This is a genomic window from Sphaerisporangium siamense (assembly GCF_014205275.1).
Taxonomy (GTDB): domain Bacteria; phylum Actinomycetota; class Actinomycetes; order Streptosporangiales; family Streptosporangiaceae; genus Sphaerisporangium; species Sphaerisporangium siamense.
Genome location: NZ_JACHND010000001.1, coordinates 1591477 through 1812429 on the forward strand (window position 1 = coordinate 1591477; position 220953 = coordinate 1812429).

239 protein-coding genes, 5 tRNA genes and 3 pseudogenes (2 of these 247 cut by a window edge) are annotated in these 220953 nt (G+C 70.4%); 101 read left to right on the forward strand and 146 right to left on the reverse strand.

Annotated elements, in window-relative coordinates; translation table 11 throughout:
- Positions 1–972, reverse strand: the 5' portion of a protein-coding gene (locus tag BJ982_RS07400; RefSeq protein ID WP_184877775.1) for a 4-hydroxybenzoate 3-monooxygenase. Its footprint begins 201 nt before the window's first position; only the first 972 of its 1173 coding nucleotides appear in the window; its start codon is at positions 970–972; its stop codon lies off the left edge, out of view.
- Positions 973–1136: 164 nt separating this feature from the next.
- Here BJ982_RS07400 and BJ982_RS07405 point away from each other — a divergent pair, with 164 nt between their 5' ends.
- A complete protein-coding gene (locus BJ982_RS07405) occupies positions 1137–1904 on the forward strand; it encodes an IclR family transcriptional regulator (protein WP_184877776.1) in 768 nt (255 codons plus the stop codon).
- A 95-nt stretch (positions 1905–1999) separates the two neighbouring features.
- The gene (locus BJ982_RS07410) at positions 2000–2392 is read left to right on the forward strand and encodes a DUF3224 domain-containing protein (protein WP_184877777.1); all 393 of its coding nucleotides are present in this window, start codon (positions 2000–2002) and stop codon (positions 2390–2392) included.
- Here BJ982_RS07410 and BJ982_RS07415 read toward each other — a convergent pair.
- Positions 2377–3390 (reverse strand): helix-turn-helix transcriptional regulator, encoded by a 1014-nt coding sequence (locus tag BJ982_RS07415; protein ID WP_184877778.1) that lies wholly within the window; start codon positions 3388–3390, stop codon positions 2377–2379. The genes BJ982_RS07410 and BJ982_RS07415 overlap by 16 nt on opposite strands.
- 43 nt (positions 3391–3433) lie before the next feature.
- Here BJ982_RS07415 and BJ982_RS07420 point away from each other — a divergent pair, with 43 nt between their 5' ends.
- From BJ982_RS07420 to BJ982_RS07430, 4 genes are all read left to right on the forward strand, one after another.
- The gene (locus BJ982_RS07420) at positions 3434–3910 is read left to right on the forward strand and encodes a hypothetical protein (protein ID WP_184877779.1); all 477 of its coding nucleotides are present in this window, start codon (positions 3434–3436) and stop codon (positions 3908–3910) included.
- A 294-nt stretch (positions 3911–4204) separates the two neighbouring features.
- Positions 4205–4324 carry a DLW-39 family protein gene (locus BJ982_RS38450; protein ID WP_211264163.1) on the forward strand — a complete coding sequence of 40 codons (120 nt, stop codon included), beginning with the start codon at positions 4205–4207 and terminating at the stop codon, positions 4322–4324.
- 60 nt (positions 4325–4384) lie between these two features.
- Positions 4385–5110, forward strand: coding sequence for an HAD family hydrolase (locus BJ982_RS07425; protein WP_184877780.1), 726 nt, complete (start codon positions 4385–4387; stop codon positions 5108–5110).
- Positions 5111–5126: 16 nt separating this feature from the next.
- A tRNA-Ala gene (locus tag BJ982_RS07430) sits at positions 5127–5199 on the forward strand.
- Positions 5200–5423: 224 nt separating this feature from the next.
- Here BJ982_RS07430 and BJ982_RS07435 read toward each other — a convergent pair.
- Both BJ982_RS07435 and BJ982_RS07440 read right to left on the reverse strand, forming a co-directional pair.
- Positions 5424–5606: a hypothetical protein gene (locus BJ982_RS07435; RefSeq protein WP_184877781.1), complete on the reverse strand. Its 183-nt coding sequence runs from the start codon at positions 5604–5606 to the stop codon at positions 5424–5426.
- A gap of 342 nt (positions 5607–5948) precedes the next feature.
- Positions 5949–6197 (reverse strand): PIN domain-containing protein, encoded by a 249-nt coding sequence (locus tag BJ982_RS07440; protein ID WP_239122955.1) that lies wholly within the window; start codon positions 6195–6197, stop codon positions 5949–5951.
- 272 nt (positions 6198–6469) lie between these two features.
- On the opposite strand from BJ982_RS07440, the gene BJ982_RS07445 reads away from it, so the two are divergent.
- The 4 genes and pseudogenes from BJ982_RS07445 to BJ982_RS38455 form a co-directional block, all read left to right on the forward strand.
- Positions 6470–7414 carry an RNA polymerase sigma-70 factor gene (locus tag BJ982_RS07445; protein ID WP_184877782.1) on the forward strand — a complete coding sequence of 315 codons (945 nt, stop codon included), beginning with the start codon at positions 6470–6472 and terminating at the stop codon, positions 7412–7414.
- Between the two features lie 92 nt (positions 7415–7506).
- Positions 7507–8703: an NAD(P)/FAD-dependent oxidoreductase gene (locus BJ982_RS07450; protein ID WP_184877784.1), complete on the forward strand. Its 1197-nt coding sequence runs from the start codon at positions 7507–7509 to the stop codon at positions 8701–8703.
- An 863-nt stretch (positions 8704–9566) separates the two neighbouring features.
- Positions 9567–9770 carry a cold-shock protein gene (locus BJ982_RS07455; protein WP_049562746.1) on the forward strand — a complete coding sequence of 68 codons (204 nt, stop codon included), beginning with the start codon at positions 9567–9569 and terminating at the stop codon, positions 9768–9770.
- Positions 9771–10293: 523 nt separating this feature from the next.
- Positions 10294–10419 (forward strand): annotated as a pseudogene (locus BJ982_RS38455) (DEAD/DEAH box helicase); the annotation flags it as partial.
- Between the two features lie 298 nt (positions 10420–10717).
- Here BJ982_RS38455 and BJ982_RS39065 read toward each other — a convergent pair.
- The 6 genes from BJ982_RS39065 to BJ982_RS07490 all read right to left on the reverse strand — a co-directional run bounded on the left by BJ982_RS39065 (position 10718) and on the right by BJ982_RS07490 (position 17009).
- Positions 10718–11008 carry a MerR family transcriptional regulator gene (locus tag BJ982_RS39065; protein WP_239122966.1) on the reverse strand — a complete coding sequence of 97 codons (291 nt, stop codon included), beginning with the start codon at positions 11006–11008 and terminating at the stop codon, positions 10718–10720.
- A 1056-nt stretch (positions 11009–12064) separates the two neighbouring features.
- Positions 12065–12754, reverse strand: a complete 690-nt coding sequence (locus BJ982_RS07470; RefSeq protein ID WP_184877786.1) for a DUF6461 domain-containing protein — start codon at positions 12752–12754, stop codon at positions 12065–12067.
- 59 nt (positions 12755–12813) lie between these two features.
- Positions 12814–13317, reverse strand: a complete 504-nt coding sequence (soxR, locus tag BJ982_RS07475; protein WP_184877788.1) for a redox-sensitive transcriptional activator SoxR — start codon at positions 13315–13317, stop codon at positions 12814–12816.
- A 38-nt stretch (positions 13318–13355) separates the two neighbouring features.
- The gene (locus tag BJ982_RS07480; RefSeq protein ID WP_203959052.1) at positions 13356–14846 is read right to left on the reverse strand and encodes an MFS transporter; all 1491 of its coding nucleotides are present in this window, start codon (positions 14844–14846) and stop codon (positions 13356–13358) included.
- A 286-nt stretch (positions 14847–15132) separates the two neighbouring features.
- A complete protein-coding gene (locus BJ982_RS07485; RefSeq protein WP_184877790.1) occupies positions 15133–15639 on the reverse strand; it encodes a hypothetical protein in 507 nt (168 codons plus the stop codon).
- Positions 15640–16130: 491 nt separating this feature from the next.
- Positions 16131–17009, reverse strand: coding sequence for a DUF4190 domain-containing protein (locus tag BJ982_RS07490; protein WP_184877792.1), 879 nt, complete (start codon positions 17007–17009; stop codon positions 16131–16133).
- 1217 nt (positions 17010–18226) lie between these two features.
- Between BJ982_RS07490 and BJ982_RS07495 the strand changes: the two genes are divergently transcribed.
- Positions 18227–18841 (forward strand): RDD family protein, encoded by a 615-nt coding sequence (locus BJ982_RS07495; protein ID WP_184877794.1) that lies wholly within the window; start codon positions 18227–18229, stop codon positions 18839–18841.
- 13 nt (positions 18842–18854) lie between these two features.
- Here BJ982_RS07495 and BJ982_RS07500 read toward each other — a convergent pair whose 3' ends face one another.
- Both BJ982_RS07500 and BJ982_RS07505 read right to left on the reverse strand, forming a co-directional pair.
- Positions 18855–19532, reverse strand: coding sequence for a response regulator (locus tag BJ982_RS07500; protein WP_184877796.1), 678 nt, complete (start codon positions 19530–19532; stop codon positions 18855–18857).
- Entirely contained in the window at positions 19529–20623 is a 1095-nt protein-coding gene (locus BJ982_RS07505) for a sensor histidine kinase (RefSeq protein WP_203959051.1), read from the reverse strand. Before BJ982_RS07505 ends, BJ982_RS07500 begins: the two co-directional genes overlap by 4 nt.
- A 134-nt stretch (positions 20624–20757) precedes the next feature.
- On the opposite strand from BJ982_RS07505, the gene BJ982_RS07510 reads away from it, so the two are divergent.
- A complete protein-coding gene (locus tag BJ982_RS07510) occupies positions 20758–21957 on the forward strand; it encodes a serine hydrolase domain-containing protein (protein ID WP_184877798.1) in 1200 nt (399 codons plus the stop codon).
- Positions 21958–22068: 111 nt separating this feature from the next.
- Here BJ982_RS07510 and BJ982_RS07515 read toward each other — a convergent pair whose 3' ends face one another.
- A complete protein-coding gene (locus BJ982_RS07515) occupies positions 22069–22335 on the reverse strand; it encodes a hypothetical protein (protein WP_184877800.1) in 267 nt (88 codons plus the stop codon).
- On the opposite strand from BJ982_RS07515, the gene BJ982_RS07520 reads away from it, so the two are divergent.
- On the forward strand, positions 22334–22531 hold the full coding sequence (locus tag BJ982_RS07520; protein ID WP_184877802.1) for a hypothetical protein: 198 nt from the start codon (positions 22334–22336) through the stop codon (positions 22529–22531). The two genes, BJ982_RS07515 and BJ982_RS07520, sit on opposite strands and share 2 nt — an antisense overlap.
- 223 nt (positions 22532–22754) lie before the next feature.
- On the opposite strand, the gene BJ982_RS07525 is transcribed toward BJ982_RS07520, so the two are convergent.
- The 3 genes from BJ982_RS07525 to BJ982_RS07535 all read right to left on the reverse strand — a co-directional run bounded on the left by BJ982_RS07525 (position 22755) and on the right by BJ982_RS07535 (position 25876).
- Positions 22755–23300 carry a dihydrofolate reductase family protein gene (locus BJ982_RS07525; RefSeq protein ID WP_184877804.1) on the reverse strand — a complete coding sequence of 182 codons (546 nt, stop codon included), beginning with the start codon at positions 23298–23300 and terminating at the stop codon, positions 22755–22757.
- Between the two features lie 144 nt (positions 23301–23444).
- The gene (gene abc-f, locus BJ982_RS07530; RefSeq protein WP_184877806.1) at positions 23445–25082 is read right to left on the reverse strand and encodes a ribosomal protection-like ABC-F family protein; all 1638 of its coding nucleotides are present in this window, start codon (positions 25080–25082) and stop codon (positions 23445–23447) included.
- 326 nt (positions 25083–25408) lie between these two features.
- The gene (locus tag BJ982_RS07535; RefSeq protein WP_184877808.1) at positions 25409–25876 is read right to left on the reverse strand and encodes a GNAT family N-acetyltransferase; all 468 of its coding nucleotides are present in this window, start codon (positions 25874–25876) and stop codon (positions 25409–25411) included.
- 106 nt (positions 25877–25982) lie between these two features.
- Between BJ982_RS07535 and BJ982_RS07540 the strand changes: the two genes are divergently transcribed.
- A complete protein-coding gene (locus tag BJ982_RS07540) occupies positions 25983–26834 on the forward strand; it encodes a DUF72 domain-containing protein (RefSeq protein WP_184877810.1) in 852 nt (283 codons plus the stop codon).
- Between the two features lie 11 nt (positions 26835–26845).
- Here the strand turns inward: BJ982_RS07540 and BJ982_RS07545 are convergent, their stop codons facing one another.
- From BJ982_RS07545 to BJ982_RS07565, 5 genes are all read right to left on the reverse strand, one after another.
- Positions 26846–27457: a GNAT family N-acetyltransferase gene (locus BJ982_RS07545; RefSeq protein ID WP_203959050.1), complete on the reverse strand. Its 612-nt coding sequence runs from the start codon at positions 27455–27457 to the stop codon at positions 26846–26848.
- 91 nt (positions 27458–27548) lie between these two features.
- A complete protein-coding gene (locus BJ982_RS07550; protein ID WP_184877811.1) occupies positions 27549–27959 on the reverse strand; it encodes a PPOX class F420-dependent oxidoreductase in 411 nt (136 codons plus the stop codon).
- An 80-nt stretch (positions 27960–28039) separates the two neighbouring features.
- Positions 28040–28390, reverse strand: coding sequence for a DUF1801 domain-containing protein (locus BJ982_RS07555; RefSeq protein ID WP_184877813.1), 351 nt, complete (start codon positions 28388–28390; stop codon positions 28040–28042).
- A 344-nt stretch (positions 28391–28734) separates the two neighbouring features.
- Entirely contained in the window at positions 28735–29316 is a 582-nt protein-coding gene (locus BJ982_RS07560) for an ArsR/SmtB family transcription factor (protein WP_184877816.1), read from the reverse strand.
- A 144-nt stretch (positions 29317–29460) separates the two neighbouring features.
- Positions 29461–29865: a hypothetical protein gene (locus BJ982_RS07565; RefSeq protein ID WP_184877818.1), complete on the reverse strand. Its 405-nt coding sequence runs from the start codon at positions 29863–29865 to the stop codon at positions 29461–29463.
- A gap of 603 nt (positions 29866–30468) precedes the next feature.
- Here BJ982_RS07565 and lpdA point away from each other — a divergent pair.
- From lpdA to BJ982_RS07595, 6 genes are all read left to right on the forward strand, one after another.
- On the forward strand, positions 30469–31869 hold the full coding sequence (gene lpdA / locus BJ982_RS07570) for a dihydrolipoyl dehydrogenase (RefSeq protein WP_184877820.1): 1401 nt from the start codon (positions 30469–30471) through the stop codon (positions 31867–31869).
- Between the two features lie 134 nt (positions 31870–32003).
- Positions 32004–32513 (forward strand): RICIN domain-containing protein, encoded by a 510-nt coding sequence (locus tag BJ982_RS07575; protein WP_184877822.1) that lies wholly within the window; start codon positions 32004–32006, stop codon positions 32511–32513.
- Between the two features lie 94 nt (positions 32514–32607).
- Positions 32608–32811 (forward strand): DUF6203 family protein, encoded by a 204-nt coding sequence (locus BJ982_RS07580; RefSeq protein WP_184877825.1) that lies wholly within the window; start codon positions 32608–32610, stop codon positions 32809–32811.
- A gap of 243 nt (positions 32812–33054) precedes the next feature.
- Positions 33055–33678 carry a PadR family transcriptional regulator gene (locus BJ982_RS07585; protein WP_184877827.1) on the forward strand — a complete coding sequence of 208 codons (624 nt, stop codon included), beginning with the start codon at positions 33055–33057 and terminating at the stop codon, positions 33676–33678.
- 152 nt (positions 33679–33830) lie between these two features.
- Positions 33831–34268: an SgcJ/EcaC family oxidoreductase gene (locus tag BJ982_RS07590; RefSeq protein WP_184877829.1), complete on the forward strand. Its 438-nt coding sequence runs from the start codon at positions 33831–33833 to the stop codon at positions 34266–34268.
- The gene (locus tag BJ982_RS07595) at positions 34265–34714 is read left to right on the forward strand and encodes a hypothetical protein (RefSeq protein WP_184877831.1); all 450 of its coding nucleotides are present in this window, start codon (positions 34265–34267) and stop codon (positions 34712–34714) included. Before BJ982_RS07590 ends, BJ982_RS07595 begins: the two co-directional genes overlap by 4 nt.
- Before the next feature lie 40 nt (positions 34715–34754).
- On the opposite strand, the gene BJ982_RS07600 is transcribed toward BJ982_RS07595, so the two are convergent.
- Both BJ982_RS07600 and BJ982_RS07605 read right to left on the reverse strand, forming a co-directional pair.
- Positions 34755–35981, reverse strand: a complete 1227-nt coding sequence (locus tag BJ982_RS07600) for an AI-2E family transporter (protein WP_184877833.1) — start codon at positions 35979–35981, stop codon at positions 34755–34757.
- Between the two features lie 133 nt (positions 35982–36114).
- Positions 36115–36558: a hypothetical protein gene (locus BJ982_RS07605; RefSeq protein ID WP_184877835.1), complete on the reverse strand. Its 444-nt coding sequence runs from the start codon at positions 36556–36558 to the stop codon at positions 36115–36117.
- Positions 36559–36775: 217 nt separating this feature from the next.
- On the opposite strand from BJ982_RS07605, the gene BJ982_RS07610 reads away from it, so the two are divergent.
- Both BJ982_RS07610 and BJ982_RS07615 read left to right on the forward strand, forming a co-directional pair.
- Complete coding sequence (locus tag BJ982_RS07610; RefSeq protein WP_184877836.1) at positions 36776–37309, forward strand: peptidylprolyl isomerase; 534 nt, start codon at positions 36776–36778, stop codon at positions 37307–37309.
- Positions 37310–37479: 170 nt separating this feature from the next.
- Positions 37480–38361, forward strand: a complete 882-nt coding sequence (locus BJ982_RS07615; RefSeq protein WP_184877838.1) for a rhomboid family intramembrane serine protease — start codon at positions 37480–37482, stop codon at positions 38359–38361.
- Between the two features lie 86 nt (positions 38362–38447).
- Here BJ982_RS07615 and BJ982_RS07620 read toward each other — a convergent pair whose 3' ends face one another.
- Positions 38448–38693, reverse strand: a complete 246-nt coding sequence (locus BJ982_RS07620; RefSeq protein ID WP_184877840.1) for a cell division protein CrgA — start codon at positions 38691–38693, stop codon at positions 38448–38450.
- 314 nt (positions 38694–39007) lie between these two features.
- Here BJ982_RS07620 and BJ982_RS07625 point away from each other — a divergent pair, with 314 nt between their 5' ends.
- The 3 genes from BJ982_RS07625 to BJ982_RS07635 are packed head-to-tail and all read left to right on the forward strand — an operon-like array spanning position 39008 to position 40390.
- Complete coding sequence (locus BJ982_RS07625) at positions 39008–39631, forward strand: class E sortase (protein ID WP_239122954.1); 624 nt, start codon at positions 39008–39010, stop codon at positions 39629–39631.
- A gap of 31 nt (positions 39632–39662) precedes the next feature.
- Positions 39663–39821, forward strand: coding sequence for a hypothetical protein (locus tag BJ982_RS07630; RefSeq protein WP_184877842.1), 159 nt, complete (start codon positions 39663–39665; stop codon positions 39819–39821).
- A complete protein-coding gene (locus tag BJ982_RS07635) occupies positions 39818–40390 on the forward strand; it encodes an anthranilate synthase component II (RefSeq protein WP_184877844.1) in 573 nt (190 codons plus the stop codon). The genes BJ982_RS07630 and BJ982_RS07635 overlap by 4 nt, the downstream gene beginning before the upstream one ends.
- A gap of 184 nt (positions 40391–40574) precedes the next feature.
- Here the strand turns inward: BJ982_RS07635 and pknB are convergent, their stop codons facing one another.
- The 7 genes from pknB to BJ982_RS07670 all read right to left on the reverse strand — a co-directional run bounded on the left by pknB (position 40575) and on the right by BJ982_RS07670 (position 49271).
- Entirely contained in the window at positions 40575–42422 is a 1848-nt protein-coding gene (gene pknB / locus BJ982_RS07640) for a Stk1 family PASTA domain-containing Ser/Thr kinase (protein WP_184877846.1), read from the reverse strand.
- Positions 42423–42504: 82 nt separating this feature from the next.
- On the reverse strand, positions 42505–43941 hold the full coding sequence (locus tag BJ982_RS07645) for a serine/threonine-protein kinase (protein ID WP_239122953.1): 1437 nt from the start codon (positions 43939–43941) through the stop codon (positions 42505–42507).
- Positions 43938–45386: a peptidoglycan D,D-transpeptidase FtsI family protein gene (locus BJ982_RS07650; protein WP_184877848.1), complete on the reverse strand. Its 1449-nt coding sequence runs from the start codon at positions 45384–45386 to the stop codon at positions 43938–43940. Before BJ982_RS07650 ends, BJ982_RS07645 begins: the two co-directional genes overlap by 4 nt.
- On the reverse strand, positions 45383–46759 hold the full coding sequence (locus BJ982_RS07655; protein WP_373869629.1) for an FtsW/RodA/SpoVE family cell cycle protein: 1377 nt from the start codon (positions 46757–46759) through the stop codon (positions 45383–45385). The genes BJ982_RS07650 and BJ982_RS07655 overlap by 4 nt, the downstream gene beginning before the upstream one ends.
- The gene (locus tag BJ982_RS07660) at positions 46760–48049 is read right to left on the reverse strand and encodes a Stp1/IreP family PP2C-type Ser/Thr phosphatase (protein ID WP_184877850.1); all 1290 of its coding nucleotides are present in this window, start codon (positions 48047–48049) and stop codon (positions 46760–46762) included.
- Positions 48046–48513 (reverse strand): FHA domain-containing protein FhaB/FipA, encoded by a 468-nt coding sequence (locus BJ982_RS07665; RefSeq protein WP_184877852.1) that lies wholly within the window; start codon positions 48511–48513, stop codon positions 48046–48048. Before BJ982_RS07665 ends, BJ982_RS07660 begins: the two co-directional genes overlap by 4 nt.
- A 17-nt stretch (positions 48514–48530) precedes the next feature.
- Positions 48531–49271: an FHA domain-containing protein gene (locus tag BJ982_RS07670; RefSeq protein ID WP_184610524.1), complete on the reverse strand. Its 741-nt coding sequence runs from the start codon at positions 49269–49271 to the stop codon at positions 48531–48533.
- Between the two features lie 92 nt (positions 49272–49363).
- Between BJ982_RS07670 and BJ982_RS07675 the strand changes: the two genes are divergently transcribed.
- A tRNA-Leu gene (locus tag BJ982_RS07675) sits at positions 49364–49446 on the forward strand.
- A 473-nt stretch (positions 49447–49919) separates the two neighbouring features.
- Here the strand turns inward: BJ982_RS07675 and BJ982_RS07680 are convergent.
- Both BJ982_RS07680 and BJ982_RS07685 read right to left on the reverse strand, forming a co-directional pair.
- Positions 49920–50999 (reverse strand): hemolysin family protein, encoded by a 1080-nt coding sequence (locus BJ982_RS07680; RefSeq protein WP_184877853.1) that lies wholly within the window; start codon positions 50997–50999, stop codon positions 49920–49922.
- Positions 50996–52360, reverse strand: coding sequence for a hemolysin family protein (locus tag BJ982_RS07685; RefSeq protein WP_184877855.1), 1365 nt, complete (start codon positions 52358–52360; stop codon positions 50996–50998). Before BJ982_RS07685 ends, BJ982_RS07680 begins: the two co-directional genes overlap by 4 nt.
- 337 nt (positions 52361–52697) lie before the next feature.
- Between BJ982_RS07685 and BJ982_RS07690 the strand changes: the two genes are divergently transcribed.
- Positions 52698–53930, forward strand: a complete 1233-nt coding sequence (locus BJ982_RS07690) for an LCP family protein (RefSeq protein ID WP_239122952.1) — start codon at positions 52698–52700, stop codon at positions 53928–53930.
- A 22-nt stretch (positions 53931–53952) separates the two neighbouring features.
- Here the strand turns inward: BJ982_RS07690 and BJ982_RS07695 are convergent, their stop codons facing one another.
- Positions 53953–54609 carry a GOLPH3/VPS74 family protein gene (locus BJ982_RS07695; protein ID WP_184877857.1) on the reverse strand — a complete coding sequence of 219 codons (657 nt, stop codon included), beginning with the start codon at positions 54607–54609 and terminating at the stop codon, positions 53953–53955.
- A gap of 166 nt (positions 54610–54775) precedes the next feature.
- Here BJ982_RS07695 and BJ982_RS07700 point away from each other — a divergent pair, with 166 nt between their 5' ends.
- The 3 genes from BJ982_RS07700 (at position 54776) to BJ982_RS07710 (ending at position 57630) form a co-directional block, all read left to right on the forward strand.
- Positions 54776–55654, forward strand: coding sequence for an Fpg/Nei family DNA glycosylase (locus BJ982_RS07700; protein WP_184877859.1), 879 nt, complete (start codon positions 54776–54778; stop codon positions 55652–55654).
- A gap of 101 nt (positions 55655–55755) precedes the next feature.
- Entirely contained in the window at positions 55756–56088 is a 333-nt protein-coding gene (locus BJ982_RS07705) for a rhodanese-like domain-containing protein (RefSeq protein ID WP_184877861.1), read from the forward strand.
- Positions 56089–56229: 141 nt separating this feature from the next.
- Positions 56230–57630, forward strand: a complete 1401-nt coding sequence (locus BJ982_RS07710) for a purine-cytosine permease family protein (protein ID WP_239122951.1) — start codon at positions 56230–56232, stop codon at positions 57628–57630.
- On the opposite strand, the pseudogene BJ982_RS40300 reads toward BJ982_RS07710, so the two are convergent.
- Positions 57590–58168 (reverse strand): annotated as a pseudogene (locus BJ982_RS40300) (methylated-DNA--[protein]-cysteine S-methyltransferase); the annotation flags it as partial. The gene BJ982_RS07710 and the pseudogene BJ982_RS40300 overlap by 41 nt on opposite strands.
- A gap of 171 nt (positions 58169–58339) precedes the next feature.
- Here BJ982_RS40300 and BJ982_RS07720 point away from each other — a divergent pair.
- Both BJ982_RS07720 and BJ982_RS07725 read left to right on the forward strand, forming a co-directional pair.
- The gene (locus BJ982_RS07720) at positions 58340–60226 is read left to right on the forward strand and encodes a sensor histidine kinase (RefSeq protein ID WP_184877865.1); all 1887 of its coding nucleotides are present in this window, start codon (positions 58340–58342) and stop codon (positions 60224–60226) included.
- A 152-nt stretch (positions 60227–60378) separates the two neighbouring features.
- A complete protein-coding gene (locus BJ982_RS07725; RefSeq protein ID WP_307784630.1) occupies positions 60379–60813 on the forward strand; it encodes an ATP-binding protein in 435 nt (144 codons plus the stop codon).
- On the opposite strand, the gene BJ982_RS07730 is transcribed toward BJ982_RS07725, so the two are convergent.
- The 4 genes from BJ982_RS07730 to BJ982_RS07745 form a co-directional block, all read right to left on the reverse strand.
- On the reverse strand, positions 60796–61995 hold the full coding sequence (locus BJ982_RS07730; RefSeq protein ID WP_184877866.1) for an arginine deiminase: 1200 nt from the start codon (positions 61993–61995) through the stop codon (positions 60796–60798). The two genes, BJ982_RS07725 and BJ982_RS07730, sit on opposite strands and share 18 nt — an antisense overlap.
- Before the next feature lie 90 nt (positions 61996–62085).
- Entirely contained in the window at positions 62086–62760 is a 675-nt protein-coding gene (locus tag BJ982_RS07735) for a YidC/Oxa1 family membrane protein insertase (RefSeq protein WP_184877868.1), read from the reverse strand.
- 87 nt (positions 62761–62847) lie between these two features.
- Positions 62848–63117 (reverse strand): DUF6412 domain-containing protein, encoded by a 270-nt coding sequence (locus BJ982_RS07740; RefSeq protein ID WP_184877870.1) that lies wholly within the window; start codon positions 63115–63117, stop codon positions 62848–62850.
- 1 nt (position 63118) lies between these two features.
- Positions 63119–63286, reverse strand: a complete 168-nt coding sequence (locus BJ982_RS07745) for a hypothetical protein (protein ID WP_184610545.1) — start codon at positions 63284–63286, stop codon at positions 63119–63121.
- A gap of 275 nt (positions 63287–63561) precedes the next feature.
- On the opposite strand from BJ982_RS07745, the gene BJ982_RS07750 reads away from it, so the two are divergent.
- The 5 genes from BJ982_RS07750 (at position 63562) to mptB (ending at position 70258) form a co-directional block, all read left to right on the forward strand.
- Positions 63562–64269, forward strand: coding sequence for a response regulator transcription factor (locus BJ982_RS07750; protein ID WP_184877872.1), 708 nt, complete (start codon positions 63562–63564; stop codon positions 64267–64269).
- Complete coding sequence (locus BJ982_RS07755; RefSeq protein ID WP_239122948.1) at positions 64266–65393, forward strand: sensor histidine kinase; 1128 nt, start codon at positions 64266–64268, stop codon at positions 65391–65393. Before BJ982_RS07750 ends, BJ982_RS07755 begins: the two co-directional genes overlap by 4 nt.
- Positions 65394–66052: 659 nt before the next feature.
- Positions 66053–66403, forward strand: a complete 351-nt coding sequence (locus BJ982_RS07760; protein ID WP_184610549.1) for an STAS domain-containing protein — start codon at positions 66053–66055, stop codon at positions 66401–66403.
- Between the two features lie 41 nt (positions 66404–66444).
- Positions 66445–67368 (forward strand): glycosyltransferase family 2 protein, encoded by a 924-nt coding sequence (locus BJ982_RS07765; RefSeq protein ID WP_184877873.1) that lies wholly within the window; start codon positions 66445–66447, stop codon positions 67366–67368.
- Positions 67369–67693: 325 nt separating this feature from the next.
- Entirely contained in the window at positions 67694–70258 is a 2565-nt protein-coding gene (gene mptB / locus BJ982_RS39075; protein ID WP_239122947.1) for a polyprenol phosphomannose-dependent alpha 1,6 mannosyltransferase MptB, read from the forward strand.
- Here the strand turns inward: mptB and BJ982_RS07780 are convergent.
- Positions 70244–72748, reverse strand: a complete 2505-nt coding sequence (locus BJ982_RS07780) for a DUF2339 domain-containing protein (protein WP_184877874.1) — start codon at positions 72746–72748, stop codon at positions 70244–70246. The two genes, mptB and BJ982_RS07780, sit on opposite strands and share 15 nt — an antisense overlap.
- Before the next feature lie 807 nt (positions 72749–73555).
- Here BJ982_RS07780 and BJ982_RS07785 point away from each other — a divergent pair.
- From BJ982_RS07785 to serS, 3 genes are all read left to right on the forward strand, one after another.
- Positions 73556–74797, forward strand: coding sequence for a glycosyltransferase 87 family protein (locus tag BJ982_RS07785; RefSeq protein ID WP_184877875.1), 1242 nt, complete (start codon positions 73556–73558; stop codon positions 74795–74797).
- A gap of 9 nt (positions 74798–74806) precedes the next feature.
- Entirely contained in the window at positions 74807–75727 is a 921-nt protein-coding gene (pheA, locus tag BJ982_RS07790) for a prephenate dehydratase (RefSeq protein WP_184877876.1), read from the forward strand.
- Positions 75728–75790: 63 nt separating this feature from the next.
- Positions 75791–77053, forward strand: coding sequence for a serine--tRNA ligase (serS, locus tag BJ982_RS07795; protein ID WP_184877877.1), 1263 nt, complete (start codon positions 75791–75793; stop codon positions 77051–77053).
- A gap of 152 nt (positions 77054–77205) precedes the next feature.
- Here the strand turns inward: serS and BJ982_RS07800 are convergent, their stop codons facing one another.
- Positions 77206–77409 carry a cold-shock protein gene (locus BJ982_RS07800; protein WP_184610557.1) on the reverse strand — a complete coding sequence of 68 codons (204 nt, stop codon included), beginning with the start codon at positions 77407–77409 and terminating at the stop codon, positions 77206–77208.
- A gap of 235 nt (positions 77410–77644) precedes the next feature.
- On the opposite strand from BJ982_RS07800, the gene BJ982_RS07805 reads away from it, so the two are divergent.
- Positions 77645–78448, forward strand: coding sequence for an HAD family hydrolase (locus tag BJ982_RS07805; RefSeq protein WP_184877878.1), 804 nt, complete (start codon positions 77645–77647; stop codon positions 78446–78448).
- Between the two features lie 111 nt (positions 78449–78559).
- Here the strand turns inward: BJ982_RS07805 and BJ982_RS07810 are convergent, their stop codons facing one another.
- Positions 78560–79075, reverse strand: a complete 516-nt coding sequence (locus BJ982_RS07810; protein ID WP_184877880.1) for a bacterial proteasome activator family protein — start codon at positions 79073–79075, stop codon at positions 78560–78562.
- Between the two features lie 15 nt (positions 79076–79090).
- Positions 79091–80047, reverse strand: coding sequence for an NAD(P)H-quinone oxidoreductase (locus tag BJ982_RS07815; protein ID WP_184877882.1), 957 nt, complete (start codon positions 80045–80047; stop codon positions 79091–79093).
- Positions 80048–80161: 114 nt separating this feature from the next.
- Here BJ982_RS07815 and BJ982_RS07820 point away from each other — a divergent pair, with 114 nt between their 5' ends.
- Positions 80162–82282, forward strand: coding sequence for a MinD/ParA family ATP-binding protein (locus BJ982_RS07820; protein ID WP_239122946.1), 2121 nt, complete (start codon positions 80162–80164; stop codon positions 82280–82282).
- Between the two features lie 13 nt (positions 82283–82295).
- Here BJ982_RS07820 and BJ982_RS07825 read toward each other — a convergent pair.
- The 4 genes from BJ982_RS07825 to BJ982_RS07840 form a co-directional block, all read right to left on the reverse strand.
- Positions 82296–82385 (reverse strand) — tRNA-Ser (locus BJ982_RS07825).
- Positions 82386–82476: 91 nt separating this feature from the next.
- The gene (locus tag BJ982_RS07830; protein WP_184888551.1) at positions 82477–83184 is read right to left on the reverse strand and encodes a TIGR03943 family putative permease subunit; all 708 of its coding nucleotides are present in this window, start codon (positions 83182–83184) and stop codon (positions 82477–82479) included.
- Between the two features lie 5 nt (positions 83185–83189).
- The gene (locus tag BJ982_RS07835; RefSeq protein WP_184877884.1) at positions 83190–84218 is read right to left on the reverse strand and encodes a permease; all 1029 of its coding nucleotides are present in this window, start codon (positions 84216–84218) and stop codon (positions 83190–83192) included.
- Positions 84219–84305: 87 nt separating this feature from the next.
- Entirely contained in the window at positions 84306–85193 is an 888-nt protein-coding gene (locus BJ982_RS07840; RefSeq protein WP_184877886.1) for an NUDIX hydrolase, read from the reverse strand.
- 138 nt (positions 85194–85331) lie between these two features.
- Between BJ982_RS07840 and BJ982_RS07845 the strand changes: the two genes are divergently transcribed.
- Entirely contained in the window at positions 85332–85718 is a 387-nt protein-coding gene (locus BJ982_RS07845; protein WP_184877888.1) for a peptidase inhibitor family I36 protein, read from the forward strand.
- 109 nt (positions 85719–85827) lie between these two features.
- On the opposite strand, the gene BJ982_RS07850 is transcribed toward BJ982_RS07845, so the two are convergent.
- A complete protein-coding gene (locus tag BJ982_RS07850) occupies positions 85828–86583 on the reverse strand; it encodes a M15 family metallopeptidase (protein ID WP_184877890.1) in 756 nt (251 codons plus the stop codon).
- A 348-nt stretch (positions 86584–86931) separates the two neighbouring features.
- On the opposite strand from BJ982_RS07850, the gene BJ982_RS07855 reads away from it, so the two are divergent.
- Positions 86932–88113 carry an ATP-binding protein gene (locus BJ982_RS07855; RefSeq protein ID WP_184877892.1) on the forward strand — a complete coding sequence of 394 codons (1182 nt, stop codon included), beginning with the start codon at positions 86932–86934 and terminating at the stop codon, positions 88111–88113.
- Between the two features lie 164 nt (positions 88114–88277).
- Here the strand turns inward: BJ982_RS07855 and BJ982_RS07860 are convergent, their stop codons facing one another.
- The gene (locus BJ982_RS07860; protein ID WP_184877894.1) at positions 88278–89108 is read right to left on the reverse strand and encodes a MauE/DoxX family redox-associated membrane protein; all 831 of its coding nucleotides are present in this window, start codon (positions 89106–89108) and stop codon (positions 88278–88280) included.
- Positions 89109–89111: 3 nt separating this feature from the next.
- The gene (locus tag BJ982_RS07865) at positions 89112–90050 is read right to left on the reverse strand and encodes a hypothetical protein (RefSeq protein WP_184877896.1); all 939 of its coding nucleotides are present in this window, start codon (positions 90048–90050) and stop codon (positions 89112–89114) included.
- Positions 90051–90345: 295 nt separating this feature from the next.
- Between BJ982_RS07865 and BJ982_RS07870 the strand changes: the two genes are divergently transcribed.
- Together BJ982_RS07870 and BJ982_RS07875 are read left to right on the forward strand one after the other, a co-directional pair.
- Complete coding sequence (locus tag BJ982_RS07870) at positions 90346–90876, forward strand: SigE family RNA polymerase sigma factor (protein WP_184877897.1); 531 nt, start codon at positions 90346–90348, stop codon at positions 90874–90876.
- Between the two features lie 58 nt (positions 90877–90934).
- Positions 90935–92530, forward strand: a complete 1596-nt coding sequence (locus tag BJ982_RS07875) for a long-chain fatty acid--CoA ligase (RefSeq protein WP_184877898.1) — start codon at positions 90935–90937, stop codon at positions 92528–92530.
- On the opposite strand, the gene BJ982_RS07880 is transcribed toward BJ982_RS07875, so the two are convergent.
- Positions 92511–93005: a MarR family winged helix-turn-helix transcriptional regulator gene (locus tag BJ982_RS07880; protein ID WP_239122945.1), complete on the reverse strand. Its 495-nt coding sequence runs from the start codon at positions 93003–93005 to the stop codon at positions 92511–92513. The two genes, BJ982_RS07875 and BJ982_RS07880, sit on opposite strands and share 20 nt — an antisense overlap.
- Positions 93006–93107: 102 nt before the next feature.
- Here BJ982_RS07880 and BJ982_RS07885 point away from each other — a divergent pair, with 102 nt between their 5' ends.
- Both BJ982_RS07885 and BJ982_RS07890 read left to right on the forward strand, forming a co-directional pair.
- A complete protein-coding gene (locus BJ982_RS07885; protein WP_184877899.1) occupies positions 93108–93671 on the forward strand; it encodes a YceI family protein in 564 nt (187 codons plus the stop codon).
- Between the two features lie 302 nt (positions 93672–93973).
- Positions 93974–94063 (forward strand) — tRNA-Ser (locus tag BJ982_RS07890).
- Between the two features lie 108 nt (positions 94064–94171).
- Here BJ982_RS07890 and BJ982_RS07895 read toward each other — a convergent pair.
- On the reverse strand, positions 94172–95377 hold the full coding sequence (locus BJ982_RS07895; protein WP_184877900.1) for an FAD-dependent monooxygenase: 1206 nt from the start codon (positions 95375–95377) through the stop codon (positions 94172–94174).
- A 138-nt stretch (positions 95378–95515) separates the two neighbouring features.
- Here BJ982_RS07895 and BJ982_RS07900 point away from each other — a divergent pair, with 138 nt between their 5' ends.
- Entirely contained in the window at positions 95516–96013 is a 498-nt protein-coding gene (locus BJ982_RS07900) for a MarR family winged helix-turn-helix transcriptional regulator (RefSeq protein WP_184877901.1), read from the forward strand.
- Between the two features lie 506 nt (positions 96014–96519).
- Positions 96520–96906 (forward strand): hypothetical protein, encoded by a 387-nt coding sequence (locus tag BJ982_RS07905; protein WP_184877902.1) that lies wholly within the window; start codon positions 96520–96522, stop codon positions 96904–96906.
- A gap of 115 nt (positions 96907–97021) precedes the next feature.
- Here the strand turns inward: BJ982_RS07905 and BJ982_RS07910 are convergent, their stop codons facing one another.
- On the reverse strand, positions 97022–97462 hold the full coding sequence (locus tag BJ982_RS07910) for a MarR family winged helix-turn-helix transcriptional regulator (RefSeq protein WP_184877903.1): 441 nt from the start codon (positions 97460–97462) through the stop codon (positions 97022–97024).
- An 89-nt stretch (positions 97463–97551) separates the two neighbouring features.
- Here BJ982_RS07910 and BJ982_RS07915 point away from each other — a divergent pair, with 89 nt between their 5' ends.
- From BJ982_RS07915 to BJ982_RS07925, 3 genes are all read left to right on the forward strand, one after another.
- The gene (locus BJ982_RS07915) at positions 97552–98109 is read left to right on the forward strand and encodes a GNAT family N-acetyltransferase (RefSeq protein WP_184877905.1); all 558 of its coding nucleotides are present in this window, start codon (positions 97552–97554) and stop codon (positions 98107–98109) included.
- Positions 98110–98295: 186 nt separating this feature from the next.
- Complete coding sequence (locus tag BJ982_RS07920) at positions 98296–98640, forward strand: CU044_2847 family protein (RefSeq protein ID WP_239122944.1); 345 nt, start codon at positions 98296–98298, stop codon at positions 98638–98640.
- A gap of 46 nt (positions 98641–98686) precedes the next feature.
- Positions 98687–102979, forward strand: coding sequence for an nSTAND1 domain-containing NTPase (locus tag BJ982_RS07925; RefSeq protein ID WP_184877909.1), 4293 nt, complete (start codon positions 98687–98689; stop codon positions 102977–102979).
- A gap of 114 nt (positions 102980–103093) precedes the next feature.
- On the opposite strand, the gene BJ982_RS07930 is transcribed toward BJ982_RS07925, so the two are convergent.
- The 4 genes from BJ982_RS07930 to BJ982_RS07945 form a co-directional block, all read right to left on the reverse strand.
- On the reverse strand, positions 103094–104077 hold the full coding sequence (locus BJ982_RS07930; protein ID WP_184877911.1) for a BtrH N-terminal domain-containing protein: 984 nt from the start codon (positions 104075–104077) through the stop codon (positions 103094–103096).
- Between the two features lie 216 nt (positions 104078–104293).
- The gene (locus BJ982_RS07935; protein WP_184877913.1) at positions 104294–105301 is read right to left on the reverse strand and encodes a hypothetical protein; all 1008 of its coding nucleotides are present in this window, start codon (positions 105299–105301) and stop codon (positions 104294–104296) included.
- 251 nt (positions 105302–105552) lie between these two features.
- Positions 105553–106086, reverse strand: coding sequence for an RICIN domain-containing protein (locus BJ982_RS07940; protein ID WP_184877915.1), 534 nt, complete (start codon positions 106084–106086; stop codon positions 105553–105555).
- 78 nt (positions 106087–106164) lie between these two features.
- The gene (locus BJ982_RS07945; RefSeq protein WP_184877916.1) at positions 106165–106992 is read right to left on the reverse strand and encodes a helix-turn-helix domain-containing protein; all 828 of its coding nucleotides are present in this window, start codon (positions 106990–106992) and stop codon (positions 106165–106167) included.
- A gap of 116 nt (positions 106993–107108) precedes the next feature.
- On the opposite strand from BJ982_RS07945, the gene BJ982_RS07950 reads away from it, so the two are divergent.
- Positions 107109–107468: a VOC family protein gene (locus tag BJ982_RS07950; protein WP_184877919.1), complete on the forward strand. Its 360-nt coding sequence runs from the start codon at positions 107109–107111 to the stop codon at positions 107466–107468.
- A gap of 43 nt (positions 107469–107511) precedes the next feature.
- Here the strand turns inward: BJ982_RS07950 and BJ982_RS07955 are convergent, their stop codons facing one another.
- Positions 107512–108423: a helix-turn-helix transcriptional regulator gene (locus tag BJ982_RS07955; protein WP_184877921.1), complete on the reverse strand. Its 912-nt coding sequence runs from the start codon at positions 108421–108423 to the stop codon at positions 107512–107514.
- 101 nt (positions 108424–108524) lie between these two features.
- Here BJ982_RS07955 and BJ982_RS07960 point away from each other — a divergent pair, with 101 nt between their 5' ends.
- Positions 108525–109220: an SDR family NAD(P)-dependent oxidoreductase gene (locus BJ982_RS07960; protein ID WP_184877923.1), complete on the forward strand. Its 696-nt coding sequence runs from the start codon at positions 108525–108527 to the stop codon at positions 109218–109220.
- A 26-nt stretch (positions 109221–109246) separates the two neighbouring features.
- Here BJ982_RS07960 and BJ982_RS07965 read toward each other — a convergent pair whose 3' ends face one another.
- Positions 109247–109639: a hypothetical protein gene (locus BJ982_RS07965; protein ID WP_184877925.1), complete on the reverse strand. Its 393-nt coding sequence runs from the start codon at positions 109637–109639 to the stop codon at positions 109247–109249.
- Positions 109640–110150: 511 nt separating this feature from the next.
- Here BJ982_RS07965 and BJ982_RS39080 point away from each other — a divergent pair.
- The 3 genes from BJ982_RS39080 (at position 110151) to BJ982_RS07975 (ending at position 111724) form a co-directional block, all read left to right on the forward strand.
- The gene (locus tag BJ982_RS39080) at positions 110151–110282 is read left to right on the forward strand and encodes a hypothetical protein (protein WP_260413737.1); all 132 of its coding nucleotides are present in this window, start codon (positions 110151–110153) and stop codon (positions 110280–110282) included.
- A gap of 507 nt (positions 110283–110789) precedes the next feature.
- The gene (locus tag BJ982_RS39085; protein WP_239122943.1) at positions 110790–111242 is read left to right on the forward strand and encodes a TIGR03668 family PPOX class F420-dependent oxidoreductase; all 453 of its coding nucleotides are present in this window, start codon (positions 110790–110792) and stop codon (positions 111240–111242) included.
- Between the two features lie 26 nt (positions 111243–111268).
- Positions 111269–111724, forward strand: a complete 456-nt coding sequence (locus BJ982_RS07975) for a MaoC family dehydratase (protein ID WP_184877930.1) — start codon at positions 111269–111271, stop codon at positions 111722–111724.
- Positions 111725–111737: 13 nt separating this feature from the next.
- Here BJ982_RS07975 and BJ982_RS07980 read toward each other — a convergent pair whose 3' ends face one another.
- Both BJ982_RS07980 and BJ982_RS07985 read right to left on the reverse strand, forming a co-directional pair.
- On the reverse strand, positions 111738–112355 hold the full coding sequence (locus BJ982_RS07980; protein ID WP_184877933.1) for a response regulator: 618 nt from the start codon (positions 112353–112355) through the stop codon (positions 111738–111740).
- Positions 112352–113542: a sensor histidine kinase gene (locus BJ982_RS07985; protein ID WP_239122942.1), complete on the reverse strand. Its 1191-nt coding sequence runs from the start codon at positions 113540–113542 to the stop codon at positions 112352–112354. Before BJ982_RS07985 ends, BJ982_RS07980 begins: the two co-directional genes overlap by 4 nt.
- A 15-nt stretch (positions 113543–113557) precedes the next feature.
- Between BJ982_RS07985 and BJ982_RS07990 the strand changes: the two genes are divergently transcribed.
- Entirely contained in the window at positions 113558–114241 is a 684-nt protein-coding gene (locus tag BJ982_RS07990) for a hypothetical protein (protein WP_239122941.1), read from the forward strand.
- A gap of 172 nt (positions 114242–114413) precedes the next feature.
- On the opposite strand, the gene BJ982_RS07995 is transcribed toward BJ982_RS07990, so the two are convergent.
- Positions 114414–115052: a sensor histidine kinase gene (locus BJ982_RS07995; protein ID WP_184877938.1), complete on the reverse strand. Its 639-nt coding sequence runs from the start codon at positions 115050–115052 to the stop codon at positions 114414–114416.
- 361 nt (positions 115053–115413) lie between these two features.
- Here BJ982_RS07995 and BJ982_RS08000 point away from each other — a divergent pair, with 361 nt between their 5' ends.
- Positions 115414–115650: an RNA-binding S4 domain-containing protein gene (locus BJ982_RS08000; protein WP_239122940.1), complete on the forward strand. Its 237-nt coding sequence runs from the start codon at positions 115414–115416 to the stop codon at positions 115648–115650.
- A 408-nt stretch (positions 115651–116058) separates the two neighbouring features.
- Here BJ982_RS08000 and BJ982_RS08005 read toward each other — a convergent pair whose 3' ends face one another.
- The 3 genes from BJ982_RS08005 to BJ982_RS08015 are packed head-to-tail and all read right to left on the reverse strand — an operon-like array spanning position 116059 to position 116728.
- A complete protein-coding gene (locus BJ982_RS08005; RefSeq protein ID WP_184877940.1) occupies positions 116059–116331 on the reverse strand; it encodes a hypothetical protein in 273 nt (90 codons plus the stop codon).
- Positions 116328–116510 carry a hypothetical protein gene (locus BJ982_RS08010; protein ID WP_184877941.1) on the reverse strand — a complete coding sequence of 61 codons (183 nt, stop codon included), beginning with the start codon at positions 116508–116510 and terminating at the stop codon, positions 116328–116330. The genes BJ982_RS08005 and BJ982_RS08010 overlap by 4 nt, the downstream gene beginning before the upstream one ends.
- Complete coding sequence (locus tag BJ982_RS08015) at positions 116507–116728, reverse strand: hypothetical protein (RefSeq protein WP_239122939.1); 222 nt, start codon at positions 116726–116728, stop codon at positions 116507–116509. The genes BJ982_RS08010 and BJ982_RS08015 overlap by 4 nt, the downstream gene beginning before the upstream one ends.
- Before the next feature lie 154 nt (positions 116729–116882).
- On the opposite strand from BJ982_RS08015, the gene BJ982_RS08020 reads away from it, so the two are divergent.
- A complete protein-coding gene (locus BJ982_RS08020) occupies positions 116883–117134 on the forward strand; it encodes a GntR family transcriptional regulator (RefSeq protein WP_239122938.1) in 252 nt (83 codons plus the stop codon).
- Between the two features lie 4 nt (positions 117135–117138).
- Here the strand turns inward: BJ982_RS08020 and BJ982_RS08025 are convergent, their stop codons facing one another.
- On the reverse strand, positions 117139–117405 hold the full coding sequence (locus tag BJ982_RS08025) for a DUF6907 domain-containing protein (protein ID WP_184877945.1): 267 nt from the start codon (positions 117403–117405) through the stop codon (positions 117139–117141).
- Positions 117406–117580: 175 nt separating this feature from the next.
- On the opposite strand from BJ982_RS08025, the gene BJ982_RS08030 reads away from it, so the two are divergent.
- Positions 117581–117754, forward strand: a complete 174-nt coding sequence (locus BJ982_RS08030; protein ID WP_184877947.1) for a hypothetical protein — start codon at positions 117581–117583, stop codon at positions 117752–117754.
- Positions 117755–117890: 136 nt separating this feature from the next.
- On the opposite strand, the gene BJ982_RS08035 is transcribed toward BJ982_RS08030, so the two are convergent.
- From BJ982_RS08035 to BJ982_RS08150, 24 genes are all read right to left on the reverse strand, one after another.
- Positions 117891–118151, reverse strand: a complete 261-nt coding sequence (locus BJ982_RS08035; protein WP_184877949.1) for a hypothetical protein — start codon at positions 118149–118151, stop codon at positions 117891–117893.
- A gap of 26 nt (positions 118152–118177) precedes the next feature.
- Entirely contained in the window at positions 118178–118921 is a 744-nt protein-coding gene (locus BJ982_RS08040; protein WP_184877951.1) for a CHAP domain-containing protein, read from the reverse strand.
- A gap of 93 nt (positions 118922–119014) precedes the next feature.
- Entirely contained in the window at positions 119015–119389 is a 375-nt protein-coding gene (locus BJ982_RS08045; RefSeq protein ID WP_184877953.1) for a hypothetical protein, read from the reverse strand.
- The gene (locus BJ982_RS08050) at positions 119386–119775 is read right to left on the reverse strand and encodes a hypothetical protein (RefSeq protein WP_184877956.1); all 390 of its coding nucleotides are present in this window, start codon (positions 119773–119775) and stop codon (positions 119386–119388) included. The genes BJ982_RS08045 and BJ982_RS08050 overlap by 4 nt, the downstream gene beginning before the upstream one ends.
- A 19-nt stretch (positions 119776–119794) precedes the next feature.
- Positions 119795–120211, reverse strand: a complete 417-nt coding sequence (locus BJ982_RS08055) for a hypothetical protein (protein WP_184877958.1) — start codon at positions 120209–120211, stop codon at positions 119795–119797.
- The gene (locus BJ982_RS08060; protein WP_184877960.1) at positions 120208–122070 is read right to left on the reverse strand and encodes a hypothetical protein; all 1863 of its coding nucleotides are present in this window, start codon (positions 122068–122070) and stop codon (positions 120208–120210) included. The genes BJ982_RS08055 and BJ982_RS08060 overlap by 4 nt, the downstream gene beginning before the upstream one ends.
- 22 nt (positions 122071–122092) lie before the next feature.
- Positions 122093–123868 carry a LamG-like jellyroll fold domain-containing protein gene (locus tag BJ982_RS08065; protein WP_184877962.1) on the reverse strand — a complete coding sequence of 592 codons (1776 nt, stop codon included), beginning with the start codon at positions 123866–123868 and terminating at the stop codon, positions 122093–122095.
- Between the two features lie 9 nt (positions 123869–123877).
- Positions 123878–124381 carry a hypothetical protein gene (locus BJ982_RS08070; RefSeq protein ID WP_184877964.1) on the reverse strand — a complete coding sequence of 168 codons (504 nt, stop codon included), beginning with the start codon at positions 124379–124381 and terminating at the stop codon, positions 123878–123880.
- 10 nt (positions 124382–124391) lie between these two features.
- A complete protein-coding gene (locus BJ982_RS08075) occupies positions 124392–124835 on the reverse strand; it encodes a hypothetical protein (protein ID WP_184877966.1) in 444 nt (147 codons plus the stop codon).
- Positions 124835–125257 (reverse strand): hypothetical protein, encoded by a 423-nt coding sequence (locus BJ982_RS08080; protein ID WP_184877968.1) that lies wholly within the window; start codon positions 125255–125257, stop codon positions 124835–124837. The genes BJ982_RS08075 and BJ982_RS08080 overlap by 1 nt, the downstream gene beginning before the upstream one ends.
- On the reverse strand, positions 125254–125505 hold the full coding sequence (locus BJ982_RS08085) for a hypothetical protein (protein WP_184877971.1): 252 nt from the start codon (positions 125503–125505) through the stop codon (positions 125254–125256). The genes BJ982_RS08080 and BJ982_RS08085 overlap by 4 nt, the downstream gene beginning before the upstream one ends.
- Before the next feature lie 29 nt (positions 125506–125534).
- Positions 125535–128882 carry a phage tail tape measure protein gene (locus tag BJ982_RS08090; protein WP_184877973.1) on the reverse strand — a complete coding sequence of 1116 codons (3348 nt, stop codon included), beginning with the start codon at positions 128880–128882 and terminating at the stop codon, positions 125535–125537.
- A gap of 173 nt (positions 128883–129055) precedes the next feature.
- A complete protein-coding gene (locus BJ982_RS08095; protein WP_184877975.1) occupies positions 129056–129577 on the reverse strand; it encodes a DUF7426 family protein in 522 nt (173 codons plus the stop codon).
- A 15-nt stretch (positions 129578–129592) separates the two neighbouring features.
- The gene (locus BJ982_RS08100) at positions 129593–130075 is read right to left on the reverse strand and encodes a phage tail tube protein (protein ID WP_184877977.1); all 483 of its coding nucleotides are present in this window, start codon (positions 130073–130075) and stop codon (positions 129593–129595) included.
- Positions 130076–130088: 13 nt separating this feature from the next.
- Positions 130089–130526: a minor capsid protein gene (locus BJ982_RS08105; protein WP_184877979.1), complete on the reverse strand. Its 438-nt coding sequence runs from the start codon at positions 130524–130526 to the stop codon at positions 130089–130091.
- The gene (locus BJ982_RS08110; protein WP_184877981.1) at positions 130523–130873 is read right to left on the reverse strand and encodes a hypothetical protein; all 351 of its coding nucleotides are present in this window, start codon (positions 130871–130873) and stop codon (positions 130523–130525) included. The genes BJ982_RS08105 and BJ982_RS08110 overlap by 4 nt, the downstream gene beginning before the upstream one ends.
- The gene (locus tag BJ982_RS08115) at positions 130870–131184 is read right to left on the reverse strand and encodes a hypothetical protein (RefSeq protein ID WP_184877983.1); all 315 of its coding nucleotides are present in this window, start codon (positions 131182–131184) and stop codon (positions 130870–130872) included. The genes BJ982_RS08110 and BJ982_RS08115 overlap by 4 nt, the downstream gene beginning before the upstream one ends.
- A complete protein-coding gene (locus BJ982_RS08120; RefSeq protein WP_184877985.1) occupies positions 131184–131840 on the reverse strand; it encodes a hypothetical protein in 657 nt (218 codons plus the stop codon). Before BJ982_RS08120 ends, BJ982_RS08115 begins: the two co-directional genes overlap by 1 nt.
- A 9-nt stretch (positions 131841–131849) precedes the next feature.
- Positions 131850–132914 (reverse strand): hypothetical protein, encoded by a 1065-nt coding sequence (locus BJ982_RS08125; RefSeq protein ID WP_184877987.1) that lies wholly within the window; start codon positions 132912–132914, stop codon positions 131850–131852.
- A gap of 13 nt (positions 132915–132927) precedes the next feature.
- Entirely contained in the window at positions 132928–133278 is a 351-nt protein-coding gene (locus tag BJ982_RS08130) for a phage tail fiber protein (RefSeq protein WP_184877989.1), read from the reverse strand.
- 110 nt (positions 133279–133388) lie between these two features.
- A complete protein-coding gene (locus BJ982_RS08135) occupies positions 133389–133745 on the reverse strand; it encodes a hypothetical protein (protein WP_184877991.1) in 357 nt (118 codons plus the stop codon).
- Between the two features lie 3 nt (positions 133746–133748).
- The gene (locus BJ982_RS08140; protein ID WP_184877993.1) at positions 133749–134333 is read right to left on the reverse strand and encodes a hypothetical protein; all 585 of its coding nucleotides are present in this window, start codon (positions 134331–134333) and stop codon (positions 133749–133751) included.
- A 14-nt stretch (positions 134334–134347) separates the two neighbouring features.
- Positions 134348–135352: a major capsid protein gene (locus BJ982_RS08145; protein ID WP_184877995.1), complete on the reverse strand. Its 1005-nt coding sequence runs from the start codon at positions 135350–135352 to the stop codon at positions 134348–134350.
- Positions 135353–135372: 20 nt separating this feature from the next.
- Positions 135373–136128 (reverse strand): hypothetical protein, encoded by a 756-nt coding sequence (locus tag BJ982_RS08150; protein WP_184877997.1) that lies wholly within the window; start codon positions 136126–136128, stop codon positions 135373–135375.
- Between the two features lie 140 nt (positions 136129–136268).
- On the opposite strand from BJ982_RS08150, the gene BJ982_RS08155 reads away from it, so the two are divergent.
- Positions 136269–136787: a hypothetical protein gene (locus tag BJ982_RS08155; RefSeq protein ID WP_184877999.1), complete on the forward strand. Its 519-nt coding sequence runs from the start codon at positions 136269–136271 to the stop codon at positions 136785–136787.
- A 2-nt stretch (positions 136788–136789) separates the two neighbouring features.
- Here BJ982_RS08155 and BJ982_RS08160 read toward each other — a convergent pair whose 3' ends face one another.
- The 33 genes from BJ982_RS08160 to BJ982_RS08320 form a co-directional block, all read right to left on the reverse strand.
- Positions 136790–137020, reverse strand: coding sequence for a hypothetical protein (locus BJ982_RS08160; protein WP_184878001.1), 231 nt, complete (start codon positions 137018–137020; stop codon positions 136790–136792).
- Between the two features lie 5 nt (positions 137021–137025).
- The gene (locus BJ982_RS08165) at positions 137026–139134 is read right to left on the reverse strand and encodes a phage minor capsid protein (RefSeq protein ID WP_184878003.1); all 2109 of its coding nucleotides are present in this window, start codon (positions 139132–139134) and stop codon (positions 137026–137028) included.
- Between the two features lie 77 nt (positions 139135–139211).
- On the reverse strand, positions 139212–140759 hold the full coding sequence (locus BJ982_RS08170) for a phage portal protein (RefSeq protein ID WP_184878005.1): 1548 nt from the start codon (positions 140757–140759) through the stop codon (positions 139212–139214).
- Positions 140760–140771: 12 nt separating this feature from the next.
- Complete coding sequence (locus tag BJ982_RS08175; protein WP_184878006.1) at positions 140772–141164, reverse strand: hypothetical protein; 393 nt, start codon at positions 141162–141164, stop codon at positions 140772–140774.
- Between the two features lie 188 nt (positions 141165–141352).
- Positions 141353–142645 carry a PBSX family phage terminase large subunit gene (locus tag BJ982_RS08180; protein ID WP_184878009.1) on the reverse strand — a complete coding sequence of 431 codons (1293 nt, stop codon included), beginning with the start codon at positions 142643–142645 and terminating at the stop codon, positions 141353–141355.
- Complete coding sequence (locus BJ982_RS08185) at positions 142635–143096, reverse strand: helix-turn-helix domain-containing protein (RefSeq protein ID WP_184878011.1); 462 nt, start codon at positions 143094–143096, stop codon at positions 142635–142637. Before BJ982_RS08185 ends, BJ982_RS08180 begins: the two co-directional genes overlap by 11 nt.
- A 4-nt stretch (positions 143097–143100) precedes the next feature.
- A complete protein-coding gene (locus BJ982_RS08190) occupies positions 143101–143292 on the reverse strand; it encodes a hypothetical protein (protein WP_184878014.1) in 192 nt (63 codons plus the stop codon).
- Positions 143293–143350: 58 nt separating this feature from the next.
- Positions 143351–143689 carry a DUF6221 family protein gene (locus BJ982_RS08195; RefSeq protein ID WP_184878016.1) on the reverse strand — a complete coding sequence of 113 codons (339 nt, stop codon included), beginning with the start codon at positions 143687–143689 and terminating at the stop codon, positions 143351–143353.
- Positions 143686–144330, reverse strand: coding sequence for a hypothetical protein (locus tag BJ982_RS08200; RefSeq protein ID WP_184878018.1), 645 nt, complete (start codon positions 144328–144330; stop codon positions 143686–143688). Before BJ982_RS08200 ends, BJ982_RS08195 begins: the two co-directional genes overlap by 4 nt.
- A gap of 70 nt (positions 144331–144400) precedes the next feature.
- Positions 144401–144775: a hypothetical protein gene (locus BJ982_RS08205; RefSeq protein WP_184878020.1), complete on the reverse strand. Its 375-nt coding sequence runs from the start codon at positions 144773–144775 to the stop codon at positions 144401–144403.
- On the reverse strand, positions 144772–147180 hold the full coding sequence (locus BJ982_RS08210; protein ID WP_184878022.1) for a bifunctional DNA primase/polymerase: 2409 nt from the start codon (positions 147178–147180) through the stop codon (positions 144772–144774). The genes BJ982_RS08205 and BJ982_RS08210 overlap by 4 nt, the downstream gene beginning before the upstream one ends.
- Positions 147177–147830 carry a PDDEXK family nuclease gene (locus BJ982_RS08215; RefSeq protein WP_184889965.1) on the reverse strand — a complete coding sequence of 218 codons (654 nt, stop codon included), beginning with the start codon at positions 147828–147830 and terminating at the stop codon, positions 147177–147179. Before BJ982_RS08215 ends, BJ982_RS08210 begins: the two co-directional genes overlap by 4 nt.
- A 314-nt stretch (positions 147831–148144) precedes the next feature.
- Entirely contained in the window at positions 148145–148780 is a 636-nt protein-coding gene (locus tag BJ982_RS08220) for a hypothetical protein (RefSeq protein ID WP_184878024.1), read from the reverse strand.
- Between the two features lie 35 nt (positions 148781–148815).
- Positions 148816–149601, reverse strand: coding sequence for a hypothetical protein (locus BJ982_RS08225; protein WP_184878026.1), 786 nt, complete (start codon positions 149599–149601; stop codon positions 148816–148818).
- On the reverse strand, positions 149598–150011 hold the full coding sequence (locus BJ982_RS08230; RefSeq protein ID WP_184878028.1) for a hypothetical protein: 414 nt from the start codon (positions 150009–150011) through the stop codon (positions 149598–149600). Before BJ982_RS08230 ends, BJ982_RS08225 begins: the two co-directional genes overlap by 4 nt.
- Positions 150008–150211: a hypothetical protein gene (locus BJ982_RS08235; RefSeq protein WP_184878030.1), complete on the reverse strand. Its 204-nt coding sequence runs from the start codon at positions 150209–150211 to the stop codon at positions 150008–150010. The genes BJ982_RS08230 and BJ982_RS08235 overlap by 4 nt, the downstream gene beginning before the upstream one ends.
- Positions 150208–150402: a hypothetical protein gene (locus BJ982_RS08240; protein WP_184878032.1), complete on the reverse strand. Its 195-nt coding sequence runs from the start codon at positions 150400–150402 to the stop codon at positions 150208–150210. The genes BJ982_RS08235 and BJ982_RS08240 overlap by 4 nt, the downstream gene beginning before the upstream one ends.
- Positions 150403–150490: 88 nt before the next feature.
- Positions 150491–150739, reverse strand: a complete 249-nt coding sequence (locus BJ982_RS08245) for a hypothetical protein (protein WP_184878034.1) — start codon at positions 150737–150739, stop codon at positions 150491–150493.
- A gap of 68 nt (positions 150740–150807) precedes the next feature.
- Positions 150808–151086, reverse strand: coding sequence for a hypothetical protein (locus tag BJ982_RS08250; protein WP_184878036.1), 279 nt, complete (start codon positions 151084–151086; stop codon positions 150808–150810).
- A gap of 199 nt (positions 151087–151285) precedes the next feature.
- Positions 151286–151459, reverse strand: a complete 174-nt coding sequence (locus BJ982_RS08255; protein WP_184878038.1) for a hypothetical protein — start codon at positions 151457–151459, stop codon at positions 151286–151288.
- The gene (locus BJ982_RS08260; protein WP_184878040.1) at positions 151452–151763 is read right to left on the reverse strand and encodes a MerR family transcriptional regulator; all 312 of its coding nucleotides are present in this window, start codon (positions 151761–151763) and stop codon (positions 151452–151454) included. Before BJ982_RS08260 ends, BJ982_RS08255 begins: the two co-directional genes overlap by 8 nt.
- Positions 151756–151965 (reverse strand): hypothetical protein, encoded by a 210-nt coding sequence (locus BJ982_RS08265; RefSeq protein ID WP_184878042.1) that lies wholly within the window; start codon positions 151963–151965, stop codon positions 151756–151758. The genes BJ982_RS08260 and BJ982_RS08265 overlap by 8 nt, the downstream gene beginning before the upstream one ends.
- On the reverse strand, positions 151962–152789 hold the full coding sequence (locus tag BJ982_RS08270; RefSeq protein ID WP_184878044.1) for a DUF2303 family protein: 828 nt from the start codon (positions 152787–152789) through the stop codon (positions 151962–151964). Before BJ982_RS08270 ends, BJ982_RS08265 begins: the two co-directional genes overlap by 4 nt.
- The gene (locus BJ982_RS08275; protein ID WP_184878046.1) at positions 152786–153154 is read right to left on the reverse strand and encodes a YfdP family phage-associated protein; all 369 of its coding nucleotides are present in this window, start codon (positions 153152–153154) and stop codon (positions 152786–152788) included. The genes BJ982_RS08270 and BJ982_RS08275 overlap by 4 nt, the downstream gene beginning before the upstream one ends.
- Positions 153151–153516, reverse strand: coding sequence for a hypothetical protein (locus BJ982_RS08280; RefSeq protein ID WP_184878048.1), 366 nt, complete (start codon positions 153514–153516; stop codon positions 153151–153153). The genes BJ982_RS08275 and BJ982_RS08280 overlap by 4 nt, the downstream gene beginning before the upstream one ends.
- On the reverse strand, positions 153516–153917 hold the full coding sequence (locus tag BJ982_RS08285; RefSeq protein ID WP_184878051.1) for a RusA family crossover junction endodeoxyribonuclease: 402 nt from the start codon (positions 153915–153917) through the stop codon (positions 153516–153518). Before BJ982_RS08285 ends, BJ982_RS08280 begins: the two co-directional genes overlap by 1 nt.
- A complete protein-coding gene (locus BJ982_RS08290) occupies positions 153914–154090 on the reverse strand; it encodes a hypothetical protein (RefSeq protein ID WP_184878053.1) in 177 nt (58 codons plus the stop codon). The genes BJ982_RS08285 and BJ982_RS08290 overlap by 4 nt, the downstream gene beginning before the upstream one ends.
- Positions 154087–154476, reverse strand: a complete 390-nt coding sequence (locus BJ982_RS08295) for a hypothetical protein (protein ID WP_184878054.1) — start codon at positions 154474–154476, stop codon at positions 154087–154089. The genes BJ982_RS08290 and BJ982_RS08295 overlap by 4 nt, the downstream gene beginning before the upstream one ends.
- Positions 154473–155084 (reverse strand): hypothetical protein, encoded by a 612-nt coding sequence (locus BJ982_RS08300; RefSeq protein WP_184878055.1) that lies wholly within the window; start codon positions 155082–155084, stop codon positions 154473–154475. The genes BJ982_RS08295 and BJ982_RS08300 overlap by 4 nt, the downstream gene beginning before the upstream one ends.
- On the reverse strand, positions 155081–155488 hold the full coding sequence (locus BJ982_RS08305) for a DUF6197 family protein (RefSeq protein ID WP_184878056.1): 408 nt from the start codon (positions 155486–155488) through the stop codon (positions 155081–155083). Before BJ982_RS08305 ends, BJ982_RS08300 begins: the two co-directional genes overlap by 4 nt.
- Entirely contained in the window at positions 155485–156174 is a 690-nt protein-coding gene (locus tag BJ982_RS08310; protein ID WP_184878057.1) for a hypothetical protein, read from the reverse strand. Before BJ982_RS08310 ends, BJ982_RS08305 begins: the two co-directional genes overlap by 4 nt.
- An 86-nt stretch (positions 156175–156260) precedes the next feature.
- Positions 156261–156560: a hypothetical protein gene (locus BJ982_RS08315; protein WP_184878058.1), complete on the reverse strand. Its 300-nt coding sequence runs from the start codon at positions 156558–156560 to the stop codon at positions 156261–156263.
- Positions 156560–156763, reverse strand: a complete 204-nt coding sequence (locus tag BJ982_RS08320) for a helix-turn-helix transcriptional regulator (RefSeq protein ID WP_184878059.1) — start codon at positions 156761–156763, stop codon at positions 156560–156562. The genes BJ982_RS08315 and BJ982_RS08320 overlap by 1 nt, the downstream gene beginning before the upstream one ends.
- 158 nt (positions 156764–156921) lie before the next feature.
- On the opposite strand from BJ982_RS08320, the gene BJ982_RS08325 reads away from it, so the two are divergent.
- Both BJ982_RS08325 and BJ982_RS08330 read left to right on the forward strand, forming a co-directional pair.
- Entirely contained in the window at positions 156922–157449 is a 528-nt protein-coding gene (locus tag BJ982_RS08325; RefSeq protein ID WP_184878060.1) for a hypothetical protein, read from the forward strand.
- 150 nt (positions 157450–157599) lie between these two features.
- Positions 157600–157845, forward strand: a complete 246-nt coding sequence (locus tag BJ982_RS08330; protein ID WP_184878061.1) for a hypothetical protein — start codon at positions 157600–157602, stop codon at positions 157843–157845.
- A 99-nt stretch (positions 157846–157944) separates the two neighbouring features.
- Here the strand turns inward: BJ982_RS08330 and BJ982_RS08335 are convergent, their stop codons facing one another.
- Positions 157945–158937, reverse strand: a complete 993-nt coding sequence (locus BJ982_RS08335; protein ID WP_184878063.1) for a tyrosine-type recombinase/integrase — start codon at positions 158935–158937, stop codon at positions 157945–157947.
- Between the two features lie 139 nt (positions 158938–159076).
- On the opposite strand from BJ982_RS08335, the gene BJ982_RS08340 reads away from it, so the two are divergent.
- The 7 genes from BJ982_RS08340 (at position 159077) to BJ982_RS08370 (ending at position 163974) form a co-directional block, all read left to right on the forward strand.
- A tRNA-Arg gene (locus tag BJ982_RS08340) sits at positions 159077–159149 on the forward strand.
- A gap of 440 nt (positions 159150–159589) precedes the next feature.
- Positions 159590–159976, forward strand: coding sequence for a nuclear transport factor 2 family protein (locus tag BJ982_RS08345; protein WP_184878065.1), 387 nt, complete (start codon positions 159590–159592; stop codon positions 159974–159976).
- Positions 159977–160616: 640 nt separating this feature from the next.
- Positions 160617–161102 (forward strand): hypothetical protein, encoded by a 486-nt coding sequence (locus tag BJ982_RS08350; protein ID WP_184878067.1) that lies wholly within the window; start codon positions 160617–160619, stop codon positions 161100–161102.
- Positions 161099–161593, forward strand: coding sequence for a hypothetical protein (locus BJ982_RS08355; protein ID WP_239122937.1), 495 nt, complete (start codon positions 161099–161101; stop codon positions 161591–161593). The genes BJ982_RS08350 and BJ982_RS08355 overlap by 4 nt, the downstream gene beginning before the upstream one ends.
- A 205-nt stretch (positions 161594–161798) precedes the next feature.
- Positions 161799–162356, forward strand: coding sequence for a dihydrofolate reductase family protein (locus BJ982_RS08360; protein ID WP_275411680.1), 558 nt, complete (start codon positions 161799–161801; stop codon positions 162354–162356).
- Between the two features lie 17 nt (positions 162357–162373).
- The gene (locus BJ982_RS08365) at positions 162374–162751 is read left to right on the forward strand and encodes a YciI family protein (RefSeq protein WP_184878070.1); all 378 of its coding nucleotides are present in this window, start codon (positions 162374–162376) and stop codon (positions 162749–162751) included.
- Positions 162733–163974 carry an RNA polymerase sigma factor gene (locus BJ982_RS08370; protein WP_239122936.1) on the forward strand — a complete coding sequence of 414 codons (1242 nt, stop codon included), beginning with the start codon at positions 162733–162735 and terminating at the stop codon, positions 163972–163974. Before BJ982_RS08365 ends, BJ982_RS08370 begins: the two co-directional genes overlap by 19 nt.
- A 78-nt stretch (positions 163975–164052) precedes the next feature.
- On the opposite strand, the gene BJ982_RS08375 is transcribed toward BJ982_RS08370, so the two are convergent.
- Positions 164053–166494: a family 20 glycosylhydrolase gene (locus BJ982_RS08375; protein ID WP_184878072.1), complete on the reverse strand. Its 2442-nt coding sequence runs from the start codon at positions 166492–166494 to the stop codon at positions 164053–164055.
- Positions 166495–166820: 326 nt separating this feature from the next.
- Here BJ982_RS08375 and BJ982_RS08380 point away from each other — a divergent pair, with 326 nt between their 5' ends.
- Entirely contained in the window at positions 166821–168308 is a 1488-nt protein-coding gene (locus BJ982_RS08380) for a sulfatase family protein (protein ID WP_275411679.1), read from the forward strand.
- A 51-nt stretch (positions 168309–168359) separates the two neighbouring features.
- The gene (locus BJ982_RS08385) at positions 168360–169367 is read left to right on the forward strand and encodes an aliphatic sulfonate ABC transporter substrate-binding protein (RefSeq protein WP_184878076.1); all 1008 of its coding nucleotides are present in this window, start codon (positions 168360–168362) and stop codon (positions 169365–169367) included.
- 149 nt (positions 169368–169516) lie between these two features.
- Here BJ982_RS08385 and BJ982_RS08390 read toward each other — a convergent pair whose 3' ends face one another.
- Positions 169517–170299, reverse strand: coding sequence for an ABC transporter ATP-binding protein (locus BJ982_RS08390; protein WP_184878078.1), 783 nt, complete (start codon positions 170297–170299; stop codon positions 169517–169519).
- Positions 170296–171102, reverse strand: a complete 807-nt coding sequence (locus tag BJ982_RS08395) for an ABC transporter permease (protein ID WP_184888562.1) — start codon at positions 171100–171102, stop codon at positions 170296–170298. The genes BJ982_RS08390 and BJ982_RS08395 overlap by 4 nt, the downstream gene beginning before the upstream one ends.
- 269 nt (positions 171103–171371) lie before the next feature.
- On the opposite strand from BJ982_RS08395, the gene BJ982_RS08400 reads away from it, so the two are divergent.
- Positions 171372–172358 (forward strand): formylglycine-generating enzyme family protein, encoded by a 987-nt coding sequence (locus BJ982_RS08400; RefSeq protein ID WP_184878080.1) that lies wholly within the window; start codon positions 171372–171374, stop codon positions 172356–172358.
- 24 nt (positions 172359–172382) lie between these two features.
- Here BJ982_RS08400 and BJ982_RS08405 read toward each other — a convergent pair whose 3' ends face one another.
- Complete coding sequence (locus BJ982_RS08405; RefSeq protein WP_184878082.1) at positions 172383–173570, reverse strand: ROK family transcriptional regulator; 1188 nt, start codon at positions 173568–173570, stop codon at positions 172383–172385.
- A gap of 258 nt (positions 173571–173828) precedes the next feature.
- On the opposite strand from BJ982_RS08405, the gene BJ982_RS08410 reads away from it, so the two are divergent.
- Genes BJ982_RS08410 through BJ982_RS08420 form a run of 3 tightly spaced genes read left to right on the forward strand, consistent with a single transcriptional unit; the run spans position 173829 to position 176595 of the window.
- Positions 173829–174674, forward strand: a complete 846-nt coding sequence (locus tag BJ982_RS08410; RefSeq protein ID WP_184878084.1) for a peptidoglycan-binding domain-containing protein — start codon at positions 173829–173831, stop codon at positions 174672–174674.
- A gap of 39 nt (positions 174675–174713) precedes the next feature.
- On the forward strand, positions 174714–175610 hold the full coding sequence (locus BJ982_RS08415; protein WP_184878086.1) for a peptidase inhibitor family I36 protein: 897 nt from the start codon (positions 174714–174716) through the stop codon (positions 175608–175610).
- 34 nt (positions 175611–175644) lie between these two features.
- The gene (locus tag BJ982_RS08420; protein WP_184878088.1) at positions 175645–176595 is read left to right on the forward strand and encodes a SpoIID/LytB domain-containing protein; all 951 of its coding nucleotides are present in this window, start codon (positions 175645–175647) and stop codon (positions 176593–176595) included.
- Between the two features lie 60 nt (positions 176596–176655).
- Here the strand turns inward: BJ982_RS08420 and BJ982_RS08425 are convergent, their stop codons facing one another.
- The 4 genes from BJ982_RS08425 to BJ982_RS08440 form a co-directional block, all read right to left on the reverse strand.
- Positions 176656–177573, reverse strand: a complete 918-nt coding sequence (locus BJ982_RS08425) for an NBR1-Ig-like domain-containing protein (RefSeq protein WP_239122935.1) — start codon at positions 177571–177573, stop codon at positions 176656–176658.
- A 92-nt stretch (positions 177574–177665) separates the two neighbouring features.
- On the reverse strand, positions 177666–178436 hold the full coding sequence (locus tag BJ982_RS08430) for an ABC transporter permease (protein WP_203959038.1): 771 nt from the start codon (positions 178434–178436) through the stop codon (positions 177666–177668).
- Positions 178433–179185, reverse strand: coding sequence for an ABC transporter permease (locus tag BJ982_RS08435; RefSeq protein ID WP_184878092.1), 753 nt, complete (start codon positions 179183–179185; stop codon positions 178433–178435). Before BJ982_RS08435 ends, BJ982_RS08430 begins: the two co-directional genes overlap by 4 nt.
- On the reverse strand, positions 179182–179892 hold the full coding sequence (locus BJ982_RS08440; protein WP_184878094.1) for an ABC transporter ATP-binding protein: 711 nt from the start codon (positions 179890–179892) through the stop codon (positions 179182–179184). The genes BJ982_RS08435 and BJ982_RS08440 overlap by 4 nt, the downstream gene beginning before the upstream one ends.
- Positions 179893–180023: 131 nt before the next feature.
- On the opposite strand from BJ982_RS08440, the gene BJ982_RS08445 reads away from it, so the two are divergent.
- Together BJ982_RS08445 and BJ982_RS08450 are read left to right on the forward strand one after the other, a co-directional pair.
- Positions 180024–180878 (forward strand): sensor histidine kinase, encoded by an 855-nt coding sequence (locus tag BJ982_RS08445; RefSeq protein WP_184878096.1) that lies wholly within the window; start codon positions 180024–180026, stop codon positions 180876–180878.
- Positions 180875–181549 carry a response regulator gene (locus BJ982_RS08450; protein WP_184878098.1) on the forward strand — a complete coding sequence of 225 codons (675 nt, stop codon included), beginning with the start codon at positions 180875–180877 and terminating at the stop codon, positions 181547–181549. The genes BJ982_RS08445 and BJ982_RS08450 overlap by 4 nt, the downstream gene beginning before the upstream one ends.
- A gap of 31 nt (positions 181550–181580) precedes the next feature.
- Here BJ982_RS08450 and BJ982_RS08455 read toward each other — a convergent pair whose 3' ends face one another.
- Positions 181581–181943, reverse strand: coding sequence for a nuclear transport factor 2 family protein (locus BJ982_RS08455; RefSeq protein WP_184878100.1), 363 nt, complete (start codon positions 181941–181943; stop codon positions 181581–181583).
- A 169-nt stretch (positions 181944–182112) separates the two neighbouring features.
- The gene (locus tag BJ982_RS08460; protein WP_184878102.1) at positions 182113–182877 is read right to left on the reverse strand and encodes an IclR family transcriptional regulator; all 765 of its coding nucleotides are present in this window, start codon (positions 182875–182877) and stop codon (positions 182113–182115) included.
- Between the two features lie 277 nt (positions 182878–183154).
- On the opposite strand from BJ982_RS08460, the gene BJ982_RS08465 reads away from it, so the two are divergent.
- The 12 genes and pseudogenes from BJ982_RS08465 to BJ982_RS39095 form a co-directional block, all read left to right on the forward strand.
- Positions 183155–184309, forward strand: a complete 1155-nt coding sequence (locus tag BJ982_RS08465) for an ABC transporter ATP-binding protein (RefSeq protein ID WP_184878104.1) — start codon at positions 183155–183157, stop codon at positions 184307–184309.
- Positions 184310–184385: 76 nt separating this feature from the next.
- Positions 184386–185501: an ABC transporter substrate-binding protein gene (locus BJ982_RS08470; RefSeq protein WP_184878106.1), complete on the forward strand. Its 1116-nt coding sequence runs from the start codon at positions 184386–184388 to the stop codon at positions 185499–185501.
- 45 nt (positions 185502–185546) lie between these two features.
- A complete protein-coding gene (locus tag BJ982_RS08475; RefSeq protein WP_184878108.1) occupies positions 185547–187361 on the forward strand; it encodes an ABC transporter permease subunit in 1815 nt (604 codons plus the stop codon).
- Complete coding sequence (locus BJ982_RS08480) at positions 187358–188401, forward strand: arginase family protein (RefSeq protein WP_184878110.1); 1044 nt, start codon at positions 187358–187360, stop codon at positions 188399–188401. The genes BJ982_RS08475 and BJ982_RS08480 overlap by 4 nt, the downstream gene beginning before the upstream one ends.
- The gene (locus tag BJ982_RS08485; RefSeq protein ID WP_184878112.1) at positions 188398–189465 is read left to right on the forward strand and encodes an alcohol dehydrogenase catalytic domain-containing protein; all 1068 of its coding nucleotides are present in this window, start codon (positions 188398–188400) and stop codon (positions 189463–189465) included. The genes BJ982_RS08480 and BJ982_RS08485 overlap by 4 nt, the downstream gene beginning before the upstream one ends.
- Before the next feature lie 88 nt (positions 189466–189553).
- Entirely contained in the window at positions 189554–190432 is an 879-nt protein-coding gene (locus BJ982_RS08490) for a sugar phosphate isomerase/epimerase family protein (protein WP_184878115.1), read from the forward strand.
- Positions 190429–191451: a Gfo/Idh/MocA family protein gene (locus tag BJ982_RS08495; RefSeq protein WP_184878117.1), complete on the forward strand. Its 1023-nt coding sequence runs from the start codon at positions 190429–190431 to the stop codon at positions 191449–191451. Before BJ982_RS08490 ends, BJ982_RS08495 begins: the two co-directional genes overlap by 4 nt.
- A 57-nt stretch (positions 191452–191508) precedes the next feature.
- Positions 191509–192387: a beta-keto acid cleavage family enzyme gene (locus BJ982_RS08500; RefSeq protein ID WP_184878119.1), complete on the forward strand. Its 879-nt coding sequence runs from the start codon at positions 191509–191511 to the stop codon at positions 192385–192387.
- Positions 192384–193277 carry a fumarylacetoacetate hydrolase family protein gene (locus tag BJ982_RS08505; RefSeq protein ID WP_203959037.1) on the forward strand — a complete coding sequence of 298 codons (894 nt, stop codon included), beginning with the start codon at positions 192384–192386 and terminating at the stop codon, positions 193275–193277. The genes BJ982_RS08500 and BJ982_RS08505 overlap by 4 nt, the downstream gene beginning before the upstream one ends.
- A gap of 234 nt (positions 193278–193511) precedes the next feature.
- On the forward strand, positions 193512–194723 hold the full coding sequence (locus BJ982_RS08510) for a glycerate kinase (RefSeq protein ID WP_184878121.1): 1212 nt from the start codon (positions 193512–193514) through the stop codon (positions 194721–194723).
- A 312-nt stretch (positions 194724–195035) separates the two neighbouring features.
- Positions 195036–195494: a S1 family peptidase gene (locus BJ982_RS08515; RefSeq protein ID WP_184878123.1), complete on the forward strand. Its 459-nt coding sequence runs from the start codon at positions 195036–195038 to the stop codon at positions 195492–195494.
- A gap of 183 nt (positions 195495–195677) precedes the next feature.
- Positions 195678–196706 (forward strand): annotated as a pseudogene (locus BJ982_RS39095) (AfsR/SARP family transcriptional regulator); the annotation flags it as partial.
- Positions 196707–198749: 2043 nt separating this feature from the next.
- Here the strand turns inward: BJ982_RS39095 and BJ982_RS08525 are convergent.
- The 6 genes from BJ982_RS08525 to BJ982_RS39100 form a co-directional block, all read right to left on the reverse strand.
- The gene (locus BJ982_RS08525) at positions 198750–199586 is read right to left on the reverse strand and encodes an ABC transporter permease (RefSeq protein ID WP_184878125.1); all 837 of its coding nucleotides are present in this window, start codon (positions 199584–199586) and stop codon (positions 198750–198752) included.
- Positions 199583–200608 (reverse strand): ATP-binding cassette domain-containing protein, encoded by a 1026-nt coding sequence (locus tag BJ982_RS08530; RefSeq protein ID WP_184878128.1) that lies wholly within the window; start codon positions 200606–200608, stop codon positions 199583–199585. The genes BJ982_RS08525 and BJ982_RS08530 overlap by 4 nt, the downstream gene beginning before the upstream one ends.
- 133 nt (positions 200609–200741) lie before the next feature.
- Positions 200742–201074 carry a YnfA family protein gene (locus BJ982_RS08535; RefSeq protein WP_184878130.1) on the reverse strand — a complete coding sequence of 111 codons (333 nt, stop codon included), beginning with the start codon at positions 201072–201074 and terminating at the stop codon, positions 200742–200744.
- Positions 201075–201141: 67 nt separating this feature from the next.
- On the reverse strand, positions 201142–202176 hold the full coding sequence (locus BJ982_RS08540) for a cation efflux transmembrane domain-containing protein (protein ID WP_445009395.1): 1035 nt from the start codon (positions 202174–202176) through the stop codon (positions 201142–201144).
- Positions 202173–202505 (reverse strand): Cd(II)/Pb(II)-sensing metalloregulatory transcriptional regulator CmtR, encoded by a 333-nt coding sequence (gene cmtR, locus BJ982_RS08545; RefSeq protein WP_184878132.1) that lies wholly within the window; start codon positions 202503–202505, stop codon positions 202173–202175. The genes BJ982_RS08540 and cmtR overlap by 4 nt, the downstream gene beginning before the upstream one ends.
- A gap of 125 nt (positions 202506–202630) precedes the next feature.
- On the reverse strand, positions 202631–202765 hold the full coding sequence (locus BJ982_RS39100) for a hypothetical protein (RefSeq protein WP_260413738.1): 135 nt from the start codon (positions 202763–202765) through the stop codon (positions 202631–202633).
- 902 nt (positions 202766–203667) lie between these two features.
- Between BJ982_RS39100 and BJ982_RS08550 the strand changes: the two genes are divergently transcribed.
- The gene (locus BJ982_RS08550; protein ID WP_275411678.1) at positions 203668–205812 is read left to right on the forward strand and encodes a prolyl oligopeptidase family serine peptidase; all 2145 of its coding nucleotides are present in this window, start codon (positions 203668–203670) and stop codon (positions 205810–205812) included.
- Here BJ982_RS08550 and BJ982_RS08555 read toward each other — a convergent pair.
- Together BJ982_RS08555 and BJ982_RS08560 are read right to left on the reverse strand one after the other, a co-directional pair.
- A complete protein-coding gene (locus tag BJ982_RS08555) occupies positions 205784–206269 on the reverse strand; it encodes a hypothetical protein (protein ID WP_184878136.1) in 486 nt (161 codons plus the stop codon). The genes BJ982_RS08550 and BJ982_RS08555 overlap by 29 nt on opposite strands.
- 123 nt (positions 206270–206392) lie before the next feature.
- On the reverse strand, positions 206393–207232 hold the full coding sequence (locus tag BJ982_RS08560) for an SMP-30/gluconolactonase/LRE family protein (RefSeq protein WP_184878138.1): 840 nt from the start codon (positions 207230–207232) through the stop codon (positions 206393–206395).
- A 285-nt stretch (positions 207233–207517) separates the two neighbouring features.
- On the opposite strand from BJ982_RS08560, the gene BJ982_RS08565 reads away from it, so the two are divergent.
- From BJ982_RS08565 to BJ982_RS08585, 5 genes are all read left to right on the forward strand, one after another.
- A complete protein-coding gene (locus tag BJ982_RS08565; RefSeq protein ID WP_184878141.1) occupies positions 207518–207691 on the forward strand; it encodes a hypothetical protein in 174 nt (57 codons plus the stop codon).
- A 99-nt stretch (positions 207692–207790) separates the two neighbouring features.
- On the forward strand, positions 207791–208948 hold the full coding sequence (locus tag BJ982_RS08570; RefSeq protein ID WP_184878142.1) for a phosphotriesterase family protein: 1158 nt from the start codon (positions 207791–207793) through the stop codon (positions 208946–208948).
- Complete coding sequence (locus BJ982_RS08575) at positions 208945–210015, forward strand: phosphotriesterase family protein (RefSeq protein WP_184878145.1); 1071 nt, start codon at positions 208945–208947, stop codon at positions 210013–210015. Before BJ982_RS08570 ends, BJ982_RS08575 begins: the two co-directional genes overlap by 4 nt.
- Positions 210016–210149: 134 nt before the next feature.
- Positions 210150–210506, forward strand: coding sequence for a hypothetical protein (locus tag BJ982_RS08580; RefSeq protein WP_184878147.1), 357 nt, complete (start codon positions 210150–210152; stop codon positions 210504–210506).
- 113 nt (positions 210507–210619) lie between these two features.
- Positions 210620–212203, forward strand: coding sequence for a choice-of-anchor I family protein (locus BJ982_RS08585; RefSeq protein ID WP_184878149.1), 1584 nt, complete (start codon positions 210620–210622; stop codon positions 212201–212203).
- A gap of 13 nt (positions 212204–212216) precedes the next feature.
- Here BJ982_RS08585 and BJ982_RS08590 read toward each other — a convergent pair whose 3' ends face one another.
- Positions 212217–214673: an ATP-binding protein gene (locus BJ982_RS08590; RefSeq protein ID WP_184878151.1), complete on the reverse strand. Its 2457-nt coding sequence runs from the start codon at positions 214671–214673 to the stop codon at positions 212217–212219.
- Positions 214674–214942: 269 nt separating this feature from the next.
- On the opposite strand from BJ982_RS08590, the gene BJ982_RS08595 reads away from it, so the two are divergent.
- Positions 214943–215347 carry a hypothetical protein gene (locus tag BJ982_RS08595; RefSeq protein WP_184878153.1) on the forward strand — a complete coding sequence of 135 codons (405 nt, stop codon included), beginning with the start codon at positions 214943–214945 and terminating at the stop codon, positions 215345–215347.
- 169 nt (positions 215348–215516) lie between these two features.
- Positions 215517–216308: an isocitrate lyase/PEP mutase family protein gene (locus BJ982_RS08600; protein ID WP_184878155.1), complete on the forward strand. Its 792-nt coding sequence runs from the start codon at positions 215517–215519 to the stop codon at positions 216306–216308.
- Between the two features lie 63 nt (positions 216309–216371).
- On the opposite strand, the gene proS is transcribed toward BJ982_RS08600, so the two are convergent.
- A complete protein-coding gene (gene proS, locus BJ982_RS08605) occupies positions 216372–217793 on the reverse strand; it encodes a proline--tRNA ligase (protein ID WP_203959035.1) in 1422 nt (473 codons plus the stop codon).
- Between the two features lie 172 nt (positions 217794–217965).
- Between proS and BJ982_RS40305 the strand changes: the two genes are divergently transcribed.
- Positions 217966–219000: a DUF2218 domain-containing protein gene (locus BJ982_RS40305; RefSeq protein WP_307784626.1), complete on the forward strand. Its 1035-nt coding sequence runs from the start codon at positions 217966–217968 to the stop codon at positions 218998–219000.
- A gap of 136 nt (positions 219001–219136) precedes the next feature.
- On the opposite strand, the gene BJ982_RS08615 is transcribed toward BJ982_RS40305, so the two are convergent.
- Both BJ982_RS08615 and BJ982_RS08620 read right to left on the reverse strand, forming a co-directional pair.
- Positions 219137–220744, reverse strand: coding sequence for an ABC transporter permease (locus BJ982_RS08615; protein ID WP_184878159.1), 1608 nt, complete (start codon positions 220742–220744; stop codon positions 219137–219139).
- Positions 220741–220953, reverse strand: the end of a protein-coding gene (locus tag BJ982_RS08620) for an ABC transporter ATP-binding protein (protein WP_184878160.1). The gene runs 696 nt beyond the window's last position; only the last 213 of its 909 coding nucleotides appear in the window; the start codon falls outside the window, past its right edge — the gene reads right to left on this strand; its stop codon occupies positions 220741–220743. Before BJ982_RS08620 ends, BJ982_RS08615 begins: the two co-directional genes overlap by 4 nt.

Genomic DNA, 220953 nt, shown 5'->3' on the forward strand with positions numbered 1-220953 from the left:
GTACCCGTCCAGCAGGTCGGCCGAACCGGTCCCGTACCAGTGGGCCAGCGCCCGGGTCAGCACCCGCACGTCCGCGACGGCCAGGTTGAGGCCCTTGGCGCCCGTCGGCGGCACGATGTGCGCGGCGTCCCCGGCGAGGAAGAGGCGGCCGTACTGCATGGGCTCGGCCACGAAGCCGCGCATGGGGGTCACGCCCTTGTCGAGGATCTCGCCCGTGGTCAGCGTGAAGCCCGGCACCGTCTCCAGCCGGGTCCTCAGCTCGTCCCAGACGCGGTCGTCCGGCCACGCCGCGAGGTCCTCGTCCGGGGAGACCTGGAGGTAGAACCTGCTGATCTCGGGGGAGCGCATGCTGTGCAGGGCGAAGCCCCGCTCGGTCCTCGCGTAGATCAGCTCGTCGGCGGACGGCCGCACCTTGGCGAGGACGCCGAGCCACGCGAAGGGGTACTCGCGCTCGTACGTGGTCAGCACACCCGGGGGGATGGACGGCCGTGAGACGCCGTGGAAGCCGTCGCAGCCCACGATGAAGTCGCAGTCGAGCCGCTCGCCGCCGAAGGTGAGGTACGGCCGGTCGGAGTCGATGTCGTGCAGGGCCACGTCGTCCACCTCGAACCGCACGTCGCCGCCGGCGGCGAGGCGTGCCGCGATGAGGTCCTTGACGATCTCCTGCTGCCCGTACACGGTGATCACGTGGCCGGGGACCAGCTTCTCGAAGGCGATGCGGTGCCCGGCGCCGCCGAACCTCAGCTCGATGCCCTCGTGGGGAAGGCCCTCGCGCAGCAGCCTCTCGCCCACGCCCGCCTCCACGAGCGTGTCCGTGGTCCCCTGCTCCAGCACCCCCGCGCGCACCCGCTTCTCGGCGTAGTCGCGGCTGCGCAGTTCCAGCACCACGGACTCGATGCCCTGAAGGTGGAGCAGATGGGAGAGCAGGAGACCGGCCGGACCCGCCCCGACGATCCCCACCTGTGTTCGCATACAGGGAAGCATCCGGGCGAAGGGGCCCGGTCACGAGCTTCCGGTTCCGCTCAGTGGAAACTAGAGGCAAAATATCCACAGCATGTGGACGACGACCTGTGGACGCATCAGGGCAGGTGAGACTGCCGGCCCTGCTGGTTTCACGCATAGGAAAGGGGGCTGACGTGGCGGGCGGGTCTCGCGAACCCGGACGCTCGGTGACATCCCGGGTGCTGGCCATCCTGCGCGCCTTCGACGGCGACCACCTCGGCCTCACGCTGAGTGAGATCTCCCGGCGCAGCGGCGTCGCCCTGACCACCACCCACCGCCTGGTCGGCGAGCTGGAGGCGTCCCAGGCCCTCACCCGCGCCCAGGACGGCCGCTACCGCATCGGCCTGCGCCTGTGGGAGATCGGCCACCTCGCCGCGGGACGTCTGCCCGAGATCGCCCACCCATGGCTCCAGGAGGTCTACGCGACCACGGGAGAGAACGTCCACCTCGCCGTCCGCGACGGGCTCGACGTGCTCTATGTGGACAAGGTCCACGGCCGCCGCGCCGTGCCGATCGTCTCCCGCACCGGCACGCGCCTGCCCATGCACCCCACCGGCGTCGGCAAGGCCCTGCTGGCGCACGAGGCCGGCTGGTTCATCACCTCCTACCTCGAACGCAGGCTGGAACGGCCCACCCCGCACACCATCATCGAACCCGGGCGTCTGGCCCGCGAGCTGGCCTCGGTGCGCTCCCAGGGGTACGCCTTCACCTACGAGGAGATGTCGCTCGGATCCTGTTCGGCCGCGGCGCCCATAATCGTGGACGGCCGCCCGATCGCCGCCCTCGGCATCGTGCTCGCCTCCCGCCGGGCGCGCGAGCTGCCCCACATGGTCGACCCCCTGCGCGCCAGCGCCGCCCAGATCGCCCGCGCGTACGGCAAGGACTCGCCGTTCGTCACCTGACCGCCCGGGCGGCCGAATCTCGCGGCGTACCTGTCACAGGCTGTCAGCCTCACCGGCCAGGATGGACGGCACGTCCACCAGCGAGGAGAACCGCCATGCCACGTGCCGAGGGCACTTTCGCCATAGACAGCTGGGAGCCCCAGACCTACGACGAGCGTGAGGGGGCCACCCTCAGCCGGGTGCGCGTCACCAAGACGTTCCACGGCGGCCTGGAAGGCGCCAGCAGCACCGACATCCTGACCGCGGTCGCCCAGGTGGAGACCTCGGCCGCCTACGGCGGGTTCGAGCGCTTCACCGGCACCCTCCACGGGCGCCAGGGCACCTTCGTCCTGCACCACACCGCCACCAGCGCCGGCGACCGGCAGACGCTGCACTGGACCGTGCTGCCGGACTCGGGCACCGGCGAGCTCAAGGGCATCACGGGGGGCGGCGGCATCGTCAACGACGGCGGCGCGCACTCCTACCACCTCGACTACGAGCTCGGCTGACCTGCCGGCGACAGCGCCAGGTACATCCCGGCCAGCTCGCGCGCCGTCGCCTCCAGCCGGTCGCGCAGCTCGCACGGCGCCAGCACCTCGACCTGGGACCCGAGCTTCATGAACTCGGTCTCGGCGTGGTCGAGCGACTCGATGGGCACCACGGCCGTCACCCAGCCGTCGCCGTCCCGGCCCGCCCCCGACGGCGTCGCGGTCCTGTCCACGGCCTCGGCCACCGCGCTGCTCATCACCTCGCGCAGGCGCCTGCGCCCCTTGGGAGACAGACGTATCGTCGCCTCGCCCTGGTAGAGCCTGCTCCGGAACTCCACGAGGAAGGACCTCCAGTAGGCCGCCAGGTCGAAGTCGCACGGCCGCTCGAACGTCTCGTCCAGCACCTCAAGCTCCTGCACATGGTGCACCCGGTACGTCCTGACGTGCTCGCCGCGCCGCGCCACCAGGTACCACTTGCCGCCCTTGAGCACGATCGCGTACGGGTCGAGCAGGCGGACGACCTCGGCGGGCTCCCTCCAGCGGCGGTAGCGCACCTGGATGCGGCGCTGGTTCCACACGGCGTCGGCGATGGGGGCCAGGTGCGGCGAGCGGTCGCCGTCGTAGTACCAGCCGTGCGCGTCCAGGTGGAACCGCTCCTGGATGCGCGCCGCCCGATCCCGCAGCTCCGGCGGTAGCGCCGCCTGCAGCTTGAGCTGCGCCGCGGCGACCACGGCGCCGAGCCCCAGCTCGGCGGCCGGCCCCGGCATGCCCGCCATGAAGAGCGCCTCGGCCTCCTCGCTGGTGAGGCCGGTCAGCCGGGTACGGTAGCCGTCCAGGAGCTGGTAACCCCCGGCGGGCCCGGCGTCCCCGTACAGCGGTACACCCGCGGCGTGCAGCGACTCGACGTCGCGGTAGATCGTGCGGACCGACACCTCCAGCAGGTCGGCGAGCTGTCGTGCGGTCAGCCTGCCGCGCGCCTGAAGCAGCAGAAGGATGGAAAGCAGCCGGCTCGCGCGCATTCACTGACAATACGTGTCAGTGTGCCGCTCGTACCGTCCAATCGTGCCTTTCACCGAGAAGTTCCTTCGTGTCCCGGGGACGATCGGCGTCGACGGACGCCACGTCAAGCGTTACCACGTCAGCACCCTCGACACCGAGATAGAGCCGGAGGTCCAGCGGGCGGCGTACGCCTTCCTGCCCCGCCTGCTGCCCGGCCCCGACGACACGCCGCCCGCCGCCTTCGCCGTCCTGCACCGGGGGAGCGGCACGGCCTGCTACCTCAACGCCTACACCTGGGTCTGGGACAACGTGCTCGAATGCCACACGGCCGCCGCCGGAGTGCCCTTCCTCGGCTGCGACGACACCGACCCCACCCACTTCAAGGAGCTCGCCAGGCCGTGGATCGGCTGCGTGTGGGAGCTGCCGCCCCTGGAACACGAGCGGGCCGCCTGGGTACGGCACATGCTCGCCCCGGACGCGCCCCTCCTCCCCGCCTACCTGGCCGACACGCTCCCGGAGGGCCGGGTCGGCGGCGGCTGAGATATGTGCAGACGGCTGATTGTCCGCTATCAGACGAAACTTGCGGCGTGAGATATCTCGACACGGTAGTTCGTGGCTGTAGTGCCTGATCAGCGGCTTGACGGACACTTACCTCAAGGCCCTGACCTCCTTACGGATGTCGGGAAGCCCGGGCCGTATCGCAAGATTGTGGATAACCGCTTTCCGGGCGGTCCGGGGAGGGAGCCGATCCCTTGCTAGGCTGCAAGCATCTATTAGGAACCCGGCGTCGTCTCATCCCCTGCTGATGGGACCGTTGAGAAGTGGGGTCACACCGTGAAGAAGCTGCTCGTTCTCGCGCTCGTTGCCCTCGGGGGGCTGCTCGTCTGGCGCAAGGTTCAGGCCGACCGCGCCGAGCTGGACCTGTGGACCGAGGCCACCGGCAGCGAGAACTGATCATTCCTGGTCGCCCGTGCGGGTGCGTTGATGGTTCTAGGTCACGTCGGAGGTGACGGCATGACGAGCGCCTCACCCATCAAACTGGCCTGCCTCGATCTGGCCGGCACCACCATCGGTGACGTCGCCATGGTGGAGCGGGCGTTCGCCGAGGCGATCGCCACTCAGGGCATAGTCCCCGGGACCGGGGCGTACGCGCGTGCCATGGTGCACGTGCACCGGTCCCGGGGCTGCCCCAAGATAGAGGTCTTCCGCGGCATCTTCCCCGGCAACGAGGCCCAGGCGCAGGCGGCCAACCTGACGTTCGAACGTTCCTACGAGGACGCCATCGAGCGCGCGGGGCTCTACCCCGTCCCCGGCACCGTCGAGGCCCTGGAGAAGCTCCGCGCCGCCGACGTCAAGATCTGCCTCATCACCGGCTTCAGCCGGGGCACCCTCGGCCGCGTGCTCAACGCCATCGGCTGGATGGACAAGGTCGACCTCGCCCTGTGCCCCCAGGACGCCGGCCGCGGCCGCCCCTGGCCCGACATGGTGCTCACCGCCATGCTCCGCCTCCGCATCGACGACGTCCGCCAGGTCGCCGTCGCCGGCGACTCCGAGAGCGACATGCTCAGCGGCAGCCGCGCGGGCGCCTCCATCGTCGCCGGCGTCCTCACCGGCGTCCACAGCCGCGAACGCCTCCTCCACGGCGGCGCCACCACCATCATCGACTCCATCGCCGACTTCCCCACCTTGATCCTCAACAGCCACCAAACCCCCGCACCAGTAGCCACCTCCGCCCGGTAGGCTGTCCCAAGTACAAGGGGCCTTAGCTCAGCTGGCAGAGCGCCTGCTTTGCAAGCAGGATGTCAGGAGTTCGAATCTCCTAGGCTCCACCCCAGGTAATGGCCACTTCCATGATCGGGAAGTGGCCATTACGATCTTGAATCGTGTCAAAGGCTTGCGACGCCGAACGAGCCTGTGCTGAGTTACCACCAGCCGGTGTACACCTAGGTGGTGGAGATTCGATCTTTGATCGAAGGAGCCGCTACGGTCACTACGGACGGGCTCCAGGCTGGAGAATGGGCGCTTAGTGACACCCGTACGGGTATGACCATGGTCAGATGGGAGACGTGGCGCACTCGGCGACGCGGGCAGCGAGCTCGTGGAACGCCACGGGGGTGGGAATGATGGTCCGCGGTCGCGCCAGCGACACCCGCGCCTGAGTGCCCAATGCCGTGTCCAGCGCCGAGGTCGGTGTGACGTAAAACTCGCAGTCGGCGGCCGCCTCGGAGTCGAGCATCGTGATGTCCGTTCTATTGGGTGGGTAGGTCACCTGCTTGCCTGGAGATAGTGGCGGTCAGTTGGCCAAACCGGATCGGCATCGCCAGGGAGGCGCAGGAGGCCGCACAAGGCGACACGCTGCCAGGTTGAGTTGAGCACGATCATTTGAGGCCCTTGCTCGCACAGGACTGCGGGGACCCAGACATTCACCTGTCTGAGCTTGTCGACAGCCATTGGCTGGTCGAGAGGTTGCCTCTCGCCTGGGGCTCCGGCGTGCTACGCCGTGTTTCCCTTGTCAGAGGCCGACCGAAAAGGTCGGCTGTAATTCGCCGCTGGGCGTCCTTCATGCGTTCATACGTGCTCAGCGTGGCCGTGTGACCGGGACCACGGTGAGCAGGTGGTCCAGGCCTTTGAAATCCTTCGCGTTGCAGGTGTACAGGGGGAGCCGGTTCGTGATCGACACGCAGGCGATCATCAGGTCCGCTGTTCGGGGGCGGGGTTTGCGGCCGGAGGCGATGACGGCGGTCCACAGTTGGCCGTACTCACGGGCGGCGGTGTCGTCGAAGGGCAGGGGGTCGAACTCGGCTTCGGCCGTCTGCAGGATCTTCATCCGCTGGGCGAGTTCCTACCCCCCGGTGGCCACCAGCACGCCGACCGACAGTTCTGCGGTGGTGATGGCGCTGATCATCATCTCGTCCGGTAGCTCGGCGGGGTCGATTCCGGCACGCAAAATGAGGATGTTGGTAGGTACGGGGCAGCGTCTCCTCTCGGATGGCGTTGCTCAATGCAGCCTGTCGCGTCCCGCGCGAAGTCCCTGCCCGGGTGAACGGCGGCCGCCCCATCGCGGCGGCTGATTCGCGCCGCGCGGGCTAGGCTCGGGCCATGCCATCGACCGTGAACGACGTCGAGCGGTTCGAGGCCTCCAGGGCGCGACTGGAGGCCATTGCATACCGTCTCCTCGGCTCCGCCGCGGAGGCCGAGGACGCCGTGCAGGAGACGTTCCTGCGCTGGCAGGCCGCCGATGTCGACCGCATCGAGGTCCCCGAGGCATGGTTGACGAAGGTTCTCACCAACCTGTGCCTCAACCAGCTCGCCTCCGCGCGAGCGCGCCGCGAGACCTATGTGGGCCAATGGCTTCCCGAGCCGCTGCTCGCCGGGGACCCGATGCTCGGCCCGGCCGACACCGTCGAGCAGCGCGAATCGGTCTCGTACGCGGTCCTCACCCTCATGGAGCGCCTTTCGCCGAACGAGCGGGCGGTGTACATGCTGCGGGAGGCATTCGACTACCCGCACCGGGAGATCGCCGACATCCTCGACACCACCGAGGCCGCCAGCCAGCAGCTCTTCCACCGGGCCAAGAAGCACATCGCGGACGGCAAGGTCCGCAGCGAAGTCGACGATGCCGCCGCCCGGCGGATCGTCGAGGAGTTCCTGGCGGCCGCCACCACCGGCCGGACCGAGCCGCTCGTGCGCCTGCTCACCGAGGACGCCATCTCGATCGGCGACGGCGGTGGGAAGGTCCCGGCCCGCGCCAAGGCGTTCGAGGGCGCCATCGCGGTCGCGAAGTTCCTGTGGGGCCTGTTCAAACCCGGAGAGGCCAAGCGCGCCTTGGTCGGCGGCTCGCCCGAGGTCTACGCCTGGACCGCCAACGGCGAGCCGGCCGTCGTGGTCGCCATGGACGGCCGGGTCGTCGGCGTCATGTGTCTGGAGGTCACCACCGAGGGCATCGCCGCGGTCCGCAACCAGGTCAACCCCGACAAGCTCGAACGCGCGACCGCGCAGTGGGCGGCCGCCGACCACGGGCAGCCCCTGTTCAACGCCTTCTGAGCGCTATGTGAGGTGCTTCACATCGCGTTCCTGTCAGGAAACGGCGGGCCGCTCGGTTCAAGTGGCGAACCCGCCCAGGAAGGAGCAAGGAGATGCAGCACCGCATCATCGTCCTCGGAGCCGGATACGCCGGAGCCATCGCCGCCGGTCGCCTCGCCAAGCGGCTCCGCCGCGAGGACGTCGCCGTCATCCTCGTCAACGACGAGCCCGACTTCGTCGAACGCGTCCGCAACCACCAGCTCGCGGTCGGCCAGGACCTCAAGTCCCGGCCGTTCGAAGAGATGTTCGCGGGCACCGGCGTCGACATCAGGCTCGCGAAGGTCAGCGGCGTCGACGTCGACCGCAAGACCGTGGCGGTCGCCGACGCGAACGGCACCGAAGAACTCGCCTATGACACCCTCGTCTACGCCCTCGGCAGCGGCTGGAACCCCCAAGGCGTCCCCGGGACCGCCGAGCACGCCTATGAGATCGCCGGCCGCCCCGGAGCCCTCCGGCTGCGCGAGCGCCTGGCCCGCCTCGACGCCGGGCAGACCGTGGTCGTCGTAGGCGGCGGCCTCACCGGCCTGGAGGCCGCCACCGAGATCGCCGAGACCCGCCCGGACCTCGACGTCGCCCTCGCCGCCCGCGGTGGCCTCGGCGACTGGCTCTCACCCAAGGGCCGTGAGCACCTGGGCAAGGTCTTCGGCAAGCTCGGGATCACCGTGCACGAGCACGCCGCTGTCACCAGTGTCGAAGCCGACCACGTCGTCACCGCCGATGGCAAGGCCATCCCGGCCGCGGTCACCGTGTGGACCACCGGCTTCGCGGTCCACCCGATCGCGAAGGCGACCACCCTGGAGGTCACCGGCACCGGCCAGATCGTGGTCGACGAGACCATGCGCTCGGTCTCGCACCCGGACGTGTACGCCATCGGGGACGCGGCCATGGTGATGGGCCCCGGGGACAAGCCGCTGCGGATGTCGTGCGCCTCGGGAACTCCGACCGCGTGGCGGGCCGCCGACGCGATCGCGGCGCGCCTGACCGGCGGGAAGCTCCGGGACGCGCCGATCCGCTACTTCAACCAGTGCATCTCACTGGGCCGCAAGGAAGGCCTGATCCAGTACGTCACCGCCGACGACCGCGCCGTGCGGCCGGTCCTGACCGGACGGCTCGCCGCCGTCTACAAGGAGCTGATCTGCAAGGGCGCCGCGTGGAGCGTCGGTAACCCGACACTCGGGCTGCCGACCCGGCGCCGCCGCGTCACGCGGGAGCGCGTCGCGGAGGGCTCGGCCGCCAAGGCGCCGGCGTAGGCGTAGGCGTAGGCGTAGGCGTAGGCGAGAAGCGAAGCGCGTTCTCGACGCGAGGGCACCAGCTTCACTGTCGGTCCAGGCGGCGACTATATGTTGCGATGTCCGTGCCGGCGTTGGACGGCGGACGTTGTCCGCTCTGAGTCTGCCGGTTCCTGGCAGGCGGGGGTGTCGGATCGTTTAGAAGAAGTAGCGGTACTGGCCCCAGTCGTAGTGGCCGCGGTAGCCCTCGCCGACGCGCATGCGAAGTCGTCGTGGCGGTCCTCGCCGTGGCTGTAGCCGGACCAGATCTTGCCGAAGCCGTGCCGGCCGTGGGAGGTCTTGCTCATGGTGGGTGTTCTCCTGATGTGTGAGGGTCACGGCTCAGGGGGCCGGTGTGTTTCGTGCCACGCCCGATTTCGGACGCCAGAGCACCACGAACCGCTGTCCGGTCAACGGCCTGTCCAGGCGTCGCCCGTGTTCGCGGAGCGGGAGGGCGAGGGGCCGACGTCGTCGTACGGTGGCGCTCCCCGTCAGCTGCCGCTCGCCCGCGCGGTAGGGCGCCTCCTCGCTTTCACACAGTACGAACTGTCGCTCATTTCGCAGAATATTTGCTGCCGCGGATGCAGAAATAGGTGCGATGCGCGGTCAGGTTTCATGGTGTGTCCGACGAAACCCGAACCCTCGCTTTCTCTGCTGTGCGCTTCGTGGTACTGTCGATTCAGTTGCAGTTGTGGTTCCCAAAGACTTCAAGTGCCCTCATCGGCGTCCTCTGCCGGTGATGGCACTTTTGTATTGCCGGTGCTTTCCGGACGGGGTAATCATCGCGGCGACGCGAGGCTCGCACGGTGCGAGCTTTCCGGGCACTGCCCCGAAGGAGATGCAAAATGGCTACTGGCACAGTGAAGTGGTTCAACGCGGAAAAGGGCTTCGGCTTCATCGAGCAGGACGGTGGTGGCGCCGACGTCTTCGCCCACTACTCGAACATCGCCGCCCAGGGTTACCGCGAGCTCCAGGAAGGCCAGAAGGTGAGCTTCGACGTCACCCAGGGCCAGAAGGGGCCGCAGGCGGAGAACATCGTTCCCGCCTGACACTGAGCACTACGCAGATGGGGCCCGCGCCTTAGGGTGCGGGCCCCATCGCGTTGCTTCCATGGTGTCCGATGTGCCGTGCCGTCCGCGAACGGCGAGCGCGGCATGCCTGTTCTTCCACCGCGCAGCGGACGGACGACCGATGGCTCGGTCCGGACACGAGTCCGCTCCAGCCCTTCTGACCCGGTATCTCAGCCGCCGTTCTTCTCGGTGAAATGCCTACCATTCCGACGCGCTGGGCCAGGGCGTGTTCCGCCCGGCTCGATTCGTCTTTTCTTCGGCTCGTGCTCGCTATTCTTCGTGCCGCTCATCGCGCCGAGAATCACTTGATACGTGCCGCATCGAGGACGGTTCTGTATGAACCGTGCAACTCGTACGCACGACCGCTACCCCCCCGCCCGTACGGGCGGCTCTGCCGATCTCGGCAGGGGTGGCCGATCTGGCTCGCCGGCTCCGCGCCGTTCGGGCGCCCCCAGCCGTTCCGGTGGCCACGGGCGGCGTCCCGCCGCGCTTCATGGGGAGGCTGCCGAACTCCCTGGCCGGCCGGGACATCCTGGGGCGTGGGCGAACGGGATCAGGCAAGACTCTCGCCTTCGGCCTGGCCCTGCTCGTCCGCATCTCCGGACAGCGTGCCGAGTCGCGGCGGCCGCGCCGGTGAGTCCGGCAGCGTCGTCACCCTCGTCCTGCCGAACCAGCGTCGTGACGTGAGCCGGCTGATGGCCGACGCCGATATCGTCCCGCAGACCAGCCAAGTCCGCTCCGGCGAGGCCGAACTGCGACGTATCACGGGCGCCCAGGCTCCCTCCGGGATCCCCGTGACCATCACCGCACCGGTTGTGAAGCGTCGGGCGGGGCGGAGCGGCCGACGATCCTGGTAGCAGTGGTGACCGTCGGCGGACCAGGACGTCGAAGACGTCGATCGCCAGGTGAGACGCGCCGCACCGGCCCTAAGACGAGCGGCTGCCCGCGTTGCCGGATCGTCGGTCGCGGTCCTGCTGGAGTTCGGCGTTGATGCGCAGGGCTTCGGCGAGCTGGTCTTCCAGGATGATGATGCGGCAGGCGGCCTCCAGGGCGGTGCCCTGGTCGACCAGTTCCCGGGCGCGGGCGGCCAGGCGCAGTTGGTAGCGCGAGTAGCGGCGGTGGCCACCCTGCGAGCGCTGCGGCTCGATCAGTCTGGCGGCGCCCAGGCTGCGCAGGAACGCCGGGGTGACGCCGAGGATCTCGGCGGCCCGGCCCATGCTGTAGGCGGGGTAGTCCTCATCGTCGAACCGGTGATCGGAGATGTCGCTCGCCGTGGCCGGGCGTCCGTCAGTCCTTCCCGCAGTGTCGGTCTTGTCGGCCGGTTCAGCCTTGTCGGCGGTGTCTCGGAGCCTGAGCTCTGAGGGGACGGCCGACGCCATCGGTGCTTGATCCATATAACCTTCCCGTACGCCGAACAGGGCCCCGGCGCCATGATGCGCCGGGGCCCGCGAGGTTCAACACCATCTATCGGCTCTAGAGCCGATCTCTTCTTCCGCGTTGGCCGCCTGATGGGGGCGGGGACGCGGGGATCGCGTATGCGTGACCGTAGACCACCGTCCAATCCGTGGAGCCGCGGTACCCGTGCGGCGAACATCAACCGGCAACGGGCGATCCTGATGGCGTTCAACACTCCTTTCGCTATCTCTGTTTCTTCGACCTCATACTGCTGCGGCAGCGTGTCCACGGCCGGGACCCTTCACCTACACCGGCCCTGGCACATCCGACCTTCTGCCGTCTTTCTGCGTCCTCTTCGCTATCCACGCTCGTCCGGGCATTTCCTCATGATGCCTGGGTCCTGCTCTGCCCTCGTGGATCCGTTCCTTGCGATGCAGGAACTCTACCCTCATGGGGCACAGAAGTCTACTTCGCGTACTACAAATTTCCGGCTCCGGTGAAGCTAGGTTCGGCTTGACGTCATCTGGAGCAGGCCGGCCACGGTTTGCCCGACCCTGACGCCGGCAGCCCGGCCGGCACCCTTGACAACGCAGCCAGACCACGGGACGAGGCGCAAGCACCACCCCCCGCGGACTCACCCAAGACTGACCGACGACGGGCTCCCCTTCAGTCGGGACGGCCGGGGTAGAGATCGGCGACATGCGCTGTCACACACCGGAGCAGGACAAGTAGCTCTGTACGGTGTGACTGGCTCCCATTTGCAAGCAGGAAGTCAGGGGTTCGACTCCCCTAGGCTCCACCACCCAGAACGGTAGCCGCACCGCATGTCCTCCGCGCCGATCAACGCGCCGGCCACCCGGCACACCGCCCCAGTCGTTCTATGTCGATCGACGAGCGAAACCGCCCAACAGCGGCCCGTTCAACACCTCTTGGGTCAGGACGACGCGAGTCAACCGCACCGCGAGAAGGAGAGCTCCGTCCAGGGTCAGACGATCGACGTTCCCATCGTCATCCTGGTCTGCCCGAGGGTATTCGGGATCGAAGCCTACGGCCCTCATAGCGTCTACAAGACGATCCGGATCACTCCCGTAGCGCCATGCGGGGATCCGAGGGTCGAAGGTGGTCACTACCTTCCCGTCACGGGCGTACGTGAAGGCGTCGGCCGCGTAATCATTGCGTAGGACTGACACGGCTTCCGTCGCGGTAGACAAAGCCAGCAAGGCGTCAAGCTCTGCCGTTCGACAACCATTCCGCTCGATGAGCACGGTCCAGCCGCCTAACCGCCCGGCCAGAACCGTGTCGGGGAACAGCCCCTCGTCCATCAACTCTCGGTACGTGAGCGGGCGGATGCTCTCTTCGGTGGCACCGATGCGCCGAAGCGCCGAAGTCTCATCGAGCCCCCACACGAAGGTCAGGCACCACACATCACCCAGCTCGTAGCCCCCGGCCAGCCAGGCGACATCGGCATCCGTGATCTGAATATCCCCACGCCGCGCCACTTCCCATCCGCCTTCCTTCAGTACGTCGCCAAGGTAACGATCACCACCGACATTCGCGCTCACCACCACCCGATACTCCATTAGCGTGCCGTGGCTGTTCAGGCGGCCGTGCTCGTCCTGCCCGTGTGTCAGGAGCTGGACTCATCGCGTGGATGTGCCGTGGGGCGTTGAGAAGGAGAGGCGCTGGGCTTTTGGAGTCGGACCGGGCCGGGACCGTGGTCGCGTAGGGCGTCGTCGGGGTTCAGGAGGAGGCAGGCTTTCATGGAGAGGCAGCCGCAGCCGATGCAGCCGGTGAGTTCTTGCTCGAGGGTTTCGATGGCGCGTCGGCGTTCTTCCAACCGTTTCTTCCAGGCGCGGGAGAGTCGTTGCCAGTCCTGGTGGGTGGGGGCGTGGTCGCGGGGGAGGGTGGCGAAGAGGGCGGCGACGTCGGTCAGTGGGATGTGCAGGCGCTTGGCCACGATGAGCAGGGATATGCGGCGCAGCATGTGCCGGGAGTAGATGCGCTGGTTGCCGCTGCCGCGTTCGCTGAAGATCAGGCCCTTGCGTTCGTAGAAGTGCAGGGCGGAGGCGGACACGCCGGTCCGGCGGATGATCTCACCGATCGAGAGACGATCGTCCGGACTGGCGCGCACGGCATGTCTCCTTGCTGCGGGGAGGGGGGCAGGTGTGATCAGGCGGGGTGGCGGGAGCTTGCGGCGCCGCGGTGAATCAGGGCCGCCACGGCGATCGACAGCATCAGGCAGAGGAGTGCGACGCCGAGCTGGGTGAGATGCCAGGACCAGGTGAAGGCGTCCAGGTCGGCGGTGGCCTGGGCTCCGGGGGTGAGACGGCCGGCACTGACCGCGGCGGCGCGGTCCGGGTCGCCGAGCCTGGCCGCCAGCAGGCCGATGAGGGAGGCGCTGAACGCGGCGATCACCAGGGCCTCGGCCGCGCCGCGCAGGGTGTTGAGGAATCCGGCTGCCATGCCGACGGCGTCCGCCGGGACCAGAGCCATGGCCTGGCCGTCGGTGATGCCGAAGGACGCTCCCATGCCGACGCCGATCATCACCAGCGGCGCCGCGACGGCCGAGATCGCATGGTCGGCGTTGAGCGCGGTCAGCCACAGGTTGCCGGCCACGACCAGCGCCAGAGCGACCATGATCAGGAGGCGGGCCGAAATGCCCTTGTTCACCAGGGTCACCGCGACCAGGGGCATGACCAGGACAGGAGCGGTCAGCAGCAGCATGGCCGCCCCTGCGGCGGCCGGGGAGAGCCCGGCCGCCTGCAGGTAGGTGGGCAGGAAGACCAGGACGCCGAGGAACCCGATCGAGGTGGTCAGGGTCGCCAGGCTCCAGCCCAGGAAGCCGCGGTTGGCGACCAGGGAAGGCGCCAGCACGGGAGCGGCGCCGCGCCGTTGGACGACGCCGAAGCTCATCAAGGTGATCAGGCCGGCGAGCCCGGTGACCAGGATGACGGGGTGGGTCCAGCCGAGCGCGGGCGCTTCCAGGAGCGTGAACATGAGCAGTGTCAGCGCGGTGATGAACAGGACGCTGCCCGCCCAGTCGATCGGGCCGGCGCCGCTCGCGCGGGATTCGCGGGCACGGGTCGCGCCCAGGGCGACCAGCAGGCCGATGACGGTGAAGATCGCGAAGCTTCCCCGCCACCCGGTGGCCGTGATCAGCACGCCGGACAAGGTGGGGCCGACGGCGATGCCGATTCCCGCCATGGTCCCCATCAGGGCGAAGGCGCGGTTACGGGCCGCGCCGTGGTAGCTGGAGGCCAGGATGCCGCCGCCGGCCGCCATGATCCCGGCACATCCGGCGCCGGAGACGATGCGGGCGACGTCGGTGAGGAGGACGGCCGGGCTCAGTGCCGTGGCGAGAAACCCGGCCGCGAAGACCAGCGCCGCGAGGATGAACACCCGCCGTCGGCCGACCCGGTCGGCGGCCGAGCCGGCGACCAGGGTCATGGCAGCGAAGGCCAGGTTGTACCCGGCGACCACCCAGTTCAACGCCGACCCGGAGGGGTCCAGATCACGCCCCATGCTCGGCAGCGCGACCGCGGTCCCCGAGATGGACATCGCCGCCAGCACGACTCCGCCCAGGACCACCGGAAGCGTCAACGGTGAGGGCCGCTCCACCGCGGCCGGGTGTGGGGAGGGGTGTGTGGTCGTGCTGTCCATGCGGTTCGCCTTCTCTGGTCCCGAGGCTGACGACCAACAGCCCATCAGCTCAACCGAAGTTGAGGTCAAATGCCCAGGTCAGCGTCGTACTGGCATCAGATCAGCGCGACAGTGGCCGGAAAGAGCCCGCCGCTGCCCGTCGGCTCTGCAAGATCCTGGGCTTCGCCTTCGATGGCAGCAGGAAAACTACCGCGAAGTGGGCGGGCACATTTCCTTCATCCGCTTCATCCCGAGCCGGGCGGGCACGCGGACTGAGGGTGCGCGGTTCGCTCTCCGGCGGTACGCGTCAGCGGATTCGTCTCAGCCAGGTCGCGGCGGCGGCGTTCAGCGTCACGCCCCAGATCAGTAGGACGACGATCCATTGCGTCCACGTCAGCAGGGTCATCTGGCCGGAGAGGAGGTTTCGAACGGTGGCGTATGGGGTCAGCCAAGCTTGGGCGGGGTGGAGGGCCTCGACGCTGCTCAACAGCAGCCACAGGCCCATCGGGAACACGATGGTGCCGAGACACGCGACCACGGGCCGGCGCAGCAGCATACCCAGGCCGGTGCCGGTGAGCTGGGCGACGATCTGCACCAGCACGCTGCCTACGGCGACGGTCCCGGCGTTGAGCCACGGGGCTGTGCCTGATGGAGCGACTGCGAGCGTCACGGCACAGACCAAGATTCCATATATACCGACAGCGGCAGCCAGCAGCGTCGCCGCCAGCAAGTCCGGGATGAGCCGGGTGGTAGGAGGTCTCTTTCGCAGGTCGCCGGCCAACAGGACACCGAGGAACGGCACCGTGATCGACATCACACTCTGCACTGCCTCTGTGAGTGTGGCGAACGCATGCTCCGTGGGAGCGGCCGTCATGCGTAACCCGACGGCCGTCAACAGCCCCGCCAGCAGGGTGATCGCTAGCAACCACTGTCGGGGCCGTGTCCCGATGGAGCGCCGAAGCGCGGCGCTGGTCGCCTTACCTAAGCCGGTTCGCGCACTATCAGAGTTCACTGAGTTCCCTCTCCAAGGCTCGTCTCCTAGTCGATCTCTTCCGCAAGGATCTCGTGGGTGATCGATGAAGTCACCGACTTGACGGCGGCAACGGGGAGGACGAGGAGGACGGGGAGGATTCCGCTGGTCGGTGCCAGAAAGTCAGGGCTCGACTCCCCCGGGCTCCACTCCAGCTCAAAGGCCACCTCTCTCTGTGATGGAGAGGTGGCCTTGTGCCCGGCTATGCCGACGTGTGCCGTGTTCGACTGGCTTGGCGGGCCGAACGCGTCCCCGGGCTTTCGGTGTTCGAGCTCTTACGACTCCGAGTTCATCAACTCACTGTCTTTGACGAGGTACATGAAGGATCCGGCGGAGTTCTCGGCGCCGAACATGGAGATCACGACGGGTGTCGCCGTCTTCGGGATATCGAACACCAGCACCCTGGTGATCTTCTGACCTGGGTTGACGGTGTCGTACAGGCCTTTGCCGGTTTCCAGGTTCTGGCTGATCGTGGCTTCGGTGTCCACCGCGTATTGCTTGGCCTTCGCGTCCAGGAGCCCGGAGTCGGTGCCGTCGAACGTGGCCGGGCTATTGCCGGAGTTCTTCACCAGGATCCGCACGACCACGTAGGAGCCCTGGGCCCGGTGGCTGTCGATCGAGCTGCTGACGGTCTGCTCCCGGCTCACCGACATGACTCTCAACCGGAAAGGGGGCTCATTCGCGATCGCACCCAGCGCGAGCGGCTTCGGCGCCTGGCTCTTCGTCGCCTTCGGCATCGCCCCGGGAGAGGACAGTGTCTCGTTGAGCTGCGTGGCCGTGTCGCTCACGACGTTGACCGTGACGACCAGCCCCCATGTGGCCAGACCCATCGAGATGAGGCCGAGGATGGCGCCCGAGAGCGCGACCCCGCCGTTGGAGGCGATGCCTTTGCCGGCACGGCCGCGGCCCACGAAACCGAAGATCACGGCTAATAAGCCGAGCGTGCCGGCGATGAAGAATAACAGCGGGATCAGCCCCGTCAGCGTCCCGATGATTCCGAGGACGAGCGCGGCGATCCCTAGCCCGTTACGCATTGGCTGGTGGTGATGCCCGTGGCCCGGCGGCATCATCCCGTAGTCGGGAGGCGGCGGTGCGTACGCCTGTTGGTACCCCATGTTCGGCGCAGGCTGCTGCTGCTCGTACGGGTTGGACATCTGGAATCCCTCCGTAAGGCAAGTGATCGTGTCACCGCAGTGCGATTCCATCCCCCGTACAGACCCCATGCGATGTGTGGGGAAGATCGTAATGGCACGGTCCACTCGGCAGAGGCGACTTACCGGATTCCGTTTGGAAGTAGGAAGCCGGGGTTGGGCTTCCCTATGCCTCACCAGCCAGAACGCGTTGTCCCGCACAGAGGCGGCCAACTGTGTGGTCGGTCTGGTGTCGACGCGTCGAGAGTGATGGAGGTTTCCATCACGATTACGGCCGACCAGGACCAGGCCCAGGTCCATGATCTGCGCCGTTGGTCTCGTCCAGATGCCGGCGCAGAACACGGTTGTGGCCGGCCTCGAATCCCTGGAGGTGTAACGCAGGCCGACTGTGGCCGCCCGAGAGGGGCGACCACAGTCGGGTGTCTGGTCATGAGTTTTCTGAGGAGTGGGTGCTATCGCGTTGGAAAACGTCCCTGCTTGAACGCGAACTCGTTACAAGGAGGTTCGGTATCCGTCGTAAACGTATCCGTATCTGCTGTCCACTTGGAACTTCCACCACTGGTTTCCGGCGCTGCTGATGCAGGAGGCTATGATGATCTGGGGGGTGGAGATATAGGCGATCACGCTGCTGGAGCCGCTGTATGAGGAATGCACGGGTGTGTTGTCCTCGAAGCTCATCCACTGCGGTGTTATCGAGGAGCAGCCGGCGACCGAGCTCGCGTTCGCTGAATTGGTCGGGGCGAGAGCGCTCAAGGCGAGCAAGATGGTGCCGGTCAGTAATTTTTGCCGAAGTTTCAATGGCCCTCCCTTTTGTGATCCTGTGTTCCGTGATCAACGTATATGGCGGTGAATTTGCTGTGTACATAGCGATACGGTGACATATTCGTGTGGCGGCTTCTGGTGGGCTTTGTCGCCAGGCGGTTCCTTATTGGAGGCGGAGGTGCGGACGGTGGGCGTCCAGGCATTGGGCGGCATTTCGGATGGCCTTGAAGGGAAACCCTCATGGAGAACGTGGTGGCGTGGGCAGTTCCCGCGCTGCTGGTCGTGACGGGATTTCTCGCCTGCCTCGGACGCAGGGGCCCGCGGAGGCCGGGTGGCGGACGGCAGGGGCTCTCGTGCTCATCGCGGTCGCCGGGCCGCTCACTCCGGTCTACGCCGCGCAGGACGGCACCTGTGGCGGCGGCCTGCCCATCCTCGGCGCGTAGTGGTTCGCCGCCGTGGTGAACGCCTGGGGAACCACACAGGTCTGCCTCCTGGGCGCGGCCGTCCTCGTGCTGGTCGCCTCCCGGATGATGGGCCCTGCCGCCTCGGAACACCCGGTGGTGGCTTCGTCGACCGGTGTGACCTGGCGCCGGCCGATCGCGCTCCTCGTGGACTACGCGTTCATCGCCGTGATCCTTCTCTACGGCCTGCCACTCGTGCTGTTCCTGGTCGGCCTGGACAGCTCCTTCTCCTCCTCCATAAGTCTGGACTTCGGACTGCTGCAGGGGTTCACCCTCTCGCCGTTCCGGGTCGCCGCCGACCGGGTGATCGTCCTGCCCGTCGTCTTCCTGTACTTCTGGGGACAGCACAGCCGGTGGGGTCAGACTCCGGGAAAGCGGCTGTCGCGTATCCACCTGGTCGCCGCGCGGTCAGGGGGCCTGCCTCCGGCGGGCTGGACGGCCCTGCGCACGCTGATCTTCCCGATGTCGCTGTTCGTGCCGGTGGTCGGGCCACTCGTTCTGGTGGTGACCGGGCTGTGGACGCTCTTCGACCCCGGCGCCAGGACACTGCACGACCGATGGGCGAAGACCGAGGTCGCGCGAACGATGTCGGACGTCAGATCGGGGATCTAGCCCGCTGTGCCCCTCAGAGGTCTCGATCGCCGCGTGGTGTGACGAGTCCGGATTCGTACGCCACAACGACGGCCTGGGCGCGGCTGTTGAGATCGAGCTTCGACATCAGGTGCTTGACGTGCGTTTTGACCGTTGCCTCGCTGAGCACCAGCCGTCCCGCGATCTCCCGATTGGTCAGGCCGTAGGCGACGAAACGGAGGATCTCCGTCTCCCGCGCGGTGAGCTCGGACAGCCGTGAACGGGTGAGGGAGGTCGCGCGGTGCTGGTCGGCGTACGTCTCGATCAGGCGATGGGTGATGGCGGGCGCGAGCAGGATGTCGCCGGCGGCGATGGCGCGCACCGCGGAGATGATCCGGTCGGGCGGGGTGTCCTTGAGCAGGAACCCGGAGGCGCCTTCGCTGAGCGCGGTGTAGATGTACTCCGGCAGGTCGAACGTGGTCAGCACGATCACGCGCGGCATCGGGTCCGCGTCGCCGGTCAGGATGTCGCGGGTGGCGGCGATGCCGTCGCGGACGGGCATCCGGATGTCCATGAGGATCACGTCGGGCCGGGTCTCGGCGGACAGCGCCACGGCCTGCTCGCCGTCGGCCGCCTCCCCGACGACGGTGAAGCCGGGCGCGGCGGTGAACAGGGCGACGAGGCCGGCGCGGATCAGCGGCTGGTCGTCGGCGATCAGCACGCGTGTGGTCATCGGTCACGTCCCGTGGGGAGTCGCAGCACGACGCCGAACCCGCCGTCCACGGGCCCGGCGGTCACGGTGCCGCCGTACAGCTCAGCCCGTTCCCGCATGTTGTGGATGCCGCGGGGAGTGTGGCCGGGGACGGGTGGCGGTGGCGGGTCGCCGGTGTTGACGATCTCCAGCGTCAGCAGGTGGTGGACGGTGTAGTCGAGCGTCACGCGCGCCGTGGCCGGCCCGGCGTGCTTGAGGATGTTGGTCAGCGACTCCTGGGCGACGCGGTACGCGCACAGGTCGGGCCCCGGCGCCAGGGGCCGCTGCTTGCCGCGCACCTCGACGTCCACGGGCACGCCCGCCCGCCTCATGCGCGCGACCAGGCCGTCCAGGTCGGCCAGCCCGGGTTGGGGGCCGAGCTCGCCGTGGCCGTCGATGCGCAGCACGTCGAGCAGCCGCCGCATCTCCGTCAGCGCCTCGCGGCTGGTGTCGCCGACGGTCGCGATCGCTCGCCGCGCGGTGGCCAGGTCGCTGTCGAGGACGTACTGCGCCACGCCCGCCTGTAAGGACACCACGGACATATGGTGGGCCACCACGTCGTGCAGCTCGCGGGCGATGCGGATGCGCTCGTCGGCGGCGGCCTGCGTGGCGCGTTCGGCGAGGCGCTCCACCTGTTCACCCCAGCGCCGCGTGCCCTCCCCGAGGCCCCAGGCGACGAGCACGATCACCACGGCCTGCACCAGCTCCGGCCAGGTCATGGCCGGCGACAGCCTCAGGTAGATCAAGATCATCACGGAGGTCGTCGCCGTGAACATCAGCGCCGCCACCCACCGGGGCCGCAGCGTCGCCACGGTGAACATCGCCACCAGGATGCCCACCCCCGTGTTGATGAACATGTCGTCGTTGAGCGTCGCGTACACGGCCAGCGCGCCGAGCATGAGGCACATCATGATCACGGGCGCCCGTTGCCGTACCGCGATGGGCGCGATCATGAGCAGGATGAGGGCGAAGGCGAACGGATCCGCCCCGCCGTACGCCACGACGGTGGCCACCATGAGCCCGGTGAGCACGACGGCGAGCAACACGTCCACCAAGATCGGCTGGAATCGCACCGGCCCACGGTAGCCGCGACGCGGATACGCGGTCACCAGCCTGTGGGGGCATTTTCCGCTACCCCTGTGGGGGTACCCGGAAATGCCGTCGCAGGGTGACGATAAACCGCTCGCCGATTTCTAGTTTTCTCGGCATGAGACGAACATTCACATTCGCGACGGCCCTCTGCCTGGCCGTGGGACTTTCGGCCGGCACGGCGGTCGCCTCGGCGGCGCCGGCATCCTCGCCGTCCCGAACATTACAGCGCGACGCCGACCTTCTGGTCGCGGGCGGTTCACCGGGTGCGCTGGTGGAACTGGTCACGCCGCGAGGCCGCGTGAAGGTGCGCAGCGGGTACGGCGACGTGAAGGCCAGGACGCCCGTGCCGTGGGACGCGCGGTTCCGGATCGGCAGCTTCACCAAGATGTACGTGGCCACGACGGTGCTGCGACTCGTGGGCGAGGGGCGGCTGTCCCTTGAGGACACCGTGGACCGGTGGCTGCCGGGAACGGTCGCGGGCAACGGCAACGACGGACGCCTGATCACCGTCCGGCAGCTGTTGCAGCACACCAGCGGACTGCGTGAGTACGCGCGGGAGATGCCGAGCCTGTTCAAGGAGAAGGACTTCCTGCGCACCCGGTTCGACACGGTCACCGCCGCCGAGGCCGTGCGGCTGGCGACGTCCAAGGCGCCGGACTTCGCGCCGGGCACGAGCTGGGCGTACTCCAACACCAACTACATGCTCGCCGGGATGCTGATCGAGCGCGTGACCGGACGGACGTGGCAGCAGGAGGTGACCGCGCGCGTCATCCGCCCGCTCGGCCTGCGCCACACCTTCGCGCCGGGCACGTCGCCCGCCATCCCCGGCCCGCACGCCAAGGGCTACGACCGGTTCGCGGAGAAGGGCATGGAGGCCGGCCCCGACGACCCGCTCGGGCCGCCGGTGGACGTGACGCTGATGAACCCGTCCTGGGGCGGCTCGGCGGGTGCGATGATCAGCACCACCGAGGACGGCAACAAGTTCCTGCGGGCCCTGCTGGGCGGGAAGGTGCTACGGCCCGCGCAGCTCGCGGAGATGAAGCGGACCGTCCCCACCCCGCCGGAGTGGTCGGGGGTGCCCGGCACCAGGTACGGGCTGGGCCTCATATGGACTCCCAACTCGTGCGGCGGATCGTGGTCGCACGGCGGCACCATCCATGGGTTCCTCACCGGCAACGGCGTGACCGACGACGGCGAGCGGAGCGTAGTGGTGTCGAGGAACACCCGCACTCCCGTGCCGGCCGGGGGCACCACGGTGCCGGACCAGGACACCGAGCCCGACCTCATCGACCACGCCCTCTGCGGCACCGGCTGACACCCCGAGGACCGAGGGCGCGGGCCCAGCACCCGCCGCCCTCTTCGGATCGGGGCGCTGTCGGTCGCCGGGCGGAGCGTGTTCCGCCCGGCGATGGGCGATCCCGGACGGTCAGGGGTTGCCGGAACGGCAGATCGGGGAGGTGTGGTACTCGACGGACGCCCCGGTGGCGTCGGACACGACCGCTCGGATGTCGTACGCGAAGGTGGGCTGGCAGCCGATCGACACGTAGGCGCGGTCGTTGAACGCCGGCACGTTGTTGCCGTTCACGTACCAGCGGATGGCGATCGGCGCGACCCCGCCGCTGTAGGACACGTCGCAGAGGAATCGCCGCGCGAGCGGCTCACAGTAGCCGCTGTTCAGGATCAGAGCCAGCATGGTCGCCGAAGAAGCGGCCGTCGCGGCGGTCGAGGCGGACCTGGACGACGCGGCAGACGTGGTGGACGTGGTGGACGCGGCCGAGGCTGAAGAGGCGAGCGTGCCGGGTAACGCCAGTAGACCGGCCGTCACCACGGCGGATAACGCGATTTTGAGCGACCTGCGCATGTCTGTCTCCTTCTGGGATAGGACGTGACTGAGGGGCGCGCTGTCATGGGGGTGCGGCAGCCCGTCCATCCCATGATTCGCCGGCGCGGTCGCGGCGGATGACGGTACCGACATTCTTCACAAAACGCTGGTGACCGGGAGCTCATCCGACAGCCGGAACGCCGCCTCCCGTGAGGGAAGGCGGCGTTCGCGCTTGGCGTGCCATCGACGGCCGTGGTCGTTCACTCGCCGTCGAGGGGTGTCGTCGTCGGCTACTTCGCCACGGCTTCGTAGGCGAGGTGGAGGACGCCGGTCTTGAAGGTCGTCGAGGAGATGAGCTTCAGGGGGATCTGGACGCCGTCCTCGAACAGCCGCTGGCCGGTGCCGACCGCGATCGGGTGCACCAGCAGGTGGAGCTCGTCGATCAGACCGTGCCGCAGCAGGGAGCGGACGAGGTTCGTGCTGCCGCTCATGTTGATGTTCAGGCCCGGCTCCTGCTTGATCTTGGTGATCTCTTCGACGAGGTCACCCTTGACCAGAGTGGAGTTGTTCCAGTCCACCGTGTCCAGCGTCGTCGAGACGACGTACTTGCGGACGTTGTTGATGAAGCCGGCGAACTCATCGTCAGCGGACTGCTTCGGCCAGTACTCCGCCCACTCTTCGTACATGACGCGCCCCATCAGCATCGCGTCGGCGTCGGCGGCCAGCGCGCCGATGGTCGCCCCCATCTCGTCGTTGAAGTACGGGAAGTGCCACTGGTCGGGCGCCTCGACGACGCCGTCCAGCGAGATGAAGAAGGACGCGACGATCTTCCGCATGTCTGGTTTCCTCCGCCTCAGGTTGTCTGTCTCCACGATGTCACCCGACAATCAAAACTGTCAAGACAATCTCAGTTGTCGGTGCGCGGCACAGGACGGCTCACAGGGTGGGACGGCCATGTCGTGCCGGACGCGGAGCGTGTCTCAGAGCTCGTCGGGAGCCGACGTCTCGTGGAGGGCGCCGGAGGTCAGGTGGAGCCAGCGGGTGACGCCGATGGCGTGCAGGAAGGGCAGGTCGTGGCTGACGACCACGAACGCCCCCTCGTAGGCGTTCAGGGCGTTCTCCAGCTGGCCCGCGCTGGCCAGGTCCAGGTTGTTGGTCGGCTCGTCCAGCAGGAGCAGGTGCGGCGCGGGCGCGGTGGACAGGACGCAGGCCAGGGTCGCGCGCAGGCGCTCGCCGCCGGACAGGTCCACGGCGCGCAGGCGCACGCGGTCGCCGCGGAAGAGGAACTGGGCCAGGCGGTGGCGCCGCTCGTTGTCGCCCATCTGGGGCGCGAAGCGGCGCAGGTTGTCCACGACGCTGAGGTCGAGGTCGAGCAGGTCGAGGCGCTGCGACAGGTACGCCGCCCGGCCCGCCGCCCGGTCGATCCCGCCGGTGGACGGCTCCAGCAGCCCGGCGACGAGCTTCATCAGCGTGGACTTGCCCGAGCCGTTCGCGCCCAGCAGCGCGACCCGCTCGGGCCCGCGCAGGCTCAGCGTCACGCCCGGAGGCGCGAACACCGGCTCCCCCGCCCCGTATCCGACGTTGACGTCCTCCAGGGTGAGCACCGTGCGCCCCTCGGGGACGCGGGTCTCGGGCAGGGCGATGGCGATGCGCGCCTCCTCGCGGAGCGCCTGGTTCGCCTCCTCCAGCCGGGCCTTGGCGTCCGCGGTGCGCTGCTGGTGGACGTCGGCCGACCGCGCCGCCGACTCCTGGGCCTGGCGCTGCAGCGTGCCCGCGTGGATGCGGGCCAGGCCGAGGGAGCTCTTGTTCCGCTTGGCGTTGCTCGCCCTGCGCTGGGCGCGTTCGCGGGCCTCCTGCGCCTCGCGCTTCTGGCGGCGCAGTTCCTGCTCGGCGCCGCGCACCGCGCGCTGCGCCGCCTCCTGCTCGCGGTCCACGGCCTCGGTGTAGGCGGTGAAGTTCCCGCCGTACAGGCGCAGCTCCGCGGGGTGCAGCTCGGCGATGGCCTCCATGCGTTCCAGCAGGGCGCGGTCGTGGCTGACCACCAGCAGGCAGCCCTTCCACTCGTCGACGACCTGGTAGAGCCGCTCGCGCGCGGCCCGGTCGAGGTTGTTGGTCGGCTCGTCGAGCAGCAGGACGTCCGGTCGCCGCAGTACCTGGGCGGCGAGGCCGATGGATATCACCTGGCCGCCGCTGAGCGTGCTGAGCGGCCGGTCCAGCGTCACGTCGCCGAGGCCGAGCCGGTCGAGGACGACGGTGGTGCGCTCCTCGATGTCCCAGTTGTCGCCGACGGTGGTGAAGTGTTCCTCGCGCACGTCGCCGGCCTCGATGGCGTGCAGCGCGGCGCGGACGGGGGCGATCTGGAGGGCCTGGTCGACGGTGCCGTCCAGCATCGGCAGGGCCTGCGGCAGGTAGCCGAGCTCGCCCCGCACGGAGACCGAGCCGGCCGTGGGCCGCAGGTCTCCGGCGATGAGCCGCAGCAGCGTGCTCTTGCCCGATCCGTTGGGGCCGACGAGGCCGGTGCGGCCGCTGCCGAGGGCGAAGGACAGGCCGTCGAAGACGGGGGTGTCGTCCGGCCAGGCGAACGACAGGTCGGTGCAGACGATGGTGGCGTCGGACATCAGCGTTTCCCGAGGACGTGAAGCCCGGCCTGGGGGAGCGCGTGCCACGACGAGGGGGCCGTACGGGCCCCGGCATGGTCGGACGCGCGCCAGGCCGGCGCATGGGCATGATGGTGGACGGATACCGCGGGCCCGGGCGCGCTCCACGCGCGAACCGGACCGGCGCGTCACCTCGCGTCGCGCGGTGGTGACGGGCGGCGGGGTATCACTCGGAGGTGTCGTCCTCGCTGACCAGCATGCTGGGGCCTCCGTGCCTCGGCGATGTCCCCGAACGGGGTTCGCATCGCATGCTACCACCGGGCGCCGCGCGCCCGGCTCGCCCGCCATTACGCCTCAGCGGCCTCCAGGACCAGGAGGATGTGCTCGTCGTCGCCGTCCCGGGCGGTGCCCGCGCGGCGGAAGCCGCTCTTCTCCAGCAGGCGCACGGACGCGGTGTTTCCCGCGAACGGGTCGGCGTACAGAGGCCGGGTCTTCTCACGGCTCAGGAAGAGGGCGAGCGCCCGGGTGGCGACGCCCCGGCCCCAGAACGGACGGCCGAACACGTAGCCGATGTAACGTTCGTCCTTCTCCCACCAGGACACGATGTTGCCCGCGACCTCGCCGTCCACGGTGACGGTCTGCACCAGGGCGGTGGGATCGCCGAGCACCCTCGTGGTCCAGTGCGTCATGAAGACGTCCCGCTCGCGGGGCGTGAACCTGGACCGCCGCACCGCCTCGGGATCGTGTTCGTGCCGCAGGAACACTTCGAGGTCGGGTGGTTCGACGTCGCGCAGCCGCAGCTCTTCGTCGCTCATGAGGCCCGAGTCTCGCACCGGCCACCGACATTTTCCGTGGACCGCGAGGCGGGAAGAGGCGGAACGGGTGCGTCCGGTGCGCCGCGGCTTGGATACCGTCGGGTGCATGCGGCTTCATGTGGGATGCGCGATGTGGACGCATACGTCATGGCAGGGGAGGCTCCTGCCGCATCCGCTTCCGCCCGGGGAGCGGCTGCGGGCCTACGCGACCTGGTGCAACGCCGTCGAGGGCAACACGACGTTCTACGCGACGCCGTCGCGGAGCACGGTCGAGTCGTGGGCGCGGCAGATCGCCCCCGACTTCCGCTTCCTGGTCAAGCTGCCCAAGACGGTGACGCACGAGCGCCGCCTCACCGACGCCGGTGAGCAGCTCCGGCCGTTCCTGCACGCGATCGAGCCGCTCGGGCCGCGCGTCCAGGCCCTCTGGGTGCAGCTTCCGGGGACGTTCGGGCCGTCCGACGTCGAGACTCTCGCGGGTTTCCTGCGCGGGCTGCCCGATACCTACAGGTACGCCGTCGAGGTGCGTCACCGCGCCTTCTTCCAGGACGGGCGAGCGGAACGGCTCCTCGAAGGCGCGCTCGCCGAGTTCGGCGCGGAGTGGATCCCCTTCGACACCGTCGATCTGTTCCAGCGCCCGCCCGCCACGGACGCCGAGCGGGAGGCGTGGTCGAGGAAGCCGCGCATGCCGCGCCGGTCGAAGGCCCTCACGGCTCGTCCGATCGTGCGCTACATCGGCAGGGACGACGCGGCGCTCACGGTCGAGGGGCGGCGGCACTGGGCCGAGACGGTGGCGGGGTGGCTGCGCGAGGGCCGTTCGCCGACCGTGTTCATCCACACCCCCGACAACACCGAGGCCCTCACGCTCGCCCGGCGCTTCCACGACGACGTGCGGGCGCTGGTGCCCGAGGTCGAGCCCTTGCCCGAGCCCATGCCGGCCGAGCCCCTGACCCTGTTCTGAGGCGGACGGGCCTACGCCCCGGCCCCTGGATGCCGGTCGATGCGGTAGACGTAATGGGCCCAGTCGTCGATGGGGTTATCCGGCTCCAGGTCGCCCTCGGCGACGCGGCGCAGCCCGGCCTTCTCCAGCGCCCGCCACGACCTGCGGTTGGCCGCGGACACCGGGACGAGCACGCAGGTCGCCGCCGGGATGTCCGTCCACGTCCTTTCGACGACCGTGCGGATCATCTCGGTGCCGAGGCCGACGCCGACCCGCGCGGGGTCGCCGATGAGGTAGTCGATGCCCACCGCGCCCTCCGGGACCTTGACGACGGGCGCCAGCTCGGCGACGTATTCGGGGACGTCGGCGTACTTCGAGCGCTGGACCAGCCCGAGCGGCCGGCCGTCGTGGAAGACGAGCAGGTCCTCGGAGGGATCTTCGCCGCGGGTGGCGGGGCCGAAGTCGCGTGCCACCCCCTCGGGGGAGGTGTCGTGGTTCCACCACCGGGCCACGTGCGGCTGCTCCAGCCACTCGCGCAGCAGCGGGAAGTCCTGCTCGGTCAGACGGCGCCATGTGATCATCTGGGCCTCCGGGTGCGAGGTGGCGTCAGGCAGGTGGGGGCCGCCGCCCGCGGATCGGTTCACGCGGGATGCCGACGGTAGCAACGCCGTACGACCGCCGGCATCCGAATATCTCGCGGCGGCACCTGGATCGCCGCGCCGGGACGCGCGCGGGTCATTCCGCGCCGGTGCCCAGCACCTTCCGCGGGGTCAGCCGGATCACGACGCGGACGACCTCCGGGGGAAGGGCCAGATACTCCTCGCCCGCGCCCGCCCCCTCGTACCGCTCGGCGAGCGCCACGGCCAGGGCGCGCCCGGCGTCCTCGGTCACGGTGGCGGTGCCGCGCACCTCGATGTACGTGAGCGGGTCGGCCTTGTCGTAGACGCAGAGGCTCGCCCGGGGGTCGCGCCGTAGGTTCTTCTCCTTGCGCCTGCCCTGGGCGGTGGAGATGAGCACGTCGTCCCCGTCTCTGCCGACCCACACCACGGAGGTCTGCGGGCTCCCGTCCGGGTTCAGGGTGCCGAGGATTCCCACGTTGGCGCCGTCGATGAGCTTCCGCGCGCCGTCGCCGAGTGTGACCGTCATGATCGGTAGCCTAACTCTCGGCCTCTGGGGACGGGCGGTTCCTCACCGGGCCGCACGACGACGCGCGGGGAGCCGAGGTCCTACTCTTCGTCCAGCTTCACGGCCTGCTTGATGTAGTCGCGCAGGGCGGGCTCGTTCAGGGACTCCAGCGTCTTGATCTTGACGTGCCGCGTGGTCTTCCCGATGCCGTCCAGCAGGCCGTGGGAGTCCTGGAACTCCGCGCCGCGCGTGAAGGCGAAGGTGATGTGGGTCTTGCTCGTGCTGATGATCGCCAGGTTCCCGTTGGCCTTCCACGCCGGGGACCCGCGGCTGATGATCTCTTCGGAGGCGGGGGCCTCCTGCTTCATGAGGGAGCGGAGCTTTTCCACGATGCCCTGATGCTGGGGAAGCACCTTGGTCTTGACGAACTCGTCCACTTCTTTGCTGCTCACCGCGAACCTCCTTGCTCGTTGCCGTGGCTTTCACGCCAAAGGCGCCGGCGTGGTCATGGCCTCGCTCGTATCGCATTGTCGCTTCGTTAAGCGAAAAGCGCCTTCGTGGGAGGGCGCCCGCGTCCGGGACGGAGCGTCGTTCCGCGTCCAGCATCGCATAGCGGGATGGCCGTAGGCAGGGGGCACGTCACCGGGGAACGTGAGGAACAGGGGTCGTGTAGGGGTTGATCCGGCACGCTCGCGGATGTGCGCGCACGCCGTGCGAGAGGGCGATTTCCGCAGGGCGGGCGGCGATTCTCATTATGCGATTTCCCGCGCCGCGGCCGGTAGGGGAAAGGCGGCGTTCAGGAGTCCACCTTGGGGTGCACCGCGATGATGACGCGGTGGTCGCGCCCGCGGCGCGCGCCCTCGTGGTGGTACTTGCCGGCCAGCGCGGTCACGGCGGAGGCCAGTTCGCGCGCGAAGGCGGCGCGGTCGGCGGCCGAGGCGAAGCGGATCTCGCCGTCGACGGCGAACGTCGCCACGGGCCTGCGCGTCCTGGCGGTCCCGGTGATCAACGTGCCGAGGTCGCGCACCAGCCGGGCCGCCAGGGCCAGGAGCCACCGCGCCGAGAGCTGGTCGGGCGAGCGGGCCGGATCGGGCGCGACCGCGTCCAGCGCGACGGGGGAGATCACGTACGACGCCGCCGTCGCCCGCAGGACGCGCTCGGTCGCGTTGCCCTTGCGGCGTTCCTCGACCAACCGCACCAGGCCGTGCCGCTCCAGGGTCTTGAGGTGGTAGTTGACCTTCTGCCGGGGCAGGCCGAGCCGGGCGGCGAGCATGGTCGCGGACGCCGGCTCGGAGAGCTCGGCCAGCAGGCGCGCCCGCACAGGGTCCAGCGACACCTCGGCCGTGGCCGGGTCCTCGATGATTTCGACGTCTCTCATGCCCTCAGGGTGACGCCGAAAAATTTAGTTGTCAACATATAGAGTTATTGTCGGAAATGGGCTGACGTGCCCGTGTTCCCCGCGCTGCCGTGCCGGGTGCCGCCGGCGGGACGGCCACGGTGCGGGGAACACGGGCGGCCGTGGTCAGGCTTTCGGCGTGCGCTCGGTCGAGGTGGAGGTCGCCGTCACCGGTCCCCCGACCGAGTCGGGGAAGATGAGCCTGATGTTGACGGTCTGGGCCTGGCGGTTGACGTTGTGGCTGCGGCTGTGGCTGCGGTTCCAGTGCCGGGCCCAGTTACGGGCCCAGCTCCGGGCCAGCGAGCTGTTGAGGGCGCGCGCCCAGGCGCGGTTCCAGTTGCGGTTGCGGTTGCGGTTCCAGTCCCGTGCCTCCCCGTTACCCCCGTTACCCCCGTTACCCCCGGCGGGCAAGCTCGTGACGGTCGCCGCTTCGGCGCTGGTGACCGTGGTCACGGCACCCATCCCGACCATGCCGGTGGCGAGTGCGGCGCCGATCGTAAGTGTGCTCAGGAACCTCTTGAGCTTGGGCATTGCTGATCCCCCTGGGACGACATCGATTGCGTTGCGCTGGCATACGCGTAGATGGCTGTGAATGCTGTGATGACTGCGGGAGTCTTCACACTTGTCTTTTTTCCGGGGGCGACGTGTGACAAACGAATAAGTGCCGCTTTTGCTATGTGCTTAACCTCTTGTTGTGGTGTTCGATTCGAGATTTCCCGACTTCGGCCGACATGATCAACTTGATCGTGTCGTACCCCGACGTGCCAGGTAACCTCGCTCCGCACCCGGCGCCTCCCGCCGAAACCCCGCCGCCACAGGGGTTGGAGGACGGCGTGGGCGGATGGTGACCCGTGTCGTTCCTGGAGAAAGGATGGATTCGGGGTCGACGGGCCATCGGCGGCGGCCGGCGGGGTTGAAAGCCTTATGAGGATAAAGGAGAAAGTCGAGGGCTCTATCGCAAACCTAGGCTTTAATCCGGAATAACGGCTTTTCGGGGCTGTGTCCGTTGCGTACGGATCGGGGTGCTTCGTCCGCGAGGAGCCGTCCCGGCCGAAGGAGAGACGGCCGGGACGGACCGTCCGGCGCCCGCCCCCGGTGCACCGGCACGCCTCCGGACGCCTTATGGTCCGGAGCATGACTGCTCATTATGACGTCGTGGTCGTCGGGGCCGGTCCCGGCGGGTACGTCGCCGCGATCCGGGCCGCTCAGCTCGGTCTCAGCACGGCGATCGTCGAGGAACGCTACTGGGGCGGCGTCTGCCTCAACGTGGGATGCATCCCTTCCAAGGCGCTGCTGCGCAACGCCGAACTCGCCCACATCTTCACCCACGAGGCGAAGACGTTCGGCATCCGCGTGGACGGCCAGGTCACCTTCGACTACTCCGAGGCGTTCAAGCGGAGCCGCAAGGTCGCCGACGGCCGGGTCAAGGGCGTCCACTTCCTCATGAAGAAGAACGGCATCACCGAGTACAACGGCCGGGGCACCTTCACCGACCCGAACACGTTGCAGGTGGCCGTGGCGGGCGGCGGCACCGAGACGGTGACCTTCGACCACTGCGTCATCGCGGCGGGCGCCACCACCAGGCTCCTGCCCGGCACCTCGCTCAGCGAGCGGGTCGTGACCTATGAGGAGCAGATCCTCAGCGACGACCTGCCCGAGAGCATCGTGATCGCCGGCGCGGGCGCGATCGGCGTGGAGTTCGCCTACGTCCTGCGCGCCTACGGCGTGAAGGTCACGATCGTGGAGTTCCTGGACCGGCTGGTACCGCTGGAGGACGAAGAGGTCTCCGCCGAGCTGGCCAAGCGCTACAAGCGCCTCGGCGTCGAGGTGTTGACCTCCACCCGGGTCGAGTCCATCGACGACTCCGGCGACAAGGTGCGCGTGACGGTCTCGCGCGGCGGCGAGTCGCAGGTCCTGGAGGCCGACAAGGTGCTGCAGGCCATCGGCTTCCAGCCGCGCGTCGAGGGCTACGGCCTGGAGAAGACCGGCGTGCGGCTGACCGACCGCGGCGCCATCGACATCGACGGCCGCTGCCGCACCAGCGTGCCGCACATCTTCGCCATCGGCGACGTCACGGCCAAACTCATGCTCGCGCACGCGGCCGAGGCCATGGGCGTCATCGCCGCCGAGACCATCGCGGACGCCGAGACGATGGAGCTGGACTACGTCATGATCCCGCGGGCGACGTACTGCCAGCCGCAGATCGCGAGCTTCGGGTACACCGAGGCCCAGGCGCGCGAGAAGGGCTTCGACGTCAAGGTCGCGAAGTTCCCCTTCACGGCGAACGGCAAGGCGCACGGGCTCGGGGACTCCACCGGCTTCGTCAAGCTCCTCAGCGACGCCCGCCACGGCGAGATCATCGGGGGTCACCTCATCGGGCCCGAGGTCACCGAGCTCCTGCCGGAGCTCACGCTGGCCCAGCAGTGGGACCTGACGGTGAACGAGGTGGCGCGGAACGTCCACGCGCACCCGACCCTGGGCGAAGCGGTCAAGGAGGCCGTCCACGGGCTCGCCGGTCACATGATCAACTTCTGAGGCCCCGAAGCGTCGGCGGGGTGGCCAGGCCGCTTCCCGGCCATCTCGCCGTCGTGTCGTCCCGCTCCGATCGGGTCCCGCGCGTGTAAGTTCGGCTACGGAGAGTAGTCGTGCGTGCGCGCAGAGGAGACGCGATGCGAAGGAACATCACCCGGACCGCCCGCCTGCTGAAGGCGCCGGCCGTGGTGCTCGGATGCGCGGCCATCGTGGCCGGGTCCACGGCCGGGGCCGTCGCCGACGCCAAGCCCGAGCCGATTCGCAATCGCGCCAACTCCAAGTGCCTGGACGCCGACCTGAACACGATCGCGCGCAACGGCACCAAGGTCCATCTCTGGCACTGCAACGGCTGGAACAACCAGAAATGGAACTACGACGTCAAGGCGCACACCATCCGCAGCCAGTACAACGGCCGGTGCCTGGACGCCGACCTGAACGGCATCGCCGACAACGGCACGAAGGTACAGCTCTGGGACTGCAACGGCTGGAGCAACCAGAAGTGGATCTACGACGCCGTCAGCCACACGATCTACAGCCTCTACAACGGCCGGTGCCTGGACGCCGACCTCGGCGGCATCGGCAGTAACGGCACGAAGGTCCAGTTGTGGGACTGCAACGGATGGGCCAACCAGAAATGGACGCTGTGAGCGCCCCCTCGCGGGCCGTCCCCCGGCCGTGCCGATGGCATGGCCGCCTCGCGTGCGGGTAGGGGGGGTCCGATGCCCGGAAAGGGGAGGAGCCGTGAAAAGAATCCTGCAACTCCTGGTCACCCGCTGGCTCGCGCGTACGCCGGTCGGCCTGGTCATCCTCGGTGTCGGCTGGTGGCTCACCCGCAGGCGGCGCGCCGGCAAGGCCGAACACCGGCAGGATGTTCCGCGCGAGCCCGGCCGCGGGTCCCGCGATCCTTACGCCTGGACGGGCCCCTCGCGGCGCGGGCGCGAGTAGCCTCCGTCGTCCTCCCTGGCGGGCCGCCGTCGCGCGCCGCGCGCCGGCCCCCGCGAGAGGCCGGCCATTTACCTCGCCGCCCTGGCGTTCTCCGCCTCGGGAAGGCGCTGCCACGTCTCTTACCCGCCTGGCCCCCGGACGGCCCTGAAGCCCGCCGTCCGGGGGTTTCTCGTCTCCGGTGGACAAGCGTCTTCCATTAGTGCAAACTGCCATAAGGAAGTTCGCATCATAAAGGAGACGGTGATGGCACGCCGCAGGGCAGACCGCGACCTGGTGTCGCTCACGGTGCTCGCGCTGCTCTCGGTCCGCCCGAGCCACCCCTACGAGCTGCACCGTTTCATCGTCGAGACCCACAAGGACTACGTCACCGGCCTCCCCCGCAGCCTCTACCACGCCGTCGACCGGCTGGTCGCGGAGGAGCTGATCAGTCCGGTCGAGACGACGCGCGAGGGCCGCCGCCCCGAGCGCACGGTGTACGAGATCACGGCCGAGGGCAGAGCGGAGCTGAGCAGCCGTCTCAAGCGCCTGCTGGAGGACCCGGAGTCCGACGGCCGGCCGTTCGTCGCGGCGATCTCGCTGGTGGGGTGCCTGTCCCCCGAGGAGGCCGGCCGCGCCCTGCGGACCCGCGCCGCCGTCCTGGAGGGCATGGTCGTCTCCCAGGACGCCCACATCTCCGGCCTCACCGCCACCGGCCTGCCGCCCATCCTCCTGCTGGAGGTCGAATGCGCCAGGGCGCTGCGCGCGGCCGAGCTCGACTGGGTGCGCGGGGTGCTCGCGCGGCTGGAGTCGGGGGAGCTGACCTGGACCGGCGCGCTCAAGTCCGGCCTGCTGGACGACCTGCTGGGCGAGCAGCGGCCGCCCGCCTGAAAGACACCGCCGGCCGGGTGCGCCAACACCCGGCCGGCGGCCGTACCCGAACAGATCCGCGAAGGCGGCCGTCCAGGGTCACCCGGCCTCCAAGGATAGGCGCCCCGCGGATCGATCCCGTGCCCTGAGGGGCCTTTTCCGAGGAGAGATCCATGACCGAGACGGTCACCGCCGAGATCCACGACCTGCTGCGCCGCATGACCGACGCCTGGAACACCGGGGACGCGCGCGCCTACGCGGAGCAGTTCACCGCGGACGCCGACTACATCACCTTCTTCGGCATGCGCATCACCGGCCGCGAGGCCATCGAGCAGTCGCACCGGGCCCTCTTCGAGGGACCGCTCAAGGGCGTCAAGCTGACAGAGGGCACCTCCGCGCCCGCCGCGCCGTCGATCCGATTCCTGCGGCCGGACGTCGCGGTCGTGATCGCCTCGGGCGGCTCCTCGCTGGACGGCCGGCCCGACCCGGGGCGCGACTCGATCATCACGCTCACCGCCGTGCGCGAGCCCGACGCGTGGCGGTTCGCCGCCTTCCACAACACCCGCAAGGTGAGCCCGGAGGAACTGCGGGCGAAGGGCGGGGCGCGGTGAGGGCGCCGCTCTGGGAGTTCACGGGCGTCATCGAGGCACCCCCGGACCGGGTCGCCGCGCTGATGGCCGTGCGCCCCGGTCCGGTCGGGCCGGACAACTTGTGGCTGATGAGCGACTCCCTCCCCGGAGGCGTGGTCTCCGGCGGTCCCGGCCGCTTCCGGGTGAGCCTGCCGTCCCTGCCGTCCCGCGCGATGACGATCGAGGCCGATGACGGCTTCGTCGCGGCACAGGGCGGCTGGTGGTACCGCGGGGAGTACCGCCTGGAGCCGCACCCCGAGGGCAGCCGGCTCGTCCACCGCGTGTTCAACGTGGCGCGGCGGGGCCGGTGGGCCGTGCCGATGGCCAACCGGTTCTTCATCGGATTCGAGGCGCGTGGGCGCACGGGGATGAGCGGCCTGCTCGCCCGGGTGGGCGAGCGGCTCGGGTGCGGAACCCGGCTGGAGTGACCGGCCGGTGGCGCGGCGGGGCCCGTCCGCGTCACCGGTCTCACAGCCGTTCCTGGCGGGGCACCACGACCTCCCTGACCAGGAGCAGGACGGCGGCGGCCAGCGGGATCCCGAGCAGGGCGCCGACGATGCCGAGCAGGGCCCCGCCGAGCAGCGCGCCGATGATCGTGGCGATGGGCGGCACGTCCACCGAGGACTTGAACACCCGCGGCGAGATCATGTAGTTCTCGATCTGCTGGTAGATGACGAAGAAGATCACGCACGCGATGCCGGCCTGCACCGAGGTCAGGAACCCCACCCCCGAGGCGACCGCCGCGCCGAGCACCGCCCCCACCATCGGGATGAGGTCGGTCACCGCCACGAAGATCGCCAGCGGCAGCGCGTACGGCACCTTCATCACGGCGAGGAAGATGTACGTCACCACGCCCGCGATCAGCGAGATGATCAGGTTGCCGGCGACGTACCCGCCGATCTGCTTGATGATCTCGTCGCTGAGCAGCCGCACCCGCGTGCGGCGGGAGCGCGGGACGAGCCGGTAGCCCGTCTCCTTGATCGAGTTCAGCGAGCCGAGGAAGTAGAGCGTCAGCACCAGCACCGTGAGGCCGCTGAACAGCGCGCTGATCACGACGCTCGCCACGCCGAGCAGCCCGCCGAACATCTGGCTCGCCAGGTCGCCGCTGGTGACGTACTGCTGGAGCTTCTCCAGGAGCTGGTAGCGCTCGTCCACCGAGCGGATCATCGGGTGGTTCTGGAGCTGCTGGACGTACTCGGGCAGGTGCTGGACGAAGCCCGTCGTCTGCTCGGTGAGCGGGGGGACGATGGCCAGGCCGAAGACCACGAAGAAGGCGATGACGGCGCCGAACACGATCGCGATCGCCGTCCGCCGGGACAGGTTCCTGCGCTGCAGCCACTCCACGGCGGGATTCAGGCCGATGGCGAGGAACAGCGAGACGATGATGAGGACGAGCGCCGAACCGGCGCTGGCGATGGCCTGCACGAGCAGCCACGCGGTCAGCACGCCGAGCGCGGCGGTCAGGCCGAACAGGAAGGGGTTGCTGCGCAGCGGGCGTCCCGGACGCCCGAACGGGTTCTCGCCGCGGTCGTCCACCTCGCGTGCGGAGGCGCGTGGCGGGGCGTCGTCGCGCGGCGCGGGGTCAGGGGTGCGCGCGGAGGCGGCGGTGTCGCCGTCGCTCGTCGCGGGGCCGGCCGGGAAGGGGGGAAAGACGCTGGAGATCTCGGCGCGGTCGGAACTGCCAGTCTCGGACACGCGTCTCCGCTTCCCCGTAGGGCACGGGGTAGTCGCACCTTCCCCCTGATAAAGCCCGAAAAATCCTGATCTATCCCCCTAACGCAGCCACCCCCCGGAAGTTGTCCGGGGGGTGGCTGCGGGGGCCGAGCGATCAGTAAATGCGGCGCGAGGTCTCGTCGGTCGTCGCGCCGGTCTCCTCGGCGCGGGCCGTCGACTCCTCTCGCTCTCCGGACCACCTGCTGGCGTCGGCCGAGGTGTCCTTCATCGAGTCGGCCCACTGACGGGCGTTGTTGCGGTAAAGGACGATGCCCACCGCGCACGCGGCGAACCCGGCGAGGAGCGCGATCGTCGACCACCGTCCCCGGCCGCGACGCCGGAGTGTCGGCGAGGGGTCGATGGCCTCCGCGGCCTGGGTGAGGAACTGGCTCACCTTGGGCGCGATCTGATCCTCGACGGAATGGGCAGCGCGGTCGAACATCGGAGCGGCCCAGACGCGGGCGTCCTCGATACGGTGCGAGGCGACCTCACGGGCGGTGCTCGCCACCGGGCGGACCTGCTCGGCCGTCCGCCTGGCCTGGGTCTTGATACGACCCATCCGCGTCTCCGGTAGAACCATGGTGACGCGGCGTTTTCTCATTGTCAGGGACACGATAGCCTCCCCTGTCCTTGGGGCCCCGCAGGCTCACCTTCCCGAACGATGGCGGCTCAATCCTGAGGCGGCATGGGAGGATGCCGGGTAGGCCAATGCGCCATAGTCCTGAAAACACCACGAATCAAACCCATAAACGGGCATCGAAGGGGGCAGTCCTCTCGTGGCTGAAAATCTCATCGCCAAGCTCCGGACCACTCTCGGAGACATCAAACTCCGTCTCTTCCCTGACCACGCGCCGAAGACCGTGCGCAACTTCGTCGAGCTCGCCGAAGGCACCCGGGAGTGGACCCACCCCGAGACCGGCCAGAAGAGCAACGACCGTCTCTACGACGGCACGATCTTCCACCGGGTGATCCAGGGGTTCATGATCCAGGGCGGCGACCCGCTCGGCCAGGGCATCGGCGGCCCTGGCTACGACTTCGACGACGAGATCCACCCGGACCTCCAGTTCAACCGGCCGTACCTGCTGGCCATGGCCAACGCGGGCAAGCGGTTCGGGCGCGGCACGAACGGCTCGCAGTTCTTCATCACCGTCGTGCCCACGCCGCACCTCAACACCAAGCACACCATCTTCGGCGAGGTGATCGAGGGCCACGAGGTCGTCGACGCGATCTCCAAGACCCCGACCCGGCAGGAACGCCCGCTCACCGACGTCGTGCTGCAGGAGGTCATCATCGAGCGCGTGCAGTCCTGACGCGTCCCGGCGCGAGCGCGTGGGGGCCGGGCCGCCCGGTCCGTCCCCCCGCGCCGCGGGCCGGCGTTTTCGCGCGGTTCTCCAGGTGTAACGGCGCGGGGCGCTCGAACGGCTGCATAGGGTGGCAGTCTGTGGAGTAAGCGCACCGGCGAAGGGGCCGCGAACAGGCGATGACCACTCAGCCAGACCACCCGAATCCGGCGGACCGGCCCGAGGGGCCCGGGCGGCCCGATCCGAACACCAGCGACGCGCTCCCGATGTGCTACCGCCATCCGGATCGCGAGACCTACGTGCGCTGCCAGCGCTGCGACCGCTCCATCTGCCCGGACTGCATGCGCGCGGCCTCGGTGGGCCACCAGTGCCCCGAGTGCGTGCGCGAGGGCAACAGGACCGTACGCCGCGCCGAGGCGGCCTTCGGCGGCAGGCCCGTCACCACCCCGGTGGTGACCTGGGCCCTCCTGGCGATCAACGTGCTGGCCTACCTCGGCGAGGTCATCAACGCGCCGGCGGTCCTCGGCCGGTTCATGATGTCGGCCGACCATGTCGCGGCCGGGGAGTGGTGGCGGCTGTTCACCAGCGCCTTCCTGCACGCCGAGCCGCCGTCGTACTGGCACATCCTCTTCAACATGTGGGCCCTGTTCGCCATCGGCCCCCAACTGGAGAAGATCCTCGGCTCGCTGCGGTTCGCCGCCGTGTACCTGCTGTCGGCGCTCGGCGGCTCCATGGCCGTCTACCTCTTCGGCAGCTACGCCGTCGGGGCCTCGGGCGCGATCTACGGCCTGTTCGGGGCGATGTTCGTGATCTCGCGCCGCATGGGCTACGACGTGCGCGGCGTGCTGTGGCTCATCGGCATCAACGTCGTGCTGACCTTCGTGGTGCCGGGCATCAGCTGGCAGGGCCACCTCGGCGGGCTCGTGGCGGGAGCGGTGGTGACCGGGTTGTTCGCCTACGCGCCCGCCCGCAGCCGCAAGGCGTTCCAGCTCGCGACCGTCGCCGGAATGCTGCTGGTGTACCTGGCCATCCTCATGGCCGTGCCGCCCCTGGCCGCCTGACCGGAGGGCGGGCTGCTTCCCCAGGTTGTGGATAAAGCCTGTGGAAAAAGTCCGCCCTCGTCGGCGAACGGCCGCTCAGGACGGGCTCACCGCCAGCGGGTGGACAGCACCACGCCGAAGATGATGAACACGAACCCGGCGAGAAGGTTCCAGTTGCTCAGAGTGGCGATGCCCGGCAGATCCGGCGCGATGTAGAAGAGCGCGATCCACAGGATGCCGATGATCCATGACGCGACCATGACCGGTGCCAGCCACCGCGGGCTCACCTTCACCTGCTGCGACTTCTGGGGCGGCGTGTAGACCGCCTTCTTGCGAGTGTGGGACTTGGGCACGGCAGCTCTCCTGGTGGGGACCCGCGCGGCCGGCGCGGGCTCTGGCGCCAGCCTGTTCGCTGGCATACGAGGTCCGAAGCAAGCCTAGTCGGCGCGGGCGCGATCGGCGATTCCTAAGTGAACAAGCTTTCGTTCAGTAATGCCGGAAATCCTTGATCAACTCCGGCCGCCCCGGGCAAAGAGCCGGTCAAGCGGCCGCCGGTCTCCCGGCGCACGCCGCCCTCCGCCGATACTCTGGCCGCGCAGGGCGCACCGGGGCGCCCGGTCACCGCCCGAGAGGGGGCAGGCAGGCCGCCCGCGGCCACCGAGACGCCATGAGAATGCTGCTGCGCACCTGCGGCGAGCTCAGCGTCACCGGTGGCCTGGTCATGCTGCTGTTCTGCGCCTACCTGCTCTGGGGCACCAGCTCCTACACCGAGTGGTACCAGAGCGTGCTGAAACGCCGGCTCCTGGAGACCTCCAAGGCGGTCCAGCACGGCGGCAAGCTCTCCAAGATCGACCTCGGCGACGCCGTCGCGCTCATCCGCATCCCCCGCCTCGGCCGCGACTACGAGTACGCCGTCCTCGAAGGCGTCACCCCCGAGGACCTGCGCCGGGGGCCGGGCCACTACCCGGGGACGGCGGCGCCGGGCGCGGTCGGCAACTTCGTCCTGTCCGGGCACCGCACCACCTACGCCGCCCCCTTCAACAGGATCGACGAGCTGCGCCGCGGCGACGAGATCGTGGTCGAGGCCCCCAAGGCGCGCTACACCTACCGCGTCTCCGGCAAGTCCGTCGTGGACCCCTCCCAGGTCGAGGTCATCGCCCCCGTACCCGGCCAGCCCGGCCGCAGGCCCAGCGAGGCCATGATCACCCTCACCACGTGCCACCCCGAGTACTCGGCCCGGCAGCGTCTGATCGTCTTCGGCGTCCTCTCGGGGACGCGGGAGCGGCGGTAGGCCCGGTGTCTCCACCGAGCGAGGAGGACCCATGTACGGATGGCTCTGGCGCGCGATCCCCGGCGGCACCCTGGTCAAGCTGGCCACGGTGCTGGCGCTGACCGGTTGCGCGGGGGTCGTACTCTGGTATGTCGTGTTCCCGATGCTGGAGCCCCACGTGCCACTCGACCGGGCGACCATAGGCCGATGACCCGCGTGCTCGTCGTGGACAACCATGACAGCTTCGTCCACACGATCGTGCAGTACCTCCGCCGGCTGGGCGCCGACTGCGACGTCCGGCCACGCGACCATGTCCGGGTACGCGACGCCGACAGCTTCGACGGCGTGGTGATCAGCCCCGGCCCCGGCACGCCGGAGGCCGCGGGCGTCAGCGTCCCCCTGGTGGACTACTGCGTCCTGCGCGACGTCCCCCTGCTCGGCGTCTGCCTCGGCCACCAGGCCATCGCGGTCGCCGAAGGCGGCGTCGTCGCCCGCGCGCCCGAGCTGATGCACGGGCGCACCAGCGCGATCTCCCACGACGGCAAGGGCGTGTTCGCCGGCCTCCCCTCCCCGGTGACCATGACGCGCTACCACTCGCTGGCCGTGGTCCCGGAGACGATGCCCGAGGTCCTGGAGGTCAGCGCGGTCAGCGAGACCGGCGTCGTCATGGGGCTGCGGCACCGGCTGGCGCGGGTCGAGGGCGTGCAGTTCCACCCCGAGTCCGTGCTCTCGGAGCACGGCCACGAACTTTTCCGAAATTGGCTCACACAGATCGTGTAACGCCGGGCGGCCTCAGGACGACTAACCGGTTGAGGGTCTCCGCCGTCGCCCCCGAGCGGCGGAGACCCTCTTCTCATGTCCGCCGCTGAAGTCCTGAACACGCCGCGCGGACGCCCTCGGACCCCTCGAACACGCGAAGGCCCCTCCCGGTGCGGGAGGGGCCTTTCTGGCGGCGTACGGGGCGTCAGTTGCTGAACTCGTCCGACGGGGGCTCGGTGATCGGCGGGTCCTCGGTCGGGGTCTCCTCGGTGGGCTCGTCGGTCGGGAACGGGTCCTCGGTGGGCTGCTCGGTCGGCGTGGTCTCCTCCGGAGGACCGGACGACACGACCAGCGTGATCGTGGTGCCCGGGTTCAGCTTCGAGCCCGCCGGCGGGCTCTGGCTGATGACGTTGCCCTCCGGCACGTCGGCGCTCGGCTGACGCACCGTCCTGACCTTGAGGTTCTCGGCCTGCAGGGCCGCCTTGGCGTCCGCGAGGGTCTGGTTGGTGACGTCCGGCACGGTGACCTGCTGCTTGGGCACGTAGATCTTGACGATGCTGTTCTCGTCGACCTTCTCGCCCTCGGACGGCTTGGACTGGAACACCTTGCCCTGTTCCTTGCTGGACACGGCGTTCACGACCTGGCCCTTGAGGCCGTTGGTGTCCAGCGTGCTCATGGCGTCCTCGATGCTCAGGCCCACCAGGCGCGGCACGGTGACCTGCTTGACGCCCTTGGAGACCTGCAGCGTCACCTCGGAGTCCTTCGGGACCTTGGTGCCGCTTTCCGGGTCGGTCGCGATGACCGTCCCCTTCTCGACGTCGGAGTTGAACTCCTCGACGACCTTGACCTTCAGGCCCTGGGCCTCCAGCGCGCTCTTCGCGCCCTTGAGGGTCTGCCCGGCCACCGCCGGGATCTGGACCTCGCCGCCCGCCTCGTTCGAGCCGGGGGAGCTGAGGAAGGCGTAGCCGATGCCGATGAACGCGCCGATGACCAGCAGCGGGATGAGGATCCACGCGGCGATCGCCAGCCCGCTGGTCTTGGAGCCGCGGCGGCGCTCGTACCGGCCGCCCGCCTGCGTCGGGGCGTACTCGTACGGCGGGACGGCGGTCGTGCGCTGGGTGGCGGGGCCGCCGCCCGGCGTGGCCAGCGTGCGGGTCTGCTGGCCGGTGTACTGGTTGTTGGTCATCGCCATCGTGTGCGCGGCGTCGACCGGCATGCCCGACATGGCCCGCTGGATGTCGGCGCGCATCTCGCCGGCGCTCTGGTAGCGGTGCGCGGGGTCCTTCGCCATCGCCTTGAGCACGATGGCGTCGGCCCACTGCGGGATCTCCGGGTCGATCTGCGACGGCGGGATCGGGTCCTCCCGCACGTGCTGGTAGGCGATGGCCACCGGGGAGTCGCCGGTGAAGGGCGGTTGGCCGGTGAGCAGCTCGTACAGCACGCAGCCCGTGGAGTAGATGTCGCTGCGGGCGTCCACGCGCTCGCCCCTGGCCTGCTCGGGCGAGAGGTACTGCGCGGTGCCGATGACCTGGGCGGTCTGGGTCATCGTGGCGGCGGAGTCGGCCATCGCGCGGGCGATGCCGAAGTCCATCACCTTGACGTCGCCCGCCAGCGTGATCATCACGTTGGCCGGCTTGATGTCACGGTGCACGATGCCGCCGCGGTGGCTGTAGTCCAGCGCCCGCAGGATGCCGTCCACGAGTTCGATCGCGCGCTCGGGCAGCAGGCGGCGGTCCTGCCGGAGCAGGTCGCGCAGCGTGCGTCCGTCGACGAACTCCATGACGATGTAGGGCACGGGAGTGCCGTCGGTCGTGTCCTCGCCGGTGTCGTACACCGCGACGATCGACGGGTGGTTCAAGGACGCCGCGGACTGCGCCTCACGCCGGAAACGGGCCTGGAATATGTGGTCTCTCGCCAGGTCGGAACGGAGCGTCTTGATCGCGACGACGCGGTCCAGCCGGATGTCCCGCGCGCGATAGACCTCGGCCATGCCGCCGCGGCCGACGACTCCGTCGAGCTCATAGCGGCCACCGAGTAGCCGAGGCTGAGTCATTTCCTGCACTGTCCCTTGCCGTTCATCTTGGGTACCGGCCCGCGGTGCGGCTGCCGGTGTCCATCATCGACCGCGCGCCGCATTACGTCTCCCCGTTCGGGGTGATTGTGGTGCTTGCGGATGAAGTGGGGCTTGGCGTCTCGCTCGGTGTGGGGGTCGGTGTGGGCGTCGGAGTAGGGGTCGGAGTAGGAGACGGAGTGGGCGTCGGCGTCGGGCGCCGGGTTGGAGACGCCGTTCTGCTTACCGTAGCCGACCGTGACACGGTGGGCCTGACAGACGTCACCGGTTTCGGTGGACGTGACGTCGTCGCCGTCTTCGACGGGGAGGGCGAGCGAACCGGCTCCTTGGTCACCGGTTCGGCCGGGCTGCTGGGCGCGGTCTCCAGCCCGAACGGGAGGCCGCCCGCCGCGAGCGCGCCGAACCCGACCGCGGCCGCGCAGCCCGCCGCGGCGAACAGGCCGAAGGCCTTGCGACGCCGCCGCGCCGGAGGCGCGCTCACCGGCCGGGGCCCGCCTGGCTGGGCGGGACGGCCGCCGGGCGGGCGGCCGATGCGGGTGTGCCCCGGCGACTCCGGGACGCGCGTCTCGTACAGGCCGTCGGCCGTGCCGGCGGACGCGGGAGGCGTGACGGCCTGGCTCGCGAGGGCCTCGCGGACGGCGAACCCCGACGGGTCGGTCAGCGTGCTCAGGTGGGCGACGCCGGGCGTGGACAGCGCGTCGCGCAGCACCATCGCGCGGTCGGCCAGCTCACGCCCGTTCGCCGGCCGCTGCTCGGGGCTCTTGGCCAGCAGCGAATGCACCAGGGCGCGCACGGGCTCGGGCACCGACGCGGGCAGCGGCGGCACCGGCTCGTTCATGTGGAGCAGGGCGATCGCGACCTGGGTGGGCGCGACGAACGGCGGCCTGCCGGCGAGGCACTCGTAGGCGACGATCCCGAGGGAGTAGAGGTCGGTGGACGGCGTCAGGAGGCTGCCGGAAGCCTGCTCGGGGCTGACGTACTGCGCGGTGCCGAGCACGGTGCCCGTCATCGTCATGCGCGCCCCCTCCAGGGCCCGCGCGATGCCGAAGTCGGTGATCTTGATGGTTCCGGACCCGGTGACCAGCAGGTTGCCGGGCTTGATGTCGCGGTGGATGACGCCCGACCGGTGCGCGGTGTGCAGCGCGCGGGCCGTCTGGCCGACCACGTCCAGCGTCGCCTCGGGGCTCAGCGTGCCGTTGCGGGCCAGGACCGCCGCCAGGGCCTCCCCGGGCACCAGCTCCATCACCAGGTACGCGGTGTCGTCCTCTTCGCCGTAGTCGAACACCTGGGCGATGCCCGGATCGGACAGACCGGCGGTGATGCGGGCCTCGTTGCGGAAGCGCTCGCGGAACTCCGGGTGGCCGGCCACGTGCCGGCGGAGCAGCTTGACCGCCACCTCGCGGCCCAGCAGGCCGTCGTGCGCGCGCCACACCTCCCCCATGCCGCCGGCGGCGATCCGGGAGATCAGCCGGTAGCGGTCGTTCAGCACCCGTTGGGTCACCTGTCGAGCACCGCCTGCATGACGTCGTGCGCGATCGGCGCGGCGACCGCGCCGCCGGTGGCGTCGTTGCCGGCGCTGCCGGACTCGACGAACACCGCCACGGCCACCTTCGGGTCCTCGGCGGGGGCGAACGAGATGAACCAGGCGTGGGACGCCGCGCCCTGGGCGGTCTCGGCCGTGCCCGTCTTGCCCGCCACCGTGATGCCGGGGAGCTTGGCCGCCGAGCCCGTGCCCTTCTCCACCACGCTGACCATCATCTGCCGGAGCTCGTCGGCGACGTCCTGCGTGATCGCCTCGTCGAGCTCCTGGGGCCGCGCGCTGTCGATCTCGTCGCCGTCCGGACTGACGATCTTGTTGACCAGGTAAGGCTTCATGACCTTGCCCTGGTTGCCGACCGCGGCGGCGACCATCGCCATCTGGAGCGGCGTCATCTGGTTGCTGCGCTGCCCGATCGAGGTCTGGACCAGCGCGGCCTTGCCCTCGTCCTTACCGATGTCGCTCGGCACGACCCGGAGCGGGATGTTCATGGCGGTCCCGACGCCGAACTTGCCCGCCTGCTCCTTGAGCTTGTCGTAGCCCATCTCCAGGGCCATGGTGCCGAACGCGGTGTTGCACGAGATCGTCAGGGCGTCCAGCATGGTGGCCCGGCCGCCACAGGACTCGCCGTGGTAGTTGCGCAGGCCGATCGTGGTACCCGGCAGCGGCAGGACGTCCGGCGCGTCCACGGTGGTGTTGACGTCCCGGGAGTCGTCCTCGCTGAGGTAGGCGGCCGAGGTGATGACCTTGAAGGTCGAACCGGGGGCGTAGGTCCTGTCGATCGCGCGGTTCAGCAGGGGCTGGTTGTCGTCCTTGTTGAGCTTGTTGTAGACCTGCGCGGCCTTGGCCCTGTCGGGCGCCGCCATGGTGTTGGGGTCGAAGCTCGGCACCGAGACCATGGTGAGGATCGCGCCGGTCTTCGGGTCCAGCGCCACGACCGCGCCGCGTTTGCCGCTTCTCTCCAGCGCCCGGTAGGCGACCTCCTGGGCCTTCGGCACCAGGGTCAGGTCGACGGCGGCGCCGCGGCTCGGCTTGTTCGTGATCAGATCCACGGTGCGGCGGACGAACAGGTCCGGATGGGAGCCGTCGAGATAGGCGTTCTCGGCGCCCTCGATGCCCTGCGCGCTCTCGGGGGCGAAGAAGCCGATGATGGGCGCGTACATCTTGCCGTTGGTGTATTTGCGCTGGAACCGGAACGTGCCGCCGGTGTCCACCGACTTCGCCAGCGTCTCACCGCCCGCGGTGATCATGCCGCGCTCGTTGGCGTAGCGGGCGAAGAAGCTGCGCAGATTGCGGGCGTCCTCACGCAGGCCTTCCGCCTTCACGGCCTGCACGTAGTTGATGTTGATCATCAGCAGGGCGAACATCAGGAGGCACGCCACGGAGGTGCGCTTGAGCGTGCCGTTCATCGCTGAAACACCTGCGTCAGTCCTTCGTCCTGGATGGCTTGCGGCGGCGGCCGGCGTGCGGCGTCTGACATGCGTACCAGCAGTGCGATGAGGATCCAGTTGGCCAGCAGGGCCGAGCCGCCCTGGGACATGAACGGCGTGACCAGGCCCGTGAGCGGGATCAGGTTCGTTACCCCGCCGACGATGATGAAAACCTGCCAGGCCAGGATGAACGAGATCCCGCCGGCCAGGAGCTTGCTGAACGGGTCGCGCGCGGCGACGGCCGTGCGCAGGCCGCGCTGGACGATCAGGCCGTACACCATGAGCAGCGCCATCAGGCCGGTGAGCCCGAGCTCCTCACCCGTGGCGGTGAAGATGAAGTCGGAGAAGGACAGCGGGATCAGGTCGGGGTGGCCCTGGCCGAGCCCGGTGCCGAGGACGCCGCCCGAACCCATGCCGAACAGGCCCTCCATGAGCTGCGCGCTGCCGCCGTCCTTGTAGAAGAGCTCCGGGTCCGCCGGGTTGAGCCAGACGTCGAAGCGGGCCCGCACGTGGTCGAACAGCACCCCCGCGGCGAACGCGCCGCTGAGGAAGAGCGTGATGCCGATGAGCACCCATGAGGTGCGCTGGGTGGCGATGTAGAGCATCGCGACGAACGCGCCGAACAGCAGCAGGGAGGTGCCGAGGTCCTTCTCCAGGACCAGCACGCCCACGCTGAGGATCCACGTGATCAGGACGGGGCCGAGGTCACGGGCGCGAGGCAGGTCGATGAACAGCAGGCGCCGCCCGGCGAGCGCCAGGACGTCGCGCTTGGCGACCAGATATCCGGCGAAGAACACGACGAGCGCCAGCTTGGCGAACTCGCCCGGCTGGATGGAGAAGCCGCCCACGCCGATCCAGATGCGGGCGCCGTTGAGCTCTTTGCCCAGACCGGGCACCAGAGGAAGGATCAGCAGCGCCATGCCGGTGAAGCCGGCCGTGTACGTCAGGCGCTGGAGAACGCGGTGGTCGCGCAGGACGAGCAGCGCCACGGAGAACATGACGATGCCGAGCCCGGTCCAGAAGAGCTGGGTGCTCGCCGAGGCCAGCTTGGGCGCGGACTGCTCGATGCGGTAGATCATCACCAGGCCCAGGCCGTTGACCAGGGTCACCAGTGGAAGCAGAAGGGGGTCGGCCCAGGGGGCGAACTTCGCCAGCACGAGATAGGCGGCGAGCATCAGGACGCCCAGACCGAGGCCGTAGGTGAGCATGCCCGCGGGCACCTGGTCGTTCAGACCCAGCCCGACATTGGCGTAGGCCACCATGACGATCGCCACGGCGAAGGCGAGCATGACAAGCTGTGCCCCCCGCCGTTTGGCGGTCGTGGGGACGGCCGCGACGTCGACGGCACTCACTTAAGAGGACTCCGTGCTCGGGGAGGCGGTCGGCTGGGTGATCTTCTTGTCACCACCGGATCGGGCCTTCAAGTCGTCGATCTTCGTCCTGCCTGCCTGGAGGTCGGTCACCGAGATGCCCGCCCGAACCTGGTCGCGCAGCGGCTGGGGGATGGAGGACACCGAGAGCCCGGTGCGCTGCTCGACATGGTTCAGTTGGATCGGTCCTATCGTGGTGTCCACCCCGCGGAACAACACTAGCTCGTCTCCCTGAGCGCCGACATAAAACTGATCTTGGGTCCACTGGTACCCGAAATACCCGCCCCCTCCCAGCACGACCACCAGCAGCACCAGGACGGTCACCGTGACCGGCCACATGCGCCGCCGCCTGACACGCCGCGGGGCGGCCACGGCGCTCGCCGCCGGGCCGCCCACGGGTTCGTCGTCCAGGTCGTCGTCCACGATCACGGGTTGCGGGGCGGTGATCGTGGACGCGCGTCCTGCCGGGGTGTCGGGAGGTTGTGATCTCAGCCGGCTCGACCCGGCGGCGCCCACCACGGCGGCATCACCCGCCACGACCTGACCCTCCTCGATCTCGACGACGTCCGCGACGATGCACGTGATGTTGTCGGGACCGCCCCCGCGGTTGGCGAGGTCGATGAGCTGGCGCACGACGGCGTCCGGCTCGTCCACGGTGGTCAGGGTGTGATGGAGCGTCTCGGCGCTGACGACGCTGGACAGGCCGTCGGAACAGAGCAGGTAGCGGTCGTTGACCTGCGCCTCGCGCAGCGACAGATCGGGATCGACCTCGCCGCTGCCGTCCAGCGCGCGCAACAGGATCGAACGCTGGGGATGGCTGGCGGCCTCCTCCTGGGTGATCCTCCCGTCGTCCACCAGCGACTGCACCAGGGTGTGATCATGCGTGATCTGGTACAGCTCGCCGTTCCTGAGCAGGTAGGCGCGGGAGTCGCCGACATGGACGAGGGCCACCCGGGTGCCCGACCACAACATGGCGGTGAGCGTGGTGCCCATGCCCTTGAGACTGGGATCGCGGCCGACCATCTCGTGCAGTCTGCGGTTGGCCTCGCGCACCGCGGCCTCGATGGCGCCGAGCAGGTCGCCCCCGGCCGTGTCCCGGTCGAGGGACGACATGGCGGATATGGCGACCGAACTGGCCACCTCACCGTGAGCGTGCCCGCCCATGCCGTCGGCGACGGCGAGCAGGCGCGGGCTCGCGTACGCCGAGTCCTCGTTTCCTTCGCGGAGGAGGCCGACGTCCGAGCGGGCGGCGTAGCGGAGTGCGATTGTCATTTGCGCAATTCGATGACGGTTTTGCCGATGCGGATCGGAACGCCGAGGTGCACCGGAGTCGGGCGGGTCACTTTAGATCGGTCAAGATAGGTTCCGTTGGTCGAGCCGAGGTCTTCCACGATCCACTGACCGTCCTGGGGGAACAGCCGGGCGTGCCGGCTGGAAGCGTAATCGTCGCTGAGAACCAGCGTGGCGTCATTCGCCCGACCGATAGTGATTGGCGTCTCCGTGAGGTTGATGATGGTTCCTTGCAGGGGGCCACCGGTCACGATCAACTGCCGCGGCTCCCCCTTCTTCGGCTTGGCCGGCTGACGTGCGGGTTTGGCCGGTTTACGCGCGGGGGCCTGGGCCGTCGCCCGTGATCCGAACAAGTCTGTCCGGATCACTCCGACCGCGGCAATCACAAAGAACCACAGCACCGCGAGGAACGCGAGCCGGATCAGCAGCAGAGTGAGCTCGGACATGGACCGTCTGTCTACCCTTAATCGCGCCGGAACACCAGAGTCGTGCGCCCCAAGGTCACACGGGTGCCGTCGTTGAGTTCGATCCGGCGAACCGGCTGGCCGTTGACGAAAGTGCCGTTCGTGGAACCGAGGTCGACCAGGGCGACGGTCGGGCCCTCCACCCTGAGCTCGGCATGGTGCCTGGAGACGCCTGGGTCCACCAACCGCAGATCGCAGTCGGTGCCCCTCCCGAGGAGCGTCACCGGAGTCGTCAGCTCGTACGACCGCTGCCCCTGCGGGTCGTCCTGAGTGGAGACCAGCAGACGCGGACGGCCGCCGAACGCGCTCGGCCTTCCCGGAGGCAGGTCGCTCACCGGATGCCTGATCTCGTCCTGCTCCACCGTGGCGCCGCGGATCACGCCCGAGCGGATGCGGAAAAGACCGACGGCCAGATCGTCGGCGGTCTCGAAGCGAACCCGGACGGGCCCCACGAACGAGTACCCCTGCTCCTTGGCGTACTCCCTGGCGAGGTTGGCGAGCTCGTGGCTGATGCTGTCGGCGTACACCTCCAGCCGCTCGGCGTCGGTCGTGGACAGCTCGACCACGAAGTCGTTGGGCACGAGAGTGCGGCCCTGCGCCACGATCGCGGCGCGTTCGTCCATCTCTCGCTGCACCGCGCTGGCGACCTCGACCGGCTGAAGGTCAGATTTGAACGCCCGCGCAAAGGCCCCCTCAACCAAGCCTTCGAGCCTGCGCTCGAAGCGCTGAAGGACTCCCACCGGGTACCTCCCTTCCTCCATCGTCTAGGAGGATCGTATCCGGGTTCGGTGGCATGCACGGATCCGTGCTAGCCTTTCCACGCACTCAAAGAGGGCGAGTGGCGGAACGGCAGACGCGCACGGTTCAGGTCCGTGTGTCCGAAAGGATGTGAGGGTTCAAATCCCTCCTCGCCCACTCGGGGCCCCGTGTTCGAAGCTCTTCTAGCTTCTTCCCGGGGCCTTTGTGTTTTCCTGGGGGGCGACCCCCCAGACCCCCACGTCACCTCGCCGGGCTCGAAGCCTGGCGGCTTCGTCGCCTCCGCTTTCGCGTGTGGGGCGCCGGCCGTCTTCCTGGCGGCCTGGTGGGGACGTACGCGTGAGGGCTCGTCGGCTTCGTGGCTTCGGGTCACGGCGGGGGACTGCCCGGAAAGATTTGGAAGATTCCTTGGCGGCCCGGGGTGCTTGGCGTGGCGCGCCGGGGGCGTGGCGGGGCTCACAAGGGTCTGGGCGGGGCTGTGTGATCGTTCTGAAGGGTTTCCCTCGGGGGGGCGGGCTTTCCCGAGGGAAACGATCTTCAGAGCCTCTGCGGGCCGGACAGAGGCGCCGGCCGTATTGCGGGGGGTGTGTCGGGGCACTCCGGATGTGTAGCCGGACGTGGTTTCAGATCACTTACGGGTTGCTTGCACCCGTCGCCTGCCGTGCGGCGGGCTTGCGCGCCGCCGCGTCCGGGCGGGTGCGCGTGTTGAGCAGCTCGCCCACCAGGTCGGTCAGGCTCACGAGGCCGGCCACGGCGCCGGACGGGTCGGTGACGAGGCCGACGTGCGCGTGGGCCTCCTGCAGGCGCGCCACGGCCTCCGGGAGCGTCGTGGCGGACTCCAGGCGCGGCAACTCGGTGATCAGCTTCTCCGGCGGGACGCCCGGGTGGATCAGCGTGTCGCGGACGTGCAGCACGCCGAGGACGTCCTGCGGGGACCCGTCGTTGACGAGCAGGCGGACGTGGCCGCTCGCCACCGCGACGTCGCGCACCAGGTCGCCGGAGGCGCCCGCGGGCACGGCCGTGGCCTCGCCGATCGGCACCATGAGCCTCTCGATCGGCTGGGACTGCACGCGCAGGGCGCGGGTCAGCAGGTCGTGCTCCTCGCGGTCGAGCAGCCCCATCCGGCCCGACTCGCCGACGAGCATCGCGAGCTGCGGCGGGGTCCTGGTGGTGCCGAGCTCGTCACGCGGGCGGACGCCGAACGCGCGCAGCAGCCCGTTGGCCAGGCCGTTGAGCGCCGCGATGATCGGCCTGGCGATCCAGGTGAACGCGCGGAACGGCAGGGCGAGGCCCATGGCGGCGCGCTCGGGGTGGGTGAGCGCCCAGGACTTGGGCGCCATCTCGCCCACCACCATGTGCAGGAACGTGATGATCGCCAGCGCGATGACGTAGGCCACGGCCACGCGCATGGAGGGCGGAAGGCCGACCAGGCCGAACACCGGCTCCAGCAGGTGTTCGATCGCCGGCTCGGTGACCATGGCGAGGCCCAGCGAGCACAGGGTGATGCCGAGCTGGGCGCCCGCGAGCATCAGCGAGAGCTGGCGGGCGTTGCGCAGCGCGGCGCGCCCGGCCGTCCTGGCGAGGCTGCCCCCGGCCGCGGCCTCCTCCAGGCGGTGGCGCCGCGAGGACACCACGGCGAACTCGGCCGCGACGAACAGGCCGTTGCCGATCAGCAGCAGGACGCCCAGCAGCAGCGCGGTGACGGTGCTCATCGGGCCTCACCGCTCACGGTCGCCGCGTTCCGCAGGCCCGGCGCCAGCCGCACCCGGTCGGGGATCCTGCGCTGCACGCCGAGGACGGTCAGCAGCACATCCGCGCCGTCCGGCTCCTCCTCGAACAGGTCGCGCTCCGTCACCAGGGGGACGACCACCTCGTCGCCGGGCTCGGCCAGGCGGCCGAGGCGCGCCATGATGAGGCCGGCCACGGTCTCGTAGTCCTCGCTCTCGGGCAGGCGCAGCCCGGTGGCGCGCTCCACCTCGTCGAGCCGGAGCGTGCCGGGCACCTCCCAGGTGCCGTCGCCCTTGGCCACGGCCTCGGCCGCCTCGGCGTCGTTCTCGTCCATGAGCTCGCCGACGAGCTCCTCGGCCAGGTCCTCCATCGTGACGACGCCGGCGAGGCCGCCGTACTCGTCGATCACGCAGGCCAGCTCGCCGCCTCCGGCCCGCATCCGGTCCAGCAGGGCGGGCAGCGGCAGCGTCGTCGGGACCAGCAGGGGCGCGGTGGCGATGCGCTCGATCGGCGTCTCGCCGGACCCGGCGCGCAGCAGCTCGCGCAGCCCGGCCACGCCGACCACGTCGCCGTCCTCGGCGCCGAGCACGGGGTAACGGGAGTGGCCGGAGGACTTCAAGGCCCGGAGCACGTCGGAGGCCGGACGGCCCGCGCGGACGGACACGACGCGCGGCCGGGGGACCATGACGTCCTCCGCGGTGCGGTCGCCGAACTCCAGCGCGCGCTCCAGCAGGTCCGACAGGCGCTCGGACAGGTCGCCCGCAGCCTCGGACTCGGCGATGATGCGGGAGAGCTCCTCGGGTGTGGCGCCGTGCTCGATCTCCTCGACCGGCTCGATGCCGAACAGGCGCAGCAGGCGGGTGGCCGCGGCGTCGAACAGCCGGATCACCGGGCCGGCGACGGCCATGTAGATCAGCGTGGAGCGGGACAGCCACTTGGCCACCACTTCGGGGCGCGCGATCCCGAGGTTCTTGGGCACCAGCTCGCCGAGCACCATCTGCACGACCGTGGCGACGACCAGGCCGAGGGCCACCGCGATGCCGGGCACGACGGAGCCGGGCACGCCCGCGGCCGACAGGCCGGGCCGGATCAGCGGCGTGAGGGCGGGTTCGGTGACGAAGCCCACGAGCAGCGTGGTGACCGTGATGCCGAGCTGGGCGCCCGACAGCATGAACGAGAGCTTGCCGGTGACCTCCAGAGCCCGCCGGGCGGGCGCGTCGCCGGATTCGGCCTGCTCACGGAGAACGGCACGGTCGACGGCGACGAACGCGAACTCCTGCGCGACGAAGTAGCCCGTCGCGAGAGTGAGAAGTAGTACGGCCGACAGACCGAGAAGCACGTTCACAGGTCTGCCTTCCCCGATTCAATGGGTCCCGTGCCGAGGCACGGGCAGGTACTCCACGGGTCGGGAGTGGACACGACTGTCCTTTCGATAGTGGTCTTCGTTAACGCTAACGGCCCAGGCCCGGCCGATGTTTCCCGGGGATCCCCATTGGTGACCTACTGTGACTCTGCGTACTTTTACATGAGAAAACCTTGGGCAAGGGAGCGCGTCGAGGGCTCGCGACGGCGTACTTTCGAAGCAGACCTGGTTCCAGCCTCAGGACGGGGACGACGACGTGGGTGATTGGCCTGGTGAGCGGGCCGGGGGGTCCGACGGACGCGAGGGGCCTACCCGCGCGATGCGGCGGCCCGGCGAGAACGCGCGGTACGCCCCGCCCGGAGGTGAGGGCGAGTACTCGGCGGGCCAGCCGGCCCATCGCCTGCCCCGGGGTTCCGGGGGCGGAGGCGGCGAGGACGACGAGGCGACACGGCTGGAGGGGTTCCCTGCGGGCGCCGCGGCGGAACCGTCCAAGGGGAGGTCGCGCGTTTACGGAAAGCCCAGGTCCGGGCAGTCGCCGGTCCGGCCCCTGGCGTCGGGCGGCAGGTCCGGGGACGACGACCGTCCTCCCCGCGAGCGCCGGCCGCGCCGCACCGGGCGCATCGTGCTGCGCGTCGTGGTGATTTTGCTGGCGCTGCTGCTCGTGCTGGTGGTGGCCGGGTATTTCTGGATCAACTCCCGTATCAGCACCATCGAGTCGCTCACCGACTATGACGGTCGCCCCGCGGCCACCCCCGGCGAGGACTGGCTGCTGGTCGGCTCCGACAGCCGGGCCGGGTTGTCGGCGGCGCAGCGCAAGAAACTCGCCACCGGCCGGGCGGTCGGCAAGCGCACCGACACGATGATGCTGCTGCACATCCCCGAGAGCGGACGCCCGACCCTCGTCAGCCTTCCCCGCGACTCCTACGTGCCGATCGACGGGCACGGCAGCGACAAGCTCAACGCGGCGTACGCCTACGGCGGTCCCAAGCTGCTCGCCAAGACGGTCGAGAAGGTCACCGACATCCGGATCGACCACTACATGGAGATCGGCTTCAGCGGGTTCGTCGGCATCGTGGACGCGGTGGGCGGCGTGAACATCTGCGTCAAGCAGAACATCAAGGACCACAAGGCCGGGATCAACCTGAAGAAGGGCTGCCAGGACATGGACGGCGGCACCGCGCTCGGGTACGTCCGCACCCGCGCGACGGGCGCGCTGCCCGACTTCGACCGCACCCAGCGCCAGCGCCAGTTCTTCTCGGCGGTGGTCAAGAAGGCGGCGGCGCCCGGCGTGCTGATCAACCCGTTCCGGTCGATCCCGCTGGCGACGAGCGCCACCGACTCGGTGGCCGTGGACCCGGGGACGGGCGCCTTCGACCTGTTGTCGCTGGGCCTGGCGATGGGCGGGGACCCGATCGCCACGGCCGTCCCGGTCGGCTCGCTGCCGACGATCAACGGCGCCTCCGTCGTCAAGTGGAACACCGAGAAGGCGCTGCGTCTCTTCAACGCCCTGGCCGAGGACAAGCCCGTCCCCAAGGACGTCCTCGCCAACTAGCCGGTCTCGTGGCGCTTCTCGGTCAGGTCGCGGCGATGGTGCTGGACGCTATGGTGGCCGCGGTCACGCCGGCCATCACGGCGGCGTTGACCGCGGCGATCGCTTTGGCGACCGCGGGACCGGCCCAGTCGCCTTCGATGATCTCTTTGACCCGTGCCTTGTCCACGTCCGGGAAGATCTTGGGGAGGAGCCGGCAGGCGTGCAGCACGCCGGCGAGGACGGCGGAGCGCTCGTCGGGCTCCGCGCCCGCCAGCACCTCGGCGAGCCGTGTGCGGGCGGCGCGCTCGACGCCGGGGTCGGCCTCGGGGTAGCTGTGCGTGGTGAACAGGCCCAGCACCTTCGTGGTGCGCTCGCTCAGCACTCCGCGCCCGACCAGACGGGTCAGCATGCGCTCGCGCAGATGGGCCGAGCGCAGCCGGGTGACCCACGCGTCCGGCTTGCGCTCCCGGCCGTCGTCCGCGATGCGGGCGAGCGCGGCGTCCAGTTCCTCGTCGCCGAGCGGCGCGGGGTCGAGGACGACGATCTTCTTGGCTTCGAGGCCGACGCGCCCGCTGAGGAACAGGTCGGCCAGCAGCGCGCCCGCGAGCCCGGCGTCCAGCGCGGTCGTGGGCACCAGAGGCTTGCCCGTGTCCTCACCGTAGGCCAGCAGCAGAAGCTCCTCGGCGATCGTCACGTCCACGATGACCTCCAGGTGGTCCGAGCAGTCCCTGACACCGTAACCACGCCGGGACGGGCGCGCGTGCCGGGAGCGGCGTTGTCCACAGGCGGAGATGGATATCCACAGGCCGGGGCCTCCGGGGTGCCACTGCCGGTTTCGTGGCCAGGTGACCGGTTAGTGTGAGGGCATGCCCGAGCTTCCCGAGGTGGAGTCGCTGGTGGAGTTCCTCCGCGAGCGGGCCGTCGGCCGCCCGGTCGCGGCCGTCGACGTCGTCGCCTTCCAGGCGCTGAAGACCGTCGACCCGCCCGTCACCTCGCTGCCCGGCCTCACCGTGACCGGCGTGCGCCGGCACGGCAAGTTCCTCGACCTCGACTGCGACGGCGTCCACTTCATCGTCCACCTGTCCCGGGCGGGCTGGCTGCGCTGGCGCGACGATCTCTCGGGCTCGAGGCCGGTGCGCCCAGGCAAGGGGCCGCTCGCCGTACGAGTGCGGTTCGCGCCCGAGGACGACGGCGCGCAGCCGGGCTTCGAGCTGACCGAGGCCGGCACCCAGAAACGCCTGGCGGTGTACGTCGTGCGCGACCCGGCCGAGGTGCCGGGCATCGCGGCGCTCGGCCCCGACCCGCTGGCGCCGGAGTTCACACGCGAGACCCTGAAGGCGATCGTGAACGGCAGCCGCGCGCAGATCAAGGGGTTGCTGCGCGACCAGAAGGTGATCGCGGGCATCGGCAACGCCTACTCCGACGAAGTCCTGCACGCGGCCAGGATGTCCCCCTTCAAGATCGCGGGCACGCTCACGGACGAGGCCGTCGCCGACCTGTACGAGGCCATCGTGGACACGCTGCGCGCGGCCGTCGACCGCGCGCACGGCATCGCCGCGAAAGATCTCAAGAGCGAGAAGAAGTCGGGTCTGCGGGTGCATGGCCGTACCGGCGGGGCATGCCAGGTGTGCGGGGACACGATAAGAGAAGTCTCTTTCGCCGACTCGTCCCTGCAGTACTGCCCGACCTGCCAGACGGGCGGCAAGCCCCACGCGGACCGTCGATTGTCCCGCCTGCTCAAGTAGGGTGCGATCCCCTGCAGACCCCGCCTTCTGGGGAAAAGGCATGTCTCCGTCACCGATGGCAACTTTCCGTTAGCGGGCGGAACGGTCGCGTAACGGGGACAATGGAAGGCATGAACGTCCCAGAGATCGAAGCCAACGCCGTGCCGGACGGCGCTTTCCTGCTCGACGTGCGCGAGCCCGACGAATGGCAGGCCGGCCACGCCCCCACCGCCGTGCACATCCCGCTCGGCGCGTTGCAGCAGCGCCTCGACGAGGTGCCCGCCGACGTCCCCGTCTATGTCGTCTGCCGCGTCGGCGGCCGGTCCGCCCAGGCCACCGCCTGGCTGAACCACGTGGGCCGCGAGGCCGTCAACGTCGGAGGCGGCATGCAGTCCTGGGCCGCCGCGGGCCGCCCGATGGTGGCGGAGAACGGGTCCCGGCCCTACGTCGCGTGACCGATCAATGTAATAATCCAGTAAAACTGCACACCGCGGGAGCTCGGACGCAACCGGGCTGAGAGGGCGGTTCCCACCGGCAGTGGGCGCGCCGCCGACCGCATGAACCTGTCCGGGTAATGCCGGCGTAGGGAGCGCGCGATGTCGTCCGCTGTCGATGAAGCCCCTCTGACTCTCGACCAGGCGCCGCCGAAGACGTTGGGAGCCCTTGACCAGGGGGCCTTCTGGGCGAATCTGGGGGTCAGCCTTCTCGGGTTCTCGGGGGCGCTGTACCTGATCAAGCCGTCGGGCGACAGGCCGCTGAGCCTGGTGGCGGCCGTGCTCGCCGCCGTGGTCGGGAGCCTGATCGGCACGGTGATGGTCGGGCTCGCGGCCGTGCCGGGGGCGCGTACCGGGGCCCCGGCCATGGTGCTGCTGCGCGGGCTGTTCGGGGTGCGCCTGTCGTACGTCCCCACGGTGCTGAACATCGTCCAGATGCTCGGCTGGGGCGCGTTCGAGCTGTGGGTGATCGCCACCGGCGCCCAGGCCATCTTCGGGGAGGCCGTCCCGTACCAGGTCTGGGTGCTGGGGGCGGGCGCGCTCACCATCGCGCTGACCATACGGCCGCTCGGGGCGATCCGGCTGCTGCGGCGCTTCGTGACGGCGGGCGTGATCGTCGCGATGGCGTGGCTGGCCGTGGCGCTGCTGCGAGAGGGGCCCGAGCTGGGCCCCGGTGACTGGCACGCGTTCGCGCCCGCGGTCGACTACGTGATCGCGCTGTCGGTGTCCTGGGTGCCCGTGGCCGCCGACTACGCGCGGCACTCCCGCTCCGGCCGGGCGGCGTTCGCCGGCGTGGTCGGCGGTTACACGATCGCGCAGGTCGCGTGCCTGACGATGGGCGTGCTCGCGCTGGCGCTGGTGGGCAACGACCCGAACCGGGTGTGGGATCCGTTCGTCGCCGTCCCTCTGGGCGGCCTGTTCTTCGGCATCCTGGTGCTGCGCGAGGCCGACCAGTCGTTCGCGAACGTGTACTCCACGGCGATGTCCCTGCAGAACCTGCTGCCCCGGGTGGACCGCCGCGCCTTCTCCGTGGGCGTGGGAGTGCTCACCACGGTGGTCGCGCTGTTCGTCAACGTCAACTCCTACGGGGCGTTCCTCGGTGTGATCGGCGCGGTGTTCGTCCCGATGTTCGCCGTCCTGGCCGCCGACTACTTCCTGCTCGGCGCGGCCGGCCGCTGGAACACCTCGCAGGACGCCCCGTCCCGCGGGCTCATGCTCGTGCCGTGGGTGCTCGGCTTCGTGGCCTACTGGCTCGTCACCGCCACGCCGACGGTGGCCTGGTGGGACTCCGTCTGGGGGTGGGCGCGCGAGGCGATCGGCTTCGAGCGGCAGCCGTGGATGAACGCGGCGCTGGCGTCGGCCCTGGTCGCCGCGCTGGTCACGCTGGCGCTGGGCCGGGTGACACGCCCTCGAGGCGCAGCAGGTGCTCCTTGGCGGCGGGCCCCCCGGCGTACCCGCCGAGAAGTCCTGGCGCCTCGATCGCCCGATGACACGGCACGATGACGCAGACCGGGTCGGCGGCGAGCGCGTTGCCGATGGCGCGCAGCGCGTGCGGCCGCCCGATCCGATCGGCGATCTCCTGATATGTCGTGACACTGCCGTAGGGGACGGCCATCGTCATCTGCAGCACCGTGCGGGCGAACGGCGTCGCCAGCCGGAGGTCCACCGGCACCGTGAACGCCCGCAGCCTGCCTGAGAAGTAGGCGTCCAGCTCGCGGCGGATCGGGTCGAGGCGCCGGGGGTCGTTGCCGATGAACGTGCCGATCTCGCGTGAGACCCGCGCGAAGACGACGTGTTCGTCCTCGAAGCTGCACGCGGCCACTCCGCGCGCGGTGACGGCGAGCGCGAGGCGCCCCACCGGGGTGTCGGTGATGCCGAAGGCGATGTCGGGCGGGGTCTCGCCCACGTAGTCGGGGGAGGTCACCCGCACCAGGGCGTCGAGATCGCCTGCCGTCATCGCCCGCACCCCTCCCGGTCCCGCTATCCGCAGCGTAGCGGAGTGCGGCCTCCTACCGGCCACGACGCAGTCGCCGAAGTCCATGTCGCCCCGATTGGGGATGCTTTACCCAGGCCGGGAGAGGGGAAGAATCCTCTCTCGTCGAGTCATCCGGGTCCTCCGGTGGCGCATGGGATGGTACGGGGCTGGCGAATGCGACTATTCGCACATCGAAAGTGCCAAGACGCGGCGGAGAAAACAGGCACGATGGGGGGCATGAGTGACGACAGGGTAGAGATCGCCGATGAAGGCTTTGCTCACGCTGTCCTCGCGAGCGCGGCGAACGCCGTCGTGGCCCTCGACCGTGATCTCAACGTCCTGATGTGGAACCCCGCCGCCGAGCGCCTGTTCGGCTTCGCCGCGGCCGACGTCACCGGGCGCAGGGCGCCGCTGGTGCCGGACGAGCTGACGGCCGAGCACCACGCCGTCCTGGAGCGCGTCCGCACCGGCGACCCGGTCTCGCTGCGCACCAAGCGCCGCCATCGCGACGGCTCGCTGGTGGACGTCGGCGTCGACATGAGCGCGCTCCGCTCGGAGAGCGGCGCGCTGCTGGGATACGTCAGCGTCTACCACCTGATCGCCGACGACGCGGTCGCGCGCGACCGGGGAGCGCGCCGGGCGCGGCTGGTCCGCCGGCTCACCGACGTCGTCGCCGACATCAACGCCGAGCTGGAGCTGCCGGCCGTCCTGGACCGCATCGCCGCGAGCCTCACCGAGCTCACCGGGGCCGACGCCGGCGGCTTCGTGCTGATCGAGGACGAGCGCCTGCGCCTGGTCAGCGCGCACGGGCTGCCGGGCAGGCTCAAGGGCGCCACCGCCGACCTGCGCAGCAGCCTGGTCGGCAAGCTGCTGCGCACGGGCAAGACCGTCCTGCTGGAGACCAACGACCGCACCGCGCTGGACGAGCTGATCTGGTCGGAGCTGCCCGGCCTGCACACCATCGCGCTCGGCGTCGCCGCCGTGGGCGGGCGGCCGTACGGGGCGTTGTACGCGTTGTTCGCCGAGGGGACGGCCGGGCACATCGAGCTCGAACTGCTCGAACTGCTCGCCGGGCACGCCGGCATCGCCCTCGGCAACGCGATGGCCTACCAGGACGCCGTACGGCAGCGCGCCCACGAGCGCGCCGTCGTGGACGCCAGCGCCGACGGCATCGCGGTGCTCGACGACCTCGGCCTCGTCCGCCAGTGGAACCCGGCCGCCGAGGAGCTGACCGGCGTGCGCGCCTGCGAGGTGATCGGCGGGCGCCCGCCGTTCCCGCTGCCCGCGCCGGGGCAGAAGCTCACCACCCAGCTCACCACCGGACGCTGGCTGGACGTGGTGAGCGCGGAGATCGTCGAGACCGGCGAGATCGTCGTGGACTTCCGCGACGTCACCCGCGCCAAGGAGCTGGAGGAGGCCAAGGATCTCTTCCTGGCCACCACCAGCCACGAGCTGCGCACGCCGATCACCGTGGTGCAGGGGTTCGCCCACACCCTCGACGCCCGCTGGGACAAGCTGTCGGACGCCGAACGCCGCTCGGCCGTGCGGACGATCGCCGAACGGTCGCGGGCGCTTGGCCAGCTCATGGACCACCTGCTGCTCGGCGCCCGCGCCGGGGCCGAGGAGCTGAAGGTGCGCGTGGAGAGCTTCGACCTCGGCGAGCGGGCGCGGGCGGCCACGCTGGGGCTGCCGGTGCTCTCCGACCGGCACCGCGTGGAGGTCGAGATCCCCGCCGACCTGCCGTGGGTGGACGGCGACGCGCTGGCCACCGACATCCTGCTCGGGCAGTTGCTGGAGAACGCGTTCAAGTACTCGCCGGACGGCGGGCTGATCCGGGTGCTCGCCTGGCAGGAGACCGACCTCGTCGTCCTGGTCGTGGACGACGAGGGGGTGGGCATCCCGCCGGACGACCGCGAGCGGGTGTTCGAGCGGTTCGTCCAGGCCGACAGCGGGGACCGGCGCCGGTTCGGCGGCGTCGGGCTCGGGCTCTACATCGCCAGGAGCCTGGCGCGGGCCCAGGGCGGCGAGCTGACCGCGCATTCCCGCCCAGGTGGGGGGACCCGAATGAGATTCGTCCTACGCACCGCTCCCGCCTATATCGGATCCGACACACCGAACCGGTAACGGGCCGGTCACGGATGAACGTGCGTAATGCCGTTTCTGCACAAGCAATGATCGCCATGCGGTTTCCCCAAGCTTCGATCGGGGCATTTCGGTCGTACTGGGATGTGTTTTCCTCAGGGGGAAATGCAGGAGAACGGGGAAGTGAGGGCGTCGTGCTGTTGCCGTATGCGCCGACCAGCGTCGCCGTCGCACGCCAGCGTCTCAGCGCCGATCTCGAGGAGTGCGGGGTGTTCACCGCCGCCATAGAGGACGCCGTCCTGGTGGTGAGCGAACTGCTGAGCAATGCGCTCCGTCACGCCCACCCCCTCCCGTCCGGCCAGATCAAGGCCACTTGGGACTGGGCGAACGACCATCTTGAGGTCACGGTGAGTGACGGAGGGGCGACCACGGAGCCGCGCGCGGCGCGGCCGGCGCTCTCCTCGCTCGGCGGGCGCGGGCTCGGCATCGTCGAGTTCCTCGCGGAGCGCTGGGGCGTGCGCCACGACGGAGAGATGACTACTGTTTGGGCGGTTCTCCACGCTCCGGTGGGAGTCCTTAATTCACAAGTGAGAACGCCCGAAATAGGGGCACTACACGAGTGCGGCTAGCCGTTCTCTGCTGATAGGGCAGGACATACAGCGCGGGCCGCCCCGGCCGCTGCCGAGTTCGCTTCCGGCAATTCGGATCACCTGCACTCCGGCGGCCTCAAGACGGGCGTTCGTCTCCACATTGCGCTCGTAGGCGACCGCCACGCGCGGCGCGAGGGCGAGCGTGTTGTTCCCGTCGTCCCACTGCTCCCGCTCCGCGGTCACCGGGTCCAGCCCGGTGTCGATCACCTTGACCCGCTCGACCCCCATCGCCTGCGCCGCCGCCTCCAGGAACGGGCGCGGCTCGAAGACCCGCAGCTCCCCGTCCCCCATCGACGTGACCGTGTACGCCTGCAGCGAGTACGCGACCGGCGGGTACATGACGACCGTGTCCACGTCCACCATCGTGCAGATGGTGTCGAGGTGCATCGTGGCCCGCTGCTGGGCGATCGGCACGGCCAGCACGGTGTGCGCGAGGCCCGCCGCGAAGACCCTGCGGCACAGCCGTTCCACCCCGGCCGGCGTCGTACGCTCCCCGGTGCCCACCGCGATCACCCCGGGCCCCATCAGCAGCACGTCGCCGCCCTCCACGTGTTCGAGCCACGGCTCGTACAGGTGCTCGGTGCCGGCGAAGCGCGGGTGGTGGGTGTAGATCAGGCGGGTGAGGTTGCTCTCGCGGGCGCGGGCGGGCATGGCGAGGCTGGTCACGGCCACCTTGTCGCCGATCCACACGCTGGAGTCGCGGGTGAACAGCAGGTTGGGCAGCGGGTCGATCACGAAGTCGTGCCGGTCGAGCAGGCCGTACACCAGGCCCCTGCCCGTCTTCAGCTCCTCGTGGGCGAGGCCGGCGATCAGGGTGTGGGCGAGCCGCTCGGGGTCCAGGTCGGCGAGGTAGCGCCGGGTCAGGGCGGCGAGGGTGTCCCCGAGCTGCCGTTCCTGGAGCACGGCGGGGATGATCTCCTCCCGCGCGGACTCGTACTCCAGGGCGTCCTGCAGCAGCTCGGCGACGTAGAGCACCTCGACGCCGTGCGCGCGCAGCGCCTCGGCGAAGGCGTCGTGCTCCTCCTGGGCCCGGCCCACCCAGGGGATGGAGTCGAAGAGCAGTTTGTCGTTGTTACGGGGGGTCAGCCGCTTGAGCTCGGCGCCGGGGCGGTGCAGGAGCACCGTCGCCAGGCGCCCGACCTCGCTGTCGGCACCGTTCATCGTTCGGCCCCCGTTCCTCGGCTCGCCGGAGCACTCACGCCATCCCACCGTAACGGCGGACAAGACCGGCGAATGCTCCCGGAGGGGACGTCAGGCCGGTTTCGGGTACAGGACCGCGCGCTCCACCGCGGTCCACGCCGTGCTCACCACCAGGTAAAGACCCGCGGCGAGGGGCAGAAAAGCGGCGAACAGCACGGTGCCGAACGGCATGAACCGCAGGACCCGCGGCCGGACATCGCCCATGCGCCGCGACGTCACGTACGCCAGCACCGCCAGCAGGGCGAAGAGCCCCAGGAAGACCAGCGCGGGCGGGCCGAAGAGGCCGCCGCCCGCGACCGCCGCGGCGAAGTGGTCGCCGAGCGGCACGCCGAGGGCGCTCTGGGCGAGCAGCAGGTTCGGGTGCCCGGCGATCGTGGCGGACACGAACACACGGTAGATCACCATGATGAACGGGGTCTGCGCCAGCGCCGGGCCGATCCCCGCGAACATGGACGTGCCCTCGGCCGCGTACAGCTTCCTGGTTTCGAGGATCATGCGCTCGGGGTCGCGCGCGAACCGCTTCCGCAGCGCCTCGACCTTCGGCGCCACGCGCAGGCGGGCCTTGTACGCCTTCGCCTGCCGGACGCTCAGCGGCAGCAGGAGAAGGCGGACGGCGAGGGTGACCAGGATGATCGCGAACGCCGCTCCGGTCAGGGAGCCGAGGGCGTCGATGAGGCGGTAGGCGGCGTCGAGGACGGTATCGAAAAGTGCGGATATACCGGACATGAGGTGGCAAAGCCCTTCGTCTATGTGGTTATGAACATGACGAAAGCGCACGTCGTCGCCCCGCACGGCGTGAGGCGTACGGGGAGATCAGACGTGCGCGGGACCTGCCGATGGTGCTCTGGGCCTCGGACGGCCGGGGGCGGCCGGATGACGCAGCCGGACGAACACGGCGTGCGCGGCGCGGGGGCGGCCACGGCCGCCGATCGTGACGGCCGGGACGCGGGCCGGCCGCCCGAGGGCCCAGGCGAGGACGAGAAGCGTGACTCCCACGAGACCGACGGCCGTGAGCGCCGCCGGGCCTGACTGCCCGGCGAGAAGCTGCGCGACCAGCGCGACGGTGGTGTGGAAGGCGCTCATGTCACCTGGAGAGCTTGCTCACCAGAGTGATGACCACGAAGACCGCGACGCCGATGAGGCCGACGACCAGAAGGATCTTGAAAATCCCGAAGATGGTCGGGATGAGGAGCCCGAACACTACGTAGAGTGCGAGCAGGACTCCGAGAATGGTAAGCACGATGCGGGCCATATCCAGAAGGTACGTCCCACGAGGGCGGGCCGCGAGCGAATACCCGATCATTGCCGGAAGTCGTGACCTTTGTGCCTGAGCTCCCCCGGGCGCCGCCGCGGGCCCTGGTGGGCGCCTTCTTACGAAGTGGTGACGCGCCGGGTGGACGAGCCGATCCGGCCGTACCGTGGGAGTCGCGCCGGTAAGTCGCCGCCTGGCCGGTGTGATGCCGCAAACCCCGATAAACGCGATAAGTTCTGACAAATCGGGTGGTAGGGAGGGTGGAAACGAGGAGCATGGCACACCGTCCCCGCATCCTCGTGGTCGACGACGACCCGACCGTCGCCGAGGTCGTCGTCAAGTACCTCGAACGCGACGGCCACTCCGTAGAGAGCGTCGGTGACGGCGCCGAGGCGCTGCGCAGGGCGCTGGCCAACCCGCCCGACCTGCTCGTCCTCGACCTGATGCTCCCCGGTATGGACGGCCTGCAGGTCTGCAAGAAGCTCAGAGAACGCTGGCCGGTCCCGGTCATCATGCTCACCGCGCTCGGCGAGGAGATCGACCGCGTCGTCGGCCTGGAGACCGGGGCCGACGACTACGTCACCAAGCCCTTCAGCCCGCGCGAACTGGCGCTGCGCGTCCAGTCCGTCCTGCGCCGCGCCCGCGGCACCCTGGTCGCCGCCGGCACCGGCGTGCTCCGCGACCACGATCTGGCCGTGGACGTGGGCGCCCACGAGGTCCGGCTGCGCGGTGAGGAGATCACGCTCACCGCCCGCGAGTTCGACCTGCTCGCCCACCTCATGCGCAACCCCCGGCAGGCGTTCAGCCGGGCCGCCCTGCTCGACCAGGTGTGGGGATGGTCCTTCGGCGACACCTCCACCGTCACCGTCCACGTCCGCAGGCTCCGCGAGAAGATCGAGGCCGACCCGACCACACCACGCCGGATCGTCACGGTCTGGGGGGTCGGATACCGCTACGAGCCCCTGGACGGCGCGCCCCGGTGATCCTCCAGATCGTCGCCGTCACCGGCGGGCTGGGGCTGGTCATCGCCGCGCTCGGCCTGGCGCTGCTGTGGGTCCTGCGCGGGCGCTCCATCGGCATCACGCTCGCCGTCGTCGCCGTCGTGACCGTCGCCGCCACGCTCGCCGGGGTCGTCGCCATCACCATCGAGATGATCATCGACGGCCACCCCAAGGACGTCGTCCTCACCGTCGTCGCCATCGCCGGGCTGGTCGGCCTCGGCGTCGCGCTCGTCGTGGCCCGGCGGCTGGTCGCCGTCAGCCGCGGCCTCGTCGCCGCCGTGGAGGCCGTCTCCCCGTCCCGGGACTTCGTCCCGCCCCCCGGCAGGCTCCCCGCGGAGCTCCAGACCATCTCAGAGGCCCTGGACCAGGCGTACCGGCGCCTGCGCGAGGGCCGGGAGCGGGAGAGGGCCCTGGAGGGCGCACGGCGCGAGCTCGTCGCCTGGGTCAGCCACGACCTGCGCACCCCGCTCGCGGGCATGCGCGCCATGGTCGAGGCCCTGGAGGACGGCGTCGTGCGGGACCCGCACACCGTCAGCCGCTACCACAACCAGATCCGGCTGGAGGTCGACCGGCTGTCCCACATGGTCGACGACCTGTTCGAGCTCTCCCGCATCCACGCAGGCGCCCTGCGGCTCGCCCCGCGGCCCATCGGCCTCGGCGACCTGGTGGCCGACGTCCTCGCGGGCGTGGAGGCCCTGGCCGGCGCCAGGAAGGTGCGCCTGGCCGCGGAGGCCGGCCCGGTGCTCCCGGTCCGCGCCGACGCCGAGGCACTCGGCCGGGCGCTGCGCAACCTCGTCGTCAACGCGATCCGGCACACCCCCGAGGACGGCACCGTGGTCGTCCGCGCCGTCGCCGACGACGAGGTGGTACGGCTCTCGGTCGCCGACTGCTGCGGCGGCATCCCCGAGGCCGACCTACCACGCGTCTTCGACGTGGCCTTCCGAGGGGAGACCGCGAGGTCCCCTGGCCCCGATCGGGGTGCGGGACTCGGCCTGGCCATCGCGCGCGGCATCGTCGAGGCGCATGAGGGCGCCATCGCGGTCGTCAACGACGGGCCGGGATGCCGCTTCGAGATCAGCCTGCCCGTCTCCGGCGGCCCCGTCTGATAGGGACGCGGAGCGCGCCCGCTCCCGCGCCGCCCCGCCGGCGGGCTCGTGCGCCGGGAGCGCCGCCAGAGCCTCCGACATCGCGCGGAACGTCGGGCACGGCCACCGCCACATGCAACTCCGGCACCGCAGGATCGGATGGGCGGCGTCGCTGGTGATTCCCCCCGCGTCCCGCGGCTGGTGCAGGTCGAGCAGGCGCAGGCCGAGCTCCGAGAAGCACAGCAACTCGGTGCGCGCCGCGGTGAGCAGGTCCAGGTCGTGGACGGAGAGGCGCGTCTTGATGGGCACGTAGCCGTCCTTGTTGACCAGCGGCCGGAGCGGCAGCGCCGCGTCCCCCCAGGCCCGTGCCCGCTCGGTGCGGGAGAGGATGCCTTCCAGACGCACGCGCATGCTCTGTCGCTGGGGATCCTCGGAGATCTCACTGTTCATTGGCGATGTCGGGCCCGTCGAACTCTCCGCCCGCCCCTCCTCCGTGACGTGACGACCGGACGCGGAGGTTCCGGGCCTCCCCCTCTTCCGGCCGAGCCGGTGTCGCATAGCGTCAAGCTTTGCGTACTCAGCGTTTCCGTGCGGCGGAAACGGGGAACAAAGGGCGGACGACTCTTCGGGTATGGCGGTAGAACGTGACCCGGAGCCGATGCGGCGCTAGTGTGCCCGCTGTGGAGCTCAAGGTCTCGACTCGATCACATGCCGGACACGCCATCTTGACGGTTGTCGGCGAAATCGACCTATATACGGCGCCGCGCCTGCAGGCGGAGTTCACCCGCCTGCTGGAGACCGGCCCCGATCTGGTCGTCATAGACATGTCCGGCGTGGAGTTCTGCGACTCGACGGGCATGAACGTCCTGCTGTCCGCGCTCAAGCGCATGCGTGAGCGCGGCGGTGCCCTGGAGGTCGCCTCGCCGCGTCCCGCGGTGCGGAAGATCCTCCAGGTCACGGGGCTCGACTCGGTGTTCACCGTGCACGACACGATTCCCGCCGAGTTGCTGCCCGCCGAGCATCCCGGCTAGCGTCGTCCGGTCGCCACAGGCAGCGAACCGGACGAGGAACGATGAGCGACCCATCCGTACGGCCCGACACCGCGGTCATCATCCCCGCCAAGGATGAGGCCGACCGCATCGCCGCGACGGTCACCGCCGCGCTCGCCATACCCGGGGTCGATCTCGTCGTGGTCGTGGACGACGGCTCGTTCGATGCCACCGGCAGGGTCGCCAAGGCCGCCGGCGCCCGCGTCGTGCGGCACAGCCGCAACCGCGGCAAGGCCGCCGCCATGGAAAGCGGCGCCGAAGCCGTCCGCCTCCTGGACAACGACCCACCCGACACCGAAAGGCCAAGCCCCGCCCCCGGGGCCGCGCTCCGCGATGGCGACGAGGTCCTCCCTGGCTCAGGGGGCGTATCCGGTGGGGCCGCCGTCGCGGGCGGCGGGTCGGATGCCGCCCCTGGCCCCGCTCTCGGCGAGGCCGCCTCCTCGGACGCTCGGAACGCCGGGGGACGACCGCCTCGGCACCTGCTCTTCCTCGACGCCGATCTCGGGGACACGGCGCGAGCCGCGGCCCGGCTGATCGAACCCGTCCGCGCCGGTGTCGCGGACATGACCATCGCCACGTTCGTCACCCGCGTCAAGCTCGGCGGCCACGGCCTGGTCGTCCGCCTCGCCCGCGAGGGAATCCGGCGCGCCTGCGGCTGGGAGGCGACGCAGCCGCTCAACGGCCAGCGCTGCCTGACCAGGGCCGCCTTCGAGGCCGCGCGCCCGCTGGCGTACGGCTTCGGCGTCGAGACGGGGCTCACCATCGACCTCGTCCGCAAGGGGTTCCGCGTCCAGGAGGTCGAGGTCGAGATGGCCCACCGTGCCACCGGAACCGACTGGCGCGCACAGTTCCACCGAGCCCGCCAACTCCGCGACGTGGCCCTGGCCCTGGCCACCCGCGACCCCCTCACGGTCCCCCTCAAATCCCGGCCCCGCACCTCCCGCTGACCTCGGCTACCCACCACCGAGAACGCCTCCCGGCCCCCAGACCCACAGCAGCCTGCTACCTCGGGTCCGCGTCCTGTTTCCGTTGCTACGCGCGGCTTCTGCTCCCTGGCCGCGTCCGGCAGCCGTGGTCAGGGATGATCGCCGCCGTTGGGACCTTCTGATCGCGGCGGCCGCTGACCGGGGCGCCGCACATCCCGTGGCCGTGGTCGCGCCACGCCTTCCGGTCCCGTGGACCTTCTGGTCGGGGCGGCGTTTGCGCTGCCTCATGTCCGTTCTGGTGTGTGGGGTGGCGTGGGTGGGGGTTGCGGTGTGCTGGAATCGAGCCGTGAACGGGGACGTGAGGCGGTGGGGCGGCTGGTGGCCGTGGGCCGCCGTCGGAGGCATCACGCTGAGCGTCATCGCCACCATGGTGATCGGCCTGCTGGGGCCGTCCGTCGTGGTGCCGCCCCTGCCGGGACCCGCGTGGCAGCCGCCGTACTCGCTGGACGTTCATCCCGGCGGCCGTCTCGTCGTCGCCCTCGAAGCGGCGGCCGTCATCCTGGGAGTCCTTGGTCTGACGGCCGGGCTGATCGCCCTCCGGCGCGGCTGGCGGCCCGACCCGCGCGTGCTGCTCCTCGCCGGGTGCGCCGCCGCCGTCGTCCTCGCCCTCCTGCCGCCATCGGGGTCCGCCGACCACCTCAACTACGCCGCGTACGGCCGCATGGTGACGCTGGGCCACGATCCCTACGCCACGGGCGCCATGGCCCTGCCGGGCGATCCGATCGCGGACTCGGTGGAGGTGCCCTGGCGTGAGGAGCCGAGCGTCTACGGCCCGGTGGCGACCGCCACGCAGGCGCTGGCGAGCCTGGTCGGCGGTGAGTCGGTACGGCTGACGGTCTTCGTCCTCGCCATACTCAACGCGCTCGCGTTCGCCGCGACAGGGCTGCTCCTCCACCGGTTCACCCGCGAGGACCGCGCGTGGCAGGCACGCGCAGCCCTCCTATGGACCGCCAACCCCTTGGTGATCTACCAGCTGCTCGCCGGCCTGCACGTCGACACGCTGGCCGTCGTCTTCGTGATCGGAGCCTTGGTCATCGGGGCCCGCACGAGAATGAACGCTTCGGCGCCCGCGTCCCGTAAAAAGGCGGACCCCTCGGCAGCCGAGGCCCGCAGGGGAACGGATGACCCGGCGCCCAAGGCCCCCACGAAAACGGACGACACGGCGGTCGGCGGCCATACGGAAACGGCTGGCTCAGTGGCCGAAGCTTCTGCGGGAACGAACGGCACAGTGGCCGGGGAGGCAAGCGGCTCGGTGGCCGGGGCTGAGAGGGCGGCGGTCGGCGGTCGTACGGGTACGGACGGCACGGCGGTAGGCAGTCGCACGGAAACGGCTGGCTCAGTGTCCGGAGCTCCTGCGGGAACGGGCGGCACAGTGGCCGGGGCTGGCGGGGTGGCGGTCGGCGGTCGTGCGGGAGTGGGCGGTTCGGTGGACGGAGGGCGTGCGGGGGCGGGGGGCCCGGTGCTTCGGGGGCGTGTGGGGTGGGCCTCTGGGGTGTTGCTGGGGCTTGGCATCGCGGTCAAGGTCAACGTCGGGCTGGTCTCTCTCGGGCCCGCCTGGGCGTTGCGGCGGTCGCCGAAGCGGCTTGCCGTGGTGGCGGGCACGGCGGCGATCACTGTGCTCGTGGCCTACTTCCTCGCGGGTCCGCACGCTCTCGACCAGGTACTGCACGCCAGCAAGTCGCTCTCGTTGGCCACCCCTTGGCGGCTGGTCCAGCACGGCCTTCAGGGCCTCGTCGGCGAGGGATCCGCCTACCGGGGATGGATCCAGGCCGGATCTCTCCTGGTGCTGCTTCTCCTCGCCTTGGCCTTCACCCGCGCCCTCTCATCCTTCTCTCTCCGACCTCGCAGGCTCCCGCACAGGCATCGTTCCCGCAGAGCCCGAACCCCCGGCGCCCTCGACACCGCGACGGCACCAGAAACGCCCTCTTCCGCTTCCTCGACCGATGCCTTCAACCCTCCCTGGCGGAAGTCACCCCCCCAAGAAGACACCGCCGCCTCCTCAGGCGAAGCCGCCCCAGAGCACGCCGCCCTTCCGTCCGGCGGATCGCTCTTCGAGGAGACCGGCCTTCCTTCTGACGAGACCGGTCCTACGCGCACTGCGGCTCTCCGTGGCCTGGGTGGGCACGTCACCCTTCCTGTCGGCGAGCCGGTCGCCGGGCAGGCCGGATCGCCTTCGGGAGAAGCCGGTCCGGGACAGCACGCTGTGCCGCTCTCCGAAGAGGTTCTCCGCAGGCATGCCGCCCTTCCTACCGGCGAGGCGCTCTTCGGACGAGTCGGGGTTCCCCCTCGGGAGGTCGGGCTGGAGGGCTCCGCGGCACCATCCGGTGAGAGTTCTCCTGCGGAGTCCGCAGCTCCCTCCGGAGAGACCTCAGCCGAGCACACCGCAGAGTCCTCGGACGCAGGGGCCTCCGGCGGCGGCCTTCCCGGGCGCACGGCTGCTCGCGCCCGTGGAACCCGCGCTGAGCGCGCCACGGCCTCAGCCGGTATCGCCGCGTCCGGGGACGGTGTGCTCCTCGAAGGTGGGGATGAGGCGGCCCGGGTGGCGGTGGCGGTGGTGGCGGCGTGGCTCTTCGCCACGCCGTACGCCTTGCCCTGGTATGACGGACTCGGGTTCGCCCTGCTCGCGATGGTCACGGCCACCCCGCTCGACGGCTTCATGACCGCCCGCCTCGCCATCCTCTCCCTGGCCTACGTCCCCGCGCGCCAGAAGGAGATGCCCGACGACCTGCAGTGGCTGGTCACCACCTGGCGCGGCCAGATCGTGCCCTGGCTCCTGCTGGCGCTGACGATCGCGGTCGGCTGGTGGGCGCTACGCGCGGCCAAGCGCCCGGCGGGGTCACGCCGAGGGTGACGGCTTGGGGCTGTCCGGCGCCGGATCAGGCTCCAGGCGAGGCGCGGCGCTCGCGGGTGCCGAGGGCAGGGGCGTGGACGTGGCCGTGGAGAGCAGGACCGCGCGCATCGAGGCGGCCAAGGTCAGCGGGACCGCGACGGTGAGGGCCATGGCCGGGATGGCGATGCCGGAGTCGTTGAGGAGGAACCCGGCCAACGCGGTGGTGAGCGAACCGAACAGCCCTGCGCGCAGGATGGGAGCCCGTTCGTAGGCCAGGCTCAGCGCGGAGGCGCCCCACCGGGACGGACGCGCGAGGACGAAGTACAGGAACGCCAGCGCCACCAGCGACAGCAGGCTGAGCTGCCAGTTCCCGATCGTGATCCCGAGCATCGCGCCGAGCTTCCGCCCGACCACGGGCAACGCCTCGCCGTCGATCACCTGCTGGGCGAACGCGCCGAGATGAGTGCGCTGCTCGGCCGGCCGCATGCGGTCGGCGAACGCGATCACCCCGATCAGGAGCAGCCCGGCGCCGCCGACCACCGCCAGCCTGCCGACGGTGACCCTGCGGCCGGAGAGCAGCATCATGAAGACCGCGAAGCCGAGGACGAACCCGGGCACGCCGCCGAAGTCGGCGCCCCAGCCCGGCCACCCGTCCGCGAAGATCGCCAGCAGCCCGTACGCCAGGCAGACGACGAGCGCGAGCCCGCGCCGCCCTCGGGCGATCAGCCCCTGCGCCACGCCTGCCAGGGCGAGGATCGTGCCCGTCGCGTACACGGCGAACGCGATGTTGCTGAAGCCGTAGAACCGGCCGCCGGTCACCGGCTCGTACCCGGTGACGGCGTTGACCTGGAGGCGTGAACCGGTCATCACGTCGGCCAGCAGGGCGAGCGAGGTGACGCCCGCGACGACGGTGAGGGGGCCGAGGACGTGCCTGCGCCACGGGCCCGCGAACGCCAGGGCCGTGAGCAGCCCGGCGATGCACATGATCGTGCCGATGAGGGCCGCCATCGGGTGGGAGAGGCTCCACCACGGGACGAGCTGGGCCAGGAACGTCGAGATGGCCACGGCGCCGCCGGCCACGCCCATGACCTGGGTGGCCAGGAGCACGCGCGGCCCGCCCTTGCGCCGGCGGACCGCGAAGGCGGCCACACCGTAGAAGAGCACCTGGACGGCCACGAACACGGCGAAGAACGGCCCGCGCACCTCGACCAGCACGCGGCTGGCCAGATCGGCGTCGGCGAGATCGCGCACGGTGTCGGAGACCGTGTCCGGGGCGGCGCCGCCGGGCCGCCACGGGCGCCCCACGGTGCCGGGGGGCGCGTTCACTTTCAGGGTGTCCAGCACGGTCGTGGTCACGTCGGTGACGGTGACCAAGGCGTCCTGGCGGGTCGAGTTCGCGGTGAGGTGCCCTTTCCCGTACGGGCGCTCATCGGGGGAGGGTCCGGCCGCGATGGCCACGTGCAGACGGGCGGAGGAGGACGCGTCGGAAAGCCCCGCCACCAGCACCGTCGCCCCGGACGGGACCTTTCCGAGGACCTCTCCGACCCGCCGGTCGGCCTCGCCGACGGCCGCCCGCCACGCCGCGTCGCCCGGAGCGGCGGGTGTCGCCACAGGCTGCGCTCGGGAGGTCGCCGGTGCCGCTGTGGGGGTGGGGGAGGTGGTGGAGCTCGGGGGCGTGTTGGTGATCGACGCTCGGGTGAGGGAGTCGATGTCGGCGATGACGAGGGTGTACGGGGTGAGATCGCCGAGGCCCGCGATGCTGTCCGCGTATCGGTCGACTTTCCCTGACTTGTCGGCAGCGGCGAGGGCGGCACCCGGGCCGGCCGCGGCCACCGTGCCCCCGGCGTCCCGCACGGCCTGCCCGAGCGTGCCGATCGCGGCACGGTAGGACGTGGCGGCGTTGAAGGACGCCAGCTCGGCCCATCCGGGGACGGTGGCCGTCCGGCCGTCAGCCGCCACGACCGGAGCGGGCGGAGGCGCGCATTCGACCTCGGCCGAACCGGCCCGCTGCCCGGCCGAGACCGTCAGCCAGCCCGCGACCGGGCAGGTGCTGACATGGTCCGGCCGGGGATAGGCGCGGGTCGACATAGACGCCGACGAGCCCTTGCCGACCAGCGCCCACAGATGGGGAGTGCCACCCGCACTCAAATCGTCCCACCGCAGCCCCGGCACACCGATGAGCACGACGCGCCCCGACGGACCGGACGAGATCACCTGCCCAGAGGGCTTGGCAGACGTCACCTGGCCGGTTGGGCTGGAGGAGGCCATCTGGCCGGCCGAGCCGGGCACCGCCGCATGTCTGGACGAAGTTGTGGACACGACATGGCCGAACGGGCTGGACGACAGCACGTGGCCGGAGGAGATGGAAGAGGCCGCGTGCCCGGACGCGCGAGGCGTGTGCGCGTGGGCCGGTGTGGGCCCGAGCATGGCGGTTCCGAGGACGTACCCCAGTGCGCCGATCATTCCCAGCGCGAGGGCCAGGACACCCCGCGCGACGCCTCGCAGCCCCACCGGAACCCCCCTGCCAGCTCTGACGCTTCGCTCCTGGCAACCCTAGCCACACGCCGGAGAGCCCGATCCATCTCGCGACGCTTCTGTGGATAACCGCCGGCCGTCCACAGCGGGCGGACTCCAGAGGCGACGAAGACGTGGCAGGGGTGGGGGCGCAGGATGCCTTCCCAAGTGGGAGATATCGGCCCAAGAGGTTCGGCGCGGACCCGAAGGAACGTCGAAGGCAGGGCACGCGGACCGTGGCCCTGATGGGGGTAAGCCGGTCGGCGAGAAACCGGTGGGACAGGCCAGGCGGTAGCCTGCCAGGTCGTGAGCACTGGTGAGATGCCCGAGGACGGCGCGCCCCGCCGTGCCCACCCCGCCGCCGGACATGGCCCGGACCCCGCCGCCGGGGGTGGGCCCCAGCGTGGCCCGGGGACTGGTCACAAGCCTGTGGTCGGCCGTGAAGCCCCTGGCCCGGACACCGTCGCAAGGATTGGGGCCCAGCGTGTCCCGGGTTCTGGTTCCGAGCCTGTGGCGGGCCGTGAAGCCCCTGGCCCCGACCCCGCCGCCGGAGGTGGGCCCCAGCGTGTCCCGGGTTCTGGTTCCGAGCCTGTGGCGGGTCCTGGGCTTGCCGCCGGGCCTGGTTCCGGATCTGTAGCCGGGGCTGGTCCGGAGGTCGCCGCTGGGAAGTTGGGCGGTCATGGAGGCAAGGGGGGCGCCGTCGTTGGTCGCGGTGAGGGGGGTGGGGGGCGCCGGCCCTGGTGGGCTTGGGTGTTGGGGGTGGTGGTCGTTGGGGTGGCGGCTGTGCCGTTGGTGCGTTATTGGATGACGAATCCGGCGGACCAGCGGCTGGTGGACCTGGACGTCTACCGCACGGGGGGCGAGAGCGTCCTGCGCGGGCTCCCGGTCTACGACGTGATCACCCCGGCGCCGCAGTTGCTGCCGTTCACCTACCCGCCGATCGCCGCGCTCCTGGCGGCGCCGCTGGCCGCGATGTCCTGGCCGGTGGCGCAGTGGGTGTGGACGGCGGGGGTGCTCGTGTGCCTGGCCGTGACGGTCTGGTTCTGCTTCCGCGAGCCGCTCGCGCGGGCGGCACGGCCGGCGTGGGCGTCGCCGCTGCTGTTCGGCCTGGTGACGGTGGCCTGCCTGTACATGATGCCGGTCAGGGACCAGTTCCGGTTCGGCCAGGTGGACGTCCTGCTGGTGATGCTGTGCGCCGTCGACTGCCTGGCCCGGAGGCCCTGGTGGCCGCGCGGCATGCTGATCGGCCTGGCCACGGCGGTCAAGCTCACCCCCGGCGTCTTCCTTGTCTACCTGCTGATCACCGGCTTCGGCAGGGACGCCGTCCCCGAGCAGCGGCGCGCGTTCTTCATGGCCGCCTTCACCGCGGCGATGCTCACGTTGGTCCCCTTCCTGGTGATTCCACATGACGCCGCGAGCTTCTGGTTCTCCGCCCTGCTCGACTCCGAGCGGCTGGGCGCCAACGCGGCCACCACCAACCAGTCGATCCGCGGCATGCTCCTGCGCCTCTACCTGCCGGGGTGGCTGACCGCCCTCCTGTGGCTGGCCGCCGCCGGCCTGGTCGCCTGGTACGGCTTCCGCCACGCCCGCGGGGCGCTCCTGCGCGGGGACCGGATGACCGCGGTGGCGCTGACCGGCCTGATGGCCGTCCTCATCTCCCCGGTCGCCTGGATCCACCACCTCGCCTGGCTGATCATCACACTGGCGGCCCTCGTCCTGCGGTCCGATTTCGGACGTCCGGAACCGGGGGCAGGCCGGGCGCGGTGGGCGCCGTTGATCGTCACGGTGGCCGTCTGGCTCTACTACGTGGTGCCGATCCCTTGGTGGGGCGTGTCGCTGCGGGCGGCGGAGATCCCCGTCCTCAGCCCCGTCCTGGGCCGCATCGTCCAGGACGCCTTCGGCCTCGGGGCGATCGCGCTGGTGTGGCTTCTGACCCGGCGTCCGGCTCGGGCAGACGCCGGACTTCTCGACGCGGCCGTGCCGGGGACGACACGGCACGGGGCGAACCGCACATATGAAGGGCGGCAGGTCGCGGAGGGCCGGTAGCCTTCTGGTATGCCGAAACTCGCCTACCTGGGGCCCGAGGGCACCTTCTGCGAGGCCGCCCTTCGTATTGTCGCGCCTGACGCCGAGCGCCTGCCCTGCGCCAGCGTGACCGCCGCGCTCGACGCCGCGCGGTCCGGTGAGGCCGACGGGGCGGTCGTCCCGCTGGAGAATTCCGTCGAGGGCGCGATCACCGTCACGCTCGACGAGCTGGCCCGCGGCCGGCCGTTGCTGATCAGCGCCGAGGTCCTGCTGCCCGTCGAGTTCTCCCTGCTCGTGCGGCCCGGCACCGCGATGCCGCACATCAAGCGCGTCTACTCCCACCCGGCGGCGATCACCCAGTGCCGCAACTATCTGGCGCGCGAGCTGCCCGACGCCGTGGTCGTCGCCGCGCCGTCCACGGCCGCCGCCGCCCAGGAGGTCTCCTCGCCGGGCTCGCCGTACGACGCGGCGATCGCCCCGGCCATCGCGGGCGAGCACTACAACCTGACCGAGCTGGGCTCCAACATCGGCGACCGGGACGACACGGTGACGCGGTTCATCCGCGTCTCACCGCCCGGCCCGCTGCCCGAGCCCACCGGCGCCGACCGCACCTCGCTGGTGGCCTTCCTCCGCGACGACCACCCTGGCGCGCTGCTGGAGATGCTGAACGAGTTCGCCGTCCGCGGGGTCAACTTGACCCGCATCGAGTCGCGTCCCACCGGGGACGGCATCGGGCGCTATTTCTTCCACTTCGACGCCGAGGGTCACGTGGCCGAGGCCCGCGTGGGCGACGCCCTTTCCGGCCTGCACCGCCTTTCGGACGAGGTGCGCTTCCTGGGCAGCTACCCGCGTGCCGACCGAATCTCGCCCGAGCTGAAGCGGGGCACCACCGGCGCCGACTTCGCCGAGGCCGCCGAGTGGCTCGCCCGCGTTCGCGCCGGTCGCGCCTGATCCGGGCCGGGTCACCTCTATTAGACGCGCGAGCCGTGGCCGGACATCGGTAGCCTTTGTTACGTGATTGACCTGCGTACCCTTCGTGAGGACCCCGACCGGCTACGGGCGTCGCAGCGTGCCCGCGGTGAGGACGACTCGGTCGTCGACACGCTGCTCGACCTCGACGAGCGCCGCCGCAGTGCGTTGAGCGGCTTCGAGGCGCTGCGCGCCGAGCAGAAGAGCGTCGGCAAGTCGGTCTCCGTGTCCTCCGGCGACGAGCGCGCGGCGCTCCTCGCGCGGGCCAAAGAGCTGGCCGCGGAGGTCAAGGGCGCCGATGCCGAGGCGGAGAAGCTCGCCAAGCGACTGGACGAGCTGATGATGTCGGTGCCCAACATCGTGGAGGAGGGCGCCCCGGTCGGCGGTGAGGACGATTACGTCGTCCTCGAAGAGGTCGGCGAGAAGCCCGCCTTCGACTTCACCCCGCGCGACCACCTGGAGCTCGGAGAGATGCTCGGGGCGATCGACACCGAGCGGGGGGCGAAGGTCTCCGGCGCGCGGTTCTACTTCCTGAAGGGCCTCGGCGCACGGCTGCAGCTCGGCCTGCTCAACATGGCGATGCAGCAGGCCATCGAGTCCGGGTTCACGCCCATGATCACCCCGGTGCTGCTCAAGCCGGAGGCCATGGCGGGGACGGGCTTCCTCGGCTCGCACGCTTCCGAGGTGTACCGGCTGGAGGCCGACGACCTCTACCTGGTGGGCACCTCCGAGGCCCCCATGGCGGCCTACCACTGGGACGAGATCCTGGACGGCAGGTCGCTCCCGCTGCGGTACGCGGGGTGGTCGTCCTGCTTCCGGCGGGAGGCCGGCTCGTACGGCAAGGACACCCGGGGCATCATCCGGGTCCACCAGTTCGACAAGGTGGAGATGTTCTCCTACTGCCGCCCCGAGGACTCCCGCGAGGAGCACGCGCGGCTGCTGGCCTGGGAGAAGGACATGCTGGCCAAGGCCGAGCTGCCGTACCGCGTCATCGACACGGCGGCGGGTGACCTGGGCAGCAGCGCGGCCAGGAAGTTCGACTGCGAGGCGTGGCTGCCGACGCAGAACCGCTACCTGGAGCTGACCTCGACGTCCAACTGCACCGAGTTCCAGGCCCGGCGGCTCGCGGTGCGGTACAGGGACACCGACGAGAAGCCCCGGCACGTGGCCACCCTCAACGGCACCCTGGCGACCACACGATGGATCGTGGCGATCCTGGAGAACCACCAGCAGGCGGACGGTTCGGTCGTGGTGCCGAAGGCTCTGCGCCCGTTTGTCGGCCTCGACGTGCTCGAACCCGTGAAGTAAAGCTGCACGTAGTAAGCCCCTTCTCACTATGCGGAGTAAGGGGCTTACTTATGCGCTATCTGTCGCCTATGTCCGCTTTGTCAGGACGTTAGGCCCCTATATGACACGAAGGCGGGATTCCCCAGGGAATCCCGCCTTCTGTGTGTCAGTGGTCAGAGAGCGCGGACCTGCGACGCCTGCGGACCCTTCTGGCCCTGCGTCACCTCGAACTCGACCCGCTGTCCGTCCTCGAGGCTGCGGTAGCCGCTGCCGACGATCTCGGAGAAGTGCACGAAGACGTCCGGCGCCTCACCGTCCGGGGCGATGAAACCGTACCCCTTCTCCGCGTTGAACCACTTGACCGTTCCCTGAGCCATTAAAGCTCTCCCTGCAATTGATCTTGGGGTTCACACCGCGCGAACCCCGGGTTGTGTCGCACAGCTTCCCGGGGCCGCTCAGACAGTCAAGCTGGTTCTGCACATCGGGTTCAGCTAATACAACGCCACCACATCTAACACCATCGGAGCGCCTTTGTTCCCACTCACGGCCAGATTCTTTTACTCCCAGGGCTGACGGCGGCGCACCCCTGCACAGGGCAAACTAGAGCTTGTTATGGTCAGCCCCCGCCTCATCGCCACCGACCTGGACGGCACCGCCCTCCGGTCGGACGGCACCGTCTCCCCGCGCACGGCCGCCGCGTTCGCCCGCGTCGAGCAGGCCGGCGCGCTCCTCGTGTTCGTCACCGGCAGGCCCCCGAGGTGGATCGGCGAGGTGGCCGAGGCCGTCCGGTACCAGGGGCTCGCCATCTGCGCCAACGGCGCGCTCGTGTACGACCTGCACACCGAGCGCGTCGTCGAGTCCCACCTGATCGGCCCCGAGGTCCTCTCCGAGACGGTGGCCCGCCTGCGCCACCACCTCCCCGACCTCAGCTTCTCGGTGGAGTACGAGCGCGGCTTCGCCCACGAGGCCGGGTTCACGCTGCGCCGGTGGGACGCGCCCGAGGGGACGGCGCCGCGCGTGGGCGCCTCGACGCTGCTCTCGGAGCCCTGCGCCAAGCTGCTGGCCTTCCACCAGAGCATGGACCCCGATTCCCTGCACGTGCTCGTCAACGACCTCGTCGGCGATCTCGTGACGGCCACCCGCTCCAGCGGCAAGGCGCTGATCGAGATGAGCGCTCAGGGGGTGACGAAGGCCTCGGCGCTGGCCGCGCTCGCGCGGCACCACCTGCTCGGGCCCGGCGAGGTCGTGGCGTTCGGGGACATGCCCAACGACCTGCCCATGCTCGCCTGGGCCGGCACCTCGTACGCCGTGGCCAACGCCCACCCGGACGTCCTCGCCGCCGTCACCCACGTGACGGCGGCCAACGACGAGGACGGGGTGGCCGTGGTCCTGGAGGAACTGTTCGACCGGCCGTGATCGGAGACGGCTCGCCGGGCCGCTGAGATCGTCCACGACGGCCTCACGGACCCGGGGGATAGAACGGCCCCCGCGAAGATCTTCACGCGCCTCTGGGGCGCGCAGAGACGCCTACAGGTAAGGGCCGGGGGCGCGATGAACCTGGTCTTCCTTCGCGACGCCGCCGGGGAGGGCACGCCGCATCTGCTCAAGCTGGGCCCTGGCGGCCATCTGCTGGGCGAACAGCGTGGTCTGGATGCCGTGGAACAGGCCCTCCAGCCAGCCGACGAGCTGGGCGTGGGCCACCCGCAGCTCGGCCTCGCTGGGCGTGCGACCGTCGTCGCCGTCGGTGAACGGCAGGGACAGGCGTTCGAGTTCGTCGACCAGCTCGGGCGCCAGGCCGTCCTCAAGCTCCTTGATGGAACTCTGGTGGATCTCCTTGAGGCGCTTGCGGCTGGCCTCGTCCAGAGGAGCCGCGCGGACCTCCTCCAGGAGCTGGCGGATCATGCTCCCGATGCGCATGACCTTCGCCGGCTGCTCCACCAGCTCGGCGACCGAGCGTTCCTCCGGCTTCCCGTCGTCCCCCTCGACCGTGAGGCCGTTCGGCCCCACCACGACGATCTGCGGGGTGCTCTCCTCAGCATTCATGACATTCAACCTAGCTCACCTGGTCAACAGGACTTTCCCGATGTGCTCCCCGGATTCGAGCATCCGGTGGGCTTCCCCGGCCTCGGCCATGGGAACCGTGGCGTGGATCACAGGACGGATCGCGCCGGCCTCGACCAGCGGCCACACGTTCTGCTCCACCCCGCGGACGATCGCGCCCTTCTCCGCCACGGGACGGCTGCGCAGCGCCGTCGCGTGGATCGCCGCCCGCTTGGCCAGCAGCGCGCCGAGGTCGAGCTCGCCCTTGGTGCCGCCCTGGAGGCCGATCACGACCAGCCGCCCTCCGGTGTTCAGTACCGAGACGTTCCTACGGAGATACTTCGCCCCCATGATGTCGAGGACGACGTCGGCGCGCGCCTTTTCCGCGAAGTCCTCCTCGCGGTAGTTGATCGCCTCGTCGGCGCCGAGTTCACGGCAGCGCGCGACCTTCGCGGCCGTGCCGGCGGTGGCGATCACATGGGCGCCGAACGCCTTGGCGAGCTGAATGGCGAACGTGCCGATTCCGCTCGTGCCGCCGTGCACGAGGAGCGTCTCGCCGCGCCGCAGGCGCGCCGTCATGAAGACGTTCGACCACACCGTGCACGCCACCTCGGGAAGCGAGGCGGCCTCGACGGTGGTGACGCCCTCGGGAACGCGCGTCACCTGCTCCCACGGCACCGCGACCCTCTCCGCGTACCCTCCCCCGGCCAGCAGCGCGCACACCTCGTCCCCGGGAGAGAACCCCTCGACGTCCGCCCCGACCTCCGAGACCACGCCGGAGCACTCCATGCCGGGGATCTCGGACGCGCCGCGGGGCGGCGGGTAGTTCCCCTGGCGCTGCAACAGGTCGGCGCGGTTGACGCCGGCGGCGGTCACGTCGATGAGCACCTCGCCCGGCGCCGGGCGGGGATCGGGCACCTCACGCCACTCCAGCACATCGGGGCCGCCGGGCTCGGATATAAGGATCGCGCGCATGCGACCAAACTATCCGGGTAGCCAACTCGGCGGTTGACCGCGTTCGGCGTGATGGCCGACGGTAATCTTCTTTCTATTTGCTGCCCCTTTAGTCCAGTCCCGAGGGGGAACACGGTGGCAAGACACGATCGCGAGGATCCTCATTCCCTTGAGGAGCAACTCGCCTGGCTGGACGCCATCAAGGAGAACGAGGAGGCCCCCGTCCCGGTGACCGTCACCGTGGACGAGTCCGTCGCGTCGCCTTACCCGAAGGACCCGTGGGCGCACGTCCCCACGGAGGCCGCGCCCCCGTCGTCCCCGTTGTTCCGCGCCGCCGGGGACTCCGCGCACGGCACGGGGCAGCCCGAGGACCCGGCGGCCGAGCGCGGCCAAGGGGACACGACCGAGATCCGCCCGTCCGTCCTGAACGGACTCGACCGCTGGGCTCCGACCACCTCCCCGGGCCCCACGTCCGGACACGTGGCCGTCTCGCCGCCCCCGCCTGCCTCTTCGCCGTCCCCGCCGACCTCTTCGCCGTCCCCGCCGACCTCTTCGGCTCCGCCGGCCTCGCCCGCCGAGACGTCCGTGGGCGACGACACCGACCACTTCTCGTTCGGCTCCCTCGCCGACCCTCCCAAGGCGGGCGCCTCGGGGTGGAGCTCCCTGCCGCCCGTCACGGGCGGCGACAAGACGGTCCCGCAGCCCACGCCGGCTCCCGACCCCGTCCCGGAGCCGGAGCAGTCCGTACGCGGCTGGCTGGAAGCCGCGCTGCCCGCCAATGAGACCGGCGAGCCCGACGCCGAGCAGGAGCGCTTCAACGCCTTCGCCACGGGCACGGGTGTGGCAGGAGGCGGCGCCGACACCGAGGACATCGTGGTCTCCCGCGTGGAGCACCCGCTCTACGAGCGGGCGGCCGAGCCGGTGACCGGGCCGCAACAGCCGCCCCACGCCGCGCCGACGCCCCACCCCGAGCCCGTCCAGGCCCGTACCTCACCCCCCGCCGAGGCCGCCCCGCCGCGCACCTCGCCTCCGGCGGAGACCCTCTCTCCTCGCGTCTCGGCTCCGGCGGAGACCCCGCGTACCTCCCCGCCGGCGGAGACCGCACCGCCTCGTACGGCACCTGCGGCGGAGGCCGCCCAGCCCGCCGCCCCGGCCCGTACGGCGCCTCCGTCCGCCGAGCCCGCGGCCGAGGAGAAGCCCGCCGAGGAGCGCGAGCCCTACCGGCCGCGCCGCCGCCAGACGCAGAACGCCGACGAGTTCAAGCCCGCCGCCCCCGCCCGCCAGTCCCGCGGCGCGAAGGGCGCCGCGGCGGCGGGCGCCCGGCCGACCGCCGACAGCCTGGACCCGGTGTCCCTGCTGCGCGGCCGCAGGAACTCGCCGTCCAGCGGCTGGCGCAAGGTCGTCTACAAGGCGTCCGCCGGCCTGATCAAGCCCGGCGAGTCTCCGGAGGTGCGGCGGCGCCGCGAGCTGGTCACGCGGGCCCGCACGCCCGTCGCCACCGGGCACCACCGGGTCGCCGTCCTCAGCCTGAAGGGCGGCGTGGGCAAGACCACGACCACCGTGGGCCTCGGCGCCACCCTCGCCTCGATACGCGGGGACCGGGTGATCGCCGTCGACGCCAACCCCGACCGCGGCACGCTGTCGGACAAGCTTGAGCTGGAGACGTCGGCCACCGTGCGCGACCTGCTCAACGAGCGTCAGCAGATCAAGAGGTACGTGGACATCCGCGCCTTCACCTCGCAGGCGCCCTCGCGCCTGGAGATCCTGGCCTCCGACCGCGACCCTTCGGTGTCGGAGGCGTTCAGCGCCGCCGACTACCAGGCCGTGGCGCAGGTGCTGGAGAACTTCTACTCGATCTGCATCACCGACTGCGGCACCGGCCTGCTCCACTCGGCGATGTCGGGGGTGCTGGGCCTGGCCGACCAGCTCGTGCTGGTCAGCTCGCCGTCGGTGGACGGCGCGCGGGCGGCGTCGGCGACGCTCGACTGGCTGGAGGCCCACCACTACGCCGACCTGGTGAAGGCCGCGACCGTGGTGCTGTGCAGCGTGCGGCCGCGTTCGAAGTCGACGGTGGACCTGGACAAGCTGGAGTCGCACTTCGCGGCCCGGTGCCGCGCGGTGATCCGCGTGCCCTACGACCCCCACCTGGAGGAGGGCGCGGAGATCGACCTGGACCGCCTGCAGCCGGCCACGCGTCAGGCGTACCTTTCGCTGGCGGCGTCCGTGGGCGACGGGTTCGGCGGCACGCACGGGTGACGCCGCCGCGAGGTGGCGGAGGGTGTGGGATTCGAACCCACGAGGCCGTCGCCGACCTGGCCGCTTTCAAGGCGGCTGCACTCGTCCACTATGCGAACCCTCCCGGTGCGACATCAACCTTAGCGGTGCCGGATGGACGATCGCGCGCGACCACCGGGCCGTAAGATCGAAACGTCCGGGCGGTGTCCCGCCGATCACTCGTACGGCTCGCCGGGCTGGTTCACCTTGGCGACGCGGGTGGCCTTCATCTCGGGGGCGACGGTGCCCTTGGGGAGCCGGTCGTACGGGGTGGGCACCCACGTTCCCGTCACCTCCACCCAGGTGTCGGCGCGTGGCGCCGCCGCGCCGAGGACGGCCACCTTCAACGGGAAGGCGTCGGCCGCGCAGCACCGTAGCTGCATGCGGGTGAGGTACCACTGGCCCTTCTTCTTGGACGGCACCACGAAGCCGACCAGCCTCACCTGCCGGCCCCTGAGCGACTGATTCGGGTCACCCCACGCACGGCCGATGAACTCTCCGACGGGCATCGCGGTCGCGGTGCCCGGCGCGATCGCGACGTACGCGCCGACCGGTGCGGGGCGCGGCGGGGGCGTCTGATCACGCTCGGCGGCGTAGGAGCCGAGCGGGGGCGGCGATATCAGGAAGATCGCGATGACCGGCAGACACAGCAGCCATGCCACCCACGGGCCGTGACCGTGGCCGTCCTGGCCGGGGCCTTTACCGGGGTACGGCCTGCGCCACTCCTTGGCGACGCCCAGCACGCCGAGCAGGAGGATCACCAGACCGGCGACCACGAGCGGCAACCGGAAGCCGGGCTTGACGTAGTTCACATAGATGTCGGAGAGGGCGGACACCCGGAGGACCGCCCCGCCGAGCAGCGTCAGGACCAGGCTCTGCGCCATACGGTTCACAGCAACACCCATCCAACGAGCAGGCTCACCCCGATGGCCAGGGCGAAGGTCAGCGGCACGAACCGGGCGGCGAACGCGCGGCCGAACGTGCCCGCCTGGAGCGCGATCAGCTTGAGGTCCACCATGGGACCGACGACCAGGAACGCCAGCTTGGCCGTGGGGGAGAACGTCGACAGGGACGCCGCCACGAACGCGTCCGCCTCCGAGCAGATCGACAGGAGCACCGCCAGCGTCGCCAGCACGAGGACCGACAGCACCGGGACATCTCCCACCGCGGCCAGCCACGAGCGGGGGACCACCACGTTCAGCGTGGCCGCGGTCAGCGCCCCGACGACCATGAAGCCCCCGGCGTGCAGGCTGTCGTGCCGCATCGCCGACAGGAAGGCCGACATCCGCGACTCTCCGGGCACGGGCGCACGGTCCGGGATCCGCAGCCAGCCGGGCCGGCCGAGCCACTGCCACGCCCATCCGGCGAGGACGGCGACGGCGAGGGAGGCGGCGAACCTGGCCAGCACCATGACCGGCTGGCCCGGGAAGGCCACGGCCGTGGCGACCAGCACGACGGGGTTGATGGCGGGGGACGCCAGCAGGAAGGCGAGGGCGGCGGACGGGGTGACCCCGCGGGCCATCAGGCCGGAGGCCACCGGCACCGAGGCGCACTCGCATCCGGGCAGCACGAGACCCGCCGCCCCCGCCACGGGGACCGCGGCGTAGGGACGCCGTGGCAGCGCGCGGGTCCAGAAGGACGGCGGCACGAACACCGTGATCGCCGCGGACAGCGCGACGCCGAGGACCAGGAACGGGATGGCCTGCACGCAGATGGCCACGAAGATCGTGGACCAGGTGCGCAGCGCGGGCGCGGTGAGGTGCGGGGCGAGGAGCAGGTTGCCGATCAACAGGAACCCCACCAGGGCCGCGAACACCCAAGGCAGGACCTGTGCCTCGGGGGCTCGCCGTCCCCATGACGGCGGGGGGACCGGACTGTCGGGATCGGCGGTCCAGTCAAGTGTGGTTCGGTCGCTCATATAAGTTTCGGGAGCTATTTCCTGATATTTGGGGTTACGAGGCCGAGAGATCCACCGTGGGGTTCGACTTTCTGAACGCTACACCCGTCACCTTGGTCGTACTTGCCCAAGTAGCCAACGGGGACCCGTGACCTCCGCGCCCAGGCCCGTGACGCGGCGGCGTAGCTCACGGTCGGCGGTGACCACCAGCACCCGCTCCCACGGCCGCGTGCCGCGTATCTCGCGCACCGTGTCCACGATCGTGTCGTCGCCACTGCCCGGGGCGGGGACGGTCGTCACCGGCCCGTCGGAGCGGACGCCCCTGGCCTGCCCCTCGACCACCATGATCATTCTTGGGTGCCACCGCGCCGGCGCGGGGAAGCCGTCCGGAGGGGTCAGTCCCCGTTTCGCGAGCTCCTCGATCCGCCCGAGCAGCCGCCGCGTCGCCCCCGCCCTGTCACGCCACCACCCGTGCTCGGCTGCGGCGCCCAGGATGTTCGCGGCGTCCAGGACCACCGTGGACGGCGGCAGCGTGCGCCTGATCACCGGCCACGTCTCGGCGAACCCCGGATGCAGCGTCACGTCCCCGCCGTCCCCGACCTCGTCGGCGGGCAGCCACCGCAGATCGGTGCTCTCGTCGTTGGCGGGCGAGGCAGGGAACAGCGCGTCCGCCTCCGCGATCACGGTCTGGAACGTCCAGCCGCCGTGGTCGTCGGTGTAGACGCCGGCGACGCGCAGGACGTCCGCCTGGAGCGCCGCCTCCTCCAGGGCCTCGCGCATCGCGCCCGTGACGGCGTCCTCGTGACTGTCGAGCGCGCCGCCCGGCAGCCCCCAGGTGCCGCCGTGGTGGCTCCAGAGGGCGCGCTTCTGCATGAGGACGTGCGGGGTGCCCACCGCGTCGAAGTGAACCGCCAGCAGGCCGGACGCCCCGTGCACGCCCCAGTGCCGGTGCCCGCGCCGGCACAGCGCCCAGCCGTCCCCGTCCTTCGCCGCCATCCCTCCATCCTGCCCCAACGGCCCGGACGGACCTCCATGCCCTTCCCCGCGGTCACGGTGACCCCAAGAGGACATTCACTCTTAGTAGTCACTCTGTAACAATGAGTCGCAACGGCCCCCCGAGAGAAAGGCATCCCCGTGAAGGCACACCTCGCCGCCCTCGCCCTCGCCGCCACCGCCCTGCTCCCCGCCGGCGCCGCGACCGCGCACGCCGCCGCGACCGGCCCGCGGATCATCAGCATCCCCGCGGGCCAGACGCACTGCCCGTCCGGCTACGTCTGCCTGTTCCGCGACTACGAGTTCCAGGGCGGCGGCTACGGCTTCGCGTCCGGCTCCTCGATCGGCTTCCTCGGCGACATCGGCTTCAACGACGTGATGTCCTCGTGGGCCAACGACTCCGGCATCCGCTACTGCTGGTACGTGGACGCCGACTTCGAGGGCGACAGCCACGAGATGAAGCCCGGCTACCGCGTCAACGTCCTGCCCCAGGAGAACGACCTGGCATCCTCCCTGCGCCCCTGCTGAGGCCGCGCCCCCTCGGCCGGGGGGGTAGACCCGCACCGGAACGCCTCCGCGACCACACCGCGGAGGCGTTCTCCATCGCGCCCCGGCTTCGCCGCCCTCGGCGAGGCGCTCAGCCGCCGCCCTTGGCGAAGTGCTGGTAGTCCTTGGCGCCGTTGAAGTAGCCGCCCCACTGCCAGCCGTATTTCTCGAAGAGGCGGACCACGCGGTCGTCCGGGTTGATGACGCCGGGCTTGTGCAGGGGTCTGTCCGCGAAGGGCTTGGCGTTCTTGTGGGACACCGAGCCGTCCGGCTCCACCCACGGGTTCTCGCGCGGGTCGATGTCGATGGCCTTGCCGTAGGAGTGCTTGGACCAGCTACTGGACCCCGCGACCCTGCGGCAGTTGAACGCCGACGTGTTGTCGGCCTCGATCGAGTCGAAGTCGCTGCCCTTGTACTTGTCGATCGGCTCCATGCGGGCGATCGGGAAGCGCCAGTCGTAAAGCTTCTCGAAGATGGCGGTCACGTCGCCGGTGACGGCCTTGTTGACGATCAGCTCGCCGGTGTGGGCCTTGTCGTCGAAACCCCAGTAGGTCATCGTGACCTTGCGCAGGTCGTCGGGCCCCACCGGGCATCCTTCGCGCCATGACCCCTTGAGCATGGCGGCCGTGACCTCGGAGACCTTGGACGAGAACGCGGGCGGGCCGGGGCTCGGCGTCTCCTCCGGCGGGGCGGGGGAGGACGGCGCGGGCGAGGACGGAGTCGTGGCGCTCGGCGGCGCGGCCGTGGCGCTCGGTGTCGCGCCGGTCCCGGCGGCTCCGCACGCCGCGACGGAGGCGCACGCCAATATGAGAACGCCCAGGTGGCGAAGCTTTGGTTTCTCGGGCATACGCAACAGTAAGGCCTTCGTGACCCCGGCCGTGACGGAATCGTGATGTCGCTGGTCGAGTGCCGTGCGGGGCGGCGACGCCGGATCTCTGCCGCAGGTTTTACTCGAACCGGCTCGCGCACATGTTCGACTCCGCGCTACAGTCTTGGGCACTGGATCGAACGAGCGTTCGGGCCGAGGCTTTCCTGGTGAGGGGTGGTGCGCCCAATGGCAGTGTTCGCGGTGCCTTCCGCGCCCCCGCGACCGGCGTCCCTCGCCGCCCGCGCGACACGTCGTGCCGCGACACGCCGTAGCCCTATCTACGGAAATCTAGGACGCCCTCTATATCCGGTCATAAAGTCCGAGAGCGTGGACCCCGTGCGCAATCCTTACGCCCCCGGTGCGGGGCAGCGCCCTCCAGAGCTCGCCGGGCGCGATCGTGAGCTGCAGCAGTTCGAGGTCGTGCTCGAACGGGTGGCCCGTGGCCGGCCCGAGCGCAGCATGGTCCTCACCGGGCTACGCGGTGTCGGTAAGACCGTGCTGCTCAACACCTTCAAGTCCATGGCGATGCAGCGTCTGTGGGGCACGGGCAAGATCGAGGCCCGTCCCGAGCAGTCGATCCGCCGTCCCGTCTCCGCCGCGATGCACATGGCGATCCGCGAGCTGGCCCCGCGCCACCGCGCGCCCGAGCGCATCGAAGAGTTCCTCGGCGTCCTGAAGGCCTTCGCGATGCGTGATCCCGCGGCGGCCAAGGGCACGTCCCACTGGTCGCCGGCCATCGACGTCCCCGCCACCCGCGGCAGGGCCGACTCCGGCGATCTCGAGATCGACCTCACCGAGCTGTTCGTCGATGCCGCCTCGGTGGCGACCGACCTCGGCGTCGGCGTCGCCCTCTTCATCGACGAGATGCAGGACGTCCAGCCGCCCGACATCTCGGCCCTGTGCGCCGCGTGTCACGAGCTGTCCCAGAGCGGTGGCCCGCTGATCGTCGTCGGGGCGGGCCTGCCCCACCTGCCGAGCGTGCTGAGCGCCAGCAAGAGCTATTCCGAGCGCCTCTTCCGGTACGCCCGCATCGACCGCCTCGACCGCGACGCGGCCGATCTCGCGCTGATCGCCCCGGCCGAGCGCGAAGAGGTCGAGTTCACGCCCGAGGCGCTCGACGCGCTGTACGAGGCCGCCGACGGCTACCCCTACTTCGTCCAGGCGTACGGCAAGGTCGCCTGGGACGTCGCGCCCAAGTCGCCGATCACGGTGGAAGACGTCAAGGTCGCCTCGCCCGAGGCCGAGGAAGAGCTCGCGGTCGGCTTCTTCGGCAGCCGGTACGAGCGCGCCACCCCCGCCGAGCGCGAGTACATGCACGCCATGGCCTCCGTCGGGGACGAGCCCGTGCCGACCTCCGAGGTCGCCGAGCGGCTCGGCCGCAAGCCGTCCAGCCTGTCTCCCGCCCGCGACAGCCTCATCAAGAAAGGGTTGATCTTCAGCGCCGAGCGCGGCCTGATCGCCTTCACGGTGCCGCACTTCGGCAGGTTCCTCCGGGCGCAACCCTTGTAGGGGGCGTCCGGCGGCCGGCACGGCTCCGTCCGTGCCGCCATCGACCTCTCTACGGCTTTCTAGAGGGGAAGCTAGAGAGCCGTAGAGAGTTGAATGCACGGTGCCGGGTGGCCGCCCCCGCCGCCCGGCACCGTGCCCTGGCCTCTTCTGAAATCTAGGGCTTTCTAGTATCCAGCCGATACTCCGATAGATTCGCGAATAGGTCCTGTCCCTTCCTGCTCGACCACCGCGACGCGTATCGGCGGACGCCGTCCGGTGAGGTACACCGCGAACACCACGTCCGCCCCGCCCCCCGAGGCCGCGCGCGCCGGGTAGACGAAGAACCGCCAGCACAGCTCGCGCCAGGTGTCCGACGGCTCCTCCGCGACGAGCATGCCCTGGTGGGACCGCCATTCGCCGCTGGACCTCAGGCGGGCCAGCGCCTTCGGGGCCGCGATGGGCCGCTGCTCGCACGGCGCCCTGTACCGCACGCGCGCGAGGCCCTCCTCCATCTCGGGGGACAGGACCGCGAGGAGCGCGAGACCGGCCCCGAAGGCCGTCACCACGTCCCACGAGGGCGCCAGCAGGTCGCTCCCCGTCACGGGCACGAGCGCGACGAGCACGGCCGCGCCGGTGAGCACCGCCGCCCTGCCGATCGATCGCAGGCCCACGGGGCTGCCACTGGCCTCGCCGAAGCAGCCGCACCCGACGTCCGGCCTGCGGCGGCGCAGCTCCCACAGCACGTAGGTCGCCACCGAGAAGAACGTGACCGTCCCCCAGCGAGGCAGTGGGCTCGGCGTGAGGAGCAGGCCGGCCGCGAGCACCCCTTCGACCGCGGCGCAGAAGATCATCATGGGCTTGCGCCACCGTTCGGGGACGAGGACTCCCGGGCCGAGCCGGGCGAGCGCCCCCGGCTCGGCGTCGGAGCCTGCGGTCGCGGCCTTGGCGACGCCTCCGAGGATCAGGAGCGGCACGACCAGCGCGAGCGCGGCGGTGGCGAGAGATTCAAGCTCCATGGGTCACCCCAATCCGACACGGGCGTTGAAGCATCCGTTGGTGAGATCTCCCCCGAGCTCGACGAAGGACACCGGCGACAGTTCGACGATCCGCCCCCGCGGTGACGTGCCACATTCCACACAGCGGTCGCAGAACCGGCCCGCGATGCACCCGCAGGCCACGATCGGCAGCACCGTCGCGCGGCTTTCACAGACATTGCCGACATAAAGCATTGAACCCAATGACAGGTATGGCAATCCCGTACAGGACACTCCCGCGTCGTCGCATGCGGAATCGGCACGTTCCAACATCGGGTATGCGACCCCGGCCTCCCCCTCGTCGAAGGCGTCCGACCACGCCGCGGCCCCCGAGATCTTCGACTGCACCCCGCTGTACGCGGGCGGGGGAGCCGGGACGGCCGTCGCCCGGTAAGGGGGCTGCGAGGTCGCCGGAAGGTAGGCGACGGTGACGCCCTCCACGCGGGTGCCGATGGCGTCGAAGAGGTACCCCGGCTTCAGCTGCGGATGCCGGACGGCGATGCGGCCGGACGCGCCGTAGGGGATCACGACCTCACGCTTGCCCCGGTGAGGTCCGCAGTCCAGCTCGATCGTCCGATCTCTGCCCGCCTTGCCCACCGAGACGATCACGCCCGTGACCCGGGTGACGTCCCCCCACAGCCGGTCGGCGACGCGTCCGGACTGCCGGGCGCGGATGACCACGCGGCTGCCCACGGGAAGATCGGCCGGCGCGACGGTGCTCCCGCGCCAGGCCGTCGCCCAGGGCGCGATCACCAGACGCTCCTGCGCGCCCTCGGGATTCTCGACGACGACGAGATGCGGGCTGATGTCGAGGATCTCACCGGTGACCGCGGTGAGCGCGGGGACCTCCTGGTCGACCTGCGGCGGCACCAGGCCGCGGCCGAGTGCCGCGGATGCCAGCGCGTGGCGACGCTCCACTCCCATGGGGCCCTCCCCAGATGCGGCGGCGAGTCACCTAGATGCCCGCTAGCGTCACATGTTTTGCCGTGGGCAGCGCTGTCAGCGGGGCGAATATTTCCTCCGCGGTGGGCGCGCGTAGCAAATTACCCACCCTCGGAAGAACGACTCGCCGTCCCGGCCTGCCGTACGACTGTAACGATCTTTGCATTCGGTGGGGCGAAACCTGGATGAAGGTTCAGCCGCATTATGGCCTCCGGCTGCGATTCTGACCACGAGAACCGAACGAATCATGCCCCTTCGTCACGGCACCGGTGATCGCATGAGCGGTAAGGACGAGGAGTTCCGCGAGTTCGTGGTCGCACGCGGCCCGGCACTGCTGCGCGCCGCCTACCACCTGACCGGCCAGCCCGCCGATGCCGAGGACCTGCTGCAGGCCGCCCTCGCCAAGACCTACCTCGCCTGGGACCGCATCAACGACCGGGCCTCGCTGGACGGGTACGTCCGCCGTGTGATGGTCAACATCAACATCTCCTGGTGGCGGCGCAGGAAGCTGGAGGAGTACCCCTCCGAGGACCTGCCCGAGACCCCGGTGCGGGAGGGCCCGGCCCCTGGGGAGGTCCACGAGCTGCTGGAACAGGCGATCGACCGTCTCCCCGCGCGGCAGCGCGCGGCGATTCTGCTCCGTTACTACGAGGACATGAGCGAGACCGAGATCGCCAGCACGCTCGGGATCAGCATCGGCACCGTCAAGAGCACGGTCTCGCGCGCGATGGCCAAGCTGCGCGGCGACCTCGTCGTGGTCCGTCCCTGCGCACCCGAGAAGCGACCCCAGTTGGGTTCCGCACGCTGAGCGAGCGCTTGTCGCCGTCGCGGACCCGGCTCACACTCGAGAGGCGGAGGTGGCGCCCATGCGCAGCACGATGCCCGACCACCCGCTGACGATCACGTCGATCATGCGGCACGGCACCGGCCTGTACGCCGATCACGAGGTGGCCACGTACGCCGGGAACGGCTACCGCCGGCTGCCGTACGGCGAGCTGGCGAGGGAGGCCGCGCGCCTGGCCGGCGCCCTGCGCGGGCTCGGCGTGGCCGGCGACCGGCGGGTGGCGACGTTCGCCTGGAACAACACCGAGCACCTCACCGCCTACCTCGCCGTGCCCGGCATGGGGGCGGTGCTGCACACGCTGAACATCCGCCTGTTCCCCGACCAGATCGTCTACATCGCCAACCACGCCGAGGACGACGTGCTGCTCGTCGACGCCTCGCTGATCCCCCTGCTCGCGCCGATCCTCCCCGAGATGAAGACGGTGCGGCACGTCATCGTCGCCGGCGAGGGGGACGTCGAGCCGCTGCGCGCGGCCAGCAAGCCCGTGCACCGCTACCGCGAGCTCCTGGACGCCGCCCCCGACTCCTACCCCTGGCCCGAGCTGGACGAGCGCGCCGCCGCGTCCATGTGCTACACCAGCGGCACCACCGGCAATCCCAAGGGCGTCGTCTACAGCCACCGGTCGTCGTACCTGCACGCCATGGCGATCTGCACCGGCAACGCCATGGGCGTGACGTCCGATGACAAGGTGCTGCCGATCGTCCCCATGTTCCACGCCAACGCCTGGGGCATGCCGTACGCCGCCCTCATGTCCGGGGCCTCGCTGGTCATGCCCGACCGCTACATGCGGGCCGACCTCCTCGTGAAGATCATCGAGGAGGAGCGGCCGACGATCTCCGGCGGCATCCCCATGATCTTCGCCGACCTGCTGCGCCATGCCCGGCAGCACCACTCCGACCTGTCCTCGCTCCGGCTGGTGCCGTGCGGCGGGTCCGCCGTGCCCGAGTCGCTGATGCGGGGGCTCCAGGACGAGTTCGGCGTTCGCCTGGTGCAGGCGTGGGGCATGACCGAGACCTCGCCCCTCGCCACCGTGGCGCACGGGGACGACTGGAGCCTGCGCGTCACCCAGGGCAGGCTGCTCGCCGGCGTGGAGGGACGGATCGTCGGCGCCGGCGACGTCGTCCTCGACGCCGACGGGCTCGCGGTCGGCGAGCTGGAGGTGCGCGGCCCGTGGGTCACCGCGTCCTACCACAAGGACGACGACGCCTCCCGATTCCACGACGGCTGGCTGCGCACCGGCGACGTCGGGCGCCTGGACGCCCGCGGCTACGTGACGCTGACCGACCGCGCCAAGGACGTCATCAAGTCCGGCGGCGAGTGGATCTCGTCGGTCGAACTGGAGAACGCCCTCATGGCGCACCCCGCGGTCGTCGAGGCGGCCGTGATCGGCGTGCCGGACGAACGCTGGGGCGAGCGTCCGCTCGCGTGCGTGGTGCTCGACGGCCCGGCCGACGTGGCGGAGCTGAAGGAGTTCCTGGCGGGCAAGGTGGCACGCTGGCAGGTCCCGGAACGCTGGGCCTTCGTCGAGACGGTGCCGAAGACCAGCGTGGGCAAGTTCGCCAAGCGCGCCCTGCGCGAGATGCACGCGCGGGGCGAGCTCACGATCTCGGTGGGGTGACCTCTCCCGGCACCTCCGCGCCCGCCGTGGCGCAGGGCCGTACGACGTCGCGGATGATCCGCAGGGTGTCCAGCAGCGTTTCGAGCTGCGCGGGGCTCAGGAGCCCGGTGAACCACGTCTCGATGTCCTCCAGGTGCCGGGGCACGACGACCTCCAGCCGTGCCAGGCCGGCGTCGGTGAGCGTCGCGTAGGAGGCCCTGCGGTCGCTCGCGCAGGCCACGCGGCGTACCAGGCCCTCGCGTTCGAGCCGGTCCACGACGCGCGTCACCCCGCTGGTCGACAGCGACGTCTGCGCGGCCAGGTCGCTCATGCGGAGCTGGCGCTCGGGGGACCGGGCGAGACGGATCAAGGTCTCGAAGTCGACCCCGGACAGCCCGGCGGCGGTGAAGGCGGGGGTCATCTTGCCCACGAGGCCGGCGTGGACCTCCATGAGGAGACCGACCGCGGTGAGTTTGGCGTCGTCTGGTGGGATCACGGGACCAGTCTAGACGACGATAGTTGACGTACGGAATATTCCTCATGTAGAAATCTGTTGCCGCAGACATCCGCTCGTCAACTAACCACGGAGATGGACACCATGAGCACTCGCGCCTGGGAAGGCCTCACGATCCCCGAGTCCGGCACCTTCGACCTCGACGCCGCGCACAGCATCGTCGGCTTCACCGCGAAGCACATGATGGTGACCAAGGTCCGCGGGCGCTTCCAGGACTTCACCGGCAGCGTCACGATCGCCGAGAACCCGCTCGAATCGTCGGCCGAGCTCACGATCCGCACCGCCAGTATCGAGACCGGCAGCGCCGACCGCGACAACCACCTCCGCAGCGAGGACTTCCTGGCGGTGGAGAAGTTCCCCGAGCTGACCTTCCGCAGCACCCGCGTCGTCGAGCACTCCGGCGACGACTTCACCGTCGTGGGCGACCTCACCATCCGTGACGTCACCAGGCCGGTCACGCTCAAGGTCGAGTACGGCGGCGCCGGCACCAACCCGTGGGGCGCCGAGGTCTTCGGCTTCTCCATCGAGACCGAGCTCGACCGCGAGGACTTCGGCCTGACCTGGAACGTCGCCCTGGAGACCGGCGGCGTCCTCGTCAGCAAGAAGATCAAGATCGAGGTAGAAGGCCAGGCCACCCGCCGCGCCTGACCCGCCGACGCGCGCCGCCGGCCGCCAGGCGCCCCGCCCCTGGCGGCCCGCCGCCGTCCACAACGCTCCCCGGCTCAGCCGGATCACCCCCCCGATCTCCACTCGTTCCCGGACGTACACAGCGTGTCCACAGCCTGTGGACACAGGGTGTGGAAACCCGGACGACCCCGTCCCACGGCACGCACACGCGCCCGCTGACGGACATGATTGACGACAACGGCGAATCCACTTTGCCGCCCGGCATCAAGGCCGGTACTCTGTGCTGAGCCAGTCGGCGGCACTGACGCCCGCCCGACTGACCAGGAGGCTTCGCCTAGTCAGGTCTATGGCGCCGCACTGCTAATGCGGTTTGGGTCTACAGCCCATCCGGGGTTCAAATCCCCGAGCCTCCGCACCTCAGAGGCCCTTTCGCCGAAATCGCGAAGGGGCCTTTCTGCTGCGCTGAAAGATCCAAGACGCGAATGCCGGACCATTGCCGGACTCCACCCAGGTGCGGTTCCTCAGCGTGCGAGTGCGTGCTCGTAGTCGGGCAGGGTCAGGGCGGTGTTGGCGGCGCGGCCCTCGGTGCCGGAGGGGAGCGTCGTCTGGGTGCGCAGCATCGCGTTGCGTGCGTCGAGGTGTTGCCGGGTGCGTGGGGCGACCACGCCACCGCCTGCGGTGGCGAGGGCCTGGTTCTGCTCCGCGAAGTTCCGGACGGTGTTCTCATAGGCTGCGAGGGCGGGGACGTGGTCGTCGTGGGTGGCCAGTTCGCCGGCCAGGACGTAGGCGGCCGCCAGCGACACGCTTGACCCCTGGCCGGACAGGAACGACGTGGCGTGGGCGGCGTCGCCGACGAGCGCGACACGGCCGGTGGACCAGACGGGCATGTGGATCTGGCTGACGACGTCGAAGAACAGGTCGTCGGCCGCGCGCATCGCGTCGACCATCCGGGGGATCTCCCACAGCGTGTCGGGGAACGTCGCGGCCACCAGGTCGCGCTGCGCCTGCGGGGTGCGGAAGGCCGTATAGGGCGGCTCGTCCCGCGCGAAGATCAGGAAGCCGTGCATCGGCTCGCCGGGGTCGTACGCGTAGAGGGTGGCGGCCCTGCCGGGAGCGTTCCACAGCAGTCCCTCGTGCTGGAGCCCGAGGTCGTTGGCCAAGGTGAAGCCGGCGAAGCAGAAGCCGAGATAGCGGTGGTAGCGCTCTTCGGGGCCGAAGGCCAGGCCGCGGGTGTTGGAGTGCAGTCCGTCGGCGCCGATCACCAGGTCGAATGTTCGCCTGGTGCCGCTGTCGAAGGTGACTTCCACCTGATCGCCGCGGTCGTCGAGGGTCGCGATGGAGTCGTCGAACAGGAACTCGACCTTGTTCTCGACCAGGCCGTAGAGGCAGTTGGCCAGGTCGCCCCGGCGTACTTCGAGGTCCAGGCCCTCGGCGCCGCCGGTGATGGCCTCCGGGCGCAGGCTGGTCAAAATGGTGCCGTCGGGGTTGAGGAAGGTGATCTGGCGGGCGTCCACGTGGAGTTGCCGGAGCCGCGGCAGTAGGCCCATGCGTTCGACGACGTCGCGGGCGGTGCCGCGGATGTCGATGGCGTACCCTCCCCCGCGCAGGTGGGCGGCCTGCTCCACGATGGTGACCTCGAAGCCGTACCGGTCCAGCCAGTAGGCGAGGGACGGGCCGGCGATGCTGGCGCCGGAGATGAGGATCTTGCGGTGGGCGGGTCGGTTCATCAGGAGTCCTTCCTGGTCAACGCGCAGCAGCAAATAGATGCATGCTTTAGGTATCCTTATGGAGGGTGCAATGCGGCGCCGAGTGCCCGCATGGACCACCATATAGATACATGTTTTATGTATGCAAGTGGAGATTCGATGAACACCGGACCCCAGGATCCCGCTGGCGGAACCGACGATCAGGTGCTGACCGTCATGCCCCGCCTCGCACAGCTGAGCAACGCCATCAGCCGCGGCCGCCTGATCGAGCACGCCATGAAAACCGCCCGGGTCGAGGTGGATCGGCCGGCGTTCTCCGTCCTGGTCTCCGTACACATGGCCGGCAAGCCGCTGAGGATCAGCGAGATCGCCGAGCAGACGCAGCTCGTGCAACCGCACGTCACGCGACAGGTCCAGCAACTGGAGCGCCACGGCCTGGTACGCCGCATCGGCGATCCGAACGACCGCCGGGTCAGCTTCATCGAGCCGACCGATGAAGGCAAGGCGGCCGCCGACCGCTACGCGCGCACGCTCATCAACTGGTTCACCGGCGCCATCGCCCACTGGTCCGACCCAGACCGCGCAGACCTCGGCCGCCTGCTGGCCCGCTTCGCCGAGGACATCACGGCCCACCTGGCCACCCTTGAGGAAAGGTGAGCCGACCCACACCGCTTAGGCGAGTTGTCGATCTATTGCGAAACGCCGTTGCGGGTCATCCTGGCCGTCGGCGAACCGACTTTATGCCTGGCCGATCGCCGATCTTGAGGCACTGCTGACGCGGTTAGGGTCTACAGCCCATCCGGGGTTCAAATCCCCGAGCCTCCGCACCTCAGAGGCCCTCTCCGAGAATTCGGGCGAGGGCCTTTCTGCTGTCCGGGCACCGCCGGGGTTGCGGTTCCCAGCCATCGCCCCAGAGAGCGGCCCCGATGCGCTGACTCGCGTCCTGCGGTGGCCGGCATCGTGGAGCCGGCGTGTCTACCTGTACTGGGGCGGTTCGGGAACATGTCCTATACGCTCTTCCGGTGCTCACGTGGAGAAACGTGCCGACCGGCCGGCGTGCATGGGCGTGGTTCGGGGTGGCGGTGGGTGCTTCGCTGGTGCCGTGGGGGTTGCTCGCTACGACGACAGAGAGCGGATGGTCTTCCCCTCCCTTGCCTTTGGCGATGATCGTCAGCGAGATCGCCGGGGCTTCGAAGCGAGATCTTTTGGTCCTCGACCTCTTCGGCATCGGCGTCCTGCCATTTCTCGTGGGCGTTGTCGTCATGGCGAGGAATCGCACGCTGGTCGGCGTCATCAGCGGAATCTGCGGTGCCCTGGCCTTGCTCCATCTCCTGCTCGTGCTGAGAGAGCTCCCGATCACCCTCCCGCCGGAGGGCGTTCCCGAGGACGGGCTCGCGGACATGTTCGCCGGTAGTCAGCCGGACTTCCACTTCGGTACGCGCCCCGAGGGCGGATACTGGGCGCTGGCGCCCGTCGCCTACACGATCAGCGCCATCGCGCTCCTCGTCGCCACCCGGCGGGGACGTCGCGGTGCGACGCACGACGACTGACGCCGCGCCTGTCGTACTTCTTACTCCGGTTACTCCGGGTCGAAGGTCATGACCCTCTCCAGCCAGATGGGTGCAGGCCCGTGCGACTGCTCCCCCTGAACAGCTCGTAGTACGGTCAGATCTCGTCACTTCCCTTGCGCAGGCGGTCGGCATGACGGGCCTGATTGTGCAGCGCGCGGCGTAGGAACGTCTCGATGAGTTCGAGCTCGGCGACGCTGAACCGTAGGAGCTCGGTCTGAGCCTCGGCGGCGATCGGCCCCCAGATCTCCTCGACAGCGGTTCGGCCCTGTTCGGTCAAGTGCACCAGGACCCGGCGCCGGTCCGCTGTGTCGCGGACCCGCACGGCCAGGCCCGCTCGCTCCAGCCGGTCGATGGCGGTGGTGGTGGCGCCTCCGGTCAGACCCGCGGCGGCCGCCAGTTCGCTCGCCGTGAGCGGACCACGGGCGGTCAGGCGGCTCAGGCACCTCAGGTCGGTGCGGTTGACGCCGAGGCGCCGGGCCGCCAGCTCGTCGATGAGATCGGTGGCGTCCTGCAGCTCCTGAACCGCGCTGGTCACGGCCTCGATCCTGAGATGCTTTGACAATCTAATCCTTAGAAAGTTGAATTAATCGGGTTGTGCGAAGTCTAGCCCTCCCGGAGGCCGCGATGCCGACCCCATCCATTCAACTGCGACCGGCGACACCCGACGACGTTCCGGCCCTGCTGTCCTTGATGGACTCCGTCCACGCGTGGCTCATCACCCAAGGCCGCTCAGAGCAGTGGGGAACGGTGCCGTTCTCCCGCATTCCCGGCTTCCCCGGCCGAGTCACCGACTGGACACGCCAAGGCGTCATCACCCTGGCCGAACGCGCCGATCGATGCGTCGGGATGCTGGCGGCGGCACCGGGGACTCCACCGCGGATCCCCGCCGGCGCCGTGCCCGGCGGATCGCTGTTCATCCACACCGTGATGGCCGACCGCGGCCCCGGCGGCCACGGTGTCGGCTCGGCCCTGCTGGAAGAAGCCGAGAGGCTCGCCAGAGCACATGATGCTCCCGCACTGGCGCTGGACCACTGGGCGGACAGCCCCGAATTAGGGCGTATATATGAGAAGTACGGCTACGGTAAGACCGTCGAATACACCGACGAACACGACGGCAAGCCCGTCCGCAACACCGTACGCGTCCGCTACCTGAACACCAATGGTGCCCGCAGGCTGGATTGAGAGGAAGGGTGCTGGGGCGGCTTGGCGAAACGCTTCTCATCCGCAAGCCGGCGACCGTGCATATCTCTATGCCGTCGACGGGTTCCGCGATCGGCTCGCGCTTTCCGGTCCGGCCTTTAGAAGGCCTGATTCGCCGTTATCCATCCGGCCACGTGACATCGGGAGGACGTTGTGAGTGATCGTCTTGTGCGCACGGTGGAGGTGCCGGTAGGCGATGGCAGGGACGAGATCGTCCGTGTGCAGATCCGCGAAGTGGACGAAACGCTCGTTCGGGTGGGCAGAGGCGCGCGCTCCATAGTGCGAGCCGAACGATCGCTCGGGCAGATGCTGGACACCGTTCGCCCTGTGGCCGAGAGCTTCGTCACCCGGTTTCAGGACCTCGCCAACGCGCCGGACGAGATCGTGCTGGAGTTCGGGGTCTCGCTGTCGGCCGAAGCGGACATCGTCATCGCGAGCACGGCGACCGCGGCCAACTTCTCGGTGAGCCTGACGTGGAAACGCGGCGAGAAGCCGGACGGGACCGGGGACTGATCGGCAAGGGGGGATTCGGTCCGGCCTGAGGTGCGGAGGAGACCTGATGGCGGAGACGGCACGGACATGGTCGGGCAGTCCGGACGAGGCCATCGCCGCAGCGGTCGTCCAGGTCAAGGGACAGCACGGTGCGCTGGGGGGCGCGGGCTTCCTCATCGCCCCGGATCTGGTGCTGACCTGCGCCCACGTGGTGTCGGACGCGCTGGAGAAGTCCCACTGGGAGCCGGTGGCCACAGGGACGCCGGTCATGGTGGAGTTCCCGCTGCGGGAGTCGCCGACCGGCGGTGAGGGACGGCGGATGTGGCCGGCCATGGTCCAGGACTGGGTGCCGATCAGGGCCGAGCGGACCGGCGACATCGCCGTCCTCCGGCTCCCTGAGCCCGTCCCTGGTACCCGCCCGCTCCCCATGGCCGACCCCGACAGGGTGCAGGGCGGTGAGGTGCGCGCGGTGGGATTCCCCCATGACGCGCCGGGCGGGACCTGGTTCGACGGCAGGATCAGCGGCGCGACGGGCGAGGGCTGGATGGAGCTGTCGCGGGCCAACGGGCAGACCGTCCACGTCAAGCCCGGTTTCAGCGGCAGCCCCGTCTGGCACAACACGCTGGGCGCGGTGGTCGGCCTCTTGGTGGCCGCGCAGTCGGCGGGCGACGCCCAGCAGGCTTACGCGCTGCGCACGAGGACCCTCGTGCGGGAGATTCCCGGACTCGGCCCCGTCATCCGCCCGCCCTCTCCTTTCCGCGGCCTGAAGCCCTACGAGGAAGGCGACGCCGACCTCTTCTTCGGGCGGGAGGAGGACATCGCCAACGTCGTCACGGCCCTGCGCGGGGCGCGCACCGTGACGGTGTACGGGCCCTCGGGCTGCGGCAAGTCCTCCCTGGCTCTGGCCGGTGTGGTGCCCCGGATGCGGGCGGACGGATACGAGGTGCTGGCGTTCAACGCCGGGTTGATCTCCTCCATGCGGGCCGCGCTGGCCACCGAGCTGTATGAGGCCGTCCGGTCCGGGCGGTACGGGCCCGCGCGTGCCGACAGCGCCGACCAGGTCGAGGCCTGGCTCGCGGGTAAGGGGTTCGCCGACACGCTCCACCGCGTCCGGGGCACGGTGTCCGGCGATCTCCTCGTCGTCCTCGACCAGGCGGAAGGGCTCCTGAACCGCACCGAATCCGAGATCGACGAACTCACCGACCTGCTGTTCCCGCAGCACCACCCGATCGGCGCGGTACGGATCCTCGTCACGTTGCGCTCCGACCTGATGGACCCGGTTCTGAGACATCCACGCCTGGGGCCCGCGTTGCTCGGCGGAACGACGTTGCCGCTCGCGCCCATGTCCTCCGAGCAGTTGAAGGAGGTGATCATCGAACCCGTCGAGCGGCTCGCGGCCGTGGCCTACGAACCGGGGCTGGCCCGGCGCATCCTGGACGACGCGGGCGGCGAGCCGGGCATCCTCCCCCTGCTGGGGTTCGTCCTGCAGCAGTTATGGGAACAGCAGGACGGCGGCTACCTGCGGAACGCGGCCTACGAAGCGATGCGGGGCGTGTCCGGCGCGCTGAGACACCACGCCGAGCGGGCATGGAACGACCGGGTCGACGGCGAGCCGGACAAGGAGGAGGCGGCGCGGCGGCTGCTCACCAAACTGGTGCGGATGCTGCCCGGCAGCCAGATCGTGCTGCGCCGCAGGCTCACCCGGGACGAGGTGGACGAGACCCAGTGGGATCTCGCGAAGGCGTTCGCCGAGCGGCGGCTGCTGGTGCTGCACGGAGGGGAGGGCGAACCGGAGAGCGCGGAACTGGCCCACGAGGCGCTGATCACGGCATGGCCCGCACTGCGGGACCAGGTGGAGGCGGACAGGAAGTTCCTGGCCGGGCGGGCGGAGCTGGCACATGACCTGCAGCGCTGGCAGCACGGCGCACAGTCGGCGGGCCTGCTGCCGAACAGAGGAGAACTACAGGCGATCGACCAGTGGCTGGGCGGGCGTGCGGGCGAACTGGCCGAAGAGGAACGCGAGTTCCTGACCGCGGCCCGCCGGCGGAGCCGGAAGCTACGACGGCGCACCCGGGCTACGCAGACCGCGGTGGCCATGGTGCTCGCGCTGATCGTGGCCCTGGTCGGCTTTCTCGTCAACCAGATGCGGGTCAGCGCGGAGCGGGCGGACGAGAGCAGGTCACGTGCGCTGGCGAGTTCCACAGGGGAGATGGCCGAGGAAGACCCGGGGCTCGCGGCCCTGGCGGCCATCGCCGCGTACGACGTCGCGCCGACGCAGGAGGCCCGTAACGCGCTGCTGCAGCGATACGACCAGCTCAAGGACGCCGCCTGGATGCTGACGGGCTCCGAGGGGTCGATCCTGGACACCGCGATGAGCGCCGACGGCACGGTGACGCTGGCCTCCTCCGCGCACGGCCGCGCGACACTGTTCGTCCGCCAAGCCGGCGGCAGGGTCCTGCGCGAGCGTCTCGGCCTCGCGGGCAGAACACAGTTCCCGCTGGTCAGCAGGGACGGCCGCCGCATCGCCTACATGATGCAGGAGGACGACTCCATAACCTGGCACGACGTGCGCTACACGGCGGCCGACATCGTCGTAGGACCAGCACATCGGCTGCGCGGCGCCGCGCTCCAGGAGCCCGACCCGAGAGGACGGTACGGCGACCTCGACATCGCCGCCTTCTCACCGAGTGCCGATCGGATCGCCACGGTGGCGTTCGACGGACGGTTGCGGGTGTGGGACCTGACGACACAGCGGCTCCAAGAGCTGCCGGGGCATCTCCCTGACCTGCAACAGGTGTGGTTCGGCTCGGATGAGAACACGCTCGTGGCCGCGCGGCGGCAAAGCGGACACTCCATGGTGTCCCTCGACCTCCGCACCGGCGCCGTACGGGAACTGGAAGATCATCGCAGCGCGCCGGCGCCGGGTTCGATGATGGAAGTCGAGGTAGCGGCTGACGGAAGCGTCCTGGCCGTCTGCCGCGACGCGCTCGGTCGCGGAGAAAAGGCGGCCTACCGGCTCATCCGCGTATCCGACGGGCGGGAGCTGGCCCGCTACACTCCCCAGACCGACTACATCTCGTGCGCACGCCCCGCCATCGACCCGGCAGGCGAACACGTCGCGATCAATGAGGGAAGCGCTCAGTGGGTGCTCCTCGGCACCCGGCCGGGCACGCCCCCGGAACGGTTCAGTGGTCCCAACCTCATCTCCGGCGAGGCCGGCCCCCTGCTCGGCACGCCGAGCGACCCCATCGTGATCCACCGTGACAAAGCCGGCGTGACCGGCTGGAAGATGTTCGCCGACGACGGATTGCGGGCGTCCAGCCTGCCGGAACTACTCGACCGAGGTCGTACCATGCTCGTCCGCGCCGGAACGGACGGCAAGGTCGACGACCGGCTGGCGATCATTGAGACCGAAGGGCAAGGAAGAACGCTCGCCGAGGTCCGCTTCGCCCCCACACCCTCCGACCAGCATCTGCTGCTGACCGTCAACCGCGCCGAGACGCTTGTGGCCGACAGGGCCGACCACAACAAGATCGTGGTCTACGACCTTCCGCGACTGCGCAAAGTGGCCGAGATCACCACCCGCATGCCTCCGGCCGACAAGGGCGGGGTACGAGAACAGGTGTACTCCTTCTTCTTCACCGATGAGGAACTGGTGACGGTCTCAGGAAGGGTGATCGAACACTGGAATGCCCGCGATGGTCGGCGCCTGTCCAATCCGCTGGATATTCACGATTATTACCCCGACCTCGTGAACTTCCATGTGCAGCGGCATTACAAGCCGGGATATCTGCAGATCACGAACGTACGCGACCACACTTTGCTCGCCTTCCGGTTGGCGACCCGCACGGACGATCCGGATCTGCGGATCCGCCTTGGGATCGGTACGTCCATCGCGGTGGTCGAGCCCAGCGGTCGCTACGCCCTCGTGCTGATGTCAGGGAACATGTTCGAGTTGTGGTCGGTACAAGACCGTCTGCGAACGCGGAAGATACCGCCTGCCTTCGGACCCGTCTCCGGGAATGAAACCCAATTGGGGGTCGTCAGAGACGGCGGTTCCGAGAACGCCGCGTTCTTCCTGGCCTATGGACGCTCTGTGCGCTTCATGAATCTGTCCGACTCCGGTGATGTCGACGTGACCACCTATAATTTCCCCGGTCAACAGATCTTCATAGCATCGACTCAGGACGGGAAGGCCCTGCTCAGGAGACGCACACCCGGAGACGCCGTAGATCTGTTCCGGCTCGATCCCGAAGTGTGGAAATCCCACCTGTGCGACGTCCTGGGACGCGACCTCACCGAAGACGAACGCCGCATCCTGCCACCGGGGCTTCCGGACGTCATATGCCCACCCCGATGAACAACCTCAGGGTCGCCCTGAGGAACGCGGCGGTGTGCCCGGAAACGCCCGTCGGCAGGTGCGGTGGACCGGCCGCCGACACGATCTTCGCCCGGACAGCCGGTGGCCTGCGAGCTACAGCTGACGCAGCACCTGCATGGCGTCCTTCTCGATGCGTGAGAGAGCGTGGAGGGTGGCGCCGGCCTGTTCGAGGTATCCCGTGTCGCTGCTTTCTCCTGCTTTCGCGATCAAGGTGGATACGTGCGTCCACAGGGTGGCGGCTTCGGCGTACAGCTTGTGGGCGGTGCGGAGGTTGTCGTTGTCGATCAGTTGGGTGCATTCGTCGAGGAAGTCGCGATAGAGGGCGCGGAACAGGGCGCCGCCGGTGCCGGCCTTCTCCATGAGGAGGGCGGCCTGCGGCAGGTCCTGCTGTGGATCGCCGGCGCGTAGCAGCCATTTGGGCACCTGCTTGCCGGCCTTCTCGATGCCGCGGTGGCCGAGGTTCGCGATGGGAGCGGCGAGGAAGGCGTCGGCGCAGTGTCTGATGGCCGGGATGATCTGGTCCTGCCAGGGAAGCGGGTGGGCCGGCAGGGTGATGGTGAAGGATCGGTTCCTGGCGGTCATCGGGCCACGTTCGGCCCGCGCCATGGCGAGGCCGGCCCGGCTGCTGCGCACGGCTCCTCCCTGCTGGTCGGTGTCCACGAGGTAGACGTCGTGCTCGTCGTAGCCGTACATGGCGACGACATGCCCGCCGAAGTGCACCTTGGACCGGAAATAGTCCAGGTGGTAGCAGTCGAGTTGGAGGCCGACCGGCCGACCGGCGTCGATGGGGCCGGCCGCGTTCTCCCACGCCTTGCGGGCTGAGGTGGTCTCCTCGACCTTCAACGTCAGCCCCAGCCTGGCGGCCAGGTTCCTGGTGAGCTCGAAAGGCTTGACGCGCCCTCCGAGAAAGGGGAACGCCATGTCCTTGCCGTCCCAATAGATGAAGGACAGCCCCGAGCCCAGCCCGAACAGCATGGGCTCGGACAGATCGAGCGCCTCGTGCCGCAGCAGCACCCCCAGCGCGGTCGTCTCACAGTGCTGCATGCCGCGGGGCTCGATGCCCTTCACGATGGTCATGCGTCGCCCTCCTCATGCCGCTGCGGCCAACGGTCCCACACCGTCACCATCCCTGGCAGCTACAAGATCAACGCTGGTGGCCGCCAGGAGCAGCATGAGGCCTCCCACCGTGGGAGAGTCCAGTCACACGGAAGATCGACGGCGACACCGGGCAGCCCGGCCGGCGGACTTCCCGGCGGACCACGGCCGTCAGGGACAGGGCCGTCGCCAGGGGGGTCAGTATTCACGCGTCGTCGACATGTAGTGGCGTGGGTAGAGGTTTGTGTGGTGGTTTGGATGGAGCCGGCGGGGGTGGTGGGGCGCCATTCGATGAGGAGGACGGTGGCGTCGTCGGCCAGGGACGCGCCCGCTTCTTCGCTGAACAGGTCGTGGACGAGGCGGCGCAGCGCCTCGGGGGCGGACATGCCGGCCGCGGTGGTCCCTATGATGGTGTCGGCCAGCCGGTCCAGTCCGAACAGTTCGCCTTCGATCGTGCCCGGCGGCGTCGAACAGCGAGACGTGGACCACGCGGTTCATGATGGAGAAGTCGTAGGCGTCCCCGCCGAGCTGGTAGACGGGTTCGGCGGCGGCGCAGATCACCACATCCTGGGTGGCGAAGGTCTGACCGGGTATGAACGCCCAGACCATCTCGGCCGACAGCCGCATCCGCTCGCGGCGGCGCAACTGGTTGAACACGTCGCTGTAGCCGCCGTGGCTGACCACCAGCAACGCCACGACGCCGGCGAGCAACTGGCACCGCTGCAGCACCTGTTCGTCCAGATGGTCGACGGTCAGCTCCAGCACCCCCACCCGGACGTTGCCGTCCACCAGCGGCAGCCAGATCCGGTGCCGGCGCGCCGGCTCACCCACCCGGGTCAGCTCGCCGGGGACCTGGCTGTCTTCGGCCGTCACCACGGTCAGCTTCCTGTAGGCCAACCCGGCCACCGTGCCCTCGATCCGCACCACGCCGCGCTCCCGCCCGGCGACGTCCGGATCGTCTGGCTCAGCGTCGAACTGCGCGGCGTCATCGCCGCCCGCCCCCGAAGGCACCTCCGGGGGCAGCGGCACGAGCACTTTCTCCTGCAGGTCCGCCAGATACACCACCACGCGGCGGACCCCCAGCGGCCCGGCATTGTCGGTGATCACGTCGGCGAGCCGGGCCGGCGGCTGCGCCCGTGCCACCCGCAGCACCTCGGCCAGTACTTGTTCGCCTACCGACAGTTCGGCAGATGCATCGCCGTCCATGGCCTTGACTCGCAACCCGTTCGATACGGCCGCCGTCCTGCGTCGTGCCTCACCGAAGGCCGGGGGCCGTCTGCCTCACTACCGTTGATACCCGCGGCGTCCCGTACCAACAATGAAGAACCCAACGGATACGCCTCTGACCTGGGATCGGTCGAGCCGTCCGCCGTAGCCGTGGATCATGATCTGAAGCGCCGTTCGCGGTGGGCGCCAGGGGAGGAAGGCCACCAGCGGCGACGGGGCGTGGTCGGAGGTCAGGACAGAGTGTCCTTGATCGCGATCTGGCCGTCCACGATGACGAACTTCTGGTTGGTGTTGTTGTAGTCGCACCGCCACAAGTACACCTGCGTGCCGTTGCCGCGGCCGTTGGTGGCGTCCAGGCACAGCGGGTTGGCCGAGTTGAGCGTGGACTTGAGGAAGATCAGGTTTCTCCGGACGACCCAGAGCTGGTTGGCGTTGCTCACGCACTGCCACTGGTAGACCCGGGTGCCGTTGGCGCGGCCGTTGGAGGAGTCCAGACACATCACCTGGCTCTTGCCGATGGTGTCTTCCACCTTCACGAGGCCGTCCTCGATGACGAACTTCTGGTTGGTGTTGTTGCTGTCGCACTGCCACTGGTACATCAGGACGCCGTTGCCACGGTTGTTGCTGACGTCGACGCACATCGCGGTCCCGACGTGGGTGGCGGGGCCGGGGGGCTCGTGGGCGGAGGCGACCGCGGGCAGGGGGACGACCGCCCCCATGGCGGTGGAGATGACGGCGGTGGCCAGCAGATGGCGAGCGAGCATGGTTGCCTCTCAGAAAAGTCGATCAAGACATGAGCACCCTGCCACAACTGGTTGTCAGCGATCAATTACTGAACGTGTTCATGTCCGCGTGCTGCCCGCCGCTGCGACCGGGGGCTCGTCCGAGGTCGCGTGGGCGGGCGGCGTGAGGAGGCGTCGTAGGGCGAGCGGGGTGTGGCCGAGGTGGTCGCGGACGGTGCGGGTCAGGTGGGCCTGGTCGGCGAAGCCGAGTTCGGCGGCGAGGCCGGCGAGGCCGGTGTCGCCTTCTTCGAGCCGGTCCATGGCCCGGGCGACGCGGACCCGGTTGCGGTAGCGGGTGAGCGACACGCCGACCTGCTGGGAGAACACCCGGCTCAGCCGGTACGGCGAGACCCGCAACGCCGCGGCCAGCGAGCACAGCCGCGCCCCCTCCGGCGCTCCGTCCATGATCGCCGCACGGGCCGCCGTGGCCAGCGCCCGGTGGGCGGGTCTCGTCCGCTCGGCAGGCCGCGGGGCGGTCAGCGCGACGAGACCGAGCAGTTCCTCCGTCAGCGCGTAGTCGATGTCGCCGCCCTCCGCGGCGGCGAGGACCCGGCGGTGGGCCAGGTCGACGCGGGCGTCGATGTACACGCTCCTCTTACCGGTACGCCCTTCCCAGAGCCACGGGGAGAAGCGCACCGAGGTGCAGACGTCGCCGCCGGCCGGGTGGGCGAACCGCTCCTCCTCACCCGGCGCGCTCAGATAGCCGACCGTCGGATCCAGATCGGCGTCGTCGCCGTCGGCCCACCGCCGGAACCGGCCGCGCCGGATGAGCACCAGGCGGTGGCCGTCACGTGCCTCCGGCTTCGACCATCGGGTGTGGTCGGCGCGGCAGGCCACCGTGCTCACGGTGAACTCGGACCGGGCGGCGAGGGTGACGGCTGACAGCACGCCGCCGAGCGTACGCGGCGGGTACGACGAAACGGCCCGCAAGAATCTTCAAGACCCCGCGGTGCCTAGGCGCGGATGCTGGGGCGGACCAACGACGACAGCAAGGAGTCATCGACATGGCCGTCCAGGCAGAGCTCACCGCGATCATCATCGACTGTGCCGCCCCGAAGGCGCTGGCGCGGTTCTATCAGGACGTCACCGGCTGGCAGATCACCCACAGTGACGATGATTTCGCCTACCTGGGAGAGGGGCCGTTCCAGCTGGCCTTCCAGCGGATCGACGGCTATCGGGGGCCGGGCTGGCCGGACGCCGCCAAGCACGCCCACCTCGATTTCAAGGTCGCCGACATCCCGCAGGCCGTCGAGGGGCTGCTCGCCGCCGGCGCGACCAAGCCCGAGTTCCAGCCCGGCGGCGAGGACTGGGTCGTCCTCGCGGACCCTGAGGGGCACCTGTTCTGCCTGACCGCGAGCGACTGACCGTCGCCGCGGCCGTCAGGGCGACCCCGGGTCCGAGTGTCGCTCACCGCGCGCCGCCCGGGCCGGGTACGGGCTCGGTCACCGTCCAGGGGTGGTCCGGGACAGGGGACGACACGCCGGTGACGCGCGTGAGGGCGAGCTTGGCCTCGTCCTCACTGCCGGGCACTGCCGTGTAGATGATGATCTTGAGGTCGGTGCCCGAGTCGCAGAGCACGTCGCAGTCGATGGTGATGTCGCCGACCTGCGGATGCCGGATCGTCTTCCGGTCCTCCGCGTGGTGGCCGACGGCGCCGGAATGCCACAGCCGGGCGAAACGCGGGTTGCCGTCCAGCGTGCGGCGGATCAGCCCGCTCAGGCGCGCGTCTCCGGGGTAGCGGCCCGACGCGCGGCGCAGGTCGGCGACGATGGCCCTGTCGGACGCCTCCAGGTTCTTGGAGACGACGGGCCATCCCGCGAGGCCTCCGCGGTCGGACGCGACCGGAAAGCGCGCCCGCACCAGGTTCCGGTCCTCCGGCGCGACTCCGGAAGGGTCGCCGATCAGCGCCGCCCAGCCGCGGCTCCACCACAGCAGCCGCCAGTCGGCGGCGAACACGGCGACCGGCGCGTCCCCGAGCCGGGTGAGCACCCGCTGGATCCCAGGCGGGATGTGGTCGCCGATCAGGCCGTCCCGGGGCGGCTGCAGGCCCGCGAGCCGGTAGAGATGGTCGCGCTCCGCCCCCGTGAGCTGCAACGCCCGGGCCAGCGCGGCGCTGACCTGGGCCGACGGCGTGGTCGCCCGGCCCTGTTCGAGCCGTACGACGTAGTCGACCGAGACACCCGCGAGGTCGGCGAGTTCCTCGCGGCGCAGCCCGGACGTGCGGCGCGCGCGCCCGGCGGGCAGACCGACCGCCGCCGGGGAGAGCCGGTCGCGCCAGGCGCGGATCGTCGCGCCCAGGCTCATGTCGTGCGTGGTCATGCCCTCATTCTGCGTCGGCGGCGCGACGCCAGGGTGGTACCAGCGGTCCTACCGGCGAGGTCTCCCTGGTTGCCCGCGCCCGGCGCCACGATGCTCGAACCATGACCATCACCTTCATCACCGGCGCCAACAAGGGCCTCGGGTTCGAGACCGCCCGCCGCCTCCGCGACCTCGGCCACACCGTCATCCTCGGCGCCCGCGACCCTGAACGCGGACGGGCGGCGGCGGACGAGCTCGGCGTGCGCTTCGTGCGGATCGACGTCACCGACGACGCGTCCGTCGCCGCCGCGGCGGCCGACGTCGACGCGTGCGAGGGCCGCGTCGACGTCCTCGTCAACAACGCCGGGATCACCGGCCGGCGCCTGCCCGCCGAAGAACTGACCGGGGACGCCGCCGCCGAGGTCTTCCAGACCAACGTCGTGGGCATCATCCGGGTGACCAGCGCCTTCCTGCCCCTTCTGCGCCGGTCGGAGCACCCGGCGATCGTCAACGTGAGCAGCGGCATGGGGTCGTTCGCGCTGACCCACGACCCGGACCGCGTGGAGTCGAAGGTCTCCTCGCCGCTGTACGCGCCCTCGAAGGCCGCGGTGACGATGCTCACGACGCAGTACGCCAAGGCGCTGCCCGGAATCCGGGTCAACGCCGCCGACCCCGGCTACACCGCGACCGACCTCAACGGGCACAGCGGCACCCAGACCGTGAGCGAGGGCACCGACGCGATCGTCACGCTGGCGACCGAGGGCGCCGACGCGGGAACGGGCCGGTTCATCGACCGTTTCGGGCCCATGCGCTGGTGACGACGCGCGGCATGTCGTCGCCGTGCCTACGCGACGGCGGGCAGCTCGCCGATCAGAGCGATCTGTTCGCCGGTGCGCGGGCAGAACCAGGCGGCCCGGCCGTTCTTCGCCTCGGCGGTCAGGGGGTGGGAGTCGGGATGTGCCGGACAGTGCGGCCACACCGCCGGCAGGCCCGCCGCCCACAGCGCTTCCACCGCCCATTCCTGCACCTGATCGGCGAGCCAGGCCGTCTGCTCGACCGGATCCGCGCCGGGCGTCACGGAGACGCCCTGCCCGCTGCCGTCCGGCCCGTAGAACATGGCGCCCGCCAGTCCGTCCCAATAGAGTCCGGAAGGCTCGCGGATTTCGAAGGGCACCACGCAGGTCGTCCGCAGATCGCGGAGCACTGGTTCCAATGCCGCCGCGAGTTCCTCATGCACGTCAGCATCGTAGGCCGGACGGTGGCAGGAAAACTGCGATATATGGCAGTCCCGGCGCTTGAGCGACGTCAGGGCGCGGGTCAGAATCCTTGAAGAACGCGGACATCGCGTCGATCCCCAGGGGTGGAAGGGAGAGCATGACGCTGATTCGGCGACGATGAACCAATGCGACCGGACAGGGGTTCCGGCGCATGGTTCTGAATACGGGGGCCGACGACGGGCACGTGGTCGCGGGGGCGATCACGACGACGCGTTGTCGCCGGTCGATGTCCAGGTGAAACGGGGTGTACTGACGAGTTCCGGCGCCGACGGAGGGCTGTGCGGGCGCCAGGCTCCGATCACGAGCCGATTCTGACGCGGGCGAGCACGCTGGCGTCTTTCGCATGCCGGAGAACGGCGACCGGCGAATGAGAAACGCGTCGTCGCCGACCCGGCATGTCCGGGCGGAGTGAATCATCCGCGCTCCGCCGATCGGTTCGCCGATCGCTTTCACGACGAATGCCGTCGCGCCATGGAAACGGTGCGGCGCCTGGTCGTCATCGGGGACGGAACCGGCAGCCGCGACTCCCGGTACCACGGCTTCTACTCCGCGAAGCGCATCCTCGGCGTCGTCATCCGGCCGGGACGCCTCGCGCGGCGATGAGCCCGTATCAGTGTGAGCGCAGGCTCAGGACGGGCGCCGCGCCGCCCCGTCCAGGCTCGCCGGCAACGCCGGGGACGTCGTGAAAGGTCTGGATGGCGAGGATCTCCGGCGGCCGCACGTCCGGGAAGAGCCGCCATGCCGCCTCGTAGGAGGGCCGGAGCAGGGTGTCGGGGAATGCCGGAAGGTATGCGGACATTCCCGGCTGGCCGGGGCGTGTTCTTCTGGAAGCGATATCGGGGAGCCCCGTGCAATCATGAGTCTCGGTCCAGGGGCCCACCCTGGAGAACAGGCAGCTTCCCATGGCAACCCCCCCTTCGGAACCGCCTCCGCTTCCCCGGCGAGACGAGGCCGTGCGCTGCGCGGAAGCCGACGGCGACCGTCGCTGCGTCCTGCCCCTGGATCACCCCGGTGATCACGTCTTTCCCCGCCGGCCCGACACCTGACCCAGGCCCGCGACACCCGCGGCAGGACGCGCCCGCACCGCCCGTCACGTGCTTGGATACCTGTGTGGCCGAAGAAGGCGGACCGGCGCCGGACGATTGGGCGCGCGCGAGGCTGGCCGACGCGCGCGTGGCCAGGCTGGGCACGACCGGTGACGACCGGGCCCCGCACCTCGTCCCGATCACGTTCGCCGTCCAGGGCGGCCGCATCCTGACGGCCGTCGACCACAAGCCGAAGACCACCACCGACCTGCGGCGGATCCGCAACATCCGCGCGAACCCCCAGGTCTGCGTCCTCGTCGACCACTACGACGAGGACTGGACGCGCCTGTGGTGGGTGCGGGCGGACGGCCTCGCGACGGTCCTGCGAGACGAGGACGAGCGCCTCCCCGCCCTCGGCGCCCTGATCGCCAAGTACCCGCAGTACGCCGAGCGGCCGCCCGCCGGGCCGGTGATCGCCATCGACGTCGTCCGGTACGCCGCCTGGTCCTCCGGCCAAGGGACCGCGCCGCCGGGCTGAGAGAACGGTCGCCGTACGATGACGCCATGCGGATCTTCCCGAGCGTCGAGGCGCTGAAGGCGGCCCAAGGCGAGCACCTCGGGCACACCCCTTGGCGCGAGGTCACCCAGCGGCAGGTGGACCTGTTCGCCGACGCCACCGATGACCACCAGTGGATCCACGTGGACGCCGAGCGCGCCGCCGCGGGGCCGTTCGGCGGCACCATCGCGCACGGCTACCTCAGCCTCGCCCTGCTGCCCTCGCTCGTCCGCTCGCTCTACCGGGTCGAGGGGCCGAAGATGGTCGTCAACTACGGCCTCAACAAGGTGCGCTTCCCCACGCCCGTCCCCGTCGGCGCCCGGATCCGCGCCGGCGCCGAGATCGTCGAGGTCAAGGACACGCCGTCCGGGGCGCTCGTCGGCCTCCGCGTCACCGTCGAGGTCGAGGGCGCGGCCAGGCCCGCCTGTGTCGCCGAGACCCTGTCGCTGCTCGTCGCCGGCTGACCGGCCGGCGCCTTCACATACCGGAGTACAGGATCGCGGCCTGCACCCGGCTGCGCAGGCCCAGCTTCCCCAGCATGCGGCTGACGTGCGTCTTCGCCGTCGCCTCGCTCATGTCCAGCGCACGGGCGATCTCGGCGTTCGACATGCCCCGCGTCACGCAGGCGAGCACCTCGCGCTCACGCGGCGTCAGCACGCCGAGGTCCCGCGGCTCCAGCTCGTTCGTCCGGGCGAACGCCGTGATCAGCCGGCGGGTCACGGACGGGGAGATCAGCCCCTCGCCACGCGCCACCAGCCGCACCGCCTGGACGAGCGCGTCGGCGTCGGTGTTCTTCAGCAGGAACCCGGCGGCCCCGGCGCGCAGGGCGCCGAACACGTACTCGTCCAGGTCGAACGTGGTCAGGACGAGCACGTCCGCGATGCCGGCGAGCCGGCGCGTGGCGGAGATGCCGTCCAGCCTGGGCATGCGGATGTCCATGAGCACGACGTCCGGCCGCAGCTCCTCGGCCGCGCGCACCGCCGCCTCCCCGTCGGAGACCTCGCCGACCACCTCGATGTCGGACTCGCCTTCCAGGATCAGCACCACCCCCGCGCGTACCGCGGCGTGGTCGTCCGCGACCAGTACCTTGATCATGCGCGGTCCTCGGCCGTGATCAGCTTGGCCTCGAACGGCTGCGACTCCACGGTCAGCGTGGCCACGACGCGCCAGAACCGCCCGGCGTCACCGTCCGCGTCGTGCGGGCCCGCCGTGAACGTGCCCCCCACCAGCGCCGCGCGCTCGGCCATGCCCACCAGCCCCGCCCCGGACCCCGGCAGCCCCGCCGGACCGGTCGCGCACGGGTTCTCGACGGTCAGCACGACCTCGTCCTGCCCGTACCGCACACGCACGCCCGCACGGCCCGTGCCGTGCTTCATCGCGTTCGTCAGGGACTCCTGGAGGATGCGGTAGCCCGCCAGCTCGATGGACGGCGGCAGATCGCGCGGCGTGCCCGACACCGCCAGATCGACGGCCAGCCCGGCGCGGCACGAGCGCGCCACCAGGTCGGACGCGTCCCTCAGGCGGTGGCCCGTCGTCTCGGGCTCCTCGTCCTCGGCGCGCAGCAGGCCGATCATCGTCCGCATCTCGGCCATCCCCCGCACGCTGTTCTCCCGGATCGACTCCAGCACCTTCCGCACCGCCGCCCGGTCGAGATCCGTGCGGGCGATCACCGCGGCGGACTGGATCGCCACGGCGCTGAAGTGGTTCGCGACGAGGTCGTGCAGTTCACGGGCCATGCGGGTGCGCTCGGCCGTCACGGCCGCCTGCCGGTCCATGGCGGCCAGCCGCGCGACCTGCTCGCCCCGGACGCGCTCGGCGATCACCTGGTCGCGGTGCTGACGGATGATCATGGCCGTGATGGTCGGCGTCGTCAGCACCAGGCCGGCCTGCACGCCCGCGACCGCCAGCGCGCCCCAGTCCCTGGCGATGAACCCCGCGACCGCGCCGGTCACCACGGCGAGCACGACCGTGGCGCCGAGCAGCCACGTGGCCAGGCGGCGCGGGCCGTACAACGTGGGCGAGTACAGGTTGTCGGTGAAGACCAGGACCGTGCCGAGCGAGGGCCCGACGCACAGGTCGGCCACCATGCCGGCCACGCCGACCACCAGCGCCGCCACGGGCCTGCGCCGCCGCAGGACCACGCCCGCGCAGGTCATCGCCAGCGGCACCGCCAGCAGCGCCACCGGCTGACCTCGGTGGACGTACGCGCCGCTGGCCAGCAGGACGATGCCGAGGGCGAACACCGCGACCCCCACCAAGGCGTCCTGCCGGAACGGATTCATGCCTCTCATCGCACCATGTCCGCACTCCCCGCGACACCGTCCGTGTTACGGCACACCCGTACATACAAGGATGTAGACGGGTTCATCATCGCCGACGACGACGGCCGCTCCGCCATGGCCAAGGCTGGACGTGTGATCGTAGCCGTCATCATCGGATGTGAGATCGGGTTCTGGATCTTGCTGGGCCTCGGCCTGCTGACACGCTACAAGCTGCGCCGGCGCGCGCTGAGCAACGTCTTCCTGATCGCCGTCCCGCTCATCGACGTCGTACTGCTCGCCGCCACCGTGATAGACCTGCGCAGCGGCGGCACCGCCGAGTGGACCCACGGCCTGGCCGCCGCCTACCTCGCCTACTCGATCGTCTTCGGCCACCGCACGATCCGCTGGGCCGACCAGGTGGCCGCCCACCGCCTCTCCGGCGGCCCACCCCCATGGAAGCCCCCCGCCGGCGGAATGGCGAGAGCCAAGTACGAATGGGGCATGTGGCTACGGATAGTTCTGGCCTACGGCATCGCGTGCGCCCTGCTCGGCTCGGCCATCTGGTTCATCGACGACCCCTCCCGCACCGCCGCCCTCACCGACTTCATGCTCGGCCTGGCCCGCGTCCCGGTGATCGCCCTCCTATGGCCCCTGTCCTACACCCTGTTCCCCAAGAAGACCCGCGACAAGACCCCACCCACCCCAACCCCTCACGCCTGACCACCCCCGCCTCACCCGGTCCGAGGCGCCGGCACCGCGAGGCCGACTCGACCAACCGCGGAGCCGAGAACGTCATCAGATTCATTCGACCGCCCAGTGGCCGCTTCCACGCATAACGGAACCGAGGCTGCTCAGAGCGCTTGGCGAAGGCCATGCTCGATTCTCGTCCTCATCAGGCCGCCCGGTACGGAAGCTCGGCATGCACCCGCCATCCGCCCTGATACAACCCGGCCCACGCCGACCCGCCCAGCTTCGCCGCGCGCCGCCGCATGGTCTCCACCCCTTGGCGTGCGCCGTGCGAAGCCGGCAGCCTCCCCTTCAACCGGTTGTCCACCGTGAGGACGATCCGATCCGCCCGGTACGCCAGCACGACCGTCGCACTCGGCGTCCCGTGCCGCAGCGTATTGGTCAGCGCCTCCTCCAGAATCCGCATCCCGGCCAGATCCACCGGATCCGGCAGGTGCCTGGGCGCCCCCGCCACGTGCAGGCGTATCGTCAGCCCCTCTCGCCGCGACGACTGGACCAGGCCGGCCAGAGTCGGGCGCGGATAGTCGTACTGGGTCCGTTGCAGCAGTCGCCTGAGGCGCACGACGTGCTGCTCGTGCTCGTCCACGGTGACGGACGACCGATGCGGCCGCCTGAAGCGCACGACATGCTGCTCATGCTCGTCCACGGTGACAGACGACCGATGCCGCCGCCTGACCAGCACGGCCGCCATCACGATGACCGCGACGCCGAGACAGGCCAACCCGACGGCGACGACGATCGGCGTCGAGAAACCGGCGATGCCGTGAAGGGCTGGCTGGTCCATGTCTCGATCCCGAAGTGCTCGCCACGTACAGGGATGTCGCGGTTGTCATTGCCGCCCACCCCCACCGCCACGCCCACCCCCGAGAAAGCTTGACCTCCTTTTGCCCAGTTCCCCCAGACCCGCCCAATAGATCCACCTAACCCCCCTTCTGTGCACCCACCACCACACCCCCTCACCCACGCAACCGGGAACCTCGCTCAACGTCACATCGGGTCTGGCCGAACGTCACATAGGCATCGACCCATCGCCCCCCGGCCCGGCTCACCCTGGGTCACGACCTGGGCGGGGCTCCCTCTCGTTGGAGGGCCGCATGACCGTCATGGCACCGTCCGGCCATCCAACTGTCCATATGCTGGGGCTCGTGGACGACGAGACCTTCCTGGAGCAGACCTTCCAGCTCCGCACGGACTACATCCCTCTGTGCGACCTGCTGAAGTACTGCTCCATCACCGAAAGCGGCGGCGAGGCCAAACACTTGATCGCCGAAGGCAACGTCCTGGTAGACGGCGACGTCGAACTCCGCAAAACCCGCAAGATCAGGCCCGGCCAAATCGTCAGCGGCCTCGACTTCCAAATCCACGTAGTAGCCGCCCCATAGCCCCACCCCGTCCCCCTCACCCGACCGCCCCCCCTGCCCGCCAGCCCCCCTCACCCAAGCCCCGCCCCCACCAGAACACCAGCCCCCCAGAGGCACCGACCCCCCTCTTCCCGAACCGGTTCGGCACACTGCCCAAGACCCGCTATGCTTATCGAGGCAGTCAGGCGGCCGTAGCTCAATGGATAGAGCATCTGACTACGGAATATACCGAATTTAGCGACGTACGGTATCCCATTTGACCTGGAAGCCACACAGCGACGTACATGTGAAATCAGATTGCTAATCAGGGCCCTTGAATGGGCCCTTTTTCATTGCACGAAAAGAGCCCCCGGTCCCTGCGCTATCGCGCGCGCAGGGACCGGGGGCTCGCCCCGTCCGGTGTGGGGACCCGGGCGGGAGCCTGGAGGGCTAGGAGGACGGGCTCGGCCGCGAGGGCGGCGGGATCGCCCCAGGGTCGGGCAGAGGCCGGCTACGCCGCAGCGCCTCGGCCTGCGCCTGCTCTTCGAGCTGGCGGGCGAGCTCGTCGAGGTCGTCGGCCCCGAGCACGTTGGTGATCCCATACCGGGCGGCTTTGTCCGACCAGAAGTGACGCCGCACGGCGACCCACCCGCCGTGGAAGTCGGTGATCTCCCACGTACGCCCGTAGCGCTGCTGGACTTGGGCGAGGGACAGGGCGCTCACGGCCATAACCGTTTCAGGGCCTCGCTGAAGCGGATGACAAGGGCGTCGAGGCGAATCTCCTCCCACGTCTCCCCGCACGCCTCGCGCCCGCTGCAGGTGTGGGTCGCTCGCAGCATGCCGTCCTCGTCGCAGCGGAGGTTCTCGAACTCGGTGAGTCCGTGCTCGGCCGCGGCGTTCACTGCTCGTCGCCTAGGGTTGCTAGAGCCGCCAGGGATTCCTGTTCGGCGATCTCCAGGGCGAGGGTGCGCTCATCGTCGGCGTCGACCGTCCGCCATGCGCCGGCCGTGCCCTCGGCGTCGCTGAACGGCTTCACCCGCGTGGCCCAGTAGCGGCCGGCGTCGGAGACGAACAGAGCCCAGCCCTCGACGGTCATGCCTGATGGCACTACGTTTCTCACAGTCGGACCTCCGATGTCCGGCGAGGGGCCCGTACGGCGTGTCAGCGCCTGCGGGCCCCGTCTCGTTGTCGTAGCGTTACCCACCGTAAGCCCGGTGTACTACCCCCGTCTAGCCTCTGGGGTAGCTATGGCTCGTCCATGCTGGTCACCTAGCGTGACGCGAGGGATCGACCGCGACTCGCCCATCCCGCCGTACCGGCAAGTGGCCAACGCGCTGCGCGAGCGCATCACCTCCGGCAAGATTCCGGTCGGCCGGCGCATCCCGTCTCTGGTCGAGCTGGAGGGCGAGTTCGACGTCGCCCGCGACACCCTCCGCAAGGCGGTCCAGGTGCTGAAGGACGAGGGCCTCGTCGAGACGGTGAAAGGCATGGGCGTGTACGTGAAGGCGCAACCGCCCGCGGAGTGACCGCTCAGGCGCGCGCCGCGGCGACCTGGGCGAGGATCGCGCGGGCCAGGGCCTCGGCGTCGTCGAGGGCGAGGTCGGCGTCGCCGTGCTCGGAGGTGCCCGGGCGGAGGGTGGCGGCCAGCATCCGCACCGGCGCGCCGGGCTGCTGGAGGAGCTGGAGGGCGACGTCCCCGCGCGGGGTTTCCAGGACGTGCTGGATGCTCTCGTGCTCGACGTCGACGGAGCTGTGGGCGGTGTTGCACCAGGGCGGGCAGGTCGTACGCTGACTCATGGATCGGGACTCACTTCCTGATCAAGGCCCTCGTCTGGCGGTGGTGTCGCCTGGCGGGGGCCGCTCTGTCTATTCGATGACTTGCCTGGTCATAGCCAATTAATGCAATGGCAGAATATGCATGTCGGATTGGACACGTCAACCACGAAAGCCGAGGTAGACCTAAGGTTCTGCCATGGCAGAAAAGAAGCGTGGCCGTCCAGCGACCGGCCAGACGCCCAACCGCACGGTCCGCGTGCCCGACGAAGTGTGGGACGAAGCCAAACGCAAGGCGGACGAAGAGGGCACCAACGTGACAGACGTGGTCAATGACTGCCTTCGGCGGTACATCGCCAAGAAGAAGCGCTAGTACTCCGTCAACGCGAAAACACCCCGCCCGCCTCCGAAGAGGTCGAGCGGGGTGATCGTGCGCGGGCCCCGAGAGACCTTCGCCGCCCCCCGGGGGGCGGCTGACGGCGTACGCGTCTTGCCGTGAGGTGATGAGTCTACGCCCGGAGCGAGGTCACGTTCTGGGCGTTGGTGTACACCGGCTTCTTGGACGTCAGGCCGAGCGACAGCAGGAACGAGCCGAGTGCGGGCTGCCACTTCTCGACCAGGCGGGCGAGGGTGTAGTAGGCCGTCGTGACGACCACCGTGACGACCTCGGTGACCGCCCCTTCGGGAAGGGTGAGCCCGATCTTCAGCGCCTGGCCGAGCAGGACGCCGACGATGACGGGGACGACGGTCCGCAGGATGGATGCGAGCATGGGGCACTCCTGGGAGAGGGATCGGGTCAGGGGAGGATGAGCTTGGGCCAAGTCTTCGGGCCGACCTCGCCGTCGGCGTGGAGCCCCTCGGCGACCTGGAACGCCTCCACCAGCTCGACGAGCTGGGTGTCGTAGCGGGTCGACTCCAGCCACGCCTTCAACTTCTCGGGCGCGCCGTACGCCGAGATGGGCACGCGCCCGCGGGCGAACAGGCAGGCGCGCACGGTCTTCACGATGAAGCCGACGGTGCCGAGCTTCAGCACGGGCAGGGAGTCCATGAGCTTCTCCGTCCAGGTCTGCGTCTTCACCGCGCCGTAGTCCGGGTATCCGAAGCCGGCCACGCCCGCCAGGCTCCGGCGGCGCTCTAGGAGCTGGTTGGCGGTGTTGCCTTCGAGGGTGAGGATCCGGCCGTCGGGCAGGATGCCCCGGACAAGGCCGACGTGATCGATCTTGCCGATGTCGTGGGAGCCGCCCCAGTCGAAGAACACCAGCCCGCCCACCCTCGGCGTTCGCCCCCACCGGCCGCGGTCGGCGAACCACTGCGCGGCGTAGGGGGTGTAGGCCATGCGCGGAATCACGCTCTCGGGGATCCCAGCCTGCTCGGCCGCCCAAGAGATGCTCATCTGGCACCACGGCGCTTCCGCGAACCCCGGCGCGTCCTTCAGGTCCTCGTACCACTGGCCGAACTTCGTCCAGCCGCTGATGCGCTCCTGGTAGCCCTTCTGTGAGGCCATGATGGCCAGCAGGGCCCGGTCAGGCGAGGTCGTCATCGGGCTCCTCCGGGGTCTGGTCGACGCCGTCCTGGTCGCCGTCCTCGGGGCGCAGGCCGGCCGCGTTACTCGGCTTCGGGGGGATGGGCTCGATCACGGATGCTCCTTCGGGTGGGCCAGAGGTTCGATCCCGCTCTTGCTGAGCTGGAGCCGCAGGTCGGAAACGGTGCGCTCGAACGTGGACACCTGTGCCTGTAGCTCGCGGATCTGGAGGCGCATCGCCATCGAGGAGTCCTGCTCTCGGGTGAGCTGGTCGGTCACCTCGTCCAGGCGCCTGCGCATCCGTTCGAGCTGCTCCTCCAAGGTCTTCAGTGCGCTCTCATAGATCGCCTTCGCGCGCTCGTAGGCCGCCGCGTCGACCTTGTCCTCCTCGACCGCGTTGGCCCGAGTGGACGCGCGGTAGGAGAAGCCGGCGCCGATGACGGCCGACACTCCGGCGATGACGGCGACGACGACCTCGGTGCTCAACGCTCACCGCCCTCGGGCCACCCCGCGATCACCGCCACCAGGGCGGCGAAGACGAGGAAGAAGATCGCCAGGACCCAGCCGCGCGGCAGGACTCCGAGGGCCCAGCCGGCCAGGTGCACCATCCCCCACACGACCTTGATCAGAGATGCGGCGGTGAAGGCGATGCGATCGGCGTGCATCCACGCCTGGACCGCACAGAGCACGCCGATCGCGGCCCAGATGCCCGCCCAGAACGGGAGTGGTAGCAGCGCGGCGAGGAACAGGTAGCTGCCGGTCGCGGGCGCGGTGAGCAGGACGCCGGCATAGCCGAGGTCGAGCACGGCGAACACGCAGAGGGTGGCGCCACGGCGGCCGACACGGTGTTTGAGCGTGGGCCACAGTGGCATGGCGTGTCCTCCCTGGAGGTCAGCCGAGCATCAGGTCGGCGTTCTTCAGTGCGACGAGCGTCGCGTTGATCGTGTTCTTGCTGGACACGAGGCCGTCGTAGATCTGCTGGGCCCAGGACTGGGAGTAGGACGAGGGCGCGTTGCCGGAGGTGATGTTGGCCGCCGGGGCGACCTCGGCGGCCTGCGGCACCTCGGGCGGCAGCGTGCTGTAGTGCCTGCTCGTCGACCGGACGTACACCTCGCCGCCCGACACGTACAGGTACGCGCCGGACGACGGCGCGGCCGGGGCTGATGCGGAGGGGACGAGGAACGGGGCCGACGCCTTGGTGACCGGCACGCCGGTGACCCTCTTCACCTCGGCGGCCAGCGCGTTGATCTGCCGCTGGAGGTCGCGCAGGATCTCGTTCTGGTCCGCTGGGTAGGGGTTGAGGCTCACAGTTCGACCTCCTGGTCTGTGATGAGGGTGAGCCGGTCCTTGCCGCCGGACCCGCGCTCGGCCGGCGTGAGCTCCCAGCCGATGATGCGCTGCCTCAAGTTGAAGGAGGCGCCGCCGTCGTCGGTGGGCGGGAACCACGGGTTGTCGAGGATGAACCGGGCCCAGTCGCCGCAGGAGTTCGGGCCGAAGGTGGACTCCTTGCCGAGCAGGATGTCGAAGGCGAACGTGGACGGTGCTCCTCCGGCGCGCGCGGCGGCGTAGGCGGCGTAGTCCTGCACCACCTGCGGGTCGATGCTGGCGCCGGGGTGGTTGATGCGCATGTCGTAGATCGGCCACCCGGCCGCGACGTGCTCGGTGGTGATGAGCGTCGAGCGGACGGGCTGGCTGCTGGAGGTGGCGTCGTCGGCCGGTGGGGTGCCGCCGGTGACGCCGACGCGGGTGCCGCCGCGCAGCGCGGAGGTTTCGATCCGCCAGGCGGTGATGTCGCCGCCGTCCGCGCCCTCGGAGAACACGTGCTCGGTGTCGGTGTTGCTGATCTTCGGGGCGCCCAGCTTCACCAGGCGCTGAATCGACCCTCCGATGACGGTCGGGTTGAGCACGTGCTCCAGGCCGCCGCCTGCCCGGGCGTAGGTCTGGAGGAGCTGGCCATAGGAGGTGCCCGTGTCGTCGGCCGTCAGCGGCCGGGACACCCCCGCCGTTCCCGCTGAGCAGGACAGGCCGAGGTTGGAGCCGGTGGCCTGCATGTCGGCGATGACGGCGCGGAACACCTCCAGCAGGTCGCCGTCGAAGTCGGGCGGGTCAGTGGGGAACAGGCGTTGCCAGTGCCCGTCCAGGGTGGTGCCGCGCAGTTGCATGCCGACGCCGCCGCGCGCGGAGCGGGCGGGCAGGGCGTCGGTGAGCCAGTGCATGCCCCACAGCACGCCGCCGCGCCAGGAGTGCACGACGAGCCGCCCGACCCCGGTTGTCAGATCGGTCCGGTCGCGGGGGATGATCTCGGCGAGCTGGTCGCCCTCCGTGCGGGACGGCAGTGGGATGAAGCCCTCCCATGGGGACTCCTGGCCGATGCGCCGGCCGTAGCGGACCTGCCGCACGGTGGGCAGATCGCCCACGTAGGAGCCGGTCAGGTAGTCATGCACGGTGTAGCGGACCTCGGCGTCACCGGCGGTCGGGGTGAAGGCCGGAAAGGTCGGCGGAGTGGGGGGCGGGCCGCCCGAGGTGACCTTGCTGCCGACGATGAGCGTGAAGCTGACGTAGTTGCGCAGCTCGCCATCGGTGGTCGGGAACGCGATCGCGCCGACCGGCGCCGAGGACACCAGGCCGCGGGTCGCCAAGGTGGAGCGGACGAAGAAGCTCGCGGCCTGGACGGCGCGCGGGGTGTACCCCGCGGGAACGCCGATGCTGGCCGCCGGGTTGGGCCCGTGCGGCACGCCGGACACGAACCGGATCTCCAAGCTGCTCGCCACGGCCGGCGTGATGCCTGGGGTGGATGGCGCGCTGGTGGGGGTGACGCCGGGCTGCGCGATGGCGGCCACCTGGATGGCACTGGCGTCGGCGTTCTTCACCGCCAGGATCGCAAAGGTGCAGTCGGCGAACGATTCCGGCACCGGGATGGAGTAGGTGTTCGGCTCGCTGCTGGTCATGGTCCGCCGCCAGACCTTCACGCCGCCGTTGTCCACCCCGGTCCGCTCGGCGATCGGAGCGCCCCAGTTGCCGGACGGCGGGCCGAACGCGGTGATGGGGTCCACCCACGTGCTCGCGAACAAGAGAAGCACGTCGCCCACCTGGGCGCCGCCTGGGCGGGCGATGGTGCCGGGCCCGTCGGAGATGGCGACGGAGACGTCACGCACGTCAGCGGGCACGGATCTCCTCCTCGCGGGTCGATCAGATCCAGGCGTCGCGCCACAGCACCGTGATCGGCGGGGCGCCGCCCTCCTGGGTGACGTACTCGATGGTGGTGGCGCCGCGGCCCAGCACCCAGGAGCCGACCGCCAGGGACGCGCCGGTGAGGTACCGGACCTTGGAGACGCCACCGATGGTCGCGGTGTTGTGCTCGGGGTCGATGATCAGCGTCTCGCCGGCGGCCACCTCAAGGTCGAACTCGACGACCCGCAGGACGGACCGCCCGTCGCCGAGGATCTGCTCGGAGGTGAGCGACGGCCCGTGCGCGGGTCCGGGCACGCGCACCAGCGGCCGGGTCTTGCGGTTGCCGGCGTTGAACACGTCGACGGCCGAGCCGTCGGGGATGGTCGCCGAATGCAAGGCCCGCGAGTACAGCCGCGGGTCCGACAGCTCCCACTGGACGACCGCCTCGACCCGGCCGACGCGGAACCGCTTGTCGATGGGGGCGGCCCGGCGGATCACCGCGCCGCGGCCGACGTAGATGGTGTCCATGACGCGGATCGCAAGCGGCAGCTCTTCGTCGGCCTCGGCTGCGGGCAGGCCGTTGAGGAAGTCGAGCGCGGCCTGCTCGATCTGGTCGCGCGGTGCCCGGATGCGCGTGGTCAGGGTGATGATCCGAGACTGGGGGAGCTTCTGGCCCGATATGGATCCGTCCGCCGTGGGATGGGGCACGTTGCCGTTGTCGAGAGCGGGCAGGTCGACGGACGCCCCGTCGAGCTGGATGAACGGGTAGCGCGTGCCGCCGCCCAACTTGAAGCCGTTGAAGCTGAGCTGTCCGGGACCGTCGAGGTCGTCGCCCGCGTTGACGGGCACCGACATCGCAGGCGCGGGCATCGACCAGGGGGCGGCGATCAGCGGGGCGGCCACCGTGGCGTTCTTGAACGCCTGAACTGTGGGCGCGGGCATCGACCAGGGCGCGGGCAGCAGCCCCGCCTCGACCGGGGTGACCGGGTCGCCGGTGAACACCTCGGGGGCGAGCATGGTCCACGGCGCCGCGATGACGCTCGGGTGCTGGGTGACGCCGGTGGCCACACCCGGGGCCGGCATCGACCAGTGGGCCGCGATGGTGCCCGGTGTCGCCTCCGCCGGGACCGACAGGGGGGTGAGGCGGCGAGGGCGTCCCTGCCGCCAGGGGATCGGCGGTCCGTCCTCGGTGGCCGTGCCGGACCCGCCGGACAGCGTGCGCCCGGCGCCGGAGTAGTCGGTTGTCTCTGCGCGGGTGAGCGGATACCAGGCGGCGAGGTTCGCCGCGCGCCGCGGCATGTACGACCATGCCTCGGCCTCCAGTTCGGCCTGGCTCAAGGCGGCACCGGACCAGACCTTCACCGCGGCGAGGCATCCGTTGAGCCACTCACCGCCGAGCGCGGTCTCACCGAGCCGCAGCGTGGCGAGGGAAAGGCTGGCGACGCCCCCGCTCCACGGGGTGGCGGTGAAGCCCGTGTCGCCGGCGGCGCGCGAGATGACGACGCCGCTGCCGTTGTTGGAACTGACGCCCCAGTAGTACCAGGTGCCCACCGACAGGGCCCTGGAGCCGTAGGCGTCCGCACCGCCGAAGTCCCACACGTACATGGTGGTGCCGTCGGTGTCGCTGCCCAGGTAGAACGACGTGCCGCTGCCGTCGTCCAGGCTCCACGCGGTGGCGGCCGCGTTGCGGTCGGCCGACAGCTTCATCCAGCAGGAGACGGCCCACTGGGTCTGGGAGCCGAGGCCGAGCGATCGGGTGTAGTCCTGTGCGTCGGCCGAGAACCTGACCGCCACGCCGCCCCCTTACGTGTCGGAGTAGGACAGCCGGACAGAGGTGAGCGCGGCGTCGTTGGCGAGGGTGTCGTTGGCGTGGTTGGCCTCACGGGAGACCTGCACCCACACCTCGTCGCCGGCCGCGACGCTGTCGAGGTTGCTGATGCTCAGCACGGCCTTGTGCAGTCGTTTCGAGGTGGTGCCGAGGTGGGCGTCGTCGACCGCCTGGGCTGTGGCGAGCGCCTTGGTCTCGACGTCTTGGCTGTCGCTGTCGGGGGTGATGGCAGCGACGGCCACCCGCCACCTGCATGTGCCGGTGGTGGCATTGACCGCGTACCAGATGAGCTCGCACGCCCACGATCCGGATGCGTAGTTGACAGCTTCGATCTTCCAGTACGCCGATTCGATGTTCGTAGCGTCGTACAGGAGCCTGCTGACCGGGAAGTTCGTGCCGTTGATCTTGTCGAAGGCCGGGAAGGCGCTGCCGAGGAAATGCGCCTCCTCGGGGACGAGGTACTGCTGGACGATCGCCACCCGGATCTCCCTACGGGGTCAGGTCGAGGGCCGCGATGCCGTTCGCGTGCCAGGTGATGAGGAACGTGCCGTCCTGGGTCTCCTTGACCGCGCCGAACCACGTCGCCGAGATCAGCCGGCTGGAGTTCGCCGGCGCGTAGATGATCAGGCCCTCGGCGGTGATGGTGGAGTTGTCGAGCTGGATGTTGTCGGCGTCCCACCGCATCGAGCCGGACACGGCGGCCAGCGTGGTGCCGGTGAGCAGCGGACCGCCCGCGGTGTAGCCCGCACCGGAGGACTGCCCGCTGTTCCATGGCGCGGTGTTGTAGGCGGTGTCGGTGTCGAAGTTCGGCGTGACGCTGGAGCCCCAGAAGGCGGCCTTGTGCGTCTCGGCGGTGAGGTCGATGCCGAGGTTGCTCGCGTCCCACTGGTCGATGTGGGTGGCGACGAACAGGCCGGACGCGGACCAAGCCATCAGGCACCTCCGGAAGCGTGGGCGCGACCCCGGCCGCGGATCGTCTTGGCCTGTACCTGGGCGTCTCCTGCGCGAGCGGGCGCGGGCGCGCCCTGGCCGTCGGCGAACGCCCCGAACTGCGGCTCCAGGCGCTCCAGCTCCGCCTCGACGTACTGGCGCTCCTCGGCGGTGAGCTGCCGCTGGTCGATCATGCCGGTGGCGAGGTAGCCGCGGAGCTGGCGCACCCGCGCGACGGAGCGGATGAACCCGCGGAAGGCGTGCACATGCTCCATGGCGGCGCGCCGCGCGGCGAGGGTCTCCTCGGAGGGGTTGTCCTCGTACGCCTGCTTGGCGGCGGCGAGCGCCTCCTGGAGGTCGGCGCACGCGTCGAGCATGTCGGCCTCGCGGCGGGCCGCGATGGAGCGGGTCCGGGCGGTGGTCACGCGTTCACCGCCTTGCCGACCCCGGTGATGAGCGGGGCGTGGATCGTCACGTCCTGGTGGTCGCCCCGCGCGTCGCTGCGGTTGGTGACCTGGGCGATGGCACCGGAGTCGGTCCGCTCGGTGACCACGCGCCGCCGCCGGCCGTCCTCGTCACGGGTCTCGCGGCGCCGCGGGCGGGTCTGGCCGGTGGCGAACTGGAGGGTGCGAATCTTCTCGGCGAACGACAGTTCACCGTCGTTTCCGGGCACGCGGAACCGCCTTTCGTCGCTGGGTGGGGTCAGGGGGTGGCGAGGTACTTGAAGCCGAACTCGTTGCCGAGCCGCTGGGCGTCGGCCTCCTCGCGCATCACAGCGTTCGGCATATTGACGACGACGGACGGCTTGCCGCCGACGGCGTCCTGCGGCGAGGAGTACGGGTCGCCTCCGCCGGTGGGCGCGGCCGGGGGGACCGATCCGGAACCGCCACCGCCGCGCTCGGGCTGGAGACCCTCGACGGCAAGGCCGAACTTCGCCCCGCCGAGGAGCCGCTTGAGCTGGGCCTCTTCCGGCCTGGCCTGGTAGGCGCTCCCGGAGATCGCGGCCTGGGCGGTGGCTGCGACCTGGTCACCGATGTCCTTGCCGATCAGCTTCAGCCGGTCGAGCATCCGGGGGGCGGCCTTGTCGAAGCCGACGGGCAGGCCGTCGATGGTCTGCTCGCCGATCTCGGCCATGACCTGCGACGGGCTCTTGATCTTCAGTTCTTTCTTGATGGCCTTGACCAGGGCGTCCACGATCTTCTTCATCGTGGCGTCGAGCTTCTTCAGGCTGTCTTCCAAGCCCTTCAGGTAGCCCGTCCCGGCCTTCTTGCCCGTGTCGTACAGGGCGTCAGCGCCGATCTTCCCGAGCTTCTTGCTCATGCTGTCGATCTGCTTCTGGGCCTTGTTAAGGGCCTTGATCTCCGAGTCATCGGCCCCGACCAGCATCTCGGCCAGGGATCCGCCGCCTTCGACGCCGGCGTCGATGATCTGCTTGAGGATCGTCTTGTTCAGGCCGCGCTTCGCCAGTTCCTGGATGTTCTTCGCGAAGTCCTTCATCTGCTGGAGCCGATCCTTCAGCCCGCTCGTCAGGTCGGACGCGCTGGTCGGATCCTCGATGCCGGTGAGCTTCGCGAAGTCCTTCGCTGACTGCTCGATCTGCTTGGCGTACTCCTTGGCGTCGGCGATGCGCTTCAAGATCGCCTCGCGCTCGTCCGCGAGCTTCGACAGCTTCGTGGTGTTGGCCGTGATGAAGTCCACCAGGGGGTCTGACTTCGGGGTCTTGCCGAAGCCGTCCTTGATGATCCCCGTCAGCGTCTCCAGCGCGCCCTTGAGCTTGTCCTCCGAGCCGCGCATACCGGCGATGAGGCCGTCGATGATGGCCCGGCCGGCGGGCTCCAGAAGAACGCGGTCCTTGTCGATGGGGCCCTTGTTGTCCTTGATGAACTGGGTGATCTGCGCGAGGTTGTCGCCCAGCTCCTTGACCTTGGACTTGATGCCGCCGATGAGACCGTCGATCACGGCCTTTCCGGCGTTAAGGAGCCAATTCTTCGCGTCCTTGAAGATCTTTTTCAGGTTGTCGGGGAGATCCTCGACGAACTTGACGACGTCATCGATTTTCTTGCGGACGGTCTTCTTGATCTCGTCCCAGTCGAGGCCCCAGCTCTTGAGAATCGCTCTCATCACGTCGTTGATGATGTTGCGGATTCCCTTGGTCGCGCCGTCGACGATGTCCCCGAGGCCCTCCCAGACCTTCGACCAGTCACCTTTGATCATGCCGGTGATGGTCTTGAAAATCCCCTTGATCGTCTGTAGGGCACCCTCGATCAGCGCTCCAACATGATCGAGGACGAAAGTGACGACTTCCATGATCTCGTCGCCCCACTCATCCCACACCTCTTGGATGAGTTCGAGCGCGGAATCGACGGTCTCACCGATCTCCTCGAAGATGTCGGAGAATCTGTCCCGGATGCCATCGAGGGTTTCCTCGTTATCGGAGGCCCATTGCTTGATGTCATCGACGATTCCGCCGAATACTTCTCCGGCTTTATCGCGGACTCCACTGAGAGTTTCGGAAAGTCCGGACCCCTCGAATCCCTTCCACAATTCCTCAAGTGCGGGGAGAACCTTCTCGCCGATGAAGTTGGTGACGTTCTGCTCAAGGCCGCGCTTGAAGGCTTCGACCTTGTTGGATGCTGTGTCCTGAAGGGTGTCGCCGGCGTTCTTCGCTGCGCCGTCGACTTGGCCAAGGCTCTCCACCGCCTTAGAGGGATCCAGCGCGTACAGGGCGCCTGCCATGTCCTCGGCCTTGGTCCCGAACAGCTCGACAGCGACGGCGTTCCGCTTGGCCGGGTCCTCGATGCCGCGCAGCTTGTCCAGCACGGTGTCGAACGCCTTCGCGGCGGTCGGCCCGCCAGCGGCGAACTTGGCGACCATGGCGTCGGCGTTCAGACCGAGATCCGTGAAGCCCTTCTTGACGTTGTCGCCACCCTTAACGGCTTCGAGTGCGAACTCCTTGATCGTGTCGGTGACGACATCGGCGTCTCGGGCGCCCGCCTTCAAGCCCTGAGAGATGAGGCCGAGTGCGGTCTGCCCGTCAAGGCCGATCGATCGGAACTGGGTGGCGTACTCGTTGTAGCTGTCGAGGAGGTCTTCGCTCTTGTTCAGGCCGAGTTGGGTGCCCTTGACGATCAGATCGAAGGCCGCTTCGGCGTTCGGCGCCAGGTCGGTACGTAGGATCTGAGACACGGCGCGGGTGACCGAGGACACGTCCTCGTCCATGATCGTGGCCACGTCCATGGCGCGCTTGGTGACGCCGGTGAGGGATTCCTCGCCCGCCTTGTTCATCCCGTCCATGTTCTGGACGACCGACTTGATCGCGTCGGTGACGTCGCCCATCGACTCGCCGTAGGCGTCGGCGTACACCGCCCCCGCGACCTTGCCCAGCTTGCCCGCGTCGTCGCCGAACGCGCCCACCTGGGCGAACAGCTTCTTCTTAGCCTTCTCGGCCTCCATGGCCGATTCCAGGCCGCTCATGAGCGCGCCGCCGATGGCAGCGCCGGCCGCCGCGGCGGCAGCGAGCCACGGCGCCGCCTTCAGCCCCGACATCAGCCCCGACATCGCGCCCGACATGCGGGAGCGGCCCGAGGACTCAGTGCCCTCGCCGAGCGCCTCGCCGGCGTCCTGACCGTGGCGGCGCGCGGCCGAGGAGGTGTCGCCGAGGCCATCCTCCAGGCCGTCGGCCAGGCCCGCGCCCGCGTCCCGGCCCGCCCGGCGCGCCTCGTCCTCGACCTGGTCGAGGGCGTTGCGCAGCTCGGAGACGACGCGCTGCCCGCCGGTGCCCGCGTCGGCGACCATCTCGGTCATGCCGGAGTCGAAGCCGGCGACGAGCCGGTCGAGGTCGCGCAGTGCCTCATCGGGGTCGACGCCGCGGGCGATGGCGTCGGCGACCCGGGCGAAGCTCTGCACCACGTCGCGCTCGATGGCGCCGGTCGTACGAGTGGCTCCCGACTGGAGGCGGTTCATGGTCTGGTCGACCTGCGCGGCCCCCGAGGTGAAGCCCTTGTTGTCGAGCTCCATGAACGCGACGAGGTCGCCGACCTTGAGCGCCACCTACTCCACCCCCTCGCCTTCCTCGCGCGTAGGTTCCGAGCGGAGCGCGGCGGCCAGCCACGAGTCCAGGGAGAGCAGGGAGACGATGCGCAGGCGCAGCCACCGCCAGGAGCGGGCGGCGAGCAGGCCGGGCTGTTCCAGGTCGATCTGGTAGACCTTGTGCAGGTCGAGCTCTACGAGCTTCCAGCGCTCGAAGATGTCCCCCCAGTCCGGGCCCTGGTCCGGCTCCGGGTTGTACCACTCGCGGAGGCCGGTTTCCGGGTCGATCGGGCCGCCGCCGGGGTCTCCGGGTTCTCGCTCGTCGAGGTCGAGTCCGAGGTCGTCAATCGTTTTGGGTCGCCGCCGGCCCCCCAGTAGAGCGCGGCGGCCTTCTCTCCGTAGACGTGCCAGATGACGGCGGTGTGGCCGACGATCTTCAGCGTCGGGTACGGCACGCCGTCGGCGACCAGCTCGTCGTAGACGCCGCCGAGGGCGGCCCGGTACAGGTCGGCCTCGGTCTCGTCGTCGACGACCTCCTCGTCGGCGTCGTCGCTGTCGGCGGCCTTCTTCTTGGCGTCGGAGAAGCGCGCGGTGAGGCGCAGGCCGACCTCGGCGGAGCACGGGGCGACGCTGTAGGTCTTCTCCTTGCCGTGCACGAGGACCGGCAGATCGAGGGTCTCGCCGAGGAATTCGGCGATGGGAGCGAAACGGGGCATGAGGGGAGTGGCTTCCTAGGCTGTGGTGAGGGTCGGGTAGGGGTCGAGCTTCGTACGCTTGCCCTGGCCGTTGAGCTTGAAGTTGCAGGGCTCCAGCGCGGTGACGGCGCCACCGCCTCCGCTGTAGTCCACGCTGGCGAAGCCCTGCCAGGCGTCCGGCGCGCCGTCCTTGCGGTAGTAGCGGATCTGGATGTTGGACCCGATGCCGACGAGGTTTCCGGCGTCGATGATGAACTGCTGGCCCGAGTCGGGAACGAACGTGGTGGGGTTGTCGGCGTCCCTCTTCCTCTTCCCTTCGCACTCCAGCGACCACTTGCGCTGCGTGGTCTGGTCCGACCCCCAGCCGTCGGAGTCGAAATCGCTGTCGTCCTCCATCGTGCTGGCGATGGTTTCCTTGAAGGAGGTCATGCCCTTGACCGGGGTCCACACCGGGACGGAGGACGTGCCGGTGTTGACATCGAGCTGCCAGTCCTTGGCGAGCAACGAACGGGTTGTCATGTACTGATCTCCCTCATCCGGGACGATGGGTGGTGACGTGGTGGGTGAGCAGGCGGTAGGAGTCGGCGCGCTCCCACCTGCCGGATTGGTCCTGGCCGAGGGGGGCCACGATGTTGCGGGTGCACAGCAGCACGCCGGCCGCGGGGAGCTCCAGGCCGTGGAGGGCGTTGAAGACGGCGTCGGCGAGGTCGTCAGCCGAGTGCGGGTCGTCGGTGCCGCGCATGCGGACCTGGAGGCCGAGGGTGCCGTCGGGGCTGACCGGGTCGTCGGTGGACTGGTCGGCGCCGTAGGCGGCCAGGGCGATGGCCTTGTCGGGTGCCGGGGGCAGCGCGCCGAGCATGATGGGGACGTCGCCGGGCTGGTAGGTGGCGGGCGGCGCGCGCCAGGTGCCCGCGCCCGCGTCGTCGAGCTGGGCGGCGAAGGCGACGAGGAGGTCGGTGGTCCAGCTCACGACAGGCTCCGCCGGACCTCGGCTGCCACGATCTCCAGCATGGCGCCCTGTTCCCGATTCCAGGGGTCTTCCAGGTACTTGGCCTTACGCCCGGCGTCGTGCCGGTAGGTGAGGTCTTCGTGTTGGCGCAGGGCGTACGGGCCGTCAAAGGAGACGGCGCCGACCAGGTCCGTCTCGTCGACGCTGACTGTGCCCGAGCGCTCCAGCGTGCCCTCTTCGTGGGGGACCTCGGCGCGAGACACCTGGAGGCCGTGCTCCATGGCGAGCCGGAGCCCGCGCACGGCGCCCTCGCGCGCCTTACCCTCCAGGGGGCCGAGGTTCAGGGTGAGCTTGGCGGCCTGGGTCACTGGAGGCTCACCTCCAGGTGGTCGGGGGTGGGCAGTCTGCCGCCGTCGCGGCGTGCCACGGCGAGGACGGTCGAGGTGCGGCCGTTGACGGTCACCCGCGAGCCGACGGGGCAGTCGGTGTCGAGCGGCAGGTACAGCGTGGTCTGTGATGTGACTTCACGAGCGTCGGGGCCTCGGACCATCTTCCGCTGGTCGTCGGCGAAGCACGCCGCGGTGAAGGCGGCGCCGTACGTCGGGCCGGTCGCAGAGTCGCCGTGGTACGGTTCGATGCTCGCCTCGTGCGCCAGTAGCAGCGCGGGCAGGCGGCCCATCAGCAGCTCCTGATGGGGTGGCCGAGGAGCCCGGCTCCGGCGAGGATCTCGGCGGCCTCGCGCGACATTCGCGGGTCGGACGGCGCGCCGCCGGCGCCCGGCGTGCGGGTGAAGGAGGCCGAGCCGATCGACACGGTGGTGTAGACGCTGTTCGCGTCCTCGCCCTCGATGCCCTGGGCGTGCCACCAGGTGGCCAGCGCGCATGTGGCGTCACGCAGCGCCTTGATAACCGTCGTGCTCGTCGGCATGCCGTCGAGGTTGATGTCGTACACCGCGGCGAGCAGCACGCGATTGTCGAGGAAGCGCGTCGCGCCCTCCAGGAGGGCCTGGGCGTTGAGTGGCGGCGCGGCCTTCAACCAGTTCGCCAGGTCCGTCGTGGAGGCGTACGAGCGGCCGCGTGCGGGCGCGGGGGCCACGGTGGCCTTCTGGTACTGCACGCCCCGCCCGGTGCCGGTGACGGTCCACATGAACTGCCAGATGCCGGGCATCGTGTACGTGACTTCGTACGACCACACGGCGTTGCCGTTGGAAGGTGTCGGCTCAAGACCCGTGGTCACATCTCCCTCGGGCGGGATGACGGCGAGCGTGGCCGAGGTAGTCCCGTCGGCCGGGCTCACGGTCAGCTCGACGATCTGGGAGTCTCCGACATCCGGCACGGCCGCCTCCTATGGGGTGAGGGTGACGGTGAGCGTCGAGGTGTCGCGCAAGCTGGTCGTGAGCCGTCCGGGGCCCGTCGGGCCGCCTGCGCGGATGAACGCCTCCGCGGTGATCGCGCCAGTGCCCGCCGCGCCCTTGTGGCCCGTCGAGACGAACGTCGCTGCGGCGGCGAGCGGGCCGGCGCCGGAGCGTCCGGCCGTGCCCGAGCCGGTCAGCGCGGCCGAGGCGGCGATCGTGCCGGAGCCGCGCCGCGCGACCGTACCCGAGGAGGTGAGGGCGGCCGTCGCCGAGATGGCCCCGGTTCCCGCGCGGCCGGCGCGACCCGACGACGTCAGAGATGCGCCGGCCGAGGTGCTGCCGGTGCCGGAGCGCCCTGCGACGCCGGAGGAGGTGAGCGTCGCGGTGGCCGAGAGAGATCCGGTGCCGCTGTGCTCTTCGGCCACGGGGGCGGCCGTGAAGGCCATCGCGATGGCGTACCGGTCGAAGGCGCCGTCGGTCCACGTGCAGCTCGGCGTCTCGGCGGCCGGGCCGGCGTTGGTCTTGTACGCGGTGAACTGGGTGCACCCGCTGCTGCCCGTCCCGATGGTGACCGAGGTGGCGGGGGTGTACCCCGACGACCAGAGGGGGGAGCTCGGCGCGGGCGAGGCCAACCGGTGCAGCAGCGCGGCGGCGACGACCAGCTCGCCGGTCTCGGCGAGCGCGCCGGTGGTGATGGCCGGGGTGGTCGCGCCGACCGAGGAGTTGATCTGCGCTCCCACGGCGACGTCGAACGCCTGGCCGCCGCGCCAGCGCATCCAGCCGATGACGCAGTTGAAGTTTCCCGAGGTCGTGATGGTGACGGTCGAGCCTTCGCCGCCGAGGGCCTTCCTGTAGAAGCCGTAGGCGCCCTGGTTGCTGACCTGGGAGGCGTTCGGCGGGCAGGTGAAGCCGCTCGGGGTGGCGACTACGGTGTCGGAGTTGGCGAACAGGATGTCGATCTCGCCGGGGTTCGGCGCCGTGCCGAGGTCGATGACGTGGCCGCTGCCGCCGTCGGCGAAGGCGAAGGTCTTGGAGTCGACGAGGGTCCACCCCATGCCGGGCCCCCGATCAGGTCAGCGAGATGTCGACGTCGGTGAGCTGGTAGGTGCCGCCGGCCGCGCCGTAGGACTCGCTCGCCGACAGCGCGCCGCCGCCGAGGAACGTGCCGCCGGTCGCCTCGGTCCACAGGCCGAAGTGGCTGATCGTCGTGCTGGCGGGGATGTTGAAGGACGGCGCGTTGGAGTCGTCGAGGTTGCCGCCGGAGGCCGCGTTCCAGGTCTTGGTCTGGCGGGCGTAGGAGCCGCCGGTGACCTCGTTGGCGCCGGTGGTGCCGGGGTCGGCGGTGTGCAGGGAGACGAAGTCGGCGGCGGCGCCGAGGGCGTCCAGCGCGATGTTCTTGCCTGCGGGGCTGAGCGCCACGAGGCGCCCCCTTTCTTTCTGATCATGTTTGACGCACGCGGGTGCGGGCCCCGACGAGTCCCCTCAGCCCTGACGCAACCCGTCACCCGCGCGCGCGTCTGCGGGGCCGCTCAGGCGTCGAGGATGGCCGCGGTGATGTTGGACGGCGTGGTGCCCGACCAGTTGACGTGGACACTGCCGTCGGGCTGCCGGAACTCGGGCCCGAACGGGCCGTAGATCCGGTAGGCACCCGCGGGGCACGCGCCGGCCTGGTAGTCCTGGATGGGCAGCGACTGGCGGCCGATCGTGCCGGGGGTGAGGAACGTCGGGGTGACGGCGGCGTCGTCGCCGTTGAGGACGAACAGGAGCCGGTGCTCGCGCCACGCGAAGGAGTTACCGTCGGTGGCCTCGATGGCCGCGTCCACGGCGGTCGGGTCGATGCCCGCCTCGGTGAGCGTGGTGGAGGCGGTGATGGGCGTGCGCGCCATGGGTTACTTCTCCTCGTCGGCCTGGTCGCGGCCGTAGCGGTCGATCAGATCGGCCTTGCTGGTGGCCTCGGCCTGCTCGCGGTCGGCGCCCTGCGAAACCGCGTAGTCGACCCATGCCGCCTTGGGCGCGGACTGCGGGGGCCGGGACCGCTCGGCCACGACCGTGGCGGGTTGCCCCTCGACGAGGACGCGCTGGGCGACCTCGGTCTCGGCGGCCTGCTGCTCATCGGGATCGGGGGACACCGGGCCCGGGACGATCGGCGCCGGGGGGACGGCGTGCGCGCCCGGGGAGACGACGCGCGGGCCGTGCGGGTCGGCCTCGCCCGCGCTGCTCGGCGGCAGGAAGTCCTCCGGGCGCGGGTCGACGGCGGCGTCGCGCAGCGGCGTGCCGAGGCGGACGTATTCGACGTCGCGCGAGTCGACCGGCTCGGCCTGCTCGCGCTGCTCGGTGTGGCCGTCGATCTCGTACCCGGCGCCGCGGCAGTAGGCGATGACGGCGGGGTTGTCGGTCTCGGCGACGCCGTTCTCGAACTGCACGTCGCCGATGGTGCCGTTGTACTCCCGGTTGGGAGCCACGATCCGTGCCATGTCCCGGCCTCCGCTCAGGCGCTCTTGAGGTTGCGCAGCACCGCCGCGGCCTTGGTCGCCTTGAGGACGACGGCGGCCGGGCCGAGCTCGACCTCGCCGGTCTTGACGGCGCCCGCGTCGTTGAAGTTCGGCAGCCACGTCTGGACGAGCGGGGCGCCGGCCATGCTGACCCCGTGGAAGGCGTCCAGGCCGAAGCGGACCGCGTACAGGTCGCCGAGGCCGGTGATGTTGCCGCCCGCGCCGCCTGCGTCGGCGTCCCGGGTGACCAGGCCGACGACGTCGTTGTTCGATCCGGCCTTGGCGCCGAGGTCGATGAACTGGATGCCGTTGTAGGCGGTGACCGGCCGGCCGAACGAGTCGGTGGTCTTGTCGATCATCTCGGCCCACGCGGCGACGTACTTGAGCAGCGCGATCGTTTTGCGGTTGCCGATGATGGCGTCCGGGGTGCCGTCCATGAGGGCGAGCCAGGAGTCGATGTGCGCCATGACGGCGAGCGCCTCGGCCTTGGTGTCGACGCTGGTCAGGTCGATGTACCCGGTGCTGACTCCGTTGGACAGCGGCAGGTACTCGGTGCTCGTGCCCGTCAGGATCTTGTTCAGGCCGTCGAAGCCGTTGGCGTCGACGGCGGTGTCGCCGTTGATGACCTGGTCGTTGAAGAACGCGGACGCGGCCTTGATCTTCTGCGCCATCTGGAGCGCCGTCTCCGCGCCGGCCGCCATCTGGTTCAGCACGCGGTCGATCTGGAAGCTGCCACCGAGGGGCTTCAGGTCGACGCTGTACCGCTGCTTGGTGACTTCCTGGGGCGTGTACTCGGAGTTGATCGCGCGGAACGCGGCGGTCGCCTGAGTGATGAGCCGCTGGTACCCGTAGGTGAGCGTGGCGCCGTTGCCGGCCCCGGAGACCACGTCGTCGAAGGTGAGCCGGTCGAGCAGGAAGTTGTTCTTCCGGAACTCGTCGATCACCTGGATGTCGACGTCGTCGGTCGTCAGAAGCTTCGCCTGGGCGAGAGAGACGGGCATGTCGGGCTACTCCATTCGGGTCAGCCGCCGCCCGTCTTGGCGAGCTTGGCGGTTATCGCGTCGGTGAGGTTGTCGGCCTTGCCGGTCTTGCCCGGCCGGCCGGGGGGTTCGGCGCCGCCGCGGGGCGCGGGCGCGGCGTCGGCGCGGTAGATCGGGTTGTCTTCGACGGTCTTCTTCATCAGCTCGCGGAGCTTGGCGTCGAAGCCGTCGGCTGAGGGGTCGAGCTTGTCGAGCTGGGCGAGGAAGCTGCGCGAGTCGGTGAGCTTGGCGGCGTCGGCGCCGACCTTGGCGGCGGCCTTGAAGACGGCCAGCTCGGTGCGAAGGCTCCGGTTCTCGCCGGACAGGTCGCCGATCTGCTGGGCGAGCTTCGCGGGGTCGGCCGGCGCGTCGTCACCCTTCACCAGGCCCACGATCTTGCCGATCTGCTGGGCGAGGTCCTGCCTCGCCTCGTTGGCGGCCTGCTGCTTGGCGTTGGTGCGGCTCGAAGCCGCTTCGGCGCGGGCGTCGCGGATGAGCTTCTGCGCCCAGTCGGGCAGCGAGGCGACGTCGCCCCCGCTGTCGTTCTGGCCGGTCTGCTGTCCGCTCGACTGTCCCTGCTGGCCGGACGGTTCGCCCTGGTCGGAGCCCTGCGAGCCGGTGTTCTCGGTGCCGGGCTGTCCGGTGTTCTGTCCGCCCGCGTCGCCCTCACCGGACCCGCCGGCGAGGAGGTAGATGGGGCGGCCGTTCTTGCGGTAGCCGAGGAGCGCGCCGGGCGTCGTCGGCAGGGGGTGCTGCATGCTGTTGCCCTCCTGGGGCGTTGGTGTGGCGGGCTCCTGGCCCGTCCGTCTTGATTCAGGTTGTGCAATATCGCCCTTTTCGGGCATCCATTCAGGATCAACCTGATGGAACGATCTAGGGCAGCCCGTACCGTTCGGGCATGCAGCCTCAGCAGCCCCCCGCGCCCGGCCCGTGGCCTCCCGCTCCTCCGCAGCAGCAGTGGGGGCCGCCCCCGCCGTACCAGCCGCCGATGCCGCCGCCCGCTCCGAAGCGGAAGAGCCGCGCGCCGCTGGTGCTGGCAGTGATCGGCGCGCTGGTCGCGGTAGGCATCGTCGCCGCGGTGCTGGACGGCGGGGAGGAGCCGGCCGCGGCTCCGAGGGCATCGGCGAAGGCCGCGCCGGACTACGAAGTGGTCAAGACCCGGAAGGACGGCGTCGACCTGCTCGTGCAAGACGCCACGGTCGCGACCGCGCGCGCGGCGATCACGGACTGGATCGAGAAGAACGCGGGCGACCGCGACTATCTGACGGTGATGGTCGTACGGTCAGCGGCGGCGAGGACGTACGTCTGCCAAGGCGAGTACGTGGCGGATGAGCGCACCTCGCAGTTGAAGACCGGCGGCCGGGTCACCGCCGACTCCTATCCGACGACGGCGATGAACTGCCCCGACCCGCACTGAGGTCAGGGCGTGGTGTTGGTGGCCACCATGAGGTAGCCGTTCGACCAGCCCTCACGCGCGAGCGCGCGCACCGCGTCGGCCTCGCCCTTGCCCGGGTGCTGGATGCGCCATCGGCGCACGGCGGACGCCGCGGACTCCCCGCCCTCGTAGGTGACCGTGCCGTCGTCGGCGAGCGTCGCGCGGGAGACGAGCCGGCCGCCGTCCACGGTCACGATGTCCATCACGATCGACATGGTGGTCACCGTACTCCGGCGAACAGGTTCCGGGTGCCCGTTGCCCGTTTCGCCAGTTCGTCGAGCACGCGAAGCGAGTAGTCGAGCCAGTCGCCGTGCCCGATGTGCTCGAAGTCGGGCCTCAGCTCCTCCAGGCGGCGGCGCACGTCGTCCACGTCCTCGCGCGTCAGGGGATTATCGCCCTGGGTGTAGTGCTCGGCGAACGGGCTGTAGATGTACTCCAGGTCGACCCGGTTGCCGTCGAGCATCTCCGTGTAGGCCACACCGTGGTCGATCGGGATGAGCTGGTCGTCCTCGTCGAGCATCCAGTTGCCCGCGTTGCGGTCGTAGTTGTGGATGAGCAGGTCGAGAAGGCCGAGCCGCTTGCCGTTGTCGGTGTTCGGCACGTCCTTGACGCGCTTCGGCGGGTCTTGGCCCCACCCGGTGATGTCGTCGGCCGTCTTGGCGTTGTCGACATAGTCCATGAAGATCTCGTCCTCGTCGCGCCGGTACACCTTCGGCGCGCGTAGGCCGAGCTTCTGGGCGACCTTGGAGGCGATCTGCTCGCCCGCGGCCTCTTGGATGCCGCCGCTCGTCGGCCGGGCCTTCTTCCGGACGACCTTCCGGCCGCCCTTCAGGGTGAGCAGCTCGACGTCGGCGACCGCGCCGCCGCCGAGCGGGCGCCGGTCGTCCGGGGGGAAGCCGTTCTCGACCGCATCGGCGAGGTCCTCGATGCCGTCGAGGTCGCGGTGGTACTTCCGGGCCTTGCCCTTCGGCTTCCGCGGGCCGCGCGGCCCGGTCTTGGGCTTCGGCGCGGCCTTCGCTCGCGGTTTCCGCGCGGGCTTGAGGTCGAGGAGGTCCTGCTGTCCGGGTACCTGCTCGTCGCCCGCGCGCGGTTGCTCGGCCTCGGGGGTGGGGCGCCGCGCGCCGGGGCCGCCGTCGAGGGTGGGCTGCACGGGTGGCTGGAGGTCGCCGACGGGCCCGCCGGCCGGACCGCTCTTGGGCGGGGTGTTGCCGGCCCCGGGCTGCTCGCGGTAGCGCAGGCGCTTCAAGTCGGGGTGGGCGGCGAGGTGGTTGCGCAACTCGCCCTGCCACTGGCGCACCTTGGCGTTCGCGGCCTTCTTGCCCTCGGGGGTGAGGGCGGTGCCGGCACGCTCCTTGAACTTCCTGATCTGCCGTTCGATCTCGCGCTGGCGCTGGCGGGCCTGGTCGCCCTGGGGGTCGGCGGTGTCCCGGAGCTGCTTGGTGAGGCCAGGCAGGTAGGCGCTGACGGAGTGCCGGCAGTTGGGGTGCTGGAACCCCTTGGCTCGCGCGCCGTCGAGGGTGTCGATGACGTCGACGGTGACCATCTCGCCGTCGCGGGTGGCGTGCTGGACCTGGACCTGCCCCGTGGGCCCGGAGATGGCGAGGATCTTGCCCTCGTAGGGGCGGCAGAGCTTGCACTCCTGGCCGTGGTCGGAGGCGATGACGAGCCGCACGCCGATGGTGGTGAGCCGGTCGGTCTGGCCTTGCACGGCGGCGCGGGCCGCGTTGGTGCGCGTGATCATCTCGGCGTAGCTGGAGAGCTTCCAGCGGCGGCCGGCCGAGTCGGCGAACGAGGTGACCCCGCGGTCGACGAGGCGCTGCCACGCGGCCTGTGCGGCCTGCCGCCGGGTGAACGCGCCGGAGACGATGCGCGCCGCGGCGGCGGCCTGCACCGAGCGGTAAGCGTCCAGGACGTTCCGGAGGATGTTGCCTTCGACGCGTCCGAGGTCGCGGTGCAGGGCCTGGGCGATGTTCTCGATGACGGGCGCGTTCGGGATCTCCTGCTGGGCTGCGCGCGCGGCCTGGCCGATGCCGGACCGCGGGAACCATCCCTCGGGGAGGTCGGTGAGCGCCGAGCCGTAGCCGTCGCGGTACGCCTGGCCGATGGCGTCGCGGACGACGCGCGCGCGGGTGGCCTGGAGGGTGCTGATGAGGAGCTGGGCGGAGCGGCGGAGCGCGCCGACGGCGTCGAGCTTGGTGATCTGGAAGGGCGAGTCGAGTTCGTCGGCAAGGCGCTGGGCGATGGTGCGGTTGAGCGCGCTCTCCAGCTCGCGGTAGAGGTCGGTGACGCTGGCGGCGATGTCGTCGAGGTGGTCCTGGTCGACGGCCACGAGGACCTCCTCGACGATGTGTGATCATGGTTAATAAAATCCGCCATGATCACACATCGGTCATCTGAGCAGGCGTTTCACGTCTCGTCGTCCGCAGGGGCCTCGCCGGGCGGCGGTTCCTCGCCCTCGGCGGGTTGCTGGTCACCGGGACGCAGGGCGAGCGGGTCGGCGACGGGCGTGCCCTCGTCGTCCTTGATGCGCTGCACCTCGTCCCGCACCTGCTCGTCGTCCCAGTCGGGATGCAGCATGCGGACCTTGGTGTCGCTGGAGACGGCGCGCGCGGCTTCGAGCATCTGGAGTGTGCGGGCTACGGACTCGGCGTCCTGGGAGACGGCGCTCCCGAACTCGACGGTCGGCATCACCGGTTCGACGGTGGACCAGCCGAGGGCGCGGTCGAGGGCGAGGGTGGCCTCGACGATGCGCCGCAGCGCCGGAACCCAGTACTGGATCTTCCGGTCGCGGGTGACCATCGAGCGGCGTTCGCGCGCGGCGACCTCGGTCGCGGTGACGGCGACGTCCCCGGCCAGGCCGAAGCTCTGCGCGCTGTAGCCGGCGCTCCGGACGGCCTGGCCGATGATGGACTCGGCGGACTGCATGTGGTCGGCGACGCGAAGCTCGAACTGGGTGAGCGTGATCCCGCCCGACTGGGACGGGTCCATGGTGAGCTCTTGGAACACCTCGCGCTCGGCGTCGAACGCGGCGCCCTGCCCGGCCCCGAGGTTGGTCAGGTACCCCTGCGGGACGATGAGCCTGGCCCGGGCGAGACGGATGTCCCGCATCAGGCTCGTCCACACCTGGTCGAGGGCGTCGAACAGGTCGTAGCAGGGGGCGGCGTAGTCGGAGCGGCCGAAGGGCAGGCCGCGATGCCGCCGGTTGGGGCGCATGTTGGGGATGTGCGTCGCGGTGAGTAGCGGGCCGATGCCGGTGGCCCGGCGGCCGTCGGCGTCGGCTCCGGCCGCCAGCTCCTTGGTGTCCTCGCGGGAGTCGAGGGGGATGGTCTGGCCGAGGTTCTGGCTGGTGCCCTGGAACGCGGCGTAGGTGAGGAGGCCGGGCTCGTGGTGCTCCAGGAAGCGGACGACCTGGTCGCCAGACCGTTCGAGTTCCCGCCAGAACGTCACCTCGACCAGACGGCCCCAGCGGAAGGTGGGGATGGCGGCGTCGCCGTGCTCGATGGCCCAGATGGGGCGCTGGGCGACGTCGGCGTCCCAGCAGAGCTTGATGTAGACGTCGCCAAGCCCTGAGTCGACCTCGGCGGCCTCCAGCAGCCGCATGTGGACGCCGCCCTCTTCGAGGATCTCCTCCAGGCGCTCCTGCGTCGTGGCGTCCTCGACGGTGAACGTGGGGGGTTCGCTGAAGAGGAGGTCGGCGCTCGTGGCGGCGATGTCGCCGGCGAGGGGGACGTGCAGGCGGGAGTCGGGCCGGGTGAGGTCGTGGGATTGGGCCCACATGCGGTGGACGTACTGGTGCCAGTGTTCGCGGTCGCGGCCGGGTTGGGCGGCGCGGGTGTAGTGGGTGGCGAGGCGGGTCTTGTCGCCGGAGTACCAGGCGTCGGCTTCGTCGTAGTCGCGGTAGATATCGGCGAGGGCGGGGGGTGGCCATGCCGTGTTGGGCGCGGGGAGCGGCATGGCGTCGTCCTCTCAGTCCAGTGGGTAGCGTGCGCGAATCTCGGCCTGCTCGGACATGCGGACGGGCCTGCCGTCCGCATGACGGCACGGCTCGTTGACTCCATGCGAGCCGTACGGGCAGCAGGGGCGCGTACGTGGGTCGGTGGGGAGTGCTGCGATCTCAGAGGGCTCGCCGGGCGGCGTCCAACCGAGTGCGATGAGTGTGTCCCGCGTCTTCTCGGGGACGTCCACGTACGCCTTGCCGTCGATCTCGGCCTCGAACAGGATGACGTCTAGGGTGGCCGTCGGCCAGTCGTTGACAGTGCCCTGGACTGTGAATCCGCGTATGCCCTTGGCGTTTTTGCCGTCGACCTCGATGAATCCTCTGCCCCGTTGCGTGTGGATGTGGATCTTGCGTGCGGCCATGAGGGACCTCCGAGGGATGAGAGGGTGCAGGATCCGGCGAGTTACGTAACCGGGGATTCGGCCCGGGGTTCTCCACACATTGAGCCCTCTGGCCCTGCCGCCGTGGCCAGAGGCGGGCAGTCGGGCACCGGATCCTACGTTCATGGGTTGGTCACGAGAAGTGTGGTTCCCGCAAGTTACCGGCGGGTTCAGGCGGCCAGAGAGAGCGCCGGCCGCACCAGCGGACGCCACAGCCACGCCGAGGAGTGCAGCGCGTACCGCAGGGCGTCACACCCGTGATCATCGACCTTCAGGGGCTTGTCCTCACCCTTCTCGGCCGCCTTGTCGTCCCACGAATACCCGGGCAGCTCGGCGAGCAGGCCCTCGCATGAGTGGTGGATGCGGAGCTGGTCGGCGCCGAGGAGGGTGGAGACGGTGCGGATGCCGTCGATGACGCTGTTGTTGGCGGCCGAGACGCTGGGCACCTTGTCCGACCAGAGCTGCGTCATGAACGACGCCGCGCTCGGGTCGACGTAGATGCGCTCCGGGGTGATGCCGCGCGTCTTTCCCTGCTCGCGTGGGCGCTCGACCTGGGCGAGCCACACGCGCAGGCGCTCGCTGTACTCGCCGTCGGTGAGCTGCCGGCGGGCGGTGCGCGAGTCGTGGCGGTATTCGGCGACGACGTGCAGGCGGCGGTCTTCGCCGAGGCCGATGGCGAGCGCGGCGAAGGGGTTGACGGTGCCGTAGTCGATGCCGAGGGAGAACCATCGGTCGATGCCGGGCAGGTCGTCGACGACGTGGCGCTGGTCGTCGAACATCTCGTAGATGGCACCTTCGGCGAGGCACCACTGACCTTCGATGAAGCGGCGGTACCACAGGCCGACGTACTGGGCCTTGAGCCGGGCGATGTAGGAGGGCTCCAGCGAGGGGTTGTCGTCGAGGGTGAAGTGCCAGTGCCGCATGCCGATCTCGGCCGGGCGCGCAATGAAGTCCTTGCGCAGCCAGTGCCCGGGGCCGTCGGGGTTAGTGGTGGCCAACAACTTGGCCCCGGGAACGCGCAAGCGAGACAGCAGCATCATCCAGAACCCTTGCGGGATCAGGGTCGCCTCATCGACATAGGCCAGGCCGACGGTGGCGCCTCGGATGCGTCCCTCGGCCAGGACGTTGGTCGCGCCGATGAGGTGAACGGTGCGGCCGAGGATGACGGCGGTCGTCGAGCCGGTGGTGTGGTGCACCTGGCCGGCCAGCATGCCGAACAGGTGAGAGGACTGGAGCGGGTCGATGATGTTGCGCTCGATGGTCTGCAACGTCCTGCCGACGATGACGACGAGGCCGTGATCGGGCGCGGCGAGCAGTGCGATCAGGAAGGCCAGCAGCGAGGCGATGGTCTTGCCCGAGGAGACCGCGCCGGACCACAGGGCGATCTGCGGGGTCTGCTGGGCGCCGACGATGGAGCGGATCTGCTTGGGCGAGAGGACCCTGGTGACGGCGTCAAGGAGCATCGGCGGGCGGCGGGTCGTCGAGTTGCTGGGCGGCGGCCTGGAGGCCGGCGGCGAGGGCGCCGAGCATGCTGCGGGCCTGCTCGGTTCCGCCGTCGGAGTCGAGGCGTTCGAGGACGGCGTGCTTGTCGATGAAGATGCCGTAGGCGGTGGCGAAGTCGCGGGCGTCGCGCCCGGCCTCGGCGGCGAGCGCGCGGCGGCGCATGGCGTCGGCGTCGTCGAGGGCGGCTGTGGCGAGGGCGGCGCGGCGCGCCTTGTTGTCGGCCTGCCGTGCGCGCGTGGCCGTTTCGACGCTGGACCGGTCGAAGCTGCGTCCGTGCGCTGCGGCGATACGGCTTACGGTGCTGGCGCTGACTTCCTGTCTGCGTGCGATCTCGTTGCGGTTCTTGCCGGCGTCGATGTCGGCGAGGATGGCGGCGCGCTTGGCGGGGTCGAGGGGTTTGCCCTGGGGCACACGGTCACCTCCTGCGCTTCCTCGGCGACTGCCCGGACTTGATGCTGATCCTGGTCTTCGGGCATCTCTGGCACTTGTATCGCTGGACGTTGCCGACGGCCTCGACGAGGCGCCAGTCGTGGACGAGGAGGCACATGGGCACCCCCTGGAACGCCGAACGCCCCGCGGTGGCGGCCGGCGGGGCGTTCTGGATCAAGGTATGAAGTATCAGGGGTGATTATCCACAGGGCTTCGACCTGCGTCAACCTGAACGATCACGGACGCCATTCCGCGCGGTAATCCGGGTGGTCGTCGTACGGCACGGCTAGTACCTGGACGATGTAGCAGCGCGCGTCGCACTCCTTGTGAAGGGCGAGGATTCGGCGTTTGGCCTCGACTTCGCGGAGTACCCGGGCCGGGTCGAAACGGCTGGCGTGGGCGTACTCGGCGACCTGCGCGTCGGTCACGCGTGTACGGAACGGGCGGACATGCTGCCTTTTGGGATCGGCCGTGTACTGCTCGGTGAGGGCCTGCTTGTGGCGCTGCCAGTCCAGTGCCGTCTGCTCGTCCTCGTCGAGGCGGGCCTTCAAAAAGTCGACCAGTTCGGCGCTCATGAGGCGATCATCTCCCGGGCGTGGGCGGCCTGCTCGGCTTCCGGCATGACCCGTCGCGCGAGGCCCTCCCAGTCGCTCAGGGGCCAGCAGGGGTGTCCGCGCCACCAGGTACCGACCTCGCGGTGCGGCGGCTCGCAGATGCCCTCGCAGACGATGGCGATCATGTCCCCCGGGAGCGCGTAGACGCGCCAGGTGCGCGCGCCGCCGGCCGGGGCCTGCTCGGTGACACCGTGGCACCAGGGGCACTCGACATCGAGGAACTGCCCGTCGAGGACGAGAGCGAGGGTGCGCGCAGTCTGGTCGACCATCTTGCAGGCGATGGGGGCGGCCCAGTCGGCGATGTCGGTGAAGTGCAGGTTGCGCGCGGCGTAGTTCAGGTAGGGCCGGGCGTCGGCGTAGGCCGTGGAAGGTGCCTCGGGGGCCGCGATCAGTGTGCGGTGGTGGATCTCGTCGGCGATGACGACGGCGTCGGCGAGGATGCTCGCCATGGTGTCGAGGACTCCGACGTCGACCGGCGCCGGGTGCTCGCCGGGCATCACGCCGACTCGTTCGAGGCGTTCGATGCGCGCCTGCTGGTCGCGCTCCTCGGCCTGCTCGGGGGTCAGGTGCGGCTGCCGCCAGGGCCGCGCCGTTCCCGGCATCCGGGACTCTGCCAGATCGGGCCAGTAGTGCGCAACCCAGACCAGATCCGCGGCTACAGCCGTGGCGAGTTCAGAACGGGCAGCGGTCGTCATCAAATCCCCCTGGCGATTTATCGGGTACCTCGGTGGGTGGTGCAGCCGGAATGGGAGCCCCGCATTTGTGGGCCACTAATACGGGATATCTGCGTTTGGCTCGAATATTCCATTCGTAGCGGTATTCGAGTTCTTTTCTTCTGCTGTCGCCGACGAGGTCGTATGTCGCGCGGCCTTGGGCGATGGCGAGCACCTCGCCCATTTCGTCGACGGGCGCCAGATCGACGACGGCGTTCATGGCGGCGCGATCGGCATCCAGGCCGGCGAGCACCGAGGCTCCGCAGGGGCACTGCCGGGCGCCGGCGGTGCGGAGGTTGCCGCCGCCCTTGGCGAGGAGCCAGGCGGGGATCACGTCGCGCCCTCGGTGTCGAGGAGCTCCCCGGTGCGCGGGTCGACGCGTTCGCCGCCGACCAAGATCCAAGGCGTGGGGGCGATGAGGTCTGAGGGGTCGCGCTCGTCCTCCCCATCGACCGTGTCCGCCCCCCTAAAGGGAGGGGGCGGGACACGGTTCGATTGGGGGTCGGAACCGTGTCCCAACCGTGTCCCGAATCGGGCGGACACGGTTGTATCGGACTTCTGGGCAGGTTTCTCGGCACCGTGTCCACCGTGTCCCGATGGGACGGACACGGGCAATCCGGACATGCCCGCAAGGGCAGCCAAGGGGCTGTACAGCCGGACCACCGTGTGCAGGTACGCCTGGCCGGCCTTCCGGCGGACGACGTACTCGCCGCGGACGAGCTCCTCCAAGGCTTCCTTCACGTCGCTCTGGCGGCCCTCGACGTTGCGGTAGATCTCGTTCTGCGGGGCCTGCGGGTTGCCCTGCAAGTAGCCGCAGATCGCTTCCATGAGCGGCGCCCGACGGTCCTGTTCCCGCTCGGTTCGCGTTCCCATGTCCGGCGGCCGAATCGAAACGGTGACCTTTCCCGTATTCGCATCCGATTCCAGAATGGCCGTACCCGCGAATTTCGCCTCGGCGCTCACCGCGCGCACGTGCCCGGCACGGTCCTTGTCGACGTGCAGGCGCAGGCGGCCCGTCATTCCCCGCCCGAATGGCTCGGCCACTTCTACGGTTATCGCGCACCCGGTGAGCATCGCCCTTTTCGCCTGCGCGCCGATTCCGCCCTTTCCGCGGTTCTCCTTGTTCTTCGGCACGTGGTCGATGGCCACCACTGCGGCGCCCGTCGCCGCCAAGGGCTTCAGCAGCATCTGGGCGAACCTGGTCGCGTCGGTGTTGGACTCCAGGTTCAGCCCGAGGAGCGTCATGGCCGCGTTCCAGCCGTCCAGCACGATGAGCGCCGGCCGCACCGCGGCCAGGTGCTCGCGCAGGTCTTCGGATGCCGCGGCGTGCAGCACCTCGTCGGGCCCGATGTAGGACAGCCGGGAGACGATGACGTCGTCGGGGATGCCCAGGGCCCGGGCCCGGCCGACGATGCCCGAGGCGGTGTCCTCGAAGTCGAGGTACACCACCGTGCCGCCCTCGGCGAGCGTCTGCACGACGGCGAGCAGCGCCACCCAGGTCTTCCCGGACTCGGACTCGCCGAGGAGCGCGTTGACCTTCCTGGCGTAGAACAGGCGCGCGCCGTCGAGGCGTGCGAGGACGGCCGGGGGCGGCTCCTCCTCGACGCCGGTGACGATGGAGCCCAGGCCGCGCGGCCACCACGAGGTGCGCTCCCGCGCGGCCTCGGCGGCGCCGAGCGGGTCGTCGACCTGGCTTTTTGCCACCTCCGGCAAGAAGGTGTCACCGCCGAAAGGGGGCGGCTCCGCGGTACGGTCCTGCGGCGCGATGAGCCCCGCCAGGGCGTCGCCGGGCGCGAGCCGGGTGTCGACGTCGGCGCGCACCGCGGCGAGATCGGCGGCGTGCACCTGGGCGACCGCCCAGGCGAGGATGCCCATGAACTCCCCGCGCGCCTGCGCCCAGGTGAGCGTCCGCTCGGAGCCGTCGCGGCTGGTGGCCATGGCACGGGTGAACGCCTCCAGGAGTGCCGTGGCGGCCTCCAGCGCCGGGTACAGGCCTGCGGCGGCCTCGCGCATCGCCCCCGCGGTGGCGCGCAGCGCGATGCCGTGCCGGGACTCGCCGGTGGCCAGCGCGGTGGCGACCTGCGTCAGCACGCCATGCAGCAGCTCGGGGCGCTCGCGTGCGGTGTGCCGGTCGAGGAACGCGCGCACTTCGCCGTCGGTGGCCGCGTCCGCGGAGTCGCCGGCGTCGGGCAGCTCGGCCGCGACGGGCTGCGGGAGCAGGGGCAGCGAGCCGGTGCGCACCCAGTGGTACCGGCCGCCCTCGGACTTCTTCTCGTGCGTCGAGGGCGCGACGACGACGATGCCGTTCTTCCCGCGGACCTCGCCCCAGCCCTTGCCGAGGCCGCCGAGGCGGTTGCCGAGGACGCGGCCGGGCGGGGCGGCGTAGAAGTAGTGCCCCCTGCGCTCGTCGCCCTCGCGCGTCGACTGGAACGGGCCGGGGACGACGCCGAGCGCGGCCACCATGAGCGAGGGCAGCGCCTCGGGCCGGTCGACGTCGAAGACGATCGCGCCACTGCGGCCGACGTGCAGGGCGAGCGCGTCGTCGGTCCCCGCGAACCACGCGATGATCTGCTCGGGGTCGCGCGAGCTCTTGGACGGCCAGCCCTTACCGAGCACGGAGCCTGCGTGCTTGGTGGCCTGGTCGACGGGGAGCACGTACCAGCCGGCGCGCGCGTAGGCGAGCGCGGCGCCGAGGGTGTCGGAGTCGTCGTCGACCTCGGGGATGTGCAGCTCGGTCACGCGCCGGACTCGCCATGCTCGAAGCGCGCGGACCGTGCGGCCGTGTAGGCGGCGATGATGTCGAGGTCATCCCCGTTGTAGCACTTGTCACCGTTGCAGCACGGTGCGGATATGCCGGGGTATGCCTTGCGGTGGCAGCCGCAGCGAGTGCGAGCCGATCGGGCGTCGAAAGTGATGTCGTAGAGTCCGCACCGCAGGCAGCGCGTCCATGCGTAATGGTGGTCGCCGTAGGTGTGGATCTCGAAATCGGCGCCGTATGGATGCCCGGCGCTGTCGATGGTGCGGGGATCGGGGATGTTGCCGGCCACGAGGAAGGCACGATGATCGACAAGTAGGGAGAATCGCACGAAGCGCTTCCAGTCGCGCTCCGACGGCTCGGTCCCCTTGATCTCCAACCACGCCTCCTGCTGGGGAAGCCAGAAGTCGGGAAGATAAGACCCAAGGTGAACGCGCTCTTCGTCCCCCAGGCCGTAATAGCCAAGCCCGGAAAGCATCGAGATGCGCTCTTCGGAAAGGGGGGCGAGCTCAAACCCCTCAGGCTCGTACTCCCAGCGGATGCCGAGGTGGTCGAAGAAGACGGCCCACCGGGCCTCCAGCCGGGAACGGAAGCGGCATCCCGCGTAGCGGGTCTCTATGGCTGCGATCTTCAAAACGCCCTCCCGCTGATGTCGTGCTGGCACGTCTGCGCGCCCTCCCCGGGACTCGAACCCGGGCGTCTGCCGTAGGGCGAAGCCCCCGTGCCGCCACCTCCCAGAGGCGGCACGGGGGCCTGTGGTTCCCGCGCTGGTCGCTTCCCCACGACCGGCGGGAACGAGGACCCGCGCCATGCCTGCCACCGCGAGACGGCGGCACGGCGCGGGGGCGGGGGCGTCGGCCTCTACTGAGCACGCGCCCGGCTCTCCGGCCCGTCGGCCGGGGTCGACGCCGGGCGCCGTAACCTCGCGACGCCCCCACGATCAGGAGGTCAGAGCTTCAGCGCTGCCCGCTGCTCGGGGCTCAGACTGGCCAGCGCGGCCTGGAGTGCCCCCGCGTCGACGCCGGCCGGGGCCGCCGCCGGAGCGGGCGCGGGCGCCGCCTGCGGGGCGGGAGGCGCGGCCGGGGGCGCGTACTGCTGCGGAGCCTGAGGAGCGGCGGGCGCGGGCTGACCGCCGTTCAGGAAGTCGTTCGCCTGCGCGGCCGACGGCGGGGTGTACACGGCGCTGTAGAGCTTCGCCGGGTTCTTGCCCCTGGTCTTGGCCTCGTCGTCCGCGACGTAGGTGATCGAGAGCACGCCCCCGATCTCCAGCCCCTTCGAGCGAGCCTTGCGCACGGCCTCGCGCACCGCGTCCTGCATCTTGAACTTGATGTAGAAGCGGCGCAGGCCATCGTCGTCCTCGATCGCGGGGTCGCGCAGGTCGGTCTGCACCGTCACGACGAGCTGCTGCCGCGGGCGGCCGTCGTCCCAGAACAGCGGCTTGCCGGTGTCGATGTCGGTCTGCTGATCGACCTTCGGCTGCTCGGTGATGGGCCCCGACACGGTGGTGCCGATGGTCTCGAACTTGGCGGAGGGGATGCCGCCGCCCATCAGGAAGGCGTTCGGGTCAACGTACTGGGTGGTCATGGGTTCCTGTGCTCCTTGGTTCCTTGGTTGCGCTGTCAGGCGATGAGAGAGGTGAGGGACGAATCCGGCGCCGTGGCGTCGGGGTGACCCGGGCAACCCCGGGCCAGGTCGGTGGAGCCCGGGGCGAGCCACGGGCAGGAACGGCACCAGGCCGGCGCGGTGCGCAGCAGGGGGAGCGCGCGTACGCCCAGGGCGCCGACGAGCTTGGCGATGCCGTCGACCTTGGACACGGTCTCCAGCGCGAGCGCCTCGTCGAACGGCTCGGACCAGAAGTAGCGCTGCCGCCACTCCTGGTCGCGCGGCAGGAAGTAGACGGCCACGTTCTCGACGGGGAACCCGCGCTGGGCCCAGCCCCAGCCGTAGAGGTGGGCCTGCTTGCGGTACTGGTCGCCGGGGCCCTCGGCCTTGTACTTGCGCAGCGAGGGGCCGCCCACGATCTTCCAGTCGACGACGGTGCCGTCGACGTACATGTCGCACGAGCCGTCGATGTCGTCGCCGTTCACCTGACCGACGACGACTTTCTCCTCGACGTGGTAGCGGGGGATGCCGTCCTCGGCCCACGTCGGCAGGGCGTAGTTCGCGAAGGAAAAGACCAGCTTGAGCGAGTCGTGCACGGCGGTACCCACGAACGGCTTCCAGGCCACGCTGCGCGCTGCGTTGGTCTCGGGGTGGCCGAGCAGCTTGTAGCCGAGGCGCAGGTCGCACGGGATGCCCATCTCGCTCGGCCCGATGCGCGTCTGAAGACTGCGCGGGGCATTGGCGATGGCGGACTCGATGACTCCGTCCAGCTCGGCGACCAGGGCGTCGACGGGCGTGCTCATCGGGCGCCCTCGGGGCTGTTCTCGACGACGGCGAGGAGACCGAGCATGTCGAGCAACTCCTTGCAGTCGGCGACGTCCCGGGCTCGTCCGGCCACGCAGAGCGCTGCCGCGAGCTGCTCGCGACGTTCGGCCTCCTGGCCTTCGGCGTCGCGGTAGGGGATGTAGGTGAGGGCGGGCTCGCGGGCGGTGTCGCCGTGCACCAGGCCCCACGGCGCGGGCTCGGGTGCAACGGCGGCCGCCTGCGGCTTACGGACGCGCGGCGTGGTGCGGACGGCCTTCCGGCGCGCGTAGTCCTCGCGCACCGCCTTGAGGCACGGCTCGCAGGACTCGACTTTCCGGTATCGGTGCTGCTTGTAGCCCTTCAGGGTGCCGTGCGCGATGCCTTCGCTCTTGCCGATAACCGTGCTCATCGCGGGAGCCCGGCGGCCTCGTGCCACGCGTTGTAGGTCACGCTCGCCCTGTCGCCGTCGACCCGGGCGAGGGCGGTCGCGGCGGCGAGGGCGAGCGTCGCGTGCACCTGGGCGGCGGCGAGGTCGATCGCCGCAAACTCGGGGTCGCCGTACTGTGCCAGCAGCTTCTCGGCCTCGCGGTAGTGCTCGGGTCCCGTCATCGGGCCTTCTCCTTCCGGTACTCGTCCTCGGTGGCGGCGTCCAGCTCGGGCCCGCCGCGCACCGACACCCGGGCCTGCTCGGCCAGCTCGTCGAACAGAGCGGGGTCGCGGCCGGCGAGCCGGGACAGGATGCGGATGTGCTCGGCGCGGGACATTGAGCAGATGAGCTCCGTGCGCTCGACGGTGGTCACCGCGCCCCCCAGGAGGCCGCCGTGCGGGCGATCCTGGCGAGCCCGGCCGCCATGTACAGCAGGACGCGGGCGCGCAGCGGGAGGGCGATCACGGGGCGTCCTCGGCGGGCGGCGTCAGCGCGAGGACCACCCGGTAGGCCCGGCGCTCGCCGGGGTCGCAGATGATCCGGTCGCCCACGAGGTGGCCGTACATGCCGGTGACCTCGCCGCACTGCGAGCAGTGGTAGTGGGAGTCCGGCCGGTCGCAGCACGGGCTGTCCGCCTCGGTGAGCGGCTGCGGTCGGGGGCGGTCCTGCGGGCGGCCGAGGCCAAGCTCGGCCGGGTTGATCGAGTTCACAGGGTCCTGCTTTCGGGAGGAGAGGGGAAGGAGGGCGACCCGTCCCCACGCGGGCCGCCCCGGGGGGCTCAGGCGATCCAGAGCAGGTGCTTGTCCTGGCCGCCGAAGTGGACGGCCGCCTCGCGGTCCGCGCGGGTGAGGAGCTTCTGGTTGGACTCGGGCAGCAGGCTCACCTCGGGGAGGCGGTTCATCAGGCGCAGCGCCTCGTCCACCTCGGCGCGGGGCACGTCCTGGAGGAACATGCGCACCTCGGCCAGGCCGACCCAGACGCGGCGCTCGTAGTCGGCGGCGACGGTGTAGGCGGAGCGGATGCGGTCCTGGAGGGTGATGGTGGCGGTGGCGGTCATCTCTGCCTGCTTTCGGGAGGTGGTGTCTCGCGGTGTGTGTAACACGATACAAGTCGATACAACACGATGCAAGATGAGACGACGAAATTTCTCGCCGCCGCAGGAGGTGCCTGCTATTTCAGCAGGTCAAGTTGCGAAATACCAGATCTGGCACCTGCTGCCCGGCGCCGCGTCCGCGTGCAGAATCTGTGCAACTCGATCAGGTGGGCGGCCGGGCTCGCGCCGCCCGGCGCGCCAGCATGCGCTCCAGGCGCTGCCGGGCGGACGGCGCCACCCAGAAGTGCCAGCCGACCCCGGCCGTCCACCGCTGGAGGTGCTCGCGTTCGCCCACCCCGCAGTGCCGGCACCCGGACGGCGGCACCGGCTCACCCATCGACCGCTCCGATCCTCAGCGGCAGCCCCGGGCCGAGCTCCACCTCGCGCAGCTCGAACGCGACCGCCGAGCGCGCGACCGCGGCCGCCGGCGCCGCGCCCATCCCCGCGGCGACCAGCCGCGCCAGCAGGACGGCGATGGCCACCTCGGCCGCCGACCAGTCCTGCGGGACGCCGTGCCCGCCCGAGCCCGGGTGCAGGTATCCGGCCTCGATCCAGTACGCGAGCTTGTGCCGGGGCACCCCGATTCGCTTGGCGATCTCGGAGGTGCCCGTGTCCCGGTTGACGGGCGGCGGCCTACCCACGGTGCACCTCGGCGCGATGGCCCGGCTCGCCGAGCAGCGTCTCGACGAATCCGGCGACACCCACGCAGGTGTCCCACGTCGACACCGTCACCCGGTCGCCGTCGCGCCGGGCGACGGTCACAGTGGCCGAGCGGGGCAGGGCAGGGGAGAGCCCCCCGGCGGCGGGCGTGACGCCGGGAGGCTCGGTCGTGCGGGACATCATGCCGGAGTGCCCCGCATGATCTGGATGCCGAGCTCCTCGGCGAGGCGGTCGACGACGGTCTTGACGGCGTCCTTCTGCACGTCCTCGGCGTTGTCGAGCAGGTAGCCCATGTGCAGGGCGCCGCCCTGGATCCGGTAACGGAAGCGGGCCTTCACCGCGTACGGCTCGGAGTCGTCGAACGGCGCGAGCGCCAGCTCGAACTCGCTCGGCACCTCGATCTGCTGCTTGGCCCCCGCGCCCGCCTCGGTCTCCTCGGTGAAGATGAGCCGCTTGTCGCCGGAGGCGAGCACGGTGGCCGAGGCGTAGGTGACCTTGGTGTGGGCCTGGAAGTGCTGGGCCATCTCCAGCATGTCGGCGGCGGCCGGCCGCCGGATGTCGGCCCGGTTGTCCTCCAAGAACTCGGCGAATGTCACCTGCGGGAAGTAGTTGCGGTCGTTCGCCTTCCACGCCTGCCACGCGGTGGTGGGGGCGAGGTGGAGGATGAGCCGGTGCTCGCCCCAGCGGGCCATCGAGAACTCGCGGTCAACTTCCGCCTCGTGCGCGTCCAGGACGGCCGTGATACGGCCGGCCTCGATGTCGACGTACACCTCGGATCCCTCATCGGCGTGCTTCTTGAAGTACAGGGCGAACGACGCCGCGTCCTTGACGACGACTGTGCCCTTCTTGCGGCGCGGGCGCTCCAGGTTCCGGTCGAGCAGGTCGATCGTGCTGACGCGGTCGCCGTGCTTGAAGGCGTAGAAGCCGCCCGGCTTCAGCTCCCCGGCGAGCTGGGCGTCGGACAGGGCCTCGATGAGGGCGTCGTTCTCGGTGCGGGTAGTGGTCACAGGGAAAGGTCCTTCACGTTGTCGCGGTCGGTACCGGGGGCGATGCGCAGGCCCGGGATCGCGGCCTGCCGGGGGTCGTCGCGCTGGAGGTTACCGTTGCGGTCGGGGAAGAACACGGCCTCGTTGGTCACCACGGGCGCCGTCGTCTTGACGTCGGCGTTGACGAGCAGCGCGTCGGGGTTGCCCTTCATCGGGCCCACCTCGACGGTGAGGACGAGCTTGCCCTTCTTGCCGGTGTCAACGACCTTGGCGACCAGCGCCTGGAGGTCCACGGACGCCTGGTCGAGCACGGCGCCGTGGCGCAGCTCGCCGAGCACGGCGGCGAACGGCCGCACCTGGCCCGGCTCGGTGGTTTCAGTGGTCACGCTAGTTGCCTTTCTTCAGGAGAGGTGTCGAATACGCGGACGCGGCCGTCGGCGCCGAGCAGCCACCCCGGCTGCCGCTCGACCAGCCGCCGGATCACATGCGCCGGCAGACCGGTGATCCGCTCGGCCTCGACCACGGTCTTGCGTGCCTTCAAGCAGGCGAGCGCGAACTCCGCGGGGGAGCCGTACGCGGCCGGGTTGAGGTCGAGCCGAGGCGGCGCGGGCTTCTGCTTCTTCGTCCGCGGGAACTGGCTGAGGGTGCCCTTGATCCGGTGCCGGGCGTAGCAGGCGTGGACGAGGCCGCGGGCGCGGATCTCGCCCTTGAAGCCGCAGCACGCGCACGCGCCCAGGCGGCGGCCCATCACGGCCTCCCCGGAGCGGCAAGCTCGGTGACGACCAGCTCCAGGCGCCCGCACGCGACCACCGGACCGAGGCGCATGTCCGGGCCGATCAGGTGCTCGTCGTCGTCGTCCGGCAGCACTCCGGCGTCGACCAGGCCGTCGATCGCGGCCTTGAACGACGGGTAAAGGTTGCCGACGTCGCGCCTGCGCCGGTCCGGCGGGCAGTACCGGCCGATGATGTGCGCCCGCTCGATGGCCGGCACCTCGGCGGCCAGCGCGGCCTGCCGACCGGCGAGGCGCAGGGCCGCGGTCAGCCTGGCCTTCACGTGGTGGTGGAGCCGGTCGTTGGCGTTGAGCAGCCCCAGCCCAGCGGGCAGGACGACGGTCCACGTGCGCCCCTGCGAGGGCTCGGGGACGTTCACGACAGCGCCACCATCCTCGGGCCGACCAGCATGCGCGCCGCGGCGTAGGTCGCCAGGGCGGTGGTGATGCCGCAGGCGAGGGTGAGGGTCCAGTGCCGCCGGCGGGCGGCCGCCACCGCGATGAGGGAGGCGGCCGTCGCGGCGGTGACCGCGAGGAGGATGCCGGGGGTCACGGCGTGGTCCCGTTGATGACGCGGGCGACGGCGAGGGCGTGACGCCAATCGTCGAGGTGCGGGCCGTGCTCGGAGACGTTGACGTCATCCCACGACTCCAGCCATGCGGCGAGCGGCTCGGCGAGGCCCGGGTGGACGAGCGCCATCCACCGGGCGTCGCCCTCGGTCGTGCCGAGTTCCCGGTTGCCGTAGTTCTCCTCGTCGCGCTCGTAATCCTCCAGCACGCGGGCGATTTGCGCGTCGTAGGTGAACGAGCCGCGGCCGGTCTGCTCGATGCCGAGCCCGATCACATCGTCGTTGCCAACACTCCACGGGCCTGGCGTTGCCTGCTCGGCCCTCTCGCGGAGCCTTGCGGCGGCGGCGCGCAGCTCCTCGGCCGGGGTCACGATCCACCGTCCCTGGCGTACGGGTCGCGGCCGACCGGCTCGCCGTCGGCCCGGCCCGGCGTGACGCCCTGCTCGGCGGCGTGCTCACGGTGCGCCGCCTCGAACGCCTGGAAAGCGCCCTCCTGGCCAGGCGTCCACCCCGGGGGCAGGACCTGCGTCGCGGCCGGCGGAATCGGCGGCAGCTGCCCGGCCGGGCTCGGCACCTGCGGCGGCTCGCAGCCCTTGAGGTCGTGCACCACGCCCGGCACGCCGGGCAGGCCGCACGCGCACGGCTGCTGAGGAGCGGGCGGCAGCAGGCTCACCGCGCCACCGCCCACGGGCGACTCCTGCCGGGGCGGCACGTCCAGCCGGGCGCCGGTGGCGTACCGGTCCATGCTGTCGGCGAGCTGCGCGGGCAGCGACAGGTGCGCCTCGGCGTGCGCGAGCAGGTCGCGCCAGCCCTCGGTCTCCAGCACGCTCGCCTCGTGCTGGGCGCGCAGCTCGTCGACGACGCTCTCCGGGTGGCGGGACACGGCGTGGTCGACCAGCTCGGCCCACCCCGTGGACGCGGTCTCGGAGGTGCGCGCCATGATGCGCAGGTAGGAGGTGTGGACGTCGGTGAACATCACGCGGCCTCCTGCTCGTCGAGGGCGTCGGCGGTGTCGTTCAGGGCGTCGATGACCTGCTGATCGGTGGTGTGCTCGTCGTCGTTCCAGTGGCCGATGATGCTGATCACCGTCTCGGCGGACAGCAGCTCGGGGGAGAAGTTCAGGCCGAGGTGGCCGATGAGGGCGCGCCCCGCCTCGACGACCAGGGGGCCGGTCTCCTCCAGGAACGGCATGCAGGTGGTGATGTCCGCTCCGGCGGCGAAGCCGAGGGCGCCCGCCGTGCACATGCGGCAGCGGTCGACGGGCACGCCGTCGTCCTCGTTCTGGGCGTGGTCGTAGTAGGTCTCCCGGTTGCGCCCGTTGGCCTGGATGAGTTCGGCGGCGCGGCGCAGGACGGACTGCCGGGTGATCGTCGGGGTGCTCACGGCTGCGGCTCCTCGACGATCGTGACCGGGAAGTCCTCGGCGACGCAGACCCGCCCGGCTCCGCCTCCGTACTCCACGCTCTTCCAGCAGACCTTCACCTGGCTCGCCCCGAGGTCCTCGACGTCCTCGATGCGGACCGCGGCCCCGTCCGCCCACTCCGGCGAGGTGACGACCGTGCCGGGGGCCACGCCCGCGATCGGAACGGGCTCCGGCTCGTCGACGGGCCACCGCTCGTCCTCGGCGGTGCGGGCGGCGGCCCTGCGCAGCAGCTCGCCGATCTTGGGGGAGTCGCCGCCGGCCTCGCGCAGCCGCCGGCGGATCTCGGCGGCCTCCTCGTCGGCGGGCATCGGCTCCTCGGGGTCGCGGTACAGCGGCGCCATCGGGCCGTAGCCGAGCACCTCCTCGACGGCGTACGTGCGCCGTCCGTCGGCGAGCGCGACGCCGGAACGGTACTCGACGACGAACATCCGGCCGAGGGCCGTCTCCCACAGCTCGCCGGGCTTCGGCATGCCCTCAGCGGGGGCGATGCGCGTGATGGTGACCCCGGGCTGGTCGACGGGGATCGGCAGGCATCGGCGGTATGCCTGGTCGTTGTCGTGGGCGACGTGCAGCACGCCGTCGGCGACGTGGTAGACGGTCGCCTCCAGCGTGATGCGGAGGCGCTCGCCGGGCTTGTAATCTTGCATGTGGGACTGCTCCATTTCTTGACCGGTCAGTCGGTGTGGGGTGGTGCCTGCGGGCCTCGGGTCGTGGCGACGACCAGGGGCCCGATCTACGCCGAGCGGCGGATACGCCGGGCGCGGGGCGTGATGTCGTTCTTCTTCGCCTTGCGCGAGGCCGCGGCGTTCTTGGCGAGCTGCGACATGTACGCGCTGCGGCGGCTGGCGGCGGCGAGCGGGATCTCCTCCTCGCAGACGATGCCCTCCTCGCGGATCACGCGCTCCCAGTAGGCGAGTTGGCCGCGGTTGGCCTCGGTGGCGGGGCGTGTGCGCTCGGCGCGGACCGGGGTGCGGGACCAGGAGATGTTGACGGCGATGCGCGCGGCGGTGCTGCGCTGCTGCGGGGTGGACATCAGGAGGCCGCCTTGATGGCGCGGTCCCGCTCGTACTGCTCGTAGGCGGCGACGGGGATGCGGACACGGCCCGGCTTGGCGGGGTGGCTCTTGATGGCCTTCAGGCGGCCGTCGCGGATCGCGCGGGTGATCGTGAGGCGGGACAGCTTGAGCTTTGTGCAGACCTCGTTGATCGTGTAGTACTCGTCCTCGCTTGCTTCCATGAGGGAGCCTCACCTTGTACTCTGGTGGATCTGTCTAACGATCTAAGACGGTACATCTCGATTATCTACGATGCAAGACGATCCAGGAGATGTCCGATATTGGCCCGATAGGCAATGTAGGCGTGCCTAAGTTGCTGCAACGTGATACAACTTGATACATGAGCGAGGGTATTGAAGCCCCCGCGCGGCCGTTCTGGCAGCGCATGGAGCGCGAACGCAACCAGCGGGGCTGGTCGAAGCTTGAGCTGTACGAGAAGGTGCGCGAACAGCTTGGTGGATCCTTCTCGCGCATGACCCTGGACCGGCTCCGCACCCAGAAGCGCCAGCCGGCCGCCACCACCATCAACGCCATCGCCGAGCTGCTCGACATCCCCTTGCCTGAAGCCCACGTGCTCGCCGGCCTCATTGAGGCGAACGACGTCCCCACCGAGCCGCACGGGGTCTCCGTCGAGTCGTCCGGTTTCGCTGGTCCGGTGCCGGACGTCGTCTACGACCCCGAGATCGCCCGCCTGTACGAAGCGCTGCCGCCAGAGCGTCGTGAGCTTCTGGAACGCGTGCGCGAGAAGACCCGCACGCGCCTGGAACGTCAGTGGCTCCGCGCACATCAGGATCTAGAGGAGGCTCGCCAGGACTTCGCTGAGCTGGTGCGGGCCGAGGTTGAGCGGTCTCAAACCGACGAAAAATGACGAAATCGGTCCGCCGATTCGTTGATTCTTCAATAAAACACCGTTCCAAACGAGAGTATCCTCCCGTGTGCTTGTGCGGATTCAGCGCGTGATTCGCCGTTTGGGGGCGGCAAACTCATTTGCGCACAAACGAAAACGGGAGGTCAGAAAGTGCGCGCCATCATCGCGGGCGCGATCCTCGCCTGGATCATCACCATCGGATACATCCCCCTGACGATCATTCTCTGTCTGCACGAATGGGCATCCCTCCAGCGTGCAGCCCTCGCCATCGCAAGCGTGCTCACCGTCATCGCGTTCCACCGCGGCGGCGGTGAGTACAAGATGGGCTACAGCCGAGGCTGGCTTGACCGCGACAGCGGAATCAGACGGCACCGGTGGTTCCGCCGTCGTCGATGAACACAACTCTCCGGCATCCGCCACCGCGAGCCTGACCGCGCGGATGCGGGCCGGCCACGCTCGCATATCGCGGTGCGAGCGCGGCCACAGGCCCACCCCTCAGAGCCGATCCCCCGGCGACAGCCGCCGATGTGCCTCGCGGGCCCGCTCATCGCTCAGCTCCTCGCTGTAGCGGCCCACCATCCCCGGGGTCTTCCAGCCCAGGATCCGCTGCACGTCCCCCTCGCTTGCCCCCGCCTTCAGCAGGTTGTGCGTGGCCGTCCCCCGGAAGCGGTGCGGATGCACCACCCCATCGATGCCGGCCTCCTCTCCGCGCCGCCGCAGCATCCGGTACAGGCCCGCGTGGCCGAAGTGCTCGGTGCCCCGGCCCTGGACGCCCAGCCACAGCCACGGCGAGACGCGCGCCTTGGCGTGCGCCGAGCGCGCGCGGATGTAGCGGTCGAGCGCGGAGGCCGCCTTGGCGCCGATCGGCGCCCAGTGCTCATCGCCACCCTTCAGCGTGATCCGCAGCCGCCGCCCGCGCAGGTCGACGTCCTCCACCCGGAGGTTGGCCAGGCCGCTCTTGCGGGCTCCGTTGTCGTACAGGATCCAGATGATCGCGGTGTCACGGCGCGCCTCGAACCCGGTGCCGGCGCACGTCTTCAGCAGTGCCCGGACCTCCTCCTCGGAGAGGTACTTGCGGATCTTGCGGGACACCTTGGGGCGGTCGGACTTGTGCACCGGCGAGGGCTGGGTGCGCTCGGCCTGCTCCGGCGCGCACATCCAGTTCCACCACACGCCCAGGTTGCGGAAGCGAACGTCGGCGCTCGCCGGGCTGGTGCGCTCGATCTCGGCGCGCAGGAAGGCGCGCACATGCTCGGCCTGCACGCCCTCGGCGTCGGTCGGGTAGCTGTTGCCGGCCAGGAAGGCGATGAACGCCTTGGCGGTGTCGGTGTAGGAGCGGATGGTCCGCGGCGACTTGTTGGCGGCCTCCAGGGCGAGCGTCCAGGAGTCGAGCAGGGTCTCCAGGTCCGCGCCGCGCGGCACGGCGGGCGCGCGGCGCCCGGGTCGCCGGCGGGCGCGCGAGGGGTCGAACGAGATCACTTCGGCCATGCCAGAGCCTCCAGAGGGGAAGCGCCACGGCCTATCGATTTGCCGTGCGCTGCCTGGAAGTAATACGCTCTAGCAGCGACGTACGACGGGGCGGCGACCTCCACGGAGGAGGAAACCGCAGGTCAACGGGGCAAAACGAGCGGCCGTAGCTCAATGGATAGAGCATCTGACTACGGATCAGAAGGTTAGGGGTTCGAGTCCTCTCGGCCGCGCAGCAGGTCAGAGGCCCTCCGGGATCATCCCGGAGGGCCTCTTTCATGTCCGTACAGCAGCGAAATACAGCTACGGGATCTACCGTCTCCGTTGCTGGCCCTGACGGTGTGCCAAAGAGGGTTCCTGAGCCCGCTGACGAGCCCCTGTTCTGTCTCACCCGTCTGCGAAGATCCTGAACTCCGCGTACGCCCTGACCGCCTGCCCCATCAGTGGCGAGCCGACCCCGAGCGACGAGTCCCGCGAAGTCCGCTGGGTCCCCCGCGATCAGATCGCCTCACTGACTATGGACCGGTCGATGCGCCTGCGGCTCGGTCACTTCCTCGACGACACCGCCAGGCCGCACATCGGGTAAGTACGCTCACGCCGTCGAGTGTCACGACGAACCGAGATGTCTGCGCCCATATACCCTGAACGTTCCCTCGTTTTGGAAGGCGGTCTCATGGCCGAGCGCACCCTCACCGATGAGCTGTACGAGGCAGAACGCCGCCTGCAGGCAGCCATGCTCGCCGGAGACGTCGAGGAACTCGATCGGCTACTCGACGAGCGGCTTGTCTTCACCGGCCCGCCGGACGGCGCGTGCCACCCGCAGGCCAAGCAACTCGACCTGGACAACCACCGCTCACGCCGACAGGCCATGACCAAGCTCGTCGAGGAAGACCTAACCGTGGTCGTCGCGGACACCACCGGCGCCACCTGCTTCCTTGGCACGCTGGAGGGCACGTTCGCGGGAGAGCCGTTCGCCATGCGGCTGCGCTACACCCGCACCTGGGTCCACACCGACGAACACGGCTGGCGCATCCTGGCCGCCCACGCCAGCCCGGCGTAACGTCAGGCCCGCGTATCTAGGGCAGCCTGTATGACGTGCACAGCCGCAGTGATGCACGGGGTCGACTTGGCGATCAACCGGTAGGCCGTCCGGACTGGTGGTCATGTCGCAGTAGGTCAGCGCCTCCACCAGCTCGGGCCGCTCCTTGGCGACTCCTCGCTCAGCGCATCGAACAGGTCCCGCTCGACCGCCTCGTACTCGGCACAGGTGTGATGGGCCGCTAGGCGGACAAGCCGCATGGGCTCAGCCCGCAAGCCGACTGTCCGGAAAACCGGGGTGCCCCAGGTGGGCATCTACGGAAGACGATCATGCATGAGGCGTCCCTGGGTAGGTCTTTCTGACATCTGTGGATGCCAGTGGACGATCTCGAACGGGCTATGGAATGATCTCGGGGACTGCCATGCGCTGGAGAGTAGCCACAGGGTACGACAACACCCTGCCACTGCCTCGCCCTTGTGGTTGCCTCTGTCTTCTGGGCTTTCTCGTGTCGCCGCCGGCTCTGGTCGGGAAGCGTCGGGCTTCGTCGTCGTAGATGATCTAGGCTTGACGACTCCATCCCTGTTGAGCGGTGGCACTCTTGCCTTTATTGCCGATGATCCCCTCTCGCTGGGGGACGCCGCTGTTGACCTTAGGAGCTCTGGTGGCTCCCGCGTGGCGTACCTTCTGGTTGTACTTCCCAGAAGGGCCGGTCTACGAGACCAGGGGTTTTGTGTGCCCCCTTGCTGCTGAGCCCTATACCTTTCACGAATTCGAGTGGCTGGTAGAAATCAACTGGCGCACCATTTCCGCGGAATTGAATGGCTGGCCTTCCGCTGTGATGGCGGTCGGTCTCAGTGCGGTCCTGGCGTTGCCAAGACGGTGGGGCACGATCGCCGGCTGGGTGACGGCGGCGCTGTTCGGGGTGATCGCCGTGGTGTTCACGAGTCCCTACGCCGTCAGGGTCGTCAGCGACCGTTGCGTGGACACGCTGCACTTCGGAGGGTGGGACATCATCGAGGCTGGGCCGATCATGCACTATTTGTCCGGCGCGGTGCTGGTCGTGTTCTTGTCGCTGTTCCGGCGTGGTGAGACCGAGCACTGTGCGGCGGTGAACGGGGCGGTGCGTCCGGCAGGATGGGGCGCTTGACTGAATACTCCATCGTCTTCTCGGCCGCGGGTGCGTACATCCGCGGCTTCGACCACGAGGCGGTGATGAGCCCGTACGCGGAGGATGGGCCATGGCCGGGGGTGCTCGATTCAGTGCCTGACGTTTTCCGGCACCTGGTGGAGGAATCCGGGTTCTGTGACGAGGAGGGCATGCCGGTCGTGACCGTATGCCTGTGGCGCGAGGCCCATGATGAACGGTGGCGGCTGGGGGAGATCGAGTACGCGGACGGGGAGAACGACCGTGACGGGGCCGGCCACCTGTTCGGGCTGCTCGTCGATCCGTCACCGGAGGCGTTCCAGCGGTTCGCTGAGGAGTATTACGAGGTGCCCGTGGACCTCGACGCGGTGCGGCATGTGTATGGTCTTCGCCCGCTGACGTCGGCGGTCGTCGCCGCGCTGAACGCCGATGTCAGCCTGGAGGACCTCGCCGACGACCTCGCGGCAGCGCGGTATCCGTCTGGCGTCGGCTGAGTAGCGGGCAAGCGGCGTCTGATCCTCTTGAGGGCCGGAGGAGATCACTGCGGTGCCGGCGTGCCTTGAGCTGGGTGCCGTACAGCAACGTTGGGTGGTGGGTGTCTGTCTGGGGCTCTCGGCTTCGTCATCACTGTGCCGGGCGTTGGCGCGGTCTGGGTTAGTACGAGGTGAGGAGTTCGGGGTGGGCGTGGTCAGTGTTTTTGTGAGTGTTTCTGCTGATGGGGTTATGCAGGGGCCGGGGCGGGTGGATGAGGACTCCAGGGGTGGGTTTCGGCACGGGGGGTGGGGGGTTGGGTACGGGGATGAGGTGGTCGGGAGGTTCGTCGGGGGGATGGGCCGGGCGGCGGCGATGCTGTTCGGGCGCCGGTCGTATGACGACCTGCTGGGGTACTGGACGTCGGTGACCGAACCCAATCCGTTCACCGAGGTGCTGGTGAACTCGCCCAAGTACGTCGCCTCACGTCAGGGGGGCGCTCGACTCGACCATCCGAACTCCACCCTGCTGGCGGGGGAGGCGGCCGGCACCGTCGCGCGGCTGAAGGGCGAGGTCGACGGGGTGATCAGGGTGCTCGGGAGCGGTGAGCTGGTGCGCTCGCTGCACGCGGCGGGGCTGGTCGAGGAGTACATCCTGCTGGTCCACCCGATCGTGCTCGGCTCGGGGACGCGGCTGTTCGGCGAGGGGGAACGTGCCGACCTGGCGCTGCGAGAGGCGATCACCACCACGACCGGTGTGCTGATCGCGCGCTACCGGGTCAAGTGACGAGGGAGGATCGGGACATGCGGTACATGTTGGTGTTCCATTACGGCGAGGCGAGCGATGAGTCGATCGGGGCCGAGGCGATATCCGCTGGGATGCGGGCCATGGCCAGTTACGCCGCGACGCTGGAGCAGGCCGGGATTCTGGTGAGCGGCCAGGTGCTGCAACCGTCGACCAGTTCGACCACGCTCACGCTGGTCGACGGGGAACCACGGATCCAGGACGGTCCGTTCGCCGACACCAAGGAGCAGCTCGGCGGGGTGATCGTGATCGACGTGCCGGATCTGGACGCCGCCCTGGAGTGGGCGCGGCAGGCGCCGCCGCTGTCGTGGGGCACCGTCGAGATCCGGCCTGGGGCCGTGCACATCGAGGGCGGGACGTGGGTCGCGTCGGCGTGACCGGGGAGACGGTCGCGCGCGTCGCCGAGCGCACCGCGCGGGCGTCCTACGGTCGGCTGGTCGCCCTGCTGGCCGCGCCGGCCGGTGACCTCCAACTCGCGGAGGACACGCTGGCGCACGCCTTCGAGCAGGCTCTGACCACGTGGCCGCGCGACGGCGTACCGGACAACCCCGAAAGCTGGCTGCTGACGGTCGCACGCAACCGGCAGCGGGATCTGTGGAAGTCCGCCGCGCACCGCCGCAACCGGTCGCTGGAGGCGGCCACCGACCTCGGCGCCGACGTCGTCGAGTCGCTGCACGATCTCGACCCGGACCGGATCCCCGACCGGCGGCTGGCCCTGCTGTTCGTCTGCGCTCACCCGGCCATCGCCGCCGGCGTCCGCACCCCGCTGATGTTGCAGGCCGTGCTCGGGTTCGACGCCGCCCAGATCGCGCGGGCCTTCGCCGTGCCGGCCGGGGCGATGTCGCAGCGGCTGGTGCGGGCCAAGCGGCGGATCAGGGACGCCAAGATTCCCTTCGTCGTTCCCGGGCGGCAGGCGATGCCCGAGCGGCTGCCGTCGGTGCTAGAGGCGGTGTACGGCTGCTACGCGCTGGCCTTCTCGGAGCGGGGGGAGGGGGCGTCGGTCGCGGGTGAGGCCCGGTACCTGGCCGTCACGATCGCGAGGCTGCTCGGTGACGAGCCCGAGGCGTGGGCGCTGGCGGCACTGCTCACCCTGGCCTCGGCGCGTGCCACGACCTCAGGCGACGGGTATCTGCCGTTGGAGGACCAGGATCCGGACGAGTGGGACCGCCGGCTCATCGCCGAGGGCGAGTCCTATCTCCGCCGGGCCGAGCGGCCCGGCCGCGCGCCCGGAAGGTTCCAGTTGGAGGCGGCGATCCAGGCGGTGCACTGCGATCGGGCCCGTAGCGGGGCCACCGACTGGGACACACTGTGCACCCTCTACACCGCTCTGGTGGCGATCGCGCCGAGCCTGGGCAGCCGGGTGGCCCGCGCCGCGGTGGTGGGCCGTACCCGCTCGCCCGAGACGGGACTGTCGCTGCTGGACGCGTTGCCCGTCGAACGGGAGCGGTTCCAGCCCTATCACGCGGCACGCGGGGACCTGCTCGCCCGGCTCGGCCGGCATCAGGACGCGGTCGCGGCCTATGCCCGGGCGTCCACCCTCAGTACGGACCCGGCCGTCCGCACCTTCCTCGAACGACGCGCCGAGGAACTGTCTCGCTGACGCCGGCACCAGGAGCCGGACTCCGTCGGGAGTCCGGCCCTGTGCTTCTCGATGATCAGTCGGTCTCGTTCCGATCGGTCAGGCGGTGACGGTGACCGTCAGGCGTCCTTCGACCGGAGCCTGGCCGGGCAGGCGGACCGTGAGTGTTCCCGTGTACGTCCCCGGCTGGGCGAAGGTCCGGTTGGACCTGGTGGTGAAGGCGTCGTTGACGCGCATGTCGGGGATGCTCGCCTCCCGGGTGGTCGTCGGCGTGAGGTTCTCCTGCACGCCGTCGCTCCAGACGACGGTAGCCACGAGGTCCGCGGGCGCGGCTCCCGGGGCGGTCACGGTCCAGGTCGCCCCGGCCTGCTGACCGGTCCTGACGGTCACCGGGGTGCCGAGCGCCTCCGTCCGCCACGCCACGTCCGCGGTGGGGAAGAAGTTCGTCCCCTGGACGGTCAGGCGGCCTCCGGCCTTGGACAGGCGCGTCTTGAAGTCGGCGTAGTCGCGCTGTGCCTGCGGGGTCCATCCGGCCTCGGCGGTGGCGATGAGGCGGGGGAAGCTGTAGTACTGCGCCTGGCCGAGGCGCCGGATGAACTCGCCCCACAGGGCCGACTCGACACCGAGCACGTTGGACTCGGCGACGCCGGGGACGTACGCGCCGGGGTTCCAGTTGTAGTGGCGGTCGAGCCCGCAGACCCCGCCGCAGGCCCACGTGCCGCCCTGGGGCTGGCGGGAGTCCTGCTTCTGCGGCACGTAGGTGTTGGCCGCCGGGGAGAGGATCACCTTGGCGCCGCGGTTGTTGACCGCGTTGGCGACGGCCGTCAGGTTCCCGGTCCAGAACTGCACGACGGCCTTGTTCTGCGGCAGCGCGGTCCCGGCGTACTCGTTCCAGCCGACGACGGTCTTGCCGAGGGACGAGACCTTCTGTGTGAAGGCGTTGACCATCTTCGTGTAGTCGGCGTGGCTCGTGACGTGCGCCTCGTCTCCGCCGATGTGCAGGTACGGTCCGGGGGTCATCGCGGCGATCTGGGTGAGGACGCGTTCGGCGAACTCGTACGTCACGTCGCTGTTCGCGTCCAGCGACGAGTAGCCGACCGCCCCGGTGCCGTTGGCGGGCACGGTCGACTGTCCCGGCTGCGGCTGGGGCCGGGCGCCCGCGGTGTTGAGCTGCGGGATGGCGTGCAGCGCGGCGTTGGTGTGGCCGGGCATGTCGATCTCGGGGATCACCGTCATGCCGTTCTCACCGGCGTAACGGACGATCTCGGCGTAGTCGGCCTTGGTGTAGTAGCCGGTGATGCCGGGCTCGGTGCCCCGGTTCGTCATCGCGGTGCCGCCGCTCACCTCGGTGAGCAGCCCGTAGTCGATGCCGGACGGGTTGCTCTGCGGGTCGTCCAGCGCGATGCGCCACCCCTGGTCGTCGGTCAGGTGCAGGTGGAGGCGATTGATCTTGAACTGCGCCGCCGAGTCGATGTACGCCTTGACCTCGTTCACCGGGTAGAAGCTGCGGGCGACGTCGAGCATCATCCCGCGGTGCGCGAAACGGGGATAGTCGGTGATCGTCACCGTGGGCGCCGTCCACGCGGCGGTGACGACGGTGTCGGACTCCACCCACTGCGGGAACAGCTGGCGCAGTGTCTGCACGCCGTTGAGCGCACCGTTGGGCGTGTCCGCGCCGATGAGGACGCGACCGGCGCCGACGGTGAGTTCGTACCCCTCGGCCCCCTGGCCCGTCGGTCCCTTGCCCGGTCCGACGTCGATGACGATCGGCGCGGGTCCTGCTTCCGTCCCGACGACGGGCAGGGGGTATCCGGTCGACGGACGGAGCAGCTTGGCGAGGTAGGCCGCGGGCGCCTGGGCTCCGGTGCCGAGCGCGACGACGCGCGTGTCCCGGTTCAGGGTGTACGGCGTGCCGCCGTTCTCCTGGACCGAGACCGGCTTCGGCAGCAGGCCGAGCGTCGGCGCGGGCGGCGCGGGCGGCAGGTCCCAGATCTGGAACTCGGAGATGGAGTACCCGTAGGCCGCCCAGCGTTTGCGGCCCAGCATCCGGACGTAGGAGATGGGAGTCGTGGACCGTACCTCGATGACGTCGGTCCTCGGGCAGGTGTCACGCTTCAGCGTGGCGACGTCGGTCCAGGTGGTGCCGTTGACGGAGGTCTGCAGGACGAAGTCGCGGGCGCAGGCGTTGGGCCAGGCGAGGGTGACGTGGTCGACGACGGACGCCTGGGCCAGCTTGACCTGCACCCAGTTGTCGTCCTGGTACTTCGACGACCACCGGGTGGCCGTGTCGCCGTCGTTGACGTGCGCCGCGACGAAGGTGGCGCGGTCGAGTTCGACGCTGGAGGCGGTGGCCGTGCCGGTGAGGGCCAGGTTGGCCGGGGCCGACGCGGTGGCGCCGGCCGACGCGGCGGAGGACGCGGCGGCCTGTGCCGTGCCGGCGGCCTGCGGGATCAGGAGTGTCGCGGCCAGTACGGCCGACAGGACGGCGGGGGTTGGGCGGCGTCTCGGCCGTGAGGGCGCACGGAACCGGGTTTCCGACATGGGGCTCCTTTGTGATGTCCGCCCGGCGCCGCCGGACGTGTCTCGGACAGAGCTCTCGATAACGGAGAGTGTGGGTCCCATGCCCCATTAGGTCAATACAGTTGACATAAATGGATGATCGTGATCATTCGGCGATCCGGCACGGCGCCGGCGCGGACGCGGAACGGTCGTGGGGCAGGAGGGCGGGGCCGGGTGTGGGACCGGCCGCGCCCGTGCCGGATGACATCTCGCGGCCGGGACGGCGGCTGAGCAGGAACTCCCCTCTTGCCACCCCTCCGGACGCCCATTAACGTCAACTCTTAGGAATAAAGCTGATCGGAGACCGAGTGACCACCCCACGCAATGTCCTCTTCTTGATGACCGACCAGCACCGGGTCGACACGCTGGGCTGCTACGGCAACCCGGTGGTGCGCACCCCGGCGCTGGACGACCTGGCCGCGCAGGGCGCCCGCTTCGACCGCTTCTACACGCCCACCGCGATCTGCACGCCCGCGCGGGCGTCGCTGTTCACCGGCCTGCACCCGTTCCGGCACGGCCTGCTCGTCAACCCCGAGCGCAATGGCGGCGCCCGCGACGAGGTCGCCGAGGACCAGCCGGTCCTGCCCGCGCCGATGCTCGCGGCCGGGTACAACCTCGGACACGTCGGGAAATGGCACATCGGCCGCGAGCGCGGGCCCGAGTTCTATTCCATGGACGGTGAGCACCTGCCCGGTGCGCTCAACCCCTTCCACCATCCCTCCTACGAGCGCTGGCTCAAGGAGAACGGCCACCCGCCCTTCGCGGTGCGCGACCCGGTCTTCGGCAAGGCCCCCAACGACTCCGGGCGCGGCCACCTGATCGCCGGGCGGCTCCTGCAACCGGCCGAGGCGACCGTCGAGGCGTTCCTGACCGACCGCACGCTGGACCTGCTGGAGCGCTACGCCCGCGACTTCCGCGACGGCGGCAGGCCCTTCATGCTCTCCTGCCACTTCTACGGCCCGCACCTGCCGTACCTGATCCCCGACGAGTACTACGACATGTACGACCCCGAGCAGGTGCCGCTGCCGGAGTCGATGGCCGAGACCTTCGCCGGCAAGCCCGACGTGCAGCGCCGCTACGCCGAGTACTGGTCGGCCGACCACTTCGACGCCGACGCCTGGCGCAAGCTGATCGCGGTCTACTGGGGCTACGTCACGCTGATCGACGACCAGGTCGGCCGGATCGTCGGCGCGCTGCGCGAGCACGGGCTCTGGGACGACACCGCCGTGATCTTCACCGCCGACCACGGTGAGTTCACCGGGGCCCACCGGCTCAACGACAAGGGCCCGGCGATGTACGAGGACATCTATCGCATTCCCGGCATCGTCCGCGTCCCCGGAGCCCAGCCCTCGGTCGTCGACGAGTTCGCCACGCTGGTCGACCTCAACCCGACGATCCTGGGGCTGGCCGGGCTGCCGCCGCAGGAGCCCTGCGACGGCGAGAGCCTGCTTCCGCTGGTCAACGGGGAACCGGCGGACGGGCGGACCGAGGTGGTCGCCGAATTCCACGGCCACCACTTCCCTTACTCTCAGCGCATGCTCCGGGACCACCGCCACAAGCTGGTGTTCAACCCCGAGAGCGTGCACGAGCTGTACGACCTGGAGAGCGACCCGCACGAACTGCACAACGTCTACACCGCTCCCGCCTACGCCGCCGTACGGCGCGACCTCACCGTGCGGCTCTACCGCGAGCTGCTGCGCCGCGGTGATCCGGCCTACACCTGGATGAGTTACATGTCCGACATCGGCGAGAACCGCGCTCCCGACGTCGACGGCGTCGCCGACGAGGTCGTCTGAGGCGACCGGCGCTCCGTTCACCACCAACCCACCCCCCTCGAAAGGACCTCCATGAGGCGTCCTCGCAGGCTGGCCGCGGTCTTCACCGCGGCGCTGGCCCTTCTCCTCTCCGCCGCCTGCGGCTCCTCCGGCAACGAGACGGGCGCCGCGGAACCGAAGACGGTGAGGTTCGGCTACATCGCCGACTTCGCCGGCGCCGCCGTACTCGCCACGGCCGACAAGCAGGGCCTGTGGGCCAAGCACGGCCTGAAGCCCGACCTGAAGGTGTTCACCAACGGGCCGCTGCAGATCCAGGCGCTCGGCTCCGGCGACATCGACTTCGGCTACATCGGCTCCGGCGCGACCTGGCTGCCGGCCAGCGGCAAGGCGAAGATCATCGCACCGAACATGCTCGGCCAGGCCGACCGGATCATCACCCACGCCGACTCCGGGATCACGTCCGTCGCCGCCCTCAAGGGCAAGAAGATCGGCGTGCCCGAGGGCACCTCGGGCGACATGATCCTGCAGCTCGCGCTCAAGGAGGCCGGCCTGACCGCCAAGGACGTGCAGAAGGTCAACATGGACCCGAGCACCGTGGTCACCGCCTTCTCCTCCAAGCAGATCGACGCCGCGGCCATCTGGTACCCGCTGATCGACACGATCAAGAAGAACGCGCCCGACCTGGTCGAGCTGACCAAGAGCGAGGATTACTACCCGCGGCTCAGCTTCCCCAGTTCCTTCGTGGCCCGCAACGAGCTGGTCGCCGACGACACCGCGACGGTGACCAAGGTGCTCAAGGTCATCCAGGAGGCCGATGACTGGATCGCGGCCAACACCGCCGAGGCCGAGACGCTGACCGCCACGTTCCTGAAGGTCCCGGCCGGGCAGTTCAAGGGCTCCTCCGCGGTCACGAAGATCCTGCCCACCGCCGAGCTGGTCAAGTTGACCGAGGACGGGTCGGTCGCCGGCTGGTACAAGGGCCTGGCCGACATCTTCGTCGCCATGGGCAAGCTGCCCCAGTCTCCGGACCCCGCCACGTACTTCACCGCCGACCTGTACAAGTCGGCGTCCTCCGGCTGACCCGGGGTGACCGCGAGCCCCATCCGGCGAAGCGGTCCACGAGGTCTGACACGGCGAAGGGCCGGATGACCAGGGACACGCCCTGGTCATCCGGCCCTTCGTCCCGTCCGGGGGGCGGGCGGCCGGGGTGACCGGCCGCCCGCCGGCGGTCAGGCGGCCGGGGCGGCCGGCGCCTGGTGATAGACCGAGTGCCAGACCTCGTTGCGGATGCGCCCGAACTCCGGCGACAGCCGGATCTCCTCGGTCCGCGGGTAGGGCAGGTCGACGTCGATGACCTTGTAGATCCGGCCGGGCCGCGCCGCCATGACGACCACCCGGTTGGCCAGGTAGACCGCCTCGTCGACGTCGTGGGTGATGAACATGACGGTACGGCGCTCCTGGCTCCAGGTGCGCAGGAGCTGATCCTGTAGCTGCACGCGGGTCAGCGCGTCCAGTGCCCCGAAGGGCTCGTCCATGAGCAGGACCTGCGGGTTCACCGCGTAGGCCCGGGCGATGGCGCAGCGTTGTTTCATGCCGCCGGACAGGGTCTTCGGCAGCGCGTCGGCGAAGTCGGCCAGGCCGACGAGTTCGATCGCCCGCTGGGCCCGCTCACGCCGCTCCTCGGGAGAGATGGGGGAGAGCTTGAGGCCGAACTCGACGTTCTTGCGCACGGTCAGCCAGGGAAACAGGGCGTACTGCTGGAAGATCACGCCCCGGTCCGGCCCGGGCCCGGCGACCGGGCGTCCGTCGATGAGGATCTGGCCGGTACCGGGGTCGATCAGGCCGGCGGCCATGCCCATCAACGTGCTCTTGCCGCAGCCGGACGGCCCGACGACGGTCACGAACTCACGGTCGGCGATGTCCAGGGAGACGTCGCTGAGTGCGACGAACTCCGTGTCCTTGAGCGCGAAGCTCTTCGAGACGCTCTGAAAGGAGATCTTCTTGCCGTTCATCGGCGTTCCTGCCATCCGGTGAGGCGGCGCTCGGCCAGGAGCAGCAGGCGGTCCATGGCCAGACCGAGCACGCCGATGCTGATCAGCCCGACGAAGATCGTCGGAAGGTCGTAGTAGAGCTGGGCCTGCTGCATCCGGTAACCCAGCCCCTCCTGGGCGGCGATCAGTTCGGCGGCGACCAGGGTGCCCCACGCCGCGCCGAGACCGATGCGCATGCCGACGATGATGAACGGGGTGGAGGCCGGGACCACGACCTTCAGGAAGATGACCCGGTCGGAGGCGCCCAGCACCCGGGCGGCGTTGATCAGGGTCTTGTCCACGTCCATCACCCCCTGGAAGGTCGCCACCACACTGGACAGGAAGGCGGCCAGGAAGATGACGAAGATCTTGGGGGTCTCTCCGATGCCCATCAGCAGGATCGCCAGCGGGATGATCGCCAGCGGGGGGATGGTGCGGAAGAACTGGACGTAAGGCTCGATGAGGCCGCGGGCGGTGCCGTACCAGCCCATGAGGAAGCCGACCGGGACGGCGAGCGCGGTTCCGAGCGCGAAGCCGGTGAAGACCCGGCGCAGGCTGGCGAGAACGTCGGCCGGGAGGGTGCCGTCCGCGATCAGCTCGGCGCCTCGGACGGCCACGTCGACGGGACCTGACAGTCCCTGAATGCCGGATCTGGACAGCACGGTCCAGATGCCGAGGCCCAGCACCACGGCGATCACGTTGAGGCCGATGCCGCGCACCGGTCCGCGCGCCCGGCGGCGTCTGGGGGTGGGGGTGGGGGTGTCGGGAACGGTCACGGCGGTCATGGCCACTGGTCAATCGTCACTGGGATTCATCCTCACAACTCATCGGGCTCTCCGCTGGTCACGAAGCATCATGAGATCGGCGACCGTAGGCGGGCGACCTGTGGCCGCCACCCTCGGGTACGGCGGAGCGTCGGACCCCGGCGCCCCGCAGCCGATGACGTCTTCCATTTTTTCCGAAGCTCGGTCAAAATTACCTCACTGTCGGCGGGACGTGAACCCCCACTCTCCCCACCAGGACCACGCCGCAGACGATCGATGAAAGGGACGGGATGACCGGCTGTTGCTCCCCCGGAAGGGAACCCGCGCGGACACCTGTGACGGTCCCGGCGCCCACGTGCCCGGCCGGCGCCGTCGAGACGGCCCCGTCTCCGGCCCGGCACGACGTGGCGGCGTCCCTGGCGGGCATGGTGGCCATCCCGGGCGGGACGTTCCTCATGGGCGGCGAGGATCCGGACGGCTGGGCGGCCGACGGGGAAGGGCCCATCCGGGAGGTGACGCTGCGTCCGTTCCTGATCGACGCGATGTGCGTGACCAACGCGGAGTTCGCCGGGTTCGCCGAGGACACCGGCTACCGGACGGAGGCCGAACGGTTCGGCTGGTCCTACGTCTTCCATCGCTTCGCCGACCGCCGCCACGCCATCGACGGCCATGTGCCCGGCGCCCCGTGGTGGCTGGCGGTCGCCGGCGCGACCTGGCGTTCTCCCGAGGGCCCCGGCTCCACCGTCGCCTCCCGGCAGGACCACCCCGTGGTCCACGTCTCCTGGAACGACGCCGCCGCCTACGCCGCCTGGGCCGGCAAGCGCCTGCCCACCGAGGCCGAGTGGGAGATGGCCGCCCGGGGCGGGCTGGCCGGGGCCCGCTACCCCTGGGGGAACGAGCTGACGCCGGACGGTGAGCACCGGTGCAACATCTGGCAGGGCCGTTTCCCGCACGCCGACACCGCCGAGGACGGCTACGCCGGAACCGCTCCGGTCGACGCCTTCGCCCCCAACGGTTACGGCCTGCACAACACCTCGGGCAACGTCTGGGAGTGGTGTGCCGATTGGTGGAGCACCGGCTGGCACGCGGCCGAGTCCTCGCCGACCCGGATCGACCCGCAGGGCCCTCCGGCGGGGACGGCCCGGGTGGTGCGCGGCGGCTCGTACCTGTGCCACGACTCCTACTGCAACCGCTACCGTGTGGCCGCCCGTACGGGGAACACCCCCGACTCGTCCACCGGCCACACCGGCTTCCGCTGCGCCGCCACCTCGCGATGAACCTCCGCGTGAGCCGGTCGGCGGTCAGAAGGCGGCGGGCTGCAGATGCAGGGGAACCGGGGGCTCCTCGTGCAGGAGCAGAGCGATCGCGCCCATGGCCGAGGCGTTCGCGCCGAGGTCGGCCGGCACCACCTTGATCTGCCGGGGCGACCTCGGCAGCGCCTGTCTGGTTATCTCCGCCTCGATCGGGCCGAGAACCAGACTGCCCAGCGCGGCGAGTTCGCCGCCGATGACGACCTGTTCGGGATCGAGCTGCGTGACGGTGCCCGCGAGCACCCGGCCCAGGTCCGCCGCGGCGGCCGAGACGACCTCGCACACCTCCGCCACCCTGTCCTGGGCCGCGGCGACCAGCGCGTCGACGCCGGCCAGCACGACGCCCCTGGCGGCGCAAGCCTCCAGCAGCGCCTGGCCTCCGACCCGGCCTTCCAGGCAACCGCGGCCGCCGCAGTGGCACTGCGGCCCGCGGGGATCGAGGGAGACGTGCCCGAGTTCCCCGGCCGCGCCCTGCGCTCCGCGCAGCAGCCTGCCTCCGCAGAGGAAACCGCCGCCCACCCCCACCGACCAGCGCACGTAGACCATGTCACGGACCAGCCTGGCCACACCCCAGGTGGCCTCGGCCAGCGCCGCCAGCCTCGCGTTGTTGTCGACCATGACGCGCACGCCGAACTCCTCGGCGATCCGCCGGGTCATCGGCAGGTATCGGGTGGACACCGTCTCGGCGGGCAGGGTGGGCTCCCCGACGACGCCCACCAGGCCGACCCCCACCGACTTGAGCGCGTCCAGCCGTAGCTCGCGTTCCTGCGCCACCCGCCGGACCAGGCGTATCGCGGCCTCGGTCAGCTCCTCGACTCCGGCCCCCGCGGGGACGTCCTCCGTCTCGGTCGCGACGACCTGGTGCGCCATGTTCGCGATGGCCATGCGGACGCGCCTTCTGCCCATGTCGAGTCCCAGCAGGAGGCCGGCGGCGGGGTTGAGGGCGACCAGCGACGCCGGACGCCCGCGTCCGCGCGGCCCGGTCGGCACCGCCTCGGTCTCGACCACGGCGCCACGCTCGATCAGGTCCGAGATGATGGCGAACAGAGTCGTACGAGACAGTCCCGTGCGCTGGGTGAGCTGTGCCCGGCTCAGCGCCCCCGCTGAACGCAGTGCGGCGAGGACGGCGTCCTCGTGCATCTGGCGGAGCCGCTGAAGTGCGTCGACAGGGCTGGACATGGCACCATGATGATCCATCGGGGAAATTTGTCAACTTTCCGAGTTAAATACTAACACCCCCGAAAGGGCCTGGCCGGGAGCCGGGCGCGTGCCCTTACGCCGTCGGCCGTCGGATCGTCTGTCAGGCGGCGCGTACGCCTGTACGAGGGCAGGTCGGACAGGCTGACAACACGATCTTCTGGCGGACACCGCGAGCGGTCCGAAACCGTGGACCTCGCCGCAGGAAACCCCCCCCAGCGTCCGCAATCAGGAGAAACGATGAAGCTGCCTTCATATGCCGCTGCCCCCGTGGCGGTCGCCCTGCTCGCTTGCGTGACCGGAGCGTCCGGGATGTCGGTGGCACAGGCAGCCGACGGCAAGGGCCTTCCGAGCGTGAACATGGAGGCCACGGTCAAGGCGGCGCAGATCGATCCGCGGCGGTCCGACGACGAGCTGACCCCGGGGGCCAAGGTCGGCGTGCTGCTCGTGGAGCGGGCACTACGGGACCGGCGTCTGCTCGACGCGAAGTGGGTGGACGGGTACTTCGGCTCCACGACGGTGGCCGCCTTCGCGAAGTTCCAGAGGTCGCTCGGCCTCACCGGGCTCGCCGCCAACGGGCTGCCGGGGAAGGCGTCCCTCACCAGGCTCGGAGCCGGCCGCTTCAAGGTCACCCACGTCATCGGCCCGGGAGGCCGGGTGTCCTCGGGCGGCGTCGTCATCGACACCCGTACGCGGAGCATGCTGGCCGAGGCGAAGCGGCTGCTCGGCCGCGACCTCGTGCTGTTGCAGGGGTCGTACAACCCCGGCGGCGACCCCACGTCCGCGGGCACCCACGACGGCGGCGGCGTCGTCGACATCTCGGTCAAGGGGATGAGTTCCGCCACCCGCACGGCGGCCGTCCGCGCGTTGCGGCGTGTCGGCTTCGCGGCATGGCTGCGCAACCCCGATCAGGACGACTGGCCGTGGCACATCCACGCCGCCGCCATCAACGACACCGACCTCTCCAGCCAGGCCCAGCACCAGGTCGGTGACTACTACCTCGGCCGGAACGGGCTCTCCCGCCGCGGCCCCGACGACGGCCCGAAGGTGACCATCCGCACCTGGGAGGAGTACCGGCGTCGCTGACCACCCGAATCCCCAGGTCACAGACACAAGGAGAACACCATGAACACGATTACCAAGATCCTCACCACGGCGTCCGCCGCGATCGTGCTCGGCGGGACGGTGCTGGCCGCCGCTTCGCCCGCCTCGGCGGCGAGCCGTAACGGCGTCTGCGAGAGCGGCGAGTTCTGTTACTACTTCAACAGCGGCAACAAGGGGTCGGTGTCGGACTTCGCCGGATCGGTCGGTGACTACGGCACCAAGCAGCCGTCCTGCTTCGACTTCAAGGGGCCCGGCGCCGGCAAGGGCAAGTGCGTCAAGAACGCCGCGGCCTCGGTGTGGAACCGCAGCGGCAAGACCGTTCGGGTCTACTTCAACAGCAACTACGGCGGCAGCGTCACCCAGGACTTCAAGCCCGGCGCCAAGGGCAACCTCAAGCCCGCCCTCAAGAACCAGAACGCCTCGCACCAGTTCGGCCCGTCGTCATCGGCGCGCGTCAACATGTCGTACGCGCTGTACAAGACCGGTGGCGGCCACGTCAGCTGCGCCTTCGACGGTTACACCAACACCCGTGGCCGGCACGAGGGCATCGACATCGCCCGCAGGATCGGCTCGGACGTCCACGCCCTGGTGGGCGGTCAGCTCATCTACCTCGCGCGCGGGCGCAACGGCGGCTCCGGGCTCTCCACGATCGCCATCTACAACGCCTCGCTGAACAAGACGATCATCTACCTGCACTCCGCTCCGCTGTCCTCCCTGCGCGTGGGCCAGCAGATCTCGCGCGGCCAGATCATCGCCGACGAGGCGTGGCACGGCGTGTCGTCCAGTTCGGCCGCGCACACCCACGTCGAGATGCGCCCCGGACGGCAGAAGCTCGCCGCCAAGAGCGTCGGCGACCCGACCCTGAGCAACCCGAACCCGAACGCGTTCTGGGCCTCCCAGGGCTACAACGTCCGCTAGCGCACCTCGGCCTCTGACGAAGAAGAAGGCAACTGTGTCTGTACGAATCACACGTCTCATCTCGCGGTTAGCCGCGGTGTCCGCCGCGATGGTGGTCGGCGGGACGGTGCTGGCCGGGGCTTCGCCCGCCTCGGCGGCGAGCCGTAACGGCGTCTGCGAGAGCGGCGAGTTCTGTTACTACTTCAACAGCGGCAACAAGGGGTCGGTGTCGGATTTCGCCGGGTCGGTCGGTGACTACGGCACCAAGCAGCCGTCCTGCTTCGACTTCAAGGGACCGGGTGCCGGCAAGGGCAAGTGCGTCAAGAACGCCGCGGCCTCGGTGTGGAACCGCAGCGGCAAGACCGTGCGGGTCTACTTCAACAGCAACTACGGCGGCAGCGTCACCCAGGACTTCAAGCCCGGCGCCAAGGGCAACCTCAAGCCCGCCCTCAAGAACCAGAACGCCTCGCACCGGCTCGTGAGCTCCGCGCCGCAGACCGGGTGCAAGACCGACGGCACGCACAGCAGGCTGCCCACGACGATCCTCGTCTACCGCAAATCCCTCAACCGCGTGGACCGGGTGGATTTCAAGACCTACATCAAGAACGTCCTGCCCAACGAGTGGCGGTCGCACTGGCCGCAGCAGTCGCTCAGGGCCGGGGCGATCGCCGTCAAGAACTTCGGCTGGTACTGGGCGCTGCGTTCGGCGAGCAAGACGCCGAGCGGCCAGTGCTACGACGTCACCGACCACACCTCCAGCCAGGTGTACAGGCCCGGCTCCGCGACGGCGGCGACGAACGCCGCGGTGGACGCGACGTGGGGCGTCCGGATGACGCGCGATGGGAAGATCTTCAGGGCCCAGTACTGCTCCACGACGACGGCGTGCGGCAACTGGGTCACCGGCGACTGGATGTCGCAGACCGGCTCGCGCGACAAGGCCAACGCGGGCTGGAGCTACTCCAGGATCCTCAGGTCCTACTACAAGGGGATCGTCCTCCACTCCTGAACCCAGGAGATCCTCCGCTGCCGGTTCCCCGCCGTGTGCGCACACGGCGGGGAACGGGCGTCAGTCGACGATGATCTGGAAGTTGAGCGGCCGGCCTCCGGGGAACGCGACCCGTCCCGCTCCGTCCATCATCTTGAACCGCACGTAGCACAAGCCTGGGTTCCTCGGCGTGGTGATGTCGGTCCGGACGTCGACGATCTCTCCGGGGCGCGTGTCGCCGATAGGGACGTCGGAGATGGTCTGGCACTGATCAGGTCGCTGCGGGAGGTCGAGACGGTGCAACGAATAGCCCTTCCAGTGCACGGTCCCGGCGTTCTTGAGCCGCCACACCTTGGTCTTGGTCTGGCCGGGACCGACGCGCGTGCAGTCGGGGAGCGTGATGTCCCCGATGAACGTCGCCGAATCACCCTCGTGCGCGGGCGGCGCCCACGGCGGGTTGGTCGGGCGCACCGGGCAGTCGGCCGCCGACAGCGTGGTCTCCGATGAACTGCCGGACGGTTCCGGGCCGCGCCCGTCGGTCGCGGAGCCGCGGTTGACGAGCACCGCGACGACGACCGCGGCCCCTATGCCGACGGCCGCCGTCGCGAACACGGCCACGGCCGCGCGGGTCGGCCGCGCTCGCCTCCGGCCCCCCGGCGCGGGGGGAACCGGCTGGTCGTCGCCCGCGATCTCGTCGGGCGGGGACGGCGCCACCAGGGGCTCCGCGCGCAGTGAAGAGTCTCCGGCCGATCTGACCGCCAGGTTCGCCCTCTCCCAGCGTTCGCGGTACGCGGCCGGGTCCCCGTCGCACGCCTTGACGAACTCGACGGTGGTCTCCCAGCTCGGGAGCCGGTTCCCTTTCGTGGCTTCGTGCAATGTGGTGTGCGAGATCGCCCCCGACCGGCCGGACATCTCCCGGAAAGGTGGGTTACCGACTGATTTGCGGAGTTCTCGCAGCGCCGCCGCGAAGTCCTCGATGGCCTCCGCCCGTGCAGGCATGTCGTCCACCGGGCGAAGCTAACAGCGCCCACGGTGTTCACTCAAGTCGGTGTCGTCAGGGACGCGCCCGGCTCGTTCGCGATGAAAGTGCTTCACGCGTCCCATCGCCGATATGTGAGCATGGCCAGGGCGATCAGGACAATGGTCCAGGCGGTGAGCACCAGTGCGCCGTGCGCCGGAGTCACCGCGCCCGTGCCGCCGGACACGGGGAACCCCATGGCGAGGCCGGCCGTGTCGGGGAGATATCTCGCCGCCTGCGTCCGGTCGCGCAGGAGCGGGCCGACGATGAAGTAGTAAGCCTGGAGCATGACGACCGCCGCCAGGGTCCGGCGTACCAAGGCGCCGACGGCCGCGCTGAGCAAGGTCGTGAGCGTGAGGTACGCGGTCACGCCGATGAGCGCGCGGGCGAGGTGACCCGGGGACACGGGCGCGGCCGTGCCGCCGAGCACGCCGGCCGTGACGACTCCGGACGTGACCGTGGCCGCGGCCGCGGGGAGCACGACGATCGCCAGTGCCAGGTGCTTGGCGGTGAGCTGGAGGGTGCGGCGGGGCATCGCGGTCAGCGTCGTGCGGATCTGGCCGCCGGTGTACTCGGAACAGGCGGCCAGAACGCCGAGGACGACGAAGCCGGCCTGGGCGTAGCCGACCGAGGCCAGGCCGACGTCGAGGGCGCCGCGCGCGCCGGTCGAGCCGCCGCGCCCGGCGGTGGCGAGCGCGGCCGACAGGAGCAGGTTCACGACCAGAGTGCCCGCGAGCGTGTGCCAGGCCGCCGGAAGGGACATGAGCTTCGACAGCTCCGCGGCCAGTGCCTGTGCCGCTTCCCGGCCACGGGTACGCGTCGCCGGCGTGGGGACGGCGGTCACGCGTCCCTCCGGATGAACACGAGCGCGGCGATCCCGAGCAGGCCGGCCACCCAGGCGGCCATGACCAGGCCGCCGGTGAGCGGGCTGATCTCCACCGTGTCCCGCGCGAGTTTCCTGACGAACATACGGCTCCCCGCCAGGTCGGGCAGGTAGTTCGCCAGCGGCGTGACCTTGGTGAGGAGGTAGGTGACGGAGACGACCGAGGTGTTCGCGATGAGGACGGCCAGCGGAACGACCCCGTGGCGGGCGAGCACGGTGATCCCGGAGGAGAGGAGCGCCGTGCCCACCCAGTAGAAGACCACACCGGCCAGCCGCGGGACATCCTCCACGCCCAGGGCGGGGGCGTGCTCACCGAGCACGAACCGGACGGCGCCCATGGTGGCGACCACCGCGACGACCGCGAGCAGCGCGCCGGCGATCGCGACCGCGGACATCTTCGCGAGCAGCAACCTGAGCCGGGAGGGCACCACGGTCAGGCTGGTCGTGATCTGGCGTCCGCCGCCGAGTTCCGCGCTCTCGGTGACGTACTCGCTGCTGACGGCGACGACGCCGAGGACGATCACCCCCACCACGCCGAACGCCAGCTCGTAGTAGCCGGTGTTGGTCCCGGCCGGTTCGACGGTCGCGCCGCGGGCCGCGGCGGAGTTCATCACGGCGATCAGGCTCGGCAGGAGCACCCCCACCGCCGCCGCGATCCACACCGCCGGCAACGAGGCGAGCTTCGACGCCTCCGCCGCGAGCGCCCTCATCGTGGTCCTCCGTCACCGGTGGTGAGGGCGAAGAACGCGTCCTCAAGGGTGCGGTACGCGCCGGTGACCTCGGCGAGGGTGCCGTCCGCGACGATCACCCCCTTGTCGATGACCACGACGTCGTCCACGGTCTCCGCCAGCTCGCCCATCAGGTGGCTGGACAGCAGCACGGTGCGGCCGGACGCGGCGCGTTCGCGAAGGAAGGTTCTGATCCACCGGATGCCCTCGGGGTCCAGCCCGTTCACCGGCTCGTCCAGGACCAGGATCCGCGGGTCGCCGAGCAGGGCCGTCGCCAGCGCGAGGCGACGCCCCATGCCCAGCGAGTAACCCCCGGTCCGCTTCGACGCGGCGTGCGTCAGCCCGACGGTTTCGAGCACTTCGCCGACGCGCGCACGCGGCAGTCCGGCCGAACGGGCCACCCACCGCAGGTGCGCCCGGCCGGTGCGCGCCCGGTGCGCGCCGGAGCCGTCCAGCACGGCCCCGACCGTGGTGAGCGGGTCACGCAGCCGCGCGAACGGGACACCGTCGATGAGCGCCGTCCCGGACGTCGCCCGGTCCAGGCCCAGCAGAACGCGCAGCGTGGAGCTCTTGCCCGCACCGTTCGGGCCGAGGAATCCGGTCACTCTCCCGGGGCGGGCCCGGAAACTGATGCCGGCCAGGATCTCTTGGGAGCCTCGCCGCTTGACGAGGTTCTCGATCGTCAGCATGCGCACAAGCGAACCCGGTCCTGACCTCCGGTTCATCGGGCCGGAGACCGGACCGGGGCGCGCGGCTCGGACCGGGGTCTCTCAGACCCTGGACCGATGCGCCGCCCGCAGGCACGTCCTAGGATCCCAGCGTGGAGGTCGACGAGGTACTTCCAAGGCGCGCGCGGCGGGTCTGGCCGCCGGCCATCGCCCTCAACGTCGTGCTCCTGCTCGTCCTCCTCTCGGTCGGCGGCGGGGGCGGCGCCGCGTTCGTCGTCCCGGTCGTCATCGCGGCTCTGGCGCTGACGGCCACCGTGTGGGCGATGGTGCGCGCCCGCCGGCAGCGGATCGCCTACGAGGCGCGGCTGACGGCCTGGGCCGGCGAACGCGCCGCACAGGCCGAGCGCCTCCGGATCGCGCGTGAGCTGCACGACATCGTCTCCCATGGCCTGGGCCTGATCACCGTCCGGGCGAGTACGGCGCGCCACCTCGGCACGGCGGACGACGGCGCCGCGGCGCTGTCGGACGTCGAGCGCATCGGACGGGAGACCACGACGGAGTTGCGCCGCATGCTCAACGTGCTGCGCGACCCGACCGGTGCGACGGCACCCCTGCAGCCCGCGGAAACCCTCCAAGACCTGCCGGCCATCGTCAGGGACGCCGAGCAGGCGGGCCCGTCCGTCACCGTCAGGCTGGACGAGGTCGACGACCTCAGCCCCGGGGCGCAGCTCGCGGTCTGCTCCGTCGTGCGGGAAGCCCTCACGAACACCGCCCGGCACGCCGGGCCCACCGGCGCGAGCGTGCACGTCCGCCGGGACGGCGACTGGATCGTCACGAGCGTCCACGACGAGGGTCCCGTGGACGGGTGGACGCCTCACCCCGGAGCCGGGCGCGGGATCGAAGGGCTCAGGGAACGCGTCACCGCGATCGGCGGAACCCTCCGCGCCGAGCACGTCGAGAACGGCTTCCGCGTCACCGCCCGCATTCCCGAGGCCCGGCCGTCGTGAACGATCCCGCGTCCCCCATCCGCGTCGTCATCGCCGACGACCAGCCGCTGCTGCGCCACAGCCTCGCCGCCGTCATCGACGCCACGGACGGTATGACGGTGGTCGGCGAGGCCGGGACCGGCGCCGAGGCGGTCAGGCTCAGCGCCGAGACACGTCCCGACGTCGTGCTCATGGACGTGCGCATGCCCGGCACCGACGGAATCGCGGCCACCCGCGGTATCACGTCCGGCGCGGGCGGGGCATGGGTGAAGGTCGTCGTGCTGACGATGTTCGAGCTCGACGAGTACGTCCGCGCGGCCCTCCAGGCCGGCGCCAGTGGTTTCCTCCTCAAGGATTCCCACCCCGACCAGCTCCTCGACGCGATCCGCCGTGTTCATCGCGGCGAATCGCTGTTCGCGCCGCGCGTCCTCACCCGCCTCATCGCGGCTTACATGGCCGGGCCCACGGGCGGCAGACCGGTCGGCCTGGAGGTCCTGACCGAGCGGGAGACCGAGGTCCTGGCCCTGGTCGGTCGTGGCCTGTCCAATGGTGAGATCGCGGCGAGGCTCACCATCTCGATCAAGACCGTGAAGACACATGTCGGCAACCTGCTGAGCAAACTCCAGGCACGAGATCGCGCGCACCTCGTCATCGCGGCCTACGAGAGCGACCTCGTCCGGTCGTCCCGCTAGACGAGCGGAAAGGGGCGTCCTCTCCGGATTCCTAGGCCGCGTAGACCGGGGCCAGGTCGACGAATATGCGATAGTCCGAGATCAGGCCGTCGTCGCGGGTGTGCCAGATCGATATGGCCGGGACGCTGACGTCCTTGCCGTCGAGCCGGCGGTAGGTCACCTCGGTCTCGGCGATGGTGTCGGCGTCCACCTGCCAGTTCCTGACGACGCGATGCCGCAGGCCGCCGATGGTGGAGAAGAACGTCCGCAAGCCGGCGGTGATGGCCGCACGTCCCGCCAGCGGTTCGGCGTTGCCGAACACCAACGTGGCGTCGTCCGCCAGTAATCGCGTGAACTCCTCGGGGTCGAACGTGTCGACCGCCCGAAAAACGCGCCGCGCCACATCGTCGCTCATGGCCGCCCTTCCCGCCCAGCAGAGATCACTGGACGGGACGATACGGGCCGGATCGTGGCGTACAACTATCGCGAGGGTAGGAACGTCGTGGCCGGACCCCGCATCCTCACCTTCGGAGCCTGGCAAGGGCGTGTGCTATCAGGTCGTCGATTGGGGGTTCGGGGCTGGGTCAGAACGTGTGGGTGAGCTCGCGGACTATTAAGGTGCCGAGTTCGAGCAGGCGGGGGTGGGGCATGCGGGAGGTCGGGCCGGAGAGGGCGATGGAGCCGATGCATCTGCCGTTGTCGGTCAGAGGGGCGGCGACGCAGGAGGCGCCGACGAGGGTTTCGTCGAGGTCGAGGGCGAAGCCGGCGTCGCGGGCCTCCTCGACCCGTTGGCGCAGTTCCAGTGGCCCCTTGGGGGCGCGTTCCGTGCCGCCGGAGTAGTTCAGCGTGCCGAGGACCTCGTCGAGGGTGGCGCCGTCGAGCGTCGACAGGTAGGCCCTGCCGACCGCGGAGCAGTGGATGGGCCGTACGGTGCCGAGCCGCTCGCGGAGGGTGAGCACCTCCGATGAGGGCTGGTACTGGACGTAGACCATGTTGCCGCTGGCGGGGGCGGCGAAGAGCGAGGCTTCGCCGGACTCGGCGGTCAACCGCTTGAGCAGAGGCCCGACCCTCTCGATCAGCTGCTCGTGGGCGGGGTGGTTGACGATCAGCCCGTAGAACCGCTCCGGGCGGATGGTGAACTCCTTGGTGGCGTCGTCGCGGGTGACGTAACCGGCGTCCACGAGGTCGCCGAGAATCCGCAGAGCGCTGCTGCGGTTCACGTTGACCAGCCGGCCCACCTCGGCCGCCGTCGCCGGCTTGGTGGCCAGTTGTTCGAGAACCATGAGGCCGCGCCTGATGTGCGACATGTTCCCGAGGTCGCCGTTGTCCCGCGATCGCTTCTCTGGCATAGAGATGATTCTCTCCTCACCAAGATCCTGGGCTGACCGTGTTCACGGAATCTTCGCAACGTGCCGTGGGATGTGCTCCGGCCTGACAGGTGTTGCGCTGCCGACAACATAGCACGCGCCTATCGGGCCGGAAAGCGCTCCGGCCCAGCGGGATCGCACGCCCATAACCAGGACAAGTGTCGCTTTGTCGCCCAAGAACCCCTTGACATGCCATCCGAGGCTACCTAAGTTCAGCCATACGCGTTGCATTGATTGCAACTTCCCCGAGGAGCTGAGTGTGTCCGAGGTGTCGGAGGGCGTCCGGGTCGTCGACCAGGTCGCGACGGGCGGTGAAGTTGAGTTGGACGGCCTGTCGAAGAGGTATGGAACGGTCGAGGCCGTGCGCGGTGTCTCGCTGAACATCCGTCGCGGCGAGTTCCTGGCGATCCTGGGGCCTTCCGGTGCGGGGAAGACGACGCTGCTCAACATGCTCACCGGCTTCGAGAAGCCCACGAGCGGCGCGATCCGGATCAACGGCAGGGACGTCGCGCGGCTGGCCCCGCACAAGCGCGGGATCGGCGTCGTGTTCCAGCACTACGCGCTGTTCAAGCACATGACCGTCGCCCAGAACGTGGGGTTCCCGCTGCGGATGCGGCGGATGCCGATGCGGGAACAGCGCGGCCACATCCAGCACGCCCTTGAGATGGTCAAGCTGGAGGGGTACGCGACCCGGTTCCCCGACCAGCTCTCCGGCGGCCAGCAGCAGCGGGTCGCGCTCGCCCGCGCCATCGTGTTCCGGCCGGCGCTGCTCCTCATGGACGAGCCGCTCGGCGCGCTCGACAAGCGGCTGCGCGAGCACATGCGCGTCGAGATCAAACGCCTCCAGCGCAACCTCGGCGCGACCGTCATCTACGTGACCCACGACCAGGGCGAGGCGCTCACGATGGCCGACCGGGTCGCGGTGATGAACGACGGCGCCGTCGAGCAACTCGGGACGCCCACCGACCTGTACGAGAAGCCGGTCAGCGCCTTCGTCGCCGACTTCGTCGGCGAGACCAACTTCTTTCGCGGACGCACGGTTCTCGACGCCGACGGCCGGGTCCGCGTCGTTCTCGACGGCGACCGGCCGGGTCACCGCCGGGACGTGGAGAACGTGGCGTCACTCGAACCCGATCGCGGTGTCGAGGTCGGCGTACGCCCGGAGCAGGTCTCGCTGCTGCCCATGGAGAGCGCCGACGCGGCCGTGCCGGGCACGGTGAGCGAGGTGCTGTACGAGGGCGCGACGGCCTTGCACGTCGTCGAGACGGCGATCGGGAACCTGAACGCGCGCCTCTCGCTCAAGAACCTCCACGAGACCCGATGGGCTGTGGGCGACAAGGTCGCCGTCCATTGGGACGCCCGGGCGGCACGGGGCTACCACGTCGCGGGCCAGGGTGCGTCCTCGTCCTCGTGACGTGACACCTCGGCTCAGGCTGCCGGCCAGGACTCCGGTCCGCGGCAGAGATCTGCAGGACAGAAAGGTACGGCTGATGATGTTCTCCCGGAAGACCGTGCTGGGGGCGGTGGTGGCGGTCGGTACGCTGCTCACGACCGTCGCCTGCGGCAGCGGCAGCGGTGGCGGCTCAGGAGCGGGCTCCGCCGCCGGTACGGTCGTCGTCCCCGATCCCGGCGGCGACCTCGGCAAGGCGATGAAGAAGGCCTTCTTCGACCCGTTCGAGAAGAAGACGGGCATCGACGTCGTGCTCAGCCCCGGCGAGTTCGACGCCGCCGTCGTGCTCACGGGCGTCAAGGCCGGCGCCCCGGCCTTCGACCTGGTGAACATCAACGGCGCGGTGCTCCAGCGGTTCCGCGACGGCTCGGCGCTCGAACCGGTCGACTACAAGCTCTGGCAGGCCGGCGTCCGCGACAAGATCGCCCCGGTGAAGGCGGCCGACGACTCGGTACCGGCCTACTACATCTCCGTCGTGCCGGCCTGGAGCACCGGCAAGCTCGGCGACAAGGCGCTGAACTCGTGGGCGGACTTCTGGGACGTCGCCAAGTTCCCCGGTAAGCGCACGCTCGCGCCGGGCTCCTGGGGCGCCGGCGGCGCGACGTTCGAGATCGCGGCGCTGGCCGACGGCGTGGCGCCGAAGGACCTCTACCCGATCGACTACGACCGGGCGTTCGCGAGCCTCGACCGGCTCAAGCCGAATCTGGTGAAGTACTGGGAGACCGGCGCCGAGCCCATCCAACTGCTCACCGGCGGTCAGGTGACGGTCGCCAGCGCGTGGAACGGCCGCGTCGCCGGCGCCAAGGACAAGGGCGCGCCGGTGGCCGGCACGTGGAACCAGTCGATCCTCCAGTACGACAACTGGGCGATCCTCAAGGGCGCCAAGAACGCGGCGAACGCGCAGAAGCTGCTGGCCTTCATGATGGAGTCCCAGCCCCAGGCGGAGTTCGCGAAGGCGATCACCTACTCGCCGGCGAACTCGGCGGCCTTCGACCTTCTCCCCGCCGACCGTTCGGCCCTGCTGCCGACGTCCCCGGAGAACGTCGCGTCCGCCGTGACCCAGAACTACGACTGGTGGACCGCCACCGCGCCGGGGACGGACAAGTCCAACGAGGAAGTCGCCATCGAGCGCTGGCAGGCGTGGGCCTCGAAGTAGCCCACGACCCGCCTGCGATCAAGACGACCTCGATCTAGGAGATCCATGTCGGTCGACAGCCTTCCGGGGCAGCTCATCGGTGGTCCGGTCGCCCGCCCACGGCACCGGCCGGACCGCCGATGGCTCACCCTCGTGCCGCTTCTGGCGGTCCTGATCCTGCTGTTCGTCGTCCCGCTGTGCTCGCTGCTGGTCGACAGCTTCCGCGGCGGTCATGGATTCACGCTGGAGAACTACCGCGAGCAGGTGACCTCGCCGGTCTTCTGGCGCGCGATACGCCGCACCCTGGTCATCGCCGCGCTCTCGACCGCGATCTGCGTCGTGCTCGGGTACTGCATGGCCTACGCGCTCACCCGTGTGCCGAAGCGTCTGCGGGGCGTGCTGATGGTCGTGGTCCTCGTGCCGTACTTCACGAGCATCCTGATCCGCTCCTACGCGTGGATCGCGATCCTCGCGCCGAGCGGGCTCGTCGCGGGGACGCTGGCCCTGTTCGGCGTCGACACCGCCCCCGAGCTGGTGTTCAACCAGACCGGCATGCTGATCGGCACCGTGCAGATCCTGCTGCCGCTGGCGCTGCTGCCGATCTACAGCGTGATGAGCGGCATCGACCGCGCCCCGGTGCGCGCCGCGCAGAGCCTGGGGGCGTCGCCCGCCGTCGCGCACTGGCACGTGTACCGGCCCGCCACGTCGTCGGCGGTCACGGCGGCGGCTGCGCTGGTCTTCATCAGCACGCTCGGCTTCTACGTGACGCCCGCGCTGCTCGGCGGCCCCGGTGACACGCTCATCGCGCAGTCGATCCTCGTGCAGTTCTCGAACCTCGTCGATCCCGCCGGGGCGGCGGCGCAGGCCGTGCTGCTCCTGCTCATCGTGCTGGTGCTGTTCGCCGTCCTGTTCCGCTACCTGGCGCCGTCACTGTCCGTCGGGGGCGCCGAGACCGCCACGGCGCGGCGTGGCCGGCGTCCCGGCCGCGGCGCCGGGGACTCCACCGGACGGCACGAGGAGCTGCGGGCCCTGCGCGCGCGGATCCTCGACACCGGTCTCGACCTCGTCGGACGGCTACGCCTGCCCATCTTGGCAGGGAGCTGGCTCGTGGGCGCGGCGCTGCTCGTCACGCCGCTGGTGGTCGTGGCCATCTGGTCCTTCAGCGACGCGACGTACCTGACGTTCCCGCCGGAGGAGTACTCCACCCGGTGGTTCGCCGACTACTTCGCCGACCAGGCGTGGATCGACTCCACGTTCCTCAGCCTGGGCATCGCCTGCGCCTCCGCCGCGATCAGCGTCGTCATCGGCGGCTTCGGGGCGTTCGGTCTCGTCCGCGGCCCGCGGCGCCTGCGGCTGCCGACCGCGATCCTGGTCGCGATGCCGATGATCGTCCCTCCGATGATCTACAGCCTCGGGTTCTTCATGCTCGTGGCGCCGCACGACCTCGTCGGCACGAACCTGGGCCTGATCCTGCCCTACCTGGTCCTCGGACTGCCCTTCTCGGTGTCGATCACGGCGGCGGCGCTGCGCAACCTCGACCTGCGGCTGGAGAACGCCGCGCGCAGCCTGGGCGCGGGGCCGGTCTCCGTGGTCCGGCACGTCCTGCTCCCCGCCCTGCGTCCGGCGCTGGTCAGCGGCTTCGTGTTCTCCTTCCTCGCCGCGTTCGACGACGTCGTCGTCGCCACCTTCATGTCCGGGCCGACGGCGGTGACGCTGCCGCTCCGGATGTTCCAGGACATCAAACTCGAAGTGAGCCCGAGGACAGCCGTGGTGGCCGTCGTCCTGCTGGCAGCAGGGGCGGCCGCGGTGCTCCTCCGGTTCGTCATGGCTTGGCTCGTGCGCACCGTACGGGTGGCGCTGAGCCGACTGGGGGCCTCATGAACACCACAGCGCACACCGACCCGTCCATGGTCGTCGCGGAGATGACCGACCCTTACGTCGAGAACCAGGAATTCCCCGGCATCATCTACCCGACCTCGGTGACGGCCACGCTGGCGGCCTTCCGGCGGTCGTTCCCGGACGCGGCGCGGCTCGTGCCGGAGGAGGACGACGGGGCGGCGGCGCTGAGCGTGCACAGCCGCGACTACGTCGACTTCGTCAAGGAGGGCGCGAAGCGGCCGGAGGGCGCCACGAAGTTCCCCCTGAACGTCATCGCGCTCCCCGAGCTGAGGGTCTCCGAGCCGCGCACCTTCGAGGGCCGGCACGCGGGGTACTTCTTCGACGAGGTCACGCATGCCACGCCCGCGGTGTGCGCGGGAGCGCTGCGCAGCGCGGCGGCCTCCCGGCAAGGGGCCCGCCGGCTCGCCGGCATGGCCGCCGCGCGGCCCGCTTCGCCGCCGCTGATGCTGGTGCCGTCCCGCCCGCCGGGTCACCACGCCCTGCCGGCCGTGGGCGGCGGCCTCTGCCTGTTCGCCAACGCCGCCATCGCGGCACGCGAGCTCTCCCGCGGCGGCCGGGTCGCCGTGCTCGACATCGACCAGGACCACGGCAACGGCACCCAGGCCGTGTTCTACGACGACCCGTCGGTGCTGACGGTCTCGATCCACGCCGAGGGCTGGCCGCACGTCGCCGGGTTCGCGGAGGAGACCGGAGGCCCCGGCGCGCCGCACGGCAACCTGAACCTCCCTCTGCCCACCGGCTCGGGGTTCGCCGCCTACGAGCCGGCGCTGGAGACCGCGCTGGAGGCGATCCGCCGCTTCGACCCCGCCTACCTCGTCCTCGCCCTGGGCTACGACGCCCAATGGGAGCAGGGGTTCGGCGCGCTCCGCCTGGAGTCGGAGGACTTCGCCGTCCTCGGCCGCCGTATCGCCGGGCTGCGCCTGCCGACGCTCGTCACCACCGAGGGCTGCTACGGGTACTACGAGTCGACCGCCGTGGCGGCGACCCACTTCTTCGACGCGTGGGCCGAGCAGTGGCGGTGAAAGACACCATGCGGGCCGCGCTCCTCACCGGGATCGGCCGGCCGCTGGAGATCCGCGAGGTGCCCGTCCCCCGGATCGGACCCGACGAGGTTCTGATCCGGACGCTGTCCAGCGGGGTATGCCGAACGGACCTGCACATCCAGGACGGCCTGGCCTATGTGCCGGAACTGCCGCACATCATGGGCCACGAACCCGCGGGCGTCGTGGTCGAACGCGGCGCGGCGGTGTCGGAGGTCGACGTCGGCGAGGTGGTCGTGCCGCACCTGTTCGTCGCGGACGGGGACTGCCGCTTCACCCGGGCCGGCGCCGACGCGCAGGCGCTGCGCCTGCGGGGAATCATCGGCGTGACGCTGCCCGGCGGCTTCGCCGAGTACTTCACCGCGCCCGCCCGGAACCTTCTGAAGGTTCCTGCGGGGCTCGATCCCCGCATCGCCGGGCTGTCGAGCTGCGCGGTCGTCACGGCCGTGCACGCCTACCGGCGCGGCACGGTGGCACCGGCGCGGACCGCGGCCGTGATCGGCGCGGGCGGTATCGGGCAGCTTCTCGTCCAGCTCCTGGCCGGCGCCGGCGTGGCGACCGCGGCCGTGGACGTGCGGGAGGACAACCTGGCACTCGCGATCCGCAACGGGGCCGGCCACACCGCCTCGGCGTCCGCGGCGGACCGCGTGCCGGCCCTTCGCGCCTGGGCCGCGTCCCGGGACGACGACGGCGCCGACGGCGTGGACCTGGTGATCGACCTGGTGGGAACGTCGGCGTCGATGGCCGACGCCGCCCAGTATGTGCGCCGCCGGGGCCGGATCGTCGTCGTCGGCGAGGAGCCCGACTTTCCCGGCATCAGCTCGACGACCCTCGCCCAGCGCGAGCTGGAGATCGTCGGTTCGCGCAACGGCGACCGGACGGACCAGCGTGACGCGCTGCGGCTGCTCGCCGAGGGCGTCATCACTCCGCCGCTGGACGAGGAGTACCCGCTGGAGCGTGCCAACGAGGCGCTCGCCCGCCTGCGAAGCGGCCGGGCGAACGGCCGGGTCCTGATCACGCACGAGGCGTTGCGCCAGGGCGACTAGGACGACGCCCGTTCGCGGGGCCGGCGGGGCCACGGCGGCCCGCGACCAACGAGCTTTCCGACAAGCACAACGATCAGTGAGGAGCGAGATGAAGATCGCGACCGATACGTGGATGCTGCGTCCACAGCCAATCGACACCGTGTTCTCGACCGTACGGGAGGCGGGTTTCGAGTACCTGGAGCTCTCGCCGCGGCCCGACGTGATGCCGAGCTACGGGGGCAGGCGGGCGTCGAAGACCAAGATCGCCGAGATCGCGGAGGCGTCCAAGACCCACGGCGTCGAGATCGCGTCCATCTTCATCGAGCAGGCGTGGGGAAGCTCGGAGGAGAACATCCGGCAGGCGGCGGTCGGCTACTGGAAGCAGACCATCCAGCTCGCCGTCGACCTGGGCTGTGACCGGATCAACTCCGAGTTCACCGGGCACCCGGCCGCCCCGCAGGCCGGCGAGGCCGCGATGCGCCGCTCCCTGGAGGAGGTGCTGCCGCTGGCGGAGTCCGAGGGCATCACGCTGGCGCTCGAACCGCACCCGGGCGACTGGGTGGAGTCGGGCATCGAGGCCGTCAACTTCATCCGGGGCCTGCAGAGCGATCACGTCACCTACCTGCACTGCGTGCCGCACACCTACTACCTCACCGGCGTGGAGGACGAACGCGGCCACCTGGAAGGCGTCAACCGCGACATCATCACCTACGCGGGCCACACCATGGAACACGTCCACCTGGCCGACACGCTGCTGCCCGGACGTACCTTCCTCAACCCCTCCAGCCCCGGGGTGCGCAACCACCAGCACCTGGACATCGGCCAGGGCGACATCGACTGGGACGAGGTCTTCGCCGCGCTGCGCGAGGTCGGGTTCGACGGGATCGTGTCGGTGGCCGTCTTCCGGCACGAGTCGCGGGTGAAGGACTCGCTCACCCACAACCGGCGCATCATCCGCGAACGCCTCGAAGGGGGCGGTGACCAGTGACCGGATCGGTACGCTTCGGCGTCGTCGGTCTCGGCGAGATCTACCAGCTCGCCCACCACCTCGCCTACCAGCGGGCGGACGGCCTGGAGGCCGTGGTCGTCTGCGACCTCGACGAGGACGTCGCCGCGCGGACGGCCGAGTCGCTCGGCGCGGAGGCGTGCACCGACTACCGCCGGCTGCTGGAGGACGAGCGGGTCCAGGCCGTCGACCTCGTGCTTCCGCACAACATGCACTACGAGGTCGCGCGCGAGTTCCTGGAGGCGGGCAAGCACGTCCTGATCGAGAAGCCCATGACCGTGGACGCCGCGCATGCCCGCGAACTCGTGGACCTCGCGGCCGGCAAGGGCCTCAAGTTCACCGTCAACGAGAACACGCGGTTCATCCCCGCCTACCAGGCCGCCCTCGACGCCATCAACCGCGGCGAGATCGGGGACGTGACGCTCGTCCGCACCCTGATCAGCGGCAACGAGTTCGAGCGGCTCGGCGACCCGAAGCTGTGGAAGGGACGCCAGGACGGCTCGGGCGGCGGCACCATCATCGACGCCGGCGCGCACTCCTTCTACCTGCTGAAGTGGATGTTCGGCGAGGTCGCCTCGTTGCGTGCCCTGTCGGACCGCCTCGTCGACGTCAGCCAGGTCGAGGACTGGTCGATCGTGTGCGGCCGGATGCGCTCGGGCGCGCTCTTCTCCGTGGAGTCCAGCTTCACCTCCGGCGGTCCGTGGAACGAGCGCCTGGAAGTGCACGGCACCGACGGGCTCATCGTCGTCGACCAGCACCAGAACCCTCCCGCCATGCTGTTCCGCGGCAAGCGCGACCACGAAGGATCGCCGCTGCCGGGCACGGCCTACGAGCCGCGCACCTGGAAGTACAACTCGATCGCGGCCGGGATCGAGAGCTTCGCGCGTTCGATCGCGAACGACGAGCCGGCCGACGTCGCGCCCGAGGACGGCGCGTACGCGGTGCGCGTCATCGAGCTCGCCTACGAGTCGGTGGCCACGGGCTCGCCCGTCACGCTCTGAGCACCCATCACCCCTGAGCAACACCTCACCATGCACATGAAGCGACTAGGAGACCTTATGGATCCGCTCATCATCACCGTCACGGCCGACAGCACGATGTCCTATCCCGGCTACAAGGGCATGCCGCCCATTGAGGACACCGACAAGGTCGGCCAGGAGTACATCGACGCGGTGAACGCGGGTGCGACCCTGTGCCACCACCACGGTGTGCACTACTTGGAGGACGCCATCCAGGCCGACGGCAAGAAGTTGTCCAAGATCGACTTTGACGGCTGGAAGGATCTGACCGACAAGATCCGGACCGTCGGCACCGATCCGATCATGCAGTTCGGTATCGCCAGCGCTCGGCTTCCCGAAAAGGTCGAGTTGATGTCGCTCAAGCCGGACATGATGTCGTACGCCTTCAACGTGCACGACGAGTACTTCCAGCCCGACCCGGCCTACCCCGCCAACGAGATGTACTCCCTGCACCCGCGCGACGAGCTCGTCGAGTTCGTCACCGCCGCGGAGGCGCACGGTGTGAAGCCGGAGATCGAGTGCTTCTACACCGGAGCGTTCTGGAACCTTGAGTTCGTGCGGCGGCAGGGCCTGCTGAAGGAGAAGGCGTGGGCCACCCTGTTCTTCGGCTGGCAGGGCGGCGCGTGGACGCCTCCGACCCCGGACGCGCTCATGTACATGGTGAAGCACCTCCCTCCGAACACGAACTGGAACATGAGCGTGATGGACCCGGTCGAGCAGTGGAAGCTGATTCCGCTGGCCATCGCGCTGGGCGGCCACGTCCGCGTCGGCTGGGAGGACAACCCCTACCTGCCCGGCGGTGAGCCCTCGCGCAGCAACGCCGAGCTGGTGGAGGTCGTGGTGAAGATGGCCGAGCAGATCGGTCGTCCGATCGCCACCGTCGAGGAGGCGCGGCGCATCGCCGGGGTGAGCCGATGATGGCGTCCTCGCCCTCGGGCGTCTCGGCCCCGCCCACGGTGCGGGGCCTGGCGCGTGCCCGTCTCGACGGCCGCGTGGTGCTCGTCCGGATCTCGCGGGGACAGGCGACGGTGCTCGCGACCGAATCCGAGCATCCCGCCGCCGACGTCCTGCGGGAGGCGCTGCACACCGGCGCGTGGCGCGCGGACGGCGACGACGCCGGTGGCGTGACGGTTCCGGTCGGTGACCTGGAACTTCTCGCTCCGGTCGCGAACCCCTCGAAGATCCTGTGCGTCGGCCTCAACTACCTCGACCACGCCGACGAGTCGGGAGTGCAGGCCCCCGCCAAGCCGCTCCTGTTCGCGAAGTTCCCCAACGCGCTGCGCGCGGACGGGGCCGTGGTCGAGGTGCCGAAGGATCTCTCCGCGGAGCTGGACTACGAGGGCGAGCTGGCCGTCGTGATCGGGCGCCGGGCGAGCGATGTCAGCCGGGACGAGGCCCTGGACCATGTCCTCGGTTACGTCGCGGCCAACGACCTGTCGGCGCGGGACGCCCAGTTCTCCGACGGTCAGTGGCTGCGCGGCAAGTCCGCCGACGGCTTCTGCCCGGTCGGGCCGGTCGTGGTGCTCGCCGAGGACGTCGAGGACCCTCAGGCGCTGCGCATCACCACCCGGCTCAACGACCAGGTGGTGCAGGACGGCACGACGGCCGACATGATCTTCTCCGTGGCGGAGATCATCTCCTTCGCCTCGCGCTACCTGACGCTGGAACCGGGGGACCTCATCCTCACGGGCACCCCGCCGGGTGTGGGCTTCGTCCGCAAGCCTCCGCTGCTGATCCGGGACGGCGACGTCGTCACGGTGACCGTGGAGGGCGTCGGCGGCGTCGCCAACCAGGTGCGCGTCGTCTGAGACGGGGCCGGCCCGCGACGATCGTGGCATCGGAGGAGTCGCGACTTCGGTGTGTTTGACCGGCCGGCCGTTCGTCAATGCCTGAAGGCGAGGCGACGGGACTCCGATGGATCCTCGTGCGACCGAGCAGGAGGATCGGCAGGAGTCCCGTCGCGGAGCATGTCCGTCATCACCCGCGCGGGCCGGCCGTCCCGGAGAACACCCTCGGGGGCGCGATCAGGGGAGAGGTATGACATGACCGGGACCACGGCAGGGCACGTCGTCGTCGCGCCGGACAAGTTCCGCGGGTCGCTGACCTCGCCCGAGGTGGCCGCCCACGTGGCCGCCGGGCTGCGGTCCGCCCGGCGGGAGCACGTCGTCCTGCTCCCGATCGCCGACGGCGGCGACGGCACGGTCGACGCGGTGGTCGCGAGCGGGTTCACCCGGCTCGAGACACACGTGACCGGGCCGGTCGGCGAGCGGGTCCTCGCGGCCTACGCCGTACGGGACGAGCCGGACGGCCGAGTCGCGGTGATCGAGCTGGCCGAGGCGTCGGGCCTGCGGCGGCTGTCGGAAGCGGCCGCCTCCGCCCCGCTGACGGCCACGAGCCGCGGCACCGGCGAGCTCGTCGCGCACGCCGTACGGCACGGTGCGACCCGGATCGTGCTCGGCCTCGGCGGCAGCGCCTGCACCGACGGAGGCGCCGGCATGGCCCAGGCGCTCGGCGTGCGGCTGCTCGACGCGGCCGGGAACGACCTGCCGCCGGGCGGGGCAGCGCTGCGCGACCTGCACGCGATCGACGTCTCCGGCCGGCTGCGCGGCTTCGAGGTCGTCGTGGCGAGCGACGTGGACAACCCGCTGCTCGGGCCGTACGGCGCCGCGGCGGTGTACGGCCCGCAGAAGGGCGCGACCCCTGAGGACGTGGCCGTGCTGGAGGCCGGCCTGGCCCGGCTGGCGGCCGTCGCCGCGCACGCCTCAGGTCTGCCAGGCGCGGTCGAGCACAGCCACGGCCTTCCGGGCGTGGCCGAGGAGGGCCGCGCCGGGCGCGCGATGGGCGTGGCCGGGCGGCCGGGCGCGGGAGCCGCCGGCGGGGTGGGGTTCGGCGCGCTGGCCTTCCTACACGCGGAGATCCGGCCGGGCATCGGCTACCTGCTGGACCTCCTCGACTTCGACCGGCACGTGGCGGGCGCCCGGCTGGTGATCACGGGCGAGGGCTCGATCGACGCGCAGACCCTGCGCGGCAAGGCCCCCGTGGGCGTCGCGGCGGCCGCTGCCGCGCATGGTGTGCCGGTGGTGGCGGTCTGCGGTCGGCGCTCGGTGGGCGACGAGGAGCTGCGGGCGGCCGGCATCGAGGCCGCGTACGCGCTGACCGACGTCGAGTCCGACGTGCGGCGGTGCATGGCCGAGGCCGGGCCGCTGCTCGAACGGCTCGCCGGGCGGATCGCCGCCGCGTTCCTGTCACCGTGAAAAAGGGCGTGCCGGGGGTTCCTCACGCCGTGACGCCGGGCGTGCCGGGGGACGAACCACATCGCTACCGCTGATGAGTAGTTGACCATTGGCAGTTGCCTTTGTGAAATCTACCGTTAATACATGATGCGACGGATATCTCTCCTGTTGATCATTAGCTTTCTCCTCCTGAGTCCTGGAGTCGCGTCCGCCGGAACAGCCGGGCTCCAGGGCACCCCCATCCGCGTCGGAGACTCCTTCGGGGTCAACGGTCGCTGCCCCGTCGGAGCCACCGTCGACGGCGGTTTCGTCACCTCCGGAGCCTGCGGTCCCGTGGGCGAGATCCTGCGCGGGGCGAACGGGACGATCGTGGGAACCATCCGCGGCTCGACCTACCCCGACCCTTCCAGCGCCTGGGTCGCCGTGACCCCCGCCTGGGAACCGCGCGGCGTCGTCCGAAGCCTCGGCGGCGACATCCCGGTTCACGGCAGCACCCCGGCCCCGACCGGCTCCTCGGTCTGCGGCTCCACCGGCACGACCGGGTGGCAGTGCGGCACCGTGATGAACAGGAACGCCACGGTGACCTATCCGCAGGGAACCGTGTCCGGCCTGATCATGACCAGCGTCTGCGTCGAACCGGGCAGCAGGCCGGGATCCTTCCTCATCTCCGGCGGTCACCTCCAGGGAATCCTCCTCAGCGGCACCGGCAACTGCTCCACGGGAGGCCGCTCCTACTACGTCCCCCTCAACAAGATCCTGCAGAGCTACGGCCTGACCCTGCTCACCTCCTGACCCGGCGGGCCGGCGGCCTGATCGCGACGACCTCGACGCCGGCGCACGCGGTCACGCCTTTCGACGGCGACTCGTCCGTAAGCTGAGGGTGTGTCCCCCGTACTGGTCCTGCTCGACGGCGTTCGCTGGCAAGGCGCGCGCGTGGTCGGCGATCGCGCGCAGAGCCTGCTGGCCGCGCTCGCCATGCACGGGCGCGCCGGAGTCGGAGACGAGCGCCTGATCGAGGAGCTGTGGCCGGACGAGACGCCGGCCAACCCGACCAAGGCACTGCAGGTGGTCGTCTCGCGGACCAGGGCGGCGACCGGCGCCGACGTCGTGCTGCGGATCCCGCGTGGCTACCGGCTCGGGCTGGCCGCCGACCAGGTGGACGCGCTGCTGCTCGGCGCGCTGGTGGAGCAGGCGCGGGCCGCGCTCGGCGAGGACGACACCGCGCTCGCGCGCCGCCGCGCCGAAGAGGCCATGGTTCTGGTGGACGGCGCCACGGGGCCGCTCGACGAGATGACCGCGGGCCCGCTCGCCGAGCTGAGGGGCGTCGCGGCGGGGTGGGCGGCCGAGGCGCGGCGGGTGGCGGCGATCGCGCGAAGCCGCAGCGGCGCGCACGAGGGCGCGCTGCCGCTGCTGGAGGAGGCCGCGGCCGAGCGGCCGCACGACGAGGAACTGCTCGCCTGCCTGCTGCGCAGCGAGGCCGCCGTACGAGGCGCCGCCGCCGCTCTGGAGCGCTACGAGCGGTACCGCGCCGGCGTGGTCGCGCGGCTCGGCGCGGAACCGGGGCCCGAGCTCGCCCGCGTGTACGCCGAACTCCTCGCCGCCGACCGGCCGGTGCGGAAGGGCATCCTGTTCGACGGCTCCTCGCTGCTCGGCCGCGACGGCGACATCCGCGCGGTGCACGCGCTGGTGCAGACCAACCGGGTGGTCTCCATCATCGGCCCCGGCGGGCTGGGCAAGACCCGGCTGGCCCATGTCATCGGCAGGAACGCCGCGCAGCCCGTCGCTCACTTCGTCGAGCTCGTCGGCGTCTCCTCGCCGGACGGCGTGGTGGGCGAGGTGGGCTCGGCGCTCGGGGTTCGCGACTCGGTCAGCGGGCGCCATGCCCTGACCGCCGCGCAGCGGTCCGACGTCCGCGCCCGGATCGCCCAGCACCTCGACCAGGCTCCCGCGCTGCTGATCCTGGACAACTGCGAGCACGTGATCGAGGCCGTCGCCGACCTGGTGGCGTTCCTCACCGTGACCACCCGCGACCTGCGGGTGCTCATCACCTCGCGCGCCCCCTTGTCGATCCCCGCCGAACGCGTCTACCCGCTCGGCGAGCTGCCCAAGGGCGACGCGGCCGAGTTGTTCCGCCAGCGCGCCACGGCCGCCAGGCCCGGGGTGCGGATCGACGGGGAAGTGGTCGAGGAGGTCGTCGCCCGCCTCGACGGGCTGCCGCTGGCCATCGAGCTGGCCGCGGCCAAGGTGCGGGTGATGTCGGTCGAAGAGATCGCGCGGCGCCTGGCGGACCGGTTCGCCCTGCTGCGCGGCGGGAACCGTACGGCCCCCGACCGGCACCAGACGCTGCTGGCGGTCATCGACTGGTCGTGGAACCTGCTGGACGAGCCGGAACGGCGGGCGTTGCGGGGGTTGTCGCTGTTCGGCGACGGTTTCACGCTGGCCGCCGCCGAGCACGTCCTCGGCCCGCACGCTCTGCACGCCGTGGACGCGCTGGCCGAGCAGTCGATGCTGAACGTCCGCGAGACGGCGTACGGCCTCCGCTACCGGATGCTGGAAACCGTCAGGGAGTTCGGGCGGATGCGGCTGAAGGAGGCCGGCGAGGAGGCGCCCGCCCGCGCGGCGCAGCGGGCCTGGGCGACGGCCTACGCCCTGGAACACGCCTTCCAGCTGTTCAGCCTGGCGCAGTTCGCGGCGGTCGACGCGTTGCGCGCCGAGGAGGGCAACCTCGCCGACCTGCTGCGGCAGGCTCTCGCCGAATCCGATCAGGTCACGACGGTCCAGTTGCTGGCCGGCGTCGGCGCGCTGTGGTCGATCCGCGGCGACCACCCCCGCATCCTCGTCCACCTGGACGCGATCAGCCAGGTGATCGTCGGCTGGACGCCGCCGCCGCACCTCGCCGAGGTGACCAGGGCCGCCCTGCTGATCACGCTGACGAACATCGTCGTTATCATCGACCGCCGTAACGAGCCCCTGCGCGACCTCCTCCGTTCGCTGCCCACGAGCGACGCGACGGATCCCCGGGTGGCGGCGATGGCCACGGTGCTGCTCGCGTGCGACGCGGCCGACGGCGCCGAGGTGCGCCGCCGGCTGGAGGAGCTGAGCCGGAGCACCGACCACGAGGTGGCCTTGGCGGCGACGCAGACGAGGGTCCACGTCCTGGAGAACGCGGGCGACGTGACCGGAGCGATCGAGGCCGCCGAGCGGACCCTGGCGATGCTCCACGAGGGCGAGGGGCCGTGGTTCGCCGCGGTCATGCACGCCGTGCTGGCCCACCTGCTCATGCAGCGCGGCGACCGGCGGCGGGCCGTCGGGCACGCGCGGATCGCCATCCCGGTGCTGAGCCGGATCGGCGCCACCGACGACGAGACCCAGCTCCGCGCGGTGCTGCTGGTCGCCGCGCTCGCCGACGGCGACCTCGACGCCGCCGAGGCCGAGCTCGCCGAGATCACCCGGATCAACGACAACGAGGCGGTGCTCGGCGGTGTGGCGATCGTCTCGTTGTGCGCGGCCGAGATCGCCCTGGCCCGCGGCGAGACGGCCGCCGCGCTCGCCGAGTACCGCCTGGCCGTGCGGCGGGCGCGCGACCTGCGCCTGCCGGGGCTCGCGCACGCGGAGTTCACGCCGTGGACGATCGTCGCGGTGTCGGTCACCCTGACGGCGTACGCCTACCATGCCCCGCCGCAGGACGTCCCGTACGGCGAGGAGTTGTTCTCCGCCGTCCTGCGCTACGACCTGCTGGCCGTGGAGAGCCCCGTCCTGGACTACCCGCTGTGCGGTTCGATGCTCTTCGGGCTCGGCGCGTGGGGGCTGCTGCGGGGAGCCATGGCGCCCCGCGACGCGATCGAGCTGCTCGTGCTGGCCGAGCGGTTCGCGTACCAGAACAGCATGCCCAGCATGACCTTCGCGCGGATCGAACCGCACGCGGAGCGGGCCGCGCCCGGGCTGATCGCCGCCATGCGGGCCGCGTACGGCGATCGGCGCGGCGACGACCTGCTCGGGGAGGCCCGGACTCTCCTCGACCGGGTCTCCGGCCGGGGTGGGCGGAGCTCACATGTGCCGCTTGTAGCTGCGCACCGACAGGGGCGCGAAGATCACGATGACGATCAGGCAGGCCAGGAGCGTCCAGGCCACCTCTCCGCTGACGAGGGCGCTGTTGGCGAGGTCGCGGGTCGCCGTGACCAGGTGTGAGACCGGGTTGACCCGGACGAACGCGGCCAGCCAGTCGGGCAGCGTCTCCACGCGGACGAACGCGTTCGACACGAACGTCAACGGGAACAAGATCATCATGGAGATGCCCTGCACGGCCTGGGCGCTCCGGGCGATCGTGCCGACCCAGGTGAACACCCACGCCAGCGACCAGCCCATGAAGATCGCCAGCAGGATCGCGGCGAGCACGCCGCCCGCTCCGCCGTCCGGGCGGTACCCCATCACCAGGCCCATGCCGAAGGTCAGCGTCGCCGCGATCGTGTAGCGCAGCAGGTCGGCCACCATCGGGCCGGCGAGCGGCGCGATCCTGGCGATCGGCAACGACTTGAACCGGTCGAAGACGCCCTTCTCCATGTCCTCACGGAGCTGCGTGCCCGTGGCCATGCACGTCGTCAGCACGGTCTGGGCGAGGATGCCGGGGATCATCAGGGGAAGGTAGCTCTGCACGTCGCCGGCGATGGCGCCGCCGAAGACGAAGGCGAACATCGCGGTGAACAGGATCGGCTGCAGCGCCACGTCGAAGAACTGCTCCGGGTTGCGGCGCATCTTCTTCAGGGCTCGCCACGCCATCATCAGCGTCTGGCCGAGCGTCTCTCCCATGGAGACGCGCCGCCGTGCGGACGCCACGCGGTCGGCGGCCCGGACCGCCTCGCGGGCGGGTGCGATCATGGTGGTCATCGGGTCTCCTCCGTGCGGGTCTGGTGGTCTCCGTCCGTCTCGTGGCCGGTGAGGGCGAGGAACACCTCGTCCAGGCTCGGCTTGGCCACGCTCACCGAGGTGATCGACACCCCGGCGGTGCGCAGCGCGATCAGCACCTCCCCGGCCAGGTCGGCCTGGTCGAGGGCGACGTTGAGGCGGCCCTGCTCCGGGCTGAGGATCGGGTCGGAGCCGAGGACGCGCCGCACGACCTCCACGGCGGACGGCAGCTCGCCCGGCTCGGCCAGCACCAACTGGAGGGCCGAGTTCCCGACCGCGGTCTTCAGCTCGTCGGGAGTGCCCTCGGCGACCTTGCGGCCGCGGTCGATGACGGCGACGCGGTCGGCGAGCTGGTCGGCCTCGTCCAGGTACTGCGTGGTCAGCAGCACCGTGCAGCCGTCGGCTACCAGGCCGCGGATGGTGTCCCACATCTGGCCGCGGGTGCGCGGGTCCAGACCGGTGGTCGGCTCGTCGAGGAAGATCAGCGGCGGCCTGGTGATCAGGCTGGCCGCCAGGTCGAGGCGCCGGCGCATGCCGCCGGAGAACTGCGAGATCGGCTTGTCGGCGGCGTCCTCCAGGCCGAACTGCCCCAGCAGCTCGGTGGCGATGCGCCGGGCGCGCGACGCGGCGACGCCCTGCAGGCGGCTGAAGAGCCAGAGGTTCTCACGGCCGGTCAGGTTCTCGTCGACCGACGCGTACTGGCCGGTGACGCCGACGAGCTGCCGGATCACGTGCGGGTTGCCGGCCACGTCCACCCCGAAGATCTCGGCACGCCCCGCGTCGATCTTCAACAGGGTGGCCAGCATCCGGAGCATGGTGGTCTTACCGGCCCCGTTCGGCCCGAGAACGCCGAAGATCTCCCCCGGCCGGACCTCCAGATCGATCCCGTCGACGGCCCGCTGCTCGCCGAACGCCTTCACAAGCCCTTCCGCACGCACGGCGAGCCCGGCGCCCCCATCGGAAGCAGACCCGCCCCCGGTACGTCCGAGTTCTGTGATACTCATGCCCCCACTGTGGGAGCCCCCGGTTTCACGCCACCCTCGCCCGGGTTTCACCCGCTTGCGGCAGAGGCATCCATTCGTGCGGATCGGCGCATGACCGTGTCGCCGAAGCGGCTTCCTCCGGCGGCGGGCGGGGTCAGCCTCGCGGGGCGTACATGATGATCAGGACGCCGAGGAGGCAGATCGTGGCGCCGATGACGTCCCAGCGGTCGGGGTGGAACTTGTCGACCACCATGCCCCAGACCAGGGAACCGGCGACGAACACGCCACCGTAGGCGGCGAGGATGCGGCCGAAGTGGGCGTCCGGCTGGAAGGTCGCCACGAGGCCGTACAGGCCCAGGGCGATGAAGCCGGCGCCGGCCCACAGCAGGCCGCGGTGTTCTCTGACGCCCTGCCACACCAGCCAGGCCCCGCCGATCTCGGCAAGGGCGGCGACGACGAACAGCAGGAGAGAACGCACAACGGTCACGGCTGTGACTGTAAGGGACGCTCCCTACCTGCCCGTGACAGCCGCCGCCCTGGTGCGCGGGTATCGCTCATCGCGCGATCTGCGCGGCGGCCCTGGCCGCCAGTGCGTCGAGGACCTCGACCTGGGCCGCGGGCACTTCGACGTCCAGCGTCAGGTCTTCCGCGCCGGGGGTGAGGGTGAAGGCGAAGAACGAGCAGCATTCGCTCTCTTTGGCCGTCAGATCCCGTGCCGTGCTCTCCACCTGTGCGCCCGCCGCCAGGGTGAGCCGCAGGCGCGTCGGCCGCACCCGTTCCAGTCCCAGCAGGGCCGAGGCGAACAGGTCGTCGAACTCCGCGACCCGCGACGGCCGTTCCTCTGTCGGAAGCGCGCACGCGGCCGGCGCCCACTCGGCGTGATCCTGCCGCGCCTGGTCGGGCGTGCAGCAGGAGCACCCGGGTTCGCAGCCGCAGGCGTCGTCACCGTCGGCCGAGGGCGGCGGCGGGGCGCAGCAGGCGTCGCCCCGCCAGGCGTCCCGGCCCTCTTTGACGGCTACGGCGGCGATGACCAGGGCGGCGACGGGGTCCGCCCATGACCAGCCGAACAGGGTGTTGAGGAGGAGCCCGGCGAGGAGCACGCCCGACAGGTAGGTGCACAGCAGGGTCTGCTTGGAGTCGGCGACCGCGCTCGCCGAACCGAGCTCACGGCCGGCCCGACGCTGCGCGGCCGACAGGAACGGCATGACCAGGAGGCTGAGGGCGGCGAGCGCGATTCCCGGCGTGGAATGGCCGGCCGCGCCGGCTCCGGTGAGGGTCAGCGCCGAATCGACCGCGACGTAGGCGGCGAGGGCGAAGAACGACAGGGCGATGATCCGCAGGGTGATCCGCTCACGCGCCTGCGGATCCGCGCTGGAGAACTGCCAGGCGACGGCGGCGGCCGAGGCGACCTCGATCACGGAGTCGAGGCCGAACGCGACGAGCGCGCCCGAGGAGGCGACCGTGCCCGCGGTGATGGCGACGGCCGCCTCGATCAGGTTGTACGTGATCGTCGCCGCGACGAGCAGCCTGATCCGGCGGTGCAGCGCCGCCCGGCGTAAGGGGCTCGGGCCGAGACCGACGGTGGTCACGCGCAGCCCTGTTCGTCGTTCAGGCAGCGCTCGCCGGTGTCCACCGCCAGCACCACCCCGAGCAGATCGTCTATCGCGTGCGCCAGCCGCGGGTCGGCGATCTCGTACCGGGTCTGGCGCCCTTCCTCGGCCCCGACCACCAGGCCGCACCCGCGCAGGCAGGTCAGATGGTTGGACACGTTGGACCGGGTGAGGCCGAGACGCTCGGCCAGCCGCGCCGGATACTCCGGCCCTTCGAGCAGCGCGATCAAGATGCGGCACCGGGTCGGATCGGCCAGCGCCTTACCGAGACGGGCCATGGCGTCCATGCGTGTGGCAGCGGTGAGCATGTCCACAACGGTACAGCGCCCGCTGTACTACAGTCCAGGCTGAATTCACTTCCCACTGACCAATGGCGCCGGCGTGCGAAGCCGTTCGAAGGGGGTTGCCGGGTCCCTGTCTCCGGGTGTGCTCGTCAGTTCCCCCGGACGCCGGTGGTGAGGCCGAGGGCCAGCAGAAGCAGGCGGGTCGTCGCGGCCACGGTCACCGCCGTCCGCGGCCGGGCGGCCCGGGGGCCGAACAGGACGACACGGCCGTGCTGCCCGCGCACCGCCGCCGTGGCCTGGCCCGGTGGATCAAGGCCAATCAGACCCTGCTGGTCCGCGAGCGCTTCCCCGCCGTACGGTCGGTCACGGTGACGGTGAACGGAAGCAACGCCCCCATGCTGGCGGTCAACCGGGCGGTCGGCTACCGCTTCCTGCGCGAACGCCTGCTCGTGGAGGCGCGCCGCGGAGCGGGTTCGGCCGGACCCGCCGGGGAGGCGCCAGGTGACCGGGTGGGGCCACCCGGCGACGTGCCGTCGGAAAGCCCTCGTCGATCTAGGACTTGGACGGCCCCGGCTCGCGCGGCGGGGCGCGGGGTTCAGGCTCCGGCCACCGGGCCCGGTCCGTATGGCGGCCGCCGCCGCCCGCCCGGGGTGACGTCGCCGGGGACGCCCTTGGGGGCCGGTGGGCGACCGCTGATGTTCCCCTTGCGATCGGTCTCACCGGGGTGGGGCGTGTAAGCCCGGGAATCTATCTCGGTGGGCTGTGAATTACCTTTCGGCGGGATCGATCTTCGATTTGTATTCCGGCGTGCTTTCTCCTCTTGCGACAAACTTTGGCGGAGGATGGCTGATACGTCGGGCCGGTTCGGCGGGCCGGAATGTGCTGTGCGGCCGGGGATATCGGCGCATGGCGTCGCGGTCGTGGGCCGTGTTTATGGATCGCGGGCTTGGGGATGGTTGTCGCGTAATCGCCCATTTCGGGCGAAACCCCGAATCCGGGAGGCTCTCATGAACGGATTCCTGCCGTATCGCGACTCCAGTCCTGCTGCCCGCGTCGGTGGCGTCCGCGGCTGGCAGGCGGACATTCTCCGCGGCGAGTCGTAACCCAGTAAGCCGAGGTACTGCGGTGCGTAAAGGCCGCAGTACCTCGACCCGTCGCAGGGGTGGCGATATATCCGGAGGGCTTTGTGGCGCGATTGTCGTATCCCGCCGCCTGGCGCGGCGATACGGTGGACGATCTGTTCGGTTTTCCGGTCGCCGATCCCTACCGGTGGATGGAAGACGCCGAGGACGCGCGCGTGCGGGACTGGGCCGCGGCGCAGGATCGTCTCTTCCAGGTGTATCGCGCCGGATGGCCGGAGCGCCGGCTGTGGGCGTCCCTGCTGGACGAGGTCTCCTCCTTCGGCGTGTCGGAGCCCCCGACGGTCCGCGGCTCCGTCATGTTCCTCGTCGAGCGGGCACGGGGCGACGAGCAAGGCCGCCTGCTGGTCGTCGGCCCCGAGGGCGACACGCGGACGCTGGTGGACCCGGCCGAGATCGACCCGTCCGGTCACACCGGGCTGTACGCCTGGTGGCCGTCGCGCGAGGGCGAACGGGTGGCCGTCCAGATGGAGGTCGCCGAGCAGCCCGGCAGCGACATCATGGTCCTCGACGCGCGCACCGGCGAGGCGGTGGACGGGCCGTTGCCGCGCGCCCGCAACACCTCGCTCGCCTGGCTGCCGGGCGGCGAGGCGTTCTACTACGTCAGCCGTGTCGCCGAGGAGGAACTGGCCCCCGGCGACATGCGCCTCCAGCGGCGGGTGCGGTTGCATCGGATCGGTTCGCCCTGGCAGGACGACACGGTGGTGTTCGGCGGCGAGGACGCCCCGGACCACTATTACGGGCTCACGGTCAGCCCCGACGGCCGTCATCTGGCGATCACCGCGACGGCCGGGCCCGCCTCGCACAACGACGTGTACGTGGCCGAGCCGGCCGATCCGAGGTCCCCGCGCTTCAGCAAGATCGTGGACGGGCGTGCGACCGGGGCCCGCGTCCTGCCGCGCTTCCTGCCCGGCGACGACCTGCTGCTGGTCACCGACCACCAGGCCCCGTGCGGCCGCATCTGCGTGGCGCGCCGGGACGGCGCCGGCCCGGCCGCGTGGCGGACGCTGGTCGCCGAAGATCCCCAGGCCCCCTTGGACGAGTGCGTGGTGCTGGACGACCCGGCACTTCCACGGCCCCTGCTGCTGGTGGCGCGCACCCGGCACGGCGCCTCCACCCTGACCCTGCACGACCTGGCCACGGGCCGGGCTCTCACCGCCCTGCCCCTTCCCGGCGCGGGCGTGGTGTCATCCCTGCGCGCCGGCACGCCCCACGGCCGCCAGGCCTGGTTCGGCTACTGCGACGCGACGACACCTCCCACGATCTATCGCTACGACGCCCTCAGCGGGGAGATGGAACGACACGCCGGCGCCTCCATAGCCGGGCACCGTCCGCGAATCCGCGGCGGCGGCGTCCGCTGTCGCGCCGGAGACGGCACCGAGATCACGCTGTTCCTGTTCACCCCGGACGAAGAAGACCAGGGCCCCCGTCCGACCCTGCTCTACGGCTACGGCAGCTTCGGCATGCCGATGCGGCCATGGTTCTTCCCCATGGCCGCCGCCTGGGTCGGCGCCGGGGGCACCTACGCGCTCGCCTGTGTCCGCGGCGGCGGCGAAGAAGGCCAGAGCTGGCACGACGCCGGCCGCGGGCCGCGCAAACACCGCGCGGTCAGCGACTTCAACGACGCCGCCGCCTGGCTCATCGATACGGGCCGGACCACGTGCGACCAACTGGCCGCCTTCGGCCAGTCCGCCGGCGGCCTCCTGGTCACCGCCGCCGCCGTGCAACGACCGGAACTGTACGCGGCGGTCGTCGCCGAAGGCCCGCTGTGTGACATGGTGCGCTACGAGAACTTCGGCCTGGGATGCACGTGGACCGACGAGTTCGGCACCGCCGCCGAACCCGAACAGCTCCAGTGGCTGCTCCGCTACTCGCCGTACCACGCCGTCAAACCCGGAGTCCCCTATCCCGCGTTCCTGTTCACCGGCGCGGTCACCGATCTGCAGACCGGGGAGGCCCACGTCACCAAGATGTGCGCGGCCCTGCAACACGCCACCAGCGGTGACCGGCCGATCCTCATGCGCCGGGACCCCGACACCGCCCACGCCGCCTTCTCCGCGAGCAAGGAACACGCCCTGGCCGCCGACATCCTCACCTTCGCCGCGGAACACACCGGCCTGTCGCCGACGCCGGGCGTCGCCGTCCGGGGACCATGCCTTCGGGTTACGGCAGGACCAGTTCCTGGACCTTGATCGCCACGGGGCGGCCGGACGGCGAAGTGTTGTATTCGACGCGGACCGGTAGTGCGCCCTGCTTCAGGCGTGTCAGCAGGTGGCTGGGGAGGCACTTCTTGGCGCCTAAAGCCTTCTTGTCGGAGGTGTCGTACGGGTAGCCGGCCGGCGGCTTGCCGCACTTCTTGTTGACCTGGCGGAAGTCCAGGCCGCCGGTGTAGCGGATCTTGAGCTTGGCGCCGGTCTTCCTGCCCAGCTCCCACGCGAGCTGGCCGCTCTCTCCGAGCTCCGTCCGGCGGGCCTTGCGCGGGGTTATCGACAGGGCCGAGTCGCCGGAACGCAGGGCCCAGCCGTACACGACCTTGGCCTTGCCCGCCGACGCGGCGGCGGGCTGTGCGGCGGCTTGCGCGGCGGGGGACGCGGCGGCGGTGAACACAAGCGCGAGGCCGGCAGCGGCGCCGGCGAACGTCGATCTCATCACTGTCTCTCCTCGTCGAGAGGCCGATGGGCTACAGGGGCGACTATGGCCGCCCCGGATTGCAGGACGAGTGCAACGGCGTCGCAACGGCCGTCACCCGTCGGAATTGGTGTCGTGGCGGCGCTACGGGCGGCTGGCGGCGGGGACGGCGACCTCGGCGGAGAGCACCTGGCCGGTGCCCGGCGGGACCATCTCCGGAAGGCGCCACCGGGCCGCCAGGATGAACAGCGTCCTGCCGTCGGGGCCGCCCAGCGCGCAGGCGAAGCAGCCGCGGTCGACCTCGATCGTCTGGAGGACCTCGCCGCCCTCGCGGACGCGGACGCAGCGCTCGTTGCCGACGTCGGCGTACCAGACGGCCCCCTCGGCGTCGAGGCAGATGCCGTCCGGGTGGTCGTCGCCGGTCTCGGCCCAGACGCGGCGGCCGGACAGGGAGCCGTCGGGCTCGATGGCGAAGGCGGTGAGCCTGTTGCCGTAGGAGTCGGCGACGATCAACGTGGCGCCGTCCGGTGTGACCGCCATGCCGTTGGGGAAGGCGATGTCGCCGGCGACCTGGCGCGCCGAGCCGTCCGGGGCGACGTGCACGACGGTGCCGGGGGCGAACGCCTCGCCGGTGCCCATGGCGAAGCCGATGCGGTTGACGTAGACGTGGCCGCCCGGGGCGACGGCGATGTCGTTCCAGTGGCGGCCGAGCCCGCTCAGGTCGGCGCGCGTGACCAGCGAGCCGTCCGGTTCCTGACGCAGCAGCAGCCCCCGCGCGGAGTCGACGATCAGCAGCAGCCCATCGGTGTCCCGGGCCGTGCAGAGCGGGAGGGACTCGACGCGGGCCACCACCTCGCGCGCGCCGTCGAGGCCGAGCGCGATCACCTCGTGCGCCGTCCAGTCCGAGAAGTACAGGCGCCCGTCGTGCCAGTGCGGCGACTCGACCAGGCCAAGGCCGGTGAGCCGTGTACGGGGTGGGGACATCGGAGGGCTCCTTCGGCGACGGGGTGATCGGCTGTACAGGCCGACGCGGGCTCCGGCCGTGCAGCACGGTACGCGACCGGTGCGACAGTTCCGGGGCGTCGCCGCCCGGGCGGGAGGGCCGGTCGCGTTCGGTGACGCGGGCATATGGCGGTGTCCCTTCGATCGGGTACACCTGTTGGTTTGCCGATGAGCGGATTTTGTTCGCGGCCACCCGCATCCGTCTTCCACGGCGGCGCGCTTCGGACGGCGGGCGCGGCTCGGTCGTCCGGTCGCAGGGCGATCGCGGTGTCCCCCGCCCTGGACGCGCTGCTCCCCGTCAGCGCGGGCCGCAACCTGCTGCTCGACCCGGCCGGCGACGACCTCACGGCGGGCCCGTGGCACCCTGCGGCCGTGCTCGTCGCCTGGCCGCTGATCGCCACGCTGGCGGCCGGTGTCCTCCTCGCCCGCCGCGACGCCTGACGCGCCACCGTTCGGACGCCGTCGCCCGTCCATGGGGAGGTGGAGAGCAAGAGAGGCCGTCGATAAATCATATATGATCTTGTATGTTAAGTTGCCGGGGTGTCCAGTATCGACTCCAGTGCAGAGGCCGTGCGGACGGATGTGCCGCAGGGAGTGGTCGTCACCGTCACCGGTGAGGTGGCGCCGGGTTCGCTCGGCGTCGTGCTTCCCCATGAGCATCTTCTGAGTGATTTCGGCACGCCCGGTGATTCCGCCGAGGCGTGGGAGGCCGTGGGGCGGGTCCGGCCCACCGCCGCCGGTCGGCTTCGGCTGTACGAGGCGCCGCTGACCATGGACCTGCTCGGTGAGATCGGCCTCGGCGCGCCCAACAGGGACGACTGGCTGCTCGGGGACCAGGACCTCGCCGCCCGCGAGCTCGCCGCGTTCAAGGCGGCAGGCGGCGGCACGCTCGTGGACGTCACGAGCGCCGGCCTCGGACGGGACCCGGCCGGGCTGCGCCGCGTCTCCGAGGCGAGCGGCGTGGCCGTCGTCATGGGCACGGGGTGGTACCACCCGGCATGGGTACGAGGACGCCTGCTCGCCCGCGAAGCCGGTCAGGCGGACGGCCCCGCTGCGTCCGGCGACCACGTGCCGGACGTCGAGCGCCTCACCGAAGAGATCGTCCGGGACCTCACCGAGGGCGTGGACGGGGTGCGGGCGGGGATCATCGGGGAGATCGCGGCCCTCGACCCGGACGAGCCCGCCGAGCGCGCGGTGCTGGTCGCGGCGGCGCGGGCGTCGGCGGCCACCGGCGCGGCGATCTCGATCGACCGTTCCGAGGCCGCCGCCACGCAGCAGCGCGTCCTGGACGTGCTGGCCGGCGAGGGCGCCGACCTCACCCGCGTCGCGGTCGGGCACTGCGACGCCCTGTCCTCCAGCCCGGACGCGCTGGAACCGCTCCTCGCGCGCGGGGTGTACGTGCAGTTCGACCAGCTCGGACGGCTTCCCACGGTGCTGAGCGTGTCCGACGACCAGGACGTCGCCGCCGCCGTGGTGGAACTGGCCCGCCGCGGCCACGCCGGCCGCCTCCTGCTCTCACAGGACGTGTCCGCCAAGTCGCACCTCCACGCGTACGGCGGTGGCGGCTACGGCTTCCTCCTCCGGCAGTTCGTCCCGTTCCTGAAGATGCTCGGAGCCGACGACGCGCTCATCGAGGCCGTCACCACCGCCAACCCGAGGCGACTCCTCACCATCCCGACCCCGAAGGCAGACTCGTGAGCCGCTACCCCTTCGAGATCCCGGACATCGCCGGCAAGGCTCTCACCGTCACGGGCCCCGTGGACCCGTCGACGCTGGGGCAGACGCTCATGCACGAGCACGTCTTCGTCGACCTGCGACGGCCGCCGCGGTTCCGCCGTCCCGGCGAGGACTCCGCCGAGGCCGCCGAGCCGCTGACGCTGGCCTCCCTTGCGCGCACCCGCCACGGCACGCCCAACGCCGACAACGACATGATGGGCGACTTCGACGAGCTGCTCCCGGAGGTGCTGGCCTTCGCGCACGCCGGCGGCGGCACGATCGTCGAGGTCTCCTCCATCGGGATCGGCAGGGACCCCGAGGGCCTCCTGCGGCTCTCCCGGGCGAGCGGCCTCAACATCGTCATGGGCGGAGGCTGGTACACCCCCGTCTTCCACCCGGTGGACATGGACGAGCGCGGTGTGGACGAGCTCGCCGACATCATCGTGCGGGACATCGTCGTCGGGGCCGACGGGACCGGCGTGCGCTCGGGCATCATCGGCGAGGTCGCCGCGGAGACGGCGCCGCTGACCGACAACGAGCTCAAGAGCGTGCGCGCGAGCGCACGGGCCGGCAGGATCACCGGCGCTCCCATCACCTTCCACGTGGGAGGCAGGGGCGAGGACAAGTTCCAGGTGCTCGACATCGTGGAGGAGGAGGGCGTCGCGCCGTCCAGCGTCGTCTTCGGGCACGCCGGGGAGATCCTGACGAACCCGTCGCTCGGCGAGCGCCTCCTCAAGCGCGGCGTCTTCGTTGAGTTCGACTTCCTGGCCTCGCCCGGCAGCCCCTGGGGCCACCTGTTCCTCACCAGCGACCACAAGACCGCCCGAGGCATCGCGGACCTGGTCGAACAGGGCTACGCACGCCAGATCGTGCTCGGCCACGACGTGTGCATGAAGATCCAGCTCAAGAAGTACGGCGGCAAGGGGTACGACTACATCTCCCGCCACTTCCTGCCGGCGCTGCGCCGCCTCGGCGTCTCCGACGAGGCCATCCACACGATCATGGTGGAGAACCCGGCCCGGGCGCTGACCTTCGCCAAGCCCGCCTGACGCGGGCGGGCGGCGGGGTTCGGGGGCCGCTCGACGTTCCCGGCGGCGGCGCCGTCCACACGCGCCACCGGCGCCGCTGACACCCCGGGCCGAATCCGCGTGCGGGGAGCGGCGCCGTCGCTATCTTGAGCCCCATGAGCGTGAGGACGCGGGCGTACTGCGAGCGCGGGGACAGCGTGGAGGACCCGACCTCGGAGGACCTGGGACGGCTGGTGAGCGGGCTGACGCGCTCCAACCGGTTCGTCATCGTCGAGCGGCTCGACGCCGCGAACTCCGAGTACTACATGCAGGCGTACCTGCGCGACGACGGGGCGTACTGGCTGGAGTACCGCAACGGCGGCGCGGACACCCACTTCCAGACCACCTGCCTCACCCCGCAGGTGCTCAAGCGGGTCTTCACGATGTGGCGCTACAGCATGCCCGGCTGGCTGGACTGGTTCGTCTGGCAACCCTGGTTCCACGACCCGGACGCCCGTGACAGCGGCGTCTGACCACATTCCGCGCGGACGTGGTCAAATGGGTGAGCGGTTCGGGTAACCCTGTGTTCATCGGGTCGTCATCGTGGAGAGGAAGGGCCGTCGTGCGAGGTCACGAGGATGGGCGCATGCACCCCAGGAACCTTCTTCGGCCGGCCGTGGCCACGACGACGGCACTCTCGCTCGCCCTCGCGGTCGCCCCCGCGCGCGCGGACGCCCGGGACGGCGACCGGCGGGGCGGCCACGACGCGGCGATCAGCCTGAGCTTCCTCGGCCGGTTCGCCACCGGCGCGGCCGGCACCGGGGCGTCGGAGATCACCGCCTACGACGCCGCGACCCGGCGGGTGTTCGTGGTGAACGCCCAGGACGGCACGATCGACGTCCTCGACATCAGCGACCCGCGCGCCCCGCGCAAGGTCACCTCGCTGGCCGCCTCCGGCGCCAACAGCGTCGCGGTGCGGGACGGCCTGGTCGCCGTGGCCCGGCAGGCGGAGAGCAAGACGGCCCCGGGGACGGTCACGCTGTTCCGGGCGCGCACGGGCCAGAAGCTTAAGGACTTCACCGTCGGCGCGCTGCCCGACATGGTGACGTTCAGCCCGGACGGACGCCGGCTCGTCGTCGCCAACGAAGGCGAGCCCGCGTCCTACTGCGAGGGCGCCGCCGACGACCCTGAGGGGTCGGTCAGCGTCATCGACCTGCGCCGGGGCGTCGTGCGCACCGCCGGCTTCCACGCCTTCGACGGCCAGGCGGACCGGCTGCGCGCCGCGGGGGTGCGCGTCTCGGGGCCGGGCGCGAGCGTGGCGCGGGACCTGGAGCCCGAGTACGTCACGATCGAGGGCGACACCGCGTGGGTGACGCTGCAGGAGAACAACGCGGTGGCGATCGTCGACCTCGACCGCGCGAAGGTCGAGCGCATCGTGCCGCTGGGCCTGAAGGACTGGGGCGCGGCCGGCATTGACGCCTCCGACAAGGACGGCAAGATCGACATCCGGCCCCGCCCGGGGCTGAAGGGCCTGTACATGCCCGACGCGATCGCGCACTTCCGCTCGCGGGGCCGCACCTACCTGGTCACGGCCAACGAGGGCGACGGGCGCGACTGGCCCTGCCACGCGGACGAGGCCCGGGTCAAGAGCCTGAACCTGTCCGCGGCGGCGTTCCCCGACGCGGCCCGGCTCAAGAAGGACGAGGAGCTCGGCCGTCTCAACGTGGTCACCGACTCGCCCAAGGACGCCTCCGGCGCGTACACCGAGCTGCACGCCCTGGGCGGCCGGTCGATCTCCGTGCGCTCCGAGAGCGGCGACCTCGTGTGGGACTCGGGGGACGAGCTCGAACGCCTGATCGCCCGCGAGCTGCCCGCCGAGTTCAACGCCGACAACGAGGAGAACGGCTCCTTCGACGGTCGGAGCGACAACAAGGGGCCCGAGCCCGAGGGCGTCGCGGTCGGCCAGGTCGGCGGGCGGACCTACGCGTTCGCCGGGCTGGAGCGGGTGGGCGGCGTCGTCGCCTACGACCTGTCCGACCCGCGCCGCCCCGTCCTGGCCGGCTACCTCAACACCCGCGACTTCGCCGGGTCGGTCGAGGACGGCACCGCGGGCGACGTCGGCCCCGAAGGCGTGCTGTTCGTCCCCGCCGCCGACAGCCCGACCCGCCGGCCGCTGCTCGTCGTCGGCCACGAGGTGAGCGGCACCACCGCCGTCTACGAGATCCGCTGACCGCCCGCACGGGTCACGGGCCGCCGCCCGCCGGAGGCGGCCCGTCCCCGGCCTGGATCTTCTGGATCAGGTCGCGGGCCGAGTCGGCCCGCGGATCGCCGAGCTCGTCGAAGATCGCCATCGCCTCCGACAGTACCCGGTACGCCTCCTCGGCCTGGCCGTCGTGGAAGAGGCTCTCGCCGAGGCGAAAGAGGGTCCGTACCTCGTTGTCCCTGCTACCTCCGGCGTGGCTGCTGGTCAGGGCCAGACGGTAGTAGTCGATGGCGCGGTCGTGCCGTCCGAGGCTCTGGTGGACGTCGCCGAGGCCGATCAGGGCGGCTCCGTTGCCCACCAGGTCGGGCCGGGTGTCGCGGTAGGTGGTCAGCGCCTCGTTGAGGTAGGCGATGGCTTCGTCCGTCCTGCCCGTGCTCTTGCACAGGTTCCCGAGGCCCACCAGGACATTGCCGCGGCCCCACTGCTCACCGAGCTCCTCCGCGGTGGCCAGGACCCTCCGGAACAGGCGTTCCGCCTCCTCGAAGCGCTGCTGCAGCGCGTAGGTCTCCGCCAGTTTGTGCAGGGCGCTGCCCTCACCCCAGCGGTAGCCGGTGGCCCGCCACAGTCCGGCCGCCTTCTGGAAGCAGGCGACGCTCTCGTCGAACCGATGGGCCTGCCAGTGGACGAGGCCGAGGCTGAAGAGGATCACCCCCTCGCCGTTCGGCTCCCCGGCCCGCCGTACGGCGGGCAGCGCGGGCTCCAGCAGGGCCATCCAGTCGGCCACCACGTACGCGCCCAGGTAGCAGGCGAACATCAGCGTGACGGGGATCTGCCAGGCCTCGTGCCCGCCCCTCTCGGCGGCACGCCGCGTCGCGGCGACGAGGTTGGCCCGTTCCGCGTCGCACCACCGCAGCGCGCCGGCGTGGTCGTCGAAGCGTTCCGGACGGCACCCGGCCGGCGGCGGGGCCAGTGCGGGCTGGTAGGCGGCGGGAGACGGGGCCAGCATGCGGCTGACCGCGGCCGCCGAGTGCGCGTACCAGGCGATGAGCCGGTCCTCGGCCCGCCGGTGCTCCCCGTCCGCGTCGGCCGCGCGCTCGCGCTCCTCGGCCAGGACCTCACGGGCGTAACAGCGCAGCAGGTCGTGGAAGCGGTACCTGCCCTTGCCGGTCTCCTCCAGCAAGTGGGCTTGGGTCAGCCTGTCGAGGCGCCGCCGGGTCTCGGCCGGGCCGAGCCCGGCCAGCGCCTCGGCCGCCTGGGTGCTGATGTCGGGGCCCGGGTGGAGGGCGAGCAGCCGGAACAGCCGGGCGGCCTCCTCGGGCAGGTCCTGATAGGACAGGGCGAACGCGGTGCGCACCGACACGTCCTCGGTCTCCAGCACGCCGAGGCGTTCCTGCTCCACGGCCAGTTCGGCGGCCAGGTCGGCGAGCCCGTCGTGCGGGTGTATCGCGATGCGCTCGGCCGCGATGCGCAGCGCGAGCGGCAGGCAGGCGCACATCCGGGCGATCTCGGCGACGGCCTCCGGCTCGGCCGCCGTACGTTCGGTGCCCACGATCTGCCGCAGCAGCTCGTGCGCCTCGGCCGCCGACAGCAGGTCCACCGGAAGGGGGTGCGCGCCCTCCTGCACGATGAGGCCGGTCAGCCGGGTGCGGCTGGTGACGATCGCCATGGATCCGGGGGACGCCGGGAGCAGCGGCCGCACCTGGTGGACGGACGCCGCGTTGTCCAGCACGACGAGCGTGCGGCGTTTGTCCAGCAGCGAGCGGTACAGGCGCGCCCGGTCGTCCAGCAGGGGCGGGATGCCGTCCTTGGCCACGTTCAGCGCGCGGAGGAACCCTTCGAGGACGTCCTCGGGCGCGAGCGCGTCCCGGTCGCCGCCGCGCAGGTTGACGTACAGGCTTCCGTCGGGGAACGCGTCGCGGACCAGGTGCGCCCAGTGCAGCGCGAGCGCGGTCTTGCCGACTCCGGGGCTGCCGGAGACCGCGGCGATCACGACCGACGACGGGCGGGCGTCCTCGGGGCTCAGCAGAGCCGTGAGCTCGGCCATCTCGCGGCTTCTGCCGACGAACCCGCCGATGGCCGGCGGGAGCTGGCGGGGCACGGTGGCGGGGGACGCGGCGGCGGGCGGGCGTCCCACCTGACGGGCCCGGCGCGTGCTCAGCTCGGCGTAGCGCCGGCCGAGCCCTGCGGCGTCGCCCAGGTACGTGGGCAGGTCGCGGCCGTGCGCCCGCGCGTGGGTGAGGCAGGTGTCCACGAACGCGTCGAACTGCTCGCGGGTGGGCCAGGTGGGCTTCTCCTGGTGGATCAGCGCGCTGACCGTGGTCTTGGACAGGCCGGGGGCCGCGCGGCCGTTCCTGCCGCGGCGGTCGCGGCTGCGCCGTTCCATCTCGCGGACGCTGATGCCGGCCTGGTCGCGCAGCGCGCGCAGCAGGCTCGCCATCTCAAGACCGGGATCGGTTCTGCTGCCCCTGACCATCGCGATCTCCTGGTCTCGGTACATGCCGTATCCGGATATTCCCCCTTTTCTCAGCGTAGATGAGTTTCAGATTCGCGCGAGTGTCATCGGAAATATGGCAGGCGCCTGGAAAAGATCGATATTTCGCCGGTCGTTCGTCCGTGAGTCCCGGCGGAGTGGCGGCAGGACGCGCGTCCGGGGCCTTTCACCTGCGCGGGCGCGAAAAGTGTCCGGAAGTGTCCGTGAACATATCCGGACGCGGGTGCGCCGGGGCTTCCTTGTAGTCCCGGACCTCCAGGAAAGGACGCGAGCCCGTGAACCTCCGCACGAAGACGTTCGCCGCCGTGATCATAAGTGCGGTGCTGCTCGGCACCGCCACTCCGCCCGCCCACGCCGCCGTCCAGCCGGTACGCCACGTCTGCGGCGGCCTGTCGTGTGCCTTCTACTTCAACCAGACGATCACCCTGTCGATGGACACCAAGCTCGACCGGCTCGGATGGGTCGCCGACACGGCCGTGGGGCTCATCTGCGTGCCTCTGCGCGGCCGCCTGCTGGGAGCCGCGTGCTCCGCCGCGGTCGCCTACAAGTTCGACAGCGCCAAGCGGAACCTCGACGCGGCGGCCAGGCGCGGCGGATGCTTCGTCGTCACGGCCAAGGTGGGGCTGCGCAAGGTGATCACCTTCGGCAACGTCCCGTCCCGCCATCCGAGCTGCGACTGAGGCGCGTGAGCCCGGGGCCGTACGACCTGGGCTCACGCCCGGCCGGCGCGGCGGACGTTTCGGGGGCCGTCGAAACGAGCCGGGCCTAGCCTGGCCGTACGACCGGTGGCGCGCCCGTCCGCGCGGGGGCCGGCCGGGCGACGTCATCACACAGGGGGACACAGGGCGCATGACCTTCCGCGAACTCCACCACGGCGACCGGCCGCTGATCCTGCCCAACGCCTGGGACGTGCCGTCCGCGCTCGCCTTCCTGGACGCGGGCTTTCCGGCCATCGGCACGACCAGCTTCGGCGTCGCCGCCGGCCTCGGCCGCCCGGACGGCGAGCGGGCGACCGCGCGGGCCGGCCTCGCGCTCGCCCGCGCTCTCGCCCGCCTCCCCTGCCCCGTCAGCGTGGACATCGAGGACGGCTACGCCGACGACCCCGGCCAGGTCGCCGCGTACGCCGCCGAGCTGGTCTCGGCCGGCGTGGCGGGCGTCAACATCGAGGACAGCGGCACGGAGGGGCTGGTCGCGCCCGCGGCGCACGCCGCGAAGGTCGCCGCGATCAAACGGCGGTGCCCCGGCCTGTTCGTGAACGCCCGCGTCGACACGTACTGGCTCGGCGAGGACGCCACGGTCGGCGCCACGCTCGACCGCGCGGCGGCCTACGTCGCGGCCGGCGCGGACGGGATCTTCGTCCCCGGCGCGGCGGAGCCGTCCGTCATCGCGGCCTTGGCGGAAGGGATCCCGGTGCCGCTGAACGTGCTGGCGGTCCCCGGCCTCTCGGCCGGCGAGACGGCCCGGCTCGGCGTCCGCCGCGTGAGCACGGGGTCGCTGCCCTACCGCGCCGCCCTGGACGCGGCCGTCGGCGCGGCCACCGCCGTCAGGGACGGCCGGGCCGTGCCCGCCGCGACCCCGTACGCGGACGCGCAGGCCCGGCTCGTCCGCTACGCCGCACGTGGCGGCGACGCGGCCGGGTAAGCGCGCCTCAGCGGGCGCTGTTCAGGGGTCGCTGTTCAGGAAACGCGGTTCAGCGAGCACGGCTCAGTAGGCGCGGCCGAAGAGGACGCGCTTGCCGTACGCCGACGGCTCGCGGCAGTGCACGCAGCGGCCCGTCTCCGCGGCGCCGTCGAGCGGGATGCAGCGCGGCGTCGCGGCGGTCTTCGCCTTGATGTCGTCCTCGCACGCGGGCGCGCCGCAGTGCAGGGCCGACGCCCAGCCCGAGGCCACGACCTCGACGAAGGCGTCCCAGGAGTCGGCGGCGGCGGTGTGCCCGTCCCGGAAGCCGGTCGCCCGGCGCAGCAGGAAATCCTGGAACTCCTCCAGCACGCCCGGGATGACGTCCGGCGCCGAGGAGAGCGGCACGCTCTGCTTGCCCTCGTCCCCGAGCCTCCTGACCATGACCACGGTGCCGGACTCCAGGTCGCGCGGGCCGAGCTCCAGGCGGACGGGGACGCCGCGCAGCTCCCAGTCGTTGAACCGGAACCCGGGGGAGAGCTGGGCGCGGTCGTCGACGTGGACGCGGACGCCCGCCGCCTTCAGCCGGTCCGCGAGCTCGCGCGCCGCCGCCGAGGTGCGCTCCACCTGGTCGCCGCGCCCGATCGGCACCACGACCACCTGGTAGGGGGCCAGCCGGGGCGGCAGCACCAGGCCCTTGTCGTCGCCGTGGGTCATGATGACCGCGCCGATCATGCGGGTGGTCATGCCCCACGACGTGGTGTGGCACGGTTCGAGACGGCCGGCGTCGGAGGTGTAGCGGATGTCGAAGGCCTCGGCGAAGTTCGTGCCCATGTAGTGGGACGTGCCGGCCTGCAGCGCCTTGCCGTCCCGCATCATGCCCTCGATGGTGTACGTGCGCACCGCGCCCGCGAAGCGCTCGCCGGGGGTCTTCTCCCCGGGGACGACCGGGATCGCCGCGATGTCGCGGGCCACCTCCGTGTACAGGTCGAGGGCGAGCATCGTCTCGCGCATGGCGTCCGCCTCGTCGGCGTGCGCGGTGTGGCCCTCCTGCCAGAGGAACTCGGTCGTGCGCAGGAACATGCGGGGCCGCAGCTCCCAGCGCACGACGTTGGCCCACTGGTTCAGCAGCAGCGGCAGGTCGCGGTGGGAGGAGACCCACTTGGCCATCATCTCGCCGATGATCGTCTCCGACGTGGGCCGGACGATCAGCGGCTCTTCCAGCTCCTTGCCGCCGGCGTGCGTCACCACGGCCAGCTCGGGCGAGAAGCCCTCGACGTGCTCGGCCTCGCGCCGGAGGTAGCTTTCGGGGATGAGCATCGGGAAGTAGGCGTTCTCGTGACCGGTGTCCTTGATCCGGCGGTCGAGCTCGGCCTGGAGCAGCTCCCAGAGACGGTAGCCGTACGGTCGGATGACCATGGTGCCTCTCGCCGGGCCCCGGTCCACGAGCTGGGCCTTGGCCACCAGCTCGTTGTACCAGGCCGAGAAGTCCTCACTCTGAGGTGTCACACCGCGTCCATCGCGTCCATCGCGTCCCATGCCGGGAGGATATCGCTGGGTGCCGCTCCCGCGTGATCCGAGGAGCGATGCCAGGTCCGGCCATCCTTGAGTGATATGTCCGGAACGAATTTCCATCATTTGACAAAGGCGGATTAGTGCGCGCCGCATTGCCGTTAATGGAGTGTTGAATACCTCCGACGCCGGGCGGGCCATACCCGCGGCCCGGTGCGGAGTCGTCACTCTAGACCAAGGACCTCGATTGCCCTCTTCGACGGCATATGTCGCCACAACCCGCCCAGCCCGCTATATCAAGCAGCTCGTCTCGCACATGGGCAACAAGATTTCCACGGAGCTCGCGGACGACGGCAGGGGGACGCTCACGTTCGGCCCCCAGGACTTGTGCGTGCTCACCGTCTCCGAGCACCAGGACCACCTGGTCATGATCGCCGCCTCCGGGGACGAGGAGGGGCTGGCGCGTGTGCGGGACGTCGTCACGCGCCACCTCGTGCGCTTCGCCACCCAGGAGGAGCTGAACGTCGAGTGGTCGCCGTTCGTGACGGCCGACACGATGCACATGGTGGACCCCGTCATCAGCGACTACGCGCTGACGCACTCCACGCCCCCGGACGACGTGCTGCGGGACCTGATCGTCAGGACCCGGGACGTCACCGGCGGCCGGGCCGCCATGCAGGTGTCCCACGACGAGGGAACCCTGCTGACCATCCTGACGCGCATGGCGGGCGCGCGGAACGCGGTCGAGGTCGGCGTGTTCACCGGCTACTCCTCGATCTGCATCGCCCGGGGGCTGGCCGAGGGCGGCCGCCTGCTCGCGTGCGACGTCAGCGAGGAGTGGACGGCCATCGCCCGGGAGTTCTGGGAGCGCGCCGGCGTCGCCGACCGCATCGACCTGAAGCTGGGCCCGGCCGCCGACACCCTGCGCGCGCTGCCCCCCGACCCGGTCATCGACATCGCCTTCATCGACGCCGACAAGGGCAACTACCCCGTGTACTACGAGGAGATCGTCACCCGCCTGCGCCCGGGCGGCGTCGTCGTGCTGGACAACGTCCTCCTGGGCGCCCGCGTCGCCGACCCGGCCTACCAGGAGCCCCACCACCGCGCCGTCCGCGCCCTCAACAACCAGATCACCCAGGACGAACGGGTAGACGCGGTAATGCTCCCCTTCCGCGACGGCCTCACCATCGCCCGCAAACGCTGACCGCACAGAGGGAAGCCAGGCCGGCCCGCGGGACGCGTCCCGCGGGCCGGCCTGCGGTCTGTCGGCACGCCCAGGCGCACTCTAGAAGCCGCCACCGACGGTTCCGGCGTCGCGCGCCGGGCCCCGCGAGGTGGGATCAGCCGACGGGGACGTCCCTGCGGCGGAAGGCGGTGAGGCCGGCCGTTGTCAGGAGGATGGCCATGGCCGTGAGCCATAGGAGGGGGGCGGGAGTGAAGTCGTCGCCGGGCAGCTTGGGGAGGTGGGTGAAAGGGGAGATGTCCAGGACGCGGTCGTCGACGCCCAGGGCGGTGCCGACCAGGCCGACGAGCAGGCAGATCGCCAGACCGGCCCAGCTCGCGGCGGAGAAGCGCGGGAGCAGGCCGAACAGCAGGACCGTGATCGCGGCCAGGATCCACACCGCCGGGAGCTGCACGAGCGTCCCGGCCAGTGCCCGGGGCACCTCGTGGCCGACGGCGCCGGTGTTCAGGCCGTGGGTCAGCCCGACGGCGAGGCCGGCGACGGCCAGCAGGACCGCGGGGCCGAGCAGCGAGAACACCAGGTGGCCGCCCAGCCAGCGGATCCTGCCCACGGCGGTGCCGAGCACCGGCTCGGCGCGGCCCGCGGACTCCTCGGCGCGGGCGCGGAGCGTGGCCTGGATGGCGTATCCGGCCCCGACCAGCCCGAAGAGCTGCGTCATCGCGGCGAGGTAGCTGTCGATGAGCCCGGACGCGCCGCCGAGGTTGGCGAAGATCTCGCTCATCTGCGCGTTGTCGCGCACCAGGTCGCCGATGCTCCCGGCCAGGTAGCCGAGCACCACGCCGAGGACGGCGAAGCCGGCCGCCCACCCCGCCAGCAGGCCCCGGTGCAGCCGCCAGGACAGGGCCAGCGGCGAGGCCAGGCCGGGCGCCGCGGAGGCGGGGCCGAGCCGGGGCGGCAGGAGGCCCGCGCCGACGTCGCGGCGCGCGGAGAGCGCGACGGCCGCCGCCGCGAGCAGCCCGGTGAAGGCGACCGCGGGCAGGACGGACCACCACTGCTCGTCACCGTAGGGGCGCATGTGCTCGGCCCAGCCGAACGGCGACAGCCAGGCCACCCACGACAGCGTGCCGTCGCCGATGCCGCTCATGTCGCCGACGACGCGCAGCACGTACGCCACGCCGAGGACGATGATCGCGGTGCCGCGCGCGCTGCCCGCGCCGCTGGTGAGCTGCGCGGCCACGCCGCCGACCGCGGCGAACACCCACCCGGCCAGGGTGAGCTGCATGCCGAAGGCCCACGAGCCCGAGGCCGGCATGTCCTGGCCCAGCATGCCCACCGCCAGCAGCAGGCCCATGACCAGCGACGCGACGAGCGTGGTGAGCAGCGCCGCGGCCAGCCCGGCGTGCCGTCCCGCCACGGTCGAGGCGAGCAGCTCGCGCCGGCCGCTCTCCTCCTCGGTGCGGGTGTGGCGGACGACGGTGAGGATCGCGAACAGGCCCACCACGATCGGGAGGAATCCGGCGCGCCAGGCGACGAGCTGGCCGAGGTCGTCGCCGAACAGGCGTCCGTAGAGCGCGACGAAGGCGGCGTTGTGCGCGCTGGCGGCGAAGTACTGGTGCCGTCCGGCGGCCGTGGGGAACAGCTCGTTGATCGAGGCGACGTAGGAGAGGGGGATGAGGCCGAGTAACACCACCCACAGCGGCATCAGCACGCGGTCGCGCCGGAGGATCAGCCGGGCGAGCCCGCCCGTGCCCGTCAGAGTGTTCATCGCGACACCTCGGTGGCCTGGCCGCGGTCGTAGTGGCGCAGGAACAGCTCCTCCAGCGTGGGCGGCCTGCTGACGAGGCCGCGCACGCCCACGGCGGTGAGGTGGCGCAGCGCGGGGTCGAGGGCCTCGGTGTCGACGTCGAAGCGCACCCGGCCGTTCTCGGCGCGCAGGTCGTGGACGCCGGGCAGGCTCGCCAGCCCGTCCACGGG

Coding starts and splice junctions, on each gene's coding strand:
- BJ982_RS07415 (WP_184877778.1), bottom strand. CDS start 3,390: ATGCGCGCGAGCCGGCTGCTTTCCATCCTTCTGCTGCTTCAGGCGCGC.
- BJ982_RS08615 (WP_184878159.1), bottom strand. CDS start 220,744: ATGAACACTCTGACGGGCACGGGCGGGCTCGCCCGGCTGATCCTCCGG.
- BJ982_RS07490 (WP_184877792.1), bottom strand. CDS start 17,009: ATGTCCAACCCGTACGAGCAGCAGCAGCCTGCGCCGAACATGGGGTAC.
- BJ982_RS08530 (WP_184878128.1), bottom strand. CDS start 200,608: ATGAGTATCACAGAACTCGGACGTACCGGGGGCGGGTCTGCTTCCGAT.
- BJ982_RS07985 (WP_239122942.1), bottom strand. CDS start 113,542: ATGAATCCGTTCCGGCAGGACGCCTTGGTGGGGGTCGCGGTGTTCGCC.
- BJ982_RS08030 (WP_184877947.1), top strand. CDS start 117,581: ATGGCAGAAAAGAAGCGTGGCCGTCCAGCGACCGGCCAGACGCCCAAC.
- BJ982_RS07960 (WP_184877923.1), top strand. CDS start 108,525: ATGACCATCACCTTCATCACCGGCGCCAACAAGGGCCTCGGGTTCGAG.
- BJ982_RS08220 (WP_184878024.1), bottom strand. CDS start 148,780: ATGACCACCCAGTACGTTGACCCGAACGCCTTCCTGATGGGCGGCGGC.
- BJ982_RS08590 (WP_184878151.1), bottom strand. CDS start 214,673: ATGTACCGAGACCAGGAGATCGCGATGGTCAGGGGCAGCAGAACCGAT.
- BJ982_RS07535 (WP_184877808.1), bottom strand. CDS start 25,876: ATGAGCGACGAAGAGCTGCGGCTGCGCGACGTCGAACCACCCGACCTC.
- BJ982_RS08200 (WP_184878018.1), bottom strand. CDS start 144,330: ATGCCGGGAACGGCGCGGCCCTGGCGGCAGCCGCACCTGACCCCCGAG.
- BJ982_RS07950 (WP_184877919.1), top strand. CDS start 107,109: ATGGCCGTCCAGGCAGAGCTCACCGCGATCATCATCGACTGTGCCGCC.
- BJ982_RS08425 (WP_239122935.1), bottom strand. CDS start 177,573: ATGCCTGCACGGGCGGAGGCCATCGAGGACTTCGCGGCGGCGCTGCGA.
- BJ982_RS08385 (WP_184878076.1), top strand. CDS start 168,360: ATGAGGCGTCCTCGCAGGCTGGCCGCGGTCTTCACCGCGGCGCTGGCC.
- BJ982_RS39065 (WP_239122966.1), bottom strand. CDS start 11,008: ATGGGCCGGGCCGCCGAGATCCTCGGCGTCACCCCGGCGTTCCTGCGC.
- BJ982_RS07995 (WP_184877938.1), bottom strand. CDS start 115,052: ATGGACCAGCCAGCCCTTCACGGCATCGCCGGTTTCTCGACGCCGATC.
- BJ982_RS07815 (WP_184877882.1), bottom strand. CDS start 80,047: ATGCGCGCGATCCTTATATCCGAGCCCGGCGGCCCCGATGTGCTGGAG.
- BJ982_RS07410 (WP_184877777.1), top strand. CDS start 2,000: ATGCCACGTGCCGAGGGCACTTTCGCCATAGACAGCTGGGAGCCCCAG.
- BJ982_RS08040 (WP_184877951.1), bottom strand. CDS start 118,921: ATGACGACCTCGCCTGACCGGGCCCTGCTGGCCATCATGGCCTCACAG.
- BJ982_RS07590 (WP_184877829.1), top strand. CDS start 33,831: ATGACCGAGACGGTCACCGCCGAGATCCACGACCTGCTGCGCCGCATG.
- BJ982_RS08140 (WP_184877993.1), bottom strand. CDS start 134,333: ATGGCACGGATCGTGGCTCCCAACCGGGAGTACAACGGCACCATCGGC.
- BJ982_RS08415 (WP_184878086.1), top strand. CDS start 174,714: ATGAACACGATTACCAAGATCCTCACCACGGCGTCCGCCGCGATCGTG.
- BJ982_RS07605 (WP_184877835.1), bottom strand. CDS start 36,558: ATGGGTCGTATCAAGACCCAGGCCAGGCGGACGGCCGAGCAGGTCCGC.
- BJ982_RS08050 (WP_184877956.1), bottom strand. CDS start 119,775: ATGCCACTGTGGCCCACGCTCAAACACCGTGTCGGCCGCCGTGGCGCC.
- BJ982_RS07625 (WP_239122954.1), top strand. CDS start 39,008: ATGAGAATGCTGCTGCGCACCTGCGGCGAGCTCAGCGTCACCGGTGGC.
- BJ982_RS07885 (WP_184877899.1), top strand. CDS start 93,108: ATGAGCACTCGCGCCTGGGAAGGCCTCACGATCCCCGAGTCCGGCACC.
- BJ982_RS07445 (WP_184877782.1), top strand. CDS start 6,470: ATGCCATCGACCGTGAACGACGTCGAGCGGTTCGAGGCCTCCAGGGCG.
- BJ982_RS08500 (WP_184878119.1), top strand. CDS start 191,509: ATGGATCCGCTCATCATCACCGTCACGGCCGACAGCACGATGTCCTAT.
- BJ982_RS08075 (WP_184877966.1), bottom strand. CDS start 124,835: ATGGCTTGGTCCGCGTCCGGCCTGTTCGTCGCCACCCACATCGACCAG.
- BJ982_RS07500 (WP_184877796.1), bottom strand. CDS start 19,532: ATGACCACACGCGTGCTGATCGCCGACGACCAGCCGCTGATCCGCGCC.
- BJ982_RS07745 (WP_184610545.1), bottom strand. CDS start 63,286: ATGGCCCGCATCGTGCTTACCATTCTCGGAGTCCTGCTCGCACTCTAC.
- BJ982_RS07520 (WP_184877802.1), top strand. CDS start 22,334: ATGGTCGCCGAAGAAGCGGCCGTCGCGGCGGTCGAGGCGGACCTGGAC.
- cmtR (WP_184878132.1), bottom strand. CDS start 202,505: ATGCTCACCGCTGCCACACGCATGGACGCCATGGCCCGTCTCGGTAAG.
- BJ982_RS08440 (WP_184878094.1), bottom strand. CDS start 179,892: ATGCTGACGATCGAGAACCTCGTCAAGCGGCGAGGCTCCCAAGAGATC.
- BJ982_RS08600 (WP_184878155.1), top strand. CDS start 215,517: ATGACCTTCCGCGAACTCCACCACGGCGACCGGCCGCTGATCCTGCCC.
- BJ982_RS07895 (WP_184877900.1), bottom strand. CDS start 95,377: ATGAACCGACCCGCCCACCGCAAGATCCTCATCTCCGGCGCCAGCATC.
- BJ982_RS07990 (WP_239122941.1), top strand. CDS start 113,558: ATGTCCGCACTCCCCGCGACACCGTCCGTGTTACGGCACACCCGTACA.
- BJ982_RS08315 (WP_184878058.1), bottom strand. CDS start 156,560: ATGTCCACCCCGCAGCAGCGCAGCACCGCCGCGCGCATCGCCGTCAAC.
- BJ982_RS07480 (WP_203959052.1), bottom strand. CDS start 14,846: ATGGACAGCACGACCACACACCCCTCCCCACACCCGGCCGCGGTGGAG.
- BJ982_RS07805 (WP_184877878.1), top strand. CDS start 77,645: ATGGTCAGCCCCCGCCTCATCGCCACCGACCTGGACGGCACCGCCCTC.
- BJ982_RS07630 (WP_184877842.1), top strand. CDS start 39,663: ATGTACGGATGGCTCTGGCGCGCGATCCCCGGCGGCACCCTGGTCAAG.
- BJ982_RS08325 (WP_184878060.1), top strand. CDS start 156,922: ATGAGCGAGGGTATTGAAGCCCCCGCGCGGCCGTTCTGGCAGCGCATG.
- BJ982_RS08225 (WP_184878026.1), bottom strand. CDS start 149,601: ATGAGCACGCCCGTCGACGCCCTGGTCGCCGAGCTGGACGGAGTCATC.
- BJ982_RS08490 (WP_184878115.1), top strand. CDS start 189,554: ATGAAGATCGCGACCGATACGTGGATGCTGCGTCCACAGCCAATCGAC.
- BJ982_RS07940 (WP_184877915.1), bottom strand. CDS start 106,086: ATGCTCGCTCGCCATCTGCTGGCCACCGCCGTCATCTCCACCGCCATG.
- BJ982_RS07680 (WP_184877853.1), bottom strand. CDS start 50,999: ATGAGCACCGTCACCGCGCTGCTGCTGGGCGTCCTGCTGCTGATCGGC.
- BJ982_RS07930 (WP_184877911.1), bottom strand. CDS start 104,077: ATGACCATCGTGAAGGGCATCGAGCCCCGCGGCATGCAGCACTGTGAG.
- BJ982_RS08555 (WP_184878136.1), bottom strand. CDS start 206,269: ATGAGATCGACGTTCGCCGGCGCCGCTGCCGGCCTCGCGCTTGTGTTC.
- BJ982_RS07615 (WP_184877838.1), top strand. CDS start 37,480: ATGACCACTCAGCCAGACCACCCGAATCCGGCGGACCGGCCCGAGGGG.
- BJ982_RS08320 (WP_184878059.1), bottom strand. CDS start 156,763: ATGGAAGCAAGCGAGGACGAGTACTACACGATCAACGAGGTCTGCACA.
- BJ982_RS07850 (WP_184877890.1), bottom strand. CDS start 86,583: ATGCCCGAGAAACCAAAGCTTCGCCACCTGGGCGTTCTCATATTGGCG.
- BJ982_RS07525 (WP_184877804.1), bottom strand. CDS start 23,300: ATGCGGAAGATCGTCGCGTCCTTCTTCATCTCGCTGGACGGCGTCGTC.
- BJ982_RS07700 (WP_184877859.1), top strand. CDS start 54,776: ATGCCCGAGCTTCCCGAGGTGGAGTCGCTGGTGGAGTTCCTCCGCGAG.
- BJ982_RS07980 (WP_184877933.1), bottom strand. CDS start 112,355: ATGATCAAGGTACTGGTCGCGGACGACCACGCCGCGGTACGCGCGGGG.
- pheA (WP_184877876.1), top strand. CDS start 74,807: ATGCCGAAACTCGCCTACCTGGGGCCCGAGGGCACCTTCTGCGAGGCC.
- BJ982_RS08235 (WP_184878030.1), bottom strand. CDS start 150,211: ATGACGGGACCCGAGCACTACCGCGAGGCCGAGAAGCTGCTGGCACAG.
- BJ982_RS07860 (WP_184877894.1), bottom strand. CDS start 89,108: ATGGAGCTTGAATCTCTCGCCACCGCCGCGCTCGCGCTGGTCGTGCCG.
- BJ982_RS08095 (WP_184877975.1), bottom strand. CDS start 129,577: ATGCCCCGTTTCGCTCCCATCGCCGAATTCCTCGGCGAGACCCTCGAT.
- BJ982_RS07565 (WP_184877818.1), bottom strand. CDS start 29,865: ATGCCCAAGCTCAAGAGGTTCCTGAGCACACTTACGATCGGCGCCGCA.
- BJ982_RS07830 (WP_184888551.1), bottom strand. CDS start 83,184: ATGGCGCAGAGCCTGGTCCTGACGCTGCTCGGCGGGGCGGTCCTCCGG.
- BJ982_RS07800 (WP_184610557.1), bottom strand. CDS start 77,409: ATGGCTCAGGGAACGGTCAAGTGGTTCAACGCGGAGAAGGGGTACGGT.
- BJ982_RS07585 (WP_184877827.1), top strand. CDS start 33,055: ATGGCACGCCGCAGGGCAGACCGCGACCTGGTGTCGCTCACGGTGCTC.
- BJ982_RS07425 (WP_184877780.1), top strand. CDS start 4,385: ATGACGAGCGCCTCACCCATCAAACTGGCCTGCCTCGATCTGGCCGGC.
- BJ982_RS08135 (WP_184877991.1), bottom strand. CDS start 133,745: ATGGCGCGCACGCCCATCACCGCCTCCACCACGCTCACCGAGGCGGGC.
- BJ982_RS07835 (WP_184877884.1), bottom strand. CDS start 84,218: ATGAGCGACCGAACCACACTTGACTGGACCGCCGATCCCGACAGTCCG.
- BJ982_RS07730 (WP_184877866.1), bottom strand. CDS start 61,995: ATGAACGGTGCCGACAGCGAGGTCGGGCGCCTGGCGACGGTGCTCCTG.
- BJ982_RS07925 (WP_184877909.1), top strand. CDS start 98,687: ATGGCGGAGACGGCACGGACATGGTCGGGCAGTCCGGACGAGGCCATC.
- BJ982_RS07915 (WP_184877905.1), top strand. CDS start 97,552: ATGCCGACCCCATCCATTCAACTGCGACCGGCGACACCCGACGACGTT.
- BJ982_RS07575 (WP_184877822.1), top strand. CDS start 32,004: ATGCGAAGGAACATCACCCGGACCGCCCGCCTGCTGAAGGCGCCGGCC.
- BJ982_RS07810 (WP_184877880.1), bottom strand. CDS start 79,075: ATGAATGCTGAGGAGAGCACCCCGCAGATCGTCGTGGTGGGGCCGAAC.
- BJ982_RS07455 (WP_049562746.1), top strand. CDS start 9,567: ATGGCTACTGGCACAGTGAAGTGGTTCAACGCGGAAAAGGGCTTCGGC.
- BJ982_RS08335 (WP_184878063.1), bottom strand. CDS start 158,937: ATGGCCGAAGTGATCTCGTTCGACCCCTCGCGCGCCCGCCGGCGACCC.
- BJ982_RS08170 (WP_184878005.1), bottom strand. CDS start 140,759: ATGCCGCTCCCCGCGCCCAACACGGCATGGCCACCCCCCGCCCTCGCC.
- BJ982_RS08160 (WP_184878001.1), bottom strand. CDS start 137,020: ATGTCGATCGTGATGGACATCGTGACCGTGGACGGCGGCCGGCTCGTC.
- BJ982_RS08125 (WP_184877987.1), bottom strand. CDS start 132,914: ATGGGGTGGACCCTCGTCGACTCCAAGACCTTCGCCTTCGCCGACGGC.
- BJ982_RS07955 (WP_184877921.1), bottom strand. CDS start 108,423: ATGACCACGCACGACATGAGCCTGGGCGCGACGATCCGCGCCTGGCGC.
- BJ982_RS08470 (WP_184878106.1), top strand. CDS start 184,386: ATGATGTTCTCCCGGAAGACCGTGCTGGGGGCGGTGGTGGCGGTCGGT.
- BJ982_RS08410 (WP_184878084.1), top strand. CDS start 173,829: ATGAAGCTGCCTTCATATGCCGCTGCCCCCGTGGCGGTCGCCCTGCTC.
- BJ982_RS08155 (WP_184877999.1), top strand. CDS start 136,269: ATGCAGCCTCAGCAGCCCCCCGCGCCCGGCCCGTGGCCTCCCGCTCCT.
- BJ982_RS07435 (WP_184877781.1), bottom strand. CDS start 5,606: ATGCTCGACTCCGAGGCGGCCGCCGACTGCGAGTTTTACGTCACACCG.
- BJ982_RS07540 (WP_184877810.1), top strand. CDS start 25,983: ATGCGGCTTCATGTGGGATGCGCGATGTGGACGCATACGTCATGGCAG.
- BJ982_RS08560 (WP_184878138.1), bottom strand. CDS start 207,232: ATGTCCCCACCCCGTACACGGCTCACCGGCCTTGGCCTGGTCGAGTCG.
- BJ982_RS07750 (WP_184877872.1), top strand. CDS start 63,562: ATGGCACACCGTCCCCGCATCCTCGTGGTCGACGACGACCCGACCGTC.
- BJ982_RS07690 (WP_239122952.1), top strand. CDS start 52,698: ATGCGGCGGCCCGGCGAGAACGCGCGGTACGCCCCGCCCGGAGGTGAG.
- lpdA (WP_184877820.1), top strand. CDS start 30,469: ATGACTGCTCATTATGACGTCGTGGTCGTCGGGGCCGGTCCCGGCGGG.
- BJ982_RS08180 (WP_184878009.1), bottom strand. CDS start 142,645: ATGCTCCTTGACGCCGTCACCAGGGTCCTCTCGCCCAAGCAGATCCGC.
- BJ982_RS08475 (WP_184878108.1), top strand. CDS start 185,547: ATGTCGGTCGACAGCCTTCCGGGGCAGCTCATCGGTGGTCCGGTCGCC.
- BJ982_RS08250 (WP_184878036.1), bottom strand. CDS start 151,086: ATGACCGCCACCGCCACCATCACCCTCCAGGACCGCATCCGCTCCGCC.
- BJ982_RS08035 (WP_184877949.1), bottom strand. CDS start 118,151: ATGCTCGCATCCATCCTGCGGACCGTCGTCCCCGTCATCGTCGGCGTC.
- BJ982_RS08175 (WP_184878006.1), bottom strand. CDS start 141,164: ATGGCCGCACGCAAGATCCACATCCACACGCAACGGGGCAGAGGATTC.
- BJ982_RS08025 (WP_184877945.1), bottom strand. CDS start 117,405: ATGAGTCAGCGTACGACCTGCCCGCCCTGGTGCAACACCGCCCACAGC.
- BJ982_RS08255 (WP_184878038.1), bottom strand. CDS start 151,459: ATGGGTGAGCCGGTGCCGCCGTCCGGGTGCCGGCACTGCGGGGTGGGC.
- BJ982_RS08195 (WP_184878016.1), bottom strand. CDS start 143,689: ATGAGCGCCGAACTGGTCGACTTTTTGAAGGCCCGCCTCGACGAGGAC.
- BJ982_RS07550 (WP_184877811.1), bottom strand. CDS start 27,959: ATGACGGTCACACTCGGCGACGGCGCGCGGAAGCTCATCGACGGCGCC.
- BJ982_RS07935 (WP_184877913.1), bottom strand. CDS start 105,301: ATGGACGGCGATGCATCTGCCGAACTGTCGGTAGGCGAACAAGTACTG.
- BJ982_RS08585 (WP_184878149.1), top strand. CDS start 210,620: ATGCACCCCAGGAACCTTCTTCGGCCGGCCGTGGCCACGACGACGGCA.
- BJ982_RS07865 (WP_184877896.1), bottom strand. CDS start 90,050: ATGGGAGTGGAGCGTCGCCACGCGCTGGCATCCGCGGCACTCGGCCGC.
- BJ982_RS07450 (WP_184877784.1), top strand. CDS start 7,507: ATGCAGCACCGCATCATCGTCCTCGGAGCCGGATACGCCGGAGCCATC.
- BJ982_RS07785 (WP_184877875.1), top strand. CDS start 73,556: ATGACGAATCCGGCGGACCAGCGGCTGGTGGACCTGGACGTCTACCGC.
- BJ982_RS08525 (WP_184878125.1), bottom strand. CDS start 199,586: ATGACCACCATGATCGCACCCGCCCGCGAGGCGGTCCGGGCCGCCGAC.
- BJ982_RS07665 (WP_184877852.1), bottom strand. CDS start 48,513: ATGTCCGAGCTCACTCTGCTGCTGATCCGGCTCGCGTTCCTCGCGGTG.
- BJ982_RS08265 (WP_184878042.1), bottom strand. CDS start 151,965: ATGATGTCCCGCACGACCGAGCCTCCCGGCGTCACGCCCGCCGCCGGG.
- BJ982_RS08510 (WP_184878121.1), top strand. CDS start 193,512: ATGACCGGGACCACGGCAGGGCACGTCGTCGTCGCGCCGGACAAGTTC.
- BJ982_RS07735 (WP_184877868.1), bottom strand. CDS start 62,760: ATGTCCGGTATATCCGCACTTTTCGATACCGTCCTCGACGCCGCCTAC.
- BJ982_RS08280 (WP_184878048.1), bottom strand. CDS start 153,516: ATGGGCCGCCGCCTGGGCGCGTGCGCGTGCTGCGGCTTCAAGGGCGAG.
- BJ982_RS07650 (WP_184877848.1), bottom strand. CDS start 45,386: ATGAACGGCACGCTCAAGCGCACCTCCGTGGCGTGCCTCCTGATGTTC.
- BJ982_RS08480 (WP_184878110.1), top strand. CDS start 187,358: ATGAACACCACAGCGCACACCGACCCGTCCATGGTCGTCGCGGAGATG.
- BJ982_RS07660 (WP_184877850.1), bottom strand. CDS start 48,049: ATGACAATCGCACTCCGCTACGCCGCCCGCTCGGACGTCGGCCTCCTC.
- BJ982_RS08395 (WP_184888562.1), bottom strand. CDS start 171,102: ATGACCGCCGTGACCGTTCCCGACACCCCCACCCCCACCCCCAGACGC.
- BJ982_RS07560 (WP_184877816.1), bottom strand. CDS start 29,316: ATGAGAGACGTCGAAATCATCGAGGACCCGGCCACGGCCGAGGTGTCG.
- BJ982_RS08375 (WP_184878072.1), bottom strand. CDS start 166,494: ATGTCGGAAACCCGGTTCCGTGCGCCCTCACGGCCGAGACGCCGCCCA.
- BJ982_RS08150 (WP_184877997.1), bottom strand. CDS start 136,128: ATGCAGCACCCCCTGCCGACGACGCCCGGCGCGCTCCTCGGCTACCGC.
- BJ982_RS07765 (WP_184877873.1), top strand. CDS start 66,445: ATGAGCGACCCATCCGTACGGCCCGACACCGCGGTCATCATCCCCGCC.
- BJ982_RS07720 (WP_184877865.1), top strand. CDS start 58,340: ATGAGTGACGACAGGGTAGAGATCGCCGATGAAGGCTTTGCTCACGCT.
- BJ982_RS07485 (WP_184877790.1), bottom strand. CDS start 15,639: ATGTCGATCACGGTGCCGTTCCTCGGTGTCCTGTTGGCCGGCGACCTG.
- BJ982_RS07710 (WP_239122951.1), top strand. CDS start 56,230: ATGTCGTCCGCTGTCGATGAAGCCCCTCTGACTCTCGACCAGGCGCCG.
- BJ982_RS07905 (WP_184877902.1), top strand. CDS start 96,520: ATGATCGTCAGCGAGATCGCCGGGGCTTCGAAGCGAGATCTTTTGGTC.
- BJ982_RS08460 (WP_184878102.1), bottom strand. CDS start 182,877: ATGCCAGAGAAGCGATCGCGGGACAACGGCGACCTCGGGAACATGTCG.
- BJ982_RS08455 (WP_184878100.1), bottom strand. CDS start 181,943: ATGAGCGACGATGTGGCGCGGCGCGTTTTTCGGGCGGTCGACACGTTC.
- BJ982_RS07740 (WP_184877870.1), bottom strand. CDS start 63,117: ATGAGCGCCTTCCACACCACCGTCGCGCTGGTCGCGCAGCTTCTCGCC.
- BJ982_RS07840 (WP_184877886.1), bottom strand. CDS start 85,193: ATGGCGGCGAAGGACGGGGACGGCTGGGCGCTGTGCCGGCGCGGGCAC.
- BJ982_RS08145 (WP_184877995.1), bottom strand. CDS start 135,352: ATGCCCGTCTCTCTCGCCCAGGCGAAGCTTCTGACGACCGACGACGTC.
- BJ982_RS08505 (WP_203959037.1), top strand. CDS start 192,384: ATGATGGCGTCCTCGCCCTCGGGCGTCTCGGCCCCGCCCACGGTGCGG.
- BJ982_RS07510 (WP_184877798.1), top strand. CDS start 20,758: ATGAGACGAACATTCACATTCGCGACGGCCCTCTGCCTGGCCGTGGGA.
- pknB (WP_184877846.1), bottom strand. CDS start 42,422: ATGACTCAGCCTCGGCTACTCGGTGGCCGCTATGAGCTCGACGGAGTC.
- BJ982_RS39080 (WP_260413737.1), top strand. CDS start 110,151: ATGGAAACGGTGCGGCGCCTGGTCGTCATCGGGGACGGAACCGGCAGC.
- BJ982_RS08115 (WP_184877983.1), bottom strand. CDS start 131,184: ATGGGCCGCCTGCCCGCGCTGCTACTGGCGCACGAGGCGAGCATCGAA.
- BJ982_RS08580 (WP_184878147.1), top strand. CDS start 210,150: ATGAGCGTGAGGACGCGGGCGTACTGCGAGCGCGGGGACAGCGTGGAG.
- BJ982_RS08310 (WP_184878057.1), bottom strand. CDS start 156,174: ATGCAAGATTACAAGCCCGGCGAGCGCCTCCGCATCACGCTGGAGGCG.
- BJ982_RS07975 (WP_184877930.1), top strand. CDS start 111,269: ATGCGGATCTTCCCGAGCGTCGAGGCGCTGAAGGCGGCCCAAGGCGAG.
- BJ982_RS07705 (WP_184877861.1), top strand. CDS start 55,756: ATGGAAGGCATGAACGTCCCAGAGATCGAAGCCAACGCCGTGCCGGAC.
- BJ982_RS07870 (WP_184877897.1), top strand. CDS start 90,346: ATGAGCGGTAAGGACGAGGAGTTCCGCGAGTTCGTGGTCGCACGCGGC.
- BJ982_RS07515 (WP_184877800.1), bottom strand. CDS start 22,335: ATGCTGGCTCTGATCCTGAACAGCGGCTACTGTGAGCCGCTCGCGCGG.
- BJ982_RS08435 (WP_184878092.1), bottom strand. CDS start 179,185: ATGAGGGCGCTCGCGGCGGAGGCGTCGAAGCTCGCCTCGTTGCCGGCG.
- BJ982_RS07900 (WP_184877901.1), top strand. CDS start 95,516: ATGAACACCGGACCCCAGGATCCCGCTGGCGGAACCGACGATCAGGTG.
- BJ982_RS07875 (WP_184877898.1), top strand. CDS start 90,935: ATGCGCAGCACGATGCCCGACCACCCGCTGACGATCACGTCGATCATG.
- BJ982_RS08365 (WP_184878070.1), top strand. CDS start 162,374: ATGCGGTACATGTTGGTGTTCCATTACGGCGAGGCGAGCGATGAGTCG.
- BJ982_RS08100 (WP_184877977.1), bottom strand. CDS start 130,075: ATGACAACCCGTTCGTTGCTCGCCAAGGACTGGCAGCTCGATGTCAAC.
- BJ982_RS08390 (WP_184878078.1), bottom strand. CDS start 170,299: ATGAACGGCAAGAAGATCTCCTTTCAGAGCGTCTCGAAGAGCTTCGCG.
- BJ982_RS08405 (WP_184878082.1), bottom strand. CDS start 173,570: ATGTCCAGCCCTGTCGACGCACTTCAGCGGCTCCGCCAGATGCACGAG.
- BJ982_RS08400 (WP_184878080.1), top strand. CDS start 171,372: ATGACCGGCTGTTGCTCCCCCGGAAGGGAACCCGCGCGGACACCTGTG.
- BJ982_RS07635 (WP_184877844.1), top strand. CDS start 39,818: ATGACCCGCGTGCTCGTCGTGGACAACCATGACAGCTTCGTCCACACG.
- BJ982_RS08230 (WP_184878028.1), bottom strand. CDS start 150,011: ATGAGCACGGTTATCGGCAAGAGCGAAGGCATCGCGCACGGCACCCTG.
- BJ982_RS07440 (WP_239122955.1), bottom strand. CDS start 6,197: ATGAAGATCCTGCAGACGGCCGAAGCCGAGTTCGACCCCCTGCCCTTC.
- abc-f (WP_184877806.1), bottom strand. CDS start 25,082: ATGTCCGACGCCACCATCGTCTGCACCGACCTGTCGTTCGCCTGGCCG.
- BJ982_RS08345 (WP_184878065.1), top strand. CDS start 159,590: ATGGCCGAGCGCACCCTCACCGATGAGCTGTACGAGGCAGAACGCCGC.